At 70.1% G+C, this 223,550-nt stretch carries 208 protein-coding genes, 4 tRNA genes and 1 other RNA gene (1 of these 213 cut by a window edge); 94 read left to right on the plus strand and 119 right to left on the minus strand.

Annotated features, from left to right (window positions below; all coding sequences use genetic code 11):
* A protein-coding gene (locus tag J3S20_RS12110; protein WP_343215209.1) for a cyclopropane-fatty-acyl-phospholipid synthase family protein crosses the window boundary here: on the minus strand, positions 1-176 show its beginning. Its footprint begins 1,075 nt before the window's first position; 176 of the gene's 1,251 nt are visible here — the first part of the coding sequence; the start codon lies at positions 174-176; its stop codon lies off the left edge, out of view.
* 87 nt (positions 177-263) lie between these two features.
* Entirely contained in the window at positions 264-1,526 is a 1,263-nt protein-coding gene (locus tag J3S20_RS12115; protein WP_216836735.1) for a D-alanyl-D-alanine carboxypeptidase family protein, read from the minus strand.
* Positions 1,527-1,897: 371 nt separating this feature from the next.
* Here J3S20_RS12115 and J3S20_RS12120 point away from each other — a divergent pair, with 371 nt between their 5' ends.
* The 4 genes from J3S20_RS12120 (at position 1,898) to J3S20_RS12135 (ending at position 6,028) form a co-directional block, all read left to right on the plus strand.
* Positions 1,898-2,461 (plus strand): phasin family protein, encoded by a 564-nt coding sequence (locus tag J3S20_RS12120; protein WP_216836736.1) that lies wholly within the window; start codon positions 1,898-1,900, stop codon positions 2,459-2,461.
* 269 nt (positions 2,462-2,730) lie between these two features.
* Complete coding sequence (gene clpS, locus J3S20_RS12125; protein ID WP_216836737.1) at positions 2,731-3,075, plus strand: ATP-dependent Clp protease adapter ClpS; 345 nt, start codon at positions 2,731-2,733, stop codon at positions 3,073-3,075.
* 155 nt (positions 3,076-3,230) lie between these two features.
* A complete protein-coding gene (gene clpA / locus J3S20_RS12130) occupies positions 3,231-5,585 on the plus strand; it encodes an ATP-dependent Clp protease ATP-binding subunit ClpA (RefSeq protein WP_216836738.1) in 2,355 nt (784 codons plus the stop codon).
* Positions 5,586-5,686: 101 nt separating this feature from the next.
* A complete protein-coding gene (locus tag J3S20_RS12135; protein WP_343215220.1) occupies positions 5,687-6,028 on the plus strand; it encodes a carboxymuconolactone decarboxylase family protein in 342 nt (113 codons plus the stop codon).
* A gap of 106 nt (positions 6,029-6,134) precedes the next feature.
* On the opposite strand, the gene J3S20_RS12140 is transcribed toward J3S20_RS12135, so the two are convergent.
* The 10 genes from J3S20_RS12140 to J3S20_RS12185 form a co-directional block, all read right to left on the minus strand.
* Positions 6,135-6,899, minus strand: a complete 765-nt coding sequence (locus tag J3S20_RS12140) for an alpha/beta hydrolase (RefSeq protein WP_216836740.1) — start codon at positions 6,897-6,899, stop codon at positions 6,135-6,137.
* A gap of 89 nt (positions 6,900-6,988) precedes the next feature.
* Complete coding sequence (locus J3S20_RS12145) at positions 6,989-7,870, minus strand: polyphosphate kinase 2 family protein (RefSeq protein WP_216836741.1); 882 nt, start codon at positions 7,868-7,870, stop codon at positions 6,989-6,991.
* Positions 7,871-7,877: 7 nt separating this feature from the next.
* On the minus strand, positions 7,878-9,110 hold the full coding sequence (locus tag J3S20_RS12150; RefSeq protein WP_216836742.1) for an MFS transporter: 1,233 nt from the start codon (positions 9,108-9,110) through the stop codon (positions 7,878-7,880).
* Positions 9,111-9,137: 27 nt separating this feature from the next.
* Positions 9,138-10,007, minus strand: a complete 870-nt coding sequence (locus J3S20_RS12155; protein WP_216836743.1) for an endonuclease/exonuclease/phosphatase family protein — start codon at positions 10,005-10,007, stop codon at positions 9,138-9,140.
* An 8-nt stretch (positions 10,008-10,015) separates the two neighbouring features.
* Positions 10,016-12,073, minus strand: coding sequence for a DNA/RNA helicase domain-containing protein (locus tag J3S20_RS12160; RefSeq protein ID WP_216836744.1), 2,058 nt, complete (start codon positions 12,071-12,073; stop codon positions 10,016-10,018).
* 9 nt (positions 12,074-12,082) lie between these two features.
* Positions 12,083-12,961 carry a DMT family transporter gene (locus J3S20_RS12165; protein ID WP_343215210.1) on the minus strand — a complete coding sequence of 293 codons (879 nt, stop codon included), beginning with the start codon at positions 12,959-12,961 and terminating at the stop codon, positions 12,083-12,085.
* Between the two features lie 40 nt (positions 12,962-13,001).
* The gene (locus J3S20_RS12170; protein ID WP_216836745.1) at positions 13,002-13,397 is read right to left on the minus strand and encodes an MGMT family protein; all 396 of its coding nucleotides are present in this window, start codon (positions 13,395-13,397) and stop codon (positions 13,002-13,004) included.
* On the minus strand, positions 13,394-14,551 hold the full coding sequence (locus J3S20_RS12175) for a GNAT family N-acetyltransferase (RefSeq protein WP_216836746.1): 1,158 nt from the start codon (positions 14,549-14,551) through the stop codon (positions 13,394-13,396). Before J3S20_RS12175 ends, J3S20_RS12170 begins: the two co-directional genes overlap by 4 nt.
* 39 nt (positions 14,552-14,590) lie before the next feature.
* Entirely contained in the window at positions 14,591-15,055 is a 465-nt protein-coding gene (locus tag J3S20_RS12180) for a RidA family protein (RefSeq protein ID WP_216836747.1), read from the minus strand.
* A 141-nt stretch (positions 15,056-15,196) separates the two neighbouring features.
* The gene (locus tag J3S20_RS12185) at positions 15,197-16,729 is read right to left on the minus strand and encodes a TSCPD domain-containing protein (RefSeq protein WP_216836748.1); all 1,533 of its coding nucleotides are present in this window, start codon (positions 16,727-16,729) and stop codon (positions 15,197-15,199) included.
* Positions 16,730-16,918: 189 nt separating this feature from the next.
* Here J3S20_RS12185 and J3S20_RS12190 point away from each other — a divergent pair, with 189 nt between their 5' ends.
* Genes J3S20_RS12190 through J3S20_RS12205 form a run of 4 tightly spaced genes read left to right on the plus strand, consistent with a single transcriptional unit; the run spans position 16,919 to position 18,447 of the window.
* Entirely contained in the window at positions 16,919-17,275 is a 357-nt protein-coding gene (locus J3S20_RS12190; protein WP_216836749.1) for an NADH:ubiquinone oxidoreductase subunit NDUFA12, read from the plus strand.
* 46 nt (positions 17,276-17,321) lie between these two features.
* Positions 17,322-17,855, plus strand: a complete 534-nt coding sequence (mlaD, locus tag J3S20_RS12195; RefSeq protein ID WP_216836750.1) for an outer membrane lipid asymmetry maintenance protein MlaD — start codon at positions 17,322-17,324, stop codon at positions 17,853-17,855.
* On the plus strand, positions 17,852-18,067 hold the full coding sequence (locus J3S20_RS12200; RefSeq protein ID WP_216836751.1) for a hypothetical protein: 216 nt from the start codon (positions 17,852-17,854) through the stop codon (positions 18,065-18,067). The genes mlaD and J3S20_RS12200 overlap by 4 nt, the downstream gene beginning before the upstream one ends.
* The gene (locus J3S20_RS12205) at positions 18,064-18,447 is read left to right on the plus strand and encodes a DUF2155 domain-containing protein (protein WP_216836752.1); all 384 of its coding nucleotides are present in this window, start codon (positions 18,064-18,066) and stop codon (positions 18,445-18,447) included. The genes J3S20_RS12200 and J3S20_RS12205 overlap by 4 nt, the downstream gene beginning before the upstream one ends.
* A 6-nt stretch (positions 18,448-18,453) precedes the next feature.
* Here the strand turns inward: J3S20_RS12205 and aat are convergent, their stop codons facing one another.
* The 4 genes from aat to aroQ form a co-directional block, all read right to left on the minus strand.
* Positions 18,454-19,125 carry a leucyl/phenylalanyl-tRNA--protein transferase gene (aat, locus tag J3S20_RS12210; RefSeq protein ID WP_343215211.1) on the minus strand — a complete coding sequence of 224 codons (672 nt, stop codon included), beginning with the start codon at positions 19,123-19,125 and terminating at the stop codon, positions 18,454-18,456.
* Positions 19,126-19,235: 110 nt separating this feature from the next.
* Positions 19,236-20,579 carry an acetyl-CoA carboxylase biotin carboxylase subunit gene (gene accC / locus J3S20_RS12215; RefSeq protein WP_216836754.1) on the minus strand — a complete coding sequence of 448 codons (1,344 nt, stop codon included), beginning with the start codon at positions 20,577-20,579 and terminating at the stop codon, positions 19,236-19,238.
* Complete coding sequence (accB, locus tag J3S20_RS12220; protein ID WP_216836755.1) at positions 20,579-21,043, minus strand: acetyl-CoA carboxylase biotin carboxyl carrier protein; 465 nt, start codon at positions 21,041-21,043, stop codon at positions 20,579-20,581. The genes accC and accB overlap by 1 nt, the downstream gene beginning before the upstream one ends.
* Positions 21,043-21,498: a type II 3-dehydroquinate dehydratase gene (aroQ, locus tag J3S20_RS12225; RefSeq protein WP_216836756.1), complete on the minus strand. Its 456-nt coding sequence runs from the start codon at positions 21,496-21,498 to the stop codon at positions 21,043-21,045. Before aroQ ends, accB begins: the two co-directional genes overlap by 1 nt.
* A gap of 138 nt (positions 21,499-21,636) precedes the next feature.
* Between aroQ and thiS the strand changes: the two genes are divergently transcribed.
* From thiS to J3S20_RS12250, 5 genes are all read left to right on the plus strand, one after another.
* A complete protein-coding gene (gene thiS, locus J3S20_RS12230; protein WP_216836757.1) occupies positions 21,637-21,864 on the plus strand; it encodes a sulfur carrier protein ThiS in 228 nt (75 codons plus the stop codon).
* Between the two features lies 1 nt (position 21,865).
* A complete protein-coding gene (locus J3S20_RS12235; protein WP_216836758.1) occupies positions 21,866-22,657 on the plus strand; it encodes a thiazole synthase in 792 nt (263 codons plus the stop codon).
* A gap of 95 nt (positions 22,658-22,752) precedes the next feature.
* Positions 22,753-23,124 (plus strand): hypothetical protein, encoded by a 372-nt coding sequence (locus tag J3S20_RS12240; protein WP_216836759.1) that lies wholly within the window; start codon positions 22,753-22,755, stop codon positions 23,122-23,124.
* A 412-nt stretch (positions 23,125-23,536) separates the two neighbouring features.
* Positions 23,537-24,667 carry a type III PLP-dependent enzyme gene (locus J3S20_RS12245; RefSeq protein ID WP_216836760.1) on the plus strand — a complete coding sequence of 377 codons (1,131 nt, stop codon included), beginning with the start codon at positions 23,537-23,539 and terminating at the stop codon, positions 24,665-24,667.
* An 86-nt stretch (positions 24,668-24,753) separates the two neighbouring features.
* Positions 24,754-25,218, plus strand: a complete 465-nt coding sequence (locus J3S20_RS12250; RefSeq protein ID WP_216836761.1) for an Lrp/AsnC family transcriptional regulator — start codon at positions 24,754-24,756, stop codon at positions 25,216-25,218.
* 18 nt (positions 25,219-25,236) lie between these two features.
* On the opposite strand, the gene J3S20_RS12255 is transcribed toward J3S20_RS12250, so the two are convergent.
* Positions 25,237-26,253, minus strand: coding sequence for an SMP-30/gluconolactonase/LRE family protein (locus J3S20_RS12255; RefSeq protein ID WP_216836762.1), 1,017 nt, complete (start codon positions 26,251-26,253; stop codon positions 25,237-25,239).
* Positions 26,254-26,507: 254 nt separating this feature from the next.
* Positions 26,508-28,091, minus strand: a complete 1,584-nt coding sequence (locus tag J3S20_RS12260; protein WP_216836763.1) for an ABC transporter substrate-binding protein — start codon at positions 28,089-28,091, stop codon at positions 26,508-26,510.
* A gap of 104 nt (positions 28,092-28,195) precedes the next feature.
* Here J3S20_RS12260 and J3S20_RS12265 point away from each other — a divergent pair, with 104 nt between their 5' ends.
* The 6 genes from J3S20_RS12265 to J3S20_RS12290 all read left to right on the plus strand — a co-directional run bounded on the left by J3S20_RS12265 (position 28,196) and on the right by J3S20_RS12290 (position 34,407).
* Positions 28,196-29,797: an ABC transporter substrate-binding protein gene (locus J3S20_RS12265; RefSeq protein WP_216836764.1), complete on the plus strand. Its 1,602-nt coding sequence runs from the start codon at positions 28,196-28,198 to the stop codon at positions 29,795-29,797.
* A gap of 37 nt (positions 29,798-29,834) precedes the next feature.
* Positions 29,835-30,806, plus strand: a complete 972-nt coding sequence (locus tag J3S20_RS12270) for an ABC transporter permease (RefSeq protein ID WP_216836765.1) — start codon at positions 29,835-29,837, stop codon at positions 30,804-30,806.
* A gap of 13 nt (positions 30,807-30,819) precedes the next feature.
* A complete protein-coding gene (locus J3S20_RS12275; RefSeq protein WP_216836766.1) occupies positions 30,820-31,752 on the plus strand; it encodes an ABC transporter permease in 933 nt (310 codons plus the stop codon).
* Positions 31,753-31,760: 8 nt separating this feature from the next.
* Entirely contained in the window at positions 31,761-32,771 is a 1,011-nt protein-coding gene (locus tag J3S20_RS12280; protein WP_216836767.1) for an ABC transporter ATP-binding protein, read from the plus strand.
* 11 nt (positions 32,772-32,782) lie between these two features.
* Positions 32,783-33,826 carry an ABC transporter ATP-binding protein gene (locus J3S20_RS12285; RefSeq protein WP_246602783.1) on the plus strand — a complete coding sequence of 348 codons (1,044 nt, stop codon included), beginning with the start codon at positions 32,783-32,785 and terminating at the stop codon, positions 33,824-33,826.
* Between the two features lie 161 nt (positions 33,827-33,987).
* Positions 33,988-34,407 (plus strand): hypothetical protein, encoded by a 420-nt coding sequence (locus J3S20_RS12290; protein WP_246602720.1) that lies wholly within the window; start codon positions 33,988-33,990, stop codon positions 34,405-34,407.
* 4 nt (positions 34,408-34,411) lie between these two features.
* Here J3S20_RS12290 and J3S20_RS12295 read toward each other — a convergent pair whose 3' ends face one another.
* On the minus strand, positions 34,412-35,077 hold the full coding sequence (locus J3S20_RS12295) for a hypothetical protein (protein ID WP_216836769.1): 666 nt from the start codon (positions 35,075-35,077) through the stop codon (positions 34,412-34,414).
* Between the two features lie 113 nt (positions 35,078-35,190).
* Between J3S20_RS12295 and J3S20_RS12300 the strand changes: the two genes are divergently transcribed.
* Positions 35,191-35,397 (plus strand): hypothetical protein, encoded by a 207-nt coding sequence (locus J3S20_RS12300; protein ID WP_216836770.1) that lies wholly within the window; start codon positions 35,191-35,193, stop codon positions 35,395-35,397.
* Between the two features lie 171 nt (positions 35,398-35,568).
* Here the strand turns inward: J3S20_RS12300 and J3S20_RS12305 are convergent, their stop codons facing one another.
* Positions 35,569-36,930: an ATP-binding protein gene (locus J3S20_RS12305; protein WP_216836771.1), complete on the minus strand. Its 1,362-nt coding sequence runs from the start codon at positions 36,928-36,930 to the stop codon at positions 35,569-35,571.
* A 2-nt stretch (positions 36,931-36,932) separates the two neighbouring features.
* Positions 36,933-37,661 carry a response regulator gene (locus J3S20_RS12310; RefSeq protein WP_168050915.1) on the minus strand — a complete coding sequence of 243 codons (729 nt, stop codon included), beginning with the start codon at positions 37,659-37,661 and terminating at the stop codon, positions 36,933-36,935.
* Between the two features lie 223 nt (positions 37,662-37,884).
* On the opposite strand from J3S20_RS12310, the gene J3S20_RS12315 reads away from it, so the two are divergent.
* Together J3S20_RS12315 and J3S20_RS12320 are read left to right on the plus strand one after the other, a co-directional pair.
* Complete coding sequence (locus tag J3S20_RS12315; protein WP_216836772.1) at positions 37,885-38,595, plus strand: DNA-3-methyladenine glycosylase family protein; 711 nt, start codon at positions 37,885-37,887, stop codon at positions 38,593-38,595.
* Positions 38,592-39,773 (plus strand): aminotransferase, encoded by a 1,182-nt coding sequence (locus tag J3S20_RS12320; RefSeq protein WP_216836773.1) that lies wholly within the window; start codon positions 38,592-38,594, stop codon positions 39,771-39,773. The genes J3S20_RS12315 and J3S20_RS12320 overlap by 4 nt, the downstream gene beginning before the upstream one ends.
* On the opposite strand, the gene J3S20_RS12325 is transcribed toward J3S20_RS12320, so the two are convergent.
* Positions 39,774-43,517: a beta strand repeat-containing protein gene (locus J3S20_RS12325; RefSeq protein WP_216836774.1), complete on the minus strand. Its 3,744-nt coding sequence runs from the start codon at positions 43,515-43,517 to the stop codon at positions 39,774-39,776.
* Between the two features lie 171 nt (positions 43,518-43,688).
* On the opposite strand from J3S20_RS12325, the gene J3S20_RS12330 reads away from it, so the two are divergent.
* From J3S20_RS12330 to J3S20_RS12340, 3 genes are read left to right on the plus strand one after another with little or no spacing between them, the layout of a single operon-like run.
* Positions 43,689-44,357: a DsbA family oxidoreductase gene (locus J3S20_RS12330; protein WP_216836775.1), complete on the plus strand. Its 669-nt coding sequence runs from the start codon at positions 43,689-43,691 to the stop codon at positions 44,355-44,357.
* Positions 44,358-44,386: 29 nt separating this feature from the next.
* Positions 44,387-44,944 carry a LemA family protein gene (locus J3S20_RS12335; protein WP_216836776.1) on the plus strand — a complete coding sequence of 186 codons (558 nt, stop codon included), beginning with the start codon at positions 44,387-44,389 and terminating at the stop codon, positions 44,942-44,944.
* A 15-nt stretch (positions 44,945-44,959) separates the two neighbouring features.
* Complete coding sequence (locus J3S20_RS12340; RefSeq protein ID WP_216836777.1) at positions 44,960-46,030, plus strand: M48 family metalloprotease; 1,071 nt, start codon at positions 44,960-44,962, stop codon at positions 46,028-46,030.
* Here J3S20_RS12340 and J3S20_RS12345 read toward each other — a convergent pair.
* The 7 genes from J3S20_RS12345 to J3S20_RS12375 form a co-directional block, all read right to left on the minus strand.
* Complete coding sequence (locus J3S20_RS12345) at positions 45,924-46,556, minus strand: aspartate/glutamate racemase family protein (RefSeq protein ID WP_216836778.1); 633 nt, start codon at positions 46,554-46,556, stop codon at positions 45,924-45,926. The two genes, J3S20_RS12340 and J3S20_RS12345, sit on opposite strands and share 107 nt — an antisense overlap.
* 8 nt (positions 46,557-46,564) lie before the next feature.
* On the minus strand, positions 46,565-47,011 hold the full coding sequence (locus tag J3S20_RS12350) for a hypothetical protein (protein ID WP_246602722.1): 447 nt from the start codon (positions 47,009-47,011) through the stop codon (positions 46,565-46,567).
* 211 nt (positions 47,012-47,222) lie between these two features.
* Positions 47,223-48,434, minus strand: coding sequence for an MFS transporter (locus tag J3S20_RS12355; RefSeq protein WP_343215212.1), 1,212 nt, complete (start codon positions 48,432-48,434; stop codon positions 47,223-47,225).
* A gap of 50 nt (positions 48,435-48,484) precedes the next feature.
* Positions 48,485-49,372 (minus strand): FkbM family methyltransferase, encoded by an 888-nt coding sequence (locus J3S20_RS12360; protein ID WP_216836780.1) that lies wholly within the window; start codon positions 49,370-49,372, stop codon positions 48,485-48,487.
* 197 nt (positions 49,373-49,569) lie between these two features.
* Complete coding sequence (locus J3S20_RS12365; protein WP_216836781.1) at positions 49,570-50,655, minus strand: class I SAM-dependent methyltransferase; 1,086 nt, start codon at positions 50,653-50,655, stop codon at positions 49,570-49,572.
* Positions 50,652-51,134, minus strand: coding sequence for a thioredoxin-dependent thiol peroxidase (gene bcp, locus J3S20_RS12370; protein ID WP_216836782.1), 483 nt, complete (start codon positions 51,132-51,134; stop codon positions 50,652-50,654). The genes J3S20_RS12365 and bcp overlap by 4 nt, the downstream gene beginning before the upstream one ends.
* An 11-nt stretch (positions 51,135-51,145) precedes the next feature.
* A complete protein-coding gene (locus J3S20_RS12375) occupies positions 51,146-54,169 on the minus strand; it encodes a bifunctional [glutamine synthetase] adenylyltransferase/[glutamine synthetase]-adenylyl-L-tyrosine phosphorylase (protein ID WP_216836783.1) in 3,024 nt (1,007 codons plus the stop codon).
* Between the two features lie 17 nt (positions 54,170-54,186).
* Here J3S20_RS12375 and J3S20_RS12380 point away from each other — a divergent pair, with 17 nt between their 5' ends.
* Positions 54,187-57,375 (plus strand): DUF3971 domain-containing protein, encoded by a 3,189-nt coding sequence (locus J3S20_RS12380; RefSeq protein WP_216836784.1) that lies wholly within the window; start codon positions 54,187-54,189, stop codon positions 57,373-57,375.
* Here J3S20_RS12380 and J3S20_RS12385 read toward each other — a convergent pair.
* Together J3S20_RS12385 and tyrS are read right to left on the minus strand one after the other, a co-directional pair.
* Positions 57,302-59,056, minus strand: a complete 1,755-nt coding sequence (locus J3S20_RS12385) for a DUF6311 domain-containing protein (protein ID WP_216836785.1) — start codon at positions 59,054-59,056, stop codon at positions 57,302-57,304. The two genes, J3S20_RS12380 and J3S20_RS12385, sit on opposite strands and share 74 nt — an antisense overlap.
* A gap of 107 nt (positions 59,057-59,163) precedes the next feature.
* On the minus strand, positions 59,164-60,384 hold the full coding sequence (tyrS, locus tag J3S20_RS12390; RefSeq protein ID WP_216836786.1) for a tyrosine--tRNA ligase: 1,221 nt from the start codon (positions 60,382-60,384) through the stop codon (positions 59,164-59,166).
* A gap of 64 nt (positions 60,385-60,448) precedes the next feature.
* On the opposite strand from tyrS, the gene J3S20_RS12395 reads away from it, so the two are divergent.
* Positions 60,449-61,543 (plus strand): anhydro-N-acetylmuramic acid kinase, encoded by a 1,095-nt coding sequence (locus J3S20_RS12395; RefSeq protein WP_216837055.1) that lies wholly within the window; start codon positions 60,449-60,451, stop codon positions 61,541-61,543.
* Positions 61,544-61,583: 40 nt separating this feature from the next.
* Here J3S20_RS12395 and J3S20_RS12400 read toward each other — a convergent pair whose 3' ends face one another.
* Positions 61,584-62,252 carry an alpha/beta hydrolase gene (locus tag J3S20_RS12400; protein ID WP_216836787.1) on the minus strand — a complete coding sequence of 223 codons (669 nt, stop codon included), beginning with the start codon at positions 62,250-62,252 and terminating at the stop codon, positions 61,584-61,586.
* A 553-nt stretch (positions 62,253-62,805) separates the two neighbouring features.
* On the opposite strand from J3S20_RS12400, the gene J3S20_RS12405 reads away from it, so the two are divergent.
* The 11 genes from J3S20_RS12405 (at position 62,806) to J3S20_RS12455 (ending at position 72,024) form a co-directional block, all read left to right on the plus strand.
* Positions 62,806-63,339 (plus strand): Rrf2 family transcriptional regulator, encoded by a 534-nt coding sequence (locus J3S20_RS12405; protein WP_216836788.1) that lies wholly within the window; start codon positions 62,806-62,808, stop codon positions 63,337-63,339.
* A gap of 5 nt (positions 63,340-63,344) precedes the next feature.
* On the plus strand, positions 63,345-64,439 hold the full coding sequence (locus J3S20_RS12410; RefSeq protein ID WP_216836789.1) for a cysteine desulfurase family protein: 1,095 nt from the start codon (positions 63,345-63,347) through the stop codon (positions 64,437-64,439).
* Between the two features lie 8 nt (positions 64,440-64,447).
* Complete coding sequence (locus J3S20_RS12415; RefSeq protein WP_216836790.1) at positions 64,448-65,671, plus strand: cysteine desulfurase family protein; 1,224 nt, start codon at positions 64,448-64,450, stop codon at positions 65,669-65,671.
* Between the two features lie 8 nt (positions 65,672-65,679).
* Positions 65,680-66,009 (plus strand): ferredoxin family 2Fe-2S iron-sulfur cluster binding protein, encoded by a 330-nt coding sequence (locus J3S20_RS12420; RefSeq protein WP_216836791.1) that lies wholly within the window; start codon positions 65,680-65,682, stop codon positions 66,007-66,009.
* 2 nt (positions 66,010-66,011) lie between these two features.
* Entirely contained in the window at positions 66,012-66,707 is a 696-nt protein-coding gene (locus tag J3S20_RS12425) for a TenA family protein (RefSeq protein ID WP_216836792.1), read from the plus strand.
* Positions 66,704-67,798, plus strand: a complete 1,095-nt coding sequence (mnmA, locus tag J3S20_RS12430; RefSeq protein ID WP_216836793.1) for a tRNA 2-thiouridine(34) synthase MnmA — start codon at positions 66,704-66,706, stop codon at positions 67,796-67,798. Before J3S20_RS12425 ends, mnmA begins: the two co-directional genes overlap by 4 nt.
* 27 nt (positions 67,799-67,825) lie before the next feature.
* Positions 67,826-67,902: transfer RNA gene (locus J3S20_RS12435), tRNA-Met, on the plus strand.
* 66 nt (positions 67,903-67,968) lie between these two features.
* Positions 67,969-69,783, plus strand: coding sequence for a hypothetical protein (locus tag J3S20_RS12440; protein ID WP_216836794.1), 1,815 nt, complete (start codon positions 67,969-67,971; stop codon positions 69,781-69,783).
* Between the two features lie 17 nt (positions 69,784-69,800).
* On the plus strand, positions 69,801-70,514 hold the full coding sequence (locus J3S20_RS12445; RefSeq protein WP_216836795.1) for a hypothetical protein: 714 nt from the start codon (positions 69,801-69,803) through the stop codon (positions 70,512-70,514).
* A 153-nt stretch (positions 70,515-70,667) separates the two neighbouring features.
* Positions 70,668-71,513 (plus strand): DUF1206 domain-containing protein, encoded by an 846-nt coding sequence (locus tag J3S20_RS12450; RefSeq protein WP_216836796.1) that lies wholly within the window; start codon positions 70,668-70,670, stop codon positions 71,511-71,513.
* A 136-nt stretch (positions 71,514-71,649) separates the two neighbouring features.
* A complete protein-coding gene (locus J3S20_RS12455; RefSeq protein WP_216836797.1) occupies positions 71,650-72,024 on the plus strand; it encodes a hypothetical protein in 375 nt (124 codons plus the stop codon).
* Between the two features lie 30 nt (positions 72,025-72,054).
* Here the strand turns inward: J3S20_RS12455 and J3S20_RS12460 are convergent, their stop codons facing one another.
* From J3S20_RS12460 to J3S20_RS12475, 4 genes are all read right to left on the minus strand, one after another.
* Positions 72,055-72,288: a hypothetical protein gene (locus J3S20_RS12460; RefSeq protein ID WP_216836798.1), complete on the minus strand. Its 234-nt coding sequence runs from the start codon at positions 72,286-72,288 to the stop codon at positions 72,055-72,057.
* A gap of 121 nt (positions 72,289-72,409) precedes the next feature.
* Positions 72,410-73,168 (minus strand): SDR family NAD(P)-dependent oxidoreductase, encoded by a 759-nt coding sequence (locus J3S20_RS12465; protein ID WP_216836799.1) that lies wholly within the window; start codon positions 73,166-73,168, stop codon positions 72,410-72,412.
* 2 nt (positions 73,169-73,170) lie between these two features.
* Positions 73,171-73,944 (minus strand): crotonase/enoyl-CoA hydratase family protein, encoded by a 774-nt coding sequence (locus J3S20_RS12470; RefSeq protein ID WP_216836800.1) that lies wholly within the window; start codon positions 73,942-73,944, stop codon positions 73,171-73,173.
* Positions 73,945-74,005: 61 nt separating this feature from the next.
* Entirely contained in the window at positions 74,006-74,473 is a 468-nt protein-coding gene (locus J3S20_RS12475) for a MarR family winged helix-turn-helix transcriptional regulator (RefSeq protein ID WP_216836801.1), read from the minus strand.
* A gap of 115 nt (positions 74,474-74,588) precedes the next feature.
* Between J3S20_RS12475 and J3S20_RS12480 the strand changes: the two genes are divergently transcribed.
* The 5 genes from J3S20_RS12480 (at position 74,589) to J3S20_RS12500 (ending at position 80,794) form a co-directional block, all read left to right on the plus strand.
* Complete coding sequence (locus J3S20_RS12480; RefSeq protein ID WP_216836802.1) at positions 74,589-76,364, plus strand: feruloyl-CoA synthase; 1,776 nt, start codon at positions 74,589-74,591, stop codon at positions 76,362-76,364.
* Complete coding sequence (locus J3S20_RS12485; protein ID WP_216836803.1) at positions 76,361-77,587, plus strand: thiolase family protein; 1,227 nt, start codon at positions 76,361-76,363, stop codon at positions 77,585-77,587. Before J3S20_RS12480 ends, J3S20_RS12485 begins: the two co-directional genes overlap by 4 nt.
* On the plus strand, positions 77,587-78,024 hold the full coding sequence (locus J3S20_RS12490; protein WP_216836804.1) for an acyl-CoA thioesterase: 438 nt from the start codon (positions 77,587-77,589) through the stop codon (positions 78,022-78,024). Before J3S20_RS12485 ends, J3S20_RS12490 begins: the two co-directional genes overlap by 1 nt.
* 79 nt (positions 78,025-78,103) lie before the next feature.
* A complete protein-coding gene (locus tag J3S20_RS12495) occupies positions 78,104-79,090 on the plus strand; it encodes a Bug family tripartite tricarboxylate transporter substrate binding protein (RefSeq protein WP_216836805.1) in 987 nt (328 codons plus the stop codon).
* Between the two features lie 129 nt (positions 79,091-79,219).
* Entirely contained in the window at positions 79,220-80,794 is a 1,575-nt protein-coding gene (locus J3S20_RS12500; RefSeq protein ID WP_216836806.1) for an ArnT family glycosyltransferase, read from the plus strand.
* Between the two features lie 252 nt (positions 80,795-81,046).
* On the opposite strand, the gene J3S20_RS12505 is transcribed toward J3S20_RS12500, so the two are convergent.
* Entirely contained in the window at positions 81,047-81,949 is a 903-nt protein-coding gene (locus tag J3S20_RS12505; RefSeq protein WP_379793642.1) for an N-formylglutamate amidohydrolase, read from the minus strand.
* Positions 81,950-82,082: 133 nt separating this feature from the next.
* Here J3S20_RS12505 and J3S20_RS12510 point away from each other — a divergent pair.
* From J3S20_RS12510 to J3S20_RS12535, 6 genes are all read left to right on the plus strand, one after another.
* A tRNA-Val gene (locus J3S20_RS12510) sits at positions 82,083-82,157 on the plus strand.
* Between the two features lie 45 nt (positions 82,158-82,202).
* Entirely contained in the window at positions 82,203-83,210 is a 1,008-nt protein-coding gene (locus tag J3S20_RS12515; RefSeq protein ID WP_216836808.1) for a hydroxyacid dehydrogenase, read from the plus strand.
* Positions 83,207-84,001, plus strand: a complete 795-nt coding sequence (locus J3S20_RS12520; RefSeq protein WP_216836809.1) for a TIM barrel protein — start codon at positions 83,207-83,209, stop codon at positions 83,999-84,001. Before J3S20_RS12515 ends, J3S20_RS12520 begins: the two co-directional genes overlap by 4 nt.
* A 70-nt stretch (positions 84,002-84,071) precedes the next feature.
* Entirely contained in the window at positions 84,072-85,073 is a 1,002-nt protein-coding gene (gene dctP, locus J3S20_RS12525) for a TRAP transporter substrate-binding protein DctP (protein ID WP_216836810.1), read from the plus strand.
* Entirely contained in the window at positions 85,073-85,618 is a 546-nt protein-coding gene (locus J3S20_RS12530; protein ID WP_216836811.1) for a TRAP transporter small permease, read from the plus strand. The genes dctP and J3S20_RS12530 overlap by 1 nt, the downstream gene beginning before the upstream one ends.
* Positions 85,619-85,625: 7 nt before the next feature.
* Positions 85,626-86,906: a TRAP transporter large permease gene (locus J3S20_RS12535; RefSeq protein ID WP_216836812.1), complete on the plus strand. Its 1,281-nt coding sequence runs from the start codon at positions 85,626-85,628 to the stop codon at positions 86,904-86,906.
* 96 nt (positions 86,907-87,002) lie between these two features.
* On the opposite strand, the gene J3S20_RS12540 is transcribed toward J3S20_RS12535, so the two are convergent.
* The 3 genes from J3S20_RS12540 to J3S20_RS12550 all read right to left on the minus strand — a co-directional run bounded on the left by J3S20_RS12540 (position 87,003) and on the right by J3S20_RS12550 (position 88,903).
* Complete coding sequence (locus tag J3S20_RS12540) at positions 87,003-87,527, minus strand: hypothetical protein (protein WP_216836813.1); 525 nt, start codon at positions 87,525-87,527, stop codon at positions 87,003-87,005.
* 106 nt (positions 87,528-87,633) lie between these two features.
* Positions 87,634-88,182, minus strand: a complete 549-nt coding sequence (locus tag J3S20_RS12545) for a carboxymuconolactone decarboxylase family protein (RefSeq protein WP_216836814.1) — start codon at positions 88,180-88,182, stop codon at positions 87,634-87,636.
* A 145-nt stretch (positions 88,183-88,327) separates the two neighbouring features.
* Positions 88,328-88,903, minus strand: a complete 576-nt coding sequence (locus J3S20_RS12550; protein WP_216837056.1) for a peroxiredoxin — start codon at positions 88,901-88,903, stop codon at positions 88,328-88,330.
* Between the two features lie 128 nt (positions 88,904-89,031).
* On the opposite strand from J3S20_RS12550, the gene J3S20_RS12555 reads away from it, so the two are divergent.
* Entirely contained in the window at positions 89,032-89,961 is a 930-nt protein-coding gene (locus J3S20_RS12555) for a hydrogen peroxide-inducible genes activator (protein WP_246602723.1), read from the plus strand.
* A 242-nt stretch (positions 89,962-90,203) separates the two neighbouring features.
* Here the strand turns inward: J3S20_RS12555 and J3S20_RS12560 are convergent, their stop codons facing one another.
* Positions 90,204-90,776: a DUF924 family protein gene (locus J3S20_RS12560; protein ID WP_216836815.1), complete on the minus strand. Its 573-nt coding sequence runs from the start codon at positions 90,774-90,776 to the stop codon at positions 90,204-90,206.
* On the minus strand, positions 90,773-93,700 hold the full coding sequence (locus J3S20_RS12565) for an FAD-binding and (Fe-S)-binding domain-containing protein (protein WP_216836816.1): 2,928 nt from the start codon (positions 93,698-93,700) through the stop codon (positions 90,773-90,775). Before J3S20_RS12565 ends, J3S20_RS12560 begins: the two co-directional genes overlap by 4 nt.
* Positions 93,701-93,841: 141 nt before the next feature.
* On the opposite strand from J3S20_RS12565, the gene J3S20_RS12570 reads away from it, so the two are divergent.
* The 4 genes from J3S20_RS12570 (at position 93,842) to J3S20_RS12585 (ending at position 97,696) form a co-directional block, all read left to right on the plus strand.
* Entirely contained in the window at positions 93,842-95,026 is a 1,185-nt protein-coding gene (locus J3S20_RS12570) for a pyridoxal-phosphate-dependent aminotransferase family protein (protein WP_216836817.1), read from the plus strand.
* Between the two features lie 118 nt (positions 95,027-95,144).
* Positions 95,145-96,224 (plus strand): SMP-30/gluconolactonase/LRE family protein, encoded by a 1,080-nt coding sequence (locus J3S20_RS12575; protein WP_216836818.1) that lies wholly within the window; start codon positions 95,145-95,147, stop codon positions 96,222-96,224.
* 89 nt (positions 96,225-96,313) lie between these two features.
* Positions 96,314-97,012, plus strand: a complete 699-nt coding sequence (locus tag J3S20_RS12580) for a glutathione binding-like protein (protein WP_216836819.1) — start codon at positions 96,314-96,316, stop codon at positions 97,010-97,012.
* Between the two features lie 39 nt (positions 97,013-97,051).
* Positions 97,052-97,696: a VOC family protein gene (locus J3S20_RS12585; RefSeq protein ID WP_216836820.1), complete on the plus strand. Its 645-nt coding sequence runs from the start codon at positions 97,052-97,054 to the stop codon at positions 97,694-97,696.
* A 327-nt stretch (positions 97,697-98,023) separates the two neighbouring features.
* On the opposite strand, the gene J3S20_RS12590 is transcribed toward J3S20_RS12585, so the two are convergent.
* Entirely contained in the window at positions 98,024-98,638 is a 615-nt protein-coding gene (locus J3S20_RS12590) for a class I SAM-dependent methyltransferase (RefSeq protein WP_343215213.1), read from the minus strand.
* A 143-nt stretch (positions 98,639-98,781) separates the two neighbouring features.
* Here J3S20_RS12590 and J3S20_RS12595 point away from each other — a divergent pair, with 143 nt between their 5' ends.
* Positions 98,782-100,182 (plus strand): PleD family two-component system response regulator, encoded by a 1,401-nt coding sequence (locus tag J3S20_RS12595; RefSeq protein WP_216836821.1) that lies wholly within the window; start codon positions 98,782-98,784, stop codon positions 100,180-100,182.
* A 118-nt stretch (positions 100,183-100,300) separates the two neighbouring features.
* On the opposite strand, the gene rpmG is transcribed toward J3S20_RS12595, so the two are convergent.
* A complete protein-coding gene (gene rpmG, locus J3S20_RS12600) occupies positions 100,301-100,474 on the minus strand; it encodes a 50S ribosomal protein L33 (protein WP_216836822.1) in 174 nt (57 codons plus the stop codon).
* Positions 100,475-100,573: 99 nt separating this feature from the next.
* On the minus strand, positions 100,574-101,545 hold the full coding sequence (locus J3S20_RS12605; protein ID WP_246602724.1) for a Bug family tripartite tricarboxylate transporter substrate binding protein: 972 nt from the start codon (positions 101,543-101,545) through the stop codon (positions 100,574-100,576).
* Between the two features lie 180 nt (positions 101,546-101,725).
* On the opposite strand from J3S20_RS12605, the gene pyrC reads away from it, so the two are divergent.
* The 7 genes from pyrC to J3S20_RS12640 are packed head-to-tail and all read left to right on the plus strand — an operon-like array spanning position 101,726 to position 111,907.
* Positions 101,726-102,994: a dihydroorotase gene (gene pyrC / locus J3S20_RS12610; protein WP_216836824.1), complete on the plus strand. Its 1,269-nt coding sequence runs from the start codon at positions 101,726-101,728 to the stop codon at positions 102,992-102,994.
* On the plus strand, positions 102,991-103,581 hold the full coding sequence (gene plsY / locus J3S20_RS12615; RefSeq protein ID WP_343215214.1) for a glycerol-3-phosphate 1-O-acyltransferase PlsY: 591 nt from the start codon (positions 102,991-102,993) through the stop codon (positions 103,579-103,581). Before pyrC ends, plsY begins: the two co-directional genes overlap by 4 nt.
* Positions 103,578-104,174, plus strand: a complete 597-nt coding sequence (locus tag J3S20_RS30820; RefSeq protein ID WP_216836825.1) for a GNAT family N-acetyltransferase — start codon at positions 103,578-103,580, stop codon at positions 104,172-104,174. Before plsY ends, J3S20_RS30820 begins: the two co-directional genes overlap by 4 nt.
* Positions 104,171-105,274, plus strand: a complete 1,104-nt coding sequence (gene dprA, locus J3S20_RS12625) for a DNA-processing protein DprA (RefSeq protein WP_216836826.1) — start codon at positions 104,171-104,173, stop codon at positions 105,272-105,274. Before J3S20_RS30820 ends, dprA begins: the two co-directional genes overlap by 4 nt.
* Before the next feature lie 50 nt (positions 105,275-105,324).
* Complete coding sequence (topA, locus tag J3S20_RS12630; RefSeq protein ID WP_216836827.1) at positions 105,325-108,084, plus strand: type I DNA topoisomerase; 2,760 nt, start codon at positions 105,325-105,327, stop codon at positions 108,082-108,084.
* 5 nt (positions 108,085-108,089) lie between these two features.
* The gene (rnr, locus tag J3S20_RS12635) at positions 108,090-110,375 is read left to right on the plus strand and encodes a ribonuclease R (RefSeq protein WP_456305695.1); all 2,286 of its coding nucleotides are present in this window, start codon (positions 108,090-108,092) and stop codon (positions 110,373-110,375) included.
* 14 nt (positions 110,376-110,389) lie between these two features.
* Positions 110,390-111,907, plus strand: coding sequence for a S41 family peptidase (locus J3S20_RS12640; RefSeq protein ID WP_216836829.1), 1,518 nt, complete (start codon positions 110,390-110,392; stop codon positions 111,905-111,907).
* Between the two features lie 150 nt (positions 111,908-112,057).
* Here the strand turns inward: J3S20_RS12640 and J3S20_RS12645 are convergent, their stop codons facing one another.
* Positions 112,058-112,996 (minus strand): aspartate carbamoyltransferase catalytic subunit, encoded by a 939-nt coding sequence (locus J3S20_RS12645; protein ID WP_216836830.1) that lies wholly within the window; start codon positions 112,994-112,996, stop codon positions 112,058-112,060.
* Positions 112,997-113,005: 9 nt separating this feature from the next.
* On the minus strand, positions 113,006-113,473 hold the full coding sequence (ruvX, locus tag J3S20_RS12650) for a Holliday junction resolvase RuvX (RefSeq protein WP_216836831.1): 468 nt from the start codon (positions 113,471-113,473) through the stop codon (positions 113,006-113,008).
* Positions 113,474-113,554: 81 nt separating this feature from the next.
* Here ruvX and gatC point away from each other — a divergent pair, with 81 nt between their 5' ends.
* Genes gatC through gatB form a run of 3 tightly spaced genes read left to right on the plus strand, consistent with a single transcriptional unit; the run spans position 113,555 to position 116,786 of the window.
* Positions 113,555-113,851: an Asp-tRNA(Asn)/Glu-tRNA(Gln) amidotransferase subunit GatC gene (gene gatC / locus J3S20_RS12655; RefSeq protein ID WP_216836832.1), complete on the plus strand. Its 297-nt coding sequence runs from the start codon at positions 113,555-113,557 to the stop codon at positions 113,849-113,851.
* Positions 113,851-115,338, plus strand: a complete 1,488-nt coding sequence (gatA, locus tag J3S20_RS12660) for an Asp-tRNA(Asn)/Glu-tRNA(Gln) amidotransferase subunit GatA (RefSeq protein ID WP_216836833.1) — start codon at positions 113,851-113,853, stop codon at positions 115,336-115,338. The genes gatC and gatA overlap by 1 nt, the downstream gene beginning before the upstream one ends.
* Positions 115,335-116,786: an Asp-tRNA(Asn)/Glu-tRNA(Gln) amidotransferase subunit GatB gene (gene gatB, locus J3S20_RS12665; protein ID WP_216836834.1), complete on the plus strand. Its 1,452-nt coding sequence runs from the start codon at positions 115,335-115,337 to the stop codon at positions 116,784-116,786. The genes gatA and gatB overlap by 4 nt, the downstream gene beginning before the upstream one ends.
* A 116-nt stretch (positions 116,787-116,902) precedes the next feature.
* On the opposite strand, the gene J3S20_RS12670 is transcribed toward gatB, so the two are convergent.
* Positions 116,903-118,498, minus strand: a complete 1,596-nt coding sequence (locus J3S20_RS12670) for an ABC transporter substrate-binding protein (protein ID WP_216836835.1) — start codon at positions 118,496-118,498, stop codon at positions 116,903-116,905.
* A gap of 41 nt (positions 118,499-118,539) precedes the next feature.
* The gene (locus tag J3S20_RS12675; protein WP_216836836.1) at positions 118,540-119,484 is read right to left on the minus strand and encodes an NAD(P)H-dependent flavin oxidoreductase; all 945 of its coding nucleotides are present in this window, start codon (positions 119,482-119,484) and stop codon (positions 118,540-118,542) included.
* A gap of 101 nt (positions 119,485-119,585) precedes the next feature.
* On the opposite strand from J3S20_RS12675, the gene J3S20_RS12680 reads away from it, so the two are divergent.
* From J3S20_RS12680 to J3S20_RS12700, 5 genes are all read left to right on the plus strand, one after another.
* The gene (locus tag J3S20_RS12680; RefSeq protein WP_216836837.1) at positions 119,586-121,646 is read left to right on the plus strand and encodes a 3-hydroxyacyl-CoA dehydrogenase NAD-binding domain-containing protein; all 2,061 of its coding nucleotides are present in this window, start codon (positions 119,586-119,588) and stop codon (positions 121,644-121,646) included.
* Position 121,647: 1 nt separating this feature from the next.
* Positions 121,648-123,258 (plus strand): AMP-binding protein, encoded by a 1,611-nt coding sequence (locus tag J3S20_RS12685; RefSeq protein WP_216836838.1) that lies wholly within the window; start codon positions 121,648-121,650, stop codon positions 123,256-123,258.
* Between the two features lie 10 nt (positions 123,259-123,268).
* Positions 123,269-124,468 (plus strand): acyl-CoA dehydrogenase family protein, encoded by a 1,200-nt coding sequence (locus J3S20_RS12690; protein ID WP_216836839.1) that lies wholly within the window; start codon positions 123,269-123,271, stop codon positions 124,466-124,468.
* 6 nt (positions 124,469-124,474) lie between these two features.
* Positions 124,475-125,629: an acyl-CoA dehydrogenase family protein gene (locus tag J3S20_RS12695; protein ID WP_216836840.1), complete on the plus strand. Its 1,155-nt coding sequence runs from the start codon at positions 124,475-124,477 to the stop codon at positions 125,627-125,629.
* Between the two features lie 183 nt (positions 125,630-125,812).
* Positions 125,813-126,784: a Bug family tripartite tricarboxylate transporter substrate binding protein gene (locus J3S20_RS12700; RefSeq protein WP_216836841.1), complete on the plus strand. Its 972-nt coding sequence runs from the start codon at positions 125,813-125,815 to the stop codon at positions 126,782-126,784.
* Between the two features lie 145 nt (positions 126,785-126,929).
* Here the strand turns inward: J3S20_RS12700 and J3S20_RS12705 are convergent, their stop codons facing one another.
* The 7 genes from J3S20_RS12705 to J3S20_RS12735 form a co-directional block, all read right to left on the minus strand.
* Positions 126,930-127,730 (minus strand): YdcF family protein, encoded by an 801-nt coding sequence (locus J3S20_RS12705; RefSeq protein ID WP_216836842.1) that lies wholly within the window; start codon positions 127,728-127,730, stop codon positions 126,930-126,932.
* A complete protein-coding gene (locus J3S20_RS12710) occupies positions 127,731-128,603 on the minus strand; it encodes a glycosyltransferase family 2 protein (protein WP_216836843.1) in 873 nt (290 codons plus the stop codon).
* The gene (locus tag J3S20_RS12715; protein WP_216836844.1) at positions 128,603-129,493 is read right to left on the minus strand and encodes a glycosyltransferase family 2 protein; all 891 of its coding nucleotides are present in this window, start codon (positions 129,491-129,493) and stop codon (positions 128,603-128,605) included. The genes J3S20_RS12710 and J3S20_RS12715 overlap by 1 nt, the downstream gene beginning before the upstream one ends.
* Positions 129,490-130,611 carry a glycosyltransferase gene (locus J3S20_RS12720; RefSeq protein WP_216836845.1) on the minus strand — a complete coding sequence of 374 codons (1,122 nt, stop codon included), beginning with the start codon at positions 130,609-130,611 and terminating at the stop codon, positions 129,490-129,492. Before J3S20_RS12720 ends, J3S20_RS12715 begins: the two co-directional genes overlap by 4 nt.
* Positions 130,608-131,666: a glycosyltransferase family 4 protein gene (locus J3S20_RS12725; protein ID WP_216836846.1), complete on the minus strand. Its 1,059-nt coding sequence runs from the start codon at positions 131,664-131,666 to the stop codon at positions 130,608-130,610. The genes J3S20_RS12720 and J3S20_RS12725 overlap by 4 nt, the downstream gene beginning before the upstream one ends.
* Entirely contained in the window at positions 131,663-133,183 is a 1,521-nt protein-coding gene (locus tag J3S20_RS12730) for a flippase (protein ID WP_216836847.1), read from the minus strand. The genes J3S20_RS12725 and J3S20_RS12730 overlap by 4 nt, the downstream gene beginning before the upstream one ends.
* A 68-nt stretch (positions 133,184-133,251) precedes the next feature.
* On the minus strand, positions 133,252-133,980 hold the full coding sequence (locus J3S20_RS12735) for a sugar transferase (protein WP_216836848.1): 729 nt from the start codon (positions 133,978-133,980) through the stop codon (positions 133,252-133,254).
* A 350-nt stretch (positions 133,981-134,330) separates the two neighbouring features.
* Between J3S20_RS12735 and J3S20_RS12740 the strand changes: the two genes are divergently transcribed.
* The gene (locus J3S20_RS12740) at positions 134,331-134,471 is read left to right on the plus strand and encodes a hypothetical protein (RefSeq protein ID WP_216836849.1); all 141 of its coding nucleotides are present in this window, start codon (positions 134,331-134,333) and stop codon (positions 134,469-134,471) included.
* A gap of 15 nt (positions 134,472-134,486) precedes the next feature.
* Complete coding sequence (locus J3S20_RS12745; RefSeq protein ID WP_216836850.1) at positions 134,487-136,160, plus strand: DUF6311 domain-containing protein; 1,674 nt, start codon at positions 134,487-134,489, stop codon at positions 136,158-136,160.
* A 4-nt stretch (positions 136,161-136,164) separates the two neighbouring features.
* Here J3S20_RS12745 and J3S20_RS12750 read toward each other — a convergent pair whose 3' ends face one another.
* Entirely contained in the window at positions 136,165-137,181 is a 1,017-nt protein-coding gene (locus J3S20_RS12750; RefSeq protein ID WP_216836851.1) for a glycosyltransferase family 2 protein, read from the minus strand.
* Between the two features lie 79 nt (positions 137,182-137,260).
* Between J3S20_RS12750 and J3S20_RS12755 the strand changes: the two genes are divergently transcribed.
* From J3S20_RS12755 to J3S20_RS12765, 3 genes are all read left to right on the plus strand, one after another.
* Positions 137,261-137,719 carry a MarR family winged helix-turn-helix transcriptional regulator gene (locus J3S20_RS12755; RefSeq protein ID WP_216836852.1) on the plus strand — a complete coding sequence of 153 codons (459 nt, stop codon included), beginning with the start codon at positions 137,261-137,263 and terminating at the stop codon, positions 137,717-137,719.
* Between the two features lie 215 nt (positions 137,720-137,934).
* A tRNA-OTHER gene (locus J3S20_RS12760) sits at positions 137,935-138,024 on the plus strand.
* A gap of 12 nt (positions 138,025-138,036) precedes the next feature.
* Positions 138,037-138,975: a hypothetical protein gene (locus tag J3S20_RS12765; RefSeq protein ID WP_216836853.1), complete on the plus strand. Its 939-nt coding sequence runs from the start codon at positions 138,037-138,039 to the stop codon at positions 138,973-138,975.
* A gap of 89 nt (positions 138,976-139,064) precedes the next feature.
* Here the strand turns inward: J3S20_RS12765 and J3S20_RS12770 are convergent, their stop codons facing one another.
* Both J3S20_RS12770 and J3S20_RS12775 read right to left on the minus strand, forming a co-directional pair.
* Entirely contained in the window at positions 139,065-140,027 is a 963-nt protein-coding gene (locus J3S20_RS12770) for a radical SAM protein (protein ID WP_246602725.1), read from the minus strand.
* Positions 140,028-140,100: 73 nt separating this feature from the next.
* Positions 140,101-141,018: an alpha/beta fold hydrolase gene (locus J3S20_RS12775; RefSeq protein ID WP_216836854.1), complete on the minus strand. Its 918-nt coding sequence runs from the start codon at positions 141,016-141,018 to the stop codon at positions 140,101-140,103.
* Positions 141,019-141,197: 179 nt separating this feature from the next.
* Between J3S20_RS12775 and J3S20_RS12780 the strand changes: the two genes are divergently transcribed.
* A tRNA-Thr gene (locus tag J3S20_RS12780) sits at positions 141,198-141,272 on the plus strand.
* Positions 141,273-141,364: 92 nt separating this feature from the next.
* Here the strand turns inward: J3S20_RS12780 and J3S20_RS12785 are convergent.
* From J3S20_RS12785 to J3S20_RS12835, 11 genes are all read right to left on the minus strand, one after another.
* Positions 141,365-141,805: a terminase small subunit gene (locus J3S20_RS12785; RefSeq protein ID WP_216836855.1), complete on the minus strand. Its 441-nt coding sequence runs from the start codon at positions 141,803-141,805 to the stop codon at positions 141,365-141,367.
* Between the two features lie 173 nt (positions 141,806-141,978).
* Positions 141,979-142,767, minus strand: coding sequence for a hypothetical protein (locus tag J3S20_RS12790; protein ID WP_216836856.1), 789 nt, complete (start codon positions 142,765-142,767; stop codon positions 141,979-141,981).
* A gap of 428 nt (positions 142,768-143,195) precedes the next feature.
* On the minus strand, positions 143,196-145,025 hold the full coding sequence (locus J3S20_RS12795) for a DUF927 domain-containing protein (protein ID WP_216836857.1): 1,830 nt from the start codon (positions 145,023-145,025) through the stop codon (positions 143,196-143,198).
* 113 nt (positions 145,026-145,138) lie between these two features.
* Positions 145,139-146,185, minus strand: coding sequence for a DUF7146 domain-containing protein (locus J3S20_RS12800; RefSeq protein ID WP_246602726.1), 1,047 nt, complete (start codon positions 146,183-146,185; stop codon positions 145,139-145,141).
* Entirely contained in the window at positions 146,179-146,526 is a 348-nt protein-coding gene (locus J3S20_RS12805; RefSeq protein ID WP_216836858.1) for a hypothetical protein, read from the minus strand. Before J3S20_RS12805 ends, J3S20_RS12800 begins: the two co-directional genes overlap by 7 nt.
* Positions 146,527-146,603: 77 nt before the next feature.
* Positions 146,604-147,071 (minus strand): hypothetical protein, encoded by a 468-nt coding sequence (locus tag J3S20_RS12810; RefSeq protein ID WP_216836859.1) that lies wholly within the window; start codon positions 147,069-147,071, stop codon positions 146,604-146,606.
* The gene (locus tag J3S20_RS12815) at positions 147,068-147,316 is read right to left on the minus strand and encodes a helix-turn-helix transcriptional regulator (RefSeq protein WP_216836860.1); all 249 of its coding nucleotides are present in this window, start codon (positions 147,314-147,316) and stop codon (positions 147,068-147,070) included. Before J3S20_RS12815 ends, J3S20_RS12810 begins: the two co-directional genes overlap by 4 nt.
* Before the next feature lie 103 nt (positions 147,317-147,419).
* Entirely contained in the window at positions 147,420-148,742 is a 1,323-nt protein-coding gene (locus J3S20_RS12820; RefSeq protein WP_216836861.1) for a hypothetical protein, read from the minus strand.
* 149 nt (positions 148,743-148,891) lie between these two features.
* Positions 148,892-149,266, minus strand: a complete 375-nt coding sequence (locus J3S20_RS12825; protein ID WP_216836862.1) for a hypothetical protein — start codon at positions 149,264-149,266, stop codon at positions 148,892-148,894.
* 105 nt (positions 149,267-149,371) lie between these two features.
* Positions 149,372-149,821: a hypothetical protein gene (locus tag J3S20_RS12830; RefSeq protein ID WP_216836863.1), complete on the minus strand. Its 450-nt coding sequence runs from the start codon at positions 149,819-149,821 to the stop codon at positions 149,372-149,374.
* Complete coding sequence (locus J3S20_RS12835; RefSeq protein ID WP_216836864.1) at positions 149,818-150,267, minus strand: hypothetical protein; 450 nt, start codon at positions 150,265-150,267, stop codon at positions 149,818-149,820. The genes J3S20_RS12830 and J3S20_RS12835 overlap by 4 nt, the downstream gene beginning before the upstream one ends.
* A 175-nt stretch (positions 150,268-150,442) precedes the next feature.
* Between J3S20_RS12835 and J3S20_RS12840 the strand changes: the two genes are divergently transcribed.
* Positions 150,443-150,652, plus strand: coding sequence for a helix-turn-helix domain-containing protein (locus J3S20_RS12840; RefSeq protein WP_216837062.1), 210 nt, complete (start codon positions 150,443-150,445; stop codon positions 150,650-150,652).
* A complete protein-coding gene (locus J3S20_RS12845; RefSeq protein WP_216836865.1) occupies positions 150,649-152,799 on the plus strand; it encodes an ATP-binding protein in 2,151 nt (716 codons plus the stop codon). Before J3S20_RS12840 ends, J3S20_RS12845 begins: the two co-directional genes overlap by 4 nt.
* Positions 152,800-153,014: 215 nt before the next feature.
* Here J3S20_RS12845 and J3S20_RS12850 read toward each other — a convergent pair whose 3' ends face one another.
* The 12 genes from J3S20_RS12850 to J3S20_RS31120 all read right to left on the minus strand — a co-directional run bounded on the left by J3S20_RS12850 (position 153,015) and on the right by J3S20_RS31120 (position 165,688).
* Positions 153,015-153,341, minus strand: a complete 327-nt coding sequence (locus J3S20_RS12850; RefSeq protein WP_216836866.1) for a phage tail assembly protein — start codon at positions 153,339-153,341, stop codon at positions 153,015-153,017.
* A 197-nt stretch (positions 153,342-153,538) separates the two neighbouring features.
* Positions 153,539-154,684 carry a phage baseplate assembly protein gene (locus J3S20_RS12855; RefSeq protein ID WP_216836867.1) on the minus strand — a complete coding sequence of 382 codons (1,146 nt, stop codon included), beginning with the start codon at positions 154,682-154,684 and terminating at the stop codon, positions 153,539-153,541.
* Positions 154,681-155,205: a hypothetical protein gene (locus J3S20_RS12860; protein WP_216836868.1), complete on the minus strand. Its 525-nt coding sequence runs from the start codon at positions 155,203-155,205 to the stop codon at positions 154,681-154,683. Before J3S20_RS12860 ends, J3S20_RS12855 begins: the two co-directional genes overlap by 4 nt.
* An 11-nt stretch (positions 155,206-155,216) precedes the next feature.
* Positions 155,217-155,870 carry a hypothetical protein gene (locus J3S20_RS12865; RefSeq protein ID WP_216836869.1) on the minus strand — a complete coding sequence of 218 codons (654 nt, stop codon included), beginning with the start codon at positions 155,868-155,870 and terminating at the stop codon, positions 155,217-155,219.
* Positions 155,871-155,883: 13 nt separating this feature from the next.
* A complete protein-coding gene (locus J3S20_RS12870; protein ID WP_216836870.1) occupies positions 155,884-156,267 on the minus strand; it encodes a hypothetical protein in 384 nt (127 codons plus the stop codon).
* Between the two features lie 33 nt (positions 156,268-156,300).
* Positions 156,301-157,923, minus strand: coding sequence for a hypothetical protein (locus J3S20_RS12875; protein ID WP_216836871.1), 1,623 nt, complete (start codon positions 157,921-157,923; stop codon positions 156,301-156,303).
* Between the two features lie 41 nt (positions 157,924-157,964).
* Positions 157,965-158,195, minus strand: coding sequence for a hypothetical protein (locus J3S20_RS12880; RefSeq protein ID WP_216836872.1), 231 nt, complete (start codon positions 158,193-158,195; stop codon positions 157,965-157,967).
* A 130-nt stretch (positions 158,196-158,325) separates the two neighbouring features.
* Positions 158,326-159,636 (minus strand): tyrosine-type recombinase/integrase, encoded by a 1,311-nt coding sequence (locus tag J3S20_RS12885; RefSeq protein WP_216836873.1) that lies wholly within the window; start codon positions 159,634-159,636, stop codon positions 158,326-158,328.
* A gap of 460 nt (positions 159,637-160,096) precedes the next feature.
* A complete protein-coding gene (locus J3S20_RS12890; RefSeq protein ID WP_216836874.1) occupies positions 160,097-161,152 on the minus strand; it encodes a tyrosine-type recombinase/integrase in 1,056 nt (351 codons plus the stop codon).
* Between the two features lie 666 nt (positions 161,153-161,818).
* Complete coding sequence (locus J3S20_RS12895) at positions 161,819-162,370, minus strand: hypothetical protein (RefSeq protein ID WP_216836875.1); 552 nt, start codon at positions 162,368-162,370, stop codon at positions 161,819-161,821.
* A gap of 461 nt (positions 162,371-162,831) precedes the next feature.
* A complete protein-coding gene (locus tag J3S20_RS12900; RefSeq protein ID WP_216836876.1) occupies positions 162,832-163,419 on the minus strand; it encodes a recombinase family protein in 588 nt (195 codons plus the stop codon).
* A 721-nt stretch (positions 163,420-164,140) separates the two neighbouring features.
* A complete protein-coding gene (locus J3S20_RS31120) occupies positions 164,141-165,688 on the minus strand; it encodes a DUF5906 domain-containing protein (RefSeq protein ID WP_216836877.1) in 1,548 nt (515 codons plus the stop codon).
* 652 nt (positions 165,689-166,340) lie between these two features.
* Between J3S20_RS31120 and J3S20_RS12910 the strand changes: the two genes are divergently transcribed.
* A complete protein-coding gene (locus tag J3S20_RS12910) occupies positions 166,341-166,943 on the plus strand; it encodes a hypothetical protein (RefSeq protein ID WP_216836878.1) in 603 nt (200 codons plus the stop codon).
* Entirely contained in the window at positions 166,940-167,104 is a 165-nt protein-coding gene (locus J3S20_RS12915) for a hypothetical protein (protein WP_216836879.1), read from the plus strand. The genes J3S20_RS12910 and J3S20_RS12915 overlap by 4 nt, the downstream gene beginning before the upstream one ends.
* A 683-nt stretch (positions 167,105-167,787) precedes the next feature.
* On the opposite strand, the gene J3S20_RS12920 is transcribed toward J3S20_RS12915, so the two are convergent.
* The 6 genes from J3S20_RS12920 to J3S20_RS12945 all read right to left on the minus strand — a co-directional run bounded on the left by J3S20_RS12920 (position 167,788) and on the right by J3S20_RS12945 (position 175,968).
* The gene (locus J3S20_RS12920) at positions 167,788-170,559 is read right to left on the minus strand and encodes a hybrid sensor histidine kinase/response regulator (protein WP_216836880.1); all 2,772 of its coding nucleotides are present in this window, start codon (positions 170,557-170,559) and stop codon (positions 167,788-167,790) included.
* Complete coding sequence (locus J3S20_RS12925; protein ID WP_216836881.1) at positions 170,556-170,837, minus strand: circadian clock KaiB family protein; 282 nt, start codon at positions 170,835-170,837, stop codon at positions 170,556-170,558. Before J3S20_RS12925 ends, J3S20_RS12920 begins: the two co-directional genes overlap by 4 nt.
* Positions 170,830-172,530 (minus strand): circadian clock protein KaiC, encoded by a 1,701-nt coding sequence (gene kaiC / locus J3S20_RS12930; protein WP_216836882.1) that lies wholly within the window; start codon positions 172,528-172,530, stop codon positions 170,830-170,832. Before kaiC ends, J3S20_RS12925 begins: the two co-directional genes overlap by 8 nt.
* 162 nt (positions 172,531-172,692) lie before the next feature.
* Positions 172,693-173,571, minus strand: coding sequence for a response regulator transcription factor (locus tag J3S20_RS12935; protein ID WP_216836883.1), 879 nt, complete (start codon positions 173,569-173,571; stop codon positions 172,693-172,695).
* Between the two features lie 194 nt (positions 173,572-173,765).
* Positions 173,766-174,461, minus strand: a complete 696-nt coding sequence (locus tag J3S20_RS12940; protein WP_216836884.1) for an HD-GYP domain-containing protein — start codon at positions 174,459-174,461, stop codon at positions 173,766-173,768.
* Between the two features lie 103 nt (positions 174,462-174,564).
* Entirely contained in the window at positions 174,565-175,968 is a 1,404-nt protein-coding gene (locus J3S20_RS12945) for an ATP-binding protein (protein WP_216836885.1), read from the minus strand.
* A gap of 357 nt (positions 175,969-176,325) precedes the next feature.
* On the opposite strand from J3S20_RS12945, the gene J3S20_RS12950 reads away from it, so the two are divergent.
* A complete protein-coding gene (locus tag J3S20_RS12950; RefSeq protein ID WP_216836886.1) occupies positions 176,326-177,546 on the plus strand; it encodes a glycosyl hydrolase family 8 in 1,221 nt (406 codons plus the stop codon).
* 164 nt (positions 177,547-177,710) lie between these two features.
* Here the strand turns inward: J3S20_RS12950 and J3S20_RS12955 are convergent, their stop codons facing one another.
* The 5 genes from J3S20_RS12955 to J3S20_RS12975 form a co-directional block, all read right to left on the minus strand.
* Positions 177,711-178,085, minus strand: coding sequence for a phage tail fiber protein (locus J3S20_RS12955; protein WP_216836887.1), 375 nt, complete (start codon positions 178,083-178,085; stop codon positions 177,711-177,713).
* A 37-nt stretch (positions 178,086-178,122) separates the two neighbouring features.
* Entirely contained in the window at positions 178,123-178,392 is a 270-nt protein-coding gene (locus tag J3S20_RS12960; RefSeq protein WP_216836888.1) for a hypothetical protein, read from the minus strand.
* A gap of 22 nt (positions 178,393-178,414) precedes the next feature.
* Positions 178,415-179,674, minus strand: coding sequence for a phage head spike fiber domain-containing protein (locus J3S20_RS12965; RefSeq protein ID WP_216836889.1), 1,260 nt, complete (start codon positions 179,672-179,674; stop codon positions 178,415-178,417).
* Entirely contained in the window at positions 179,674-182,031 is a 2,358-nt protein-coding gene (locus J3S20_RS12970; protein ID WP_216836890.1) for a glycosyl hydrolase family 28-related protein, read from the minus strand. Before J3S20_RS12970 ends, J3S20_RS12965 begins: the two co-directional genes overlap by 1 nt.
* An 80-nt stretch (positions 182,032-182,111) precedes the next feature.
* Complete coding sequence (locus tag J3S20_RS12975) at positions 182,112-182,762, minus strand: hypothetical protein (RefSeq protein WP_216836891.1); 651 nt, start codon at positions 182,760-182,762, stop codon at positions 182,112-182,114.
* Positions 182,763-183,170: 408 nt separating this feature from the next.
* On the opposite strand from J3S20_RS12975, the gene J3S20_RS12980 reads away from it, so the two are divergent.
* The 10 genes from J3S20_RS12980 to J3S20_RS13025 all read left to right on the plus strand — a co-directional run bounded on the left by J3S20_RS12980 (position 183,171) and on the right by J3S20_RS13025 (position 192,017).
* On the plus strand, positions 183,171-184,277 hold the full coding sequence (locus J3S20_RS12980) for a polyamine ABC transporter substrate-binding protein (RefSeq protein WP_216836892.1): 1,107 nt from the start codon (positions 183,171-183,173) through the stop codon (positions 184,275-184,277).
* Positions 184,274-185,449 (plus strand): ABC transporter ATP-binding protein, encoded by a 1,176-nt coding sequence (locus J3S20_RS12985; RefSeq protein ID WP_216836893.1) that lies wholly within the window; start codon positions 184,274-184,276, stop codon positions 185,447-185,449. The genes J3S20_RS12980 and J3S20_RS12985 overlap by 4 nt, the downstream gene beginning before the upstream one ends.
* On the plus strand, positions 185,446-186,318 hold the full coding sequence (locus J3S20_RS12990) for an ABC transporter permease subunit (RefSeq protein WP_216836894.1): 873 nt from the start codon (positions 185,446-185,448) through the stop codon (positions 186,316-186,318). Before J3S20_RS12985 ends, J3S20_RS12990 begins: the two co-directional genes overlap by 4 nt.
* Positions 186,315-187,103, plus strand: a complete 789-nt coding sequence (locus tag J3S20_RS12995; protein ID WP_216836895.1) for an ABC transporter permease subunit — start codon at positions 186,315-186,317, stop codon at positions 187,101-187,103. Before J3S20_RS12990 ends, J3S20_RS12995 begins: the two co-directional genes overlap by 4 nt.
* A 46-nt stretch (positions 187,104-187,149) precedes the next feature.
* The gene (locus tag J3S20_RS13000) at positions 187,150-187,506 is read left to right on the plus strand and encodes a hypothetical protein (protein WP_216836896.1); all 357 of its coding nucleotides are present in this window, start codon (positions 187,150-187,152) and stop codon (positions 187,504-187,506) included.
* 115 nt (positions 187,507-187,621) lie between these two features.
* Positions 187,622-188,824, plus strand: coding sequence for a pyridoxal phosphate-dependent aminotransferase (locus J3S20_RS13005; protein ID WP_216836897.1), 1,203 nt, complete (start codon positions 187,622-187,624; stop codon positions 188,822-188,824).
* Positions 188,821-189,255 carry a GNAT family N-acetyltransferase gene (locus J3S20_RS13010; protein ID WP_216836898.1) on the plus strand — a complete coding sequence of 145 codons (435 nt, stop codon included), beginning with the start codon at positions 188,821-188,823 and terminating at the stop codon, positions 189,253-189,255. The genes J3S20_RS13005 and J3S20_RS13010 overlap by 4 nt, the downstream gene beginning before the upstream one ends.
* A gap of 55 nt (positions 189,256-189,310) precedes the next feature.
* Entirely contained in the window at positions 189,311-190,513 is a 1,203-nt protein-coding gene (locus tag J3S20_RS13015) for a pyridoxal phosphate-dependent aminotransferase (RefSeq protein WP_216836899.1), read from the plus strand.
* Complete coding sequence (locus tag J3S20_RS13020; RefSeq protein WP_216836900.1) at positions 190,513-191,502, plus strand: GNAT family N-acetyltransferase; 990 nt, start codon at positions 190,513-190,515, stop codon at positions 191,500-191,502. The genes J3S20_RS13015 and J3S20_RS13020 overlap by 1 nt, the downstream gene beginning before the upstream one ends.
* Positions 191,502-192,017, plus strand: coding sequence for a DinB family protein (locus J3S20_RS13025; RefSeq protein ID WP_216836901.1), 516 nt, complete (start codon positions 191,502-191,504; stop codon positions 192,015-192,017). The genes J3S20_RS13020 and J3S20_RS13025 overlap by 1 nt, the downstream gene beginning before the upstream one ends.
* A 113-nt stretch (positions 192,018-192,130) precedes the next feature.
* Here J3S20_RS13025 and J3S20_RS13030 read toward each other — a convergent pair whose 3' ends face one another.
* Positions 192,131-193,009, minus strand: a complete 879-nt coding sequence (locus tag J3S20_RS13030) for an alpha/beta fold hydrolase (protein WP_216836902.1) — start codon at positions 193,007-193,009, stop codon at positions 192,131-192,133.
* A 71-nt stretch (positions 193,010-193,080) separates the two neighbouring features.
* On the opposite strand from J3S20_RS13030, the gene J3S20_RS13035 reads away from it, so the two are divergent.
* Together J3S20_RS13035 and J3S20_RS13040 are read left to right on the plus strand one after the other, a co-directional pair.
* Positions 193,081-193,977, plus strand: coding sequence for an NAD(P)-dependent oxidoreductase (locus tag J3S20_RS13035; RefSeq protein ID WP_216836903.1), 897 nt, complete (start codon positions 193,081-193,083; stop codon positions 193,975-193,977).
* Between the two features lie 4 nt (positions 193,978-193,981).
* On the plus strand, positions 193,982-194,770 hold the full coding sequence (locus tag J3S20_RS13040) for an N-acyl homoserine lactonase family protein (protein WP_216836904.1): 789 nt from the start codon (positions 193,982-193,984) through the stop codon (positions 194,768-194,770).
* Here J3S20_RS13040 and J3S20_RS13045 read toward each other — a convergent pair.
* Positions 194,761-195,090 carry a hypothetical protein gene (locus tag J3S20_RS13045; protein ID WP_216836905.1) on the minus strand — a complete coding sequence of 110 codons (330 nt, stop codon included), beginning with the start codon at positions 195,088-195,090 and terminating at the stop codon, positions 194,761-194,763. The two genes, J3S20_RS13040 and J3S20_RS13045, sit on opposite strands and share 10 nt — an antisense overlap.
* A 58-nt stretch (positions 195,091-195,148) precedes the next feature.
* On the opposite strand from J3S20_RS13045, the gene J3S20_RS13050 reads away from it, so the two are divergent.
* Entirely contained in the window at positions 195,149-195,628 is a 480-nt protein-coding gene (locus J3S20_RS13050; protein WP_216836906.1) for a hypothetical protein, read from the plus strand.
* Here J3S20_RS13050 and J3S20_RS13055 read toward each other — a convergent pair.
* The 24 genes from J3S20_RS13055 to J3S20_RS13170 all read right to left on the minus strand — a co-directional run bounded on the left by J3S20_RS13055 (position 195,617) and on the right by J3S20_RS13170 (position 223,334).
* Complete coding sequence (locus J3S20_RS13055; protein ID WP_216836907.1) at positions 195,617-196,237, minus strand: LysE family translocator; 621 nt, start codon at positions 196,235-196,237, stop codon at positions 195,617-195,619. The genes J3S20_RS13050 and J3S20_RS13055 overlap by 12 nt on opposite strands.
* Positions 196,238-196,312: 75 nt before the next feature.
* On the minus strand, positions 196,313-198,475 hold the full coding sequence (gene ligA, locus J3S20_RS13060; RefSeq protein WP_216836908.1) for an NAD-dependent DNA ligase LigA: 2,163 nt from the start codon (positions 198,473-198,475) through the stop codon (positions 196,313-196,315).
* A complete protein-coding gene (locus J3S20_RS13065) occupies positions 198,472-198,948 on the minus strand; it encodes a GNAT family N-acetyltransferase (RefSeq protein WP_216836909.1) in 477 nt (158 codons plus the stop codon). The genes ligA and J3S20_RS13065 overlap by 4 nt, the downstream gene beginning before the upstream one ends.
* Positions 198,945-200,624, minus strand: coding sequence for a DNA repair protein RecN (recN, locus tag J3S20_RS13070; RefSeq protein WP_216836910.1), 1,680 nt, complete (start codon positions 200,622-200,624; stop codon positions 198,945-198,947). Before recN ends, J3S20_RS13065 begins: the two co-directional genes overlap by 4 nt.
* Before the next feature lie 49 nt (positions 200,625-200,673).
* Positions 200,674-201,516 carry an outer membrane protein assembly factor BamD gene (locus J3S20_RS13075; RefSeq protein WP_246602727.1) on the minus strand — a complete coding sequence of 281 codons (843 nt, stop codon included), beginning with the start codon at positions 201,514-201,516 and terminating at the stop codon, positions 200,674-200,676.
* Between the two features lie 147 nt (positions 201,517-201,663).
* Entirely contained in the window at positions 201,664-202,611 is a 948-nt protein-coding gene (gene lpxC / locus J3S20_RS13080) for a UDP-3-O-acyl-N-acetylglucosamine deacetylase (protein WP_216836912.1), read from the minus strand.
* 265 nt (positions 202,612-202,876) lie between these two features.
* Positions 202,877-204,418: a cell division protein FtsZ gene (gene ftsZ / locus J3S20_RS13085; RefSeq protein ID WP_216836913.1), complete on the minus strand. Its 1,542-nt coding sequence runs from the start codon at positions 204,416-204,418 to the stop codon at positions 202,877-202,879.
* Positions 204,419-204,494: 76 nt separating this feature from the next.
* On the minus strand, positions 204,495-205,787 hold the full coding sequence (gene ftsA, locus J3S20_RS13090) for a cell division protein FtsA (protein WP_216836914.1): 1,293 nt from the start codon (positions 205,785-205,787) through the stop codon (positions 204,495-204,497).
* Positions 205,784-206,686: a cell division protein FtsQ/DivIB gene (locus tag J3S20_RS13095; RefSeq protein WP_246602728.1), complete on the minus strand. Its 903-nt coding sequence runs from the start codon at positions 206,684-206,686 to the stop codon at positions 205,784-205,786. Before J3S20_RS13095 ends, ftsA begins: the two co-directional genes overlap by 4 nt.
* The gene (locus J3S20_RS13100) at positions 206,676-207,596 is read right to left on the minus strand and encodes a D-alanine--D-alanine ligase (RefSeq protein WP_216836915.1); all 921 of its coding nucleotides are present in this window, start codon (positions 207,594-207,596) and stop codon (positions 206,676-206,678) included. The genes J3S20_RS13095 and J3S20_RS13100 overlap by 11 nt, the downstream gene beginning before the upstream one ends.
* Positions 207,593-208,492, minus strand: a complete 900-nt coding sequence (gene murB / locus J3S20_RS13105; protein ID WP_216836916.1) for a UDP-N-acetylmuramate dehydrogenase — start codon at positions 208,490-208,492, stop codon at positions 207,593-207,595. Before murB ends, J3S20_RS13100 begins: the two co-directional genes overlap by 4 nt.
* A gap of 14 nt (positions 208,493-208,506) precedes the next feature.
* Positions 208,507-209,949 (minus strand): UDP-N-acetylmuramate--L-alanine ligase, encoded by a 1,443-nt coding sequence (murC, locus tag J3S20_RS13110; RefSeq protein WP_216836917.1) that lies wholly within the window; start codon positions 209,947-209,949, stop codon positions 208,507-208,509.
* Positions 209,949-211,091 (minus strand): undecaprenyldiphospho-muramoylpentapeptide beta-N-acetylglucosaminyltransferase, encoded by a 1,143-nt coding sequence (murG, locus tag J3S20_RS13115; protein WP_216836918.1) that lies wholly within the window; start codon positions 211,089-211,091, stop codon positions 209,949-209,951. The genes murC and murG overlap by 1 nt, the downstream gene beginning before the upstream one ends.
* Positions 211,088-212,218, minus strand: a complete 1,131-nt coding sequence (locus J3S20_RS13120) for an FtsW/RodA/SpoVE family cell cycle protein (RefSeq protein WP_216836919.1) — start codon at positions 212,216-212,218, stop codon at positions 211,088-211,090. The genes murG and J3S20_RS13120 overlap by 4 nt, the downstream gene beginning before the upstream one ends.
* Positions 212,215-213,615, minus strand: coding sequence for a UDP-N-acetylmuramoyl-L-alanine--D-glutamate ligase (gene murD / locus J3S20_RS13125; RefSeq protein ID WP_216836920.1), 1,401 nt, complete (start codon positions 213,613-213,615; stop codon positions 212,215-212,217). The genes J3S20_RS13120 and murD overlap by 4 nt, the downstream gene beginning before the upstream one ends.
* The gene (gene mraY / locus J3S20_RS13130) at positions 213,612-214,700 is read right to left on the minus strand and encodes a phospho-N-acetylmuramoyl-pentapeptide-transferase (protein ID WP_216836921.1); all 1,089 of its coding nucleotides are present in this window, start codon (positions 214,698-214,700) and stop codon (positions 213,612-213,614) included. Before mraY ends, murD begins: the two co-directional genes overlap by 4 nt.
* A complete protein-coding gene (locus tag J3S20_RS13135; protein ID WP_216836922.1) occupies positions 214,697-216,067 on the minus strand; it encodes a UDP-N-acetylmuramoyl-tripeptide--D-alanyl-D-alanine ligase in 1,371 nt (456 codons plus the stop codon). Before J3S20_RS13135 ends, mraY begins: the two co-directional genes overlap by 4 nt.
* On the minus strand, positions 216,064-217,527 hold the full coding sequence (locus J3S20_RS13140; protein WP_216836923.1) for a UDP-N-acetylmuramoyl-L-alanyl-D-glutamate--2,6-diaminopimelate ligase: 1,464 nt from the start codon (positions 217,525-217,527) through the stop codon (positions 216,064-216,066). The genes J3S20_RS13135 and J3S20_RS13140 overlap by 4 nt, the downstream gene beginning before the upstream one ends.
* 19 nt (positions 217,528-217,546) lie before the next feature.
* Positions 217,547-219,502, minus strand: coding sequence for a peptidoglycan D,D-transpeptidase FtsI family protein (locus tag J3S20_RS13145; protein WP_216836924.1), 1,956 nt, complete (start codon positions 219,500-219,502; stop codon positions 217,547-217,549).
* 7 nt (positions 219,503-219,509) lie between these two features.
* Positions 219,510-220,421: a cell division protein FtsL gene (gene ftsL / locus J3S20_RS13150; RefSeq protein ID WP_216836925.1), complete on the minus strand. Its 912-nt coding sequence runs from the start codon at positions 220,419-220,421 to the stop codon at positions 219,510-219,512.
* Complete coding sequence (gene rsmH, locus J3S20_RS13155) at positions 220,418-221,368, minus strand: 16S rRNA (cytosine(1402)-N(4))-methyltransferase RsmH (RefSeq protein ID WP_216836926.1); 951 nt, start codon at positions 221,366-221,368, stop codon at positions 220,418-220,420. Before rsmH ends, ftsL begins: the two co-directional genes overlap by 4 nt.
* A complete protein-coding gene (locus J3S20_RS13160) occupies positions 221,365-221,841 on the minus strand; it encodes a division/cell wall cluster transcriptional repressor MraZ (RefSeq protein ID WP_216836927.1) in 477 nt (158 codons plus the stop codon). Before J3S20_RS13160 ends, rsmH begins: the two co-directional genes overlap by 4 nt.
* 355 nt (positions 221,842-222,196) lie before the next feature.
* Positions 222,197-222,609: RNase P RNA component class A (rnpB, locus tag J3S20_RS13165), an RNA gene on the minus strand.
* A 35-nt stretch (positions 222,610-222,644) separates the two neighbouring features.
* A complete protein-coding gene (locus J3S20_RS13170) occupies positions 222,645-223,334 on the minus strand; it encodes an N-acetylmuramoyl-L-alanine amidase (protein ID WP_456305696.1) in 690 nt (229 codons plus the stop codon).
* Between the last annotated feature and the right edge of the window lie 216 nt (positions 223,335-223,550).

Consider the following 223,550-nt stretch of genomic DNA (forward strand, 5'->3'; position numbering starts at 1 on the left):
GCCTGGCGGTGCCAGGTGGTGCCGTTCGGCAGGGTGAGGGTGAGGCTGCCGCGCTGCAGGCTTTCGGCCAGGCGGCGCAGCAGGGCGCCGTGAAATCCGGCCCAGGGGGCGCGGCGGAGGCGCTGCGGGAGGGAAGCGGTCTGGTGCTGCTCCGAATCCGGCACGATGGCTCTCACGCGGCGCGACCGCGCCGAACTGGGTCCTTGGCAGTGTCAGCGGGCGCCGCGGCGGGCGGGGGTGCCCGGCCTGCCGCCCGCGGGGCCTCAGCGCCGGGGGCGGGGCGGCGCCAGGGGGGCGGTGGCGCGCGGCGCGATGGCGCTGCGCGTGGCAACGGGGGACCGCGCGGCGCTGCGGCTGGTCGCGGCCGTCCGGGTGGTGGCGGTGCGGACCGAGGCGGGCGCGGACTGGGCGGTGCGGGCCGGGCGAGCGGTGCTGCGGCTCGGGCTGGCGGTGCGGGCCGGCGGCGCCGCGGCGCGGCGCGACGCCGCCCGGCTGGGCGCGGCGGCGGTGCCGCGGGCGGCCGGGCGCGCGGCCGTGCGGGCGGGCGCGGCGGCGTTGCGGGCGGGCTGGCGCGCCGCGGCGCGCGAAACCGGCGTGGCACGCGCCGCGCCGCGGCGGGTGCGGGCCACGGTCGCGGCCTGCGCCTGGCGCATGAGCACGGGCGGCGCGGCCTGGGCCATGGTCTCCGCCCGCGGGGTCACGCCGAGGCGCGCGAAGCTCTGGTCCAGCAGCGCCGTCATGTGCTGGTCGCGCTCGACCCAGGAATTGCCGCCGAAGACGGCGCCCACCACGCGCTGGCCATCGCGGCTGGCGCTGGTGACGATGTTGAAGCCGCTGGCCCGGATATAGCCGGTCTTGATGCCGTCCACGCCCTCATAGCTGGTCAGCATGCGGTTGTGGTTGCGCAGGCGCAGGCCGCGGAAGGCGGCCTCGGTGCGGCCGAAATAGTGGTAGCGGTCGGGGAAATCGAGCATCAGGCGCCGGCCCAGCGTCGCCATGTCCCGCGCCGTGGTCACCTGGTCCCAGTCCGGCAGGCCGGAGGCATTTCGGAAGGTGGTGCGCGTCATGCCGAGCGCGCGGGCGCGCTGGGTCATCATCTGGCCGAAGCGTTCCTCATTGCCGCCCAGCAGCTCGCCGAAGGCGGCGGCGATGTCGTTGGCGGACTTGGTAACCAGGGCCAGGATGCCCTGTTCCACCGTCACGCTGCCGCCGGCCGGGATGCCGAGCTTGGAGGGGGGGCGCGAGGCCGCCTCCTCCGAGATCGGCACGGTGGAGCCGAGCGAGAGCCGGCCCTCGCGCAGCGCCTCGAACACCATGTAGAGCGTCATCATCTTGGTGAGCGAGGCCGGGTGCCGGGTTTCGTCGGGATTGGCGGCGACCAGGATATTGCCGCTGCGATGGTCGACGACGATGGCGGAGTAGCGTTCGCTGCCGATCTGCGCCTGCGCCGGAGCGCTGGCGCCCGATGCGATGGCGGCAAACAGGCTGGCGGCCAGAACGACCAGAGGCCTGAGCCGAAGGAACATCGAAGATAAACCCCCTGGGCGGCCCACCCCCCGTGCGCCGCCAGAACGGCCAAGCTACGGAGTTCGGGGGGGCGCTGTCCACAGGGGCGAAACCAGAACAGGCTGTTACTGCAAGCACTTGGACGACGAAATTGCAGCATTTCCCGATACCTCCCCGTCGTGTGAGGCGCAGCTCCATTTTCGCGAAACGGTCCGCTGCCGAGCCGGATGACAGGTATTTTATGCTGCGGTGCAAAAAGTCCTTGCAGCTCCCGCGCGAGACTGGCTAAAAAAGCGCCGTGCTGCACCGCAGCAAGACCGCCCAGGGGCCGGGTAGAAGGCTCCCGCATTGGCGCTTCGCGCCGGCGAGCAACCTGAAGGATCCGGATATCATGGCAGCAGAACCGAAGGCTGAAACCAAGCGCGGTATCGCGCTGGTCGCGAATTCCCAGGCCGCGGCCGCCGCCGCGGCAACCCAGGCGGCGACCGCCGCAACCGAGACGCCGGCGGCTGCCAAGGCTGCCATGGATGAGGGCGCCGCGAAGGCGCGCATGACGATGGAGCAGGGCATGCAGCAGATGACCAAGACGACCGAGGGCTTCTACAAGGCGGCGGAGGAGGCGGCTGAGTTCGGCCGCGGCAATCTCGAGGCGATGACCAAGGCGACGCAGATGCTGACCGCCGGCATGCAGGACCTCGGCAAGCAGTATGTCGCCATGTCCCAGGCGATCACCGAGCACGCCATGGAATCCGCCAAGGCGCTGTCCGGCGTGAAGAGCCTGAAGGAAGCCGCCGATATCCAGGCCGCCTTCGCCAAGGCCTCCCTGGAGCGGACCATGTCCGAGACGGCGAAGCTGCAGGAGGCCGCCTTCCGCCTGGCCGAGCAGGCCGGCGCCCCGCTGGCCGCCCGCATGACGCTGGCCGTCGAGAAGTTCTCCAAGCCGCTCGCGGCCTGATTTCGACCTGGTCCGGGCCAAGCCCGGGCCAGCCTGCAGGAAGGCCCGTCCGGGCTGCCATGACTGCCCGGAAGGGTGGCGTGGCGGCCCGGGCGGGCCTTTTTGCCGTTTTGAACCACTTCCGGGCTTGGCCTTCGCGGAGCGGTAACCCAAATCGGCTCTTCTGCGCGGAGAAATGCGTCAAGCCCTTCCCGTGCGCCCCTGCGCTCCGATATCCTCACTCATCAGGCGCCGGGGATCTGCATCCCGGACAGGCAACCAAGGCAGGCATGAGCGACAGCGACAAGCGCCCCGGCCAGGGCAACAATGGCGCGGACGGCCCCACCACCGGCGTGGTGGTCAAGGCGCGGCCGCGCACCCGCAAGCCCGCCATGTACAAGGTGTTGATGCTGAACGACGACTACACGCCGATGGAATTCGTCGTGCATGTGCTGGAACGCTTCTTCCAGAAGAGCCGCGAGGAAGCGACCCGGATCATGCTGCACGTCCATCGCCGCGGCGTCGGTGTCTGCGGCGTCTATACCTACGAGGTGGCGGAGACCAAGGTGACGCAGGTCATGGACCTGGCGCGCCAGAACCAGCATCCTCTGCAATGCACCATCGAGAAAGAATGAGCCTCGACCTTCGCTGCCCAGCGGTTACACTTTGAGAGGGCAGGGATCATGCCCCGGGGTACTGGCCGCGGGGTGGGGGAGCGACCACATCAAGGGCAACCCGAGCCAGGGTGCCGCTTCCGGCACCCCGGCCACCCGATAGGGAGCGTCAGACCATGCTGTCCCGCAACCTCGAGCAGACGCTCCACCGCGCCCTCGGCCTCGCCAATGACCGCCGGCACGAATACGCAACGCTCGAACACCTGCTGCTTGCCCTCGCCGATGACGTGGACGCCGCGACCGTGCTGCGCGCCTGCGGTGTCGACAGTGAGAAATTGAAGCGCGACCTCGCCGAATTCCTCGACAAGGACCTCGCCGGCCTGGTCTCCGACCGCGCCGGGGACGCGAAGCCCACCGCCGGCTTCCAGCGCGTGGTGCAGCGCGCCGCCATCCATGTGCAATCCTCCGGCCGCGACGAGGTCTCGGGCGCCAATGTGCTGGTGGCGCTGTTCTCCGAACGCGAAAGCCATGCGGTGTATTTCCTGCAGCTGCAGGACATGACCCGGCTGGATGCGGTGAACTTCATCAGCCACGGCATCGCCAAGGCGCCCGGCCGCAGCACCACCCGACCCGTCCAGGGCAGCTCCCAGACTCCGGAGGAGCCGACGGAGAAGGAGGAAAAGCCCGCCCGCGGCGGCGCGCCGCGCGGCCAGGACGCGCTGACCAACTATTGCGTGAACCTGAACAAGAAGGCCCAGGCCGGCAAGATCGACCCGTTGATCGGCCGCGACCAGGAGATCGAGCGCACCATCCAGATCCTCTGCCGCCGCACCAAGAACAACCCGCTCTATGTGGGTGATCCGGGCGTCGGCAAGACGGCCATCGCGGAGGGCCTGGCCAAGCGGATCATCGAAGGCGACGTGCCGGAGGTCCTGTCCAAGTCCACCATCTTCGCGCTGGACATGGGCAGCCTGCTCGCCGGCACCCGCTACCGTGGTGACTTCGAGGAGCGGCTGAAGGCCGTGGTGAACGAGCTGGAACAGCAGCCCGGCTCCATCCTCTTCATCGACGAGATCCACACGGTGATCGGCGCCGGCGCGACCTCGGGCGGCGCCATGGATGCCTCGAACCTGCTGAAGCCGGCGCTCGCCCAGGGCACGCTGCGCTGCATCGGGTCCACCACCTACAAGGAATACCGGCAGCACTTCGAGAAGGACCGGGCGCTTGTCCGTCGCTTCCAGAAGATCGACGTGAACGAGCCGAACCTGGAAGACGCGGTGAAGATCCTCCAGGGGCTGAAGACCAATTACGAGAAGCACCACAAGGTGCGCTACACGCCGGAGGCCATCCGCGCCGCCGTGGAGCTCTCGGCCAAGTACATCCATGACCGCAAGCTGCCGGACAAGGCGATCGACGTGATCGACGAGGTCGGCGCTTCGCGGATGCTGCTGCCCGAGCACAAGCGCCGGAAGACCGTGACGCTGAAGGATGTCGAGGAGATCGTGGCGAAGATCGCCCGCATTCCCCCGAAATCCGTCAGCTCCGACGACAAGGAGACGCTGCGGAACCTGGAGCGCGACCTTAAGGGCATGGTCTTCGGCCAGGACAAGGCGATCGACGCACTCTCCGCCGCCATCAAGCTGTCCCGCGCCGGCCTGCGCGACGCGGAGAAGCCGATCGGCAACTACCTGTTCAGCGGGCCCACCGGCGTCGGCAAGACCGAAGTCGCCAAGCAGCTGGCCAAGACTTTGGGAATCGAGCTGATCCGCTTCGACATGTCGGAATACATGGAGCGGCACAGCGTCTCCCGCCTCATCGGCGCGCCGCCGGGCTATGTCGGCTTCGACCAGGGCGGCCTGCTGACCGATGGCATCGACCAGCATCCGCATTGCGTGCTGCTGCTCGATGAGATCGAGAAGGCGCACCAGGATCTCTACAACATCCTGCTGCAGGTGATGGACCACGGGAAGCTGACGGACCACAACGGCAAGACCGTCGACTTCCGCAACGTCATCCTCATCATGACGACGAATGCCGGCGCCTCCGACATGGCGAAGAACAGCATCGGCTTCGGGCGCGACAAGCGCACCGGGGAGGATGAGGACGCCATCAAGCGGCTGTTCACGCCGGAATTCCGCAACCGGCTGGACGCGGTCATCGGCTTCGCCGGCCTGACGCCGGAAATCGTCGCTCGCGTGGTGGACAAGTTCGTCATGCAGCTGGAGGCGCAGCTCGCCGACCGCAACGTGACGATCGAACTCTCCTCCGCCGCACGCGAATGGCTCTCCGAACGCGGCTACGACCCGCTCTATGGCGCGCGCCCGCTGGGCCGCGTGATCCAGGAAGTGGTGAAGAAGCCGCTGGCGGAGGAGCTGCTTTTCGGCAAGCTGGCCAAGGGCGGATCGGTGAAGGTGAACCTCAAGGACGGCGCGCTGGTCTTCGACTATTTCGAGGCCGCCCCGCCCGCTTTGCCCAAGCCCGAGGACAGCGGCGACGGCGAATCCGAAAAAGAACCCGAAACCGCCGAGTAGTTTCGGGACGCTGCCGCAATCAAAGATGGGAAGGTGTCTCCTGAGAGGGGGGCACCTTTCTGTTTGTCAGGGGGGGAGAGGCGATGACGGTGGATACGCGGATCGAGGACTGGGATGGCTACAGCGCCGGGCTGCGGGAGCGCGGCAAGGAACTCGGCACGCTGCATCCGGAGCTGATGAAGGGTTTCGGGGCACTGAACCGCGGCGCCTCCACCACCCAGCATATCGATGCCAAGACGCGGGAATTCATCGCGCTCGCGGTGGCCGTCACCACCCGCTGCCAGGGCTGCATCGACGCCCATGCCCGCAAGGCCAAGGCCGCCGGCGCCACCAAGGCAGAGATCGCCGAGGCGCTGGGCGTCGCCATCGCGCTGAACGCCGGCGCGGCGCTGACCTATTCGCTGCATGTGCTGGATGCGATGGACGGGACGGGGCAGGGCTAAAGCACTATCGGTTCACACTGAATCAGTGTGAACCGATTTCGTGCTTTAGAAACAATAGCTTCTACAGCACGAGATCTGTCCATTCGGACAGATCGTGCTGTAGGCTTCAGCCCGCCACCACCCCGCGCACGAAGTCCCGCACCTCCGCCACCACCGGCGCCTCCGTCAGCCCGAGCATCCCGGCGCCCGGCACGAAGTCGGTCATGATCCCGACATGGCCGACGCCGGGATAGAGAAGCAGCCGCACCGGCCGCCCGGCGGCTTGCAGCCCGGCGGCCAGGTTTCGGGCATGCAGCGCGCCCACCACCACATCGGCCTCGCCGTGCAGCAGCAGCATCGGCGGCGCGCCGGCCAGTATCGCCGGTTCGGGCGCCGCCTCGATCCGCCCGCCCGGGGCATTCGCGAAGATGCTGATGACGGGTTCGTAGTTGGGCTGCCAGGAGATCGGCGCGGCCAGCAGCACGCCGCCGGCCAGGGCGCCGCGCCCGCCGGGCAGCCCGGCGGCCTCCAGCCAGCGTGGGTCCAGCGCCAGGGCGGCCGCGATGAAGCCGCCCGCGGAGTGGCCCATGACGAAGAGCGGCCCGCGCGGCACCTCCGGCGCCGTGCGCAGCCAGGTTACGGCGCGGGCCGCATCTTCCACGAAATCCGGCCAGCGCGCCTCCGGCCACAACCGGTAGTCGGGCACGGCCACGGCCATGCCGAGCGCCGCGAGCCGCCGCGCGACGAAGGCGTATTGCGCCCGCCCGCCCTCCTCCCACCCGCCGCCATGGACGAAGACCACCAGCGGCGTGTCAGACGTGGGCATCGGCGGCAGCGTCAGGTCCAGCACCTGGCGGGGCAGCGGGCCGTAGCGCATCCCTTCCACCAGCATGGTGCCGCGCCGCGGCGTGGCCAGGTTGGCGAGGTCGGTGGGCGAGCAGGCGCCGGCCAGCAGCGCGGCGCCCAGAAGTGCGCGCCGGTTCAGGCGCCCAGCTCCTCAGCCGCCTGCATCAGCGCGCGCCGCTGCGCCTCCGTCACCACCGGATAGTGCAGCTCAAGCGATTCCAGGGCCTTGGCGATGGCGGCCGCGACCACCAGCCGGGTGAACCACTTGCGGTCCGCCGGCACCACATACCAGGGGGCCTGGGGCGTGGCGGTGGCGCGGATCGCCTCCTCATAGGCGGATTGATAGGCATCCCAGTGCCGGCGCTCCGCCACGTCGCCGGCGCTGAATTTCCAGTTCTTCTCCGGCTCCCGGATGCGCTTCAGGAAGCGCTCGCGCTGCTCCTCCTGGCTCACATGCAGGAAGAACTTCAGCACCACCACGCCCTGCCGGCCGAGATAGCGTTCGAAGGCGGCGATATCCTCCAGCCGCTCCTGCCAGATGTGCTCCGTCCGCAGGCGCGGCGGCAGTTTCTGGGCCTCCAGCACCTGCGGGTGCACCCGGGCCACCAGCACTTCCTCGTACCAGGACCGGTTGTGGATGCCGATCTGGCCCCGCGTCGGCAGGGCCGTGGCGTGGCGCCAGAGGAAATCGTGATCCAGCTCCGTCGGGTTCGGCGCCTTGAAGGAGACGACGTGGCATCCCTGCGGATTGACGCCGGAGAAGACATGCTTGATGGCGCCGTCCTTCCCCGCCGCATCCATCGCCTGGAAGATGCAGAGCACGGCCCAGCGGTCCTGTGCGTAGAGCATGTCCTGCTGCGTGGCCAGGAAGTCCACGCCGCGCTGCAGCAGGCTCGCGGCCTCCGACTTCTTCATGGTCAGGCCGGCGGTATCGTCCGGCTTATGCTCCTTCAGCTTGAACTTCGCGCCATCCTCGACCCGAAAGCGGGACAGCACCGATTCGATCCGCTCTTCCATCCCGCCTTCATCCCTTCCCGGGCCGCAGCATCAGCAGCCCCGCCACCACCTGCATCGCCACCGTCAGTCCCATCGCCCAGCCATAGCCCGCCGCATCCCAGCCGCCCAAGGCGGTGCGCGGCCAGAGATCCAGGATCCAGCCGATTGCGTTCTGCAGCAGGAAGACCAGGACCAACATGGTCACATTGATCGCGGTCGCCACCCGCCCGGCCAGTTCTGCGCCGAAACGCTGGCCGATCGCGGCATAGCCGGCCGGCCCCGCGGCGCTGAACAGGGCGAACAGGAACCAGATCGCGCCGAGCACCGCCAGCTTGCCGACCGGCTGCAGCATCAGCAGGATCTGCACCATTGCGATACCGACCATGGAGATCCAGGGCACCAGCATCGGATGCGCGCCGCGGCGCTGCAGGAAGGACGCCGCCTGGCCGGTGCCGGCGCTGCCCGCCATCAGCCCGCCCGCATAGCACAGCAGCAGCACCGCCCGCGTCGCTTCCTCCAGCCCCGCCACGTCGCGCAGCCAGGGCCCGGCCCAGAGGCCCTGGTAGGTGAAGTTCAGCGAGGAGAGCAGAGCGACGGAGGGGGCGAAGCGCAGGAAGGCGGGGTGGCGGAAGATGCGGCCGAATTCCGCCACCTCCGCCCCCAGGCTGCGCCGCGGTGGCGGCGTCGCCCCTGGCTTGCCTTCCGGCCCCCCATTCGGCACCGAGGCCCAGATCCAGGCGGAGACGCCCAGTGACAACAGCGCCAGCAGCACGAAGACGCCGCGCCAGCCGATCGCCGGCACCAGCAGCGCCACCGGCACCGTGGCGGTGATGCTGCCGAGCGCGCCGACCAGCACGCCGAGCCCCGTCATCCCCGCCACCTGGTCGCGCGCATACCACTGCGTATTCACCTTGATCATCGCGATCAGCCCGGCGGAGATGCCGAGGCCGGTGACCACCCGCCCGAAGGCCAGGCCGAAGGGGCCGGTCGCCAGGGCGCAGATGACGAAGCCCGTGGCCGCCACCAGTGCCAGCACCGTCTGCACCCGGCGCGAGCCCCAGAGGTCGATGGCCAGCCCCACCGGCAATTGCGCCGCCGCATAGGCCGCGAAGAACATGGCGGCGAGCAGCCCGAGCTCGCTGGCGGACAGCGCGAATTCCAGCGCCAGCAGAGGCCCCAGCGTCGCGATCATGGTGCGCGACGCCTGGTTGACGAAGTTCAGCCCGGCGAGGGGAAGCGTGATCCGGGCAAATTTTCGCATGCCTTCATCCTGGCACGCCGCCGCGGATCAGGGGAGCCGCAGGCGGACGCTGACCGGGCAATGGTCCGACAGCGCCTGGCGATAGCGCCGCTCGCGCTCCGCATAGACCATCACGGCCAGGCTGCGCGGCACCAGCCAGTCCCGTGCGGGGCCGCCCAGCAGCAGATGGCTGATGAAGGGCCGTCCGCCGCGGCTATCCGCCCAGCAGGGGGAGGACAGGCCCTGGGTGGCGCGGGTCAGCGGCGCGGCCTGCTCCAGGATCGCCAGGAAATCGTCGCCCTCGCCCATGCGTCGGTTGAAGTCGCCGAGGATGGCGAAGGCCACCCCCTCCCGCTGCCGCGCCTCGGCCCAGTCCGCAAGGATGCGCGCCTGGCGTTCCAGCTGATGGCAATCGCGGCTGGCGTCGCGGCCGAAGGCATCCTCCCGGCAGCCGGCATCGAGATGCACCGAGAGCAGCCGCATCCGGGCGCCGCCGGGCGATTCCACCAAAATGTCGGCGCCGCGGCGCAGGCTGAAGCGGGCGCGCGGGATCAGGTCCAGCGCCCGCAGATCGGGCTGCGGCGTCACGCGCAGGCCGCGGCGGATGGCGAAGCCGGGGCGCTGGACATCCTCCTCATCCGTCAGGTGGATGGTCCACTGTGCCGGGTCGAAGACGCGCGTGGCGGCGGCTTCCCCATCGATCTCCTGCAGGGCCACCACATCGGCGGCCAGCCGGTTGGCGTAGCCGCGCAGCAGGCGGAAGTCGTCCGCCGTGCGGGCCTCGACATTGCGCGGCAGCGCCGGGTCGCCGGCGGGGCGGAGCGTCAGCCAGGCGATGTTCCAGGTGGCGAGTTTCAGCTCGGCCGCGGGGAGCGGCGTGGCGATCAGCAGGAAGATCAGGGTCAGGATGCGGCGCATGGCGCGGGCTATAGCAGCCGGGCGGGGGCGGTGTCCTGCGCGGCCGGGCTGGCCGCGGGCAGCGGGCGGGCGCCGCAGGCGGCAAGAAAATCCGCCACCGCATCCATCTCCGCCGCGTCGCGCGTGGCATCGTAGAAGGCATGGTCGCGCGGGCTGCCGCGCGGCACCCAGATCACGGTCTCGTAGCGGGCGCGGGTCAGCAGCACGCGATAGGTGTTGCGGACAAAATCCTGATCCTTCGCCGCGCGCTGCCAGGCGCTGCCGGCGAAGCTGCGGGCGACCCAGGCGCTGCCTTGGCGCACAAAATCGCCGCCCCAGGCGAGGCCCACCGTGTCCAGTTCCAGCCCCTGGCAGGCGTATTCGGTGGCCGCGACTTCCAGCGCGTCGGAGGCGCGGATGTCCGGCCAGCGTTCCAGGAACCAGGCGACGGGTTCCTCCGTGCCCATCAGCTGCGCGTCGAACCCCTCCGCCCGCAGGCGCCGCGCGCCGGAGGAGCGCACGAAGCCGGCGCGGCGCAGCCCGGGGGTGAGGTGGCGCAGGGCGCGACGGGCTTCGGCGAGGGAGCGGGTCAGCAGGAAGGGCAGCCCTTCCGGCACCGCCCGCGCCACGGCGGCCGCTTCCGCCGCCGCCCCGCGCAGCACCGCATCCACCCAGAGCGCCGCCGCCTCCGACCGCACGCTGCGCAGCGAGACGGTGAGATCGAGCGCCGGGTCCAGCGTGAGCCAGGGCGGGTGGCTGTCCGCCAGGCGCTGCGCCGGCTCGGTTGCATGCAGCGCACGGGGGGCGGCGACGGCGCGCCAGCCGGGCGTGGCCGCGATCACCGCGCCCCATTCGCGCAGGCCGGCCTCGCCGGTGTTGATCTCCTGCCCATTGCCGATCAGCGCGACGATCGCGGCAAAGCCGTTGTGGCGGCCCATGATCTCCAGCGCATGGGCGGGCTCGCTCATGCGGAGGGTGCTGACCCGGCGCTGTGTGTCGCGCATCGCCTGAGCAGCATCCCAGGCGCGCTGCGCCTCGTCGAAGACGATCATGCGTTCGGCGGGCGGCGTGGTCCGCGCGGCATTGTCGGCCAGGAAGCGGTGCACGTTCTGCAAGGCCTGCGTCGCCTCATGCCGCGCCTGGCGCGGGCGGGGGGCGAGGCGGCGGCGCTCGGGATCGGCGCTCGGGCCGCGCGCCAGGTCGATGCCGGCGCGATTGCAGGCCAGCGCCTCCCTCAATACGGCCACCAGCGGGCTGTTGCCGGTGAGGAAGGCGCTGCCGGCGCGGCGCTGTTCGCCGAAGACCACGTTCAGCCCGCACAGCGTCTTGCCGGCGCCGGGGATGCCGGTGACGAAGACCACGACACGCTCGCCCGCCGCCTGCGCCGCATCCAGCGCGGCTTCGATGGCGGCGGTGGTGCGCGTCAGGTTCGCGGCATCGGCGCGGGCGGCGGCGATCTCCGCCACGCTGTTGCGGGCAAACAGGGTGGCCGCGGCCTCGATGATGCTGGGCACCGGGCGATAGGGCGCCTCGCGCCAGGCCAATCCATCCAGCGGCACCGCCGGCGCCGGCAGCGCATCGCGCAGCGCGGTGAGCAGGCCGGGCAGCGTCGCCGCATTCGCCTCCGCCACCGGCAGCACGCCGGCCACCGGCAGGGGGATCTGGAAGGGTGCGGGGCTGACGCAATGCGTGGCGACCAGGATCGGCTGGATCGGATGCCGCCGGCTGGCCGCATGAAAATCGAACAGGTCCTGCGCGTAATCGAAAACCTGGGCGCGATCGGCATTGGCGATGGATGTGGCGCCGACCTTGAACTCCAGCACCAGGATGGCGCCGGCGGTCAGCAGCACGGCGTCGATGCGCTTCTCCAGCCGCAGCAGGTCGAATTCCAGCGCGAGGGTCCAGGCCTCGCCGCCACCCTCCCGCACGCAATGCTGCAGCATGCGCACCTGCTCGGCCCAGGCGCGCAGCTGCGCCGGCTCGCCGGACAGGCGGCGCGACATCTGGCTGGCGGCGAGCGCGGCGGCGACGCCATCCGGCGTCAGCGCCAGCAGTTCGGAACCGGTGCAGGCGAACCAGGCGCGCATTCGCGCAGCTTAGACGTTTCGGGATCGGGATGGCCAGGTGGCCAGCAGCATGCTGCCCGTCAGCAGCACGAAGCCCGCCGCGTGCACGGCGGAGAATTCCTCGCCGAGGAAGCCCACCGCCACCAGCGCCGCCGTCGCCGGCAGGAAGGCCGTGAAGATGCCCGCGATGCCGGCCGGCGCGCGCCGCATGCCGGCGTACCACAGCAGCAGGCAGATCACGCTGGTGGTCAGGCTGTGGAAGACCAGCAGCCCCGCCACCGCGGGGTCCGCCAGCGCCACGGCGCTGCCCAGCACCGGCAGGCAGAAGGGCAGCAGCAGCAGAACGGAGAATCCCTGCATCCAGAGGCTGGCCGTCACCACCGGCACGCGGCCGGCGATGCGCTTGGCCAGCAGCACATACATCGCCTCCCCGCAGACGCCGCCGAAGACCAGCAGATTGCCCAGAAGGCTGCCATGTCCCTCCGCGCCGGTGCGGGCCAGGGTGATGGCGCCCATGCCGAAGGCGGCCAGCGCCACCGCCGCCCATTGCCGCGGCGGCAGAACCTCCCGCAGCCACAGCGCGCTGCCGATGGCGACCACGGCGGGCAGGGTGGCCAGCACCAGCCCCGCCTCCAGCGCCGTGGTCAGGCGCAGCCCGGCGAGCAGCCCCGCATTGTAGATCACCGTGCCGAAGGCGGCCTGCCAGGCCAGGTTCCACAGGCTGCGGCGGTCCAGCCGCACGTTGCCCTCCATCGCGCGCGCCAGCGGAAACAGCACCAGCACCGCCAGCAGGCACCGCAGCCCCGCGATCATCGGAATCGGCAGCGAGGCCGCCAGCAGTTTTGCCACGCCCACATTGGCGCCGACCAGCGCCATGGAGGCGGCGAGCTGCGCATAGGCGGTCAGCACGCCAGCGTCTTCGCCATCATGCGGTCAGGCCGGCCCAGCTTCACCTGCGCCGCTTCGCCACGGGCGCATCGGCCGGGCGGGTCTGCGGCGGCACGCCATGTTGTAGGGACGCGACCGCGATGCTGCGCGCGACGAAGTCCGTCATGCGCCCATCCGGGTCGAAGGCCGCGCCCTCCGCGACCAGCATCACGCGCTGTGGCGCCCCATCCGCGCCGGCCTTCGACACGCCGAGCCTGCCATCCGCCCCGACCACGCGATGCCATGGCAGCGTCGCCTTTTCGATGTCCGACAGCATGCTGAGAATATAGGCGACGTGCCGCGGCATGACGTCCAGATGCGCGCCGACCTCCGCAAAGCTGACGACGCGCCCTGGCGGCACCGCCTGCACGATGCGCAGCACGTCGCCCTTGATGCGCGCGTAGAAGGGGGAGCTCATCCATCGGCCTCGGTGCAGGATTTGAAGGGCGACATCTCCGCCAGCCCCTCGATCTCCGCCAGCATCGCCGGGCGTTCCCGGTCGAGAAAATCGGCCACCGCGCGACGCAGGCCGGGGTGCTGGATCCAATGCGCGGAATAGGTCGGCACCGGCAGGTAGCCGCGCTGGATCTTGTGCTCGCCCTGGGCGCCGGCCTCGACGCGGGGCAGCCTGTGTTCGATCGCGAAGTCGATGGCGCGGTAGTAGCAGAGCTCGAAATGCAGGAAGGGCGCCTCCACCAGGCAGCCCCAGTTGCGGCCGTAGAGCGCATCCGCGCCCAGCAGGTTCAGCGCGCCGGCCACCGGCTCCCCGTCCTGCTCCGCCACCATCAGCACCACCTTGTCGCCGAGCCGCTCGCCCAGCAGCGGCCAGAAGGCCTTCTTCAGATAGGCGCTGCGGCCCCATTTCTTGTCGGAGGTGGAGAGGTAGAAGCGGTGAAACGCCTCCCAGTGCCGCGGCGTGATCTCGTGGCCGCGCAAAGTCTTCAGCACGAAGCCGGAATTCTCGGCATCGCGCCGCTCCCGCTTGATCTGCTTGCGCTTGCGGCTGGCCAGCGCGGCCAGAAAGTCGTCGAAGCTCGCATAGCCTGCATTGGACCAGTGGAATTGCGTGCCGATGCGCTGCAGCCAGCCGGCCTCGCCAAGGGCTTCCCACTCCGCCGACGTGCAGAAGGTGCAGTGGACCGAGGACAGTTCGAGCTGCCCGCAGGCCTGCACCAGCCCCTGCGCCAGCGCCTCCACCCCGATGCCCGCATCGGGCCGCACCAGCAGCCGCGGCCCGGGCACCGGGCTGAAGGGCGCGGCGACCTGCAGCTTGGGATAGTAGCGGCCGCCGGCACGCTCTAAGGCATCGGCCCAGCCATGGTCGAAGACATATTCGCCCTGGCTATGCGCCTTGGCGTAGCAGGGCGCGCAGGCCAGCAGGCGGCCGGCCTCGTCGCGCAGCGCCGCATGCTGCGGCAGCCAGCCGCTGCGCCCGCCGACGCTGCCCGATTCCTCCAGGGCGAGGAGGAAGGCATGGCTGACGAAGGGATTCGCGGACCCTGCGCAGGCATCCCAGTCCAGCGGCGGGATCTCCGCGATGGCGCGGTGCAGGGTCAGGCTGAGTTCGGGCATGCCGTTCAAAATTGGGCGCGCCCGGCCGGCCACAATGCCTCAGCTGATCTCGAACATCCCCTCGACCTCGACCGCGGCATCGCCGGGCAGGGAGGGGACGCCGATGGTGCTGCGCGCATGCCGCCCGGCCTCCCCGAACACCGCCACCGCCATGTCCGACGCCCCGTTCATCACCAGCGCATGCTGCGTGAAATCGGGTCCGCAGGCGATGAAGCCGCCGAGGCGCACCACGCGCTTTACCCGGTCCAGATCGCCGACGGCCGCCTTCACCTGCGCCACCAGGTTGATGAAGCAGATGCGCGCGGCCGCCTGGCCGTCCTCGACTGAGACGCCGGCGCCGAGCTTGCCGGTGGTGCTGATCTTGCCGTCGACCAGCGGGATCTGGCCGGAGACGACCAGCAGGTTCCCGACCTGGTTGAAGCCGATGTAGTTCGCCACCGGGGCGGGGGCCTGGGGCAGGGTGATGCCGAGCTTCTGGAGGTTGGCTTCGACGGTGCCGGGCATGGGCGGTGGTCCTTTGTCTGGAGAGGGGTCGCGGGGTCACTGCCCCCACCCTGACCCTCCCCCGCTCTGCGGGGGAGGGAAGCGCCATGTTCTCCCTCCCCCGCAGGGCGGGGGAGGGCCGGGGTGGGGGCAGTCGGCCCCTTAACCCACCAGCTTCAACTGCCGCCGCCGCACCCGCGGCGCGGGAGCGGAGGGCAGGTCCATCGGCAGCAGGGGCAGCTGCTCCCCCGCATGGCCGGTGGCATCCGGCGCGCAATCCTCCTCGGAGGGATCGGCCAGGTCGCGCCGCCCGATATAGTCCAGCGCCAGCCTGCGAAACGCCCAGTCCAGCACCGAGGTGGCGCGGCGAATGGCGGGGTCGCCCTCCACCGTGCCGGAGGGACCGAAGCGGGTATAGGCATAGGCCTCGACGAAGCTGTCCAGCTGCACGCCGGCCGCCAGGCCGATCGAGACCGCCTGCAGCATGGCATCCATCAGGCTGCGATAGGCGGCCGATTCCTTGGTCAGCGCGATGGTGACCTCACAAAGCCGGCCCTGCTGGTCCTCCGCCGTACGCAGCACCACCTTATGGCCGCCCACCGAGACCCGCCAGACGGCGCCGGCCGGCCGCAGCGGCAGGACGGCGGCGCGTTCGGGCAGCGGCGGCGCGGCGCGGGCGGGCGCGGCTTCGGCCACCGGCATGGGCGGCGGCAGGTGCAGGAAGGGAGCGAGCGCCTGGGCCATGCCGATCCACTCGGCATCCGGGACCGGCGCCAGCAGCGTCCCCGCCGCCGCGCGGCCGATGCGCAGCGCGGCGCGGGTCGGCACCTCCGTCACCCAGCCCTGGCTATCCAGCGAAAGGCGGGTGGCGCCGGCGGCCGGCGCCAGGCCACCGGTCTCGGCGCCCAGCAGCGCCTCCACCGCATCCGGGGCGGAAAGCGCCACCAGCGCCTGGTGGCGCAGGCCGAGGCTGCCGGCGGCGGCATGCAGCGCCGCGCGCGCGGCTTCCGCCAGGCCGGGCACTACGGTGGCGCCGGGCGGGGCGGGGGCGAACAGGGCGAGTGGCTCCCGCGCCCCCAGGATCTCGCCGATGCGGCCCGACTCGGCCTCCGCCGCGCCGCGGGTCAGGGCGGCGATGGCAGCGCCCACGGCGCGCGCCTCGGCGCTGCCATAGCGCAGGCCGAGGCCCGCCAGCAGGCCGGCGAGATCGGCGAAGCCGACCGAGAGGCGCGGCGCCTTGGCGCCCGTCGCGATATCCAGCGCGCGGACCGCCAGCGCCACGGCGGCGGCATAGCCCGGGGTGTCGAAGCTGCCATCGCTGTCGAGGAAGGCGGGCAGGTTCAGCACGAAGCGCGGCGCGGCGCGGCTCTCATTGCGCCAGATGGAAAGGCCGGGCGCCCCGCGGCGGGCCAGCAGCAACGCGCGCAGCGACTCGGCGAAGGCGTCCTGCGCCGCGGCATCGGCCAGCAGGCCAAGTTCCCGCCCGCGCAGCGCCAGGCGGCTGATCCAGCCCTCGGCCAGCTTCGGGAAAACCACCGGCCCGGTGCCGGGGGCCAGGGCCGCCAACGCCTCCGCCGCCTGTTCATCCCAGGAGACGGGCAGGGCCACGGGTCGGGGCGCGGCATCGGGCTCCGGCGCGGCGCGCAGCCGCCACAGCCCGACCTGGTCCCACAGCGTTCCGGCAAATGTCGTCATAGGCGGAGCCTAGAGGCCTCTCGGCCCGCGGGGAAGCGCATCTGGTGGGTGAATCTGGCCGAGACCGCAACATCCTGTGGACAACACAGGATTTTGCGCAGAGGGTCCGGTTGTGCGAAACTGGGACTTCCCACAGATCATGGTCGGCCTCCGCCCGGGCCTTGACCAGGGGCTCACCAAGGACCGCACATGTCGCTGATGATGCGCCTGACCACCGCCCTGTCCGGTCGCAAGATCGGCACGGACCGCTTCGGCAATACCTACCACGAATCCCGCAAGGACTTCCTGGGCTATGGCCGCAAGCGCCGCTGGGTGCTCTATGCCGGGGCGCCGGAGGCCACCAAGGTGCCGCCGGAATGGCATGCCTGGCTGCATCACACCGCGAATGCGCCGCTGCCGGAAGCGAAGGCCCATCCCTGGATGGTCGAGCACCGCCCGAACCCGACCGGCACTGCGCTGGCCTGGCACCCGGCGGGGCACGACTATTCCGGCGGCCGTCGCCAGGTGACGACCGGCGACTACGAGGCCTGGACCCCCGGTTCTTGACGCATCCGGCGGCCGGCCTTCCGCAGCAGGATCAGGAACAGTCTCGATGAAGGGTCGCTCGATTGCCGAGGTCCTGGCCGGTGCCGTGGTGCTGCTGGTGGCCTGCAGCTTCCTGGCCTATGCGGTCACCAATAGCGGCCGCAGCAGCTTTTCCGGCCCCGCACTGACGCTGACCGCCAAGTTCGACCGCATCGACGGCCTGGCGCCCGGCGCCGATGTGCGGGTGGCCGGCGTGAAGGTGGGCAGCGTGGTGGATCAGCGGATCGACCCGCAGACCTTCCTGGCGGTCCTGACCATGCGGATCGATGCCAGCCTGCGCATGCCCTCCGACAGCTCCGCCGAGATCGCCAGCGAGGGCCTGCTGGGCGGGCGCTTCGTCTCCCTGGTGCCGGGCGGGTCGGAGCGTATCCTGGCCGATGGCGGCGAGATCACCATCACCCAATCCGCCATCAGCCTGGAAAGCCTGCTCGGGCGCTTCATCTTCTCGATGACCGAGGGCCAGCCGAACCGCAACGCGCAGACGCCCGGCTCCGCTCCGGCCGGGGCGCCAGCCGGCGGCCAGGCGCCCGCCCGGCCATGAGCCTGGACCCGCCGGCCAGCTGGCCCGGCGCGGATGGCGCGCCCCTGTCCTGCCGGGAGAAGCTGAAGGTGCTGGCCGAGAACCACCGGGAAGCGGCCCAGGTGCTGCGCGATGCCTTCGAGGATGCGGTGCTGATGGGCGTGGACGAGGCGGCGATGCGCCGCATCCTGGTCGATATGGTCGCCGCCCTGCCGAGCCCGAAGCGGCCATGAGGCGCCTCGCCCTGGCCGCACTGCTGCCGTTGCTGGCCGCGCCCTTGGCGCGCCCGGCCGAGGCGCAGGAATGGGTGCCGCGCCGCGTCGCCGTGCTGCAGGCGCTGGACAAGGTGACCGCCCGCATCACGGTGCTGCGCGCCACGCTGAACCAGCCGGAGCGCTTCGGCAGCCTGACCATCACCGTCCGCGCCTGCCACGCCCGCCCGCCGGACGAGGTGCCGGACGCCGCGGCCTGGATGGAGATCAGCGACAGCCGCGCGCCGGAGGGCACCAACCCGGTCTTCCGCGGCTGGATGTTCGCTGAGGCGCCGGGCGTGAACATGCTGCAGCACCCGGTCTACGACATCCGCATCCTGGAATGCCGGGCGGCGCAATAGCGCGGGTTAGGTCTCGCCCAGACGCAGGATCTCAGCCTGTACCGCGGCCGGGTCCGGCGCATCGTTCCAGCGCGCCTGCTCCTCCACCGCCTCGGACAGCAGGCGCTTATAGGCCTGGCGCGGTACCTCGTGGCAGCCGAACTGCGCCAGGTGGGTGGTCTGGAACTGGGCATCCAGCAGGGTGAAGCCGAACAGCCGCAGCCGCGCCACCAGATGCACCAGCGCCACCTTCGAAGCATCGCGGACGCGGGAGAACATGCTCTCGCCGAAGAAGGCCCCGCCGAGGGCCACGCCGTACAGCCCGCCCACCAGCTGCGGCCCGCCATCGCCGGGCATCCAGGCCTCCACCGAATGGGCATGGCCCATGCGGTGCAGCGCGCCGAACAGGCGCTCGATCTCCGGATTGATCCAGGTGTCCTCCCGCCCCTCCCCGGGCGCGGCGCAGGCGGCGATGACGCCCTGGAAGTCCTGGTTGGTGGTGATGGTGAAGGGGCCGGAGAGGACGGTGCGCCGCAGCCGGCGGGGCAGGTGGAAACGGTCCAGCGGCAGCACGCCGCGCAATTCCGGATCGAGCCAGTAAAGCCGGTCCCCGCGGCGCGTCTCGGCCATGGGGAAAAGCCCCGCCCGATAGGCGCGGAGCATCAGGTCAGGGGTGATCTCGAACTGGCGCCGGCTCACCCGCCCACTATGCGGCATACAATGCGGTTTCGCGAGGGCAGGCTGTTTCGTCGCGTGTCGGGCGAGGAAGCCCTCTCGCTCCCCGTCGGGGGGCAGAGGGCTTTGCGCAGCTACCCCTGCCGCGCCACGAACTTCTCCAGCCAGTGGATGGTATAGTCCCCCGCCTGGAACTCCGGATCCGCCACGATGCGCTGGTGCAGCGGCAGGGTGGTGCGGATGCCGGAGATGACCATCTCGGCCAAAGCGCGCTTCAGCCGCGCGATCGCCTCGGCCCGGGTCTGGCCATGCACCACCAGCTTGGCCACCAGGCTGTCGTAGTTGGGTGGCACGGTATAGCCGGAATAGAGCGCGCTATCGACGCGGACGCCGAGCCCGCCGGGCGCGTGGTACATCTCGACCTTGCCCGGATTGGGCACGAAGGTCTCGGGGTCTTCGGCCGTGATGCGGCATTCGATGGCGTGGCCGGAGAAACGGATGTCCTCCTGGCGGTAGCCCAGCGGTTCGCCCGCCGCGACACGCAGCTGTTCCTTCACCAGGTCGACGTTGCAGACCATCTCCGTCACCGGATGCTCCACCTGCAGGCGGGTGTTCATCTCGATGAAGGCGAACTGGCCGTCCTGCCAGAGGAATTCCAGCGTGCCGGCATTGCGGTAGCCCAGCTGGCGCAGGCCCTTGGTGACCTGGGCGCCCAGCGCATCGCGCTCATCCGCCGTCAGCACCGGGCTGCCCGCTTCTTCCACCAGCTTCTGGTGGCGGCGCTGCAGGGAACAGTCGCGCTCGCCGAAATGCACCACATTGCCGTGCATATCGGCCATCACCTGCAGCTCGATATGCCGCGGGCGATCCAGGTACTTCTCCATATAGACGCTGTCATCGCCGAAGGCGGCCTTGGATTCCGTGCGCGCGACGCGCCAGGCTTCCTCGAGCTCCTCCGCGCTGCGCGCCACCTTCATGCCGCGCCCGCCACCGCCGGCGGCGGCCTTGATCAGCACCGGATACTTGATCTCCTCGGCGACCGCGCGGGCCTCCTCGAAGCTTTCCAGCGCGCCGAGCGAGCCCGGCACCAGCGGCACGCCGAGCGAGCGCATGGCGTCCTTGGCCGCGATCTTGTCGCCCATCATGCGGATATGCGCCGCCGTCGGGCCGATGAAGGCCAGGCCATGCGCTTCCACCATCTCCGCGAAATTGGCGTTCTCCGAGAGGAAGCCGTAGCCGGGATGGATCGCCTCCGCCCCGGTGATGGCCGCCGCCGAGAGGATCGCCGCCATGTTCAGGTAGCTGTCGCGGGCCGAGGGCGGGCCGATGCAGACGCTCTCATCGGCGAGCCGCACATGCATCGCGGTATTGTCCGCGGTGGAGTGCACGGCGACGGTGCGGATGCCCATTTCCTGGCAGGCGCGGTGCACCCGCAGCGCGATCTCGCCGCGATTGGCAATCAGGACCTTCTTGAACATCACTCGATGATCATCAGCGGCTCGCCGTATTCCACGGGCGATCCGCCCTCGACGAGGATGCGGGTGACGGTGCCGGCGCGGGGGGCGCGGATCTGATTGAAGGTCTTCATCGCCTCGATCAGCATCAGGGTCTGGCCCTGGCTGACCTTGGCGCCCACCGTGACGAAGGCCGCCGCGCCAGGTTCCGGCGAGAGATAGGCGACGCCCACCATGGGGGAGGTGATGAGGCCCGGATGCGCCGCATCCGAGACCGCCTCCGGCACCGCCGCGGCGACCGCGGCCGCCGGCGCGGCGGCGGGGGCGGCGCCGGCGGCCGGCAGATGCGCCACCTGGGTCACGGTGATCTGCCGCGCCACGCGGATGCGGCTGTCCTTCTCCACCAGCTCGATCTCGGTTAGATCGGTCTCCCGCAGGATCTTGGCGAGTTCGCGAATCGCCGCCGCGTCGAATTGCACGCCCGACATCAGGGCTCTCCTTCTTCGGCCACCAGATCCGCAATCGCCTGCAGCGCCAGCGCATAGCCCCCGATGCCCAGGCCCGCGATGACGCCCGTGGCCGCCTTGGAGACGTAGCTCAGGTGCCGGAATTCCTCGCGGCGATGGATATTGGAGATGTGGACCTCGATGATGGGCAGGTCGGTCGCCTTCAGCGCATCCATCAGGGCGATGGAGGTGTGGCTGTAGCCGGCCGGGTTGATGATGATGCCGGCGGCGCGGCCGCGGCATTCCTGCACCCAGGTGATCAGCTCGCCCTCGCCATTGGTCTGGCGGAAATCGATCGCCAGCCCCAGCTGCTCCGCCGTCTCGGCACAGAGCGCCTCGACATCGTCGAGCGTCGCCGAGCCATAGATCTCCGGCTGACGGGTGCCGAGCAGGTTCAGGTTGGGGCCGTTCAGGACGACGATCAGCGGGGGGTTCACGAAAGAGTCCCTGGGTTTCGCAGGCGGGCCGGGCTAGCACGCTCCGCTCCGCAGGGGCAAGCCGCAGCGCGGGCCGGGATGGCAGCCCTGCACCGGCCGCGTCTTGTTCGCCGGGCCGCCGGGCGCCATCTTCGACCCATGGCGGGGCAGACGATGACGGCGCAGATCGCGATCCAGGTGAATGGGGAAAGCCGGCAGGTGCCGCAGGGCGCCTCCGTGGCCGAATTGCTGGCGCTGATCGGCCTGGCCGCGCCCAAGGTGGCGGTGGAGCGCAACCTGGAGATCGTGCCGCGCTCCGCCTGGGCCAGCACGCCGCTCGCCGAGGGCGACCGGCTGGAGATCGTGCACTTCATCGGAGGGGGCTGAGATGGACGGCATGGCACAGGCTGACGAGGGCTGGACCGTCGCCGGGCGCCGCTTCCGCTCCCGCCTCGTCGTCGGCACCGGCCGCTACAAGGACCTGCCGGAGACCCAGGCGGCGATCGAGGCCTCGGGCGCCGAGATGGTCACCGTCGCGGTGCGGCGGGTGAACCTCTCGGACGCCTCGCAGCCCATGCTGCAGGACTTCGTGCCGCCCGACCGCTACACCTACCTGCCCAATACCGCCGGCTGCTTCACCGCCATGGACGCCGTGCGCACCCTGCGCCTGGCGCGGGAGGCCGGCGGCTGGAACCTGGTGAAGCTGGAAGTGCTGGGCCCGCCGCCCTTCCTCTATCCGGACATGGCCGCGACCTTCGAGGCCGCGGCCGCGCTGCTGGCCGATGGCTTCGAGGTGATGGTCTATTGCGCCGACGACCCGGTGGCGGCGAAGCGGCTGGAGGAGATGGGCTGCGTCGCCATCATGCCGCTCGGCGCGCCGATCGGCTCCGGCCTGGGTGTCGCGAACCCCTTCATGATCAAGGCGATCATTGCCCAGGCGAAGGTGCCGGTGCTGGTCGATGCCGGCATCGGAACGGCCTCGGACGCCGCGCTGGCCATGGAGCTGGGCTGCGATGCGGTACTGCTGAATTCCGCCATCGCCCATGCGCGGGACCCGGTGCGCATGGCGCGCGCCATGAAGGCGGCGGTGGAGGCGGGGCGGGATGCCTTCCTTGCCGGCCGGATGCCGCGCAGCGCGGCGGCCGATCCCTCCAGCCCGGTGTCCGGCCTGATCCGCTGAGTGGCGCTTCGACCCGGGCGCCCGGCTTGCCTGCCGCGCGGGCTGTATCCTAGCTTTGTCACATGGCCGAAATGGAAGGCCGTGGGAGAGAAAGCATGAAGCGCCGTAATTGGGTCGCACTGGCCGCGATGGGCCTGGGCCTCGCTGCCTGCGTGGAGCAACCCCAGCGCGCCGTGGTGATGGTGCCGGCCCAGAGCTGCGACACCAGCTTCCGCGTTGCCAATGCCTCCTCCCGCACGGTGGAGCGGCTGTATTTCAGCCATTCCAGCCGCTCCGGCTGGGGCAATGACCAGCTCGGAAGCTCCGTGCTGCCGCCGGGCCGTCAGCTCAGCTACCGGGCGGCCAATACCGGCCTCTATGACTTCCGTGTCGTCTGGGACAATGGCCGCGCCGCGGAACTCCGGCAGGTGAATGTCTGCGTCGCCAGCCAGATCACCGTCACCAATGGCGGCCTGCGCGCCAACTGAGGATCCGGTTCCGGCGGATTCGCGTGAGAAGCGCCCGATTCCCCGGAGCCATCCCGGCCGCCCCCCGGGGGGCACCATGGCGGTTTCCGGCGCTTTAACGCCGGCCGCGGAAAAAAAACGGCTGGGGAGGCGAATTACCGCTTTCCCCCCCGGGCTGCCGGCCCTATATGCGCCGCAGACGCAGTACGCACGTGCCGAAGGCCCCAGGCCCACGGAGCAGACCAGGGCAAGTATTCCCCCGGGTCCTGCCACCGCGGCGCAAGGTTAACGCAACAACGTCAAGCGTTCTGGCAACCCCGGCGGAGCAATCCGCCGGTTTCACTTTGGTCGCTGGTTCGTTCGACCGTTTCGTCAATCTAGGGGCAGTCCCCGCAGGGGCAGTCTCCACTGTTTGCAGGGGAGTACGGGCGCGATGAACCCGAAAATCGCTTCGTATCTGCGCGACCAAGCGCCCGCCACGCCATGCCTGGTGCTGGACGTGGATCGCGTCGCGGAAAACTACGGCCGGCTGAAGGCGGCCTTGCCGCTGGCGCGCGTCTATTATGCGGTGAAGGCCAATCCGGCCGCGCCGATCCTGGACCGGCTGACCGTGCTCGGCTCCTCCTTCGACGCGGCCTCCTGGGAAGAGATCCAGGCCTGCCTGGAGGCCGGTGCGCGCCCGGCCGACATCTCCTTCGGCAATACGGTGAAGAAGGAGAGCGCCATCAAGGCCGCCTTCGCCGCCGGCGTCACCATGTTCGCCTTCGACAGCGAGCCGGAGCTGCGCAAGCTCGCCCGCTCCGCCCCCGGCGCGCGCGTCTATTGCCGCATCCTGGTGGAGAACAAGGGCGCCGAATGGCCGCTCTCGCGCAAGTTCGGCTGCGAGCCGGCGATGGCGCGCGACCTGATGGTGAAGGCGGCCGAATGGGGCCTCGACCCCTATGGCATCTCCTTCCATGTCGGCAGCCAGCAGACCCAGACCGGCGCCTATGAGGCGGCGATCGCCCGCGTGGCGATGATCTTCACCGATCTGAAGGATGCCGGCATCAACCTGCGCATGGTGAACCTGGGCGGCGGCTACCCCGTGCGCTACCGCGCCGAGGTGCCGGAGATCGACGCCTTCGGGGACGCCATCATGGGCGCCATGACCGAGCATTTCGGCAATGCGCTGCCGGAGATGGTGATCGAGCCCGGCCGCTTCATGGTGGGCGATGCCGGCGTGGTCTCCTCCGAGGTCGTGCTGGTCTCCCGCAAGTCGGAGGACGATCCCGTCCGCTGGGTCTATCTCGACATCGGCCGCTTCGGCGGCCTGGCCGAGACCGAGGGCGAGTCCATCCGCTACGCCTTCCAGACGCCGCATGACGGCAGCGAGGAAGGCCCGGTGTCCATTGCGGGACCGACCTGCGACAGCACGGACACGCTGTATGAGAAGTCCAACTACCGCCTGCCGATGGCGCTCGATGCAGGCGACCAGGTGCAGCTGCTCTCGACCGGCGCCTATGTGACGACCTATGCGAGCCAGGCCTTCAACGGCTTCCGCCCGCTGGCCGAACACTACATCTGAGGCGATCGGCCCGATCAGCCGGAAAAAATGCGGCGGGCGCGAGCCCGCCGTTTCTTTTTTTGGCGTCGCCGGGTTAGATTGCCGGCATGGATGAAATCGATCGCAACCTCGTCGTCGCGCTGCAGGAGAACGGCGCGGCAGGGCTGGCTGAACTGTCCAAGGTCGCCGGCCTCTCCGTTTCCGCCACGGCGGAGCGGGTGAAGCGGCTGGAGGAGCGGGAGGTGATCCGCGGCTGGCGGATCGACCTCGACCCCGTCGCCGCCGGCTGCCCGCTGCTCGCCTTCGTCTTCGTCGCCATGCATCCCGGCGATGGCGATGCTGGCTTCGTCGCCGCAATGAAGCAGCATGAGGCGGTGCTGGAATGCCATACGGTGACCGGCGCTTGGTGCTACCTGCTGAAGCTGCGCCTGGCTGATATCGCGGGGCTCGAGACCTTCGTCTCCCAGGCCGTGCGCGGCCAGCCGGGCGTGGCGCGGACGGAGACCATCCTCGCACTCGCCTCGCCGAAGGAGACCGCGATCCTGCCGGTGGCGGAGGCGGAGGAGGAATAGCCCCCTCCGCCGGCGGGTTCAGCCGTAGGCGATGCCCTGGGTGTTCACATAGAGGCTGTAGAGCGACCGGCTGGCCGGCATGAACAGCCGGTTCCGGTGCCGCCCGCCGAAGGTGACATTGGCGCAGCGCTCCGGCAGGTGGATATGGCCGATCGGCACGCCGTCCTTGTTGATGACGCGCACGCCATCCAGCTCCGGCGTCCCCATGCCCCAGCCGCACCACAGGTTGCCGTCCACATCCAGGCGGAAGCCATCCGGCGTCTCGCCATCCTTGCACTGGAAGAAGATGCGGTTGTTGGACAGGCGCCCGCCCTCGCCGACGTCGAAGGCGCGGATCACGCGCGGGCTGGCCGCGGCCTCCACCACATAGAGGATCCGCTCATCCGGGGAGAAGGCGAGGCCATTGGGGCGGCCGACATCGCCGCTGGCCAGCGTGACCTGCCCGCTGGTGCCGTCGATCCGATAGATATTCGTCGGCAGCTCCGGCTGGGCCATCTCGCCCTCGTAGAAGCCGAGCACGCCGAAGGGCGGGTCGGTGAACCAGATCGAGCCGTCCGATTTCACCACCACGTCGTTCGGGCTGTTCAGCTTCTTGCCGTCGAAGCTGTCGGCCAGGACGGTGATGCGGCCGTCCAGCTCGGTGCGGGTCACGCGGCGCGTCAGATGCTCGCAGGTGATCAGGCGGCCCTGGCGGTCGCGGGTATTGCCATTGGGGTTGTTGGCGGGTTCGCGGAAGACATCGACGCGGCCATCCCCCTCATGCCAGCGCATCAGGCGGTTGTTCGGAATGTCGGACCAGATCAGGCAGCGCTGGTCGCCGAACCAGACCGGGCCCTCGCTCCAGCGGAAGCCCGTCGCCAGGCGCTCCACGGCGGCGAGCGCCAGGCGGTAGCGGTTGAAGGACGGGTCGAGCACCTCGACGGCGGGGTCGGGGTAGCGGCCCTGCGGGGCTTCGCGCTGCGCGAGGGCAGGGGTGGCGGCGAACAGGGCGGCGCTGCCGAGGCCGCGCAGCAGCTGACGGCGTTCGGATATCATCTCGGGTTCCCTCCGTTTGCTGGGCCCCTTTTGCGGGGCTGCCGGGGTCACCCGGCCCGGCAAGGCTGCGCCGCCGCGGCGCGCCTTGCCTAGGCCGTTCAGCGTCGGCGAGGTCGGCGGCCTTTTTCAGCGTACGAAGGCTTCGCCTTCGTACCCCTCAGACGCCGGGCGCCGCGCATCCGCGCGGCTTGGCTTCGCGGCACTTGCCGCGGCGCGCATTCGCGCGCTCGGCCCTGCGGGCCGCAGGTCCGACCTTACTGCGGCCGCGCACCCATCGCGACCGTCCGCTCATCCATCCGCGGCTCATAGGTGATGCCGCGGCGGGTGGCCCAGAAGTTCACCAGCTGGAACAGCGGGATCATCGCCGTCTCGCGGTCCACCATGGCCACCGCCTCCTGCAGCAGCTTCTCGCGCTCCGCATCGTCCAGCGTGCCGGCGGCGCGGGCCGTCAGCGCATCCAGCGCCGGGTTCGAATAACGCGAGTTGTTGGAGGCGCCGGTGCGGCGTTCGCGGTTGTAGGTCCCGAAAATGTTCACCAGCATGTAGCTGGCCTCTCCGGTCACGCTGCCCCAGCCGGCCAGGCGGGCGTTGAATTCCTGGCGGGAATTGCGGGCGGCGTAGCTGGTCCAGGGCAGCGCCTCGACCTGGGTGCGCACGCCGATGCGGCTCCACATCTGCGCCACCGCCTGGGCAGTGCGGGAATCGTTCGGGTAGCGGTCGTTCGGCGTGGCCAGCGTCAGCCGGAAGCCGTTCAGGAAGCCGGCCTCGGCCAGCAGGCGGCGGGCGCCTTCCGGGTCGTGGCGCGGCACCTGCACCGCCGGGTTGTAGGAATAGGATCCCGGCGGCAGCCACTGGCCGGTCGGCGTCGCGGTGCCCTCCATCACCCGGTCCGCCAGCGCCTGGCGGTCGATGGCGATGGACAGCGCGCGCCGCACCCGCGAATCCAGCATCGGGTTGCGCTCCAGCGGCCGACCCTCGCTGTCGCTGACCATCACCGGTGCGCTGTCGGGGCGGGAGAAGTCGGTCATCAGGTAGATCAGCCGCAGGCTCGGGATCTCCGAGACATTCAGCCGGTTGTCGCGCTTCAGCCGGGCGATGTCGGTCGACGGCACCTGGTCGATGACGTCGAGGTCGCCGGCCAGGATCCCCGCGGTGCGCGCCGCGTCATTGGCGACGAAGCGGTAGGAGACGCGGGCCCAGGGCTCCGCGCCGCGCCAATAGGCGTCATTGCGCGCGAATTCGGTGCGGTCGCCGGGGCGGTAGGAGACCAGGCGATAGGGGCCGGTGCCCACGGCGGCGCGGCCGGCATTGTAGTCCTCGGTCCCCGCACCCTCGCCGACATGGCGGGAGATGATCTGGATGGAGGCGAGCTCCGTCGGCAGTAGCGGATGCGCGGCCGCCGTGTGGAAGCGGATGGTCAGCGGATCCACCACCTCAACTCGGGAAATGGCGCGCACGAATCCGCCGAATCCGCCCGGGCTGTTCGGCACGTTCGGCGCGCGGCCGATGGTGAAGGCCACGTCATCGGCGGTGAAGTCCCGCCCGTCATGCCACTTCACGCCGGGGCGCAGCTTGAATTCCCAGGTGGTCTCGCTGACCGCGCGCCAGCTTTCCGCCAGCGCCGGCTGGATACGCGCCTGCGCGTCCTGTTCCGTCAGCCGGTCGAAGAGATGCATGGTCAGGCTGATATTGGGCGAGGCATTATAGAAATGTGGGTCGAGCGAGGTGGGCGAGCCACCGATCCCGATGGTGAGATTGCGGTCCTGTGCCAGGGCGGGGGTCGCCAGCAGCGTGGCGGCGACGAGGGCTTGCCCCAGGGGTAGGCGAATGAAAACCATGCGAAGCGTCTCCCGGAAGACATGAACGGGACGTCAGCCTAGCCGCATGGGATGGGGGCTGCTACACAACGCGCTTCGGGGAAGCCTTCGTTGAGGAGAGAGTGATGCGCAAAAGCATCCGCAGTGCCGCCGTCGCGGCTGTTTCGCTCATGGCCGCCGGGCTGCCGGCGGGGCAGGTCTGGGCCCAGGAGCAGACGCTGAACATGGGCGTCGGCTCGCCCGTGACCTCGCTCGATCCGCACTACCACCAGTTGTCGCCGAACAATGCCGTCAGCGACATGATCTTCGACAAGCTGGTCAATACGGATGCGGCCGCGCGCAATATCCCGGGCCTGGCCGAAAGCTGGCGCGCCGTCGGCCCCACCACCTGGGAATTCAAGCTGCGGCCGAATGTCCGCTTTCACAACGGCAACGCCTTCACGGCGGAGGATGTGGTCTTCACCATCCAGCGCCTGCCGAACGTGCCGAACAGCCCGTCCTCCTACGCGGCCTATGCGCGGCCGATCGTGCGGATGGAGGTGGTGGACCCGCTGACCATTCGCTTCCACACCGCCGCGCCCTATCCGCTGATGCCGCTCGACATGACCAATGTCCGCATCCTGGATTCGGAGACGCATGCCAATGCGGCGACGGAGGATTTCAACGCCGGCCGCGCCGCGATCGGCACCGGTCCCTGGCGCGTCGTCTCGCACCGCAATGGCGACCGCATCGAGTTCGAGCGCAACGACGCCTATTGGGGCGACAAGCCGGCCTTCGCGCGGGTGAACTACCGCATGGTCACCAATGACGCGACGCGCACCGCCTCGTTGCTCTCCGGCGACCTCGATTTCATCGACCAGGTGCCGACCAGCGACCTGGCGCGACTGCGCCGCGACCCGAACATGGCGCTGTCGGAGACGGTGGGGCTGCGGCTGATCTTCCTCGGCCTGGATCACCTGCGCGCGGCGAATGAGAATTCGCCCTTCATCACGGACAATGAGGGCCGGCCGCTGGGCCGCAACCCGCTGCAGGATGTGCGGGTGCGCCGTGCGCTGTCGATTGCCATCGACCGCAAGGCGATCGCGGAGCGGGTGATGGAAGGGGCGGCCACGCCCTCCGGCCAGTTCCTGCCGCCGGGCACCTTCAGCCATGTCCCCGATGTGGCGGCGCCGGAATACAATCCGGACCAGGCGCGCCGGCTGCTGGCCGAGGCCGGCTATCCGAACGGCTTCCGCATCACGCTGAACAGCCCGAACGACCGCTACATCAACGACAGCCGCATCGCCCAGGCGGTGGGCCAGATGTGGACGCGCATCGGCGTGCGCACGGCGGTGGAGGCGCAGACCTGGGCCACCTTCGTCGGCCGCGCCGGCCGGCAGGAATATTCCTCGCATCTGATCGGCTGGGGCTCCAACCCCGATGGCAGCCACCCGCTGCGCAACATCATCGCCACCGTCTCGCGCGAGCGCGGCTGGGGCGCCTCCAACCGCGGCCGGTATTCCAATGCCGAGATCGATGGCATCCTGACCCAGGCGCTGGTGGAACTGGATGAGGAGAAGCGGGAGCAGATGCTGATCCGCGCCCAGCGCATCGCGGCGGAGCAGGTGGCGGTGATCCCGCTGCATATCCAGACCAATATCTGGGCGATGCGTCGCGGCCTGACGCATACGCCGCGGGTCGATGAACTGACCCGGGCGCAGGATGTGCGCCCGGCGGCCGCGCGCTGACGCGGCCCTGAAGGACCGGGCCCGGAAGGACTGAGGTATGAGCGTCTATCTGTTGCGGCGGCTGATCCAGGCCGCCGGCGTCGTGCTGGCGATGTCCATCATCGTCTTCATCGGCGTCTTCGCCATCGGCGACCCGGTCGAGATCCTGATCAGCCCCGATGCCGATCAGATCGAGCGGGAACGCGCCGTGGCCGCCCTGGGCCTGGACCTGCCGCTTTGGCAGCAATACCTCGTCTTCCTGGGCAAGGCGGTGCAGGGCGACCTGGGCCGGTCCTTCGTCTTCAACGAACCGGCGCTGCAGCTGATCCTGCAGCGCATGCCGGCGACGCTGGAACTGGCGCTGGCCGCGACGGTGGGCGCCATCATCATCGGCCTGCCGCTCGGCCTCTATGCCGGTCTGAAGCCGAACAGCCTGGGCTCCAAGGCCATCATGGCCGGCTCCATCCTCGGCTTCTCCCTGCCCACCTTCTGGGTCGGGCTGATGCTGATCATGATCTTCGCCGTGCAGCTCGGCTGGCTGCCCTCCACCGGGCGCGGCGAGACGCGGGAGCTGCTGGGCCTGCGCTGGTCCTTCCTGACCGCGGATGGCCTGTCGCACCTGGTGATGCCGGCGCTGAACCTGGCGCTGTTCAAGATCAGCCTGGTCATCCGCCTGACCCGCGCCGGGGTGCGGGAGACGATGCTGATGGATTACGTGAAGTTCGCGCGCGCCAAGGGCCTCAGCCCCTTCCGCGTGACCTTCGTGCATGTCTTCAAGAACATCCTGATCCCGGTCATCACCGTCACCGGCCTGGAATTCGGCAGCACCATCGCCTTCTCGGTGGTCACCGAAAGCATCTTCGCCTGGCCGGGCATGGGCAAGCTGATCATCGACAGCATCAACGTGCTGGATCGCCCGGTGATCGTCGCCTACCTGATGATCATCGTTCTGATGTTCATCACCATCAACCTGGTGGTCGACCTGATGTATTCGGTGCTCGACCCGCGCGTGCGGTTGGACAGCAAGTGAAGGGGGCCACGCCATGAGCGCCGTCATCGGCCAGGGGGCGCCTGCCAAGGACCCCGTGAAGGACGCCAAGGTCGAGACGCCGTTCCGGCGCTTCGTCTCGGAGTTCGCGGAATCGAAACTCGCGGTCGGCGGGCTGATCGTGATCACCGCCATCATCCTGGTGGCGATCCTGGCGCCCTTCATCTCGCCGCAGGACCCCTACGACCTCGCGGTGCTGGACATCATGGACGGGCGGCTGGAGCCCGGTTCGCAGTCCGGCGACGGGTCCACCACCTACTGGCTCGGCACGGATGACCAGGGGCGGGACATGCTGTCCGGCATCATGTACGGGCTGCGCATCTCGCTGACCGTCGGCGCCGGCTCCGCCTTCATCGCCTGCATGGTCGGCGCCTCGCTCGGCCTCGCCGCGGCCTATGCCGGTGGCAAGACCGACAGCCTGATCATGCGCATCGTCGACCTGCAGCTGTCCTTCCCCTCCATCCTCGTCGCGTTGATGATCCTGGCGTTCCTCGGCAAGTCCGTGACGAACGTGGTCATCGCCATCGTCGTGGTGGAATGGGCTTATTACGCGCGCACGGTGCGCGGCACCGCGCTGGTCGAGCGCCGGCGCGAATACATCGAGGCGGCGGAGTGCCTGGCGCTGCCGAAATACCGCATCCTGTTCCGGCACCTGCTGCCGAACTGCCTGCCGCCGCTGATCGTCATCGGCACCATGCAGGTGGCGCGCGCCATCGCGCTGGAGGCGACGCTGTCCTTCCTCGGCCTCGGCGTGCCGATCACCGAGCCCTCGCTCGGCCTGCTGATCGCCAATGGCTACGAATACATGCTGTCGGGAAAATACTGGATTTCCTTCTACCCGGGCATCGCGCTGCTGGTGACCATCGTCGCCATCAACCTGGTCGGCGACCAGCTGCGCGACGTGCTGAACCCGCGGCTGCAGAAGTAAGGGTGCCCATGGCCGAGACCACCACCGCCGCGACCGCCGCGGCGCCCACGCTGGAGGTGCGGAACCTCCAGACCCACTTCTTCACCCGCGCCGGCGTGGTGCGTGCGGTGGACGACGTGTCCTTCACCATCGGCCGCGGCAAGGTGCTGGGGCTGGTCGGCGAAAGCGGCTCCGGCAAGACCGTCACCGGCTTCTCCATCATGAAGCTGGTGGATCCGCCCGGCCGCATCGTCGGTGGCTCCATCCTGTTCCAGGGCAAGGACCTGGCGACGCGGTCCGAGGAGGAGATGCGCAACCTGCGGGGCAACCGCATTGCGATGATCTTCCAGGACCCGATGATGACGCTGAACCCGGTGCTGCGCATCGACACGCAGATGATCGAGACGGTGCAGGCGCATGAGAAGGTGTCCGAGGCCGATGCCCGCGCCCGGGCGCGGGATGCGCTGGGCATGGTCGGCATCCCGTCCCCGGACGAACGGCTGAAATCCTATCCGCACCAATTCTCCGGCGGCATGCGCCAGCGCGTCGCCATCGCCATCGCTTTGCTGCACCGCCCGGACCTGATCGTGGCCGACGAGCCCACCACCGCGCTCGACGTCACCATCCAGGGCCAGATCCTGGCGGAGGTGCAGAAGCTGTGCGCCACCACCGGCACGGCGATGCTCTGGATCACGCACGACCTCTCCGTGGTCGCCGGCCTCGCGGACGATATCGCGGTCATGTATGCCGGACGCGTCGTCGAATTCGGCGATGTGGGGGAGGTGCTGGACAAGCCGCTGCATCCCTATACCCACGGCCTGATCGGCAGCGTGCCGTCCCGCAACAAGCGCGGGGAGCCGCTGCGGCAGATCCCGGGCATGACACCCTCGCTCCTCAACCTGCCGGAGGGCTGTTCCTTCCGCGCCCGCTGCCCGCGGGCGGCCGCCGATTGCATCGTGATGCCCGAGCTGCACCCCTGGCTGCCCCAGCGCCTCGCCCGCTGCCACCACCCGCATCTCGAGGAGGTGGCCGCGGCATGAGCCAAACGCAGATGCAGAGCCAGTCCCAGGCGGAGGCGCCGCGCGTCTTCACCGAGACGGAAACGCCGATGGTCGAGCTGCGCCAGGTCTCGCGCCGCTTCGCCAAGAAGCTCGATATCGCGGCCAAGCTGGCCCGCAGGCTCGGCGCCGATGTGCGCGAGGAAATTGTGCACGCCGTCGACCATGTCGACCTCCGCGTCCGCAAGGGCGAGGTGGTGGGGTTGGTCGGCGAATCCGGCTGCGGCAAGTCCACCCTCGGCCGCATCGTCGCGGGCATCCTGCCGCAGTCCGAGGGTCAGGTCCTGTGGAACGGCCAGGACGTCTCGACCATGCAGGGCGAGGCGGCCAAGATCGGAAAACTGCGGCGGCAGATGATCTTCCAGGATCCCTATGCCAGCCTGAACCCCCGCATGCGTGTCGCCGATATCGTGGGCGAGGCGCCGCTGGTGCATGGCCTCACCACCCGGGCGAATTTCGACACCTATGTCGATGAGCAGATGCGCCGCGCGGGCCTCGACCCCGCCTTCAAGCGCCGCTACCCGCACCAGTTCTCGGGCGGCCAGCGCCAGCGCATCGGCATCGCCCGCGCCCTGGCCGTGGCGCCCGAGTTCATCGTCTGCGACGAGGCGGTGGCGGCGCTCGATGTCTCGATCCAGGCGCAGATCCTGAACCTGTTCATGAAGCTGCGGCGGGATCTCGATCTCACCTACCTCTTCATCAGCCACGACCTGGGCGTGGTGGAGCATCTCAGCGACCGGGTCGTGATCATGTATCTCGGCCGCGTCGTGGAAGAAGCACCCACCGAACGCGTCTTCAGCGGGGCCAACCACCCCTATACCCAGTCGCTGCTGGCCAGCGTGCCGCGCATCGGCAATCGCAAGCGCGCTTTTGCGACCGTGAAGGGCGAAATCCCGTCGCCGCTGAACCCGCCGCCGGGCTGCCACTTCCATCCGCGCTGCCCGCATGCCTTCGATCGCTGCCGGGTGGAGGTGCCGAAGCTGCGGGAGATCGCGCCCGGCCAGCGCAGCGCCTGCCACCTGAACGACGCCGCCTGACCCCGCCCTATCGCGCCCAATGGGAAAGCCGCGACCTGGTCGCGGCCTTCCTGGCGGGCCAAGACCCCGCGACGGATCCCGCCTGGGCCGCCAGCGGCGCAGCGGATGCGGCCGAATATGCGCGCTGGGCCGGCCATCTCTGCGGCTGCGCCTGCCTGCAGATGGTGCTGGGCGCGCAGGGCCGGCCGGTGCCGCCGATCCATGCCATCCGCCGCGCCGTGCAGGCCGAGGGCGGCTACCAGGAGCTGGCGGATGGCACGATCCGCGGCCTGATCTATGCCGGGGCGGTGGCCTGGCTGGCCGGGCAGAGGATCGCGGCCCGGATCCAGCTTGATCTCGGCGCCGCCGATCTGGTGGGTGAGGGGCTGTTCATCGCCTCCGTCCACCCCGCCATCCGCTGGCCCGACCGGCCGTCACCCGGGCGCGGCGGGCATCTGGTGCTGGTATTCGGCACGGACGAGGCGGGGCGGCTCCGCTTCCACAACCCCTCCGGCGACAGCCGCGCCAGCCAGGAGGATACGCGCCTGCCGCCCGCCGATTTCGATCGCTTTTTTGCGGGGCGCGGCATCCGGATCGGCTGAGCCGTCAGGTCCGCTTGGTTTCGGGCGCGCTGCCTCGTCCCCGGCCTGGCGGGTCGCTGGGGTCGCTATCGGTCGGACCATCCGCGCCCTTGCGGGGCGCGCGATTGCCGCCGCGCCCGGCGCCAGGCGGGTCTGTGGGGTCGCTGTCGGTCGGGCCATCCGCGCCCTTGCGGGGCGGGCGATTGCCGCCGCGCCCAGCGCCGGGTGGGTCGTTGGGATCGCTGTCGGTCACGCCGTTGCGCGGCGCAGTGCCGCCGCCTCCCCGACCTGGCGGGTCCGAGGGATCGCTGTCGCTGGGTCCGGAGGGCGGGCGACTGCCGCCCCGGCCCTGGCCAGGCGGGTCGGTGGGGTCGCTGTCGGTCGGGCCGGCGGGCGCCCGGCTGCCGCCGCGCCCCTGGCCGGGCGGGTCGCTCGGGTCGCTGTCACTCACGCCGCCACCATTCGGCCGGCTGCCGCCACGACCCCGGCCGGGGGCATCGCTGGGGTCGCTATCGGTCAGCCCGCTGTTCGCCGGCGGAGGCGCGGCGCCCTTATTGTCCTGCACGCCGCCGCCGCCGGACTTGGCGCCCTGCGCCCGCGCCGCCGCCGGCACCGCCGCCCCGCCACTTGCCGCAGCCAGCCGCAGCACCAGCAGCCGGCGGCCGAGCGGGGACCCATCAGATGCGGACATGCGGCGCTCCCTTCCTGCCGCCATGTTTGCGGGGCGGCGGCGCCTCCACAAGGGGCGCGCCGCGCGGGATGATTCCGCTTGCGTTCATGTTCTGGTTATGTTCCTCTCACGCTATGAGCACCATCGCCCTCGACTTCCGCCGCCCGGCCGAGATCGCCCGCGAGATTCCGGACGGGCTCCGCATCCCCCCGCGGCCGCGGGTCATCACCCGGGCCCCGGCGCGGGAGCCTGCCTGGCGAGAGGCGATGCGCTGGTCGCTGATCGCACTCAGCGCCAGCCTGGTGGCCGGGGAGGTCGCGCTGGCCCTCTTCGGGCCCTGAGAGACCGTTTGAGAAGACCGGACGGGTCGGTCCCGCGGCGCTTTTCCGCCCCTGCCGCGTTGGGCGGCTTGCCGATGCAACCAGCATCGGCCGCACCGCCCGCCTTGCAGGAACGAAAAATCGCCTGCGGTCCCTCAGCCGCCGGCATTCTCAAACGGTCTCCGAGCCGCCTCACACCGGCAGCGTCGCGAGGGCGGAGAGTCCGCCGGTCGGACGGTTGCGCAGCACCACGTCGCCGCCATGCGCGCGGAAGATGTTGCGCGCGATCGGCAGGCCCAGCCCGGTGCCTCCGGTTTCCCGATTGCGGCTTGCCTCCAGCCGGCGGAAGGGCTGGAAGACGTTCTCCAGCTCGCTGTCCGGCACGCCCGGCCCGTCATCCTCCACCGCGATCCGCACCACCCCGCCCACCGGCGGCTGCAGCCGCAGCGTGGCGGAGCCGCCATAGGCCACGGCATTGCCCACCAGATTGGCCAGCGCCCGCTTCAGCGACCCCGGCCGCGCCGCCACCGTCAGGTGTTCCGGCCCGATATAGGTGATCAGCTCGGCATAATCCGGGCTGCCATCCGCCGCCTCATCCGTCACGGTGCGACACAGCGAGGCGAGGTCCACGGGCACGGAGGGTTCGCGCGTCGAATCGTCGCGCGCGAAGGCCAGCGTGGCGGCGATCATCGCCTCCATCTCATCCAGGTCGGCCAGCATCTTCCGGCGCTGCTCGTCATCTTCCAGGAATTCCGCGCGCAGCTTCAACCGGGTGATCGGCGTCTTCAGGTCATGCCCGATGGCGGCCAGCATCTGGGTGCGGTCGCCGACGAAGCGACGGATGCGCTCGGCCATGGTGTTGAAGGCGCGCGCGGCGGTGGCGACCTCGGCGGGGCCGGTCTCGGGCAAGGGGGGCGCATTCACGTCGCGGCCCAGCCGGTCTGCCGCCTCGGCCAGCGCGCCGACCGGCCGGGTCAGCCGCCGCACTGCCCAGAGGGTCAGCGCCACGGCGGCCAGGGTCATCAGCACGAAGGCGACGAGGAAGGTGAGCGAATGCCAGGGTCGCGGCGGCGGCATTTCCAGCCGCAGGTTCAGCCAGCCCTTGTCCGGAAAGCGGAGGCTGACCATCAGCCGGCCGGGATGCCCATGGGTCGCGATCACCACTTCCCGCGGCCGCAGCCGGGGCGGGGCGAAGCGCAGCTGGTCCAGGCGCAGCAGGCTGATCAGCGGCGGCGGCGGCGGCGGGAAGCCCGGCTGCGCCAGCGCCACCTCGTCCAGCGTGATCCGCATGCCCGGCGGCATGTCCAGATCGTCCAGCACCGCCTGGCGCCGATCGGGCGAAAGCGGCAGCAGGCTGCGCCAGGCGCCGAAGGAGCGCTGCGAGATCTCCCGCGCATGCTGGAAGCGCTGCAGGTCCACGCGGTCCAGCGCATGGATGGTCAGCCCCGCCACCTGCACCAGGATCAGGCCGATGATCAGCACCAGCGCCGTGCGGCCCGCCAGGCTGCAGGGCCAGAGCCAGCGAAAGGCGCGCCAGATCCGCCAGTCGCGCACCTTCAGCCGCGCTCGACGGTGGCGGAGAGAACGTAGCCGCCGCCGCGCACGGTCTTGATCACCTGCGGATTGCGCCCGTCATCCTCCAGCTTGCGGCGGAGGCGGGAGACGGCGACATCGATGGCGCGGTCGAAGGGCCCGGCCTGGCGGCCGCGCAGCAGGTCCATCAGCATGTCCCGCGTCAGCACCCGGTTGGGGCGTTCCACCAGCACCATCAGCAGCTCGTATTCGCCGCCCGTCAGCGGCACCTCGGCGCCCTGGGGGTTCAGCAGGCGCCGGCGCGTCGGCTCCAGCACCCAGCCGGCGAAGCGCAGCACCCTGGCCGGCGGCTCCTGGGATGGGCCGGTGCTGCTGTCCGCCGTGGCGCGGCGCAGCACGGCGCGGATGCGGGCCAGCAGCTCCCGCGGGTTGAATGGCTTGGCCACATAGTCGTCGGCGCCGAGTTCCAGGCCGACGATGCGGTCCGTCTCCTCCCCCATCGCGGTCAGCATAACGATCGGCACCTCGGACTGGGTGCGCAGCCAGCGGGCGAGGTCCAGGCCCGATTCGCCGGGCATCATCAGGTCCAGCACCACCAGATGGTAGCGGCCGAGCGGCCAGAGCTTCCGCGCCTCCCGCGCATCCCGCGCCGCGGTCACGCGGAAGGACTGCTTCTCAAGGAATTTTCCCAGAAGCTCGCGGATTTCGCGGTCGTCATCGACGACGAGGATATGCGGGGCTGTGGCGTCCATGGCCGTAACATAGCGCGCAGCAGGCGGGCCCCTAGGGGCCAAAGCCTCGGGCGTGTTGCGGCTTGTGACCCAGGGCGGTGCGGTTACGCAGCGTTGCACTTCCTGACGTTCCCGACCCTTACCGCGTAACCGCCAGGGCGCATTTGTCGGACCGCAAGGCGCCATGCCGGCCTGGGACTTCCCCCCTCCCAACCGGGGATGGCGTATTGTACTGGCGGCGGGGATGACCCTTTCTCCTGAATCCCCGCCGCCGAACTTTCCCGAACCCCCGGCCTGGGTGCGCCCGGCCATCGTGGCGCTGGTTGCGGCGGATCCGGATCTGGCGGCCATCGAGGACGCGGCCGGGCCCTTGCCCTGGCGATCGCGGCCTGCGGGCCTCGCCGGGCTGTTGCGGACCATCTGCGGCCAGCAGATCTCGAACCAGGCGGCCGGCGCCATCTGGCGGCGGCTTTCGGCGATTCCGGGCGCGCTGGAACCGGCGACGCTGGTGGCGATGGACGATGCGACGCTGTGCGGCATCGGCGGCCTGTCCCGGCCCAAGGCGGCGCATGCCCGCGCCCTGGCGGCGGCATGCCTTGATGGCGCGCTGCGGCTGGAGGCGCTGGAGGCGATGGGGGACGAGGCGGCGGTGGCACATCTCTCCGCCATCCGCGGCCTGGGCCGCTGGACGGCGGAGGTGCATCTGCTGTTCGCCCATGACCGGCCGGACATCTTCCCGAGCGGCGACATCGCACTCGCCGCCAGCGTGGCGCATCTGAAGCGGCTTCCGAGCCGGCCGACGCCGAAGCAACTCGCCGAGATCGCGCTGGCCTGGCAGCCCTGGCGCGGCATCGCCGCGCGGCTGTTCTGGCACCATTGGCGCCATGTCACCGGCCGGCCGCTGATCGAGGATCCATTGCCGGCCGCGCCCGCCGGCGGCAGTTTGGCCGGATGAATTTCTCCGCTGCCCTGTGCCGCACCGCGCATCCTCCCATCCCCGCCGCCCGCGCCTGGGCCGCGCGCTACCGGGGCGGCGCCGGGCCGGCGCTGGACCTGACCCAGGCGGTGCCCGGCTATCCGCCGCCCCCCGAATTGCTGGCCCGGCTGGCGGAGGCCGCGGGCAGCACCGCCTGCGCCGGCTATGGCCCGATCGATGGCGATGCGCCGCTGCGCGCCGCCCTGGCCGCGGACATGGCCGGCTTCTACGGCGCGGACATCGCGCCCGCCGATGTCGCCATCACCGCCGGCTGCAACCTGGCCTTCGCCATGACCATGGCGGTGCTGTCCGCGCCGGGCGAGGCGGTGATGCTGCCCACCCCCTGGTACTTCAACCACCAGATGGCGCTGACCATGCGCGGCGTCCGCCCCGTGCCGCTGCCCTGCCGGGCGGAGGCCGGATTCGTGCCCGACCCCGCCGAGGCCGCCGCGCTGATGGATGCCAGCCCGGTCCGCGCTTTGGTCCTGGTCACCCCCAACAACCCGACCGGCGCCGTCTATCCGCCCGAGGTCATCGCGGAATTTTCTCGGATCTGCCGCGCCCGTGGCGTGGCCCTGGTGCTGGACGAGACCTATCGGGACTTTCTCACCGAGGCCCAATCCCCGCCGCACGCCTTGTTCGCCGACCCGTCCTGGCGCGACGGCCTGGTGCATCTCTATTCATTCTCGAAGGCCTATTGCGTGCCGGGGCATCGCCTGGGGGCAGTGGCCGCGGGCCCGGCATTCCGGACAGAATTGGCCAAGGCGCTAGACACCTGGCAGATCTGCCCGGCGCGGCCGGCCCAGGCGGCGCTGGCCTGGGCGGTGCCGGCGCTTTCCGGCTGGCGCGCCGGCAACCGGGCGGTGATGGCCGAGCGCGCCACGCTGTTCCGCGCCGGCATCGCCCAGATGCCCGGCTGGCGGCTGGACGCCATCGGCACCTACTTTGCGTATCTGCGGCTGCCCGAGGGCGCGCCCGACGCAGAGGCTGCGGCCGCCTGGCTGGCCGCGGAGCAGGGGCTGATGACCCTGCCCGGCCCCTTCTTCGGCCCCGGCCAGCAGCGCCATCTGCGCCTGGCCTTCGCGAATGCGGGGGCAGAGGTGCTGGCCGAGGTGCCGGCCCGGCTGCGCCAGGCGGCCCTGGCCTGGGGGCGCTGATCAGCCGTAGAGCGCGGTGAGCTGGCTCGGCGTCATCTCATAGAGCTGGCTGCGGCTGAAGGCCTCGATCTGCCGCGCCCGCATGGCCGCCAGCTGCGCCGTGGTCACCGCCGCGATCTGGTCCGAGGACAGGGCCTGCACCGCGGTCCGCGCCAGCCCCAGGAATTCCTCGGGTTCGATGGCGGCGACATCGGCGGGGGCGAAGGCCTCGATCTGCTCGGCATCCAGCGCGGCAATGGCGGCGGGGCCCAGCGCCTGCACCTGGGCGCTGTCCAGCGCGCCGAGCTGGGCGGGCGACATGGCCGCCACCTGCGTGCCGGTCAGCGCCGCCAGCTGGGTGGAGGCCAGCGCCGCCACCTGGCTGGTGCCCAGCGCCAGGAATTGCTGGCCGCGCAGCGCCGCGACCTGCGCCGTGCCCAGCGCCGCGATCTGCGTCGTGGCCAGCCCGCTGGTGCCGCCAAAGGACAGGTTGCCGATTTGCGCCGCGCTCAGCGCCGCGATGGTGGTGGTGGACAGCGCCGCCACCTGCGCCGCGCCCAGCCCCGAAACCTGCGCCGTGCCGAGCAGCCCGATGCGGGTGCCGAGCGCATCCATCTGCGCCGTGGTCAGCCCACCGAGCGCCGCGGCCGAAAGCCCGGCGATCTGCGTATCCGCCAGTCCCGCCAGGCTGGTGGCGGACAGGCCGGCAACCTGGGTCGCGGTCAGCCCGCCAGCCTGCGCCGCGCTCAGCGCCGGCAGCCGGTCCGCGGCCTGGGCCAGGTCCAGCCCGGCCAGCGCCGCCGGCGCCAAGGCGGCGAATTGCGTCGAGGCCAGCGCCGCCAGCTGCGTGCTGGCCAGCGCCGCGACCTGGGACGAGCCCAGCGCCGCCAGCTGCGAGGTGCCAAACAGCCCGATCTGCCCGGTGGAAAGCCCCTGCGGCGCAAGGGCGGCCATGCCGGCGGCGGACAACGCCTGCAGCTGCGTGCTGGCCAGCGCCGCCACCTGCGCCGAGGAGACGGTGGCGAGCTGGGCCGAGCCCAGCGCCGCCACCTGCCCGCTGCTCAGCGCGCCCCATTGCGTCCCGTCCAGCGCGCCGACGCCAAGGCCCGCGATGCCGGCGGTGCTCAGCGCCGCCAGCTGGGTGGTGGCCAGCGCCGCCACCTGGCTGCTGCCCAGCGCCGCGATCTGCGCCGAACCCAGCGCCGCCGCCTGGCTGTTGCCGAGTGCCGCCAATTGGGTGGTGGCCAGCGCCCCCAGCGCGGTGGAGGACAGGCCCGCGATCTGCGCTGTGCCGAGCGCCGCCAGCTGCGTCGTCGCCAGGCTCGCGGCGGCCGTGGTGCCCAGGGTGGACAGCGCGGCCGGCGCCAGGGCGTAAAGCTGGGTGGTCGCCAGCCCGGCCAGTTGCGTGCCGTCCAGCGGCCCGATCTGGCTGGCCGCCAGCGCGCCGAGCTGGGTGGTGGTCAGCGCCGAAAGCTGGCTGCTGGTCGCCGCCATCAGCTGCGCGGTGCCGAGCGCCGCGACCTGCCCCGTGCCCAGCGCCGCCAGCCCGGCGCTGCCAATGCCCTGGATGGCGGTGGCGGCCAGCCCGCCGATCGCCGCGCTGGACAGCACCGCCCAGCTTGTGGTGCCCAGGGCCGAAAGTGCCGTGCTGCCCAGTGCGGAGGCTTGCGCCGAGCCGAGGCCCGCGATGCCGGTCGTGGTCAGCGCGGCCAATTGCGTCCCGGCCAGCAGCCCCGCCTGGGTGCTGGACAGCGCCGCCACCTGATTGCGCTTCAGCACCGCCGCCTGGCTGGTGGAGAGCGCGGTGAGGTCCGTGGCCTCCAGCCCCAGCATGCCGCCGGCGCTCAGCGCGGCCACCTGCGAGGTGCCCAGCGCGGCCATCATGCCATCCGGCAGCGCCTGCACCTGGTAGCGATCGAGCCCCGCCACTTGGGTGCTGCTCAGCGCCGCCACCTGGCTGGTGCTCAGCGCGCTGAGCTGCGCGCTGCCCAGGCCCATCACCTGCAGGACGCTCAGCCCCGCGACCGCCAGCCCCTGCATGGGCGCGCCGGTCAACCCGGCCAGCGCGGTCGGCGCCAGCCCCGCCACCTGGCTGCTGGACAGCGCCGCCAGCTGCGTCGCGGCCAGCCCGGCCAGCTGCGTGCTGCCCAGCCCGCCGAGCTGCGCCGAGCCCATGGCCGCCAGCTGCGCCGTGCCGAGGGCGGCGAGCTGCGTGGTCGCCAGCCCGGCCACTGCGGTGCGCGACAGCGCCGCGACCTGAGTGGTGGCCAGGCTGGCGAGGTTCTGGGTCGACAGGGCTGCCAGCTGCCCGCTGCCCAGCGCCGCCACCTGCCCGGTGCCCAGCGCCGCCAGGCTGGTGCTGCCCAGCGCCGCCAGCGCCGTGGTGGCCAGCGCCGCCACCGCGGTGCGCGCCAATGCGCCCAGCTGGGTGCTGGCCAGGGCGCCGAGGTCGGTCGCCGTCAGCGCCGCAGCCTGCGCCGCGCCGAGGCCGGAGACCTGGCTCGTGCTGAGCGCCGCGAGTCCCGCGGTACCGAGGGCCGAGAGCTGCGCCGTGGTGAGCCCGGAGACCGCGCTGCGCGACAGGGCGGCGAATTGCGCGGTGTCCAGCGCCGCCAGTGTCGCCGTGCCCATGGCCGCGACCTGCGCCGGCTTCAGCGCGGCGATCTGGGTGGTGGAAAGGGCGGCGATCTGGCTCGTCGCCAGGGCATCGAAATCGGCGCCATCGATGCCGGCCAGCGCCGCGGGGGTCAGCGCCGCCAGCTGGGTGGTGGACAGGGCCGAGACCTGGGTGGAGGTCAGCGCCCGGGCCTGGCTGCTGCCCAGCGCCCGGATCTGCGAGGTGGTCAGCGCGCCGGCCTGGGTGGTGGCCAGGGCCTGGACCTGGCCGAGGGTCAGCACCGCCACCGCGGCGGCGGAGATGGCTGCGACCTGGCCCGTGCTCAGCGCCGCCAGCCGGTCCGGCTGGATCGCCTTCACCTGCGCGGCGCCGAGGCCGCCGATCTGGTCGGTGGAGAGCGCGGCGAGCGCGGTGGAGGACAGCGCCGCCACCTCCGCCCCCGAAAAGCTGGCGATCTGCTGCGTGCCCAGCGCGGCCAGCTGGGTTGGCGCCAGCGCGCCGATCTGCGCCGCGCCGAAGGCCGCGACCTGGGCGCGGCTGAGCGAGCCGATCTGGCTGCCGGACAGCGCCGCCACCTGCGCCGTGCCCAGCGCCGCGATGCCGGCCGTGGACAGGCCGGCGAGCTGCGTGCCGGACAACGCCGCGATGCTGGCGGTGGACAGCGCCGCCACCTGCGTGCCCTTCAGCGCCAGCATCTGGTTACGGGTCAGCGCCGCGGATTGCGTGGTCGCCAGCGCCGCCAGCCGGTCCGTGCCGAGGCCCGCGATGGCGGCGGCGGAGAAGGCTGCGATCTGGGTTGCCGCCAGGCTGCTGGCGAAGGCGGCGGAAAGGCTGCCGGCCTGCGTCATGGTCAGTCCGGACAAAGCCGCGGTGGACAGCGCCGCCACCTGGGTGCCCGCCAGGCTGGAGAGCTGCGTTCCGGCCAGCCCCGCCAGCTGCGCCGGCTTCAGCGCGGCCAGCTGCGTCGTGGCCAGCGACTCGATCTGCGAGGTTGCCAGGCCCGACAGCGCGAGGCCCGGCAGCCGCCCAAAAACCTCCGGCTGCAGCATGGCGATCTGGCCGGTGCTCATGCTGGCCAGCAGCGTCGCCAGGTGGCGCGCGCCCGCGGCGGTGGAACCGGCGGTGCTGGAGGTGGCGGCGATCGACACGGCGGGTCCTCGGCGCGGCGCGCGGGGTCCGGGTTTTCGCGGTCCGGGAGCATCCCTGGGGTCGCGAGTCTGCGCCGGCCAGGCTTAACGGAGGCTGAATTCCGACCCGCCCTGTTGCGCGCAAGGCCCCGGATGGGCAACTGATCGGCCAGACGCCGGAGGAGCCTGGCCATGACCACCCTGCGAAACCTGGACGTGATCTCGGACTCGGTCTGTCCCTGGTGCTGGATCGGCAAGCGGAACCTGGACGAGGCGCTGGCGATGCTGGCGGAGGAGGGGCTGCGCTTCAATCTCCGCTGGCGGCCCTTCCAGCTGAACCCGGACATGCCGGCGGAAGGCGTGCCGCGCGCTGCCTATCGCGCCCAGAAGTTCGGCTCCGAGGCGCGGGGGCGGGAGCTGGATGCCAATGTCGCGGAGGCCGGCCGCAATGTGGGCCTGACCTTCCGGCACGACCTGATGGAGCGCACGCCGAATTCCGTCGCCTCTCACCGCGTGGTGCGTATGGCCCATGGGCAGGGGCTGCAGGATGCGGTGCTGGAGGCCTTCTTCCGTGGCTATTTCCAGGAAGGCCGCGACGTGGGCGACCCTGCGACGCTGGTGGAACTGGCCGCCGCAGCGGGGATGGACGGCGCGGCGGTCGCCACCATGCTGGCCGGCGACGAGTACCGGGAGGCGGTGCTGGCGGAGGATGCGGCGGCGCGCAGCGGCGGCATCTCGGGCGTACCGTCCTTCCTGCTGGATCGCCACCTGCTGTTCAGCGGCGCCCTGCCGGCCAGCCGCATGGCGGATGCCTTCCGCCGCGCCGATGCCATCCTATCGGAGCGTGCCTCGGCCGCGTAGCATCCGCGCCGATTGCGGAGGATTGGCGCATGGAATGGGTGCTGCTCGGCCTCGTCGTCCTGCTGCTGCTGTGGCTGGTCGTCATCTACAACCGGCTGGTCTCGCTGCGGCAGGCCGTCGCCCAGGCCTGGGCGGATATCGAGGTGCAGCTGAAGCAGCGCCACGACCTCATCCCCAACCTGGTGGAGACGGTGAAGGGCTATGCGGCGCATGAGAGCGGCACGCTGGAGGCGGTGATCGCGGCGCGCAATGCCGCGGTGCGCGCCCAGGGGCCGGAACAGGCCAGCGCGGCGGAGGGCCAGCTCGGCGCCGCGCTCAGCCGGTTGTTCGCGCTGTCCGAGGCCTATCCGGACCTCAAGGCCAATACCAATTTCCTGGCGCTGCAGAGCGAGCTTTCGAACGTCGAGAACACGCTGGCCGCCGCCCGGCGCTTCTTCAACAACAGCGTCGCGGAATACAACGCCTCGATCCAATCCATTCCGGCGGTGTTCTTCGCGGGCTCCCTCGGCTTCGGCCCGCGCGGCTTCTTCGAGCTGGACGAGGCGGAGCGCGCGGCCACGCGGAACGCGCCATCGGTAAAATTCTGAGCCGGGGGCGGCGCCATGCTGCCCACCCTCGGCCTGCGCACGCATATCTGGAACACCGGCCTGCGGTCCCTGCTGCTGCTGGCGGGCTTTCCGGTGCTGCTTGCCCTCGTCACCTGGGCCGTCGCGCTGCTGCTGGCGGCCACCGGCACGGATGATTTCGGCCAGGGGCTGCGCGATTCGCTGGCGCTGCTGCCGGTGGCCATCCCCATCGCCCTGGCGGTCTCCGCCCTCTGGTTCGCCATCGCCTGGATGTCCAACCAATGGATCCTGGACATGCTCTCCGGCGCCCGGCCGGTGACGCGGGACCAGGAGCCGGCGCTCTGGGCCATGACGGAGGAACTCGCCATCAGCCGCGGCATGCGGATGCCGCGGCTGGCCGTCATCGAGACGCCGGCGCGCAATGCCTTCGCCTCCGGCCTGCGCCGCGACCAGGGCGCCGTGACGGTGACGCGCGGGCTGCTGCAGGCGCTGGGGCCGCGGGAGCTGCGCGCCGTGCTGGCGCATGAACTCACGCATATCCGCAATGGCGATGCCCGGCTCGGCGTGGTGGCGGCCGTCTTTGCCGGCGTGATCTCCATGGTCGGCGAGATGATGTGGCGCGGCCTGCGGCTGGGCCGGATGCGGCGGCTGCCGACCGGCGGCGGCAGCAACAACAAGGGCAAGGGCGGCGCCGCGCTGCTGGTGATGCTGGCGCTGGCCATCGCGGCGCTGGCCTGGCTGCTCTCCATCGCGCTGCGCATGGCGCTGTCGCGCAACCGCGAATACCTGGCGGATGCCGGCGCGGTGGAGATGACGGCGGACCCCGACGCCATGGCCAGCGCGCTGCGCAAACTGGCGGGGCAGGAGGCGATGGAGGGCCTGCCCAGCCAGGTCCGCGCCCTGCTGCTGCATGACGGCGCGAACAGCCTCGGCCCCGCCTGGTTCGCGACGCATCCCCCGATCGAGAAGCGGATCGAGGCGCTGGAACGCTACGCCGGCGCTAGGCCCGCAGCAGAGAACGCAGCCGCCGCACCGCACTCCCCGGCGTCGTCACCACCGGACGTCCCGTGGCGTCAGCCACCGCCCGGGCCGCCCGCGCCAGGCTGAACTGGCCGAGCAGGATCACGTCGCAACCCGCCAACCGCCGCGACGCCTCCGCCGCCAGACGGTCATGCGCCGCCAGATCGCCGGCATCCAGCGCGGCCAGCGCGCCCTCCGCCAGGCAGGGCACCACCTGCACGCCCTCCGGAAATTCCAGCGGCATGGAGGCGAGCGTGCCGGGGAAGCTGGCCAGCAGGCCGATGCGGCGGCCCTGCGCCAGCGCCTCCTCGATCGCGGCCTCGTTCGGCTTGAGAACGGGGATGGGGGCGAGGTCCGCGGCCACCGCCTCGATGCAGGGGCCGAAGGCGGAGCAGGTGAACAGCACGCCATCCGCCCCGGTGCCGCGCGCATAGCGGCCGAGGGTGAGGAAGCGCTCCGTCATCGCCGGCGTCAGCGCGCCATCGCGCGCCAGGTCGGCCGAGAGGCTGTCATCCAGCAGGTTCATCAGCCGCGCCTCCGGCCAGGCCGCGGCAAAGGCGGCCTCGATCGGCGGCGGGGAGTGCCGCAGGGCGTGGATCAGCGCGATGCGCATGGGCCGGGCTAGTTGCCGACGCAGCGCTGCAGCGGGGAGGGGAATTCCGCGCAATTCGGAAAGACGATCTCATTCGGCCCCCGCCGTTCCACCCGCAGGGTATTCGGGCCGGTGACGCAACCGAAGCCGATATCGGGCGGGGTGCGGGAGGCGAGCGGGCCGGAGGGGCCGGTGACCGGGACGAAGCGGAATTCCAGCACGTCCGGGCTGGTGGCCACCGTCTCGATCAGCCGCTGGCGATAGGCGACGTCGAAGACCGAGGCGCGCAGCACGACATCCTTGGTGAAGATGACGGCCGGCTGGCCGGTGCAGCTGGGGCCGCTGGTCTGCCCGGGCGGATAGATGCCGCCGGTCCAGGACCCGAACACCCAGGCATGCGGCGGATCGCCCTGCTGCGCGCCCGCGCTACCGCCAAGTGCCATCGCTGCCGCCGCCACCAGGATCCACCGTCGCATGCCGCGCTCCCTCATCAGTGGCGGGCAGCATAGCGCGGGCAGGGGGGCGGGGGCTATCGGGTCGGGGGTGGGGGTGGCGGGGTGTTGTTCGGACGGCGCCTCGCGCCCCCCACCGCGCCCTACGCTGCCGCCCCCGCCGCTCTCACGCCGCCGCGCCTGCCGCTCTCACGCCGCCGCGCCTGCGGCTCTCACGCTGCCGCGCCTGCGGCTCTCACGCTGCCGCGCCTGCGGCGCGAGGCATCGGCGGATCCTTCACCGGCAGATGCACCAGCGCCGCAAAGGCCGAGGCGCCCACCCCGATCCACCACATCAGGTCGTAGGACCCCGTCAGGTCCAGCACCACGCCGCCCATGAAGGCGCCCGTGAACCCGCCAAGCTGGTGCCCCAGGAAAACCAGCCCGAAGATCGTCGCCAGCCAGCGCGTGCCAAAGTTGCGGGCCACCAGCGCCACCGTCGGCGGCACGGTCGACAGGTACAGAAGCCCCATGATGGCGGAGAAGATCATCACGGTGGTCGTCGTCTTCGGCACCAGCATGAAGCCCGTGATCAGCACGCCGCGCGCGGCATAGATGATGACCAGCAGCTCCCGCCGCTTCCAGCGCTGCGTCAGTTCGCCTGCCGCCAGCGACCCCGCCACGTTGAACAGCCCGATTAGCCCGATCGCCCCGGCGCCGACCGCCACCGGCAGGCCGCAGTAATGCACGAAGCCGGGCAGGTGGGTGGTGAGGAAGGAGATATGCAGGCCGCAGACGAAGAAGCCGAAGAACAGGTACCAGAAGCTCGGCGTGCGCAGCGCGCGGGACAGCGCCTGGCGGGCCGTCTCCTCATCCTTCGGCGCCACTTTTGGGCGCGGCGGCTCGGCCAGCGGCAAGGCGAGGGGGATCATCAGCAGGGCGGTGGCCGCCATCAGCGCCAGGGTCATCTGCCAGCCCAGCGCGCCGATGCCGAAGCCCGCCAGCGGCACCACCAGGAACTGTCCGAAGGAGGATCCGGCCGTGCCCAGCCCCACCGCCAGGCCGCGCTTCGATTCCGGCAGCAGCCGGGTCAGCGTGGCGATGATGATCGGCATGCCGGCGGCCGAGACGGCCACCCCCATCACCAGCCCCGCGAAGAAGGTGAACATGCCCAGCGCCGAGGCCAGCAGCATGCCCAGAATGCCGATGGCGTACAAAACGGCGCCGCCGATCACCACCGCCCGCCCGCCATAACGGTCCGCCAACTGGCCGCAGATCGGCTGGCTCGCCCCGTTCAGCAGCACCTGCAGCGCGATGGCGAAGGAAAAGCCGGAGGCGGTCCAGACATTCGCCTCCGTCATCGGCGCCAGGAACAGGCCGAAGGAATTGCGCAGCCCCATGGCAAGCGCCGCGCAGAGCACGCCGCAGGACATCAGGATGGTGGCGGTCCGAGCGGTCGAGGTCGTCACGGCATCCGTTTCCTTTTCGCCCAGAAGCGCCCAGAACCGCCCGGAACCGCTCAGGCGAGGTCGGGAAGCTCCCGCGCCGCCAGGATATTGCGAACGCCGTCGGTCATCGCGCCCAGCGTGGCGGGCGACACCGCCTCCAGCTTCGAGCGCGGCTCGATATTCCAGAATTGGAAGCCCAATTCGGCGAACTGCTCCACCAGTTCCGCGGCACTGCTGCCCTGCGCGGCCAGCATGCCCGGGGCGAATTCGAACATCACCTTCGCCTTGGGCGAACGCGCCAGCAACGCGCGCATGCCGCGCACGGCGCGGGCCTCGGTGCCTTCCACATCCATCTTCACCACATCCACGGTGAAGGACGGGTCGGGGAACAGGTCGTCCAGCGCCACCACGCGGCAGGCCCGGGTCTGGCCACCCTCCGGCACATGGCCGGGCGTGACCGTCAGATGCCCGCCGCCGCCCCAGGCCCAGGAAAACAGCAGCTCCGCCGTGCCTTCCTCGGCACCCACCGCCATGTTGTTCACCCGGGCATGGTCCGACAGCCCATTCACCGCGAGGGAACGGGCCAGCAGCGCGGCGAAGCGCGGATTGGGCTCGAAGGCCTCCACCCGCCCGGTGGGGCCGGTGGCCAGCGCGCCCAGCAGCGCATAGACCCCGAGATGCGCGCCGAGGTCGAGCACCGTGTCGCCCGGGCGGATCAGCCTCTCATAGAGGCGGGTATAGTTGGTCTCCCAGGTGCCATCGATCAGCAGATGCGGGGCGATGTCATTGCCGCGGGTATCGACGAACATCTTCAGCCGGCCCTGCAGCAGGGTCAGCGCGGTGTGGTCGCCCAGATAGACGCTGGGCGTGTAGTGCACCGGGTGAACCCGCGCGGCGAAATAGGCGATCGTTTCTTCCAACCGTCGCTGCAGGCGCATCAGGTTGCGGGGGAGCGACATCAGGTCACGCATCATCCGGCAGGCAGCCTCCGATCGGGCGCGACTTTGGGGAAGCCGGTCGCTTCGGACCAGCTTCTGCCCCCGAGGCGGGGAAATCCAAGGCCGCGATGGCGCCGCGGCGCAGGGGCGCTGGGCCCTGCTGCTTTACCGGAAGGGTTCGCGAAAAAGAAGTGTCGGGGCCCTGGCCTGCCGGCGCCTCAGCCCTGCGCGCCGGCCTTGCGCAGCACCAGGCCGAAGCTGGTCAGCACTGAACTGCCATGCCGCTGCTTCGGCCGGGGCGGGCCATCGGGCCGGGCGGAGACCTCGGCATCCTCCGCATCCAGCCCGGGATGCAGGTTCACCGGCAGCATCTCATGCCCCTGGGACCGGATGCGCGCGGCCAGCGTTTCCAGGTCCTGGCGGCGCAGCGCGCAGAGGCTGGGGTGGCGCAGCAGGGCGGTGTCGGAGCTGATATTGAGGTTGAAGGTATGCGCCGAAATCCCGCCCGGCTTCAGCACCCGAAGGCTCTCCTCGAGGAAGGCGGCCGCCGCCTCCACCGGGCCCAGGCGGTCCAGGGCGGAGGCCGACCAGCAGAAGTCGAACTGCCCGTCGAGATCGGCCGGAAGCTGCCGCATGTCGAGGGTGCGGTAGTCCACCAGCTGCTCGAAATCCTCCAGGTGCAGGATCTCGGGGTAGAACAGCCCCATCCGCTCCGCCCCCTCGGGCAGGGCAAGCGCCTCGGCCGCCAGGTCGCTGGCCAGCACCTGCACACCGCGGGAGGCGAGGAGGGAGGGGATGCGTTCCCGCCCGACGCCGAGGCCGAGGCCGCGCCGCCCCTGCGCCACCATGCCATGGGTGGCGAGGACGGAGACGATCCAGGCCTGCTCCCAGCTCCGCCGACTGCGCATGGGCGACATGCCCATCGCCTGCATGATCTCGGTGAAGGCCGGGTCGTCGAATTGCGCCGCGGTGCACATCTGGCCCACCGGGTCTTCCAGGCTGGGCGGGGCGAAGCGGAAGGGAAAGGCCGGGTCGGCGGGTGGGCGCATCAGGAAGATCGGCATGCCGTAGGTCGGCACGCCATCCGGGATGCTGTCGAAGAAGTCGTGGAATTCCCAGGTCTCGGCGAAGACGCGGCGCAGCGTCGCCAGGTCCGGCAGAGTCCGCTGGTTTTCGATCTCCTCCTGGGTGAAGGGGTCGCGGCTGATCAGCAGGCGGAAAGCCCAGGTCACGGCCTCGGCGCTCAGCTTAGGCTCCGGCTTCGCCGCCGCCGGCGCGTCCTGTCCCGCCTGCTGCTCCATCATAGCTCCTTCGCGGCTTCCAGCACCTGCGCGGCATGCGCCTCGGGCTTCACCTTGCGCCAGACCTTGGCGATCCGCCCATCCGCGGCCACCAGGAAGCTGGAGCGCTCCATGCCCATATAGGTTTTCCCATACATCGACTTCTCGACCCAGACACCATAGGCCTCGGCCACCTTGTGGTCCTCGTCGGAGGCGAGCGGGAAGGTCAGGTTGAATTTCTGGGCGAATTTCTCGATCGGCTTCATCGGGTCGGGCGAGACGCCGATGACGGTCAGGCCGGTCTTGCCGAGCGCTGGCAGCGCCTCCTGGATGCCGCAGGCCTGCTTGGTGCAGCCGGGCGTATCCGCCTTCGGGTAGAAATACAGCAGGAAGGGCTTTCCCTTCAGCTCCGCCAGGCTGACGGAGCGGCCGCCGGAGGCGGGCATGGTGAAGTCGGGCGCGGGTTTGCCTTCAAGGGGGGCACCTTCGGTGGCGGTCGTCATGGCGGGCTCCTTCAGGCGGATTGGGGGTCGCCGAGATGGCGGGTGAAGCTGGCGCGCACCTGGGCGGCCATGGCGCGCATCTGTGCGCGGTAGCCGGGTTGGTCAACCGCGGGGCCGGGCAGCAGCCGCGCGGTGGCCGCCAGCAGCGCCAGCGCCACCGGCTCGGGCAAGACCTCCTCCGGCCAGCGGCCCACGGTCAGGCGCAGATGCGCGGTGATGGCGCGCCAGAGCCGGTCGGCCGCCACCAGCGTCTCCACCTCCTCCGCCGGCAGGATCCGTGCCTTGGCCAGCGCCGCCAGCGCCAGCCGGGTGGTGGGGGAGATGACGGCCGGCAGCCGGTGGGCATGGGCCACCTGCAACGCCTGGGAGATGAACTCCACCTCCACCAGGCCCCCCGGCATGTGCTTCACATCCCAGGGCCCATCCGCCGGCAGGTCGCGCAGCATGCGCGCGCGCATGGACCGCGCATCGGCCAGCACCTGGGCGGCATCCGCGGCGCGGGTCTGCGCCTGGCGGATTGCCGCCTCCACCTTGCGCTTCAAGGCCGGCGCCCCGGCGACGAAGCGGGCCCGGGTCAGCGCCATGCGTTCCCAGGTCCAGGCCGATTCCGTGTGGTAACGGGCGAAGGCGGAAAGCGAGACGGCGACCGGCCCCTTCGAGCCGGAGGGCCGCAGCCGCATATCCACCTCGTACAGCCGCCCCTCCGCCCCCGGCGCGGTCAGCGCGCCCACCACCTGGTTGGCCAGTCGCGCGAAATACTGCGAGGGGGCCAGGGACTTGGCGCCGCCCGCGCTTTCCGGCGCATCCGCGGCGTGGTCATAGACCAGGATCAGGTCGAGATCGGAGCCCGGCAGCATGTCCCGCCCGCCGAGCTTGCCCAGCGCCACCACGCCCAGCGCCCCGCCGGCCACCTTGCCGTGGCGGCGGGCGAAATCCTGGGCGATGCGCGGCATCAGCGCGCCGATCGCGGCATCGGCCAGGGCGCTGCGGGCCAGTCCCGCTTCGTCCGTCTCCAGCCGGCCTTCCAGCGCCGCCGCATCGATCTCGAATTTGCCCTCGGTCACCAGGCGCCGCGCCGCCTCCAGCGCCTCCTCCAGGAAGCGGGCGTCCTTGACCAGGGCGGGCAGGGAGGAAGCGGGGTCGGTGCCGGGCGCGGCATGGCCGGCGAGCAGCCCGTCCAGCGCCGCGGCGTTGCGGGCGAAGTGGTCGGCCAGTTGCGGCGCGGCGCCGAGCACGAAGGCCAGCCGGTCCAGCAGCGCCGGGTTGCGCGTCAGCAGCGAGAGCACCTGCACGCCGGTGCTCATCCGCGCCAGCGCCGCATCGAAGCGCATCAGCGCCGCATCCGGCTGCGGCTGTTTTGCCAGTGCGGCCAGCAGGCTCGGCATCAGCGCCGTCAGCAGCTCCCGCGCCCTTTCGCTGCGGGTGGCGCGCGCCCGGCCGTGATGCCAACCGCGCACGGTGGCGGCCACGGCGCCGGGGTTCTGGAAGCCCAGGCCGCGCAGGGTTTCCAGCGTCGCAGGATCATCCTCCACGCCCGTGAAGACCAGGTCGCCCTGCACCCCGTCGGCGGCCGAAAGATCGGGCGCCGTCTCGAACAGCCCGGCATAGCGCCGCTCCACCCTGGTCAGGTGGCCGGTCAGCGCATGGGCAAAGGCCTCGGGCGTGGCGAAGCCGAGGAAGGAGGCGATATTGGCCAGCCCTTCCGCATCCTCCGGCAGCCTGTGCGTCTGCCGGTCCGCCACCATCTGCAGCCGGTGTTCCACCTGGCGCAGGAAGCCATAGGCATCGGCGAGGTCCGCCGCCGCCCGGCGGTCGATTTTGCCGGCGGCGGCCAGCGCCGCCAGGGCGCCCAGCGTGGTCGGGTCGCGCAGGCCGGGGTCGCGGCCGCCCCAGATCAGCTGCAGCACCTGCACCGTGAACTCGATCTCGCGGATGCCGCCGCGGCCGAGCTTCACGTCGTGGCCCGCGACCTGCACCTCGGCATGCGCGCCCTTGTGTCCCTTATGGGCGTGGATCTGGCGCTTGATCGAATGGATATCCGCGACGGCCGCGAAATCCAGGTGCCGGCGCCAGACGAAGGGCCGGATCTCCCGCAGGAAATGCTCGCCGAGGGTGCGGTCGCCGGCCACCGGCCGCGCCTTGATCATGGCGGCGCGTTCCCAGTTCTGGCCCATGCTCTCGTAGTAGATGATGGCCGCCGGCAGGCTCACCGCCAGCGGGGTGGCCGCAGGATCGGGCCGCAGCCGCAGGTCGGTGCGGAAGCAGTAGCCATCCTCCGTCCGCTCATCCAGCAGCCGCACAAGGTCGCGGGCGAGCCGGACATAGATGGCGCCCGCCCGGTCGGCATCGTAGGTTGCGGCCTCCGGGTCATACAGCACCATGAGGTCGATATCCGAGGAGTAGTTCAACTCCCGCCCGCCGAGCTTGCCCATGCCGAGCACCACAAGGCCAGAGCCCTTGCAGGTGGCGCGCGGGTCGTGCCGCGCCGCGCCGCCGGCCAGCTTCAGGTCGCCGCGCGCCTGTGCCTCCCGCAGCAGATGCGCGCAGGCATAGTCGGTGCAGGCATCGGCGAGGTCCGACAGCGCCCCCGTCACCCGGTCCAGCGCCCAGAATCCCAGGATATCGGCCACCGCCGCGATCAGGGCGGCCTGGCGCTTGGCCTGGCGCAGCAGGCTGGCGACGCCGGCGCGGGTGGCGGCCGGATCGGCGCGGCCCAGCGGGTCCAGCGCCAGGGCGAAGGTGGCATCCGGCCCGCGTTCCAGCAGCCGCAGCAGCGTGGCCGATTCGCGCAGCGCCAGGTCCGAAAGATAGGGGCTGTGCCCGCCCAGCGCCGCGAGCAGCGCGGCACCCTCGGCCGAGGACGCGAAGCCGCGCTCGGCCGTGCCGCGTTCGGCGAAGCGGGCGACCAGCATGGCGGCCGCCTCCGCATCATGCGGCGGGGGCAGCGCGGCGGCCCGCAGGCTCGGGACGGGGTCCGGGCTGCGCGGGGGAAGCGTAGCCTGTGCCAGCCTGGCCGGCGCGCGGGTCTTGGGCATCGGCGGGCAGGGTGGCGATGAGGCAAGCCGCCGGTCAAGTGGCGCGGGAGGCGCATCGCCTCCTGCACCTGCTGCTCGGCCTGGTGCTGGTGCTGCTGCTGGCCATGGGACTCGGCGCCTGGCGCCTGTCCCAGGGGCCGATCGAACTGCCCTTCCTGGCCGAGGCGATCGCCGACCGGGTGAACCAGCCCGGGCCGGATGGCAGCCTGCCGGCGACCCGGCTGGCCGTGGGCAGCGCCAGCATCCGCTGGCAGGGCTGGCGGGAGGGCCATTCCACCCCGGTGGAGCTGCACCTAGCCGGGGTGCAGCTGCGCGACCCGGATGGCGCCATGCGCATGGACCTGCCGGATGCCGCGGTCAGCCTCTCCCTCCCCTGGCTGCTGCGTGGGGAGCTGGCGCCGCGCCGGCTGGAGCTGCAGCGCCCCGCCCTGCTGCTGCGCCGCGCGGCGGATGGCCAGGTGACGCTGCGGCTGGGCGATGCGGCCGCGCTTGAGGCTTCCTCGCCCGAGGCCTCCGCGCCGGAGGAGGTGGCGCCGGAGAAGCTGCTGGCCGATCTGATGCGCCCGCCCTCCGACGACACGCCGCTGGCGGCGCTCGAATCGCTGCGCATCCTGGATGGCCGGATCGTGGTGGAGGATGCGGCCCTCGGCGCCACCTGGGTGCTGGACGGCGCCGAGGTCACGCTGCGCCGCCGGCTGGGCGGCGGGCTGCTGGGCGATGCCGAGGCGACGCTGCTGCTGGGGACGGAACGCGTGCCGATCCGCATCGCGGCCGAGGCCTCCGAGGCCGAGGGCGGTGGGCCGGCCGCGGTCGCGCTGCGCCTGCTGCTGCCGGAGCTGCGGCCGATGCTGCTGGCTGCCGCGGCACCGGGCCTGGCCCCGCTGTCCCGGCTGGATGCCACGGCGCGGATCGAGGCGCGGGCGCGCTTCGATGCCAGCGGCACCTTCCACGGAATGCAGGCGGAGCTTTCGACCGGCGCAGGCGCGCTGGACCTCGGCGAGGGACGGCGCATCGCCATGGCCCGGCTCGACCTGGCGCTGGAAGCCGCGCCGGGGCGGCTGGCCGTGCCGCGCGCCGGCCTGCTGCTGGCCGGCCCCGCCCCGCCCACCGTCACGCTATCCGCCGAGGCCCGGCGCGGGGAGGGCGGCTGGCGCGGCGACGCGACGCTCGGGCTGGATGCCGTGCCGGTGGCCGATCTCGGCCGGCATTGGCCGGAGGGCCTGGCCCCGCATGTGCGCAGCTGGATCGTGCAGAACCTGACCGCCGGCACGGCGCGCGACGGGCAGTGGCGGATCCAGGCCGAGGCCGGGCCGGACCTCTCCGGCTTCCGCCTCACCAACCTCGACGGCCGGCTGGATGTGGCGGATGCGACGGTGCATTGGCTGCGGCCGATCCCGCCCGCCGAACGCGCCACCGGCCGCGTCACCTTCGGGCTGGAGGAGATCGCCATGCGGGTCACCGGCGGCCGGCAATCCGGCGGCGCGGTGACGGTGCGCGATGGCACCGTCCGCTTCCTGCTGCCGCCGGGCGGGCAGGATGTGGCGGAGATGGTCTTCAACCTGGCCGGCCCCATCCCCGATGCCCTGGCCGTGGTGCAGCACCCGCGGCTGAAGCTGTTCGAGCGCCGCCCGCTGCCCATCAAGGACCCGCGCGGCAGCATGGAGGGGCGGCTTTCCATCAGCTTCCCGCTGCTGGCCGACCTGCCGGTGGAGCGGCTGCAGATCGGCGTCCAGGCGCGGCTGCGGGAGGTGCGGATGGCCGATGTGCTGCTCGGCCGGCCGCTGGAACGCGGCACGGTGGAGCTGACCGTGGACAATAACGGCCTGCGCGCGACCGGCACCGCGACGCTGGCCGAGATCGCCGCCCGGCTGACCGTGGAGATGGATTTCCGCAACGGCCCCGGCACGCAGATCGTGATGCGGGAGACGGTGCGGGCGGAGACCGATGCGCGGAAGCTGGTGGCGCTGGGCCTGGCCTTCTCCGAGGTGATCGAGGGGCCGGTCGGCCTCGATATCCGCACCGAGCGCCGCCGCAACGGCCAGGGCCGCGCCAATATCCGGGCCGAGCTGCGCGAGGCCCGGCTGATGATCGACCCGCTCGCCTTCGTGAAGCCGCCCGGCCAGAACGCGGGCGGCGAGATGGTGCTGCGCCTGGCCGGGGAGAATCTGGAGGCGATCGAGAGCTTCCGGGTGGAGGGACCCTCGCTGCGCCTGCGCGGCAGCGCCAGCTTCACCCGCGGCACGCGGCTGGAACGCGTGGTGGTGACGGAAGGCCTGGTGGAGGACAGCCGCTTCACCGGCGAGGCGCGGCCGCCGCTGGAGCCGGGCAGCCCCTGGGCGCTGACGCTGCGCGGCCCGGTGCTCGACCTGCGCCGCGCGCTGGCGGATGAGACGCCGGCCACCGATGCGGGCGATGCCGAGCGCGGCCCCTCCTTCGCCGCGGATGCGCGCTTCGAGCGGGTGCTGCTCGGCCCCGGGCGGCAGCTCTCCGCCGTCATGGCGCAGGTGCGCGTCGATGCGCTGGGCGTGGTGCGGGCTGGCAGCCTGACCGGCCAGGCCGGGCCGCGCGGGCGGTTCGAGGCGCAGATCGCGCCCGCCGGCAACGGCCGGTCGCTGCGGCTGGAGGCGGAGGATGCGGGCGCGCTGCTCGGCAGTTTCGATGTGCTGCGCAAGCTGGAGGGCGGGCGGCTGTCCGTCACCGCCGCCTATGCCAGCAACCGCCCGGGCGCGGCGCTGTCCGGCACGGCGGAGATGACGGATTTCGCGGTGCGCGGCGCGCCCAGCGTGGCCAAGCTGCTGCAGGCCATGACGCTGTATGGGCTGGTGGAGGCGGCCTCCGGCCCCGGCCTCGGCTTCTCCCGCCTCATCGCCCCCTTCAGCCTGACGCCGGAGACGCTGACGTTGGGGGAGGCGCGGGCCTTCTCCGCCTCGCTCGGCCTGACGGCCACCGGCACGCTGGATCGGCGGCGGCAGCGCCTGGCCATGTCGGGCACCATCGTGCCGGCCTACTTCTTCAATTCGCTGCTGGGGAACATCCCCATCTTCGGCCGGCTCTTCTCGCCCGAGGCCGGCGGCGGGCTGTTTGCCGCCACCTTCCGCATCAATGGCCCGGCCGATGACCCGCAGGTCAGCGTCAACCCCCTGGCGGCGCTGACGCCGGGTTTTCTCCGCGGGCTGTTCGGGATCGGCCAAGGGGGGAATCCGTAGGCTCAGGCAGGCGCCAGCCGGGGGCCAGCACCCAGAGTCCGTCGAACCGCGCCAGCAGGTCCCGCGCCGGGTCCATGCCGGCGCGCGCCGCGGCCAGCATGGCCTCGTCGCCCAGCACATAGAGGCTGCCGGGCTCCGGTTCGCCCAGGGCCAGGCGGGCGGCGGTCCTGGCATTCAGGGCGGCGACGCGGGCGGGGTCCACCCGGGCGAGGTAGATGGCATCGGTGGGCAGGCCCCGCGTCGCCGCCAGCACCGCCACCTCCTCCCAATGCCGTGCCTGCAGGCCGGTGGGTGCGAGGCGGATGCGTTCGTAGCGGGCGGTGGCGCGCTGCCAGAAGGGATCGGCCAGCCGCAGCGGCGCGGTGACCGGCGCGGGACGGAAAAAGCCCGCCAGCCGGTCGAAGCCGGGCCGCAGATCGGCCAGCTGCACCACCAGCAACCCCGCCAGCAGCAGCCCGGCGCGCTGCCCACCCAGCGCATGGACCAGCGCCGCCATGGCGCCCAGCACCAGGGCATAGGCCAGCGGCCAGAAGAAGCGGACCGAGGCGCGCAGCGCATCCGCCACCTCCACCAGCCGCTCCGGCACCGGCAGCGCGGCCACAACCTGCCCACCGATGGAGATGCGGTGGGTGACGGCCAGGGCCAGCATCAGCGCCAGGCCCGCCAGCAGCGGCCAGCGCCGGCCGAGCCCCTGCGCCGGGCGCCAGGCGAAGGCCAGGCCGCCGGCCAGGATCAGCAGGATGGTGCCGAGGCCGAGGTAGCTGTCCTGCCCTTCCAGATGGTCCGCCCGCGGCAGCTGCGGCAGGAAGCGGCCCCACTGGCCCGGGTCGAAGGGCGCCAGCAGGTCCAGCTGCATCTGCCCGAAGCCGCCCCAGGTGCCGCCCATGCCGCCGCCGAGCAGGAAGAAGCCCGCCGCCCAGAGCCCGGCGATCCCGGCCGCCGGAACCGCCACCGCCTCAAGCGCCAGGATCGGCTTGCGGCGATCGGGCGACAGGGCGCGTGCGAGCCAGTCGGTCGCCCAGAAGCCCGCCACCATCGGCAGCAGGTAGGCATGGATGAGGGAGGCGGCGAGCAGCAGCCCCGTCCATTCCGCCAACCGCCGCCAGGCCGGCGCCGCGCTCAGGCAAAGATAGAGCGCCGCCAACAGCAGGAACTGCCCACCAAGCGCAAAATGGCCGCCCAGCCGGTTCAGCAGGATCGGCTGCAGCACGAAAAGCGCGGCGCCGGCCAGCCGGGCCAGCGGGTCCGGCGTGACCAGGCCGATCAGCCGCCAGGCGAGCAGCGCCTGCAGCGCGCCGCAGGCGAAGATCCACAGGCCCCAATATTGCGGCACCTGCCCCAGCGGCCGCAGCGCCTTGAAGGCGAAGGCCAGCAGCGGGATGGAATCGGAATAGAAGATGGAGGACCCGACCTCGAGCCCCCAGTCGGGATTGGCCCCCGGCGGCCAGGCCCAGGGCGCGCGCGCAAAATAGGTCCAGCCGAGCCAGTATTGCACCGGGTCCGGCCCGATGGTGCCCTCCAGCATCCATCCGGTGTTCTGGGGTGGCAGGATCTGCCAGCCATAGACGCCGGCGATCACGGCGAGGCCGATGGCGATGGCGGCCAAGGCGCCGCAGACGGCCTCCGGCACCGCCGGGATGGCGGGGAGGCGGATGGGAAGCGGAAGCCTCGCCTGGCGCACTGGACCCTCCCGCACGCGCGGCCGGCGCGGGCGGGGCGAGCCTCGGCGCGCGGCACGGCGTGTTCATGGCCGTGCGGCGGCGATTTGAGGCCGGATCAGATGCCCGGTCAGCCCGGCGGACGCACCAGCAGGTGACGCTTGCGGCCGAGCGAAAGTTTCGCGGCGCCGTCGCGCAGATCCGCCGCGGTCACCATCTGTTGCGGATCGGCCACGGCCTGGTCGTTCAACCGGATGCCGCCCTGCGCCATCAGGCGCCTCGCCTCACCCTTGCTGGCGACGAACCTGGCCTCCACCAGCAGGTCCACCACGGCGGCGGGCAGCGTGGCGGTGTGGGTGGGAAGGGTCTCGGCCGCCTCGCCCTGTTCGAAGGCGCGGCGGGCGGTCTCGGCCGCGGTCTCGGCGGCCGCGCGGCCATGCAGCAGGGCGGTGGCCTCCGTCGCCAGGATCTTCTTGGCGTCGTTGATCTCGGCGCCGGCGAGGGCGGAGAGGCGCTTGACCTCCGCCATCGGCAGGTCCGTGAACAGCGCCAGGAAGCGGCCGACATCGGCATCCTCCGCATTGCGCCAGAACTGCCAGTAGTCATAGGGCGCCAGCCGATCCGGGTTCAGCCAGACGGCGCCGGAGGCGGTCTTGCCCATCTTGGCGCCCGACGCGGTGGTCAGCAGCGGCGTGGTCAGGCCGAAGGCTTCCTTCCCGGCCAGGCGGCGCACCAGGTCCGCGCCCATGATGATATTGCCCCACTGGTCCGACCCGCCCATCTGCAGGGTCACGCCGAGCCGCCGGTGCAGTTCGAGAAAGTCGTAGGACTGCAGCAGCATGTAGTTGAATTCGAGGAAGCTGAGCGGCTGGTCACGGTCCAGCCGCAGCCGGACGCTGTCCATGGTCAGCATGCGGTTGACGCTGAAATGGCGGCCGATCTCGCGCAGGAACGGGATGTAGTGCAGCCCGTCCAGCCATTCCGCATTGTCGAGCATGACGGCGGCATCGGGGCCGAAGTCGAGGAAACTGTCGAAGCTGCGGCGGATGCCGGCCTTGTTCGCCTCGATGATCTCGTCGGTCAGAAGCTGGCGCGCCTCGTCCTTGCCGGAGGGATCGCCGATCTTGGTGGTGCCGCCACCCATCAGCGCCACCGGGCGGTTGCCGGTCTTCTGCAGCAGGCGCAGCAGCATGATGGACAGCAGGTGGCCGACATGCAGGCTGTCCGCCGTGCAGTCGAAGCCGACATAGGCCGTGACCCGCCCCTGGGCGGCCAGGCCCTCCGCATCCGTCACCTGGTGGATGTAGCCGCGCTCGCGGGCGGCGTGCAGGAAGTCCTGGGTGGCGGTCATGGCGGTGCGGCGTGGTCCTGTGGGGCTTCCGGAAGTGCCGGCGGCGTAGCACGTTGGCGGGATGCTGCGAACTATCGGTCTGATGAGCGGGACCTCCCTCGACGGGGTGGATGCCGCATGGGTGGAAACGGATGGGGAGGCGATCGGCCGGCTCGGCCCGGTGCTGACGCTGCCCTATGCGCCGGCGCTGCGCCGCGACCTGCGCGAATTGCTGGACCGCGCCGGCGACCTGCCCGCGGACGACCCCTTCCTGGCGAGCTGCGTCGACCGGCTGACGGAGCGGCATATCGAGGCGGTGCGCGCCGTGGGGTGGGAGGCGGACCTCATCGGCTTCCACGGCCAGACCATCCTGCACCGGCCGCACCGGCCCGGCTCCAACACGCCCGGCTTCACCTGGCAGGTGGGTGACGCCGCCCGGCTGGCGCGGGAGACGGGGATGACCGTCGCCCATGACTTCCGCTCGGCCGATGTCGCGGCGGGCGGGCAGGGGGCGCCGCTGGTGCCGGTGGTGCATGCGGCCATGGCGCGCAGCCTGCCGAAGCCGCTGGCCATCCTGAACCTGGGCGGGGTGGGCAATGTCACCTGGATCGGCGCCGATGGCACTTTGCTGGCCTTCGATACCGGCCCGGCCAACGGCCCGCTGGACGATTGGGCCCGGCATGCGACCGGGGAGGCCTATGACCGCGACGGGCGCCTGGCGCTCGCCGGACGGGCGGATGGCGGGGTGCTGGCGCCGCTGATGGCGCATCCCTGGCTCGCGGCGCCGCCGCCCAAGTCGCTGGACCGGCTGGATTTCGACCGGGCGCTGAAGGATGCGGGCGCGCCCGCGCTCTCGCCCGCCGATGGCGCGGCGACGCTGGTGGCCTTCGCCGCCATCTGCGTCGCCGCCGCCGCGCGGCACTTCCCGGAACCGCCGGTGCAATGGCTGGTGGCCGGCGGCGGGCGGCGCAACCCGGCGATGATGCGGGCGCTGGGCGCGGCGCTGGCCGAGCCGGTGCGGGCGGTGGAGGTAGCGGGCTGGAACGGCGATGCGCTGGAGGCCCAGGCCTTTGGCGTGCTGGCCGCCCGCGTCTGGCGCGGCCTGCCCCTGACCTTTCCGGGAACGACAGGGGCGCCGGGGCCGCTTCCGGGTGGCAAGCTGGTCGGGCCGCTGCTGTAGCGCGGGGGCGGGCAGCGCGGCCCGCCCCGATAGGCTTGGATCAGTCCGCCGCGAGCGCCATGCGGTTGCGGTTCAGCATGCCCATCACATGGTCCTCGCAGGCATCGGCCACCTGCTCCGCCTGAGGCGGGGTGTAGATGTGACCGGCGCCGGGCATCACCCGATAGTCGATGCGGATGCCCTTCTGCGTGTTCAGCTTGTCCACAAGCTTCCGCACGGACCCTTCCGGCACCAGCTCGTCATCCGAGCCATGCAGGATCAGCCCGTTGCAGGGGCAGGGGGCCAGGAAGCCGAAGTCGTAATGGCTGGCGGGGGCGGAGACGGAGACGAAGCCGCCCATCTCCGGCCGGCGCATCAGCAGCTGCATGCCGACGTAGGCGCCGAAGGAATAGCCCGCGACCCAGAGGGAGGAGGCGTTGGGATTCACCGCCTGCAGGAAGTCCAGCGCCGCCGCGGCGTCCGAAATCTCCCCGATGCCGCCATCGTAGCGGCCCTGGCTGCGGCCGACGCCGCGGAAATTGAAGCGCAGCGTGGAGAAGCCCATCGCCTGGAAGCGCTGGTACAGCGCGTGAACGACCCGGTTGTTCATGGTGCCGCCATGCAGCGGATGCGGGTGCAGGATCAGCGCGACCGGCGCATGCGCCTGCTTCGCGTGGTGGTAGCGACCCTCGAGCCGGCCATCCGGCCCGGCGAACATGACTTCAGGCATCGTTCTATCGATCCAGTCCATGTTGGGCCCAGGGTGCCGCGGGCCCGGAGGGGCGCCGAAGACCATGGGCCATGGCCGGAGAGGGGCGAGCGCAGGGCGCCACTCTCCCAGCCGTTTGGGGAACCAGCACGCCGCGGCGGCGGCGCGTCACGGGCACGTCCAGATCCACGATCCCCGCCACGCGGCGCCCCAAAGCGGGGCTCCGCCAGCGGCGGCAACGTCTTGTCGATCCCCGGGGTGCCGATTGTTGACGGCGCCGGTCGGGAACAATAGCCTTGGGCAGGCGACGGGGGTCGCTGGCATCCGGCCTTGGTCGTGGTTCTGATGGGTGCGGCAGCCCGCGCCCGTGGACACCCCGGGGCAGGTTCCCGAGCCCTGGGGCCTACCCAATATAGGGGAGGCAGGCTCGGATTTCATATTGGAATCACGGCATGGCCCGCATGTTCCTGCGTCTGGACGGCCAGATATGGCCCAATTGTCCGGACCTTCGTGCCTTCGCAGCGCGATCCCGGTCCGGCCCCGGCCCGGGAGACACGCAGGACGGGAGACTGCGATGAGGCTTTCCACCCGCGGGCGATACGCGGTGATGGCGATGGTGGAGCTGGCGGCGCGGGAAGGCGACTCGCCGGAGGCGGGTGCGCCCGGGCGCCAGCAGGTCAGCCTGGCGGAGATCGCCCAGGCGCAGCGCCTGTCGCTTGCGTATCTAGAACAGCTTTTCGGCCCGCTGCGCCGCGCCGGCCTGGTCGCCTCCACCCGCGGCCCCGGCGGCGGCTATCGCCTGGCGCGCGCGGCGCGGGAGATCTCCATCGCGGCCATCGTCGATGCGGTGGACGAGCCCATCCAGGCGACCCGCTGCGAGGAGGGCGGCCCCGGCTGCCTGGCCGGGGAGCGCTGCCTGACCCATGACCTCTGGGCCGAGCTCGGCAACCAGATCCACCTGTTCCTGGTGGGCGTGTCGCTGGAGGATGTGGTCTGCGGCCGCATCGCCGGACGGGCCGTGGCACCGCTCTGCGGTGGGGCGGTGGCGCCGCTCCGCGGCGGGGCGCCAGGGCTGACGCTGCCCGGGCCGGAGCTGGGCGAGGCCTAGCGCCCATGGCGCCGCTCTACCTGGATGCCAATGCCAGCGAGCCGCTGCGGCCGGAGGCGCGGGCGGCGGCGCTGGCGGCGCTGGAGCTGGCGGGCAATCCCTCCTCGGTCCATGCGGCCGGGCGGGCGGCGCGGCAGCTGCTGGAACGGGCGCGGGACCAGCTGGCGGCGCGCTTCGGCACCGGTCCCGGGGAGGTGGTCTTCACCAGCGGCGGGACGGAGGCGAATGCGCTCGCCCTCCATGCGCGGGGGGCCGGGCGGCGGGTTCTGGTGGGGGCCACCGAACATCCGGCCGTGCTGGCCGCGGCGCCCGGCGCCGCCACCCTGCCGGTGCTGGCGGATGGCAGGCTCGACCTTGCCACGCTGGCCGAGGCCCTGCGCGGGCCGCCGGCGCTGGTCTGCCTGATGGCGGCCAATAACGAGACCGGCGTGCTGCACCCGCTGGCCGAGGCCGCGGCGCTGTGCCGGGCGCAGGGCGCGCTGCTGCATGTGGATGCGGTGCAGGCGGCCGGGCGGGTGCCGGTCTCGCTGGCCGAACTCGGTGCGGACAGTATGGCGATCTCCGGCCACAAGCTGGGCGGGCCGAAGGGGGCGGGGGCGCTGCTGCTGCGGCCGGGGCTGGCGCTGGCGCCGCTGATCGCGGGCGGCGGCCAGGAACGTGGCCGGCGCGGCGGGACGGAGGCGCTGCCCGCCATCGCCGGCATGGGCGCGGCGGCCGCGGCCGCGGAACCCGTCCAGGCGTTGCGGCTGGCCGGGCTGCGGGATGCGATCGAGGCCGGCTGCGTCGCGCAGGGCGCGCGGGTGGCGGGGCTCGGCGCGCCGCGGCTGGGCAATACCACCCTCCTCATCCTGCCCGGCGCGCCGGCGGAGACCCAGGTGATCGCGCTGGACCTGGCCGGGGTGCAGGTCTCGGCCGGCGCCGCCTGCTCCTCTGGCAAGGTCGGGCGCAGCCATGTGCTGGCGGCGATGGGGGAGGAGGCGGGCGGCATCCGCGTCTCCCTGCCCTGGAACGCGCCCGAGGATGCGGCGGAGCGTTTCCTCACCGCCTGGTCCGCCATGCGCAATCGCCTCTCCCGCCGCGCCCCGGTCGGCGCCATGTGAAGCCAGCCATGACCCGACCCAACCGCCCCATCTACCTCGACAACCACGCCACCACCCCGGCCGATCCGCGGGTGCTGGCGGCCATGCGCCCCTGGTGGGAGGACAACTTCGCCAATCCGGGCTCCGTCGAGCACGGCATGGGGCGGGAGGCCGAGGCGGCGGTGGCCGAGGCGCGCGCCCATGTGGCGGCGCTGATCGGCGCCGAGCCGAACGAGATCCTGTTCACCTCCGGCGCTACCGAATCCAATAACCTGGCCATCAAGGGCGCGGCCCGCTTCGCCGCCAGACAGGGCAGCGAGCGCCGGCGCGTCATCACCCTCGCCACCGAACACAAATGCGTCCTGGAAAGCGTGAAGGACCTGGCCGCGGAGGGTTTTGCACCCGTGATCCTGCCGGTGCGGCCGGATGGGCTGCTGGATCTGTCAGACCTGGAAGCAGCCTTGGCCGCGGAGCCGACCCTGCTGGTCTCCGTCATGGCGGTGAACAACGAGATCGGCGTGGTGCAGGACCTTTCCGAGATCGGCGCCCTGGTGAAGGCGCATGGGGCGCTGTTCCATACGGATGCGGCGCAGGCGGCGGGGCGGATTCCGCTGGATGTGGCGGAGATCCAGGCCGATCTGGTCTCGCTGTCCGCGCACAAGATCTACGGGCCCAAGGGCATCGGCGCGCTCTATGTCCGGCGCCGCCCGCGGGTGCGGCTGGCGCCCCTGTTCTCGGGCGGCGGGCAGGAACGCGGCCTGCGCTCCGGCACCCTGCCGGCGCCGCTGATCGTGGGCTTCGGCGAGGCCTGCCGCATCGCGGCGCTGGAAGGGATGCTGGATGCCGGGCGCATCGCCGGGCAGCGCGACCGTTTTAGGGCCGCGCTGGAAGCGGCGGTGCCGGGCCTCCGCATCAATGGCAGCGAGCAGGCGCGGGTTGCGGGCAATCTCTCGCTGAGCTTCCCCGGCGGGGTCACCGCCCAGGACATCATGGCAGCGGCGCCCGAGATCTGCGTCTCCACCGGCTCGGCCTGTTCCTCGGCCGAGGTCGAGCCCTCCTATGTGCTGCAGGCGCTGGGCCTGCCGCCGGAACAGGCACGCGCGACCTTGCGCATCGGCATGGGCCGCTTTACCTCGCCCCTGGATGTGGATCGAGCAGCCGCGGCCCTGGCCGCCGCCTGGCGCCGGGCCATGGAGTCCTCGGACAACAGGGATGCCCCGGGCCAGAACCCCAGGGCCAGCGCGGCGGAGTAGAGGCTGACATGCCGAAGATGACCTTCATCGAGCGGGACGGCAACCGGAAGGAGGTCGATGCGCCGCTCGGCCTCTCGGTGCTCGAGATCGCGCATAAGCACGGCGTCGATATCGAGGGCGCCTGCGAGGGCTCGCTCGCCTGCTCCACCTGCCATGTGGTGGTCGATGCCGGCTGGTACGGCAAGCTGGCCGATGCGACGGAGGATGAGGAGGACATGCTCGACCTCGCCTTCGACCTGCAGGAGACCTCGCGCCTCGGCTGCCAGATCATCATGACGGATGCGCTGGACGGGCTGGTGGTGAAGCTGCCTTCCGGCACGCGCAACGCCGGCGGCTGAGCATGCAGGCCTGGGAGGATTTCGGCGCCGAGGGCGGGCTGTTTCGCCGCCTGCGCGCCGACTGCGCGGCGGATTGGCAGGCCTATACCTGGCATGACTTCTGCCGGCAGCTCTCGGCCGGCACCCTGCCGCTGGCCGCCTTCCAGGATTTTCTGATCCAGGACTACCTCTTCCTGATCCAGTTCGCCCGTGCCAAGGCCCTGGCCGTCTTCAAGGCGGAGAGCCTGGAAGCGATGCGGGAGAAGACCGCCTCCATCCAGGCGATCCTGGCCGAGACGACCATGCACCTGACCTATTGCGCCGAATGGGGCATCCCGGAGGCCAAGGTGCGGGCCACACCGGAATCGGCGGAGACGGTGAGCTACACGCGCTACGTCATCGATCGGGGCCTGGCCGGCGATATCCTGGACCTGGAGGTGGCGCTGGCCCCCTGCACTGTGGGCTATGCCGAGGTGGCGCTGCGCATCCTGGCCGACCCCGCCCGCAAGGTTGAAGGCAATCCCTACCAGAGCTGGATCGAGGCCTATGGCTCCGACGGCTACCAGGCCCTGGCGCGTGCCGCCGCTTCGCGGATCGATGCGCTGGGCGTGAGCCATGGCGGCGAGGCCCGCTTCCCTATGCTGGCCGCCACCTTCGGCGAGGCGGCGCGGCTGGAGCAGCGCTTCTGGCAGCAGGGGCTGGACGCCGCCGCGTCATGAGGGTCCTGGTCGCCATGTCCGGCGGCGTGGACAGCAGCGTGGTGGCCGCGCTGCTGGTGGAGCAGGGGCATGAGGTGGTGGGCGCCACCCTGCAGCTCTACGACCATGGCGCCGCCATCCAGAAGAAGGGCGCCTGCTGCGCCGGCCAGGACATCCACGATGCGCGCCGCGTGGCCGAGACGCTGGGCATCCCGCACTACGTGCTGGATCGCGAAAGCCGCTTCCGCGCCGCCGTCATCGACGATTTCGCCGCCACCTATGCCCGTGGCGAGACGCCCATTCCCTGCATCCGCTGCAACCAGACGGTGAAGTTCCAGGACCTGGTCGAGCTGGCCCACGACCTCGGCTGCGAGGCCCTGGCCACCGGCCACTACGCCCGCCGCGTCGAGGGCCCGGAGGGCGCCGAGCTGCACCGCGCCGCCGACCCGCTGCGGGACCAGTCCTATTTCCTGTTCGCCACCACGCGCGAGCAGCTGGAGTTCTGCCGCTTCCCGCTGGGCGGGATGCCGGACAAGGCGGCGGTGCGCGCGGTGGCGGAGCGCCTCGGCCTGGCGGTCGCCGCAAAGCCCGACAGCCAGGACATCTGCTTCGTGCCGGAGGGCAGCTACGACCGCCTGGTGGCCAAGCTGCGCCCGGAAACCGCGGAGCCGGGCGAGATCGTGGATCTCTCCGGCCAGGTGCTGGGCCAGCACCAGGGCATCGGCCGCTTTACGGTGGGGCAGGGGCGCGGCCTCGGCCTGGGGGGCGGCGGCGAGCGGCTTTTCGTCCATGCCATCGAGCCGGGGCGGCGCCGCATCGTCGTTGCGCCCCGCGCAGCGCTGGTGCGGACCGAAGCTGTCGCGGGCGAGGTGAACTGGCTGGTGACCCCGCCGCAGGCGCCGCGCCGCGCCCAGGTGAAGCTGCGCGGGCGTGAAGCGCCGCGCCAGGCCGTGGTGGAATGGGACGCGGCGGCGCAGGTGATGCGCGTGACGCTGGACGAGCCCAATATCGTGGCCGCCGGCCAGGCCTGCGTTGTCTATGACGGAGACCGCGTGCTGGGCGGCGGCTTCCTGCGGGCCGCCGAGATTGACATGGCAGGTGCGGCAGCGTAATCGCGGCCCCGCCCTTGGGGAGCCTGGGGCGGCGTAGCTCAGCTGGTTAGAGCACGGCACTCATAATGCCGGGGTCAGCGGTTCAAGTCCGCTCGCCGCTACCATTTTTGGTTGCACGCATCCACCATCACGCCCCTATGATGAACGTTCCTTTGCTGGAAGGTTCATCCATGAGCCGTGGCCGGCCGCCTCTGCCCTGCCTCAAGGCGCGGGCGCTCCCCTTCATCATGGGCCTGCTGGCCATCCAGCTGGTGTTGGCGCCGCCGGCTGTTGCCTGGTGGTTCACCAAGATCGTCAGGCTGGCCGAGGACGTGCCAGGCCCTGCGCCGGGAACATCAGCCGGTGCGGCCAGCAGCGGCCGCTGGGGATCCGCCCTGCACCGCTCGGAAGCCGTCGCGCTGGCTGGCGTGGTCTCCGGCTCGGCGATCTACGCGGACATGGTCGGCGGCCAGCTGATTCTGGAGGCGGTCCGCGGTGGCGCGCGCGCCGTCATCGATCTGGGCGATGATGTTGCCGGAAAGCTCGCGGCAGCTATGCGTGCCATGCCCACGGCGGGCGGCCAGGTGATTGCCATTTCGGACGACACGGCGCGCGCGCTCGGCCAGCGGCTTGATGGTCTCATCTCGCAGGCGGATGTGCGCATCCTCCGCCGCGGTTTCCCGCCGCTTCCGGTCACGCGCCTGGACATCCCGGGCAGCACGCCGCGGTACTTCGTGCAGTTCAGCCCCGGCCTTGTTGCTCCCCTCGAGGTGCAGCTTTCCGAGGAAATGGCCAGGATCCTCACGGCGACCGTGCGGCGCGATGCCATCCGCGTCATGCCTCTGTTCAGCACCACCGACGTGGACACCCTCCTTGCCCTGGCGAACGCGGCCGGCGACCGGATGGTGGATCTGCGTTCGTTCATCCAGGGCAGCGCGCGCCTTCAGATGAAGGAGATGCAGGACAAGCTGGTCATCGCGGTCGGCCATGTCGAAGGCGACGCCTTCGCGGTGCGAAACGCGTCGGGAGCGCTTGAGCGGCGTATCCCTTTTTCGGAGCTGGAGCGCGAAGCTCGGGAGAGCAATGCGACAATCATGCTCTCCGCCGGGTGCAGGTGCTTCGCCGAGGGTGCGGCTTCGGGCTTTGTAAGGCCCATCACGGATCTGGAAGTGGCCGCGTCGCTTCGTGCGGCCTTGGAAGCGCGCACGAATGCAGAGTTCTTCGCCAGTTTCGGTCAGCCTGGCAATCCCTTCGTCATCACTGGCGAAACCCTGCAACGCCTTGCGGACGACCAGGCCTTCCGCCTTGAAAGACTGGCGCGGCACGACGCGGCCGTTCAAGGCGCGTCGATCAGTATTCGCATCTTCAGCGCGGTGAGGCAGGGTTCCGTGCTGGGGCCGGTGTTGGAAGGTATTCTCGGTTGGTATGTGATCGGATGGTTCGGCGTCCTGTTCTTGTTCCGACATAGCCGGGATCAATTCCGGAGCCTGTTTCCCGTGCTGCCGAACCCGGTCATCAGGCCATTCCTTGCCCGCATCTGCCTGGTTCTTCGCGAGGCGATCTTCTGGTGTCTCGCGCCGTTCGTCGGCGGAATGGTGTTGCTGTTCGTGCTGTTTGGCGGGTGGAAATCCAGGGGCGAGCTGCACGCGCTGGGCTGGTCGGCCGTTCTCAAGCCAACCGCGTTTCTTTTCTCCGTTGCCTACATGCTGATCAGCCTGGTCATCACCCTGTTCATTCTGGTGTCCTGCTTCGGCCTGATGGCTGCGATGGCAGTTCCCTTGGTTTCCTGGATATTCGATCAGTCCCAGACAGCAGGGGTGGTCCTGGGCATCGCGGGGATCCTGGTGTCGCTGTGGCTGCTCATCGTCGCCTTCGGGAAAATTTTTGCCGTGGTTGCCGCCGTCCTCGATAAGGCGATTCAGCGCTATCCGCTCATGAGCTATGCTGTCGGGATCGTCGCTCTTCCATTGGTCGTCGCGGTGGCGGCTTTCAGTGAGGGCTGGTAGCCGGGACATGGGACACGATGAGAAGCGAGGCGTTGGGAACGGGCGACCTGCCTATTGGCGCCTTCTCGTCCCTCGGCAGGTTGTTGCGAGAGGAAGAGCCACAGCAGGCATCCGCCCTGGTCGGCGAATACCCGGAGATTTCGCCCTGGCTGGCGGAGGTCAAAGTTCTGGGAAGGCCAGAACGGGAAGCGGGCGGAAGCAGCCAGGACAGCGAGCTGCGTGAGAGGCGGCTGAACGAAGGGCTCATGCGCACCGCGCGCCTCGGCCTTTCCGCCGCCAGCAACAGGGTGGAGCGCCTGCTGACCTCGCTTCCGCGGCGTGCGCGGCTCGCCAAAAGATTGAAGCTTTTCGGGAGCATGATCTCAACGGTCACAAGCGCCGGCGTGATCGCTGCGCTTGCACTTGCGCAGCAGGAGGCCGCTTTGGCCACCAGCTTTCTGAGCTTCTCTAGTTCCGTCATTGCCCTGGTGGGCGAACACATCGAATCGCCGCTGTTCGGGACAAGAAAGAACCTAAGTGAGCTGATTGTCGATCTTTCCGGCATTGAGCTTGAGATCAGGAATGCGCAGATTTCGGTCTTGGAAATCGCAGGCTCGCGCGATAACGCTGCCGCTGCCGGCCTGGCCCGCAAGGTGAACGAGATTGCGGCCCGCCTGCGCGCTCTGGAGGTGCTGGAAGGCGTCGATCCTGGCGACAGGCCGCCTGCAAAGGCGAAAGCGCCGAACGGGTGACACAGGACCTGCGCGATGTCGGAATGACGGGCAGCAGGCGCTGCTGAAGGCCACATCGCGGGTCTGACTGCCTTCGCCGGGGCCGCCACGCTCCACAGGCCAGGGAACCACCCGCACCATCCCTCCGTTGCGTCCGCATCGGCGGGGGTGCGCATGGCGGAAACACGTCTTTGGCTGGAATGGCTCGCCCGCTTTGGCTACGCGGCGCGCGGCGCGGTGACGCTCGTGGTCGGGCTGCTGGCGCTGCTGGCGGCGGTTTCGCCGGGCGGCGATGTCACCGGCTCGCGCGGGGCCATCCAGACCATCTTCACCCAGCCCTTCGGCGTGGCGCTGATCGCCATCGCCGCGGCCGGCCTGTTCGGATTCGCGCTGTGGCGCCTGTGCCAGTCGGTCTTGGATGCGGATGGCCGCGGTCGAGATGCCAAGGGCCTCGCGGTTCGGCTGGGGCAGGGTGTTTCCGCCGTCACCTATCTCGGCCTCGGCATCTTCGCGGTTGGGCTGGTGCTCGGCCGTGGCGGCGGGGGGGCTGACGAGAATGAGTCGGTGCGGGATTGGACCGCCTGGCTTCTCACCCAACCTTTCGGCCGCTGGCTGGTGGCAGCTGTCGGCCTGGCGGTCATCGGCGCGGCGCTGGGCATGGCGGCGCAGGCCTGGACGGCGCGCTTTCGCGAGGAACTGTCCTGCGATGCGCGCGCGGCGCGCTGGGTGGTGCCGCTGGGGCGCGCCGGTTATGCGGCGCGCAGCCTGGTCTTCCTGCTGATCGGCGGCTTCCTCGTCCTGGCCGCCTGGCAATCCGACCCGAGCGAGGCGCGCGGGCTGGGCGGCGCGTTGCTGGCCCTGCAGGCGCAGCCCTATGGCCGCGGGTTGTTCGGCCTGGTGGCACTGGGTCTCGCCGCCTTCGGCGCCTTCGAATTCGCCGAGGCGCGCTACCGGCGGATCCGGCCGCCGCGGCCGGAGGCGGCCGCCGCGGCGGTGATGCGGGCGGCCCGCGGCGGATAGGGACCGGCCAGAGCGGCGCCTTGGACAGGCCAGGCGGCGGGGATGGCTGATCCTATCGCGCCGATCGGCATCAACCTGTTCTGCCGCCCCCGCCGCCCGTGTTAGCGGTAGCGACGAAAGGGTGGAGGCGCGCAGCATGACGATGGATCGAAGCCATTCGGAGGGGCCGCAGCCGCTGGACCTGGCGGCGCTGGACCAGGTGGTCGGCGGCCAGGGCGGCGGCACGCAGATGCAGCCGGACGAAGGTGGCATGGGCGGTTCCCCCGGCTTCATCGGCGACGGCGGACAGGGCGGGCAGGGTGGCGACTCCGGCATGCTGTTCGGCTCCGGCGGCGCGGGCGGTATTGCGGGGCCTGGCGGCGAGGGTGGCGATGGCGGCATGTTCGGCGGCAGCGGTGGCGCCGGCGGCCAGGGCACTGGCGTCGGGGGAGAGGGCGGCAATGGCGGCGCGGTAGGCCTCTTGGGGCCGGGTGGCGCGGGCGGCGCCGGCGGTAGCGGCGGCCAGCCCTGAGCTGCGGCGGCCGCAGCCCGGCCGCCAACGTCAGTCGCCGATCGAGCCGACCAGCTTGCAGGCGGCGCCGACGCAATGGCCCACGGCGGTCACGCCATCCACCACCAGCCCGCCCAGCTGCCCGACCAGCTCCAACCCCGTTGTCGCATTGTCCAGCTGGGAGAGCGTGTCCCCGGCGGCCTGCTGCTCGGCGGCCTTGCGGGCGCGTTCCACCTGTTCGGCATTGTGGGTGGCGATGGACACGGCCTTGTCAGGCTCCATCATGCGGACATCCTTTCCTCCGGCGCTCCTGCGCAGGGGTTACGCTGGAGTCCAATGAAGGCGAAAGGGTGACCCGAGGGCGCGCGCCGCGAAGCGTGATGGTCACCGCCCCGGTGCCAGCCGGTCAGGCCGGCGGCAGCCGCAGCGCGCCATCAAGCCGGATGGTCTCCCCGTTCAGCAGGGGATTGGCGGCGATGGCCAGCACCATGGCGGCATATTCCGCGGGTTGTCCCAACCGCGCCGGGAACAGCGGCATCCTGCCCAGGCTCTCCCGCGCCTCCGGCGTCAGCGTGTCCATCAGCGGCGTGTGGAACAGGCCGGGCGCGAGCGTCACCACCCGCACGCCGAAGCGGGCCAGTTCGCGCGCCGCGGGCAGGGTCAGCGCCACCACGCCGCCCTTGGAGGCCGCATAGGCGCATTGGCCGATCTGGCCCTCATAGGCGGCGATGGAGGCGGTGGCGACGACCAGGCCGCGCTGGCCATCGGCGAGCGGTTCGTTGGTGGTCATGCGCGCGGCCGCCAGGCGCAGCAGGTTGAAGGTGCCGACCAGGTTCACGCGGATCACCCGCTCGAACAGCGCCAGGTCATGCGGGCCCTGGCGGCCGGCGACGCGGCCGGCCGGGGCGATGCCGGCGCAGGCGACGGCCAGGCGCAGCGGGGCGAGGCCGGCGGCGGCCTCCACCGCCTGGGCCAGCGGCGCTTCCTCCGCCACATCGCCCGCCACGGCCAAGCCGCCGATGCGCGCGGCCACGGCCTCCGCGGCCTCCCGGTTGATATCGACCACCACCACCTTGGCGCCGGCCGCGGCCAGCGCCTCCGCCGTCGCGGCGCCGAGGCCGGAGCCACCACCAGTGACGACCGCCGATGCGTCCCGAAGATCCATGATCAGCTTTCCCCCAGCCTGGCCGCCCGCTTCTCCAGGAAGGCGGCGAGGCCAGCCTGCGCCTCCGGCCCGGTCTGCGCCAAGGCGGCCATCATGCTTTCGACGAAGAGGCCGTCCTCCTCCGCCATGTCCTGGATGCGCGGCAGGGCCTGCAGCACGCCCATCACGGTCAGCGGCGCCATCTGCGCGACCTTGGCGGCCAGCGCCTCGGCCTGGGCCAGCGCGCCGCCGGCCTCCGTCACATAGGTCACCAGCCCGGCGCGCTCGGCGGCGACGGCGTCCAGCGCGCGGCCGGTCAGCATCATATCCGCCATCCGCGCCGTGCCGATCAGCCGCGCCACATGCACGCTGGCGCCGCCGCCCACGAAGATGCCGCGCGAGCCCTCCGGCAGGGCGAACAGGGCAGTGGGATCGGCCACGCGGATATGGCAGGCGCCGGCGAGCTCCAGCCCGCCGCCGACGCAGGCGCCGTGGATCGCGGCGATGGCCGGGATGCGGCCCGTGCGGATGCGGCGGAAGGTGGCGTGCCAGGAGCGCGAGTGATGAAACACCGCCTCCGCCGTGCGGGCGCCGTGTTCGGACAGGTCGAGGCCGGCGCAGAAGCAGGGGCCGTTGCCGTGGATCACCATGGCCCGCGCCGATGCCTGCGCCTGCATCACCGCCGCATCCAGCGCGGCCAGCATCGCGTCGTTGATGGCGTTGCGCTTGGCGGGGCGGTTCAGGCCGATCCAGGCGACGCGGTCCCGCAGCTCCAGGCGGACCAGCTCCTCGGCCATCGGCGTCTCCTGTTTGTTATGATGCATAACATTAGGCGCCGGTGCGGTGCCGGGCAAGCGGTCAGCCGCCGGCGATCCGGCGCAGCGCGGTCAGCAGGGCGGCGCGATCCGCGGGCCTCAGCCGGGCCGCCAGTTGGCGTTCGGCGGCGGCTTCCGCTTCCTCCCCCTGGCGCAGCAGCGCGCGGCCCGCTTCGGTCAGGCGCAGGCGGTTGGCGCGGCGGTTGCCCTCCTCCTCGTCGCGGCGGATCAGCCCTTCCTGTTCCAGCGCCGCGAGAAGGACCGTCAGGTTCGAGGGCTTGATGCGCAGCGCCTCGGCCAGCAGCGCCTGGCGGATATCCGGATTCGCCTCGACCAGCAGCAGCACGCCAAGCCGCCCCGGCGTCAGCCCCAGCGGGCCCAGGCCGCGCTGCAGCGTGTCGAAGCCCGACTGCTGGGCCAGGCGCAGCCAGAAGCCGAGCTTGTCGTCGAGCGGCGCGAGGTCGGTTTGCTCCACCCGCGGTTCGGCGGGCAGGCGGCGGGGCAGGGCCATGGCTTTCGCTTACAGGATTGCAGGTGATGCTTGGAAGAGCCCGCGCGCCATACTATTATGGTGCATAACAATGGATCGCCGGATGGGGTGCCGCTTCACGGCGTGGGAGGAAGAGATGTCCGCAGCCCGCCCGCCCATGGGCGCCGCCCCGGTGCAGATCGAAAAGCGCGCGGATGGCGCGGTGCTGGTCACGCCCCTGCCGCGGCTCGGCGCCTATCCGCGCAGCATGACGGAGCGGCTGGCGCATTACGCCGCCACGGCGCCGGATCGTACGCTGATCGCGCAGCGGCAGGGCGGCGGCGACTGGCTTCGGATCACCTATGCCGAGGCATGGAGGCGGGTGCAGGCGCTGGGCCAGGCGCTGCTGGATCGCGGCCTGTCGGCGGAGCGGCCGCTGGTGTTTCTCTCCGGCAATTGCCTGGACCAGGCGATGCTGACGCTCGCGGCGCTGCATGTCGGCGTGCCGGTGGCGCCGGTCTCCCCGGCCTATTCGCTGCTGGCCCGCGATTTTGCGAAGCTGCGGCACTGCCTGGCGCTGCTGACGCCGGGCCTCATCTTCGCCAATGACGGCGCGCGATTTGCGGAGGCCATCGCCGGCGCGGTGCCGGCAGGCATCGAGGTGCTGACGGCGGCCGAAATGCCCGCGCTGCTGGCCACCACGCCGACCGACTCGGTCGCACAGGCCGCCGCCGCCGTGCAGCCGGATGATGTCGCCAAGATCCTGTTCACCTCGGGGTCCACGGGGCAGCCCAAGGGCGTGGTGAATACGCATCGCATGCTGTGCTCCAACCAGCAGATGCTGCGCGAGGCCTTTCCCTTCGTCGCCGAAGAACCGCCCGTGCTGCTGGACTGGCTGCCCTGGCACCACACCTTCGGCGGCAACCACAATTTCGGCCTGGCGCTCTACAATGGCGGCAGCTTCTACATGGATGACGGGCGCCCGGTGCCCGGCGGCTATGCCGAGACTCTGCGCAACCTGGCCGAGATCTCCACCAGCATCCATTTCAACGTGCCCCGCGGATTCGAGGAGCTGGTGCACCACCTGCAGCAGGATGCCGCGCTGCGCCGGCGCTTCTTCGCGAAACTCCACATGATGTTCTACTCCGCCGCCGGCCTGCCGCAGCACATCTGGAACGCGCTGGACGCGCTGGCGCTGGCCGAGCGCGGCCGGCGCATCCCGATGTTCACCGGCCTCGGCGCGACGGAAACCGCGCCCTTCTGCCTGATCGTGCGCGAGGAATTTTCCGAATCGGGCGCCGTCGGCCTGCCCGCGCCGGGCATCGCGCTGAAGCTGGCGCCGGTCGCCGGCAAGATGGAGGCGCGGGTGAAGGGCCCCTCCATCACGCCGGGCTATTGGCGCAACCCGGAGGCCACCGCCGCCGCCTTCGACGACGAAGGTTTTTATAAGTTCGGCGATGCGCTGGTGCCGCTCGATCCCGAAGACCTGCACAAGGGGTTTCGCTTCGATGGGCGGATCACCGAGGACTTCAAGATGGCGACCGGCACCTGGGTCAGCGTCGGGCCGTTGCGCGCGAAGCTGGTGGCGGCGCTGGCGCCTTACGTGAAGGACGCAGTCATCGCCGGGCAGGACCGCGACGCGCTCGCCGCCATCCTGCTGCCGGAACGCGAGGCCTGCGCCGGCGTCACGGATCTTCCGGCGCGGCTGGAGGCGGGGCTGGCGCAGCTGGCGGAGAGCGCCACCGGCAGCTCCAACCGAATCACCCGCGCCGTGCTGCTGGATGCGCCGCTGTCGCTCGATGCCGGCGAGATCACCGACAAGGGCTCGATCAATCAGCGCGCCGTGCTGACGCAGCGTGCGGCATTGGTGGAACGCCTCTACGCCGACCCGCCCGGGCCGGACATTATCTGCCTGGCGGAGATCACGGCATGACCGCGCTGCATACCGAATGGAAGGACGCCTGGCTGCTCGCCGGCGCCCGCACACCCTTCGCCGATCTTGGCGGCGTGCTGGCCAAGGTCTCGCCAATCGACCTGGGGATCGCGGCGGCGCGCGGCGCCATTGCCAAGGCGGGGATCGACCCTTCCGCCATCGGCCATGTCGTCGCCGGCTCCGTCGCCCAGGCGAGCTTCGACGCCTACATGCTGCCGCGGCACATCGGCCTGTATTCAGGCGTGCGGATGGAGGTGCCGGCGCTGCTGGTGCAGCGCGTCTGCGGCACGGGGATCGAGGCACTGGTGCAGGGCGCGACCGCCGTGGAACGCCAGGGCGCCGGCCTCTCGCTCTGCGTCGGCTCCGAGAGCATGAGCCGCAACCCGATTGCCGCCTTCACCCATCGCACCGGCTTCGACCTCGGCGCGCCCGTGGAGTTCAAGGACTTTCTGTGGGAGGCGCTGGACGATCCAGCCTGCGGGTTGTCGATGGGCGGCACGGCGGAGGAGCTGGCGAAGCGCCATGCCATCTCGCGCGCCGAGGTCGACGCCTATGCCGCGCGGTCCTTCGAACGGGCGCTGGCGGCGCGGGAAGCGGGCTTCTTCGACGACGAGGTGCTGACCATCGCCAGCACGACCTTCGCGCGGGACGGCCTGCGCGACCGCGCCCTGACCCTGCCGCGCAAGGTGGCCGAACTCGCCGCCGACACGCATCCGCGTCCCTCTCCGGTGGAAGCCCTCGCCAAGATCAGGCCGGCCTTCGGCGGCGTGCAGACCGGCGGCAATTCCTCCGCCGTGGTCGATGGCGCCGCCGCCGCGCTGGTCTGTGACGGCGCCCATGCGCGGGCCCAAAGACCTCTCGCAAGACTGGTGGCGGCGACGGCGGTGGGCTGCCCGCCCGAGATCATGGGCATCGGCCCGGTGCCGGCGATTCGCGCGCTGCTGCAGCGCACGGGCCTCACGCTGGACCAGATCGACCTGGTCGAGATCAACGAGGCCTTTGGCGCGCAGGTCATGGCCTGTGCGCGGGAGCTGGGACTCGATGAGGACAGGCTCAACGTGCATGGCGGCGCCATCGCGCTCGGCCATCCGCTGGCTGCCACCGGCATCCGCCTGGCCGTCACCTGCGCGCGCGGGCTGCGCCTGCGCGGCGGCCGCTATGGCATCGCCTCCGCCTGCATCGGCGGCGGGCAGGGCATCGCGCTGCTGATCGAGGCCGCTTGATGATCCGCAAGCCCCCGGGCCTGATCGCCCGCCGTCCGCTGACCATCGAATGGGGCGATTGCGATGCCGCCGGCATCGTCTTCTACCCGCGCTACTTCGCCTATTTCGACGCCTGCACCGCCGCCCTGTTCCAGCAGGCGCTGGGCATGAAGCAGAGCGCCTGGGCGGCCGCGCATGGCGTCATCGGCATCCCCATGGTCGACACCCGCGCCAAATTCTCCACCCCCTGCACCTTCGGCGACGAGGTGGTGGTGGAGACCCAGGTCACCGCCTTCCGCCGTTCCTCCTTCGACGTCACGCACCGCCTGCTGCGGCAGGACGGCGCCCTGGCCGTCGAGGGTTTCGAGACCCGCGTCTGGGCCGGCCGCCACCCGGACGACCCGGCGCGCATCCGCGGCGTGACCATCCCGCCGGAGGTGATCGCGGCCTTCGGCTGAAATTCCGTTGGTGCCCGACAGGCAGCCGGGCATTCTTCATGGCAACAGGCGCAACGACGCCGCAGGAGGAGAGACCAAGATGAGCCTGACCCTTCCCCGCCGAGGCCTGTTGGGCCTGGGCGCCGCCGCGGCGACGGGCCTTGCCGCGCCCGCCTTCGGCCAGACCGTCAACCGCCCCGTCCGCGCCATCGTCGGCTTTCCCGCCGGCGGGTCGTCGGACGTCGTGGCGCGGCTCTATGCCGACAAGCTGCGCGGCATCTATGCGCCGACCGTAATCGTGGAAGGCCGCGTCGGCGCCGCCGGCCGCATCGCGGTGGAGGCGGTGAAGTCCGGCGAGCCGGATGGCAGCATCTACCTGCAGACGCCCGCCTCCATGCTCACCCTGCAGCCGCATGTCTTCCCGCGGGAGGTGCGCTACGACGCGCTGACGGACCTGGCGCCGGTCTCCACCGTCTGTTCCTTCCCCTTCGCCGCCGCCGTGCCGGCCTCCCACCCCGCGAAGACTTTCCCGGAGCTGGTAACCTGGCTGAAGGCGCAGCCGGGGGAGGTGCCCTTCGCCTCGCCGGCCGCGGGGTCTGCGCCGCATTTCCTGGGCGTCATGCTGGGCAAGGCGCTGGGCGTGCGGATGACCCATGTGCCCTATCGCGGCGCGGCGCCGGCGGTGCAGGACCTGGTCGGCGGGCGGCTGCCGCTGTTCATCGGCGTGCTGAACGACATCTCGCCCCAGCACGGCACCGGGGCGCGGATGCTGGCCATTTCCTCGCCGCAGCGGAATGCGCGCTACCCGGACCTGCCGACCTTTGCCGAGCTCGGCCATCCGTCGCTGACCAAGGATGAGTGGTTCGGCGTGGCGCTGCCGCCCCGGACGCCCTCGGCCATCGTGAATGGGCTGCATGCCGCCATCACCCAGGTGGCGCGGATGCCGGATATGGTCGCGGCGCTGGACCGGCTGGAATACCTGCCCACCGTCTCCGCAAGCCCCGAGGCCTTCGCCGATTTGATCCGGCGGGAGCGGGATGAATACGCCACCATCGTGCGGGAAAGCGGCTTCCAGCCGGAGAATTAGGCGGGCTGCCCCACCCCCGCCGCGCGAAAGCCATGGCGGGGGGATAGTGTGGCGCGGAAAGCGGGTTGCATCCGCGCGCCACCTTTGGGATGGGTGGCGCGCGGGCCCCTCACGCCCGCGTGAGAAGCCATGCCGGACGGCCAGAGCCTTTTCGTCACCACCCGCCCCGCGATGCGCCCCTGGATGGACGTCGCCTGCATCCTGCTGATCATGGCCGCCGCGGTGCTGCTGCGGCTGACCAGCTTCGTCCCCGCCGTGGTCGATACGGATGAGGGGCTGTACATGGTGCAGGCCCGGGAATGGCTGCAGGGCGGCTGGCCGCTGGTGGCCGCCTGGGACATGCACCCGATCGGTGCGCCGGCCATGTTCGCGCTCGCCTTCCTGGCCTTCGGCGTCTCGGTGGAGGCGGTGCGGCTGCTCGGCCTGCTCTGCGTCATCGCCACCGGCTGTGCGCTGTTCGGTGCAGCGCGGGTGGCCGGCGCCCCGCGCAGCGTGGGCACCGCGGCGGCCATCATCTATGCGGGGCATACGCTGCTGCTCAGCGGGCTCTGCACCAATACCGAATTGCTGATCGCGCCCTTCGTCACCACCGCCATGGCCATCGCCATCCATGGCGCGGCGCGGGCGCTGGGGCCGGCGCCCCGCGCGCCGGGCTGGGGCGCGCTGGTGGCCATGGGGCTGCTGGTGGGCTGGGCGCTGGTGGTGAAGCAGGTGGCCGTGCCGGCCGGCTGCCTGGCCTTCGCCGTGCTGCTGGGCCCGGCGCTGTGGCGCCGCCTGCTGCCCTGGCGGCGGGCGCTGGCCATGGCGGCGGCCTATGCCGCGCTCTGCGCCACGCCCTTCCTGGCCTTCCTGCTGGTCTATTGGGCGCAGGGCTGGCTTGCGGATTACCTGGATGGCTCCATCCTCGCCCCCTTCCGCTATTCCATGGAGCGGATCGAGCCGGCGGAGGCCGCGCGGCGCATCGGCGCGGCGGCGGTGCAACTCACTTTGGTCTTCCTGGCGGCGCTGGTGGCCCTGGCGCTGTGGCGGCCGCGCCGGACCATGGCGCTGCTGGTGGCGGTGGCGCTGGCCTGGTTCGGCATCGCCAGCCTGGCCATCGCCGGGCCTGGCTTCTTCTTCGAGCACTACTTTCTTCTATGGCTGCCGTCCCTGTCGCTGCTGGGTGCGGTCGGCGCCTGGCACCTGGCGCGGCTGGTGGCGCGGCCCGGCCTGGCGCGGCCGGTGCTGGCCGGAATGGTGCTGGTGCTGGCGCTGCAGGGCTGGGTGCCGGAGATGCAGGAAAGGCTGGAGCGCGGCCCTGGCCTGATGCATCGCGACCCGGTGCGGGAAGTGGCGGCGGCGGTGGCCGCGGCGGCCGGTCCGGGCGGGGATGCCTTCATCGCCAACTACCACACCAGCGTCTATGTCATTGCCGGCGTGCGGATCGCCACCCGCTTTCCCTTCCCGCCGCATCTGACCGGCTTCTTCGAGGATCTGTCCGATACCAGCACCCATGCGGAGCTGGAGCGCGTGCTGGCCGCCCGCCCGCGCGTGATCGTGGTGGATCGCGCCTGGATGCAGACCATGCGGCCGGCCGCTTCCGCGCAGGTGCTGGCGGCGGTGGAGGCCAGCTATGAGCTGGCCGCGACAGTGGCGGAGCGGCGTGGGCCGGTGGAGATCTATCGGCTCCGGGCGCCGGGGGAGACAGGCTCAGCGGGTTCTTAACCAACCGTTGGTTAACACCCCGCGCTTGGCGCATAGCTGCATTGCAACATTCCAGTTATGCTGCGCTGCAAAATCCCCCTTGCGGGCCCGACCCCTCCGCTCTAGATTGTGCATCGCAGCAACACGGCGTTGCCGGGTTGTCTGTCTTTCTTGGACGTTTCCTCCCTAAACTCGGCGGTCCCTCACGGGACCGCCTTTTTTTTCGCGCGACGTCCAGGCGGCGAAACGTGGGCGCGGTTCAGGGGCGGCGATTCAAGGGCGCAGGGCGGACCAGTCGGCACGGGCCAGGGCGGCGATCAGCCGGGCCAGGTCGCGGGTGAGGGCCTGCATGCCCGGCGCCCGCTCCACCCGCGCCTCGTTCATATAGAGGCTGCGCGCCACCTCGATCTGCAGCGCATGCACACCTTCCCGCGGGCGGCCGTAATGGCGGGTGATATAGCCGCCGGCATAGGGGTCGTTGCGCCGCACCCGATAGCCCATGCCGCCCAGCGTCTCCTCCACCAGGCGGGTGGCGCGCGGCGCGCAGGCCGTGCCATGCGCATCGCCCAGCACGAAATCCGCTGGATGCGCGCCATGCGCCGGATGCGCCGGCATCGAATGGCAATCGATCAGCAGGCAGCAGCCGAAGGCTTCCCTTGTTTCCGCGATCAGGCTCGACAGGGCCGCGTGATAGGGCTGCCAATAGCCCTGGATGCGCGCCTCCGCCTCGGCGAAGGCCAGCTTGTGGCGATAGACCGCCTCGCCGGAGGCAACCACGCGCGCGATGGTGCCGAGGCCGGCGCCGACGCGCGGGCTCGCGCTGTTCACCCAGGCGGGCAGGGGGCCGTCGAACATGCCGGGATCCAGCTCCCAGGGCTCCCGATTCGCATCGCAGAAGACCCGCGGGAAGGTCGCCGTCAGCAGCGGCGCGCCATGCGCGGGGGCGGCGGCGAAAAGCTCGTCGACGAAGCTGTCCTCGCTGCGGCGCAAGGCGGTGGGGTCCAGCCGGGCCTCTGCCAGGAAGGCGGCGCTGTAATGCGCGCCGCTATGCGGCGAGGCGAAGACCAGCGGCACGCTCTGCCGCTCCGGCCGCGCCACCTGGAAGGGCGGCAGCGCATCGGGCTGCCCAGTCAATGTGCCAGGCGGCTGTTCGGTGGCGGGAAGTGGCATGTCCATCTGCGGCAGGATCAAGCCACAGAGCGACCGGCATTGTCATCCCCGCTTGCCGTCCCCGCAGCCGGCCCGCTTGCTGATCGCGGGCAGGGGTTGCGCCCCGCTTCCCGCTTGGCTATTCCCGCCTTCCCTGGATGGGCGCGTAGCTCAGCGGTAGAGCATCGCCTTGACACGGCGGGGGTCACAGGTTCAATCCCTGTCGCGCCCACCATCCAGCCTCCTTCTGGCCGTCTCCGGTTGAGGCCTGGGAACCGGCATGGCATCTGAGATAATCGCGCGACCAAAGGGCCTGCTGCTGGTGCCGCCCGATCGGTGGGCGCAGCTCTGCCCGCCGGTTCTTGCGCAGCGACTTGCCGGGCTGATCGATGCGCCCCCCGCGGCGGCCGTCTGGCCGGATGCCGAAGCGCTGCGGCCGGTGCAGGTGCTGGTCACGGGATGGGGCACCCGCCCGTTGGATCCGGCGCGACTCGACAACATGCCCGCGCTGCGCCTGATCGCTCATGCTGCCGGCACCGTGAAGGCGCTGCTGCCGGCGGAAGTCTGGCAGCGCGGCATTCAGGTGACCAATGCCGTGGCCGCCAATGCCGAGCCGGTGGCGCGCTTCACCCTGGCGATGATCCTGCTGGCCGCCAAGGATGTGCTGGCGATCCGCGAGGCTTATCGCCGCGACCAGGTGCGGCGGTCCCGCGCCATCGACTGGAACGGCATCGGCCAGGACGGCCGCGTCATCGGCCTGGTCGGCGCCAGCACCATCGGCCGCAGGGTGGTGGAGCTGCTGCGCCCCTTCGGCCTGCGCCCGCTGCTGCACGACCCGACGCGCCCGGCGGCCGAGATCGCCGCCCTGGGCGCCGAACCGCGCGCGCTGGATGACCTGCTGGCCGAGGCCGATATCGTCAGCCTGCACGCCCCGCTGCTGCCCGCCACCCAGGGGTTGCTGGACGCGGCCCGGCTGGCCCGCATGAAGCCCGGCGCCACCCTGATCAACACCGCCCGCGGCGGGCTGGTCGACCAGGCGGCGCTGGTGGAGGCGGTAGCGGCCGGCCGCATCAAGGCCATCCTGGACACCGTGGACCCGGAGCCGCTGCCGCGCGGCCATCCGCTCTATACCCTGCCGGGCGCCTTCGTGACGCCGCATGTGGCCGGCGCCATGGGCACCGAGGTGCCGAGCCTCGCTTCCCTGGCGATCGAGGAGATCGCGCGCTGGCGTGCCGGCGCGCCGCTGCGCCATGCCGTGCCGCCGGCGGAGCTGGACAGTCTGGCATGAGCCTGGCCCTTACCCCCGGCCTTTGCAGCGTCACTTTTCGCGGCCTGGCGCCGGAGGAGGTGGCGGCGCTGGCGGCCGAGGCCGGGCTCGGCGCCATCGAATGGGCCGGCGATGCGCATGCCCCGCCCGGCGACCTGGCGGCGGCGCGGCGCTGCGCGGCGGCCTGCGCGGCGGCGGGGCTGCGCGCCGTCTCCTACGGATCCTATGTCGAGGCCGGGGCGCCGGGGGCCGCGATCGGCCCGGCCTTGGCCTCCGCCCGCGCCATGGGGGTGCGCCACTGCCGGGTCTGGGCCGGCCGCCGGGGGGTGGGCGCGGCGGCGGCGACGGCCGCGGCAATCGAAGATTGCGCGGCCTTCCTGCGGGCGGCGGCGGGACAGGCCGCGGCCGAGGGCATGTCTCTCTCCGTCGAGTTCCACCCCAACACCCTGACGGATACGGTGCCCGCTGCCCTGGCCATTCAGGCGCAGGCGGCGGCGCCGAACCTCTACACCCTCTGGCAGCCCGATTTCGCGCGCGACGATGCCGCCGCTGCCGCCGCCGCGGTGCGGGCGCTGGCCGATCCTCTCTCCCACCTGCATGTCTTCGCCTGGCGCCCGGACAAGCGCCGCCTGCCGCTGGCCGAAGGGGCAGCGCTGTGGCAGGCGGCGCTGGCGGCGCTGCGGCCCGGGCGCTGGCAGGGCGAGCGCTTCGCCTTCCTGGAATTCGTCGAACGCGATGCGCCGGCGGCGCTGCTGCGGGATGCGGCGGTGCTGCGCGCCTGGCTGGGGCAGGATCGCGCCCCGAACGGTTGACCCGCGCGACGCTCTGCCGTCATGGTCCGGCCCAATCAACACCGGTCCAACCACGGAGGAGTCTCGCGCCATGCGCCGCCGCCACCTGCTCGCCGCCGCCCTCGCCACGCCGGCCCTGCCGCGCCTCGCCGCGGCGCAGGCCGCCGTCACCATGCGCCTGTCGCACCAGTTCCCACCCTCGCACCACAATGCGCGCGTGATCGCGGCCTTCGCCGAGGATGTGAAGGCGCGCAGCAATGGCCAGGTGGAGGTGCAGGTCTTCCCGGCCGAACAGCTGGCCAAGGCCGGCGAAAACTTCCCCGGCGTGGCGCGCGGCGCCTTCGAGGCCGCGGCGGCGGTGAACTTCCAATGGGGCACCACCATCCCGGAGATGAACGCGCCGACGCTGCCCTACCTGTTCACCGATATCGCGCGCATCCGCCGCTTCCCCGGCAGCGACGCCGCGAAGTTCATGGAAGGGCTGCTGGAGCGCCGCGCGGTGCGCAACCTGATGTGGCTCTACACCACGCGGCAGAGCATCTTCACCTCCAACCGCAAGCCGATCATCAACCTGGCGGACTTCCAGGGCCTGAAGATCCGCGGCCTGAACGCGCTGACCGACCATGCGCTGACCGCCGTCGGTGCCGCGCCCTCCGCCATGCCGGGGCCGGAGGTGTCTCAGGCGCTGCAATCGGGGGTGCTGGATGCGGGGCTGACCGATATCTCCGCCGCCGTGTCGCGCCGCTACTATGAGATCCAGAAGTTCGGCACGGTCGCGCCCTATTTCTCCGTCATCAGCCATGTCTATGTGAATCCGCGCTGGTGGAACGGGCTGAATGCCGCGCATCGCACGGCGATCGAGGCTGCGGCCCGCAAGGCCGAGCAGGACCAGATGCAGATCACCGAGGATACCGCGACCGCCGCCCTGACCACGCTGCGCGAGCGCGGCATGACGGTGCATGAGCAGACGGCGGCGGAGGCCGCAACCTGGCAGGCGGCGATGCAGCCGCCGGTCATCGCCGCCTTCAACCGCATGGCGCCGGAAGGCGGCCCCCGCGCGGTGGAACTGCTGCGCGCCATCCCCGCCGCCTGATGCAGACGCTGGAGCGCGCCGTCGCCCTGGTGGCGCGCTTCGCCGGCGCGCTGGGCGGCGTGCTGACCCTGTGCTGCGTGGCGCTGGTCGGCTACGCCGTCGGCATGCGCTACCTGCTGGGCCAGCCGGAGCCCTGGACGGACAAGGTGGCCGGCTGGCTGGTGGTGGGCGTGGTGATGCTCGCCTCGCCCGAGGCGCAGCGCCGCTTCGAGCATATCGGCGTGGATATCGCGCGGAACCGCCTGGGCCCGCGGCTGGTGCGCGTGGTGCACCTGATCGGCACGCTGTCCGTCGCCACGGTGGCGGCGCTGCTGCTGCAGGCGGGGATCGAGACGGTGGAGTTCAGCCGCATGGTCGGCATGATGACCGACCTCGAGGGCATTCCCGCCTGGTGGATCCAGGCGCTGCTGCCGGTGGGTGCCACGCTGCTGCTGCTGGTGGCCGCCTGCCAGACCCTGCTGCTGCTGCTGGGCAGGGACCCCGCCTTCCTGCCGGAAGAGACCGGCGACGAGATCCCGCGCGACCCCCTGGCGCGGGCGGAGTAGCGCGCGCGTGACCTTCTTCCTGCTGCTGGGCGCGCTGATCGCCCTTCTCTGGCTCGGCATGCCGATGTTCGCGGCGCTGTTCCTGCTGCCGCTGGCGGTGCTGTTCTACGTGGAAGGCGCGGTGCCGGCGCTGGGGGAAATGGTGATCGGCAAGCTGGACGGCTACCTGCTGGTGGCCATCCCGCTGTTCATGCTGATGGCGCATATCATGGTGCGCGGGAAGGTCGTGGACGACCTCTACAACGCGGCCTTCGCCCTGCTGCGGCGGGTGCGCGGCGGCGTCGGCATTGCCACCGTCGCCGCCTGCACCATCTTCGCCGCGATCAGCGGCAGTTCGGTCGCCACCGCGCTGACCATCGGCAAGATCGCGATCCCGCAGATGCTGCGCTACGGCATGTCCCGCCGCGGCGCCTTCGGCGTGGTGGCGGGCGGCGGCACGCTGGGCATCCTGATCCCGCCCTCGGCGCCCATGGTGCTCTATGCCTATGTGACGGAGACCTCCGTCGCCGCGCTGTTCCTGGCGGGGCTGGTGCCTGGCCTGCTGATGGCCCTGATGTTCGCCGCCTACTGCTTCATCACGGAAGGCCGCGCCGTGGTGCCGGCGGATGAGCCGGTGCCGGAAGCGGTGCATCTGGCACTCGCCCGCGCCGGCTGGTCGCTGTCGCTGCCGATCTTCGTGCTCGGCGGCATCTACCTCGGCATCTTCACGGCGACGGAGGCGGCGGGCACCGGCACGCTCTATGCGCTGCTGATCGCGGCGCTGATCTACCGCACCCTGTCCTGGCGCGACCTGGTGCATGGGGTGCAGGAGGCGACGCGGACCTCCGCCATGCTGCTGCTGATCATCGCCGGCGCCGCCATCTACGGCTACATGCTGACCAAGCTGCGCGTGCCGCAGGAGCTGACGCAGCTTGTGGCCGATCTCGGCCTGTCGCGCACCGGCTTCCTGATCGCGATGATGGTGCTGCTGTTCCTGCTGGGGCTGGTGCTGGAGAGCTTCTCCATCATCCTGCTGACCATGCCGGCCATCCTGCCGCTGCTGGGCACGCTCGACATCGACAAGGTCTGGTACGGCATCCTGCTGACGCTGAGCCTGGAGATGGCGCTGATCTCGCCGCCCGTGGCGCTGAACCTGGTGGTGATCAAGGCCATCACCGGCGCGCCGCTGGCGGAGGTGAACCGCTCCATCCTGCCCTATATGCTGATGCTGGCTTTTGGGACCGCGATGCTGATCGCCTTTCCCGAGATCGCCCTGTGGCTGCCGCGGGTGGCGGGGTATGGCGGGTAGAGCATTTTCAAGCCTTGCGGCTTCGCAAGGCGACTCGGGAAATGCGTTGAAACGATAAGCTGGAGCCGTTTCACCGTCGGTGAAACGGCTCCAGCCTTAGCCCTTCGGGGCGCGCGGGGCCGCTGCGGGCGCCTCGCCGGGGCGGGCGGCGGTCACCTGGCTGCCATTGCCGGTGAAGGTCACGATCATCGTCAGGTTGCTGCGATCGGTGGCGCTACAGGTGGCGCGATGCCAGGTGCGGCCATCGCGCGACATCTCGATCTCGCAGCTTCCCGTCACCTGCTTCGCCGCGCTGCGGCCGGAGACGGAGGTATGCATGCGCGCAAGGTCCAGGATGTAGCGTTCCCGCTGCGGCTGGCTGTCGCTGCGCCCCTCGAAGCCGATGGTGACATTGGCGCCGGACTGCACCGAGATCAGCACCGCGCCATCCTGGTGCTGCACATAGACCAGGCCACTGGAACAGGGGCGCGGGTCGCCATTGACGCGCATCTCGCAGCTGCCGGGCGCGCCGATGACCAGGCGCGGCGCGGGCTGGCCCTGCGGCGCTGCCGTGGTCTGCGCCAGGGCGCCGCCCGATACCAGCAGAAGGCCGGACAGGGCGAAAGGCAGGATGGGTCGCATGGCTCGTTCCTTTCCGCGGCGCCGGCTTGCGGCGCATCCGCGGAAAGAACGGTCGGTGGTGGCCAGGGCTGCGAAGCGCCCTGGCACGCTTGCGTGAAGCTGCGCCTCAGGCGGCGGCGCGCAGCTCGCCGGCCACCGCATCCTCGGCATCGAGCGTCGCGGCCGTCGCATGCACCACGGCGGCGATGCGGACCGCGGCCTGCACCTGCTCCTTGCTCAGCCCGCCATGCAGCACGATCTTCTCATGGCTTTCCATGCACATGCCGCAGCCATTGATGGCGGAGACGGCGAGCGACCAGAGCTCGAAATCCACCTTCTCGACGCCCGGCTTGGCCATGACGTTCATGCGCAGCTTCGCCGGCATGCTGGCATAGTCGCCGCCCACCAGGTGCGTGAAGCGGTAGTAGACGTTGTTCATGCCCATGATGGCGGCCGCGGCCTTGGCGGCGATCAGCGCCTCCGGCGACAGCTGCGCGCCGAATTCGGCGACCAGCGCCGCGGTCAGCTCCGCGTTGCGGCTGGCAATGGCGGAGGCGACGAAGGTGCCGGCGCGCTGCTGCTGGTTCAGCACCGGCTCGGAGGCCAGAGAGCCGAGGTTCAGCTTCAGGTCCTTGGCGTATTCGGGAAGACGGGCGCGGATGGCTTCGAGGGACATGGGGGAGGGACCTCATCAAAGGGAGCCACGCAACTTTCCCGCGCCAAAGGACGCGGGAAAGCGGGGGGTCTACGGGGGGCTGACTGCCCCCCGTTCGGCCGCGGCGGTAGGGTTGGCGTGGCGGCTACCGCTGTGGCCGAAAGAATCAGGCGGCCTTTTCGAACAGCTCCTGCGGCTTCAGGACATCCTTGCCCTTCTCCCAGTTGCAGGGGCACAGCTCGTCGGTCTGCAACGCGTCCAGCACGCGCAGCACTTCCTGCGGGTTGCGGCCGACATTCAGGCCATTCACCGCCGCCCACTGGATCGTGCCATCCGGGTCCACAATGAAGGTCGCGCGCAGCGGCACGCCCTCGTTCTTGTCGAGGATGCCGAGCGCCTCGGACAGCTCGCGCTTGGTGTCGGCGAGCATCGGGATCTCGAGGTTGCGGATGTCCTCGTTGTAGACGCGCCAGTTCAGGTGCACGAACTCGCTATCCGTCGAGACGCCGTACAGCGCGGCATCGCGATCGGCGAACTCACCGTTCAGCTTGCCGAAGGCGGCGATCTCGGTCGGGCAGATGAAGGTGAAGTCCTTCGGCCAGAAGAACACGACCTTCCACTTGCCGGCGTCCGTCGTCTCCGTGATCTCGGTGAAGGACTTGCCCGGGCCCAGCAGGCCCTCCTTGCCGCCCTTGACGGCGGTGAGCTTGAAGGCCGGGAACTTGTCGCCAACGGTCAGCATGCGGTGGTCTCCTGGGGAGGATTTTCGCGAGACGCGGTGCGGCTTTCGCCGTCGCGGCGCCTCTATGGCGCAGTGCAGCAAAGCGTGCCAATGAATAGTTTTCCAGCTTTCAATCGGTTTCATCGATAATGCTGCTCCCCAGCCCGCAACAGCTTCGCTACCTGGTGGCTCTCGCCGACCACGGCCATTTCGGCCGGGCGGCGGCAGCCTGCGCGGTCACGCAATCCACCCTCTCGGCCGGACTCATCGCCCTGGAACGGCAGCTGGCCGCCGGCCTTCTGGAACGCGGCACCGCCGTGAAACGCCCGGTCTTCACGCCGCTCGGCCTCGAACTCGTCGCCCGCGCCCGCACCGCGCTCGCCGCCCTGGAAGCCGTGGCCGAGACCGCCGCCGCGGCGCGCGACCCACTCTCCGGCCCGCTCCGCCTCGGCGTCATCCCGACCATCGGGCCCTTCCTGCTGCCCCGGCTGATGCCGGCCCTCCGCCAGGCCTACCCCCGCCTCCGCCTCTGGCTGCGGGAAGACCTGACGGACCGCCTGGTGGCCGGGCTGGAAAACGGACGCCTCGACCTGCTGCTGCTGGCCCTGCCCGCCGCCGGCACCATGGAAACGCTGCCCCTCGCCCAGGACCCCTTCCACGTCGCCCTGCCGCGGGACCACCACCTGGCCAGCCGCGACTCGGTGCCCATCTCGGCCCTCGCCGGCGAACGCCTGATGCTGCTGGAAGACGGCCACTGCCTGCGCGCCCACGCCGAAGCCGCCTGCGGCCTGCCCCGCGGCATCGCCAGCAACAGCGACGAAGGCTTCGCCGCCACCAGCCTGCACACCCTGGTGCAAATGGTCGCCGGCAACCTGGGCATCACCCTGCTGCCCCAACTCGCCCTGACCGGCGGCATCCTGGGCGACAGCCCCGTCATCACCCGACCCCTGGAAGGCTCGAACAGCCCCGGCCGCATCCTCGCCCTCGCCTGGCGCCCGCGCAGCCCACGCGCAGCGGAATTCGCCGGGCTCGCGCCAGCCGTGGCAGCGGCGCTGAACGAGGGGGTGGGGCACGGGTGATTTGCAAGGAGGGGCGCTGCCCCTCCCTGCACCCTCCCCGCCAGGAGGCAGTGGCCTCCTGGACCTCAGGACCTTTGAGCAGAAATGGAGAGGGGGCCCGAGCGACCGCATGATCCGCGGTCCCGCTGGCCCCCTCTCCATTCCTGCTCATGATTCAAGGGTTCCAAGGGGCCACTGGCCCTTGGCAGGGGGTGCAGGGGGACAGCGTCCCCCTGCAATCACCCGCGCCGCGCCCTCTCGTTTCAGAACCCGCCCCCGGCGGCGAGCCAGGCGGTTTCCGCGGGGGTGCTGGCGCGGCCGAGGGTGGTGTTGCGGTGGGGGAAGCGGCCGAAGCGTTGGATGACGGCGCGGTGGCGCCAGGCGTAGTCGATGACGCCGTCGGGTTTGGCCATGGCGGGGTGGTCGCGCAGGCCTTCGAAGAGGGCGACGGAGAGGTTCTGGTCGGCCAGGGATTCGCTGTGTTCGAAGGGCAGGTAGAAGAAGCTGCGTTGGGTGGGGGTGGCGGCGAGGTCCTGGCGGCGGGCGAGGGTGGCCTGGCGGGCGATGCTGCGCGCGTGGGGGTCGCTGGCGAAGGCGTCCGGGTGGCCGCGGTGCAGGTTGCGGGGGAATTGGTCGAGGATCAGGAGGAGGGCGAGGCTGCCGTCCGGGGTTTCGGCCCAGGAATCGAGGGCGCCTTCGCGGGCGGGCACCAGCAGGTCGCCGAAGTGGGCGCGGATGCTGGCGTCGAAGGTCTCGTCCTTGGTGAACCAGGCTTTGCGGAAGGTGTCGGGGCCTTCGGAGAACCAGAAGGCGAGGATGTCGTTCGGCTGGGTCATGCCAGGGACATGTCGAGAAGCCGGATGGAGTGCAAGGCCGGGCGTTTTGCCAGGTCCGCGATCTGGTGGCGGCAGGAGGTGCCGTCGGCGACGATGAGGGCCTCTGCGCTGGTCTTGCGGATATGCGGCAGGAGGGAGAGTTCGGCCATGGCGATGGAGGTCGGGAGTTTCTCGGCATCGTAGCCGAAGGCGCCGGCCATGCCGCAGCAGGAGGAGGTGATGGGGGTCACCTTCAGGCCGGGGATGCGGGTGAGGGTGGCGACGGCAGCGGGGAAGTCGCCGACGGCCTTCTGGTGGCAGTGGCCGTGGATGTGCGCCTCCGCCCCGATGGATTTCAGCTTCAGCGGCGCCTTGGTCTTGGCCAGCCATTCGGAGACGAGCATCGCGCGCGCGGCGAGTTTCTGCGCGGCCTCGCCGGGGAGCAGTGACAGGAACTCGTCGCGCAGCGTGAGCAGGCAGGAGGGTTCCAGGCCGAGCACGGGGCTGTCCCAGGCAGAGAGCGCGGTAAGCGTCCGCTGCGCCTCGGCGCGGGCCTGGGGGACCATGCCGGCGGCCAGGTAGGTGCGTCCATCGTCCAGCGGGCGCGACCCGCGCGCGGGGCGCGCCACGGCGGGATCGGCGCCGGCGGCGCGCAGGACGCGGATGGCAGCCCGCAGATTCTCCGGCTCGAAGTAGCGGTTGAAGAGGTCGGGCAGCAGGATGACCTCGTTGGCGCGGCCGTCCGGCGCGCGCAGCTCGGCGTCATGGAAGGCGTCGCGGCGGAAGCGGGGCAGGGTGCGGCCGGCGGCGAGGCCGGTGAGGCGCTCGGACAGCTTCGCCAGGCCGGGGATCAGGTCGCGCGCGTTGAACAGGATCGGCGCGATGGCGGCGAAGGGTGCCCAGCGGGGCATGCTGGCGATCAGGCGGTCGCGCAGGGCGATGCCGTGCCGGCGGCCGCGGGCATGGGCGGCCTCGATCTTCATCTTGGCCATGTCGACGCCAGTCGGGCATTCCCGCTTGCAGGCCTTGCAGCCGACGCAGAGGGACATGGCTTCCTCCACGTCGTCCGAGGCCAGGCCCTCGGGGCCGAGCTGCCCGGTCAGGGCGAGGCGCAGCGTATTCGCACGGCCCCGCGTCAGGTGCTGTTCCTGCCGCGTGGCGCGGTAGGAGGGGCACATGGCGCCAGCGTCGAATTTCCGGCAGGTGCCATTGTTGTTGCACATCTCGACCGCGCCCAGCAGGCCGCCGGTCGTATCCCCTTGGGGGCCTGCCCAGGCGGACCAGTCGAGCGCCGGCTGCACGGCGGGATCGGCCGCGTAGTCCGGGCCGTAGCGGAACAGCGTCCGGTCATCCATGCGCGGCGGATGCACCACGCGGTTCGGGTTCAGCAGGCCGTGCGGCAGGTCTGCGGTGCCCGGATCAAAGGCGTCCTTCACCGCTTCGAAGGCTTTGACGATGCGGGCGCCGAACATCGGCTCGTGGAACTCGGAACGGACGATGCCGTCGCCATGCTCGCCGGAATGGCTGCCCTTGTATTCGCGCACCAGCGCAAAGCATTCCTCGGCAATCGCGCGCATCTTCGTCACGTCCTCGCCCGACTTCATATTCAGCACGGGGCGGACATGCAGGCAGCCGACGGAGGCATGGGCATACCAGGTGCCCTTGGTGCCGTGCCTGGCAAAAACGTCGTTCAGGCGTTCCGTGTAATCGGCGAGGTCGGCGAGGGGGACGGCGCAATCCTCGATGAAGGAGACCGGCTTTCCGTCGCCCTTCATGCTCATCATGATGTTGAGGCCGGCCTCACGCACTTCCGCGACGCGCGCCTGGAATCCCGCATCGGTGATGCGCACGACCTGGCCGGGCAGGCCGAGGTCGCCCATCATTTCCTCCAGCCGATCCAGGCCCTGCAGCAGGGTCGCATCGTCATGGCCGTGGAATTCGACGATCAGCAGGCTGTCCGGCTCGCCGATCAGGATCTGGTCGATGGTGTCGCGGTAGATCGGGATGGAGCGGCCGAGGTCGATCATGGTGCGATCGACCAGCTCCACCGCCTCGGGGTCCAGCGTCACCAGGTGCTGCGACGCCGCCATGGCCTGGCGGAAGCTGGGGAACTGGCAGATGCCCAGAACCTTGCGCGGCTTGATCGGCCAGAGCTTGAGGTCGAGCGAGGCGGAGAAGGCCAGCGTGCCCTCGCTGCCCACCAGCAGCCGCGCCAGGCTGCCGCGGCCGGCGGCACGTCCGGCCGGGGTCAGCGCATCGAGGTTGTAGCCGCCGACGCGGCGCAGCTGGTCGGGGAAGCGGGCCGCCACCTCCTCCGCCTCCCGCGCCCCGATGGCGCGCAGTTTTGCGACGAGGTCGGCGACACTGCCGGGCACGTCCGGGCCGAGATTTTCGGGAATGTCGCCGAAGCGGAAGCGGCTGCCATCGGCGAGGATCGCGTCGATGGCGCGGACATTGTCGGCCATCAGCCCGTAGCGGATGGATTTCGACCCGCAGGAATTGTTCCCGGCCATGCCGCCGATGGTGCAGCGCTGCCAGGTGGAGGGATCAACGGGATAGAATTTGCCCGAGCTCCTCAGCGCCTCGTTCAGCGCGCCCAAGGTGATGCCAGGCTCCACCGTCGCCGTGTCGCCATCCACGGACAAAACGCGGCGAAGATGCGGCGTGCAGTCCAGCACCAAGGCGCGGTTCACAGTCTGGCCGCACTGGCTGGTGCCGCCGCCGCGCGGCAGCACGGGCACGCCTTCTTCCCGGCAGATCGCCATGGCGGCGGCGACATCCGCCGCGCTGCGCGGCACCAGCACCCCCACCGGCATCATCTGGTAGATCGAGGCATCGGTGGCGTAGCGGCCGCGATCGGCGGCGGAGAACAGCACCTCCCCCTCCGTCTCCCGCTTCAGGCGCTGCGCGAGGCGGCTGTCTGCGATCCCGGTGCTGGCATTCATGAGGCGTCTCCCATGCCCCCGATGTAGCGCGGGTCGGCACGGCTGTCCGATCTATAACGCTTATCAATTCCACAAGGGTTACTCATTGGCGGAGGGCATTGCTGGAGGTTAGATGGACCCAATCGAGGGAGCACCGCCGCCATGGCCTATTTCCAGTCCAAGCCGAATTCCGGCCGCCATTTCCTGCAGATCCCCGGCCCCTCCAACGTGCCGGACCGCATCCTGCGCGCCATGGACCACCCGACGATGGATCATCGCGGCCCGGATTTCGGCAAGCTTGGCGCCCAGGTGCTGGAGAAGGCCAAGGCGATCTTCAAGACGAAGTCCCATGTCATCATCTACCCCGCCTCCGGTACCGGCGCCTGGGAGGCCGCGCTGGTGAACACCCTCTCGCCCGGCGACCGCGTGGTGATGTGCGAGACCGGCTGGTTCGCGCATCTGTGGAACGAGATGGCGGAGCGCCTCGGCATCGTCGCGGACTTCGTGAAGACCGACTGGCGCCGCGGCGCGGATGTCGAGGCGATCGAGCGCAAGCTGCGCGAGGACAAGTCCCACGCCATCAAGGCCGTCTGCGTCGTGCACAACGAGACCAGCACCGGCGCCACCTCCCGCATCGCGGAAGTCCGCGCCGCCATCGACGCCGCGAAGCACCCGGCGCTGCTGCTGGTGGACACCATCTCCGGCCTCGGCTCAATGGATTACCGCCATGATGAATGGGGCGTCGACGTCACCGTCTCCGGCAGCCAGAAGGGGCTGATGCTGCCGCCCGGCCTGTCCTTCAACGCGATCAGCGCCAAGGCCATCGAGGCGAGCAAGTCGGCCAGGCTGACGCGCAGCTTCTGGGACTGGAAGCCGATGCTGGCCGCCAACGCCACCGGCTATTTCCCCTACACCCCCGCCACCAACATGCTCTACGCGCTGGACACCGCCTGCGACATGCTGCTGGAGGAAGGCCTCGACAACGTTTTTGCCCGGCATGACCGGATGGCCGAAGCGACGCGGCGCGCCGTGCGGCATTGGGGGCTGGAGGTGCAGTGCCAGGACCCGCGGCACTATTCCAGCGTCCTGACGGCGGTGCGGCTGCCGGAGGGCCACAGCGCCAATGCGCTGCGCGCGACTATTCTGGAAAAGTTCAACATGTCGCTCGGCAATGGCCTCGGCCAGCTGAACGATCGCGTCTTCCGCATCGGCCATCTGGGCGACATCAGCCCGCTGCAGCTGGTGGGCGCGCTGGGCGGCGTGGAGATGGGGCTGCGCGCGGCCGGCGTGCCGCACCAGGCGGGCGGCGTGCAGGTCGCGATGGATTACCTCGGCGGGAACGCCTGACCCCAAGGGGCATCAGGGGGCTCATCACGCCTTCGGCATGATGCACGCGGGGGTTGCGCCCCCGCCTTGGCCGCATGCCATCCTCCCCGGGCCCGCCAGGGCCAATGGAGGAAACAACATGAAGCCTCTCCCCGACCCGTCGCGCCGCGCCCTGCTCGGCGCGGCCGCCGCGCTGGCCGCGACACCGGCGCTCGCCCAGCGCAGCTACGGCCCCAACGCGCCGCCGCAGCGCTACCCCGACCCCGACATCATCGCCATCGACCCGCGCCGCTTCACGGCGAAGCTGGGCAATTCCGCCATCACCCGGCTGCACACCGGCATGGGCTGGGCCGAGGGACCCGCCTGGCACGCCACCGGCAAATTCCTGATCTGGTCGGATATCCCGAACGACGAATGCCTGCGCCTGGTGGAGGAGGACTTGACCACCCACCGCCGCTTCCGCAGCCCCTCCGGCTATTCCAACGGCAATACCTTCGATCGCGAGGGCCGCCAGATCGCCTTCCGCCACTTCCATCGCGACGTGGTGCGCTACGAGCGCGACGGCCGCGTCACGGTGCTGGCCGATCGCGGCCCGGACGGCGCCTTCAACGCGCCGAATGACGGCGTGGTGCACCCGGAGGACGGCGCGCTGTGGTTCACCGATCCTGGCTATGGCGGGCTGATGGATTACGAGGGCAATCGCGTGCCCGAATCCGCCCGCTCGCCCCGCCCCTTCATCAAGGAGGCGATCTACCGGATTGACGCGCAATCCGGCCAGGTCACGAAGGTGGCGGACGACGTGTTCAAGCCGAACGGCCTGTGTTTTTCGCCCGACTACCGCACGCTGTATGTCGCGGATACCGGCCGCAGCCACTACCCCGATGCCGCCAGCCAGATCTGGGCCTATGAGGTGGACGGCCCCCGCCTGCGCAATCCGCGCCGCTTCGCCGAGATGACGCTGGACGGCCGCACCGGCATGGTGGACGGCATCCGCTGCGATGAATCCGGCAATGTCTGGGCCGCCATGGGCTGGGTCGGCGAAGGCTATGACGGGGTGCATGTCTTCGCCCCCGACGGCGCCCGCATCGGCCAGATCCGCCTGCCCGAGATCTGCGCCAATCTCTGCTTCGGCGGCACGCGGCGGAACCGGCTGTTCATGTGCGCCAGCCAGTCGCTCTACATGGTGCCGGTGGAGACGCGCGGCGCGCATTTCTGCTGACTTCCCGGCGGGTCAGACCCGGCCGCGGCGCCTTGCAAGGTGGCCGCGGCCGGCCCAACCTGCGGCGCGAGGAATGCCGGGAGCGCCGCATGACGATCGAGGTCTTCACCTGGCCCACGCCGAATGGCCACAAGGTGCATATCGCGCTGGAGGAGCTGGGCCTGGCCTATACCGTGGTGCCCGTGAACATCGGCGCCGGGGAGCAGTTCAAGCCGGATTTCCTCGCCATCACGCCGAACCACCGCATCCCCGCCATCGTGGATCCGGATGGGCCGGGCGGGCAGCGGCTCGCGCTGTTCGAGTCGGGCGCCATCCTGGTCTACTTGGCGGAGAAGGCCGGCGCGCTGATCCCCGCCGACCCCGCCGGCCGCTACACCTGCCTGCAATGGCTGATGTTCCAGATGGGCGGCGTCGGGCCGATGTTCGGCCAGTACGGCCACTTCCATAGCTACGCGCCGGAGGTCATCCCCTATGCGCGCGACCGCTATGCGAAGGAGGTGGGGCGGCTGCATCGCGTGCTGGACAAGCGGCTGAGCGAGGCCGCCTTCCTGGCCGGCGATGACTATTCCATCGCCGACATCGCCACCTTCCCCTGGATCCGCAATCCGGAGCGTCGGGCGATCGACCTGGCCGACTTCCCGCATGTGAAGCGCTGGCACGATGCCATCGCGGCGCGGCCGGCGGTGCAGCGGGGCGTGGCCGTGCTGGCGCAGAACCAGCGCGTCGGCGGCATGACGGACCAGGAACGCGAAGTGCTGTTCGGCAAGACCCAGTTCCAGGCCCGCTGAGCGCCCCTTGCGGGGCCATTTGACAGAACAGGACAGACCATGGCCGAGATCGACCACATCGTGGTGGGCGCCCGCACCCTGGAGGAGGGGGCGGACTACATCGAGGCGCAGCTGGGTGTGCGGCCCGGCAAGGGCGGCAGCCATCCGGGCGTCGGCACGCACAACATGCTGCTCAGCCTGGGCCCGCAGCAGTATCTGGAGGTGATCGCCCCCGACCCGGCGCAGGACACGCCGCCGCATCCGCGGCCCTTCGACCTGGACGATCCGGCGGTGAAGCTGATGCTGGAGGCAGGCCCCCATCTGCTGGCCTGGGTGGCGCGCACGCCCGCGCTGGACGCGGTGGCCGCCAGGCTCGGTCCCAGCCAGGTGGGGGAGGTGCGTTCCATGTCGCGCGGCGACCTGACCTGGCGCATGGCCTTCCCGCCGCAGCGCCAGGACATGGGCAATCTGATCCCGCCGCTGATCCAGTGGGATGACGGGAAGGGCGCCGCGCCGCGGCTGAAGAAATCCGGCTGCAAATTGCTGGCGCTGGAAGCCGAGCATCCGGATGCCGAGCAGCTGCGCGAGGTGCTGCGCCAGCGCGGGTTGGAGGAGGCGCTGAAGGTGCGCCGCAGCCCGCATCCGCGCCTGGTCGCGCGCATCGCCCGCCCCGATGGCGCCGAGGTGGCGCTGCGCAGCGGCTGAGGCAGACCGTTCCGCGGCGCGCCAGGGCCTGTGGACAGTTGGGGCCGGGATGTGGCCGGCGAGGGATTTTTCGGGCTGGGAAGGAAGACAGCGGAGCCGATGGCTACCCATCGGCGAGCATGGCTGACGCACCCAGCGCGGAAAAGCACCGCCGGACGCTCCCGCAGGCCAACTGTCCACAGGCCCTAAAGCACTATCCGGTAACACTGAATCGGTGTTATCGGATTTCGTGCTTTAGAAACAATAACTTCTAGAGCGCGAGATCCGTCCGGGAGGACGGATCGTGCTCCAGTCTCCGCGCCGCGTCCTGGGGCGTTGCGGCGCGGGCTATGACCGGGCAGGCTGGTAGTGCCAGACGCTGGCCGGCGGGAAGTTCAGTGGAGTCCAGACCTCCCGCTTCGCCGTCAGGCCGAGCTGGCGATAGGGAAGCGGCGAGGTGATGCAGTAGGTGTACAGGAGAAAGCCCTTTCCGGGGGCCACCGCTTCCACCGCATCGACGAATCGCTGCTGGTCCGCCCGCGGCAGCAACACCAGGGGAATCCCGCAGATTGCCGTGCCCACCTTGCCATGCATCGCCTCCGGCAGCGCCTTCGGCAGCTCGAAGGCATCGCCGCAGATGACATTCACCCCCGGCAGGGCGGCCCGCAGGTGGTCTGCCATGTCGCGCACGATCTCGACCACCACCAGCTTCTCCGCCGGCACGCCGGCGGCGAGCAGGGCGCGCGAGATCACGCCGGTGCCGGCGCCGAGCTCGACCACCACCTCATCCTCCGCGCGCTTCACCAGCGCCGCGATCCGCCGGCACAGCGTGTCGGAGGAGGGGATGATGGATCCCATCTGCAGGGGGTTCGCCAGCCAGCGCTTGAAGAACAGGCTGGCATTGGCGACATCGCGATGGCCCGCCTTCGGCAGTGCCTGCTCGCCGCGTGTGATGTCCGACACTGATTTCTCCTTGACAGATTTGTGACCATGTGCATCAGGGCAGCCAGGCTGCGTGTAGCCGGATCTTCGCCGCGTCACCAGATCGCCGCGGCGCTGCCGCGCGTTGCGGGCTGCGAACGGGCTGGAAGTGAGCGGCAGGCCCCATGACCGCGCGCATCCTTGTCGTCGATGACATCGCCGCAAACCTCCGGCTGCTCGAGATCAAGCTGCTGAACGAGTACTACGAGGTGGCCATCGCTGCCTCGGGGCCCGAGGCGCTGGCGACGGTGCAACGCTGGATGCCCGATGTCGTTCTGCTGGACGTCATGATGCCGGGCATGGACGGCTATGAGGTCTGCCGCCGGCTGAAGGCGCAGCCCGGCACCGCGCATATCCCCGTGGTCATGATCACCGCGCTGACCGATCCGGCGGAGCGGGTGCGGGGGCTGGAGGCGGGGGCGGATGACTTCCTCTCCAAGCCCGTGGACGACGCCACCCTGTTTGCCCGGCTGCGCGCCCTGCTGCGCATGAAGCAGGTGCTGGATGCCTGGCGCCTGCGGGCGGAGACGGCGCGCGACCTGGGCTTCGAACCCCCGCCGGGCCCATCGCCCAGCGTCGCCGGCGCCCGGGCACTGATTGTGAACGAGGATGCGGCGGAGGCCGATGCCCTGGCCGTCGTGCTCGGCGGCGATGGGATCGAGGTGACGCATTGCACCGACCCCACCGAATCCTGGGACATCCTGCAGGACGGGCTGCATGACGTGGTGCTGCTGAGCCTGTCGCTGGATGGCGGCGATGCGCTGCGCCTGGCCTCCCGCCTCCGCGCCCATGCCAGCACGCGGGACGTGCCGGTGCTGCTGGTGGCGGATCCCGGCCAGAAAGGGCTGGTGCTGCGCGGCTTCGACCTCGGCGCCAACGACCACGTGATCCGCCCGGTCGATCCGAACGAGCTGCGCGCCCGGGTGCGCAACCAGATCCGCCGCAAGCGCTACCAGGAAAGGCTGCGCGCCGACCTGGACCGCAGCCTGGAAATGGCGGTGACGGACCCGCTGACCGGGCTGCGCAACCGCCGCTATGTCCGCCGCCACCTGGAAGGTGTGCTGCGCAATTCCGGCGCCTGCGTGCTGCTGATGGATGTGGACCGCTTCAAGCTGGTGAACGACACCCATGGCCATGCCGCCGGCGACCTGGTGCTGCGCGAGGTGGCGGAGCGTGTCCGCGGCCATCTGCGCGCCGCCGATGTGGTCGCCCGCTATGGCGGGGAGGAGTTCCTGGTGGTGATGTCCGGCGCCGCGACCGAGGATGGCATGCTGGTGGCCGAGCGGCTGCGCGCGGCCATCGGCACGGTGCCGATCCTGGCGGATGGCACCTCGCTCAGCATCACGGTCAGCATCGGCGTCGCCGCCGGCGGCATTGGCGCGCAGGCCGATGACGTGATCAGCGCGGCCGATTCGGCCCTGTACCGGGGCAAGAACAGCGGCCGCAACCTGGTGCTGGCCGCCGAGAAGGCGGATTGGCCGCATTCCGCCGACCAGGGCAAGCCCGCCGCGCGCAGCACGCGCTGAAGCTTGCCCGCCGCGCGCAGCGCGCGCTGAAGCTTGAACGCGCAAAAACCGCGCCAGACCAGGGGTCCGGCGCGGCCTTCGGCCGATCAGCAGGGCGGGGGCAAGGCCCCCGGCTGGGTTACTTGATCTTGGACTCGCGGAACAGCACGTGCTTCCGGGCGACCGGATCGTACTTCTTCATCTCGAGCTTGCCGGTGGCGTTCCGGGTGTTCTTCTTGGTCACGTAGAAATAGCCCGTCGACGGCTCGGCCGTGCTGATGAGCTTGATCAGGATGGTATTGGCCTTGGCCATCGGGCAGGTTCCAGCACAGGAAACGGTTTGGGGGCGGACCTTGCGGACCACCCGGCACAGGGGGGCGTTCTAGCCCGGCGGGGGCTCAGGTCAAGTGTTTCAGTTGGCGGTCGCCCCGCTGGCCCGCACCACCGGCACCCATTCGGCCAGTTCGCGCTTCAGGAAGGCGGCGAATTCGGCCGGGCTGCCCTCGGCAATCGGCGGCAGGTCCTGCTCCACCAGCCGGGTCCGGGTCGCGGGTTCCAGCAGCGCCTCGCGCACCGCGGCGTTCATCCGGGTGACGATGGCTTCCGGCGTGCCGGCCGGGGCGAACAGGCCGAACCAGGAATAGGCCTTGTAGCCGGGCAGCCCGGCCTCCGCCGCCGTCGGCACATCCGGCATCAGCGGGGATCGGGCATCGGTCGCCACCGCGAGGCAGCGCAGCTTGCCGGCCGCGTGATGGGGCGCGATCAGCGCCGGCGTGTCGAAGCAGAGGCTCACCTGGCCCGCCAGCATATCCGCCAGCATCGGCGCGCTGCCGCGATAGGGCACATGCGTCGCCTCCGCCCCGATGGCGTTCAGGAAGGCCACCGCGCCGATATGCGCGGACCCGCCGGCGCCGCCGGTGCCATAGGCATACTTGCCCGGATTGGCCTTCAGCAGGGCGATGAGGCCCGCGAGATCCGTCACGCCGAGGGAGGGGTGCACGGTGATGCAGATCGGCACCATCACGGTGGGCGCCACCGCGACGAAGTCGCGTTCCGGGTCATAGGGCAGGCGGTCGCCATAGAGGCCCACCGCCAGCACATGGGTGGAGATGGTGCCCATCAGGAAGACGCTGCCGTCGCGCGCGGCCTTGGCCACCGAATCGGAGCCGATGGTGCCACCCGCGCCGCCACGATTCTCGATCACCACCGGCTGGCCGAGGATCTGCTGGATGCGTGGCGCCAGCAGCCGGGTGGAGACATCGGTGCTGCCGCCGGCGGCGAAGGGCACCACGATGCGCACCGGGCGGGTCGGCCAGTCGGCCTGGGCGAGGGCAGGGGTGGCCAGGAGGCCGGCGGGCAAAGCGAGCAGGGAGCGGCGGTGCATGGGGCGGGGCCTCGGGAGCGAAGGCCGCAGCATAGGCCGCGCCGGCGCCGCGCATAGCGGGGTCCCGTCGCCGCCCAGGGCCGGCCGCTGCAAGCTTCGACTGCAGGCGGTGCCCGCTTCGCCGCCGGATGCGGCAGCGGCACGCTGGCGGGACTCGCGGCGGCGATTATAAGGGTGGCGATGTCCGATCTCCTCCTCCTCAATGCCCGCCTGCTCGACCCCGCCGCGGGGCTCGATGCGCCCGGATCGCTGCTGGTGCGGGATGGCCTCATCCTGGACCATGGCGGCAACCTCGGCGTGCCGGAGGGTGCGACGGTGGTGGATGCCGAGGGCGCCTGCCTGGCCCCCGGACTGATCGACCTGCGCGCGGCGCTCGGCGAGCCCGGCGCGGAGCACCGCGAGACCATCGCCTCCGCCGCCCAGGCCGCGGCGGCGGGGGGCATCACCACCCTCTGCGCCCTGCCGGACACCACGCCGGCCATCGACGACCCGGCGCTGGTCGCCTTCCTGGCCCGCCAGGCCGGCGCCAGCCTGACCATCCTGCCCTATGGCGCGGCGACGCGGGGCTGTGCCGGCAAGGACATTTCCGAATTCGGCCTGCTGCGGGAGGCGGGGGCGGTGGCCTTCACCGATGGAAGGCGCGCCATCGGGCCGGCGCGGCTGATGCGCCTGGCGCTGTCCTATGCCCGCGCCTTCGGCAGCTTTGTGGTGCAGCATCCGGAGGAGCCCAGCCTCGCCGGTGGCGGCGCCGCGACGGAGGGCGAGCGCGCCACCCGCATGGGCCTGCCGGGCATTCCGGCGGCGGCCGAGGCGATGATGGTGGAGCGCGACATCGCCCTCGCCCGGCTCTCCGGCGGCCATGTCCATTTCGCCCATGTCAGCACCGGCGCGGCGCTGGCGGCGATCCGCCGCGCCAAGGCCGAGGGGCTGCGCGTCACCTGCGACACCGCGCCGCCCTATTTCGACCTGAACGAGACGGCGATCGGCGAGTACCGCACATACGCGAAACTCTCCCCGCCGCTGCGCGAGGAGGCGGACCGGCTGGCGGTGGTGGCGGCGCTGGCGGATGGCACGATCGATGCCATCGCCTCCGACCACCAGCCGCATGATGCCGATGACAAGCGCCTGCCCTTTGCCCAGGCGGAGCCGGGGGGCGCGGGCCTCGCCACGCTGCTGGCGGTGACCCTGGCCCAGGTGCATGGCGGCAAGCTGCCGCTGCTGGAGGCGCTGGGCCTGATGACATCGCGGCCGGCGAAGCTTTTGGGGCTGGAGACGGGCGTGCTGAAGAAGGGCGCGCCGGCGGATCTGGTGCTGTTCAGCCTGGAGCGCGGCTGGCAGGTGGTCTCGGGCAAACTGCCGGGCAAGGCGCAGAACACGCCCTTCGACGGGCGGGCGCTGGAGGGGCGGGTGCTCGGCACCTGGAAGGCGGGGCGGAGGGTTTTCGGGTGAGCACCGGCCTGATCCTCGCCGCGGCGCTGGGCTATCTGCTGGGCTCCGTGCCCTATGGGCTGCTGCTGACCAAGGCCGCGGGGCTGGGCGATGTGCGGGCCATCGGCTCGGGCAGCATCGGCGCCACCAATGTGCTGCGCACCGGCAACAAGAAGCTGGCCGCCGCCACGCTGGTGCTGGATGCGGCCAAGGGCGCCGTGGCGCTGCTGCTGGCCCGCTGGATCTGGGGCGAGGACGCGGCCCTGCTGGCAGGCTTCGCGGCGCTGCTGGGGCACACCTTTCCGGTCTGGCTCGGTTTTCGGGGCGGCAAGGGCGTGGCCACCGGGGCGGGGGTGATCCTCGCCGCGCAGCCGGGGCTCGGGCTTCTGCTGCTCGGCGTCTGGCTGGCCATGGCGGTGCTGACGCGCATCTCCTCGCTCAGCGCCCTCACCGTCTGTGCGCTGGCGCCGGTGGTGGCGGCGCTGTCCGGGGACTGGCGGCTGGCCGGCTTTTGCCTGGGCGTGGCCCTGCTGATCACCATCCGCCACCACGCGAATATCCGCCGCCTGATCGCAGGCACGGAACCGCGGATCGGCAGGCGCGGGTGAGGCCGTTCATCCGCCCCTATGTGCCGGATGATCTGGATAGCCTCTATGCCATTTCGCTCGCCACGGGTGCGGCGGGTGGAGATGCGAGGGCGCTCTACGCGGATGGCCGTTTGCTGGGCCACATCTACTCCGCCCCCTATGCCGTGCTCAGCCCCGAGACGGTGTTCATTGCAGAGGATAGCGCCGGCCCCGCCGGCTTCGTGCTCGGCGCGCCGGACACCCTTGCCTTCGAGGACCGGCTGGAACGGGACTGGTGGCCGGCTCTGCGGCAGCGCTACCCGCAACCGGCCGGCCCGCCCGAGGCCTGGGACCATGACGCGCGGCGGTGCCACCGCATCCATGCCCCTCGCCGCACGCCGCCCCGGATCTTCAACGCGTTTCCGGCGCATCTACACCTGAACCTTCTGCCACGCATGCAGGGCAGGGGCTGGGGCCGTGCCCTGCTCGAACGCTGGATCGACGCCATCCGGCCCGGCGGCCTGCATGTTGGCGTCAATCCGGACAATCAGCGGGCCATCGGTTTCTGGCAGGCCTCCGGCTTTCATAACCTGGCGCCGTCCGAGGGCGTCGTCTGGCTCGGGCGCGCGGCATGAAGGACGCCCTGGCGGCGCTGCGCCTGTCCCGCACCGAGGGCATCGGCCCCGCCACCTTCCTTCGCCTGATCGCCCGCCATGGCAGCGCCGCCGCCGCCCTGGCCGCGCTGCCGGCGCACGCCGCCCGCACGGGCCGTGCCTTCGCCCCGCCGCCGGTAGCCGAGATCGAGCGCGAGATGATCGCGGTGGAGCGCATGGGCGGGTCCTTCCTGTACCTGGACGATCCCGCCTACCCGCCGCTGCTGGCGCTGCTGGAGGATCCGCCGCCGGTGCTGGCGGTGCTGGGCGATGCCTCCGTGCTCAAGCGCCGCCAGGTCGGCGTGGTCGGCGCGCGCTCCGCCTCCGCCGCCGGGCGGCGGCTGGCGGAGGAGCTGGCGGCGGGGCTCTGCATGGGCGGCGTGGCGGTCACCTCCGGCCTCGCGCGCGGGATCGACGCGGCGGCGCATCTTGGTGCGCTGCAGGCACACGGTCGCACCATCGCGGTGGTCGCCGGCGGGCTGGACCAGCCCTATCCGCCCGAGAATGCCGGGCTGCAGGCGCGCATCGCGGCGGAGGGCGGGGTGGTGGTCAGCGAGGCGCCGCTCGGCACCGCGCCCATGGCGCGCCACTTCCCCCGCCGCAACCGCATCGTCGCCGGGCTGGTGCTGGGGCTGGTGGTGGTGGAGGCGGCGCCGCGTTCCGGCAGCCTGATCACCGCCCGCCTGGCGCTGGAGGCGGGGCGGGAGCTGTTTGCCGTGCCCGGCAGCCCGATGGACCCCCGCGCCAGGGGCGGCAACGACCTGATCCGCCAGGGCGCCCATCTGACCGAAACGGCGGAGGATGTGCTGGCCAATCTGCCCGCCCAGCCGCTCGAACTGCCGCTGTTTTCCCTACCGCCGGCGCCCGTTAACCCGTCGCCCGGCCCGGTTTCGGCCCCCGCGCCCCCGGAATCGCAGGCGCAAATCCTTGAATTGATTGGATCGGTACCCGTTGCCGTTGACGATCTGGTCCGCCGCTGCCAGCTATCTGCGCCATCCGTCCAGGCGATCCTGCTCGACCTGGAGCTGTCCGGGCTGGTGGAATGCCTGCCCGGCAACCGGGTCGTGCGGTCAGTCAGCTGACCGTTCGGGCGATCGGGGCGGGACAAGCGCGCGAAGGCGAAACGAGAGAAATGACCGACGTCGTCGTGGTCGAGAGCCCCGCGAAGGCCAAGACCATCAACAAGTATCTCGGCGGCGACTTCACGGTCCTCGCCTCCTTCGGCCATGTCCGCGACCTGCCGGCCAAGGATGGCAGCGTCCGGCCGGACGAGGATTTCGCGATGGACTGGGAGGCGGATGAGCGCGGCGACCGGCAGATCGCCGCCATCGCCAAGTCGCTGAAGGGCGCCCGCCGCCTGTTCCTGGCCACCGACCCGGATCGGGAGGGGGAGGCGATTTCCTGGCATGTGAAGGACATGCTGGCCCGCCGCGGCGTGTTGAAGGGCGTCGAGGTGCATCGCATCACCTTCAACGAGATCACCAAGCGCGCCATCCAATACGCCGTGGCGCATCCGCGCGACCTGGATGTGCCGCTGATCGACGCCTATCTGGCGCGCCGCGCGCTGGACTACCTGGTGGGCTTTAACCTGTCCCCGGTGCTGTGGCGGAAACTGCCGGGCAGCCGCTCCGCCGGCCGGGTGCAGTCGGTCGCGCTGCGGCTGATCTGCGAGCGCGAGGCCGAGATCGAGGCGTTTCGGGCGCGGGAATACTGGACCGTCGAGGCGCGCTTCGCGACGCCGTCGGGTGCGCCATTCAGCGCCCGGCTGACGCATCACGAGGGCCGTAAGCTCGAGCAGTTCGACCTGCCGAACGAGGCGACCGCCATGGCCGCCAAGGCCGCGGTCGAGGCGGGCAAGTTCAGTGTCGCGAGTGTCGAGAAGCGGCGCACGCGGCGAAACCCGCCGCCGCCCTTCACCACCTCTACGCTCCAGATGGAGGCTTCGAGAAAACTCGGCATGGGCGCGCAGGCGGCGATGCGGGTGGCGCAGCAACTCTATGAAGGCACCGATATCGGCGGCGAGAGTGTCGGCCTCATCACCTATATGCGGACGGACGGCGTGCAGATGTCGCGCGAGGCGATCTTCGCCATCCGCGACCATGTGAAGGAGGCCTTCGGCGGCGACTATGTGCCGGGGGCGCCGCGCGAATATTCCTCGAAGGCGAAGAATGCGCAGGAGGCGCATGAGGCGATCCGGCCCACCGATGTCTCCCGCACGCCGGAGCAGGTGGCCCGCTTCCTCGATGAGCGGCAGCGCAAGCTCTATGAGCTGATCTGGAAGCGCGCGGTCGCCAGCCAGATGCAGTCGGCCGAGATCGACCAGACGGCGGTGGAACTGGTGGAGCCCAGCGGCCGCACGAAGCTGCGCGCCACCGGCTCCGTCATCGCCTTCGACGGCTTCCTGCGGCTGTACCGGGAGGACGAGGACGACCGCGCGGCCGATGCCCGCGCCGGCATCGCCACCGCCGGGCCCGAGCCGGATGACGAGAGCCGCACCCTGCCGCCGATGCGGGAGAAGGATGCGGTGAAGTCCGGCCCCGTCACCGCCAGCCAGCATTTCACCCAGCCGCCGCCGCGCTTCTCGGAGGCCACGCTGGTGAAGCGGCTGGAGGAGCTGGGGATCGGCCGCCCCTCCACCTATGCCTCCATCCTGCAGGTCCTGCAGGACCGTGACTATGTGAAACTGGACAAGCGGCGCTTCGTGCCGGAGGACCGCGGGCGGCTGGTGACGGCCTTCCTGGTCTCCTTCTTCGAACGCTATGTGGATACTGGCTTCACCGCGGGGCTGGAGGAGAAGCTCGACGATATCTCGGGCGGCCGGGCCGATTGGCGCGCGGTGATGCGCGCCTTCTGGGACGATTTCTCGAAGGCCATCGCGGCGACCAGCGAGCTGACCATCAGCGATGTCATCGACGCGCTGGACGAGGATCTCGGGCCGCATTTCTTCCCCGCCCGCGCCGATGGCACGGACCCCCGCGGCTGCCCGGCCTGTTCGGGTGGGCGGCTGGGGCTGCGGCTGGGGCGGACCGGCGCCTTCATCGGCTGCTCCAATTATCCGGAGTGCCGCTACACGCGGCCGCTGGTGGCGCCGGGCTCGGAGGCCGAGGGGGCCGCGGGCTTCAATGAGGGGCAGCGCGAGCTGGGCGTGGACCCGGCGACGGGGAAGGCCATCAGCCTGCGCCGCGGGCCCTACGGGCTTTACGTCCAGCTCGGTGAGGAAACCCTCGACGAGAAGGGCAAGAAGGTGAAACCGCGCCGCGCCAGCCTGGCCCGCGGCATGGACCCGGACAGCCTGACCCTGGAACGCGCGCTCGCCCTGCTCTCGCTGCCGCGCATCGTCGGCGTGCATCCGGAGACGGCGGAGGAGATCACGGCCGCCATCGGGCGCTTCGGCCCCTATGTGAAGATGGGCCAGCTCTTCAAGTCGCTGGACCCGGATGACGATGTGCTGGTCATCGGGCTGAACCGCGCCATGGCGCTGCTGGCGGATGTGAAGCCGCGCGGGCGGGCGCTGGGCGATCATCCCTCCGGCGGCAATGTGGATGTGCGGCGCGGGCGCTTCGGGCCCTTCGTCATGCATGGCAGCCGCGTCGCCTCCATGCCCAAGTCGATGGATTTCGACACGGTGACGCTGGAGGAGGCGGTGAAGCTGCTGGCCGAGAAGGGCAAGGAGCTGCCGCCGCTGAAGGGCAAGAAGGGCGCCAAGAAGGCGGCGCCCAAGAAGGCGGCCAAGCCGGAGGGCGAGGCGCCGGCCCCGAAGAAGGCGCCGGCCAAGAAGGCGGCACCGAAGAAGGCCGCGGCCAAGCCGGCCGCGAAGAAGGCCCCGGCCAAGGCTGCCGTGAAGCCCAAGGCCGCTGCGGCCAAGAAGCCGGCCGCGCGGAAGGCCGGCTGAGCGTGGTGCGGCGCGGTCCCCCCGCCAAGGGCCACGCCGCCCGCAAGCCGAAGAGCGCCGGCGGCGGCAAGGCGCCTCGCCGCCGCACCGGCATCCCGGAAGCCGCGCCCGCCGCCCTGCCCAGCCTGGCACAGCTGCGCGACTTTCTGCGCGCGGCGCCGGGCCGTGTCGGCAAGACGGAGATCGCGCGGCATTTCGGCCTCTCCTGCGACCAGCGGCCGGCGCTGCGCGAATTGCTGCGTGGCCTGAAGGAGTCCGGCCAGGCCACCCCGGTGGGCCGCAAGGGCCTGGCGGCCCCGGAACGCCTGCCCGAGATGGCGCCGGTGGAGGTGGTGGGCACCGATCCCGATGGCGACCCGATCGCACGCCCCCTTCAATGGGACCGCGACCGCGGCCCGCCGCCCGTCATCTTCATGCAGCGCGAGGCGCGCGGCCAGGCGGCCCTCGCGCCGGGCGAAAGGGTGCTGGCGCGGCTGAAATTCATCGGCGGCAACAAATACGAAGGCCGCACCTTCAAGCGCATCGCCCGCGAAACGCCGGCCCGCATCCTCGGCGTCTTCGAGGAGGGCCGCATCATCCCGACCGATCGCCGCCAGCGCGCCGATTGGCGTGTGGCGGAGGTGAACGGCGCACGCCCCGGCGATATCGTCCTGGCCGAGCCGATGCCGACGCATCACAGCCTGGGCCCCCGCCCGGCCCGCATCGTCGAGGTGCTGGGCCGGATGGGGGAGGCGCGCTCCGTCTCCCTCATCTGCATCCATGCCCATGGCATCCCCGATGTCTTCCCGGCCGAGGCGGTGGAACAGGCCGAGGCGGCGCGCGGCGTGACCAAGCGCGGGCGGGAGGATCTGCGCGACATCCCGCTGGTCACCATTGATGGCGAGGATGCGCGCGACTTCGACGATGCCGTCTGGGCGGAGCCCGTGCCGGAAGGCTGGCGCTGCCTGGTGGCCATCGCCGATGTCGCCCATTACGTCACGCCCGACAGCGCGCTGGACCGTGAGGCCTGGGCGCGCGGCAATTCGGTCTATTTCCCCGACCGCGTCGTGCCGATGCTGCCCGAGGCGCTGTCCAATGGCTGGTGCAGCCTGCGCCCCAACGAGCCGCGCGGCTGCCTTTTCGTCGAGATGCGCTTCGACCGCGCGGGCCGGAAGCTGGCGCACCGCTTCGGGCGCGGCATCATGCGCTCCGCCGCCCGCCTCACCTACGAGCAGGTGCAGGCGGCGCGGGAGGAGGGGACGGTGCCGGAGGGGGTGCCGGCCGATCTGCTCGGCCACCTCTACGGCGCCTTCGAATCCCTGCTGGCCGACCGCGCCCGCCGCGGCACGCTGGAGCTGGATGTGCCTGAACGCCGCGTGCTGCTGGACGAGGCCGGCAAGGTGCAGGCGGTGGTGCCCCGCTCGCGGCTCGATTCGCACCGGCTGATCGAGGAATTCATGGTCGCCGCCAATGTCTGCGCGGCGGAGGAGCTGGAGCGTCTGAGCCAGCCCTGCATGTACCGGATCCATGACCGGCCCTCGGACGCCAAGCTGGAGGGGCTGCGCCAGTTCCTCGAATCGCTGGGCCTGAAGCTGCCGGCGCGGGACCGCATCCATCCGCGCGACTTCGGGGGCATCCTCGCCGCGGTGAAGGACAAGCCGGAGGACCGGCTGGTGAACGAGGCGGTGCTGCGCGGCCAGTCCCAGGCCGAATACTCGCCCGACAATATCGGCCATTTCGGCCTGGCTCTGGCCCGCTACGCCCATTTCACCAGCCCGATTCGCCGCTATGCGGACCTTCTGGTGCATCGCGCGCTGATCGCGGGCCTGGCACTCGGCAGGAACGGGCTGGTCCCGGCGGAGGCGGCGCGCTTTCCGGACACCGCAGAACACATCACCCAGACCGAAAGACGGGCCGCGATGGCGGAACGTGACGCCATCGACCGCTATCTTGCTGCTTTCATGGCAACACGTGTCGGAGAAGTTTTCGAAGCGCGGATTTCCGGGGTGACACGCTTCGGCCTGTTCGTCACCGTGCAGGAGAACGGCGCCAGCGGGATTGTTCCGCTTGCGTCCTTGCCGGACGACCGATGGCAGTTGGACGAGGCCGGGCATGCGATGTCCGGTCGCAATACAAGGCTGACCTTCTCGCTGGGCCAGACGGTCGAGGTGAGGCTGTCGGAGGCCACCCCGCGCACGGGGGGGATGGTCTTCGGCCTGATGCAGGGCGCGCCACGGCCCGGCGGGCGTTCGGGAAAATCCGCGCAAAATTCCAAGCACAATTCTTCTGGCAAGGGCGCGCGGCGGCGCTAGTTCCGCTGGTGCTGATGGCGGCGCTGCTGGCCGGCGCGCCGGCCGCCAGCACCCTGGCCCAGGACCAGATGGCGATCTCCTCCAGCGTCCCGGCCGGGGCGCTGGAGGCGGTGCTGGCGCCGAGCCATGCGCTGATCTTGGAACGGCACCTGGAGGCCACAAGCCCGGCCAATCTCGTGCTGTGGTCGCTGCGCGGCCTCAGCGTGCTGGACACCCGCTTCAATGCGGAAATCCGCCAGGACCGGATCCTGCTGCTGGGCGAAGATCGGGTGCTGGCCAATGCGGCGCTTGCCCCGCTGGTGGCGCCGGGGCGGCCCGATGCGCTGGGCCAGGCGGTCGCCACCGCGCTCGGCCAGTTCTACACCGCCGCTTGGCGCGCCTCCCCCCAGGTGCGGGAGGCGGGGGCGGAGCGCCTGCTGGCCTCGGGTTTCGAGGAGCTGTTCAACCACCTCGACCCCTATAGCCGCTACGTCCCCGCCGCCGATGCGCGGGAGGCACGCCAGCGCCGCGTCGGCCAGTCCGGCCTCGGCCTGCGCGTGGCGGCGCAGCGCAATGCGCTGGTGATCGATGCGGTGACGCGGGACGGCCCGGCGGCCCAGGCCGGTATCCGGGTGGGGGAACAGCTGGTGGCGGTGGATGGCAGGCGCCTCGGCCCGCGCGATCCCGGCCTGGCGGCCACCCTGCTGGAAGGGCCGGAGGGCAGCGAGGTGACGCTGACCCTGCTGCGCGGCGGCCGCCGCCGGGTGGTGACGCTGGTGCGCGAGCTGGTGGTGGCGGAGACGGTGACGGCGGAGCGCCGCAACGACATCCTGTATGTGCGCCTCTCCGGCTTCTCCGCGGTGACAGATCGCCGCCTGACCCAGGTGCTGCGCGACGCCTTCGCCGAGGGCATGCCGAACGGCGTGGTGCTGGACCTGCGCGGCAATCGCGGCGGGCTGCTGAGCCAGGCGGTGGCGGTGGCGGATGCCTTCCTGACGGATGGGGAGGTGATGCGCACCGAGGGCCGCCACCCGGAGGCGAACCGCCGCTACCTGGCCGCTGGGCAGGACCTGGCGGAAGGGCGGCCGGTGGTGGTGCTGGTGGATGGCCGCACCGCCTCCTCGGCCGAGATCGTGGCGACGGCGCTTTCGGAACGCGGCCGCGCCGTGGTGGTGGGCAGCGCCACCATGGGCAAGGGGCTGATCCAGCTGGTGGCGCCGCTGCCGAACGGGGCGGAGCTGCTGGTGACCTGGTCGCGGATCGTGGCGCTGTCCGGCTGGCCGATCCAGGGCTTGGGCGTGCTGCCCGCGCTCTGTACCAGCCTGGGGCCGGAGGTGCTGGCCCAGGGCCTGGCGCAGCTTCGCCAGGGCCAGGCGCCAATGGGCCGCATGCTGGCCCGCCAGCGCGCGGCGCGCGCCCCGGTGCTGGCCAGCGAGATGACGGCGCTGCGCAATGCCTGCCCGCCGGCGGAGGGGCGGGAGGATGACCGCCTGGCGGCCCGCGCCCTGATCGAGACGCCGGAGGCCTATGCCACCGCGCTGCGGGTGCCTTAGGGCAGTGCGACGACAACGAAGGAGCGGACTTACCTGCGGCCGGCACCGGCGGCCGAGGCCGCGAACGCGGCCCGCCGCCTATGCGGCGCAGCCAAGCGCAGCGCCGGCGATTGAGGGGCCCTTGAGCGGTACGCGAAAAGGGCCGCTGGATCAGGTATTCCGGCGCTGGTTCCGCGCCAGCACGTCCAACACTGCCATGCGCACCGCGACGCCCATTTCCACCTGTTCACCGATGACGCTGCGCAGGGGATCGTCGGCGATGGCGCTGTCGATTTCCACGCCGCGATTCATCGGGCCGGGATGCATGACGATGGCATCGGGCTTGGCATAGGCCAGCTTCTCCGCATCCAGCCCGTAGAAGCGGAAGAATTCGCGGGCGCTGGGCACCTGGCCGCCGGACATCCGTTCCTTCTGCAGCCGCAGCATCATGACGACGTCGGCCTCGGCCAGGCCGGTCTTCATGCTGTGGTGCACCTCCACCCCCAGCGCCGCGGCCTCGGCCGGGATCAGGGTGGGCGGGCCCACGATGCGGACGCGGCAATTCATCGCCAGCAGCAGGTGGATATTCGACCGCGCGACGCGGGAGTGCAGCACGTCGCCGCAGATGGCCACCGTCAGCCCCTCCAGGCTGCCCTTGCGGCGGCGGATGGTCAGCGCATCCAGCAGCGCCTGGGTCGGGTGCTCATGCGTGCCGTCCCCGGCATTGATCACCGCCGCATCCACCTTCTGGGCCAGCAGCGCCGGCGCGCCGGATTGCCCATGGCGCACCACCAGCAGGTCCGTGTGCATGGCGTTCAGGGTGGAGGCGGTATCGAGCAGCGTCTCGCCCTTGTTCACCGAGCTGGTGGAGACCGTCATATTGACGATGTCCGCCCCCAGCCGCTTGCCGGCCAGCTCGAAGCTGGTGCGGGTGCGGGTGCTGTCCTCGAAGAACAGGTTTATCAGCGTGCGGCCCTTGAGCAGGTCGCGCTGGGTTTTGCCCTGGCGGTTCAGTAGCGCATAGTTCTCCGCCAGATCCAGCAGATCGGCGATATAGGGCGGCTCGAGGCCCTCGATGGCGAGCAGGTGGCGGTGGGGGTAGGGGAGCATGGCGCGAACCTACGCCGGGCCCGCGCTGGCATCCAGAGCGGCCTGGAGCATATAGGCGGCCGCCGCGGCATCCACGGCCTTGGCCCGCTTGGCGCGCGACAGGTCGGCCGTGATCATCATCCGGTTCACGGCGGCCGAGGACAGGCGCTCGTCCCAGAGCGCCAGTGGCAGGCCGGTGGCGGCGGCCACCGCCAGCGCCCAATCCTTCGCCGCCTGCGCCGCCGGGCCGAAGCTGCCATCCATGGACAAGGGCAGCCCCGCGACCAGCCCGCCGGCCCCTTCCTTCTTCGCAATCCGCGCAATCTCCGCCGCATTGGCCGCCAGCTTGCCGCGGGCGATGGCGCCATAGGGCGAGGCCAGCATCAGCGAGACATCGGAGAGCGCGACGCCGATGATCCGCGCGCCGGGGTCGAGGCCGATGAGGCGCGCATCGCGGGGCAGGGCGGCGCGCAGGTCGCGCATGTTGATGGCGGGCATGGGCGCCGTTATGTTCCCCCGCTCGCCGTCTGACAAAGCCTCTTGGGCAAACCCAGGCAGATCAAGGATTTCCTGAAGAAAATGTCCCTCGATACCGCCACAATCCGGCGCATCGCCTCGCTCGCCCGCATCAGGCTGGACGAGTCCGAGGTGCAGCAGGCGCAGGCCGAGATCAACGGGATCCTGGGCTGGATCGAGCAATTGCAGGAAGTGGAGACGGAGGGCGTGGAGCCGATGGCCGGCGGCAGCCCCGTGGCCCAGGCCCGCGCGCGGCTGCGCCCCGACGTGGTGACGGATGGCGGCCAGGCCGATGCCATCCTGGCCAATGCCCCGGATCGCCAGGGCGAATATTTTGGCGTGCCGAAGGTGGTCGAGTGATGCATCCCACGGATTTCACCCTGCGCGGCGCGATCGACGCGCTGAACGAAGGCACGATCAGCAGCGTCGAGCTGACGAACGCGCATCTGGACGGCATCGCCAAGCTGAACCCACGGCTGAACGCCTATATCACCGTGACGGCGGAGAAGGCGCTGGCGGCCGCCAAGGCCAGCGACGAACGGCGCCGCCAGGGCACGGTGGGCGCGCTGGAAGGCATTCCCCTCGCCATCAAGGACCTGTTCTGCACGGCGGGCACGCGCACCACGGCGGGCAGCCGCATCCTCGACAGCTTCGTGCCGCCCTATGAGAGCACGGTCAGCCAGAACCTGCTGGACGACGGTGCTGTGTTTTTGGGCAAGGCGAATCTCGACGAATTCGCCATGGGGTCGTCGAACACCACCAGCGCCAGCGGGCCGGTGGAGAATCCCTGGAGCCGGGCGAACGATCCCGACACGCGGCTGGTGCCGGGCGGGTCCTCCGGTGGCTCCGCCGCCGCGGTTGCGGCGCGGCTGGCGCTGGGCGCGACGGCGACGGATACCGGCGGCTCCATCCGTCAGCCCGCCGCCTTCTGCGGCATCGCGGGCATCAAGCCGACCTATGGGCGCTGCTCCCGCTTCGGCATCGTGGCCTTCGCCAGCTCGCTCGACCAGGCGGGGCCGGTGGCGCGCACGGTGGAGGATTGCGCCATCCTGCTGAAGTCGATGGCCGGCTTCGATCCGAGGGACTCCACCAGCGCGGACATGCCTGTGCCGGACTTTGCGAAGGCGTGCGAGCGCGGCGTGAAGGGCCTGCGGATCGGCGTGCCGAAGGAATACCGGCTGGACGGCATGGCGCCGGAGATCGTGGCGCTCTGGGAGCAGGGCCTGGCCTGGCTGCGCGACGCCGGGGCGGAGACCGTCGAGGTCAGCCTGCCGCATGCGAAATACGCGCTGCCCACCTACTACATCGTGGCGCCGGCGGAGGCGTCCTCCAATCTCGCCCGCTATGACGGCGTGCGCTTCGGCATGCGGGTGACGGAGCCTGGCTCCGACCTGCGCGACCTGTATGAGCGCACCCGCGCCGCCGGCTTCGGCGCCGAGGTGCGGCGGCGGATCATGATCGGCACCTATGTGCTGAGCGCCGGCTACTACGACGCCTACTATCTCAAGGCCCAGAAGGTCCGCGCCCTGATCCGACGCGACTTCGAGCAGGCCTATGAGAAAGTCGACGCCATCCTGACGCCGGCGACGCCGTCCGCCGCCTTCGGCATGGATGAGAAGCAGGACGACCCGGTGGCAATGTACCTGAACGACATCTTTACGGTCACCGCGAACCTGGCGGGGCTGCCGGGGCTCGCGGTGCCGGCGGGGCTGGACGGGCAGGGCCTGCCGCTCGGGTTGCAGGTGATCGGGCGCGCCTTCGATGAGGAGACGGTCTTTGCGGTCGGGCGCACGCTGGAACGGGCAGCCAATTTCACGGCGCTGCCGGGGCTGAGGGCGGGGGCATGAGCTACACGATCGAGGGCCGCACCGGCCCCTGGGAACTCGTCATCGGCCTGGAGATCCACGCCCAGGTCATCAGCCAGGCAAAACTCTTCTCCGGCGCCGCGACGGCCTTCGGGGCGGAGCCGAACAGCCAGGTGTCCTTCATCGATGCCGGCTTCCCCGGCATGCTGCCCGTCATCAACCAGGAATGCGTGGCCCAGGCCGTGCGCACGGGCCTCGGGCTGAATGCGCAGGTGAACCTCTGGTCGCGCTTCGACCGGAAGAACTACTTCTACGCCGACCTGCCGCAGGGCTATCAGATCAGCCAGTTCGCCCACCCGATCATCGGGGAGGGTGCGGTGGAGATCACGCTCGGCGACGGCACGACGAAGACCATCGGCATCACCCGGCTGCATCTGGAACAGGATGCCGGCAAGTCGCTGCATGACCAGCATGCCACCAAATCCTTCATCGACCTGAACCGCTCCGGCGTCGCGCTGATGGAGATCGTCTCCGAGCCCGACATGCGGAGCCCCGAGGAAGCCGGCGCCTATCTGACGAAGATCCGGCAGATCCTGCGCTACCTCGGCACCTGCGACGGCAATATGGACGAGGGCTCGATGCGGGCCGATGTGAATGTCTCCGTCCGCAAGGCGGGCGAGGGGTTCCGCACGCGCTGCGAGGTGAAGAACGTCAACTCCATCCGCTTCGTCATGCAGGCGGTGGAGGCCGAGGCGCGGCGGCAGATCGAGGTCTGGGAATCGGGCGAGGAGGTCTTCCAGGAAACCCGCCTGTTTGACACCGCGCGCGGCGTCACGCGGTCCATGCGCTCCAAGGAGGATGCGCATGACTACCGCTACTTCCCGGAGCCGGACCTGCCCCCGCTGGTGCTGGATTCGGATTGGGTGGCGGCGCTGAAGGCGGCGCTGCCGGAACTGCCGGATGCGCGGCGCGCGCGCTACACCGCCATGGGCCTGACCGCCTATGACGCCCATGTGCTGACGCTGGAGAAGGAGACGGCTGTCTTCTTCGAGACGGTGGCCAAGGGCCGCGACGCGAAGCTGGCCGCGAATTGGGTGACGGGCGATTTCTTCGCGGCCCTGAACCGCCTGAAGCGCGACGTCAGCGATCCGCCGGTGACGGCTGAGAACCTCGGCGCGCTGCTGGACCTGATCAGCGACAAGACCCTGTCCGGCAGCCTGGCCAAGCAGGTCTTCGAGGCGATGCTCGAGACCGGCAAGGCGCCGGGCGAGATCGTCGAGGAGCGCGGGCTGAAGCAGGTGACGGACACCGGCGCGATCGAGGCGGTGGTGGCGCAGGTGATGGCGGCCAATGCCGACAAGGTCGCGGAGTATCGCAGCGGCAAGGAAAAGCTGTTCGGCTTCTTCGTGGGCCAGACGATGAAGGCGATGCAGGGCAAGGGAAATCCGGCCCTGGTGAATGAGGTGGTGAAGACCGCGCTGGCGGGGTGAAGCGCCTCCCTCCCCTGCGAAGCGGGGGAGGGTCGGGGTGGGGGGTTTCATGGCGGGCGGTCTTCGTGGAAGCCCCCACCCAACCCTCCCCCGCAAGCGCGGGGGAGGGCTATCGGTCACACCGGCCTGACGCCCCACGGATAGGGCATGCTGCCCTTCAGATGCCCCGTGATCCGCTTCCGCCAGGCGCTGCGGATGGTGAACTGGCCGAGCGGAATGGTGGCCACATCGTCCTGCGCCAGCTTGTTCAGCTCATTCGCCAGGGCCTGCTGCCGCTCCGCATCCGGCGCGTCCAGCCATTGCTGCACCAGCGCCTGCGCCCGCGGGCTGTCATACCAGCCGAACCAGCCATTCTCCCCCGGCCCCTTCACCAGGGAGGACACCGCCGGGTTCAGGTAGCCGAGTGACGAGCCGTAGGTGTGGAAGATGCTCCACCCGCCGCGCTCCACCGGCTCCTTCCTCACGCGGCGCTGCACCACCGTGCCCCAGTCGGTCTCGGCCAGTTCCACATTCATCCCGATCCGCCGCAGCCGGTCTGCCGTGATCAGCCCGTGCGGGCCGATCAGCGGGAAGTCGGTCGGGTTGATGATGACGACCTTCTCGCCATTGTAGCCGCTGGCCTGCAGAGCGGCCTTGGCCCGGTCCAGGCTGCGCGGCGGCGCGTTGAATTCGGACAGGTTCTCGACGCCGAGCGGCGTGCCGCAGGGGAAGAGGCTGTGGCAGGTGCGCCAGATGCTGCGGTCATTGCCGAGCGTGGCGCGCATGTAGTCCTCCTGCTCCACCGCCAGCGCCACCGCCTGGCGCACCTTCACATTGTTGAAGGGCGGCTGCAGGTGGTTGAGGCGCATGATGGACATGATGCCGGCCTCCGCCAGCACGCCCACCTCGATGTCCCGGTTCCGCACGAGGGTCGGGATCAGGTCCGATAGCGGCTGGTCCAGCCAGTCCACCTCGCCCGCCTGCAACGCCGCGGCCGCCGTCGCCGGGTCCGGCAGGATGTGCCATTCGACGCGGGCGAAATGCGCCACCTTGCCGCCGGCCGCACCGCTGGCCGGCTCCTGGCGCGGCACATAGGCCTCGTTCTTCGCGTAGACCACGCGGCTGCCGGAGACGAATTCGTCGCGCAGGAAGCGGAAGGGGCCGCTGCCCATGACCTCGCCGATCTGGGTATTGGCGTCGGTGGTGGCCAGGCGCTCCGGCATGATGAAGGGCACATTGGCGTCCGGCTTGGCCAGCGCTTCCAGCAGCAGCGGGAAGGGGCGCTTCAGGCGGATTTCCAGCGTGCGGTCATCCGCCGCGCGCCATTCATCGACGGAGGTCACCAGGATCTGGCCGAACGGGTCGCGCTTGGCCCAGCGGGCCAGCGATGCGGCGCAATCCACCGCCCGCACCGGCGTGCCGTCGTGGAATTTCAGGCCTTCCCGCAGCCGGATGCGCCAGACGCGGCCATCGGCTGAGACCTCATGCCCCTCCGCCATCTGCGGCTGCGGGCGCAGCCGGGCGTCCAGCGCATAGAGCGTGTCGTAGACGTGGTAGCCATGCATCTGGGTGACGATGGCGCTGGTCCAGATCGGGTCCAGCGCGGTGAGGTTGGCCTGCGGCACGAAGCGCAGCGTGGCGGCGCGGGCCGGCTGCGCGATGGCCGGGGCCATCCCCGAAAACGCGGTCGCGGCGAGACCCGCGCCCGCCTGGAACAGCGAACGGCGTTGCATGGATTGTTTCCTCCTGCCGCTCTGACGGCGGCGGGCGGAGGCTAGGCGCCGCTTGCCGGAAGGGTCAATGCCGCCCGGGCGGCCTCATATTCCGCCCGCAGCCGCGCCACGATCTCGGCCGCCGGCGGGGCGTCGGTGATGCTGCCGATGCCCTGGCCGGCGCCCCAGACATCCTTCCACGGCTTCACGCGGCTGGTGCCGAAATTGGCGCTGGTCTTGTCCACCGCGGGCAGCGCCTCCGGGTCCAGGCCGGATGCCATGATGCTGGGCTTCAGGTAGTTGCCGGGGATGCCGGTGAAAAAGGGCGTGTAGAGGATGTCGGCCGCCTGGCCCTCCACGATCATCCGCTTGTAGCCCTCCGCCGCTTGGGCCTCGGCCGAGGCGATGAAGCGGGTGCCCAGATAGGCCAGGTCCGCCCCCATCGCCTGCGCCGCCAGGATCTGTGCGCCAGTGGTGATGGAGCCGGACAGGATCAGCGTGCCGCCATAGATGCGGCGCACCTCCGCCACCAGCGCGAAGGGGGACAGCGTGCCGGCATGGCCGCCGGCGCCGGCGGCCACCAGGATCAGCCCATCGACGCCGGCCTCGATCGCCTTCTGCGCATGGCGCAGATTCGTCACGTCATGGAAGACCAGCCCGCCCCAGCCATGCACCCGGTCCACCACCGCCTGGGGCGGGCGCAGCGAGGTGATGATGATCGGCACGCGATGCCGCTCGCAGACCGAAAGGTCATGCTCCACCCGGTCATTGGAGGCATGCACGATCAGGTTCACCGCGAATGGCGCGTCCTGCGCCGTCAGCCCGGCGGTGATGCGCGCCAGCATGGGGTCCAGCGCCTCCGCCGGGCGGGCATTGAGGGAGGGGATGCTGCCCACGATCCCGGCGCGGCATTGCGCCAGCACCAGCTCCGGCGTCGAGACGATGAACAGCGGCGCGCCGATGGCGGGCAGGCGCAGGCGGCCCTGCAGCAGCGGGGGAAGTGGCATCCGGGGTCTCCCTTTCGCCCGCCATCCTGCCGGCGCCGGCCTGCCTTGACCATGGCGCGGGGATGACGGACAGGATGGGCCAAGGATCGGGGAGAGGGCGCATGGCGGAACCGGTGCGGTATGAGGTTTCGGACGGCATCGCGGTGGCGACGCTGTCCAACCCCCCGGTTAATGCGCTCTCCGCCGCCCTGCGCGCCGGGCTCTTCGAGGCCGTGCGGCGGGCGGAGGCCGACCCCGCCGTCGCCGGCCTGGTGATCGCCGCCGAGGGCCGCACCTTCATCGCCGGTGCCGATATTTCCGAGTTTGGCAAGCCGCCCGTCTCGCCGACGCTGGCGGAGCTTGTGGCGGCGCTGGATGGCGCGGCGAAGCCCGTGGTGGCGGCGATCCAGGCCGCGGCGCTGGGCGGCGGGCTGGAAGTGGCCATGGCCTGCAGCTGGCGGGTGCTGGGGCCCAGGGCGAAGCTCGGCCTGCCGGAGGTGAAGCTCGGGCTGCTGCCGGGCTCCGGCGGCACGCAGCGGGCGCCGCGGCTGATGGGGGCGGCGGCGGCGCTGAAGCTGATGGTCTCCGGCGATCCGATGGACGCCGATGCGGCGGTGGCGGCGGGGCTGGCCGATACCGTGGTGCTGGGCGACCTGCTGCAGGCGGCACGCGATTTCGTGAAGCGGCCGAAGCCGCAGCCGGTCTCGGCGCGGGATGCGGGGCTGGGCGATCGCGAGGCCTTCGAGAAGGAAGCCGCCACGCTCGCCAAGCGCGCCGCGACCGAGCCGCAGATCGCCGACTGCATCGCCTGCGTCCGCGCCGCCTTCGACATGCCGTTTGCGGAGGCCGTGGCCTTCGAGCGCGCCGCCTTCCTGCGCCTGCTGGACGACCCGCGCAGCAAGGCGCTGCGCCATGTCTTCTTCGCGGAGCGCGAGGCCGCCCGGATCGCCGGCCTGCCGAAGGGCACGCAGCCGCGGCCGGTGGCGCGCGCCGCGGTGCTCGGCAGCGGCACCATGGGCGCGGGCATCGCCATGTGCTTTGCGAATGCCGGCATTCCCGTGCGCGTCATCGAGACGGATGAGGCGGCGCTGGCCCGCGGCATGGAGCGCATCCGCGGCACCTACGACAGCAGCGTGAAGCGCGGCAGCCTGGGCGCGGAGGCGCGCGATGCGCGCCTCGCCCTGATCGAGGGCGCGGTCGGCCTGGACGCCACGGCGGATGCCGACCTGGTGGTGGAAGCGGTCTTCGAGGAGATGGGCCTGAAGAAGCAGGTCTTCGCGCATCTCGACCGGGTGACCAAGCCGGGGACGATCCTGGCCAGCAACACTTCCTATCTCGATATCGACGAGATGGCCTCCGCCACGTCCCGGCCGCAGGACGTGCTGGGCATGCACTTCTTCTCGCCGGCCAATGTGATGAAGCTGCTGGAGGTTGTGCGCGCCAAACATACGTCGCCGGAGGCGCTGGCGACGGCCACCGAGATCGGCCGCAAGCTCGCAAAAGTGCCGGTCGTCGTCGGCGTCTGCTACGGCTTCGTCGGCAACCGCATGCTGGCCCGCCGCACGCAGCAGGCGGAGCGGCTGTTGCTGGAAGGCGCGGCGCCGGAACAGGTGGACAAGGCGCTGACCGATTTCGGTTTCCGCATGGGCCCGTTTGCGATGGCGGACCTCGCCGGCCTCGACATCGGCTGGCGCATTCGCCGCGCCACGGGCAAGCGCGCGCCGGTGGCCGATGCGCTGGTGGAGGCGGAGCGGCTCGGCCAGAAGACGCGCAAGGGCTACTACCTGTATCCCGAGGGCAGCCGCACGGGTGTTGTCGATCCCGAGGTCACGGCGCTGATCCGCCGCGTGGCCGCGGCCGAAGGCGTGGCGCAGCGCGAGATCGGGCAAGAGGAAATCCTCGATCGCCTCGTGCTACCCATGGTGAACGAGGGCGCGCGCATCCTGGAGGAAGGCATCGCCGCCCGGCCGGGTGATATCGATGTGGTCTGGCTGCATGGCTACAACTGGCCGGCCTGGCGTGGCGGGCCGATGCATTACGCGGATTCCGTCGGCCTGCCGCAGGTAGCGGCGCGGCTCAGCGCCTTCGCGGAAACGACGGGCGACGAGACGCTGCGCCCCGCCGATCTGCTGTCGCGTTTGGCGACCGAAGGCAAGGGCTTCGCGAGCCTCAAGGCCGACTGAGATGCACCCGTGGGAGGCGTCCTACCCGCCGGAATGCCGCTGGGACACGCCGATCCCGCGCGGCACGCTGCCCGCCTTCCTCGATGATGTGGCAAGGCGCTTCGGCGATAAGCCGGCGCTGGAATATCGCGGCCATGTGCTGAGCTATGCCGGGCTGCGCGCGCTGTCGGACCGTATCGCGGCGGGGCTCTGGGCGCGCGGGATCCGGCCCGGGGATTGCGTGGCGCTGTATCTGCCGAATACGCCCTGGCATCCGCTGTGTTTCTTTGCCGCGCTGCGCCTCGGCGCGCGCGTGGTGCATTTCTCGGCGCTCGATGCGAAGCGGGAGCTGGCGCACAAGGCGCATGATTCCGGTGCGAAGCTGCTGATCACCACCGGCTTTCCCGCGCTGGTGGCCAATGCCGAATGGCTGCGCGCGGAAGGCGCGGTGGGGGACGTGCTGCTGGCGCCGGAGGCGCGCTGGGGCGGGGAGGATGCCGCCTGCGACTTTCCGCTGATCCCCGAGGCCGAGCCGCCAGCGGAATGGCCCACGGTCTCGCCCGACGACCTGGCGCTGCTGCAATACACCGGCGGCACCACCGGCACGCCGAAGGGCGCCATGCTGAGCCACGGCAACCTGACCGCCGCCGTCGCCATCTACCGCACCTGGCGCGACCGCACGGACCTGCCGGAGGGCACGGCGCGCGTGCTGGTGCTGCTGCCGCTGTTCCACATCTTTGCCCTTACCGCCGTGCTGCTGCGGCAATTGGCGCAGGGCGCGCTGTGCCATCTGCGGGTGCGCTTCGATGCGGCGCAGTGGGTGGAGGATGTAGAGCGGCTGCGCATCACCACCTTCTCCGGCGTGCCGACCATGTGGATCGGCATTGCCGGCGTGCCGGGACTCGAGCAGCGGGACCTGTCGAGCCTGCGCCAGTGCAGCTCGGGCGGCGCGCCGATGCCGCAGGAAGTGCAGCAGCGCGTGGAGCGCCTGCTGAAGCTGCGCATCGGCGGCGGCTGGGGCATGACGGAGACCTGCCCCGCCGGCACGCGCATCCCGCCCGATGGCCCACGCCGCGCCGGCATCATCGGCCTGCCGCTGCCGGGAATCGAGATGCGGATCGTGGCGCTGGACGCGCCGACGCGCGCAATGCCGGTGGGCGAGATCGGCGAGATCGCCATCCGCGGCCCCAACGTCTTCTCCGGCTACTGGAACCGGCCGGAGGAGAATGCCACCGCCTTCGCGGATGGCTGGTTCCTGACCGGCGACACTGGCTGGATGGACGCGGCCGGCCATTTCACCCTGGTCGATCGTCGCAAGAACATGATCCTGTCCGGCGGCTTCAACGTCTATCCGGCGGCGATCGAGCAGGCCATTTACGAGCATCCCGCCGTCGCCGAATGCGTGGTGATCGGCGTGCCGGATGCCTATCGCGGCCAGGCGGCCAAGGCCTTTTGTGCCTTGAAGCCGGGTGCGCAGCCCTTCACGCTGGAGGATCTGCGCGCATTTCTGGCAGACCGCGTCGGCAAGCACGAGATGCCGGCGGCGTTGGAGATTCGCCAAACCCTGCCGCGCAGCGCGGCGGGCAAGTTGCTGGCGAGCGCACTGCGCGACGAAGAAGCGGCCAAGGCCTAGGAGACGACACATGGACCTCCGCTACACCCCCGACGAAATCGCCTTCCGCGATGACCTCCGCAAATTCTTCCGCAGCGAGATCCCGCTGCCGATCCGCCGCAAGGTCAGCGAGGGTCGTGCCCTGGCGCGGGATGACTATGTCACCAGCCAGCGCATCCTGCATGCCAAGGGCCTGGCCACGCCGAACTGGCCGGTGCAGTGGGGTGGCCAGGATTGGACGCCGGTGCAGCGCTACATCTATGTCGAGGAGCTGCAGGCCGCCGCCGTGCCGCAGCCGCTCGGCTTCAACGTCAACATGGTCGGCCCCGTCATCGCCACCTTCGGGTCAGAAGCGCAGAAGCAGCGTTTTCTTCCCTCCACCGCCAATCTCGATATCTGGTGGGCGCAGGGCTTTTCGGAGCCTGGCGCGGGGTCCGACCTTGCCTCGCTGAAGACCACGGCGCGGCGGGAGGGTGAGGAATTCATCGTCAACGGCCAGAAGACCTGGACGACGCTCGGCCAATATGCCGACTGGATCTTCTGCCTGGTGCGCACGGACAGCACGGTGAAGAAGCAGGCCGGCATTTCCTTCATCCTGATCGACATGAAGACGCCCGGCATCACGCTGCGCCCCATCATCACCATCGATGGCGGGCATGAGGTGAACGAGGTCTTCTTCGACGAGGTGCGCGTGCCCGCCGAGAACCTGGTGGGCGAGCTGAACAAGGGCTGGGACTACGCGAAATTCCTGCTGTCGAATGAGCGCATCGGCATCGCCCGCATCGGCATGACCAAGGAACGCCTGGCGCGCGTGAAGCGGCTGGCGCAGGAAACGCCGGCGGGGGAGGGCATGGTCTGGGACGACCCGGATTTCCGTCGCCGCCTCGCCTGGTCCGAGATCGAGCTGAAGGCGCTGGAGATCACGCAGATGCGCGTGGTGGCCGCGCAGCGTGGCAAGGCCAGCGATAAGCCGGATCCGTCGTCGTCGATCCTCAAGATCAAGGGCAGTGAGATCCAGCAGGCCTCCACGCAGCTGCTGGTCGATGTCGCCGGCCCCTATGCCATGCCGCGGCCGGACCGCGACGAGGAAGGGTTGAACCTGCCCAGCGTGGGCCCGGATTGGGCGGATGCCGCGGCGCCGCTGTTCTTCAACTACCGCAAGGTCTCGATCTATGGCGGCTCCAACGAGATCCAGCGGAACATCATCGCCAAAGCATTCCTGGGGCTCTGACGGCACATGGATTTCGACCTGACCGACGAGCAGCGCATGCTCTCCGACAGCATCCGCCGTCTCGTCGCGGATGCCTATGACGACTTCGAAAAGCGCAAGACCTATCGCGCGCAGCCGCGCGGCTATGCCGATGCGAATTGGCAGAAGTTTGCCGAGATGGGGCTGCTGGGGCTGCCCTTCTCGGAAGATGACGGCGGCTTCGGCGGCGGGCCCGTGGAGACCATGCTGGTCTGCGAGCAGTTTGGCCGTGGCCTGGTGGTGGAACCCTATCTTGCCACCGTCGTGCTCGGCGGCGGGCTGCTCAAGCGCGCGGGCAGTGCGGAACAGCGCGCCGAGCTGATTCCGGCGATCGCGGAGGGCAGCCTGACCCTCGCCTTCGCGCATCAGGAACGCCAGGCGCGGCACGACCTGTTCGACATTGCCACCACCGCCACGCGCAACGCCGATGGCTATGTGCTGAACGGCGCCAAGGGCGTGGTGCTGCATGGCGACAGCGCGGATCGCCTCATCGTCTCCGCCCGCACCGCCGGCGCGCGGCGCGACCGCGACGGCATCAGCCTTTTCCTGCTCGACCCCGCCACCGCCGGCGTCATCCGCCGTGGCTATGCGACGCAGGACGGGCTGCGCGCGGCGGAGGTGGTGCTGGAGAATGTCTCGGTGCCCGCCAGCGCGCTGCTGGGCGCCGAGGGCGCCGCGCTGCCGCTGATCGAGCAGGTGGTGGACGAGGCCCAGGCCGCGATCTGCGCCGAGGCGCTCGGGGCCATGGAGGTCCTCCGCGACCTCACCGTGGACTACCTGAAGCAGCGCACCCAGTTCGGCCAGCCCATCGGCAATTTCCAGGCGCTGCAGCACCGCGCGGCCGACATGCTGGTGGCCAGCGAACAGGCGCGCAGCATGGCCATGTATGCCGCCATGATGGTGCAGGAGGCCGACCCCGCCGCCCGCCGCGTGGCGCTTTCCGCCGCCAAGGCGCTGGTCGCCAAGAACGCCGACCAGCTCGGCAAGGACGCTATCCAGCTGCATGGCGGAATCGCCGTGACGGAGGAGTACAAGGCAGGGCACTATTTCAAGCGGCTGACGATGCTGGCCGGCCTGTTCGGCGACGTGGACCACCATCTGCGGGTGGTCGTCGCCGCGGGAGGGCTGCCGGAGGCCGCCTGAGAGCCTGACCCAGAAGGTCGGCGGCTGAGGGCCGGTCGCGGATTTTTTGTCCTGGCCAGGACGGCAACGCCGCCGATGCTGGTTGCATCGGCAAGTTGTCGGACGCCGCCAGGACGGAAAAGCCGCACTGGACCGACCCGCCGATCTTCTGGGTCAGGCTCAGACACGCGGGGAGGAAACACCATGCCGAACACGGCGATCGGCCGGCGCAGCGCGCTGGGCATTGCGGCTGCCTGCCTGTCCGGGGCGGCGCTGGCGCAGGCAAGGTTTCCGGATCGGCCCATCCGCGTCATCGTGCCCTTCCCGCCGGGCGGCACCACGGATGTGCAGATGCGCGTGCTGGCGGAAGGCGCCGCGCGGCGGCTCGGCCAGCCGGTGGTGATCGAGAATCGGCCCGGCGCCGGCGGCAGCATGGGCGCGGCCGCCTTGGCCCAGAACACGCGTGCGGATGGCTACACCCTCTCCGTCATGCCCAATTCCATCTTCCGCATCCCGGTGATGATGGCGCGTCCCAGCTACGATCCCATGGTGGACTTCACCTGGGTGATCCGCCTCGTGGGCTACACTTTTGGGATCGTCGTGCGCGCCGACAGCCCCTTCCAGACGCTCGGCCAGATGCTCGACCATGCCCGCGCCAATCCGGGCGCCCTGACCTATGGCTCGCCCGGCGTCGCCACGCTGGATGTGACGATGGAGCGCATCGCCCAGATGGCCGGCGGGCTGCGCCTGGTGCATGTGCCCTTCCGCGGCAGCGCGGAAAGCCTTCAGGCCCTGCTGGCCGGGCAGGTCGACATGGCCGCCGAGAGCAGCGCCTGGGGCGAGCTGGTGCTGGACGGAAGGCTGCGCCTGCTCGCCACCTGGGGCGAGGCACGCCCGCCACGCTTCGCCATGGCGCCCACCTTGCGGGAGGCCGGGATCGACATCGTCAACAGCTCCCCCTACGGCCTGGCCGCGCCGCGCGGGTTGGACCCCGCGGTGGTCGCCGTGCTGCACGATGCCTTCCGCGACGCACTGCAGGACCCGGCGCATCTGGCGGTGCTGGAGCGCTACAACATGCCAATGATGTATGCCGATGGCGAAGCCTATGCCCGCTACGCTCAGGAATTCTACGCCGAGGACAGCGCCATGGTCCGCGCCATGGGGCTGAAGTTCTGACACCAGCGGCCGCAGGGACTAACCCGCGCCCGCGGAACGCGGGCGAGCGGCCGAATGGCCGCCGCGGCCAATGCCGCGAAAGCCAAGCGGCCGGAGGCCGCGCCGTCACGCCTCTGGCGTACCAGCGGCGCGACTGAGGTCAGGATCACGGCGCCGGGAACAGCGCCGGCGTCCGCCCCATCAGCCGATAGGCCACCAGGCCCACCCATTCGCGCAGCGCCCATTCCGCGTGGTTCAGCTTGGTGGGGAAGGGGTTGTCCCACCAATAGGCGGGGTCGTTGCCGGTGGTGTAGTTCACCGGCCAGGCGATGATGCGGCTCCAGCCCGCCGCGCGGAACACGCCCATGCTGCGCGGCATGTGGCTGGCGGAGGTCACCAGCAGCCAGGTCTCGCCCGGCTGGGGGTTCAGCAGGCGGTGGGTATAGACCGCGTTCTCGTGCGTATTGCGGCTCTCGTTTTCCAGCACCAGGCGGCCTGCCGGCAGGCCGAGGCTGGTGAAAAGGAGGCGCGCCGTCTCGGCCTCGGTGGGGCCGGACTGGTCGATGGCGGCGGTGCCGCCGGTGAAGACCAGCCGCGCCTCGGGGTAGCGCAGTGCCAGGGCCACACCCTCCGTCATCCGCTCTGCCGCGCCGTTCAGCGCGGGGATGCCGCGGGCTTCCGTCATCCGCTGCTCCACCGCGCCGCCCAGCACGATGATGCCGGTGACCTGCGCCGGCGGCGTGGCGGGGCGGGGGAAGCGGTTCTCCAGCGGCAGGGTCAGCAGCGCCGCGACCGGCAGGGCGAAGACCGCCGCATACCAGCCGATCCCCAGCGCCAGCGGCCAGCGCCCGAAGCGCCGCCCACGCCAGACCAGCAGCAGCCCGAGCACCGCCAGAGCCAGGGCCAGCGTATTCGGCCGCAGCAGCGCCCACAGCACTTTTGAGAGCAGGAACAGCAGGTCCTGCATCTACAACTCCAGGATGCGCGCGGGATGCGCTCGGCCGCGCAGCAGGTCCGTCAGTGCGATCAGGTTCCCCCGAAAACGCCCAAAGCGGTCCACATGCGGTTCCGGCGCCAGGGATCGCAGCGCGTTCATCGCGGTGTGGCGCGCGGCGGAGGGGATGGCGTGGCTCCAGGGAAAGGTCCCCTTGCGCGCCAGATAGACCGGGTTCGCCACCTGGCTATAGCCGAGCCGCAGCCCGGAGACGCGCCCCGACTTGGCGCCCAGATGAACGCCCCGCGCGCCTGCCAGCCGCAGGATGGAGCCGTGCCGGCCCAGCGCGCGGGTCACGTCGATATCCTCGTACCAGCCATAGAGCGGCAGCGATTCATCCACCCGGATCCCATGCGTGCGCAGGGGGGCCAGGCGAAAGGCCATGTTGCAGCCATAGCCGTTGAAGTGTGGCGTCACGGCCAGCGCATCCTCGGGCGGCACATCGGCCGCCAGCAGCGCGCGCCCTTCCGCCACCGAAAGCCCCGGGCCCTTGGCGCCGTCCGCGATCACGGTGCCGGTGGTCACCACGCAATCCGGATGCGCCATCAGCACCCGCTCCGTCACGGCGAGGTAGTCCGGCATTGGCAAAAAATCGTCGTCGAGGAACAGCACGGCGTCGCAATCGCCCACGGCATCCAGGATCGCGTTGCGCTGCCGCGGCAGGCCGGCCGGGCTCGCCATGAACTGCACCTGCGGGAAGCGCGCCGGCAGGCCGGCGATATCCTCCTCGGTCACATGGCAGACCAGCACGCGGTCCGGCGCGCGGGTCTGCCGCCGGAGTTCGTCGAGAACCTCCCCCAGTATGACGGCGCGGCCGCGGGTGGCGATGCCGATCGCCAGCCGCATCAGCGATCCTCCTCCGGCTGGCCCTCGATGGCCGGCCGGATCCGCCCCGCGGTCGCGTCCCGCCGCGCAAAACCGCGCAGCCGGCCGAGGAAGGTCATGCCGTAATAGGCCGCGTCGCGTGGCCGCAGCCGCAGCAGGCTCAGCGCCAGCCCGCCGATCGGGCGGATGGCGAAGGGCAGCCAGACGCTGGCCGGCACCGAATGCCGCCGCAACGCGAAGCCGAGGCCGCCGCCATAGAGCCAGGCGCGGGCCACCGCGACCTCCGACAGGCGCTTGTCCGGGTGGATGATGCGCAGGCTGGGATCGTAGATCGCCTTGTGGCCCACGGTCACGGCGCGCAGCACCAGGTCATTTCCCTCGGCCGAGCCCAGGCCGGTGCCCGGCCCCATGGTCTCGTCATAGCCGCCGAGGCGCAGCGCCAGGCCGCGGCGCAGCCAGAGGTTGAACTCGATGACGCTGGTCCAGGCATTGGCCGCCGTGATCGGCCCGCCCTCCACCCGCCAGCGGCCGGAGCCGAGCCCGCCTTCCGGGCTCTCGGCCGGGCCGGTCAGGATCATCAGCGCCGGGTCGGCGGCGAAGGCATTGGCCACGCGGTCCAGCAGCCCGGGCGGATAGAGGCAGTCATCGTCGGGGAAGGAGACCAGCGCCCCGCGCGCCTGGCGCAGGCCGAGGTTACGTGCGTGGTTGGCGCGCGCGATGGAGGAGCGCAGATGCGTGATCCGCAGCGCCTCCGTGTACGGCGCCAGAAGGGGGGCAAGGCGGCCATCCTCGTTCTGGTCGACCACGATCACCTCGATGTCGGCGCGGCCCTGGGCCGTGACGCTGTCGAGGAATTCCACCAGCTCCGTAGTGCGGCCGCGGGTTGCGACGATCAGGCTGAAATGGATCATGGCGCCTCCATCCCCCGTGCCGCGCAGGCCTCGCGGATCAGCCCCAGCATCCGGTCACGGAACACCTCGCGCGAGAATCGCTCGGCATTGGTCCGGCAGGCTTCGGGGGCGATGGACAGGGATTCGAACTGGGTCACGGTGGCGATCAGGCTTTCCGTGGTCTGGCGGGGGAACAGCAATCCGGTGACGCCGGGCCGTACGATGTCGGTGGCGCCGCCGCGGCCATAGGCGATCAGCGGCGTGCCGCAGGCCTGGGCCTCCACCATGCCGATGCCGAAATCCTCCTCCGCCGCGAAGACGAAGGCGCGCGCCGAGGCCAGCAGGGCGACGAGGTCGGCCTGGCTGACGCGGCCGCAAATCTCGATATTGGGGGCGGTGCCGGCGGCTTCCCGGACGCGCCCCATCTCTGGCCCGTCGCCGGCGATGATCAGGCGCTTGTCGGGCATCTGGCGAAAAGCCTCCGCGATCAGGTCGATTCGCTTGTAGGGCACCATACGGGAGGCGACGACATAGGCATCACCCTTCGCGGCCTGGAAGGGGAACCCCTCAAGGTCCACCGGCGGATGCACCACCACGCTCTCCCGCCGCCAGGACTTGCGGATGCGCTCCGCGATCCAGCTGCTATTGGCTGCGATCACATCGGGCCGGGCGCCGGAGGCGAAATCCCAGGCGCGCATGCGCGACAGCAGCCAGCGGGTGAGCGCGCCCTTCACGCCGCGCTCCATGCGGGCCTGGCGCAGATACTGGTGCTGCAGGTCCCAGGCGTAGCGCATCGGGCTATGGACGTAGCTGACATGCAGCGTCCCGGGCCCGGTCAGCACCCCCTTGGCGACGGCGTGAGAGGAAGACACGACCAGATCGTAGCCGGAAAGATCGAATTGCTCCACTGCCAGCGGCATCAGGCCGAGATAGTAGCGAAACCAGCGCCGGGCGCGCGGCAGGCGCTGGATGAAGGAGGTGCGCGGCACGCGGCGGCCGAGGAAGGCGCGCTCGCTTTCCGGCAGGAAATCGCAGACGGCGTAGAGATCGGCCTGCGGGAAGATCTCGAAAAGCTGCTCCAGCACGCGTTCGGAGCCCGCATAGCTGTCCAGCCATTCATGGACGATGGCGATCTTCATCGACGGTCCACCAATGGGGCCTCCATCAGGGCCAGCAGCCGGTCCGCCGCGGCGGGCCAGGAGAAGGCGGCGGCGCGGCCCCGGCCCGCCATGCGCAGCCGCTCGGCCAGCAGCGGTTCCTCCAGCAGGCGGGTCAGGGCGGCGGCGGGGGTGCGGGGGCCCTCGGCGTCGAAATACAGCGCGGCCTCCCCGCACACCTCCGGCACCGCGCCGGCGGCGGCGGCCAGCACCGGGCAGCCGCACCACATGGCCTCCAGCGGCGGCAGGCCGAAGCCTTCGTAGCGGGAGGGGAAGACCAGGCAGAGCGCGGCCTCGTACAGCGCCCGAAGCTCGCCATCGCTGACCCGGCCGAGCGCCACGGCCGAATCGACATCCCCGGCATTGCGGAAGACGCCGGCATCGGCGGCGCCGGCCACGGCCAGCTTCATGCCGCGCGCCGCCAGCAGGGCCACGGCGTCGCGCAGCGCATCGAGGTTCTTGTGCGCGGCGCGGGTGCCCACCGCCAGCACGAAGCGGCCGGGGGTAAGGCCATGGCGCGCCAGCACCTCCGGCTCCGCCGCATCGCGCAGGGCATGTTCGCCACCTTCCATCACCACGCCCATACGCGCGGTGGGCAGGCCCAGATGCAGCGAAAGCCGGCCGCGCGAAAATTCCGAGACGGTGACGATGCGGGCGCCGCGGCGCGGCAGGGTCCAGTGCAGGGCGCGGTACCAGGCGCGGAAGGCAAAGGAATAGCTTTCCGGCGTGTCGAAGACCCCGGCGTCATGGATCACCAGGGTCTGCGCGGCGCCGACCCGCAACGGCGCGGTATTGCCCAGGTTCAGCAGATGCTGGCCGGACAGCGCGCCGGGCAGGTCGAACTGTTCCCAGGACTGGCCGGCGCGGCGGCCGATGCGCTCCACCGGCAGGCCGGCAAAACTGGCCGGGGCATCGCGCGGGGCGAGCAGGCGGATCGGGCGGCCGGACTGGGCCAGCGCCGTCACGGTCTCCCGCGAGAAGCGCTGCACGCCGGACATCTTCTGGGTCAGGAAGCGGGCGTTGATGGCAAGCGTCATGCGGCTTCTCCGCGCAGCACGGCGCGGATGCGCCAGGGGCGACGCAACAGGCCGCGGGCGTCACGGCGCTCGGCCGCGGTCAGGGCGAATAGCCCGGCGGCGGTGAAGCCGGCCAGCGCCAGCAGGGCGAGGGGGATCGGCAGCAGGCCGGGCAGCAGGATGGCGAGGCCGAGGCCGCCGGCGAAGAGCGGACCGGCCAGCTGGCGGGCGGTGGCACCGGCCGCCGGGTAGAGGCGCGCCACGAGGAACAGCCGCCCGAAGACATCGGTGGCGCAGCGCAGCGCCCAGGCCGCGGCCGCACCCTCGATGCCGATCCAGAGCAGCAGCAGCGCGGACAGCGGCAGGAAGACCAGCGCCTGCAGCAGCTGCCACTTGGCGTTGGCATCCGGCCGGCCGATCGCATCCAGCAGCGCGCCGGGCGCGAAGGCGGCGCAGGAGAAGAAGATGCCGACCGAGAGGATCTGCAGCACCCGCCCGCCGCCGGCGGCGAAATCCGCGCCGAGCCATAGCCGCAGGATCTCCGGCCCCCAGACCACCAGCACCAGGCAGGCCGGCAGCACGGCGGCCATCACCAGCAGCGCGCCGCGGCGCAGCAGGCCGGCAGTGGCCTCGGCATGGGAGAGATAGGCGCTGGCCATGGCCGGCAGCAGCGCCTGCGCCACCGCGACGGGCAGGATCCACATGCGCATGACGAGATCCAGCGGCGTGGCGTAGTAGGCGACCGCCGCCAGGGTCAGCAGCGCGCCCACCAGGAATCGGTCGGCATAGAGCAGGGCCTGCGTCAGCACGCCGGAGGCGCTCATCCACCCGCCCATCCGCAGCAGCGGCGCGATCAGCGGCCAGGACGGCCAGACCGGCCGCAGCCCCGGCAGGTCTCGTCGCGCCAGCCAGAGGTAGGAGAGCGTATTGGCCAGCCGGCAGGCGAGCAGCGCCAGGATCACGCCCACAAGGCTCTGCCAGACCATCAGCACCAGCACCGGGCCGAGATAATAGAAGATGGCGACGGGGATGGCGGCCAGGTTCGCCTCCCGGAACCGCTGATGCGCCGCCAGCGTGCCCCAGAGCGCCGCATTCACCACGACGAGCGGCGCGGCGGCACACAGCCAGCGGAAGGCGGTGATGGCTTCCGCCTGCAGCTCGGGCGGCGTGTTCAGCAGCCCGGTGACGAGGGCTGGTACGAAGGCGAAGGCCAGGCCGGCGATGACGGCGCTCAGCAGGCCCAGCGCGCTGATCGCGGCGCCGGCCAGTTCCGCCGCGCCCTCGATCTCCCCGGCGCCGATCCGGGCCGAGAGCGCCCGCGTCAGCGCCGCCCCCACGCCCAGGTCGAACACTCCGAAGACGCCCACCAGCGCCAAGGCGAGGGTGAAAAGCCCCCAGCGGTCGATGCCCATCTGCCCCACCAGCACCGGCGTCAGCGCCAGGGCCAGCAGCAGGGGCAATCCCCGGCCCGCCGCATTCCACAAGGTGCCGGAGAGAAGCCGCCCCCCGGAGGCGCGATGTTCGGCCGAATTGGCCATGACCTGCGCCGTTCCTGCTGAAAGTCAGAGCGGCGCGGTATGCCGCGCGCCGCCGCGCATGGGAAGGCTCAGTAGGCGCCGCGCCGGGCCAGCACCGCCATCGGGGTGCGCAGCAGGATCCGCAGGTCGCCGAGAAGCGAGTTCTGGCGGGCATAGGCCACGTCGAGCGCCACGCGCTGGGTATAGGAGGTGTCGTTGCGGCCGGAGACCTGCCAGGGGCCGGTGATGCCCGGGCGCACCGCCATGTAGTGCTGCGCCGCCGCGCCGTAATAGACCGCCAGCTCCGCCGCCTGTACCGGGCGGGGGCCGACCAGGCTCATCTCGCCGCGCAGCACGTTCAGGATCTGCGGCAGCTCGTCCAGCGAGGTGGCGCGCAGGAAGCGGCCGATAGCCGTCACGCGCGGATCCGCCTTCAGCTTGCGGGTGGCTTCCCATTCGGCGCGGGCGGCCGGGTCACGCTCCAGCAGCGCGGCCAGGCGGCGATCCGCATCGGCGACCATGGAGCGGAACTTCAGGCAGCCGAACAGCCGGCCGCCGCGGCCCACACGCTCATGCGCATAGAAGGCCGGGCCGCCATCCATGCGGACCAGCAGGCCAATCACCAGGAAGACCGGCAGGCAGAACAGCAGCAGCAGGCCGGCGCCCAGCAGATCAAGCCCGCGCTTGGCGATGGCCTGCGCGCTGGCCGGGGGCTCGGCGGCGGCCAGGGGCTGCGCCTCGGCCGGGCTGAAGGCGAAGATCGATCGCCGGGTTTCGGGTTCCCGCAGCAGTGTCTGGATATTGTCCAGGCCAGGCATGGAGGTCCTCGTGATCGCGGCGGGGGCCGCTTCTTGTGTGGGCGGGTCGGGCTTCCGGCACGATGCGGCGTGGCAGTGGGCGGCCGCAGATCGGGTCAGGAGCTATTCCCTTGATGGGGGTGATACGCGTAGGGATGGGCGGGTTTGGGACGCGCTTGCGGCGGGATTGTGGCGGCTGCGAAAGGTCCGCCGAATCCTTTGCCCCTCCACGAAAAAATCATGATCCCGCCGCTTTTCACGGGACAACACCCGCCGCGGTTGTGCCATAATTGGGCATGCGCAACTCAGCCTTCCGCCATGCCCGATCCGAGCGTCCGGATGCCGATGTTTGGACTGCCCTTCCGCCCCGCATGATGGTGAACCAGGCCCCCAACAAGTCCCGCAACAAGTCCCCCAACAAGTCCCCCTCCGGCAGCCCGGCGCGGGGCATCGGCCTTGCGGTGATCCTGTCCGGCGCCTTCTGGATCGCGGTCGTCAGCTGCATCGCCTGATCCGGCCAGGCTGGCTTGCGTGAGGCGCCGCGGCGCGCCTACACGGCGCGGCTGTGCGCCCCTGAAGCGGCGCCCCGGCCGACAGGAACCGCGACGCTGACCGAACGCCAGACCACGCTGCTGTCCTATGCGGCGGCCTTCGCCCTGGGCCTCGGCCTGGCGCTCTGGGTCTTTCCGATCGATTTCCTGTTCCCCCGGGCCGGGCAGGCCTGGCGGCCGGCGGGGGATGCGGCGCAGCACATGGTGGCGCAGCGCTACCTGATCGCCGATGCCTGGGGGTGGCCGCCGACCTTCGCCGGCAACCTCAATACCCAGGAGGGCGGCATGAACACCGCCTTCGCCGATTCCATCCCTTTGCTGGCGCTGCTGCTGAAGATGCTGCGCGGCTGGCTGCCGGAGGGGTTTCACGGGATCGGGCTGTTCTACGGCCTGGCCTGGCTGGCGCAGCCCATCGCCGCCGTCTTTGCCCTGCGCAGCGCGGGGGAACGGCGGCTGCTGCCGGCGATCGGCATCGCGCTGGCCGCTTCCTCCATGCCCGCCTGGATCGGGCGCTTCGGCCATGCGGCGCTGTGCGGCCATTTTCTGCTGCTGTTGGGCCTCGGCCTGTATCTGCGGCTGGTGACGCGGCCGAGCGTGGCGCTGTGGATCGCGGCCGCGCTGCTGCAGGTGGCGACGCTGCTGGTCCACCCCTACCTGGCCGCCATGACGCTCGCCCTGCTGGGCGCCGTGCCCGCCACGCGGCTGCTGCGGGGCGAGGCCTTCCTCGGCCCCGCCTTGGCCGTGGCGGCCAGCTTCGGGCTGGTGTTGGGTGTGATGGCGGGCTTCGGCTACCTCGGCGCCCAAGGCGATGGCGGCTACGGGCAGTTCGCGCTGAACCTGCTCTCGCCCGTCTGGCCGGCGGGCTCGCTGCTGTCCGGCTGGCCCTGGTCGCCGCAGCTGGATGCGACCGGGCATGGCGGGTGGGAGGGCTACAACTGGCTCGGCGCCGGGCTGCTGGGCGCGCTGGTGCTAGGGCTGCTGCTGCGGCCGCGCTTTGCCTGGCGGAGGCTGGGGCGCCATGCCGGGCTGGCCGTGGTGCTGCTGGGGCTGACGGCGCTGGCCGTGTCCTTCCAGGTGGGGTTCGGGACGCGCATCGTGCTGGACCTCGGCCCGCCACCGGCGGCGCTGGAGCAGTTCCGCGCCTCCGGCCGCTTCTTCTGGCCCGTGGCCTATGCGCTGTTGCTGGCGGGGATGGTGCTGCTGGCGCGGGTGCGGCCCGTGCTGTGCCTGGCGGCCGGGCTGCTGCAATTCGCCGATGCCACGCCGCTGCGCGCCGCCATCGCGGACTGGGCCCAGGCCCGCCCGGCCTGGACGGTGGAGGCGCCTGCCCTGCGCGCCGAACTGGCCTCGGCCGGCTCGCTCACTTTGCTGCCGAGCTGGACCTGCCTGACCCATGCGGATGCCGCGACCTATCCGCAGCTGCTGGAGGTGCTGGTGCTGGCCTCCGAACGCGCGGTGCCGGCCAGCACCATGTATGTCGCCCGCTGGCGCACCCCGCCCGCCTGCCGCGACCAGGCGCTGGCCGCGGCCCCCCTCGCACCCGGCGAGCTGCGCCTGATCCTGCCCGCCGCCCAGGACAGCCTGGCGCCGCTGGTGCCGGACAGCGAGGCGCGCTGCCGCCCGATCGGGGCGCTGCTGGCCTGCCGCTGAGGGCTCAGCCGGGCCCGGCCTTGGGCGCCATCTCGCTCGGCACATGGCGTTCGACGATGTACAGCGGGCGGCGCTTGGTCTCGTTGAAGATGCGGCCGAGATACTCGCCGATGATGCCCAGCGTCATCAGCTGCACCCCGCCGAGGAACAGCACCACCGCCATCAGGCTGGGATAGCCCGCCACCGGATTGCCGAACAGGATCGTGCGGATGATGAGCTGCACGCCATAGATCACCGCGCCGAAGGCGGTGAACAGGCCCAGATAGGTGGCGATCTTCAGCGGGCCGACGGTGAAGGCGGTGATGCCTTCCAGCGACAGGTTCCAGAGCTTCCAGTAGTTCCACTTCGTCTCCCCCGCCGCGCGCGGCGCGCGGTCGTACAGGACAGGCACGGAGGGGAAGCCGACCCAGGCGAAGAGGCCCTTCATGAAGCGGTGCTGTTCGCGGAGCGCCAGCAGCGCATCCAGCGCGCGGCGGCTCATCAGCCGGAAATCGCCGGTATCGGCCGGCAGCTCCACCTTGCCGCCGATGCGCTTCATGACGCGGTAGAAGCCCGCGGCGGTGGCCTTCTTCAGCCAGGTCTCGCCTTCCCGCGCGCGGCGGCGGGCATAGGCGACGTCATACCCCTGGCGCCAGGCGGCGACGAGGTCCGGGATCACCTCCGGCGGGTCCTGCAGATCCGCATCGATGACCACCACCGCCTGCTCCGCCGCCGCATGATCGAGCCCGGCGGTGAGGGCGATTTCCTTGCCGAAGTTGCGGCTGAGATTGACCACGGAAACCCGCGCATCCTGCGCCCGCAGGCCGAGCATCAGCGCCAGCGTGCCGTCGCGGGACCCGTCATTCACATAGACCACCTCCCACGGCAGGCCGATGCCCTGCATCACCGGCACCAGGCGGGCATGGAAGGCGGGCAGCACCTCCTGCTCGTTATAGGCGGGCACGACGACGGAGAGCGCCGGGCGCGCATAGGCGGCGGCATGCGTCTGGGGGGCGGGCAGGCTGGGAGCTTCGATGCGCATGGCGCGCAGTGTGGCCCGAGCCTTGCGGCAATTCCACGGCGGTTGACGGCAGGTATTGGGCCGCGGGACCCTGGGGGGCATGCCGAACACCCCGCCGGAGACCATCCGGGACCTTCTCTCCTACCGGATCCACCGGCTGGCCAATGCGCTGAGCCGAGGGGCGGCGCGCCGCTACCGCCGCGATTTCGGCGTCAGCCTGATGGAATGGCGCATCCTGGCGCTGCTGGGGGGTTTCGCGCCGATGACGCTGCGCGACCTGGCCCGGGAATCCGGCCTGGACAAGGCGCAGGCGTCCCGCGCGGTGAAGGCGCTGGTCGCGCGCGGGCTGGTGGAACGCGCGACCGGGGCGCAGGACGCGCGGGAGGTGGCGCTGCGGCTTTCGGGGGAGGGGGCGCGGCTGCAGGCGGGGCTGATGCAGGCGGCGCGGGAGCGGGATGCGGCGTTTCGGGGGGCGCTGCCGGCGGAGACGCTGGCGGTGCTGGAGGAGGCGATTCGGGTGCTGCAGGCGGAGGCGCGGCGGCAGACGGTGGAGGGGTAGGCAAGCGCTGTTAGAAAGTCTGAACATTAGAGCCACATCCATGGCTAGCTTGACGCTGTCGACGGTCCAAAAGGCTCCAGCGGTATCTTTGAGCGGCTCGGTTTTGGCGGCTTGCCCAGGACTAATTCGCCTGTGCGCCCCGGTGGACCCTAGCGTATAGCCAAGAATGCGACTTAGGGCTTTTCTCAAACATACGATGAGGATATAGGGTCTGCGCGTTGGTAGCTTAGTGGTAGAGCTCCTGACTTCAAAAAGCCTCGGCTTTCTCAGATCGGGCGGCGCGGGTTCGAATCCCGTTCGACGCAACAAGGAGCTCCATGACGCTCTACCTCAATGAAAGCCATGCACGGAGGCGGTTTAAGGAGCTTCTTGGCCAAGCAAACCACATGATCGTAACGATCTTGGTCGGACTTGACGCCGTTGAGCAGGGTCTCGTGACGGCACCGCCTCCCGATCTTCATGCAGCTTGGTCACCGGCGAACCCAGTTAATTCAGCGAGGCGGGCAAGACGGCTTGTACTGGATATGGTGCTCGTACGTTCAGTGGATGCCGTCGATGTGTATTTGAGGATGTGCCGGCGCTCGCCTGGCTTGATTCAAGAAGTAGAGCTGAAGAACGGTGTTGATGGCGCTGGACGAAGTGTATTCAACAAAATTTTGGCATTGGAGAAGCGCTATTGGTCTGAATCGCCGGTTTTGTTTTCTTTGGTTTCTGTGATGGTTGCTTGGCGCAACAAAGGCGCGCATGAGGAAGCGGATACGGAAGTAAGTGATCTTCACAGAAAAACGCTCCGCGACAATGCGGCAGACATCGCTTCCGTCTATCGAGGCCTCGACGTTGAGAGGTTGCTTGTTGGGTTTGACTCAGCAGCACCCACCTTCAAAGAGGTCGCATCCCTCATAAGTGCAGCCCAAAATTTTATCCATATTTTGGAGATTGCTCTTTTCCGAGACTTAGATGCGGATCAGTATTTGAGGGAGCTGGTCTGGAAGGCGCCGCCCGATGTCTATGGTAATTATGCTTATCTATTTAGAAAGAAGCGCTTGCAATCGATCTGGGGTCGAGACTATTCGGAAAGGCCCACGGCCGTTCGTAGATACTTGCGGCAGTTTGGCCTTGTGACTGACCGTAGGCACGATCATGCGGCCACCTTTTCTGCGTCCGCGATCGATAGACTCTGCGCACGAACGCCGCTGGAAGTATTTGAATGGGCCAACCCAGAAAAGTCAGTTGAGGTGCTTGACAAAAAAGACTAATCAGCTCGCGCGGATTTATTTTAGTGTTAGTGCCATTTTTGCTGGCCTCATAGTTGGGGTAAAATTGGGCCGCAGTCGATTTTTACTCATCACCCCGAACAGCTCGCCCCCCCCAACACGCAAAACTTCGCGCAATGCGGGTGGTTCAGCGCCACCGGTCGCGCCGCCTCCGCCAACGTCCCCCCCAGCTCGAACTGCGCGTCGTAGGGCAGCAGCGTGCAGGCCACCACCGCGGGCCTTTCCGCCCCGCGCCGCTTCACCACCATGCGCGAGGTCGCGCACATCATCTGCTCCGGGTGTTTCCCCAGAATGCCCCAGCAGGCCTCGGTGATCTCCGGCACGTCCACGGCCGCGTCCATCTCGGGAAACAGCATCAGCGCCACCGGGTCCGCGGCCTCGATCGGAATGGCGTGTTCGGCGAACAGCCGGGCGAAGCCGGCGCGCATCGCGGCCTCATCCTCCCCGCCAAAGCTGGCGCGGCCGGCGACGTGCACGCGAAACCCCTCGCGCGCCAGCCAGCCGAGGCCTTCCAGCGTGGCGGCGAAACTGCCGGCGCCGCGTTCGAAATCGTGGTGCGCGGCGCTGTGGTGGTCCAGGCTCACACGCAGCGTCAGACGCTCCGTCCCGAACCGCTCCCGCACGTCCAGCAGTCTGCGCGCATACCGCTTCATCGGCTTCATCGCATTGGTCAGCACCAGCGCCTGCAGGCCACGGCCCAGCACATCTTCCAGCATCGGCACCAGGCCGGGATTCATGAAGGGCTCGCCGCCCGTGAACCCCACCTCGCGCAGCGCCGTGCCCGTCGCCGCGGCCTCGTCCAGATAGGCCGAAACCTCCGCCGCCGAGAGATAGACCAGCGCATCGTTGCGCGGGCTGCTTTCGATGTAGCAGGCGCGGCAGGTGATGTTGCAGAGCGTGCCGGTGTTGAACCACAGCGTCTCCAGCGCCACGGGCGCCACCGTCGCGCGGCGCACCCCCTTGGCGGTCACGGCCGGGTCGCGGAATTTTTCGGGGGCGAGGGGCCGCGGCATGGCCAGGCTCAGTGTCGACAAGGCGCGATCCTTTCGCGGGCGGCGGCCCCCCGTAACTTCGCGGCGGGGTGGGGCGGGGTTACGCAGGCGGGCGTCATGGCGCGGTGAGGAATTCGCGCAGCGGCGCCACCATGGAAGCCGGCGCTTCCTCCATCGGCACATGGCCGAGGCCAGGCAGCACCACAAGCCGCGCCTCCGGCAGGGCGCGCAGATAGTCCTGGGCGTTCGCCACCGGCACCATCCGGTCCTCGGCACCCCAGAGCAGCAGGGTGGGGGCCGAGATCCTGGCCAGGATCGGCTCGGGCGGCGGCAGCACATGCTGGCCGGCGCGGGCGACGATCGCCTGGCGCACGCCGGGGGCCAGCAGCATGTCGCGATAGGTGGCGAAGCGCGCCGGGGTCAGCGTGGCGGGGTCGGCATAAGCGGGCTCCAGGCTCGCCCGCAGCAGGCGGTCCGGCAGGGTATAGGGCAAAGCGCGCAGCAGCAGCGGCACGCGCGGCGGCGCGTCGTAGCCGATGCCGGGGCTGGCAAAGCCGTCGGGCGCCATCAGCACCAGGCGGTCCACGCGCTCCGGATGCGCCGCGGCGAAGCGCCAGGCGATCCGCCCGCCCATGGAACTGCCAAGGATATGCGCCCGCGCCAGCCCCAGCCGGTCCATCAGCGCGACCAGCACCGCCAGGGCGCGCGCATCGGTGTAGTCGCCGCTGGGGTCGGGGCCGGTCAGGCCGAAGCCGGGCAGGTCGAGGCGGATGACGCGGAAATCCGCCTCCAGCATCGGCGCCACCTCCTCCCAGGCCTGCAGGCTGCTGGCGAAGCCGTGCAGCAGGATCAGGGCAGGGGCCTCCGGCCGGCCGGTGTCGCGCAGATGCAGGCGCAGGCCCGCCACCTCCAGGAAGCGGGACGGGGGCGCGGCATAGCTGGCCTCCAGCGCCGCGCGCGGCCGGTCGGGGGTGTAGAGCCACCAGGCGGCCGCCAGCAGCACCAGCGCGCCCAGGATAAGAATCAGACGCATGCGGAAGGGGGGTGGGGGCGCATGAGCCATAGATGCGGATGGCGGCCGCCCTGTCGATGGTCCCGCGGCGGAAAACCCGGCTTCCCGCGGCAGGGCTGCGGCGGGGCGAGCGGCCTTTCACCCGGGGGTTGCGCCGGGCTGGCCGGGCCGCTAGGAAGCTCTCCGCCCTCCGACGGCACGCTGCTGTAGCTCAGTGGTAGAGCACTCCCTTGGTAAGGGAGAGGTCAAGAGTTCAATCCTCTTCAGCAGCACCACGCCCTTTCAATTACATAGCGGCGCCGCGGACCTTCGCGGACTCATCGGGTAGACATGTCGCGGACTCACTGCGGACTCATCTGCGCGCGAGCTAGCGCTGGCCCTGTATGGCGGTCCGCAGCCGCTCCTTGAGCTCAGTCGCGACCGCGGCCGCCAAGCCATGCTTCGCGGCGAAATCCTCGGCAGCTTGAAGCACGGCGTTGACGACGGCAGCTGACGCGGCTGCGGCGATGAGGGGTGGCATTGGCGACTTCGCCAGAGCGGTGAGCGCAGATGAGCCGCGACGCTGGCCCTCGCTCGGCCCCAGCCCATCCATCTGGATTGAATCGAGGTAGGCCTTCCGGGCAGCTTCTTCCTCCGCCCTGAGCTGCGCCTTTCGATCAAGGTGCGCCTTCACGGCTTGAGCATCGAAGACCCACGGATGCCCGTTGGTGCCACGCTGCACAACTGGCAGATCAGGGTCGGTCGCAAGGCGATTATTTAGGGTCGGCAGCGACATGCCGAGGAACCGTGCAAGATCACCCTTGTTCACTGTCACCCCTCCGAATAGAAGAAGACCCAAAAACGGAAAAGACAACGCAAAGCATTCTTTTATAATTTAGATCCCGCCTCTTACCGGGGTCCAAATTACCCGTGTACCGGCCGAGATCTGGGAAGGACCCGCGCAATATTGTTGCGTCGAGGTCCCCCCCTCGGCCCTGCCGGTCACTTAGACTGCTTCAAGGCGAGGTCGATGGCCTTGGCCATCAGGCGCGGGAAGTCCCGCTCGATGCTCGCACGGGTGATGCCTTCGAAGTCGAGGCGCGGGGTGTAGCTGGGCGGGCTGCCGACAATGGCAGCCACCGGCAGCACCAAACCCAGCGCCCGATTGCGCACCATGTAGATGCCTGGCGGCAACCCACCGCCGCCTAGATCGTCCTTCCGCCGCCCCTGCGGCCGCCCTGGCACGATGGCGAAGTAGCTCTCCCCCTTCCGCAGGCCACGCCCCTTGCGGCCCCATGCATTCTGGGTGGAGCCGACTTCCTTGAAGGCGTTCAGGCTGGAGAGGATCTTCACGATCTGCCCGGCCTTCATGTTCCCATAGGCGTCGAGGTCCGCATACCGGGTCGGCACCAGGTAGTAGCCTGGCGGCAGAACCCCCGCATCCGACAGCGCCTTTTCGTGGGACTTCTGTCCTCGCGCGCCACCATCGATCTGTGTCCGCAGATAGACCGAGGCCGGCAGCCCCTTCTTCTTCATGTCGATCCGATCGCGCAGCGCCACGGCCATGTTGAGGTATCTCGGCTGCGCCTTGTCCACCAGAACACCGCCACGGGTGTACTGCATCGGCCGGTCCAAGACGCGATCCATCGCCTCCCACACCGCCTCGCGCGCGTTAAAGCCTGTCCAGTTGAGAGCGTCTGCCGAGGCCTTCGGCAGGCGGTTCTTGGCATAGTCCGCAAGCATAACCGTCATGCGGTTCAGGTCACTGCGGAAGTTGAGCTTCAGGGTCATGGCTAATACTTCCCGTTTATACCGGGAATAGTACCACAAATCGGCCATGGCTGCGATTGGATTTTCATGATCGCAGACAAAGGCAAGTCGATCGCCTGAATTTTCCTCCCACCGGACCCTTAACAGCGCCACCCCCTGAACCAATCGTGCGGCTTGCCCTCTTACTACCCCTTCAAAATCGGTGTTCCACGTGTTCTTGTGTTCCAAGTGGGTATAAGCCTCTGTAGTATAACGGGAAATCCGGAACACCGTTACGAATTCGGGCCGGAACACCTTGGCCAAAGGTGTTCCAGATTGAGATGCCCCGGGGCCGCGCCAGACAGCAGCCGGAGGCACAAAAAAGGCCGCTCCCTCGGAACGGGGAGCGGCCTCAAAGCCGCACGGCGGCAGGCCAGCCGCGTCGGCGCGTGAAGGAAAATTCGCCTATGTCAGGGGGCCTCGCCCGCGTCACCCGTCGCCAGCAGCGCCGGTGCGATCTCATAGAGGCGGGTCTTTCCCACCCCTGCCACGCTGAGAGCCTTCGAAGATTTCCCGTCCGCGCCGGGGATCACATGCCCGCGTTCCACCAGCACGCGCATGGCGGCCCGCGGATTCAGCCCCGCCAGCGCCTCGGCCATGCCTTCGCTGGTCACGTAATATACCCACCGCCAATCCTGCGCATCGGCCGGATTGACCTGCCAGCGGCGCCAGCCGGCCCGCTTGATGGCGCGGAAGCGCTCCGGCGGCGGCGTGCCCGCATGGTCTTCCTGCCCATCGCCCCCGCGGTCTTCGGCGTCCTGGCGCCGGCTGTTCCGATCCGCCCAGACTTCGAAGCGGGAAGGGCCATGGGAAAGCAGGAAATCGCGGAGCTTCCGCATCGCTGCCGCGTCCTCCCGCGCCCCCACTGTCCCGCGCTCCGAAAGCGCCGCCTCAAGGCAGAGGCGCGCGGCGCACTCTGCATCGGTCGGTGGCCAAGGCACGATGCCAGCCTCGGCCGCCAACTCGCCGGCCGCGGCGATCAATGCGAAGCGGCGCGTCATCCGCTGCACCTGGCCGTCCGCCCCGGCGGGGGCCAAGCGCTTGAAGACCGCGTCCACAAGCTCCGCCAGGCGTCGCCGAAAGGCCGCCTCATCCACCGCCATTTGCGAGGTGAGCCACACGATGAAGGCCCGTGCGGCGACGCCATAGTGGTGCCGCGTGACGGCCTCGATACGCTTGGCCAGGGCCCCGCCATCGGCGCAGCCGTGCAGATCCTCGAAAAGGCCATGCCCCGCGCCAGCATCGGCCGGGACATGGACCAGCCGCACTTCCTGGCCCGCCATCACGCGCTGGCCGGCCTCGGCCATCTTCGCTTCAAGGGTGCCTTCGCCGGTGGAGAAAACCAGCAGCCGGAAGCGCGCCTGCTGGCGCATGAAGCCGCTGCGCTGCGCTCGCAATTTCCCGGCGCCGTTCGCGATCATGAAGACGACGTCGCCAACTTCCTGCGCGCGCGCCTGGTTCATCTCATCCAGGATCATCAGGGCGTCGTTGTGCAGGGAGGCCGCGCCTTCCTGCCCGTTGGCGGTGCCGTTCCAGGACCGCCAGAAGTCTTTCGCGCCCTCCCGCGGCCCGCCACCCCACACGCTGGCGGCGACGCGGCCGGCGGCGCTCTTGCCCACCGATGAATTGCCGACGTAGTGGACGCCGCCGCCTTCCTCGCCCAGCAGCTCCAGCAGCGGCCCAGCGAGGGCGGTGCTGGCGGCCAGCATCAGGCGTGAATTGCCAATGCAAAGCGCCCCCACCTTCGCCTTCCAGTCTTCCAGCGACCCGGCCTTGCGGAAGTCGTGCGACTGCGGCTCCGCCGACTGCAGGATGACCCGCTCCCGCGCCTCGCCGATGACCCCATCCGGCAGGACGAACACCAAGCGGTCGCCGACACGATGCCACCCGATGCGCGGCACGCTGACCGCGCGCTCCGGCGTCTGGATGCTGCAAAGGTAATCCATGAAAGCCTGGCGCGCCGCCTGACTGCTGGCCAGGTCGAGGCCGCAATCCGCGAGGATCTGCCGCACCTCTCCACCCTCACCGGCGATCAGCCGCTTGGGGATGGCGAGCTCATGCACCACGCCATCCCGGTTGCGGAAGTGCAGCAGCAGCCCCCAGGCGCGACTTTCCGGGTCACGGGTCTCCGCCAGCACGCGGAAGGGCGCGGACAGCCATAGCGGCGTCTTTTCCTCCCGCTTGCAGAACAGGCCGCGCACCGGGTTCATGTCGAACCGCCCATCGGTGCGATCGGGCACCTTCGGCACCGGAGGCGCCGCTGGAGGCGCGGGCGCCGCGCCTTCCACAGCTCGGCGCACGGCATCGCGCGGGCGGCGACGGCGCGGAGGATCTTCGTCGGGGCTAGGCGCCGTCATGCTTGCGGTTCCGCCAGCAGCAAATCGTTGAAGTCGGAGCCGATCGGGCTGCGCGCGATCCGCACGATGCGCCCCTCGGCTTGGTGCTGCGCGACCGCGCGGGAAACGGCATCGCGGGCCTGCGCCCCTTCGTCATTGTCGGCGCAGAGGATCAAGGTGCGGACCTGAGGGGGCAGCGCGAGGCGCGCGAAATTGGAGACTGAAACGGCGGCGACCACGCGCAGGTCCGGGCAAGCGAGCGCGACGCTCAACGCGGTTTCGATTCCCTCCGCGGCGGCGACCGTCTCGCCCTCCGGCGCCTCGCGCATCGGCTTGCCGGATGCGCCACGCTGCAGCGGGATGAAGCCGCCAGCAAAGCCGCCCAGCACGCGCTTGGCCTTGGCAAGAGGCGCCTTGCGCCACTGGCCCGCCGCGTCTCGCGCCAACCAGGTGCGATGGGTGGAGAGATGCGTGCCCTCGCCATCGATGATCGCCGCGACCATTGCGGGCAGGTCCCGGCCGGCCTCCGCGCACCAGACGGCAGGGTGAAAGCGCAGCGCCCGCGGCTGCCGCCCGAGCTCCGCCAGCGCGATGCCGCGTCCGCGCAGATAGAAGTCCACGGGCGTGCCGGCGATCGACGGCTGCGCCGCCAGGAATAGCGCCAGGGCCGCCCTGCGGCGCGCCTCGGCCTCGGCATCCAGCCCGCGGTCCTTCGGCGCCGGCGCCGCCGGCGGGATCGCGGGCGCCGTGCTGCCGGGGCCAATGCCCAACCAGCCCCGCGCCCAGCGCAGCGCCTCCCGTTTGTCACCGCCGAAGCGGATGGCGGCGACCAGATCGAGCGCATCGCCGCGCTGGCCGCTTGCGAAGTCGCACCACACGCCACATCGCTCGCCGCGGATTCGCACCGCCAGGGACTGGCCACGCTCGCCGGCCAGCGAACCGCAGCGCCATTCGGCACCGTCCCGCCGGCCGTTCGGCAGCAGCTCCCGTGCCAGGTCTTCGACCCGCTGCGCCAGCATGGCCGCGATCGCGCCAGCGTCGAAGCCGTCGCGCACCGTCACCATGTCTCGGGCCAGGCCGTGGGGACCCGCACCGCCATGCGGAGGATGAAGTCACGGTCCTGCGCGGGCAGCCGGCCGCGCGAAAGCACCACATCCACCAGGGCAGAGGTTTCCGCCGCATTGAACAGCGCGGGCCAGACCAGGCACTGCCGAGCAGCCTCCCGCGGCGGCATCAGTTCCCACCAGAAGCGCCCGCGAGGCGGCACTTGGCAACGCAGCACAGGCGCCGGCGCGTCGCGCAGGATGTCATCCCAAGTGAGGCCATGCGCGGCCAGCAGGCGCGGCAGGGCGCGAGCGAACACGTCCCTTTCGGCCCAATCCAAGCTGCCCAGCTTGGTTGCCATGCGCACTATCCGCCCGCGCAGCTCTGCATGCGGGCTCGGCTGCTGCGGCTGGCATGCCGAGGCCTGTGGCGCCGCCATCACAGGAACACCAACCCACGGCCAGCCGCCGTGGCATTCTGCGCGGCCGCACGCGCGATGCTCGGCGGCCCCACATCCAGGCGCAGCGCGTCGGGCGCATGGACCGTGGCGAAGTCGGCCCAAGGCCGATAGGTGGCCTCAGCGCATTCCACGATGATGCCGCCGGGCTGCGAAGCCGCCGTGGCCGCACAGACGGCGGCATAGGCTTCGGGATGGGGCGCCCCAGCGAAGATGCCCAGCGGCGCGCCGCTGCGCATTGCACTGAACCAGGCGCGGAGCTCGGGCCGATCGAAGGCGACGGGCCCGCGCGAGCCACCCGATACTTCATCCAGATCATCGCCCAGCCACAGAAGCGCGCGTCGGCCGATACGATGTGGCGGCAGCGCATCGCCCCACTTCACCATGTGCACGCCGCAGCCGGAGGCGCGCAGCGCCAGCAGGTGCCGGATATGCAGCGGGACCATCATGCGGGCGCGCCCTGCGGCTCGGCCTTCGCCGCCTTCACCGTCTCTTCCGAGGTGGAGCGGAAGCGGCGGGCCGCTTCCCATGCCTCCACATCGGATTCGCGATAGACGACAAGGCGGCCGCCGGGCATGCGCAGATAGGGCGGCCCGCTGCCGTCCTGGCGCCAGCGCTGCACGGTTCGAATATCGACGCCTTCGCGCTCGGCGAGCTGCGCGGAGGTAAGGTGGTTGGTTCCGCGATCGGACATGGGGCCTTCCGGTCATGAGACGACAGGCGGCGAAACTGCGCCCATCGGGCGCGGGGCGCCTGAGTCCGCAGGCCGAAAGCTGCCCAAGCCCGGGAAATGTCCATTAATCGGCCTTTCCGCCGGACGCCTGCGGTTCCGCCTGCCCAACGGCGGGAGAGAATTTCGGAAGATAGATCAGTCCAATCCCGTAATCGGGGAAGGTCGGCCAGGAGGAGGGCGCCCGCTCCCCAATGATCGCACAGACCTCGCTGCGGATCGCCTCGTCTCCGGGCACTTCAACCCTAGGGCCTCCAAATCTGTAGTGCTTGCTCCAGATGTCTTTTACTTTAGGAACGACAATATCGACGCAAAATATTTCAACGCCGAGTACATGTCCATGGTCAATAGAATATTTCGGAAAAATATGCGCGCAGTTTATGGCGGCGCATCGAATAACATCACTCTCCCGCGGGATTTGATTTTTAAACGCAGCCTCAGGAAGCTGCAAAAGATTTATGTTATCCTTAATTGTGTCGTTTGACAGGTCGGGCTCGCCAATCATCTTCGCGAGACGATCGCCAAACGCAGGATTCACTGACACGCGACCACCATCGATGGTGGATTTGTTGTCGGGATACGAGCGAATCCAGAAGAGGATGCGGGCGAGCTTTCGCATTCTGGCCTCGCGCAAGGGGCGACCTAGCGGCTTCGGGCCGTCGGATCGTACTCGGGGCGGTCGGCTGGGCTTCGGCTTCGGCGCGTCCGCCGCAGGCGCCGTCACGGCAGCCGAGGCCGTCGCCACCGTGATCTGGTGAAGCGTGGTATTCCGCCACCTGGCCAGCCCACCCAACCAGTCGATCTCTTCGACGGACAGCCAGGCATGCGAAGGAACGGGCGCCGGCGCTTGGCCGTCCTGCGCACCGGAGGCGACAATCAAACCCGCGTCGAGAGCGCGCAGCAGATCCAGGCGCCGCCTGAGCATCCAGAGCTGCAGCGCAAATTCCACGAGGCCGACCGATAGGCCGCCCTCATCAGAGGCGTCGGGATCGTAAGCGAGGCTCGCCAGCCCGCCGCGCTGCCGGCGTAGATCCGGGACGCTGCCCGGCAGGTGCGGAGGCTCAATCAACCGCTTGCCGGTCAAGGCATCGAGCTTCGCCGCCAGCCCGCGCCACACGGGATGAACAAAGAGCTCGCGCGCCACGAAAATCGGAAGCGATTCACTCCCCCAAGGCTGCCGCAAGTCGAGAACCCCTTCGGGCACTTCGCGCGCCAGGACGACGACTGCCCCTGCCGCCTCGGCATCCATTGCCCGAGGCATGGGCATCGCGATCACATGGCCCGCACCCAACCCGCTGCCGGTCCCTGCCGGATCGCGCCGCAGAACCAAGGCCAGCGCCAGCGCGTGAACCGCGCCTGGCGCCGTGCCAGCATCCTCCATCGTCGTCATCACCACCCCACGCCGACCATCCCCACGCGACGAAGGAAGCGGCGCGGCCGGCCGGGCGTGGGGTCCCGGCGCGCGGCGGCCAACCGTGGCCGCGCCTTGCTGCAGCATCGGCGGCGGCATCATCCCGGGCAAGTTGGAAGCTGCTCGCATCACGCGGGCCGCACATTGCCGGCCCGCGGCGCCGGATGGTGCGCGCGGCGCCAAGCGATGGAATCGTCCATCATCCGCCCGACATCGGGCGCCGGGAAATCGGAGGCACGCCAGGCGGCATAGTCCATCCGGGCCGCGGCCAGGTGCGCCGCGGCCTCTGCCATTCGCAGCAGCGGCAGCGGGCGCCAGGCGCCGGAGAGGGCGAGGCGCAGCAGCTCCGCCGCGACCTCGCCGGCGGCGACCGCATCATCCGGCGGAAGATGGGCCTCCACCAGGCTGGCCACATCGCAGGCAACCACGGCGGCCGGCATGGCCTCCGCCGCGCGGATGAGCTGCGCCATGCGGGAGGGGCCGCCGGCCTTGCGGGCGGGCATCAGTGCCTCACCGGCGGCGCCGCTGCGGCGGCCATGGCCACGGCATTGCCATGCGCGGCCGCAGCGGCACATGGCGATGCCCTTCCGGGCGGGAGGCGGGCCGGCTCATGCCTCGCCCCCGGGCTGCGCTAGGTAGCCCAACAGCCGGGCGGCATCTTCCGCCGCGCTGGCCAGCATCTGGAATTCCTCATCGTTCTGCCCGCCCTCCGCATCCGCGAAGGCCGCCGTGGCGCTCATCTTGGCGGCAAGGCCCACCAGGCCGGCGGCGGGGATCTCCGTCATTTCCAGTAGCGTATCCACATAGGCTTCCCAGTGCTCTTGCTGGTCCGCATCTGCCGCGGCCATGGCCGCGCGATCCCGCGCGCCTTCCGCCTTCGTCCATTGCCGGAAAGCCGCCTCCTGCCGCTCCAGCGCGGCGCGGGCGGCGGTACGCAGGGCGAGAAGCCGGGCATCCGCCTCCGGCAGCGCCGCCGGCGCTTCGGCCAGCGCCGCGGGCGTGAACAGCAGGGCGGGCGCCGCAGCCAGCAGGCCGCGCCGGGTGGGGGCGGTGGTCATGCTTCCACCTCCGGGGCGCAGGGCACCAGGCGACGCGCATCGGCTGCCAGGCTGCGCGCCAGATCGTCATGTCGCGGCCGCGGCTCGGTCGGGCCGAGAAAGATTCGGGACAGCAGCGCCGCCTTTACAGCCAAGCCAGCGGCGCCAATGGCGGGCGCTGCGGCCATGGCCTGCTCTACCGCTGCAATGGCGGTCAGCTCGCCATGCATCCGCGCGCTCGCGGCATCGGTCGCAGGCCGATCATCATGCCGTTCGGCGACGGCGTAGGCATCACACGCGGATTCAAAGCAGGCCCATGCCGAGCGCCACCGCTGCGCCAGGGCCAGCAGCTCGGCATCCGGTTCGCTTGCGGCGCAGGCGATGCCAGGCGATGCGGCGATGAGCGCGGCACCGCCGCGCAGCACTGCACGGCGCCCGCGCGCCGTTGTAGGGTGGTCAGCAGTCATCGTTCGGGCCTCCGTGGGGCTCGGGTGGTGGTCAGGCCGGGTGTGGGAGCTTCCACCTTCCCCATCCGGCCGTTCTGACGTTGTTCAGCTTTCAGAACGCGGTTAGGATATGCTCCGGTTCAGCACAGTGCAAGGCTTTCTGAACGTGGTGCAGTTAGCGGCGGTTCAGTCGAAGATGGCGCGAGCAGCAGTCGGCCTCGGCGTTCGCGACCTGGCAGCAGCGGCAGGTGTGTCCACGGACACAATTGTCCGTCTCGAAAAGGGCGAGGCGCTCCAAGCTCGGACCCTCGCCGCGATCCGCGCTGCCCTAGAAGCTGCCGGCGTCGAATTCATCGCAGAGAATGGCGGCGGGCCTGGAGTGCGGCTGCGGAAGGCGGGATCGTGACGCCATTCGTTGTTGGAGAACGAAAGGTCTCGCTTAAGGAGCTGGTCCAACTCCTTAATTCGGTTGATGAGCACCATAACCTGGAAGCCAAGCGAGGCAGCCAGATCGGCAAGTCGATCCTGGAGACCGTCTGCGCCTTCGCCAACGAACCACGTATGGGAGGAGGTATCCTTCTGCTCGGCGTCGAGCCAGAGGAGGGGTCGCTCTTCCCAGGATACACGGTGACCGGCGTCGCTGATCCGGACAAGATCACGCAAGACCTCGTCAACCAGTGCAACACCGTTTTCAATCTGCCGGTGCGTATTCTCACCCAGACCGAGCAGGTTAACGGTGAGACGGTGATCGGCGTCCATGTCGTCGAAGCACCAGCTGCAGCGAAGCCGATATTCGTAGCCAAGACCGGGCTGCCCGGAGGCGCGTTTCGGCGCATTGGCTCATCAGACGTTCGATGCACGGAAGAGGATCTTGCCGTCCTCTTCAATGACCGCGGCGTCGAGCAGTACGACTCAACCGATATTCCCGGGTCGTCGCTTGCCGATGTCGATATGGATGCACTGTCAGCATACCGCCGAGCGAGGGCTGCGGTGAATCCATCGGCCGAAGAGCTGCAGCTAGAGGACGACGATCTGCTTCTAGCGTTGCGCTGCGCTAACCCGAAGCCTGGCGGCCTGGTGCTTACCGTAGCAGGGCTTGTACTTTTTGGCCGGTCACTCGCCCTGCGCAGGCATATGCCGATGCTGCGAATTGACTACGCCCGGGTGCCTGGAAAAGACTGGGTCGAGGACGCTGCATCCCGATTTGAAGCTACCCTCGATATGCGCGGCCCGTTGATGACGCTGCTGGTGCGAGCGCAGGCCGCTATCATGGACGATCTGCCACGAGCCTTTCACCTGCCATCCAATTCATTGCAGCGCGAAGATGAGCCTAAGCTGCCGCATCGGGTGATCAGAGAGGCGCTGGTTAACGCGGCGATGCATCGCAGTTACCGAGAACAGCATCCGGTGCTCATCGTCCGCTACGCCAATCGCCTCGTCATCCAAAACCCTGGTTATTCCTTGAAATCTGAGGAGCGCCTTGGTGAGCCGGGGTCAGTCACCCGCAATGTAGCGATCGCTGCAGTTCTGCACGACACCAATTTCGCTGAGACAAAAGGAACCGGTATCCGCGCTATGCAGGCGGAAATGGTCAAGGCAGGTTTGGAGCCTCCACAGCTCAAGTCAGACAGGGTCGGCAATCGCTTCACAGCTACATTCTTGTTTCATCATTTTCTTACAGAGCGCGATGTCAATTGGCTTGGGCAGTTTCGTGAGCACAACCTGACAAATGAAGATCACAAGGCCCTAATTCTCGTTCGAGAGACGGGCACGATCGATAATCGTGCATATCGGGATCTAAACCACACCGATCCCTGGGTGGCCGGCCATGCATTGCGCAGGTTGAGGGATGCAGGCTTGTTGAAGGCACTCGGCCGCACGTCAGGCACCTTTTACGTACCAGATGGGATGCTCGCGACCGCAATGGCCAGCCCTAGCGACACGACGACACAAACCGACGAAGATGAGGATGCAGGCGAAGGCCGCTTGGTCGATAACACGACGGGCTTGGCAGATAGTTCTTCAGGCTTGGCAGATAGGCGCGGTGCCTTGGCAGGTAGTGCGGCGGCCTTGGCAGGTAAGGGTGCGGCCTTGGCAGACAGCGTCCATGCTGCACCTACCTCTCTCCCGGCGGTGACGAGCCCTTCAGGCGAGAAGGGGAGCGATCTTGCTCCGAAAACGGAACCCTTGCGCGTCACTCAAGTACCGAAGACACGCGTGCCGCGGACGCGCCGGAGCACGGCTGAGGACCTTTTGAGCGGCCAACCGGAGCTCGAGCGTGGCGCGCTTCCTGAGGAGCTTCAGGCGCAACTGCACGGCCTCGGGAAGCGATCCGATCCGGACTCCATGGAAGCCGCGGTGCTCGCGCTGACGGCTTGGCGTCCTCTGCGCATCAAGGACTTGGCGAGGCTGATGGGGAGGTCTGTTGGATATACCGGCGACATCGTCGGCCGAATGGTCGCGGCAAAGGTTCTTGAACCGACGATCCCTTCCGCGCCGAAGCATCCCGAACAGACATACCGCCCACGGCGCGAAACCCCAACCTCGAAATAGGGCCCTCTGCATCGGGTGCGAGGCGCTACCCGATTGGACTATCCTCCCCCGGCAGCGTGCCGCGACACGGTGATATTCTCCTGGCCGTAGCACCGCCCTTGGGCGGGAGCGCCATGCGGGGTTTGTAGGAGGCCCCGCCGGCGCGCTGCACCTGCCATGCGCGTCCTCCGGGCCTTCAAGCGAGGGAGGCCGGGGACGGCCGAGGCGCCGGCGGCTTAGCCGCCCGGCTTCGCCTCGACCTCGGCCAACGCGTTCTCCACGGTCGCGAGCTGCTGGCCCGCCACCATCGTTAGCACCACCTGCGCCGCGGCGTTCCAGTCGGCGCCGGTGAGCTGATCGATGGAGGAGGGCGGCACGGCGGCGAGCTGCGCGATCATCCGATGCGAGGCCGGCCCATCGATGACGACGCCGCCTTCCGCCAGCAGGCGATAGGGCAGTCCGCATTCGCGGAGGTCGCGGCCGCTAGGATCGCGCAGCGTGAGCTCATGCAGCTGCGCGCCATGCGCCGGGATGGGGGCGGACAGTTTCAGCTTGGTGGACATGATGGACTTCCTTGGCTGGCGCGGCCTTCGCGGCGCCGGTTGAAGAAAATGCGCGGTGAGCGAAGCCGAGACCCGGCGTCCCGCTGGCAGCTTCGCTCTTGCGTTCTGGCGCCCGCGCGCACCAGCCCAAACCAGCGGGGTTCCGTGCGGTGGCCGGAGGGCGCCCAGCGAAGGGCAGGCCGCGCCGGCCACCGAAGTCATGGCGTCGGCTGGCGCTCCCGCGCAAACGTGCCGCGCGGGCCCCAGATCAGGCCGCCTCCGCTGCCGGTTCGGGGTGCCGGGATCGGCTCCGGCGTCAGCGCCTCGGGCGGCGTCAGGGTCATGCTGGTGCGGCGGCCAGCCTTCGCGTTCAGCGTGAATTCCACCTCCTTCACCAGCAGGTCATGCTCAAGCTGCAGCCATGGGATGTTGACGGAGGTGACCTCATTCACCTGCCACAGGCGGCCATCCGGCTGGCGCCAGCCCGGCACCTCCACCCGTAGGGCAAGGCCTTGCGCGCGAGAGGTGGCGGCGGCCCATAGCGCCCGCGCACGGGCATCCGCAGCGGTGCCATCGCCCTCCGCCCGCATGATCCGCAGGCGGTTGCGTGGCACCTCCGGATCCTCGGCCGTGGCGACGATCGCGCTTTGCGCCCCGCCATTGGGCAGCTGCTCGGGCTCGTCAATCTCCACCTGGCGCGCCGCCGCGGAGGGCGATTGCGACAGCACGAGGTACTTGCGGAAGCGCTTGCCGCCGTCGATTTCGGCCGAGGCGCTGATGATGTTCTCGCCCAGCACCAGCGCGCCAGAGGCGCGGCGCGTCAGGGCGCGGGTCAGCACCAGCCGGCCCTCCGCATCATCGGTGGCCAGCACGCCGCGCATGCGCGCCAGGCGCTCGATAATCTGCCAGGCGGTATCGGTGCGCTCGAATCGCTCCAGGGCGAAGGGCTCGCCGCAATCGACTTCCTCCACCACCTGGATGCCGATCGGCGCCGCCAGGGCACGCGCAATGGCGACTAGGCCGGTGCGGCGGAATTCGGTGCCGTTGATGTGCGGCATGCAGTCGACCAGGTCGCCGGTCAGGGATCGGCCGGCGATGGTGACGGAAGAGGAGTCGGCCGCGATATTCGCGTCCATTCGATCAATGTGACCTGTCAGCACCAGGTCATCCCCGAAGCGCAGCTCCACCTTCGCAAACGGCAGCACCGGCCAGACCTCGCCGGCGCCTTCCCAGCCGCGGGCGATGCCGAAGGCGAAGGCGGCGCTGGCCTGTTCCAGGCCGCGCGTCACGCGGATATCGGTCCAGCTGCTGTACAGGCGACCATCCACCAGCAGCGCCGGCTGGTCCGGGCTCGGCCGGATCATTCGGGCCGCCGCCCCACCGGGGTCCACCGCGGCGGGGGCGTTTCATCCACCTCGCCGCGCCAGGGCATATCGACCGTCGTCAGGCCGGAGGCGGCCCAGGCTTCATCGAAGCCGGGCGTACCGGAAACCTCGGCCATCAGGCGCATGAAACGGTAGCGGTCGTGTTCCACCATCATGCTTTGCGGCATGGGCAGCGGCAGCCCGCCGCGGCCATCCGGGGCCACCACGCGGCGGGTGCGAAACAGCAGCCCATCGTAGGAAGATTCTACTTCCACGCTCAGGGTGACGCACACTCCACTCATGGCGGATATCGCCCAAGGCGCGGAATAGTCCGCGCGCATGCCGTCAAGGCTTTCCATGCGAACCGTCAGCCCCCGCATACCCATGGGGCAGAACAAGTACGGCGCGTGGTGGATCACCGCTTGACGGGAACCGCCGATGACCTGCGCGAAGGTGCGCGACCACTCCCATTCGCTGGCCGGCCTAGCGAGGATGTGGCGGAGGGCTTCGGAGGGTTTCATGCCGCCGTGCCCTAGCAATAGCCGCGGGTGCGGGCGGGCTGCCAGAGCGGGACGCCGGGCCCCATCGGGCCCTCGCCGCGCAGCCCCGGAAGCACCAGCTCGTTGCTCACGGGCCAGCCCCCTCCGCGCGGATTGCCGAGGATCTCGCCGGCGGTGCGCAGATTGGGCAGGTCCATCCCCGCGATCTCCGCCGCACGGGACCGCCGGAGGCTCACCGCGCGCTTGAAGGCTTCCATGGCCCTTTCCTCGACCTTCATCCCTTCGATGATGGCGTTGGCCAGTCGCGGGTATTCTTCCCGCATCCACGTCGCAAAGGCCTCGGCCAGGCCATTGGCGTCGTTGATGGCGTCCAGCACCTCCGTCTTGCGGCGCTGCGCCGCGGCTGCGCCGGCGTCGATCTCCGCCTGCGCCAGGCGCTCGCACAGCACGCGGAGGAAGACGGCGACGCGGTCCGCCTGGCGCTGCAGCGCGCTCGCCTCGGCCTCCGCGGCGGTCACCTGCGCATCGCTACCGCGCAACAGCAGATCCGGTAGCGCAGCCTGCGCCTCCGCGACCCTGCGCAGGGACTCGGCATGTTCCGCCTCGGCCTTGGCGATGGCGGCGCGGATGGCCTCGGGCGAATTGTCCGCGGGCGCCAGCGCCCGCAATGTCTCGTGCTCGCTCATGGTGTCCCCGATGTCAGGTGGCAGTTGCGGAGTAGCGCCGCGCGACGCGCGGACGGCGGTCTTCATTCGAAGGCGAGGCCGTCGCCCCCGCGGCTCCCGCGGGCGCGCCGGCACGCTGCAGCAAAGCCACTGCCTGGCCGCGCGGCATGGTGGTGGTGGTGGCGAGGGCGATGGCCAGTGACATCGCCGATGCCGCCGCCGGCGCCTGGACGATGGCCGCGATGCGCTGGCGCTCCCGCTGGCGGGCAGCGGCAAGCGGCCCGCTGCCCGCCATCTCGGCATCCTCGGCGTCGGCCGGCGGGGCGGGATTCAGCTTCATCCCACCGGCGGGCAGGGTCGCGCCGGCCAGGTGCGCGAAGGCCAGGTGCGCAAAAGCGGAGGGCGTTGGTTGCGTCATGAGTGCTTGATTCCTTGATCGATGCGTGCCGCGTCAGACCGCGAAGGGCCGCGCGTAGCCGACATTCATCACCAGGTCGGGCAGGCCGGGATCGGCCCGCTCCTGCCGCACGCGCGCGTCGCGCGGCAGGTTGGCGAATTCCACCACCAGCCGGCCCTCCGGCGTGCGCGCGGGGCCAGCGCCGCGGCTGCTCGCGAGGGACGGCCCCAGGGGAAGGGCGCTACCCAGCGGGCGGGGCAGGCCAGGGAGGCCACCGGGCACCCCCGGGATTGACGGGAAGCGGGGCAAGCCGGGGATGAGACCGCGTGGCGTAGCGCCGGGCAGGGAGGGCGTCCCGGGCACGGCGGGAAAGCCGGGCAGCGAACCTTGCGGCACCGCCGGCGCCAGGGGCGGGCTGCGGAAGGCATCGCGCATCTGCTGGCCGGCCCGCTCCATCGCATCGCCGATGCGGCGGAACATGTCTTCGATGCCTTCCCAGTTCCGCCAGATGATGTAGGCGGCGCCGCCGATCGCCGCGGCGGCCGCCGTGATGGCGGCGGCCGGCAGCCCGAGAATTGCGGCGCCTATGCCGCCGATGACGGTGGCGAGCTTCAGGATGATGGATCCGACGAGGATCCCTTCGATGCCGCCGAGGGCGCGATAGATGGCCCCTGCGGCGCCTGCGAATTTCTCCATGTTCCGGGCGATGGCCGGAAGGTCCCATTCGGCCATGGCATCGGCCACGCCCTTGACCCATTCGGAGACGCGCTCTCCCACCAGGTCCTGGTTCACCCTCACGAATTCGGTCATGCGCTCGATCAGCGGCGCCAGCGCCGGCATGAGGCGCACGCTGATCGCGTCGCGCACGCCCGTGATGGCCACGCCCAGCTTAGCGTAGGCATCTTCCGCGCGATCCAGCGCGCCGATATTGTCGTCGTTGACCTGCGGGTTGAGGCGGAAACCCTCCGCCCACTGCTCTCGAAGCGCGGCGCCGCCTTGCTGCAGGGCGGCGATGAGCGCCGAGCCGGGACGGCTGAACAGCGCGTTCGCCATGCTGTTCCGCAGCGCCTGGTTGGTATTGTCCGCGAAGAGGTCTGCGAGCTGCGGCAGCACCTCGGCCGCCGTGCGCACCTGGCCGGTGACGCCGTCGCGCAGGGCGATGTTGTTGCGCTGGAAGAGCTCGGCCAGCTCACGGTTGCGACCCGTGGCGGCCTCATACATGCCGCGCGACAGACGCTCCACCGCCGTGACCGCTGCGGGCATCTCCACATCGGCCATGCGTGCGGCGTGTTCCAGGCCGCGCAGATCCCGCACCGTCATGCCCGTGCGCGCAGACAGGTCCGCCAGATTGCCCACCGCCGTCATGGTGGCGCGGCCCATGCCCAGCAGCCCCGCGACGACGCCGGCACCCGTCACGCCGCCGAGGGCCGCCAGGTTCGTCATGCCATTGTTGACGCCCTGGATGCCGCGGCCAAGCAGGTTCATGGACCGGGCCAGGCCATAGACCGCGGTGCTGTTGCCGATGCGCGCGAGGCGATCCGACACCCCCTGAAGGCTGCGGCCGATACCGGCCCCCACCGGGCCGATGGCCGCCAGTCGCGCCGCCAGGGCGCGCAGCGGACCGGCGGTCTTGTCCTCCAGGGTGACGACTGCCTGGAATTTCCGGCTCACGGTCATGGCGCGCTACCCCCCCGAGGTCCTGCCACTGGAAAGGCGGGTCAGTTGGCGCCGGAGGGATTCGCGGGCGCGGCGCGGCCAGTGGCAAGGGTGAACATGGCATCACCCAGGCACTTCACTGCGGGCACCACGGACGGCATCTCCATGGAGACCATGCGGGCGGCGCGGTCAGGGCCGCGCAGATCCCGTACCGTCATCCCTGGACGCGCCGAGAGATCGGCCCGGTTGCTGCCCGCGGAGATGCTGAGGCAATCGCGTGAAAGACGCACCATTGCAGAGGTCCCTCTGGTGCCGGCGAATGATGCCGCCGGCCGAACCGAAGAAACCACGCCCCAGGGCGCAACGCCCGCGACCGGGGAGCTAATCCCCGCCAAAGGGGGAAAAAGGAAAAGGCGACGCCAATTAACCCACGTTCGCCGCGCCTCCGCGCGGCAGCAGCACGACGTTTCCAGCTCCGGCCGCCATAGGATCGCGCCCCGCCGCGCTGGCCAGGATGAAGCGCGACCACGCCAGCAAGGCGCGCTCCCGCTCCGGCAGGAATTCGTGGCGCTGGTAGATGGCCGCGACGCCGTTGATGGTGCCTTCGACGTGGTTCAGGATGCGGTCCGCCACATGCGGCGCGAAGCCCATGGCAGCGATCGCCGTGACGCCGGTGCGGCGGAAGTCATGCCATACCCAGTCCAGCGCCGGCAGGCGCCCGCGATGGGCGGCCAGAGCCTCCGCACCCCGCGCCTCCCGATCGGCCTGCACCGCCGCGCGCAGCCGCTCCGCAGCCCGCGCGAAGCCGTTCACGCTACCCGTCCCGCGGCTGGTGAAGACGTACTCGCATGCGCCGAAGCGTGGCGCCTCGCGCAGTACCTCCCGCGCCTCCGTCGCCAGATGGACCACATGCGCCCTGCCGTTCTTCGCGCGAGCTGCGGGCAGCGTCCACCGGCCGCCATCCTCGGCGAGCTCCGCCCAGCGCATCCCGGCGACCTCTTCGCGCCGCTGCAGGGTCAGCATCAGGAAGCGCAGATAGGGGCCGTATGGCCAGCCCAACGTGCCCGCGGCGCGCCAGGCCTCGCCGAGCTCGGCATCGGTCAGCACCCGGTCCCGTACCCCGGCCTTCACGGGCGAGCTCACCCCCGTGAACGGATTGGCGGCCAGGCGCCGCCGGCTCACCGCCCAGGCGAAGGCGGCATGGCCACGGGCGCGCAGATAGACCGCGGCTCCCGCCTGGCCGCCGCCGGCCAGATCATCCAGCAGGCCCATGACATCATCCGGGGTGAGGGCGCTGGCCGGACGATCCAGCCACGGCTTCAGGTGCTTTGCCAGCGACCCCTTCGCCGTGGCGAAGCTGCGCCCCTTCTGCTGGACTTGCTTGGCCGCCTGCCATTCGTCCAGCAGGGCCCGCGTCGTGTAGGCCTCCGCCTTGGCCGCGGCTTCCGCTGCGGCACGCGCAGCCGCCGCGGCCGCGACGGGGTCACCGCCATCGAGCACCTGGCCGCGCAACTTCTCGGCGCGCGTCCGCGCGGCGGCAGGCGTGAGGGTGCCGTACTCCCCGATCCGCTTTCGCTTGATGGCGCCGCCGGCGCGGTACTGGAACAGGAAGACCTTGGCTCCACCGGCGGTCACGCGCAGGGCGAAGCCCGGAAGATCCTCGTCGAAGATCAGGACATCGCGCTTGCCTGGCGGGCAGGTGGCGGCATCGATCGTGCGCTTCGTCAGCTTCATGCCGCGCCACCGGCTTGGAACACCTGGAACACCTTCGGATTTCGCAGGTGTTCCAAAACGATCTCCCGCAAGTCACTGATATAGATATAGATATAGAGGAAGGAACACCTAGAACACCTAGAACACCAGAACATGTAGCCTCCCCCTCGCAAAGCCGCCTGCGGACTCAGGCACGGAAGGGCCCGCGGACTCGCCACGGACTCATCTGATGCGGGATATCTGGCGTCTAGTGTCGTCTCATGTCGAGCTAGACCGCGCCTAACTGGCTGAAAATGTGCGCTTCTGTCAGGTCGTGGCGGGACGTGTCGCGGCCCGTGCGGCGCTTGGTAAGGGAGAGGTCAAGAGTTCAATCCTCTTCAGCAGCACCAGGATTTTCAAGCGCTTAGCCCCCAGCCACATCCGCCAAATCTGCGAACATCGCAGTTTTGCAGAACAAGTATAGAACTCCCTTGTTCTGGCTTTAGAAACTAACTGCCTGAGACGCCTCCGCCACGAACGATGGCGAGTGATGGCCGTAGACGCGTTCGATCACGTCCTTCGACGTGTTGGTGAACTTAGCGATCCGCTCGTAGGTCATGTCAGCCTGAACCATCCAAGTGATGGCCGTGTGCTTGAGCGTGTGCGCGCCGATGGATCGGATACCAGCCCGCCTACAGGCTGCCGCTATGGCGGTCTTGACGTCCGCGATGCGCTCTCCCCTGTAGGAAATGACGTAGGGGCCTGTAGCCTCATCCTTGGCCGTTCTGAGGGCATCTATGAGACGCTTGTTACCCGCGATGGGTGTGGACCCACGACGCTTGTTTCCAACGTCATCACCGAAGTCGATTGCTTCGTGTCCTGGCAGGTGCAGCTTCACGTCATCCCACTTGAGCGACAGGATTGCTTCCCTCCGCTTCGCGGTGGACAGGGCAATTAGGATGAACAGCGCAAGGTGCGGAGCCGACGCCTTCATAAGAAGGTTGGCTTCGTCCTTCGTCAGCCAGTCCGACCGGACAGCGCCGGAAGTTAGCTCGATACGGAAGGTCGGAGCCTTGGGGATTAGATTTTCCGCAGCGGCCCAATTCAGGGCGGCGCGAAGCATGCGCAACTCTTTACTCATGGTAGCTGCACCTACGGGGCTGTCGCCATAGCGCCCACCTGCTCTGACGGGCCGCTCTTCACGTCGCTTCTTGATGTATTCACTCACAGTTGTCTGAGTAACCCCGTCTCCGAACAGCGGGCCGATGTGTCGCCGAATTGGGTCAAGGGCATATTTCAGGCCGGATGGATTGGCGACTTCTTTCGCACGCTGCGATTCGAAAGCACTGCAAATCTCTTCTACTGTAGGGCGCTTGGATATGGAGGGTTTGTTGAAGTCATGGGCAAACCTCGCACGGAACGCCTCAGCTTCTACGGGGCAGCGAGTCCCTGTAGACTTGCTCTTTAATTTACCATCAGCAGTATAACGAATTTCGTAAATATCGTCTCTGCGCTTGGAGAGTTTAAAATTAGGGGTTTGGAGCTTGATCCTTGCCAATTTGGGCTTTCGACTCGATATCTTGTAGGTGGATTCTGCATAGATTCGTTAGCATGTGGAGTCCTTTCTTTAGGGCAACTACTGACGAAGAAGATGTTGGTGGGATGCAGGTGGCACCAACAAAAAGGGGGACCCGAAGGTCCACTGTGATTGTTTGGACTGCTCGCAATGAAACTTGACCCCGATGGTGAACGAACGGCAACAGGGCGTGAGGTCGCAGGATTCGGGGAAATGCAACCGGCGATGCGTCCCTCAGCGGTGGTAGTGTTCGGGGTGTGGCAACACTACATCTTGTTGCGGCGGGTGCGGCACGGCATTCTGGCTTACCGGGGGGAATCACTCCCCGGTTCCGGAGACTGTTCGGGGCGTCGGTCGTGTTTGATGCGGTTCAGCTTGAAAGTATCGCGCAGGACACGCCGCCCCGCGCCGCTCTTCTTGCAGCAAAGGACCTGTGACGTGCTTCTAGTGTTTTGGTTGGAACCCGCGACGGCGATGCGCATCGTGGTCGCCTTGCAGACGACGGCTCTTCTCATCCTGATGTGACGGACGGGCTGGGCATCCACCCAGACCCGCCGCAAACCTATCTGACAAACCGCTGACGCCCCAAGGGGCGCCAGAACCGGCAAGGCGGCGTTCCAGCGCCGGCTTGCCACCCTCCGCAGAGACCTACGTGCCTGCCTCGGACCCGCGCATCTCACCGGATCGGCGCAGATTCGGCAACCTCCCATCGGGTTTGGTGACTAACTTTATCTTTAGCCGCGCCCGTGGTGCAGCCAGTTCGTCAGGACCGTCCCAAGGAGAGTCATCCTTCGAAGGTTTGGGGGCGGGTGTTTCTGGCGCGGGCGGAGCCTCGGCTTCGTCGGCTTCACGTTCGCCTGCGAGGTAGGCGTTGTGGGCTCGGCGGATTTCGGTCGGGTGGTTTAGGGCTGGCGTGTTGTGTGTGGCCCACACAACGGCATCCGGATTCGCTACCATCCACAGAGCGTCCGCGCGTTCGTGGCGGGACATACCTCCAAACCCGTTGTCTCGGCACCACTGGCCGAAAGCTTGGTTGGAAGGGTGGAGGTCGCGCCCGATTTTCAGGGCGATGCCGACGAGGCGCCAATCTTCGCGCATCGTCTTTGCGCCGGTTTTGATCCGATCCCAGGCTTCCTTTCCAAGTTGGAGCGGGTCGAAGGAAATCGGCTTGGGGCGCATCATGGGGACGATGTTGGTCATTGAGGGAGGTCCTTTCTGCCGAATCATTTCGATAAAAAGGGCAGCGCGTGTGCTTCCTATAAGGGAGCCTAACTCGCAAGCGTGCGTCCTTCCTACTAGAACGACTAATTCGCCAGCGCGCGGCGCCTCCTACTAGGGCGACTAATTCGGCAGCGCGCGGCTTCCTACTAGGGAGCCGATCAACCAGTGCATACCCTGTCTATAAGGACGACTAATTCACCGAACCAACTAGCTCAATGCTTTAGACGCCCTCAGAACAGTGAACTAAAGTACTTTAATTCCTATTTCGCGCGTTCCAGCGAGCATGCATCAACGCTTTAAGCAATATTGTTACGCAAATAACGTTCATTTCGTCTTTTTGTTGCGTCTACGTGTGGGCGCAGAAAAGGCGCCGCGACCATTAGATCGCGACGCCCCATAGCATCCTTAATTTGGGAAGCTGTTCAGCTTCATTCCGAAACTTAGTTGGCGCTCGCTTTTGCGTCAAGCGATTTGTCGCTCAGGATTCGATACACCGATGCAATGCCGATTCCGGTGCGCCGAGCAATCTCGGCGGGCTTTACGCCCTCGACTTTCAGGCGAAGCACGTCGGGCGCTTTGCGCTGGGCTGTCGGAGCCCGGCCCTGATACTTCCCCTCAGACTTCGCCTTGGCGATGCCTTCCCTTTGACGATCCAGCATAAGGGTTCGTTCGAATTCAGCTACGGCGCCCAGCATGGTCAGCATAAGGCGACCCGTAGGGGTCCGCGTGTCCAGATCGCCGGCGCCCATGGAAAGGATGCGTAGGGCAACGCCCTTGGCCTCAAGCCGCGCGACGATTGCCAGCAGATCAGTGGTGGAGCGCGCAAGCCTGTCCAGCTTGGTGCAGATCAGCACGTCGCCTTCCCGCACAAAATCCAAGGCCGATTCCAGCTGCGCACGTTTGGCGACAGACGACACCCGTTCCGAGAAGATGCGCTCGCATCCGGCGGCCTTTAGGTCCCGCTCTTGGGCCGCTAGGCCCGCTTCCTGGCCCTCCGCAGTCGATACACGCCCATACCCTACGATCATTGGTCCTGGCCCTCGGTTCGCTATCACAAGCATCAAAGACACTATGATAGTACGATTATCAAAATGCAAGAATGATTCTAGTGATAGACCTCTTCTTCTTCCCACTAGGCCAGGGTCTAACGGTAGATGCGCGGCGCGGCTGGCGGGCTCGGAAGGGCGGTTTTTGCGTGCTGCTAGTGGCAACGCTGCGGCCGTATTTAGGGCAACGCGTTGGCGGGCGTTGAGCGGGTTGGAGCGTTGATTGTGGGGTGCTGGGCGCAATGCCGAGGCAAAGGGTCTGTCAGGGACCCTCAGGCCAGGGATGGGCATCGAGGCGGACGCCTACAGGTGATGGAGGGGGCGTAGCGTAGTGTTTGGCGCTGGCTTCGCCTGGCTGGCGGAGGTGTGTGCGCAAGGTTCTGTTCTGTTAGCTCTGTTAGCTGGAAAGCCGATTTTGTTAGCCAAAAAGCGAGGAAACTCTAGGGCCCTAACAAACTAACAAAACTAACAACTAAAAATTTTAGTTCAGAATCCTTGCTCAGAGACTCGCGCCCGCACGCCTCTGCAAGCCGCCGAAATTTTCCATAGCGACTTCGGCAAAAAAGCTGTTAGTTTTGTTAGTTTGTTAGAACCCTAGAGTTTCCTCACTTTTTCGGCCCCCGGGGCTGTTAGCTGCCTTGGTAGGCCCCCTCAGATTGTTAGCCTGCCACCACAAAGAAAAAGGACCCTTTCGGGTCCTTCCTCACTTCAAGGCATCCGGGTCCAGCCCTAGCTTCTCAATCACCTTCGCTTTGATCTTCGAGACGTTCATAACCCTATAGCGTCTCGCGTTCTTGCCCTTAATCTCTTTCTGGCGGGGCTCGCCTAGGCACAGCATTTCCCGCATCGAATTCTTGAACTCTGTCGTGTTAGCTTTGAACTTGGCCCCCCGCTTGAGACAGTGATCCATATACCGTTCAGACAGAAGACGTTCGAACTCTGTCGCCACCGGCCAATCATCCTCGTCGCCTTGCGGGAAAATCTCGGCGCTGTTCTCGTCTAGAACACCTAGCCAAAATTGTTGAGGAATAGTGAGAGACTCTAACCGCTGTGATTCAAGTTCCCAAGTGTTCGGCGGCTTCCGCAATAGGCCCTCATTGATCTTCCAAGTCAGCAATTCTGCCATCCAGGCTTCTCGACCCCCGCTCCGCATTTCAGACCGAATCTCGTCAAAGTAGGTAAACCGTTCGTCGTCTGTCATATCCGGAAGGATCACTTCCGAGATAAACCAACGCCTTGCGTCCGCTCCCGCCGGTACGACCCATTTTTCGTTCGTCGTCATCATAAACCGTGTGTAGTTTGGCACGGTTACGATATCGATCCCCTTCATTTCCATCGATAGTGACTCACGCGTCACAAGGTCTTTGAAGGTTCGGAAGGCGTTTGACCCAGCGAATAGGGCCTCCTCCATCTGACAGAATAGGGCCAAGGCTAGGTGTGCGTTAAACCGCCCCGTTACCTGTTCCTCACTCGCTAGCGTGAAGGCGTGGCGAGGGCCAACGATCTTGATGAACTCGTCTCCAATGAGGGACTTACCGCTTCCTTCCAGTCCTTTGAGGATGATTGCCGATCCTGTCTTACGCCCCGGGTTCTGCAATATGTCTGCGAAGAAGCTCATAAAGAAGTCGAATCGTTCTTCATCGTCCTGACAAACCACGTGGGACAGATGACGCCGGAACTTTGGATAGCCGTAGCCGGCACTCGGCTTGGCTTTGAAGCCAATGAAAGCGTTGTAGTTGCCCAACCCGACGTATGGTTGGTCCCCGCCTACCGGCGGCTTAAACACGATTTTCTTGTATGTCAGCCTTTTCGGGAAGGTTTCCCAAAGGTCCGAAAGGGACAGTTCCCTTGGCGTCGGGACGCCCTCGGAATTATAGACTCGGAATAGCTGGTTCATATTCTCGGCGGTGAAGGTTGACCGGGGCACCAGATCAATCTCGTCAGTTACAGTAAGATCGATCACTCGATCTTTGCCGCCGACAACAATCAAGGCAAACCTGTCTGCCACGTACTTAAGGCTGTGTGCCGCCCGCTCTGTCTCCCAGACACCCTTAACCTCGATGCTTTCTTTGAGATACTTGAGGCAATGGTCCCTGCACCACTTAAGCTTGGTCGCGTTGTCCGCTCTGGTCCATTCAAGCGCAGCGCCTTCTTGCATAGCTGCAAAGTCGCCAGCTAGGCGTACAAGAACCAAATCAGCGTGTGTGATTTCGGCAGCGGTTAGTGATTCTGGCGTTCTGTTATTGGGCACGCCTGAGCCCTTTGATTTAGACACTTAAATTAGTCCTGATAAACGTAAGGTAGCTTTAATCGGGCGCCGCCTGAAAGGTCAGCCCGGGAAATGACCGCAAAAAACATCGGCGGATCGACATTATTATAACAACAAATCGGCGAAAATGAAAACTCTAAATAAACATTGTTTCACTCTTAAAATTTCGGTATAATATGCGACATGTCCACATTCACTCTTGACCCTGAACTCGCCACCGCGTTTGCTTGTGGCCAGTTCCTAAATATGAAAGACTCGGCGAGGTTTGCCGGCGTTCAATATCTTGCCTTTCGTCGTCGCCTCATTCGCGAAAATATCCCGGTTCTGAAACTGCGAGGCCGGGTCTACGTGCGGAAGACCGATGCTCTAAACCCCCTACTCCAAATTCCCTAAGCCACTATCCTTCCCGACCAATCCGCTAGAAACAAAAAAACCCGCCACACGATTTATCGCATGGCGGGTTCAAGTTCAGGGCGGGTCGGATTCTCAGGAAGGACTAAATCACAGGAACCGTTACCGTTACTTTCGAGAGCGGTCAATCTCTTTAAGCTACTTTACCGTTTCAGGTCCCATTATTATAGGGCTCTGGCGGCAAAAAAGCAACTCATAACGCTATCACTTGAAAGCCTAATTTATGACTTCCGTGCCTACAAACAACCTAACTACCGATGATCTTCATCACCTTGTTGCTTCCCTTGAAGCCGATACCAACAAGACCGGAGACGCCTTGATCGCGGCGGAACACAAGCACAAACTAACTGTGCGCCGAGCACTCCTATCCGGCGACCACGATAGCGCCGAGCTAACCCGCCAGGGCGTGGAAGCCGCCAGGATCGCTCACCAGACCGCCTCTAATCGTGTCCTTGAAGCTAGAGACTTGCTGCGTGAAGCAATCGAGCGAGATAAGGCACTGGCCCTTGAAATCGCGCAACGTGAAGCTGGCGCAATCGCTCACGAAATCACGGAACTAGCCGACGCCGCAGACCAAGCCTTGGCGACGTTCGTCCGCAAGGTGTCTCAGATGCGACGCTTGGAACTGTTGGGCAGACAGGTCATTGAACAGCGGATGAATACCCGCCTCGATACTGGCGCTGTGATTGGCGCCACCTATTCCGACGCCGAGAATTTTCTGTCCGCGTTTCGTGGCAACGAAACGATCACTCTAAAGCCGTTCGCCAAGGACCGAGCCGCTATCGCGACGAAGCGCATTTTGGCTGGCGCCGGAATCGCAGGATGAGCGAGATTCGTTTTGAGATGCCAAACGCTCGACCCATGATCGGCGCTTCGAATCCTAATGCGAAGGCCCCGACTGATCCTGCGGTGATTGAGGTCACGATGCCCGATGGCACGGTTGCGAGGGTCACGACGCGTCAGCCTGCCCAGGCGGTGAAGCCATGAGCGTCCGAAACCCTGACTTCGATCTGCCATCGCCCTACCAGCCGCCTCGCAAGGTCCGAAAGACCGAGGCCGAGACAGGTCCAGCCCTGGAGGTCCCCGTCCCTGACCCGGCGCCGGCCGCCGAGATGGAGGACCCTTGGGCGGCAATCAACACGCTCAAGCGACAGGCACACCGCCAGTGGCGCAAGTGAAGGAGGATCAGGCCCAGGCCATCGCGCGGGCTCTAGCTGCCCTTGCCACGCTTCTGCGGGCTCTACAGGTGGCCAAGGCGGTCCCTCAGGCGCCTGCGTATCGGACACGGCGCCGCAAGCCCTCTAGCAAGCCCACAGCGGCTTCCTGACTGTTGCCCACCCCGCCCAAACAACAATCCCCGGCGCCGCAAGGTGTCCGGGGATTCTGATTCATGGCCAGTGCGCGGGGTCTAGAGAAAAAAAGTTCGTGAAAACAGCACCTTAGATTAATGCGCCAGTTCGCAAATTTGAGGCTAGGCACAACAGACGCCAAAGTAATTGGCTAAAAACTCTAATCCTAGATACTGTTCACGTTCGCGTGTCTAGATGTAGTAGCGCAATCGAGGGATAAATTATCACAAGTAAAAAACAAATAACGGTATCCTTGGTAAGGGAGAGGTCAAGAGTTCAATCCTCTTCAGCAGCACCAGCCGCGGCGCCCTTCCCCAGCCATCACTGCGCCGTATCCAGCGCCTCTCGCACCTTTTCCGCCAGCTGGTGGCGGCGATAGGGTTTTGAGAGCAGCGGCAGCGGCGCCGCCTTGGTGGGGTCGGGTAGCCGTTCATTGTAGCCGCTGGTCAGCAGCACCCGCAGGCCGGGCCGCAGCTGCCGCGCCAGCGTCGCCAGCTGCGGGCCGCTGTGGCCGCCCGGCATGACGATATCGGTGAAAAGCAGGTCGAAGTCCGGATCGACGCGCAGGATGCGCAGCGCCTCCGCCGCATCCGCCGCCTCGGTCACCTGGTAGCCGAGGTCGCGCAGCAGCCCGCCGGCATGGTCGCGCACCTGGCCGTCATCCTCCACCACCAGCACGCGTTCGCGCCCGCCGCGCGGGCCGCCGGGCTTGCGCTGCGGCTCCGGCGGCGTGGCGGGGCCATGGGCGCGGGGCAGGTACATGCGCACCCGCGTGCCGCCCGCCGGCTGCGAATGGATGGTGACATGGCCGCCGGACTGCTTGAGGAAGCCATAGACCATGCTGAGGCCGAGCCCGCTGCCCTGGCCCACCTCCTTGGTGGTGAAGAAGGGTTCGAAGGCGCGGGCCAGGATCTCGGGCCGCATGCCGGTGCCGCTGTCGCTGACCTGCACCATCACATAGTCGCCCGGCATCAACTCGCCCTCATCCCGCGCGTAATCGGCATCGAGGCGCGCATTCGCCGTCTCGATGGTCAGCTGCCCGCCATCCGGCATGGCATCGCGCGCATTGATGCAGAGGTTCAGCACGGCGGTTTCCAGCTGCGGTGCGTCGATCATCGCCACATGCAGGTCCGCCGCCGTTCGGATGACGATCCGCACCTGCTCGCCCAGCGTGCGTTCCAGCATCTGCGCCAGGCCCGACAGCAGCGCGTTCACGTCCACCGGCCGCGGGTCCAGCGCCTGGCGGCGGGAGAAGGCGAGCAGGCGGCTGGTCAGCGATGCGGCACGGCCGGCGGCGGCCATGCTCATCTCGGCCATCTGGTGCAGCTCGCTGCCGGGCTCCAGCCCGTCCACCATCATCTCCGTATTGCCGAGGATGACGGTTAGCAGGTTGTTGAAGTCGTGCGCCACGCCGCCGGTCAGCTGGCCCACCGCCTCCAGCCGCTGCGACTGGCGCAGCTTCTGCTCCAGCTCCAGCCGCTGGGTCACGTCGGTATGCACGCTGAGGATGGCGCCCGGCGCCCCATCCTCCTGCCGCACCAGGGTCCAGGACGCGTCGACCACCAGCGCATGGCCCGCGCGGTGGCGATGCTGCTGGTGGCCGGTCCAGCTGCCGGCCTCGAGCACCGCCTCCACCGCCTTGTCCAGCGTTTCGGGCGCGCCGCCGAGCGCGAGGGACAGGGACTTGCCCACCACCTCCTCCGCCCGCCAGCCATACAGGCGCTGCGCGCCGCGGTTCCAGTAGCGGATGCGCCGGTCGGCGCCGTGGACGATGATGGCGTCCTGGACCTGTTCCAGCAGCGCGGCCTGTTGTTCCAGCTGCGTCTGGTAGCGCCGGCGTTCCGTGATCTCGCGCTCCACCGCGACGAAATGCGTCACCAGCCCGCAGGCGTCGCGCATCGGCACGATTTCGATCTCGATCCAGAATTCCTCGCCCGACTTCGTGTAGTTCAGCAGCTCCGCCTTCACCGGATCGCCGGCTTCCAGCGCGGCGCGGATGCGGTCGAGCTCGCTGCGGCGGGTCTTCGGCCCCTGCAGCAGGCGCGGGCTGCGGCCCAGCACCTCGGCGCGGCTATAGCCGGTGCGGTGTTCGAAGGCGTCGTTGACGAATACGATGCGCGGCCCCGGCTCCGCCAGCGGCCCGGCTTCCGTGATCAGCACGATGTGGTTGAGCTGGGCGATGCAGACTTCCAGCAGCCGCTGCCATTCCGCGCGCCTGCGGCGTTCGGTGATGTCGTGCAGTACCACGGTCAGGCCCTCGGCCGCCGGATAGGCGCGCATCTCGAGCCAGAGGCCGCCGCCCGGCAGCGCCGCCTCGCAGCCCTGCAGCGACCTCTGCGCGGCCGCCGCGCCAAGCGTGCGCCCGAAGGGATCGGCGGGGCCGAAGCCCGGAAGTGCTGCGATCGGCGTGCCGGCCAGCGTGGCGGCGGGCAGGCCGAAGACCAGCCCGGCGCGGTCGTTCACATGCGTGAAGTGGCCGGCCGCATCCAGCGTGAAGAAGGCATCGGTGATGCTGGCGATGGTCGCGGCCAGGCGCGCGGTCAGCTGCTGGTTCGCCGCCTCCGCCGCCTTGCGGCCGGAAACATCCTCGACGATCGCGACGAGCCCCTGCAGGGCGCCGGCGGGATCCTGCAGGGCGGAGACGCTGACGCGGGTCCAGACATGCGCGCCGGCGGCGGTCAGGAAGCGCTTTTCGGTGACGAAGCCCTGCCGCAGGCCCAGCTTCACCTCCCGCACCAGCGCGTCGCAGTCGGTGGAATGCGCAGGGTCCTCCAGCTCCGCGAGGTCGCGGCCCAGCAGCGCCTCCGCCGGTTGGCCCAGCATGGCGCAGAAGGCGGGATTGGCCTCGCGGATCCGGTTTTCCTCGTCGGTGCTGACGATGCCGACGGCGGCATTGCGGAAGATGCCCTGCAACGTGCCGGCGACGCGCAGCATATTCTCCTGCGCCACCGGCAGCAGGTGCCGCTGGCCGGAGGAATCGATCAGCGCATCCACCTGACCGCCGGTCAGCTCCACCAGCCGCTGCTGCGTGGATTGCAGCGTGCCGATCAGCTCCAGCAGCTCCGGCTGCCGCGCTTCGTCCTGCAGCGTCATGTCAGGTCCGGCGCCAGGGCGGCCAGCAGCGCCGTCCGGTCGCCGAGGTCGCCCACCACGGCCCGCGCGCCGCGCTCCGACAGGATCAGCAGCTGCGGTGTCATCAGGATGCCGTCGGCCAGGGCGCGCTGCGGCTGTTCGAAGACATCCACTGTCTCAATCACCCAGGCGGAGGCAGGGCCCTCCGCGCGCAGCCGTGCCAGATTGGCCAGCGCCTTGCGCGAATTGGGGCTCGATCCGGCGATGTAGAGCCGCAACCGCGGCGCCGCATCAGGCATCGGCGATCTCCTTCGGGTCATCGGCCATGCGCCGATGGCCAAGCTCCGAGCGGGTGCGGAGCGTGTCGGCGCTGCGCAGCTGGCCGGACTGGCGCAGCGCGGCGGCCTCAGCCTGCTTCAGCTCCAGCTGCCGGCGCAGCAAGGCGAGCCGCCCTTCGATTTCCGCTGCCTCCGCTTCCAGCTTCAGCCGCTGCAGCTCGGCCTCCGCCGCCTCGGCCTTGGCCCGCTGGCGGTCCTCATTCTCCCGCGCCCAGCGCAGGGTGCCCATCAGCACCTCGCCATCCGAGGTATAGACGTCCTGCAGCGTGACGCCCTGCCGCGTCAGCAGCAATTCGCGCACCTGGCTGGAATGGCCGGTCCCGCGCGACTTGATGATGGTGAGGGCGCGGTTGCGCTCCCCGGCGCGCACCACGTAGCTGAGATGCAGCCAGGTATCGGCGATGGTCGAGACCTGCAGCGGCGTGCCTTCCTGCTCCGGATTCGCATGGCTGATCAGGCTGGTGCAGAGCAGCGTCATGTTGCTGGCCTTGGCCCAGTCGATCAGCCGTTCCGCCACGCCGTGGGAGAAGTCGACATTGCCGTCCTGCGACAGCGCGGAGAGCGGGTCGATGATCAGGCAGCGCGTGCCATGCGCCAGCGCCTCCGCCTTCAGCCACATCAGATGCGCTTCGGCGCTGCCGTGGATGGAGCGGGCCGCGAGGATGCGCAAGTGGCCGCTGGCGATGTGCGGGGCGAGGTGGATGGCGACGGAGGCGAGGTTGCGGATGATCTCGTCGCCGTGCGAATCGAAGCTGACCAGCAGCGTCTGCTCTCCGCGCCGGCAGGCGGCATCGGCGAAGCTGCCGCAGAGCGTTGTCTTGGCGGTGCCCGGCGCGCCGCTGATCAGCACGCTGGCGCCGCGGTGGTAGCCGCCCTCCAGCATCGCATCCAGCCGCGCGACACCCGTGCTGATGCGTTCCTGCGTCACCTCGCTGCCCAGATCGCGCTGGCGGCCGGTGAAGGCGACCTCGATGCCGCCGGCTCCGATCAGCAGCGGCGCCTGGTTCTCGGCAAAGGCGGAGCCGCGGTACTTCAGCACGCGCAGGCTGCGCTGCGAGACGCCCGCCACCACCTGGTGCCGCAGCAGGATGGCGCAGTCGACCATGAACTGCAGGAAGCTGCGCAAGGGCGCGTGCTGCGGCCCGGCCTCGCCCTCCTCCGTCTTGGCGGTGAGGATGGCGGTGAGCTGGCGCGCCAGCAGCCAGCGATGCAGCCGGTACAATTCGCGCCGGCGCATCGTATCGTCCGGCAGCAGGGCCAGGACGACGTCGATCGAATCGAAGACGATGCGCCGCGCGCCGGTTTCCTGCACCAGGGCGCCGACCGCCGCCAGCAGCCCGCCGAGGTCGAAGCTGCCGATCTGCACCAGGTCGGGGCTGGGCTGCGCATCGAGGAAGAAGGTGGCGCGCTGCCAGTCCCCGCCATTGGCCCAGGCGAAGCCGCTGCAATTCTCGCGGATGCGGGCCGGCTCCTCCTCGAAGGCCACGAAGATGGCGGGCGCGCCGTCTTCGGCCACGCCATGCGCCAGGGTCTGCAGCGCGAGCAAGGTCTTGCCGGCGCCCGGACCGCCTTCGATCAGCGTCACGCGGCCGGAAGGCAGGCCCCCGCGGGTGATCTCGTCGAGACCCGCAATGCCAGTCGGCGCCTTGCCCATACCGCTCCGCTCCTCCCCTTCCCGCTGATCCGCGGCGCGCCGACGGGCGCTGGCCGCAGGATCATACTCGCCTCGCGCCACGACGATCCTGGGGCGCGAGCAGCACTCGAAAATTCTCGCTGCGCGGGAATAATGCCGCGAAGGGGCGCGGCAAGAAAGAACCTACCAGACCAGCCGGTAGCCCTTGCCGCGTAGTGCCGTGATGGTGATCCGGCCGGCGGAAGCAGCGAGGAGCTTATGCCGCAGGTTGGAAGCCAGCTGGTCCACCCCACGCTGTTCCGGCAGCAGGCGGCGGCCGAGCACGCGGCGCGAGATCAGCTCGCGATCCGCCATGTTCTCCGGCTCCGTCAGCAGCAGGGTGAGAAGGCCGGCCTCGCCGCCGGTCAGGCGGATCTCCTTCCCGTCCACGCCGATCATGAGGAAGCGGGAGGGCTGCAGCCGGGTCCCCTCGATGCACCAGGAACTCGGCTCCGCCACGGCAAGGGCCATCGCGGCCTCGGCGGCGCCCGAGGGCAGCGCGCGGGCGGCGGGCGGGGCTTCAAGGGCATAGCCGGGCCGCTGCGGCAGGCCGCCGGCGGGCTCCAGCAGGCTGGCCTGCGGCGCGGCCAGCGGCAGGGGGCGTGGCGAGGTCGCATCCAGCCGGCGGTTCAGCGCGCGCAGCCGGGCCACCATCTCGCGCAGCGAGAAGGGCTTGGTCAGGTAGTCATCGGCACCCACCTCCAGGCCGATGATGCGGTCCACCTCCTCGCCGCGCCCGCTGACCACGATGATCCCGAGGTCGCCGCTGGCCGCGGCCTCGCGCACGAAGGCGATGCCATTGCCGTCGGGCAGGCCGAGATCGGCGACGATCAGGCGGGGGTGATCCTCATGCAGCCGCTTGCGGGCCTCGGCCAGGCTGCCCGCGGTGACGGTGGCCCAGCCTTCGCGCGCCAAGGCGCTGCAGATGGTGGCGGCGACCGCGGCATCATCCTCCAGCACCAGAACCAGGCTTTGCGCCAGTGGCGGGCCCAGCGGGGCGGCGACCAGCGGGATGGCGACCATATGCAGATCCCATGCTAATCACGATTAATTCAACACGCTTAACCTACAGTGAAAAGAAGCGACGTGTCCACACGCAAAGGGCGAGCTCACGCATATCCCTAGCAGTGGGGCCTTGTGGCACCGGCTGCGACGACTTGTTCGGATTGAGGAGGTTGCCGGTTTACGTGACAGCGCGAAGATCGAAATCGCGCGTTTCAGCCGGCGCAGATATCCTCCGCGGGGCGCGGCTTGCTGCCCAGGCTGGCGATCAGGATATCCGCCGCCTCCGGGTCGAATTGCGTGCCGCGGCAGGCGGCCACTTCCGCCAGCGCCCCCTGGCCGTCGCGCGGGTTGCGATAGGCGCGGCCTGGCTCGATCATGGCGACGAAGGCGTCCGCCACCGCCACCGCGCGCGTCAAGGGATGCAGGCTGCTGGAGCGAACGCCGCTCGGGTAGCCGCCACCCTCCCAGCGCTCATGGTGGTCGCGCGCCGCGGCCACCACCACGGGCGGAAAGCCCAGGCGGCGCAGCACCTGCGCGCCGGTCTCCGGATGCCGCCGCACCAGCTCCAGCTCCGTCGGATCAAGCTTCCGGTCTGAACCGAGGATGCTCGCGGGGATGAAGAGCTTGCCGATGTCGTGCAGGGCGCCGCCGACCAGAAGCGGCTCGGGGTCGCCCAGCCGTTCCGGCGCATGCCGCCACATGGTGATCAGCACGCGGGCGACGCGGATCGAATGGTCGGCGCTGGCGCCATGGTGGCGCCGCAGCTGGCCGAGCAGCGCCAGGGTCGGGTCGATCTGCGTCGTCGAGGTCAGCAGGCTGCGGGCGTCCAGCGCGAAGGGATCGCGCAGCTCATCGGGGAAGCTGCGCGGCGATCCGCCATCCATCCGTCCGGTCCAGTCCAGGGTCATCGCATGATTCGCCGTCGGTGGGGTGGATGCAGGGAGGGATCCCGTGCGGGGATGCCGGGATCCGGCGAGGGTTCGGCACCGCCCGGCGGCGGAAGGGCGCGGCTCATGGCTGCAGCGCCTGGCGCAGCGCCTCGGCCAGCTCGCCGCGGCGGAAGGGCTTGGAGAGTAGGCGGATGCCGCGCTCCTGCGTCGCCTCGCCGGCATCCGGCCGCGCCGTATAGCCCGAGATCAGCAGCGCCGGCAGGCCTGGCAGCATGGCGCGCGCGGCCTCCACCAGCCTCCCGCCATCCAGGCCGCCGGGCAGCACCACGTCGCTCAGCAGCAGGTCCGGCCGCAATCCGTCGCGCAGCGCTTCCAGCGCTTCGGCGGCGGAGGCGGTGGTCGTCACGCCAAGGCCAAGATGCCGCAGCATGGCGGCGATGCCGGCGCGGCTGGCTGCGTCATCCTCCACCAGCAGCACCTCCCGGCGCCGCGTCCCGGCCGCCTCCGCGATGCGGGGGGCGGCGGGCAGGTCCAGCAGCGCGCATGTCCCCTGGCCGGCCCCGGAGTCCAGGCTCAGGCTGCCGCCATTGGCGCGGGCAAAGCCATAGACGGTGGACAGGCCGAGGCCGACGCCCCAGCCCTCCGCCTGGTCGGTAACGAAGGGCTCCAGGCAGCGCTCGGCCAGGTCCGGCGGCAGGCCGCGCCCGGTATCGGCCACCGTCAGGCGCAGCATGTCTGCCTCCGGCGCCGCTTCCGCCGCCAGGCGCAGCGTGCCGCCCTGGGTCATGGCGCGAAGCGCGTTCAGGCAAAGTTCCTGCAGCGCCGCCTCCAGCGCCGCGGGATCTGCCAGCACTGGCGGCGCCCCGGGGGGCACTGCCACCTCCACCCGACAGTTCGGGGCCAGCAGGCGCTGCCGTGCCGCCAGGCGCTCCAGCAGCGGGGACAGCTCGACGCGGCTGGCCTGTGGCGGGGTGCGGCGGGCGAATTGCAGCACGCGGGCGGTCAGGCCCGCGCCGCGCTCAACGCTCTCGATCATCAGCCGTGCGGCCTCGGCCAGCTCCGGGCGATCGACCAGCGCCTCGGCGAGGAATTCGGCATTGCCCAGCGAGACGGTCAGCACGTTGTTGAAGTCATGCGCCAGCCGCAGGCCGAGCCGTGCAGCGGCCTCCAACCGTTCCTCCCGCAGGCGGGGGGCGAGATCGGCCGTCAGATCGCGGATCCGCAGCTCCAGCGCCTCGGGCGCCTCGGCGGGGCCGAGAAGGTCCGCGGCCAGGGCATAGTCGCGGCCGAGCCCCGTGTGGCGGAACAGGAACAGGCGCTCGCCGGCACCGGCGAAAAGGCCGGTGATCTGCGCCTGCAGCGGGCCGTCCTGCAGCTCCGGCAGCATCTCCCACAGCGGCACCCCATGGGGGGAGCCAAGGGGGGTGCCATGGGGGGCATCATGGGGGACAGAAAGGGCCGCGGTGAGGACCGGGGCGTCGGCCGGCAGGTCCAGCATGCGTGCGGCCGCGCCATCCATAGCCATGATCCGGCCCTGCCGGTCCAGCCGGAACATCCCTGCCGATGGCCTGCCTGAAACGCCTGCTTCCATCGTCGCATCCTGCCACCGGGCGCTGTCGCGCGGGCGCCGGTAAGGGTAAGGAAAGGTCATCCGGCCGCAGCGTCCCCGCCTGGTGTCGTGCGCGCGGGCCGAGCGCACGCGAGGCCATGCCGCCTCTGCCCGCCGGCACATGACGGACCATCCGGTTGCATGGGTCGGCGCGGCACAACCTACAGTTCGCGAGGCGCGCCGCCTACAACTTCCTACAAAAGCTGGATGGTCTCGCTTGGAAGCGGAACGTTAACCATGGACCCAGTCGAAACATCGGAAGGGACCTTGGGGATGATGCACAGCATTTCGCCGAAGCCGGCCCTTCAGGCCGCGGATCGGGGGCGCCTGGGGCGGCGCCAGCTGTTGGCGGTTGGACTCGGCGCCGGGCTTGGGACCTGCCTGGCGGGCCTGCCGCGCCCCGCGGCCGCCGCGGCGGTGATCGGGGACTGGCTGGATTTCCGCCGGCGCTACCTGGATGCCGATGGCCGCGTGCGCGACACGGGCAATGGCGGGATCTCGCATTCGGAGGGGCAGGGCGCGGGCCTGCTTTTCGCCGTGCGCTTTGACGATCGGCCGAGCTTCGAGCGCATCCTGGCCTGGACCCGCGCCGTGCTGCGGCGGCCGGACGACCAGCTTCTGGCCTGGGCCTATCGCCCCGGCGCGCCGATCCCGGTGCCCGACATGAACAATGCCAGCGATGGCGACCTGCTGGTGGCCTGGGCGCTGGCCGAGGCGGCGGATCGCTGGGGGCGGCCTGATTATCGTGCCCTGGCCACCGAGATGGCGCGCGACCTGCTGCGCCGGGTGGTGCTGCAGCAGGGCGATACCACGCTGCTGCTGCCGGGGGCGGAGGGCTTCCTGAAGCCCGATCATGTGGTGGTGAACCCGAGCTACTATATCACCCCCGCCCTCCGTGCCCTGGCGCGGCTGCAGCCGGCGCCGCAGTGGCGGGAGCTGGAGGAGGATGGCCTGGCGCTGCTGGACCAGGCGCGCTTCGGCCGCTGGCGGCTGCCGGCCGATTGGGTGGCGGTGTCCCGCGGCTCGGCGCGGCCGACCCCGGCCCAGGGCTGGCCGGCGCGCTTCTCCTATGACGCCATGCGGGTGCCGCTGAACCTCGCCTGGGGCGGCCATGCGCAGGCCCCGGCGCTGCGCGCCGCGGTGGATTTCTGGCTGGACCCGGCGCATGCGGCGCCGCCCGCCTGGGTCGATCTGCGCAGCCACGCCATGGCGCCCTATCCGGGTGATTCCGGCCAGCGCGCCATCCTCCAGCTTGCCAGCGCCACCATCGCCGGGCGTGGGCGGCCGGAGGCGCTGCCGAGCGTGGCAGAGGCCACCGCCTATTACCCGGCGCTGCTGACACTGCAGGCGCGCATCGCCTGGGCCGAGCGCGGCCTGACGGAAGGCGCCTGCGGGTCCGGCGCCATGCTGATGACCCAGGCGCCGAGCGCCGAGGCGGGGCGTGGCGGCTGGCTGCGCAGCATCTGGCCGGCGGCCTTGCGCATCGGCGGCTGAAGCACGATCCGGCAGGACAGGACCGCTGCTGTCGGATGTCCTGTGTTGGAAACGATCGTTGCCAGCGCAGGGGATCCGTCGAACGGGACGGATCGGGCCCTGGCGGCAAGGTGGGCGCAGCCCCGGCCCGGGCGGGATGCCATCCGGGCCGGGGCACTGCGCAACTATTGCGGCGTCACGGTCAGGGCATTGCCCGTCAGCGTCACGGTGCCGGGGCCGGCCACCGTCACCGGCGTGTTCAGCAGGGACCAGGTCAGCGGATTGCCGCCCGTCACCGCATCGAACAGGCCGATATGGGTCATGGTCCCCGCGGCACTGGTGAAGGTGAAGCGGATCGCCTCGACATTGCGCTGCGGGCCGGTGCCGGTGAAGGTCGCGCGCTGGCGGGCATAGCCGGTGCCAGCGGGTTCGCCGGTCAGGCCGGTGGAATCGCTGCCGCCAGTGCCGAGCGCCGCGAAGACGGCGGTCGGCAGCGTGGGCAGCCGGGCGCAGAGGGCGCGGGCCAGCAGGTTCTTGGCGTGGTCGGTGAGGTCGGTCATCCGGGAATCCTCGGGCGGGTTGGGAAAGGGGGCTCGGTCAGAAGCCGCCGAGCAGGGCGCGGAACAGCTCCGGCCCGGCGGGTGCCAGGCCGGGCGGGGTGGCGATCTCGGCATTGGCCGCGACCGCGACATAGGCGATGCCGTCGAAGGTCTGCGGGGCCGTGCCGGCGGCGGGGATGAAGCCGCCGATGCGCGGATCGGCGGCCTCGGCCGGCGCTTCCTCCGGCCCGTGCCAGCCGAGGCTGCGCAGCGCGGCCATGCTCGCCTCCGGCGGGCCCTGCCAACAGAACATGGTCCATTCGGTCATCGTCGGATCCTTGAAGGTTGCGTCACAGCGGCAGGGTGGTGCAGAGCCCGGGCAGGGCGGCGTCCGGCGCGGCGAAAGGAAGGAAGGCGAGGCTGCCGACCCGGCCGAACAGCGCCGCGGTATTGGCGGCGTTGTTGCCGATGCGCAGCGTCGTCAGCCCCGTGGTCGGGCCGCCGGTCGCCACCTGCACGGCGCCGCCTTCCAAGCTTGCGGCGATGCGCCCTCCCTCGATCGCCAGCACCGCCCGGAAAGGGGTTCCAGCGGTGATAGTGCCGAGGCTCGGGCTGTCCGCCGCCGCACCCGCCAGCACCCGCCCGGCCACCAGCCCACTGCCGGCTGCCGGGTTGCGCAGGGTGAAGCGGCTGCTGTCCGTGCCGTCGTCCAGCTGCAGCAGCATCTGGTCCGCATCCTGCGCCAGCTGCGGCAGCAGGCCCGACCAGAGCAGGGTGCAGGCACCGCCGAGCCCGAGCGAGGCCAGCGGGATGCTGGCCAGGTCCGCGCCACGGGTGCTGGCCGCGGGCGCGCCAGGGGCGGGCAGAATGGGCGTGGAGGCAAAGGCGCCTAGCTCCATCTGCGCACCTAGCACATCGAAACCGATGTCGTAGGTCTCGCCAGAGGCAATGCCGAACTGAATGGACGGCTGCACGAAAGCAATTGTCGCAGTGGTGGGTAAGGTGAAGGTGCGTTCGAAGCGGACAAGGTCGCCGGTCAGCGACAACGTCTGCGTGCTTGGCGAGGATACCACCGCGCCCCCAGCGTCTCGACAGAACAGCCGCATAGCAGCACTGAGCGGTGTGCCCGAGACCAGCCGGATAAAGGCCGAGAAGGTCCAGACCTGTTGCGACGCCGCGGCGATCTCCAGGGAGCCCCCAAGGGCTGTGGTGCTGCTAGATCCGGTCGCCGTGCCTTGGAGGCGGAGCCGTGCGCCCTGCAATCCGATTTCGCTGCGCGCCTCGACAAACGTGCGCGTCAGACCCCCGAAAATGACACTGCCCCAATGGGTCGGTAGCGTGCTGGTGCCCGGCGTGCCGCCCTCGCCACGCGGATTGCGCAGCGCATTGCTGCGCTGGCCTTCCAGCAGCAGCCGCCGCGCGGCGCCGCTGAAGCGCGGCAGGTCGGCCAGCACCTCCGCATAGGTCTGGCCATCCGTCCCCAGCACCGTGCTGCGGGAGGCGACCTGGGCGCGGGCCAGGCTGACGCCAGGGGGCAGCCCCCCCCGCATCGGCAGGTGGCGCCAGGGCGGCGCCAGCGAGCCGAGGGCGCTGAACAGGGGCGCCGACATCAAGGGGCCCCCGCACCGGCCAGCATCAGCACCTTCGTCGTGCCGCCATCCGGGCTGAAGGCGAGCAGCGTGGCCAGCCCACCGGCGCGGATCTTGGTCAGCCCGTCCGGATTGGTCGGCGTCGCGGCGGTGAAGCCCGACATGCTGAGGGCGAGATCGCTGGCACCCCGGTTCGCCACCAGGCAGGAGAAGCCGTCGCCCGTGCTCGCCCATGCGATGCTGAGCGTGGTGCCGGCATTGGCGCTGACCAGCCGCCCGTTATGGGCAGCCAGCGTCAGCGCCGTGGCGCCGGAGGTGGCGACAACCGGCAGGCGGCGGTCGGTGAACTGCGCATCGACATAGCCCTTGTTGGCCGCCTGGTTCGTCGCCGTGGGATCGGCCGGCAGCACCAGCGGGCCGGTCAGCGTCACCGTGCCGGTGGCGCTGATCCGAAAGCGCTCCGCGAGGCTGCCGCCGTTGCGGGTTTCCACCACGAAGGCGCCGGCCTCCGCGCCGGTGGTCACCGCCTCGCTGATGCCGCCGGCCCGGGCGAATTCGGTTTCCGTCCCGGCCAGGTTGCGCCCGCTGAAGGCGAGCTGCCCCAGCGCATGGCCCGCCGCCGGCGTGGTGGAACTGCGCCGCAGCGTCATCTTCATCGGCGCGGTCATGGCGGAGTCCGCGCCGAGGACGATGCCGCCATTCGGATTGGCAGCCGCATCGCCGCCGATGGTCAGCGGCGCCAGCGCCCCGGCGCCAAGGCTGAGGCGGTAACTGATGGCGCCGTCCTGGTTCTCCAGGTCGAGCTCCGCGCCCAGCGCCTCCGACCGCCGGCGCAGCAGGGCGCTGGCCTGGTCGGGGGAGGAGCCGAGCGCCTGCAGGCGGTTGCCGACCAGGGCGATGCGGGCCAGGTCCGCGCCGGTCTGCGCCTCGAAGGTGGTGGAGCGGGTGTCGGAGGCGACGACCGAGAGGCTGTCGCCGCTGCTGCCCAGATAGACGCGCGCCGCCGGCAGGTCGCAGGCGACGAGGGTGAGCCCGCCGTCGAAGACTTCCACCGCGCGGCCGCCGCCATCGCCGCCCACCATGACGCCGACGAACTGGTTGTCGCCCTGGGTGCTGGAGGTGGAGTTGACGCGGATGGCTGTGGCCTGGCTGCTGATGAAGCCGCCCACCCACTTGGTGCGGAAGGCGGAGCCCTGGATCAGCGCGCCGACGGTATTGGGATCCTTCAGCGAGAAGCTGTCGTCGACGCTGCAATTGTGCAGCTGGATCGACTGCGCGCCATCGCCCAGGTCGAAGCCGCGCTCATAGCCGTAGCAGAAGCAGTTGATGAATTCGGCGACGTCGCTGACCTCCACCCGGAAGGCGGTGCCGAGGCGGCGGTTGTTCCAGACGGAGAGGGAGCCGCTGCCGGCCCAGCTGCCGGAGAAGCTGGAGCCCTGCAGGTCGATGCGCGTGCTGTCGATGACGGTCACGGTGAAGCGCCCATTGGCAGGCGGCACGCCGCCGATGCCGAAGGTGTTCACCAGGTCGCCGGTGACCAGCCCATGCGCAGTGGTGGTGGTGATGCGGACCGCGCCCGACCCGTTGTTCGCAACGGCCGCGAGGGCGCGCTGGTAGAGCGAGATGCCGCCGATATTGCCGGTCAGGAAGGGCCAGAAGTGCACATCGTGGATGCGGCTGATGTCGCGGGTATTGCTGAGGTAGATGCCGTTGCGATTGTCGCCGCGCAGCCGCCGCACGTTCAGGCGTTGGTTGTTGTCGGAACGGATCGCGAGGTCGAAGCCGAGGATCAGCAGGTCCTCGATCAGCGCATCGTGGTGGCCGCCGGATGCGCCGCCCACGGTGATGGCGGTGCCCGCCATGTCGTTGCGCAGGTTTACGGCAGCGCGCAGCGAAGCGGGCGGCGCGCCCAGCCCGTCGCGGATCAGCGTCAGCGCACGCAGCGTGCTGGCGCGCAGCACCTGGATGGTGCGGGCGGAGGAAAGCAGCAGCGTGCCCGGGATATTGCGGTAGTCGGCCGAGACGCGCTGCCCGCCGGGAAAGGCGCCCGGGCCCTCGAGGCAGACATTCTCCTTCAGCACGATGTCGGAGCCGGTAACGCGATAGCGGCGCGGGCCAAGGCGGACCAGGCCGCCGCCCGCCGCGGCGGCGGCATCGATCGCCGCCTGGATGGCGGCGGCATCATCCGTCGTGCCATTGCCGACGGCGCCGAAGTCGCGGACATGGAACATGCGCTCGGCATGCACGCCCGCGGTGATCTGGGCGAAGGTGGCGCGGCGCGTCACGGCCGCCGCGCCGCTGCCCTGCACGATGGGCGCGATATCGGCGGCGGCGAGCGCCGTGGCAGCCGGCAGGTCTGAGATCTTGGCGTCGGCCATGGTGTTTTCGGTTCCGGATCGGGTGCGGGGAAGGGCGGGGGCGCGTCACGCCTCGGGCGTGCCGACGAGGGCGCCGGCGGTCAGACCAGCAGGCGGCTGCCATCCTCGATCAGCAGCGTGCCGCCGGCCTGCAGCAGCAGGCCGAATGGCAGGGTGACGCTGAAGGCGGGGGAGACGGCGGCCACCGCGGAATCGCCGGTGGAGACAACGCGCAGGCGGTAGCCGGTGCCCGGCGCCGGCGCCGGCAGGCTGGCGCTGGCACTGCCGGCCGTGACCGTGGCCAGCGTCGGGCCGCGCACCGTGGTGCCCATGGCGTCGCTGATGCTGAAGGCCACCTGGGTGACCGGGCCGGCGAGCGTGGCCGAGGCTTCCACCGTGCCGTTGGAGAGGATGCCCGCGGCCAGCGGGCCCAGGATCACGGTCATCGCCACCGCCGTCGCGGTCTGCGCCACCGAGAAGACCTGCACCGCGCGGACCTGCACGCGGAAGGGCGCCGCGGCGCTGTCCAGCACCAGGCCGGCGGCCACCACATCCCCCACCCGGACCGGCAGGAAGGAGACCGAATCGGAGGCGATCAGCACGATGATGTCGCCGGTCTCGAGCCGCGCCGCGGCAGGCTCGAAATAGCCCGGCGTCAGCGCGTCGGCGCGGCTGTCGGTGGTGCGGTACAGCCACATGGTGAAGCCGCTGTTGTTCACCAGCGGCACCAGGGCCGTGTTGTTGAAGGGCATGGAAGGGCCTCCGTTCGGACGCGCGTCGGGGCAGGGCGCGCGCGTCGGCGCGCCCCGGGGCGAGGGGATGGCGGGAAGACAAAAAGCCTGGGTCCAAAGGCGCGGCGCGGCGGGTCCGGCTGGCCGGTCGGGCCGGCCGGTCCGGGCCGCTGCAGGGCAGCGCGGGGGATGAAGCTGGGCGCAACTCGCCCCTTGGTGGCCTGCTGACTACAGGCAGGCCCAGAACAAGTCAAGAACAAATTCCTGCGGCCTGGGTATTTCGGCCTTTCGCTCCGCGGCGCCGCCCGGCCCGGCCAGGCCGCCCCTTCACGCCAGGCGCAGAAAAGCGGTTAGGACTCTATCGGAGCGTGTTCCCCGCCGCGCAAAACGCCCTAGCATCGCGCCGCTTCACGAAGCGGGAGATTCCTGATGCTGCGTCGCCTCGCCCTGCTGGCAGCCCCCCTCGCTGCCCTGCTCGTCACCCTGCCGGCGCCCGAGGCGCGGGCGCAGGAGCGGGTGGTGAATGTCTTCAACTGGAACGACTATATCGACCCTTACATGGTCCAGCGCTTCACGCGGGAAACGGGCATCCGCGTCCGCTACGACATCTATGACAGCCTGGAGACGCTGGAGGGCCGGCTTTCCGCCGGCCGGTCGGGCTACGACATCATCGTGCCGACCAGCGAGCCCACCTTCTCCCGCCTCGCCCGCGCCGGCGGGCTGCTGCCGCTCGATCGGTCCAAGATCCCGAACCTGGCCAATCTCGACCCCGCCCTGCAGGCGCAGGTCGCATCCTCCGACCCCGAAAACCGCTTCGGCGCGCTGTATCTCTGGGGCAGCATCGGGCTCGGCGTGAATACGGCGCGCATCCAGGCGCTGGCGCCCGATGCGCCGATGGACAGCCTGCGCCTGATCTTCGACCCGGCGCATGCGCGGCGCATCGCGCGCTGCGGCATCAGCATGATGGACAGCGCATCCGACGTGATCCCGACCGTGCTGCGCTACCTGGGCCGCGATCCGAACAGCACCGATGCCGGCGACCTGCGGGAGGTGGAGCGCACGCTGCTGGCAGTGCGGCCCTTCATCCGCAACTTCTCCACCGGCGGCACGATCGAGGCCCTGGCCAGCGGCCAGGCCTGCCTCGCCTTCGCCTATTCGGGCGATGCCATCCAGGCCAGCGTGCGGGCGCGGGAAGCCAACCAGGGTGTCGCCGTGAGCTATGTGGCGCCGGTCGAGGGCGCGCAGCTGTGGTTCGACCTGCTGGCGATCCCGGCGGATGCGCCGAACCCGGACAATGCGCATGCCTTCATCAATTTCCTGCTGCAGCCGGATGTGATGGCGTCCATCACCAACCATGTGCGCTACCCGAATGGCGTGCCGGCCAGCCGCGCCTCCGTGGCGCCCGATGTCGCGGCCGATCCGGCCGTCTTCCCGCCGGAATCCATGCGGCCGCGTTTCTTCACCATCGGCCCCGTGGCCCAGGCTGCGGAGCGCGCCCGCAACCGTGTCTGGGCCCGCTTCAAGGCGGGACGATGAGTCCTTCCGAGCGGCCCTTTGGGCCGACGAGCCTGGCAGAGAAACCCGGCGCCGCCGAGCCCTGGCGGGACCCTTCGGCAGAGCCCTTCCTGCGCATCGAGAAGGTCACGAAGCGCTTCGGCGACTTCGTGGCGCTCGATGAGGTGAGCCTGCCGATCTATCGCGGCGAGCTTTTCGCGCTGCTCGGCGGCTCGGGCTCCGGCAAGTCCACGCTGCTGCGCTGCCTGGCGGGGTTCCTGGAGCCCGATGCCGGGCGCATCGTGCTGGATGGGCAGGACATGGCCGGCGTCGCGCCCTATGCGCGGCCGGTGAACATGATGTTCCAGTCCTATGCGCTGTTTCCGCATATGACGGTGGCCCAGAACATCGGTTTTGGATTGAAGCAGGAGGGTGCTGCGAAACCCGTCATCACCGCGCGCGTGGCGGAGATGCTGGCCATGGTGAAGATGGAGGGATTTGGTGATCGCAAGCCCGCCGCGCTTTCGGGTGGCCAGCGCGCCCGCGTAGCCTTGGCGCGCGCGCTTGCAAAACGTCCAAAACTGCTGCTGCTGGACGAGCCGCTTTCGGCGCTGGACAAGAACCTGCGCGAGGCCACGCAGTTCGAATTGATCAACATCCAGGAGCGCACCGGCACCACCTTCGTCATCGTGACGCATGACCAGGAGGAGGCGATGACCATGGCGACCCGCCTGGCCGTGATGGATCGCGGCACGCTGGCGCAGGTGGGCACGCCGTCGGAGGTCTATGAATTCCCCAACAGCCGCTTCACCGCCGAATTCCTGGGCACCGCCAATATCCTGGAGGGCGTGGTGGAAGGCGTGGAGGCGGAGGGCGTACGGATAGGAAGTTCGGAACTCGACTTCGACATCCTGGCTGAGCCCGCCGCCAGCAAGCCGCTCGGCAGCCGTGTCTTCGTCGCCTTGCGGCCGGAGCGCATGCGGATCGAGCGCACGGCGCCGGGAAGCGCGCCGGGCGACAACCGCCTGGTCGGGCGGGTGCGCGACATCGGCTATTACGGCGACTTCTTCGTCTATCACGTGGTGCTGGAGAACGGGAAGGAAGTGCGCGTCAGCCAGCCGAACCTGCGTCGCCGCACGGAACGCCCGGTGGATTGGGAGGACACCGTCGCCGTCACCTGGGACCGCCAGGCCAGCATGGTGCTGCCCGAATGAGGCCGGCGACGCGCCGGCGCCTGGTCCTCGCGCTGCCCTGGGCCTGGATGGCGCTGTTCTTCGTGGTGCCCTTCGCCTTCGTGCTGACCATCGCCTTCGCCGAGCCGAGCGAGGGCCTGCCGCCCTATGCGCCGCTGCTGCGCTGGTCCGGCGAGGCAACCGCCGTGCTGCAGCTGAACCTCGCCAATTTCCAGCTGCTGCTCGACGACCCCTATTACCTCGAGGCCTATCTGCGCAGCCTGCGCGTGGCCGCGGTCTCCGCCACGATCTGTCTCCTCATCGGCTATCCCATGGCGCTGGCCATCGCGCGCGCGCCGGAGCATCGGCGGAACCTGCTGCTGATGCTGGTGATCCTGCCCTTCTGGACCAGCTTCCTGCTGCGCGTCACCGCCTGGATCGGCATCCTGCAGGACCAGGGCTGGCTGAACGGCCTGCTGCTGTCGCTCGGCCTGATCGCGGAGCCGATTCCGCTGCTCTACACCGATGCGGCCATGTATCTCGGCATCACCTATTGCTACCTGCCCTTCATGGTGCTGCCGCTCTATGCCACGCTGTCGAAGCTCGATCCCGCCCTGCTGGAAGCGGCGCAGGATCTGGGCGCGCGGCCCTTGCGCGCCTTCCTGCAGGTGACGCTGCCGCTGTCGCTGCCCGGAATCGTTGCAGGATTTCTTCTGGTCTTCATCCCGGCGGTGGGCGAGTTCGTGATCCCCGAATTGCTGGGCGGGCCGGGCGCGCAGTTGATCGGGCGCGTCTTGTGGACGGAATTCTTCCAGAACCGCGACTGGCCGCTGGCCTCGGCGCTGGCCATCGTGCTGCTTGCGGCGCTGGTCGCGCCGATCGCGCTGTTTCAGTGGCGGGCGGGACGATGAGGGGGATCGGCCGCCTCGCCATCCCGCTCGGGCTTGGCTTCGCCTTCCTCTATCTACCGATCCTGCTGATGGTGGTCTTTTCCTTCAACGACAGCCGCATGGTCACCACCTTCACCGGCTTCTCTTTGCGCTGGTACGACAGCCTGTGGCGGAACGAGGTGCTGATGACGGCGCTCGGCCTGTCGCTGCGCATCGCCGCCATCTCCGCCACCATGGCGACCATCCTGGGCGTGCTGGCGGGCTTCGCCCTGGCGCGCTTCGGGCGGTTCCGCGGCCGCGCCGGCTTCGGCGCCGTGATGGCGGCGCCGCTGGTGATGCCGGAGGTGATCACCGGCCTGTCGCTTCTGCTGCTGTTCGTGGCGATGGAATCCGTCTTCGGCTTCCCCGCGGGCCGCGGCGCCAGCACCATCGCCATCGCGCATGCCACCTTCGGCGCGGCCTTCGTTGCCGTGGTGGTGCAGTCCCGGCTCGCGGATTTCGACCTGAGCCTGGAGGAGGCGGCGATGGACCTCGGCGCCCGGCCCTGGAAGGTTTTTGGCGTCATCACCCTGCCGTTGATCGCGCCGGGCATCGCGGCGGGCTGGCTGCTGGCCTTCACCCTGTCGCTGGACGACCTGGTGATCGCCAGCTTCGTCTCCGGCCCCGGCGCCTCCACCCTGCCGATGGTGATCTTCTCCACCGTCCGGCTGGGGCTGACGCCGGAATTGTATGCGTTGGCGACGGTGCTGGTGGCGGTGGTCGGCCTGGTCCTGGCGGTGGCTCTGCGGCTGGTCCGCCGCCGGTAGTCGCCGCCGCCATGGATTCACCATCAGGCGGCGCCAGATTGCGGCCATGCGTCCCCTGATCCTGCTGCTGCTATTCCTGCTCTCCGCCTGTGCCGAACGCTGGGCCCGGCCCGGCACCTCCGAGGCCGAGGCGGATGCCATGAACGCGGCCTGCGGCGATGCGGCGCAGCTGGCCGTGCCGCCGGTGATGGTCTGGCAGCAGGTGGCGCCGGCCCGGGTGGAGCGGGAGCGCAATTGCTGGCGGGATGGCGACCGGGAGCGCTGCCGGGTGACCGAGCGCTTCCGCCCGCCCCGCTACGACATGGTCGATGTGGCGGCCCGCGCCCGGGACCAGCACCGCACCGCCTGCATGCGGGAGAAAGGCTTCGTCTTCCAGGGCTACCGGCCACTCCGCCTGGAATAGGCCCCGGCTCTGTTGCAAATGCGGGTCCGCGGCGGTGGACGTGCCCCGCCCCGGGGTTTAGGAAAAGCCGCGCCGCCCCGGCCCGGGGGCCGGGCAGGGACGCCGGAAAACGCACATGAACCTCATCGCCGACCGCCTCAACCGCATCTCGCCCTCGCAGACCATTGCCATGACCGGCAAGGCGCGCGCGCTGAAGGCCGCGGGCAAGGACATCATCTCCCTCTCGGTCGGCGAGCCGGATTTCGAGACGCCGCGCAACGTCAAGGACGCCGCCATCGCCGCCATCGAGCGGGGCGAGACGCGGTATACCGATGTGGCGGGCACCATCGAACTCCGCCGCGCCATTTGCGAGAAGTTCAAGCGCGATAGCGGCATCGACTACAAGCCGGAGGAGATCCTGGTCGCCACCGGCGGCAAGCAGGTGATCTTCGACGCCCTGGTCGCCACCATCAATGCGGGCGACGAGGCCATCATCCCCGCCCCCTGCTGGGTCTCCTACCCGGACATCGTGGCCCTGGCCGAGGGCACGCCCGTCATCGTCCCCTGCGGCCCGAACCAGGGTTTCCGCATGACCGGGGAGCAGCTGGAAGCGGCGATCACGCCCAAGACCAAGTGGCTGATCCTGAACAACCCCTGCAATCCGACCGGGGCGGGCTATAGCGCCGCCCAGCTCAAGGAGCTGACGGACGTCCTGCTGCGCCACCCGGATGTCTGGATCTTCTCCGACGATATCTACGAGAAGCTGGCCTATGACGGCATGAAGCCGGCGACCATCGTGGAGGTGGAGCCGCGGCTGAAGGACCGCACCGTCACCATGAACGGTTGCTCCAAGGCCTATGCCATGACCGGCTGGCGCATCGGCTTCGCCGGCGCGCCGATCCAGCTGATCAAGGCCATGGACAAGCTGCAGAGCCAGTCCACCTCCAACACCAGCTCCATCAGCCAGGCCGCGGCCATCGAGGCGCTGACCGGCCCGCAGGACAGCGTCGAGGAGATGCGCAAGGCCTTCGAGCGCCGCCGCAACCTGGTGGTCGGCATGCTGAACAAGGCCGAAGGTATGCGCTGCCCGACGCCGGAAGGCGCCTTCTACGTCTTCCCGGACGTGCGCGGCTGCCTCGGCAAGACCAGCGCCGGCGGCACGAAGATCGACAGCGACGAGGCCTTCGTGCTGGCGCTGCTGGAGGAGAAGGGCGTCGCCGCCGTGCACGGTGCAGCCTTCATGTTCCCCGGCCATATCCGCATCAGCTATGCGACGGACGATGCGACGCTGACCGAAGCCTGCACCCGCATCCAGGACTTCTGCGCCGGCCTGAAGTGATCTTCGTCTTCCGCCCCGCCACCAGGGCGGATTTCGAGGCGCTGCTGGATCTCTCGGTCCGCGTCATGCGGCCGCATCTGGAGCGCGTCGGCCGCTGGGACCCGGCGCGCCGCCGCGCCCGCATGGAAGCCGCCTTCGCCGGCGGTGGCCTGCAGGTGATCGAGCACGAGGGGCATCCGATCGGTTGCATCGGGCTGGAGCCGAGGGCGGAGGCCGTCGAGCTGCACAGCCTGTATCTGGAGCCCGACCTGCAGGGCCGGGGCCTCGGCGCCACCATCGTCGCCCAGGCCCTGGCGCTTTACCCCGGCCGACGCTTCGACATCGAGGTGCTGAAGGACAGCCCCGCCCGGCGCTTCTGGGAGCGCCAGGGCTTCGGGCTGGTCGGGGAGCAGCCATTCGACTGGATCATGGCGCGCCCGCCCAGCGATTGAGCAGCAAGCGATCCGGGACTAACTTGTGCTCCTTCGCCAGGAGTCACCCGAAAAAATGCCCGCGCTTGCCAATCGCCTGAAGGATATCGAGCTCTCCGCCTCCGCCGTCATGACGGCCAAGGGCCGCGAGCTGGCCGCCAAGGGCATCAAGGTCATCAGCCTGGCGATCGGCGAGCCGGATTTCGACACCCCCCGCCACGCCATCGACGCCGCCTACCAGGCCGCGCTTTCGGGCGACACGAAATATCCGCCGCAGGACGGCACCAAGGCGCTGAAGCAGGCGGTGCAGCGCAAGTTCAAGCGCGACAACAACCTGGACTACGCCATGGACGAGATCATGGTCTCGAACGGCGGCAAGCAGGTGATCATGAACGCCCTGCTGGGCACTTGCGATCCGGGCGATGAGGTGCTGATCCCGGCGCCTTTCTGGATCTCCTATGCCGATATGGCGAAGCTTGCTACCGCCAAGCCGGTGCCGGTGACCTGCCCACAGAACAACGGCTTCAAGCTGCGGCCGGAGGATCTGGAAGCGGCGATCACGCCGAAGACCAAGTGGCTGCTCCTCAACTTCCCGAACAACCCGACCGGCGCCGCCTGCTCCCGCGCCGAGATGAAGGCGCTGGCCGAAGTCCTGCTGCGCCACCCGCATGTCTGGGTGATGACGGACGACATGTATGAGCACATGGTCTATGACGGCTTCGAATTCTGCACGATCGCGGAAGTCGAGCCCCGCCTGAAGGACCGCGTGCTGACGGTCAATGGCGTGTCCAAGACCTATGCCATGACCGGCTGGCGCGTCGGCTTCTGCGGCGGGCCGAAGAACCTGATCGCGGCGATGGTCAACATGCAGAGCCAGCTCACCAGCGGCATCAGCACGGTCGGCCAGGCGGCGGCGGTGGCGGCGCTGGACGGGCCGCAGGACCTCGTGAAGGAGCGCGCGCTGATCTACAAGCAGCGCCGCGACCTGGTGGTGGAGATGCTGAACCAGGCGCCGGGCATCCAGTGCCACAAGCCGGAAGGCGCCTTCTACGTCTTCCCGAACATCGCGGGCTGCCTCGGCAAGACCAGCAAGGGCGGGCGGAAGATCGAGACGGATACCGACTTCGCCCTCGCCTTGATCGAGGAGGCGCATGTCGCGCTGGTGCAGGGCTCGGCCTATGGCATGAGCCCCTATATCCGCATCTCCTACGCCACCGATACGGACAGCCTGCGCGAGGCCTGCACGCGCATTCAGGAGTTCTGCAAAGGCCTCTCCTGATGACGCTTCGGCCCGGCCGCGACGAGGACGCTGACGGTTTCATCGCCCTCGTCGGCGATTGCTGGGCCGAATACCCCAACTGCGTGCTCGACGTGGATGGGGAAGTGCCGGAGCTGCGCGCGCTTGCGACCTATTTTGCGGAAGCGGGCGGCGCGCTCTGGGCGGCGGAACAGGATGGCCGGATCATCGGCATGGCGGCGACGCGGCCGCTGGGCGATGACCAGGCCTGGGAGATCTGCCGCGTCTATGTCGACAAGTCCGCACGCGGCACCGGCCTCGCGCAGCGCCTGCTGACGGCAGCGGAATCGCATGCCCGCGATGCCGGCGCCGAGCGCCTGGTGCTCTGGACCGATACGCGGTTCGAGGCCGCGCATCGCTTCTACGAGAAAACCGGTTATGTGCGGCAGGGCTCCATCCGCATCCTGGACGACATCTCGAACAGCCTGGAATTCCGCTACACCAAGCCGCTGCGCGGACTGGTGGTGGAGGCGCTGGATGCCGCGGCGGCTGCGAGCGCGGAGGCGCAGCTCGCCCGCATCCTGGTGAACTGCGTCGAAGCCGGCGCCAGCGTGTCCTTCTTCCCGCCGCTCGCCCCCGCCGTGGCGCGGGACTTCTTCAAGCGCGTGTCGTCCGACGTCGCACTCAGCAAGCGCGTGCTGCTGGCGGCCTGGGTGGATGGGGTGCTGGTGGGCACGGTGCAGATCGTGCTCGACACGCCGCAGAACCAGCCGCACCGCGCCGATATCGCCAAGCTGCTGGTGGACCCCTCCGCGCGCCGTCGCGGCGTCGCGCGCGCGCTGATGCGTCGCGCCGAACAGGCTGCGCGAGGCCTCGGCCGCCGGCTGCTGGTGCTGGACACGGCGAAGGGGGAGGGGGCGGAGGGGCTGTACCGCGAGCTGGGCTGGGTCGAGATGGGCGTGATCCCCGGCTACGCCCTCTGGCCCGATGGCAGCCCCTGCGACACGGTCTTCTTCTGGAAGAATGTGTGATGGTGACGGTGGAATGGGTGCGGCTGATGGCCGCCTACAATGCCGAGATGAACCGGCGGCTCTACGGCGCGGCATCCGGCCTGACCGATGCGCAGCGGCGGGAAGACCGCGGTGCCTTCTTCGGCTCGGTGCACGGCACGCTCAGCCATCTGATGTGGGGCGATACCACCTGGATGTCCCGCTTCGCTGGCTGGGCCAAGCCCGAAGGCGGCATCAAGGACAGCCCGACCCTGTTCCCGGATTGGGACGCGATGCGCGCCGCGCGGCAGGAGTTGGATGCGCGGATCGAGGCCTGGGCGGCGGCGCTGGAGCCTGCCTGGCTGGAGGGCTCGCTCGGCTGGTTCAGCGGCGCCATGGGCCGCGACATCAGGCGGCCTCGCTGGGTGCTGGTGACGCATTTCTTCAATCACCAGGCGCATCACCGCGGCCAGGCGCATGCGCTGATCACCGGCTTCGGCGCCCACACCGGTGACACGGACCTGCCCTTCATTCTGCCGGAGTCCAGCTTCGACTGAATCGCGATCGAGCCCCCACCCCAACCCTCCCCCGCTTCGCAGGGGAGGGAGAAGCGGACCATCTCCCTCCCCCGCAAGGCGGGGGAGGGTCGGGGTGGGGGCCTGCGCCGCCCCTACCTCTCCAAGAACCCCTCAAGCGCCGAAAGCACCTCCCCCGGCGCTTCCTCCGCCAAGTAGTGCCCTGAACTCACGCTGCGCCCGCTGACCGGCCCCTTCGCATAATCCCGCCACACGGAAAGCGGCTCGTACCAGACACCGATCTTCCCCTTCTCCCCCCACAGAGCCAGCAGCGGACACTGCACCTTCTCCCCAGCCGTCCGGCTGGCCCGATCATGCTCCAGGTCGATGCTGGCGGCCGCGCGATAATCCTCGCAGATCGCCGCCACCGTGCCCGGCTGGTGCAGCGCCGCGATGTAGTCCGCGCGCGCCTCCGGCGCGAAGACATCGCCCTGCGGCCCGCGCGTGGTGTGGCCGGTGAACCAGTCCTCCACATCCCGCAGGATCATGCGCTCCGGCTTCGGATGCGGCTGGGCCAGGAAGAACCAGTGGTGGTAGCCCATGGCGAAGTCCATATTCGCCGTTTCGAAGTGATGCAGCGTCGGCACGATGTCGAGCACCGCCAGCCGCCGTACCGCCCGCGGCGCGTCCAGCGCCAGCCGATGCGCCACGCGCGCTCCGCGGTCATGCGCCACCACCTGGAATTCCGCAAAGCCGAGCCCCTGCATCAGCGCCAGCATATCCGCCGCCATCGCCCGCTTGGCATAGGCCACATGGTCCGCGCTGGGCGCCGGCTTGTCGGAGAAGCCGTAGCCGCGCAGGTCCGGGCAGATCACGGTGAAGCGCTTGGCCAATTCTGGCGCCACGCGATGCCACATCGCATGGGTCTGCGGATTGCCGTGCAGCAGCAGCAAAGGCGGACCCTCTCCGCCGCGACGCAGCCGCAGCGTCGCACCGGCGCCCTCGCGCCGCTCCTCCACGAAGCCCTCGAACATGCCTAAGACCCTCCCGCTTGACCGGCCAAGCTGACGCCCGCAGCCTTGCCGCAACAAGAGGGGGAAAGCGCATGGAAGCCAGGATCAGCCGGATCGGCTTCATCGGCATCGGGCGCATGGGCTGGCCCATGGCGCGCCGCCTGATCGAGGCGGGGTACTCGGTCGCCGTGCAGGATGCCGTGCCCGGCCGCGCCGCGGACTTCGTGCAGCGCCATGGCGGCAGCGCGCCCGAGCATGCGGCGGAGGGGGCCGAGGCCATCATCACCATGCTGCCCACGAGCCGCGAGGTCGCCGTCGTCCTCGCCGCCAGCCGCGCCGGGCTGCGCCAGGGCGCCGTAGTGATCGAGATGTCCTCCGGCGAGCCTTCCGCCACCCGCACCCTGGCGGAGGATCTGGCTGGTATCGGCGTGACGATGGTGGATGCCCCCGTCTCCGGCGGCGTCGCCCGGGCCGAGACCGGCGAGCTTGCCATCATGACCGGCGGCCCGGAAGCGGCGCTGGAACGGGTGGACCCGCTGCTGCGCGCCATGGGCACCACCATCACCCGCTGCGGCGAGATCGGCGCCGGCCAGGCGATGAAGGCGCTGAACAACCTGGTCAGCGCCGCGGGTTTTCTCGTGAGCGTCGAGGCGCTGCTGATCGGCAGCCGCTTCGGCCTGGACCCCGCCGTGATGGTGGATGTGCTGAATGCCTCGACCGGCATGAACAACAGCACCCAGCGCAAGCTCAAGCAGTTCGTGCTCTCCCGAAAGTTCGATTCCGGCTTCGGGTTGGACCTGATGGTGAAGGACCTGACCATCGCCATGCAGGTGGGGCGGGAAACCGCCACCCCCGCGCCGCTGGCCGCGCAGACCCGGGAATTGTGGGCCGCCGCCGCCGCGCTGCTCGGCCCGGGCCAGGACCATACGGCCGCGGCCCGCTTCAGCGAGGCGCTGGCCGCCGGCCAGATCTCCGAGCAGAAGGGCTGAGACGATGTGGCAGGTTTTTGCGCTCCGCTACGCGCATCATGAGCGCACCGCCGCGGCCAATTTCATGGGCCCGGTGCCGGATGCGCATGAGGCGATGCCGATGGACTACTTCGTCTGGCTGCTGCGCGGGCCGGATGGGCGGGAGATCCTGGTCGATACCGGCTACTCCGCCGCCACCGCCGCGCGCCGCGACCGCCGCCTGCTGCGCCCGGTGGAAGATGCGCTGCGCGCCGTCGGCAGCGACCCCACGAAAATCCGCGACGTCATCATCACCCATTTGCACTACGACCACGCCGGCAACCTGGACCTCTTCCCCAACGCCACCTTCCACATCCAGGACCGCGAGGTGGCCTTCGCCACCGGCCGTCACATGTGCAGCATCTGCATCCGCCAGACCTTCGAAGTGGAGGACGTGGTCCTGCTGATCCGCGCCCTCTATGCCGAGCGGGTGCAGTTCCATGACGGGGAAGGGGAGGTCGCCCCCGGCGTCACCCTGCACGGCATCGGCGGTCATTCGGATGGGCTGCAGATGGTGAAGGTGGCGACCGCGCGCGGCCCGCTGGTGATCGCCGGCGACGCCAGCCACTACTACGCCAATATGGACCGCCAGATCCCCTTCCCGATCGTCTTCGACCTCGGCGCGATGATCCAGGGCTGGCGCAAGGCGCGGGCCCTGGCGGGGGGTGACGCCACGCTGGTGATCCCGGGCCACGACCCGCTGGTGCGCCAGCGCTTCCCGGTCTCGGAAGTCGATTCCGAGGCCTGGCGCCTCGACCTGCCGCCTCACTCGTAAAGGAAGGAGTATCCGGCGAGGCCGAGCCCGACCACGGCGAAAAGCATGGAGATGATCGACCAGCCCGGCTTCGGCCCGCGATGGCCGAACCACCAGTTCAGCGCGAAGGACCCGAAGAGCGCCGCGGCCGGGTCCGACCAGTGGCGCGTCGTGAAGCCGCGCAGGATCAGCACCACCCAGGCGGCCAACGCCGCGAAGGACAGCACCCGCCACAGCAGTTCCAGGGCCGGATTGGGCAGGTGCAGGCCGAGCCGTCCGGAGACGGTGTGGATATAGGCCGCAACCGAGAGCAGCAGCGCGGCGATCATGAAGGCGGACATGCCGCCGATTGACCGCACCAGGGCGGGAAAGACAAGGGCCGCGAGGGGAGATCCGCCGATGACGACGCTGTTCGAGGGATCGCTGCTGGCCGACTACCACCAGTTCCTGCTCTGTGACGCGGTGGCCTGGCCGGATGCGCCGGTCTTCTGGCCAGAGGCCGTGCTGCGCGCGCGGCTGAACCTGGCGCCCGGCATGCTGGTCGTTTCCACCGTCCGCAATATGAGGGTGCCGGTGCGGGTGCTGCTGCATCCGGCGCGGCCGGCGCTGGACCTCGCGGCCTTCGACCATGTGGCGGAGGCGCCGCTGCACGCGCCGTCCGGTCGCATCGCCATCCTTGGCCTGACCGATGCGCAGGACAGCGCCGCCACGGCCGCCGTCCCGCAGTTGCCGCTGCGCGCCCTGGTCACCTTCGCGGGCCTCGGCACGCTCAGCGCGGATGGGCTGGAGGGCGCGGACCGCTACACCGTGCATCTCTTTCCCGGGACGGAAACCGGCGTCACCGTGCTCCGCCAGTGGGAGGAAGCCTCACCCCCGTGACGGCACCAGCAGCCGCAAGCCGAGACCGAGGAACAGCAGCCCCGCCACCCCTTCCAGCCAGCGCGCATGGCGGTTCAGCCGCGCCGCGGCGCGCCCCGCGCCATGGATCAGCAGCCCATAGGCGGGCAGGGACATCAGCGGCACCAGCGGGCCGAGCAGCGCCATCTGCAGCCAGGCCGGGCCACGCGCCGGATCCACGAATTGCGGCAGGAAGGCCAGGAAGAACAGGATGACCTTGGGGTTGGTCAGGTTGGTCACGAATCCCTGCCGGAAGGCCGCCCCCACCGGCGCCGCCGGCCGCAGCACCCCGCCGCCCCGCCAGGCCGCCCGCAGCGCGCCGGCCCCGAGCCAGATCAGATAGGCCGCGCCCACCAGCCGCAGCGCCTCGAACAGGGCAGGGGAGGCCGCGATCAGCGCCGCCACGCCGGAAGCCGCCAGCGCCACATGCACCAGCGCGCCGCTGACGATGCCGAACATCGCCGCCCAGCCGCGCGGCGCCCCGCCCGCCAGGCTCTGGCCGATGACGAAGAGCATGTCCGGCCCGGGCGTCAGGATCAGCACCCAGGCGGCGAAGAGGAAGCCAGCGAAAAGCTGCGGGTCGATCGGCATGGCAGCAGCCTGCGCCGCGCGCACCGAGCAGGGAAACGAATAGCGGTGATCCGGCGCATCAACCGGTCTGATTCCTCAGCCGAGCCCCGCCATCTCTCGCCACTCGGCTTCCGTCAGCACGCGCAGACCCAGCTCCGCCGCCTTCTTCGCCTTGCTGCCGGCCTCGGCCCCGACCACGACGAAATCGGTCTTCTTCGACACGCTCTTCGTCACCTTGGCGCCGAGCCTTTCGGCCTGCGCCTCCGCCTCGTCGCGGGACATCGCCTCCAGCGTGCCAGTGAAGACGATCACCTTGCCGGCGAAGGGGCTGTCGGCCGCGGCGGCCACCACCGCATCCTCCGGCGTCACCTCCCGCGCCAGGTCGTCCAGCGCGGCGCGGTTGCGCGCCTCGGCGAAGAATTCGGCGAGTTCGGTCGCGATCGCGGGGCCGATGCCCTGGATCGAGCCCAGCTCCTCCCGCGCCTCGGAGCCGATGGTGGTCGCCGCGATCATCTTCTCCCGCCACTCGGCGAAGGAGTGGTAGTGGCGCGCCAGCAGCTTGGCATTGGCCTCGCCGATGCGGCGGATGCCCAGCGCAAAGATGAAGCGCTCCAGGGGCACGCGCCGCCGCGCCTCGATCGCCGCCAGCAGGTTGGTCAGGCGCTTCGCATCCTTGCCGGATTTCGCGCCCCAGCCCTCCCAGCCTCGAATCGTCTCGGCATGGTTCTTCAGGCGGAAGATGTCGGCCGGGGTCTTCAGCAGACCCGCCTCGTACAGCGCCCGAAAATTCTCCTCGCCCAGCCCCTCGATATCCATGGCGTTGCGCCGGGCGAAGTGGATGAGGCGCTCCACCGTCTGCGCCGGGCAGATCAGCCCGCCGGTGCAGCGCTTCACCACCTCTCCATTCGGCCGGATGGCATGGCTGCCGCAGGCCGGGCAGCGGTCCGGAAAGACGAAAGGCTTTGCTTCCGCCGGCCGCTTCTCCAGCACCACGGAGACGATCTGCGGGATCACATCGCCGGCGCGCTGCAGCACCACCGTATCGCCGATCCGCACGTCCTTGCGGACGATCTCGTCCTCGTTGTGCAGCGTCGCATGCGTCACCATCACGCCGCCGACGCCAACCGGCTGCATCACCGCGCGCGGCGTCAGCGCACCGGTGCGGCCGACCTGGATCTCGATATCCAGCAGCACCGTCTCCGCCTGCTCCGCCTGAAATTTCCAGGCGATGGCCCAACGCGGCGCGCGGCCGACGAAGCCCAGGCGCCTCTGCCAGTCCAGCCGGTCCAGCTTGTAGACGACGCCGTCGATATCGTAGCTCAGCGCCGCGCGGCCTTCCGCCATGCGCTTCTGGAAGCCGAGCGCCGCTTCCTCACCCTCCAGCACCGCGGAGGCAGGGTTCACGCGGAAACCCCATTTCCGCAGCTGTTCCAGCCAGCCCCAATGCGTCTCCGCCGGCGCCGCGCTGGCCTCGCCCATCGCATAGGCAAACAGCTTCAGCGGCCGCTGCGCGGTGATGGCCGGGTCCAGCTGGCGCAGCGCGCCGGCCGCCGCATTGCGCGGATTGACCGGCACGACGATGGCCGGGCCGAGCTTCTCGCCACGCTCGCGCCGTTCCTCACGCTCCGCCGCCGCCTGCGCCTGCTGCGCGCGGAAGGCGAGGAAATCGGCCTTCTCCATGAAGACCTCGCCGCGGATCTCGATGCGCGCCGGTGCCTCCCCCTTCAGGCGGCGCGGCAGCTCGCTCTCGGGCAGGGTTTCGAGGTTGCGGGTGACATCCTCCCCCTCCATCCCGTCGCCACGCGTGGCACCCCGAACGAAGACGCCATTCTCGAAAAGCAGGTTGATCGAGAGCCCGTCGATCTTCGGCTCCCCCACGAAGACTAGCTTTTCGCCCGCATCCAGCCGCAGGAAGCGCCGCACCGAGGCGGTGAATTCGAGAAAGTCCGAATCCGCGAAAGCGTTGTCGAGCGAGAGCATCGGCACGCCATGCCGCAGCTTGGCGAATCCTTCCGCCGCCTCCGCGCCCACCTTGCGGCTGGGGCTGTCGTCGCGGATCAGGTCCGGGAAGCGGGCCTCGATGGCGCGGTTGCGGCGCACCAGCGCGTCATAGGCGGCATCCGTGATCTCCGGCGCATCCTGCCGGTGATAGGCCTCGTCGTGATGCGCGATCTCGGCGGCCAGGGCGGCGAGTTCCCAGGCCGCTTCCTCCTCCGTCAGCGCCTCCACGGCGCGGCTGCGCAGGCTGCTCTCGCTCATGGTTCCTCATCCGCCAGGCGCGCCAGTGCCGCGCCTTCCAGCAATTCGCCGCTGAACAGGCCTTCGCTGCGCGCACCGATGGCGCGGTAGAACAGGGTGGCCTCGTCATCGCCCTGGTCCACGCCCCACCAGAGGCAGAGCGCGCCCTGTCGCCGCGCCTCCGCCGCCAGCGCCGCCATCAGCCCGCGCGCCAGCCCGCGCCGGCGGGACCCGGGCTCGACATAGAGATCCAGCAGCATCAGCGCCCAGCCGCAGCGTTCCGCATCATAGACCAGCCCGGCGGTGGCGAAGCCCACCACCCGCCCATCCCGTTCCGCGACGCGCAGCAGGGCCTTGGGGGAGGGGCAGATCAGGTCGCGCAGCACGACCTCCGCCGTCATCGGCAGGTCAGGGCCGGGTCCGTCCAGGCTGTTGATGGCGTTGATCAGCCCCGCCACGGCGCCGGCCTCGCCGGGCACCGCCGTGCGGATCACAGCAGCCCGCCGGCCAGCAGGCTGTCCGCCGCCATCCGCGCCGCCTCCGTTACCTGTTCGCCGGCCAGCATCCGGGCAATCTCCTCCCGCCGCTGCGGCGCATCCAGCGGCGTGACGCGCGTCTCCGCGCGACCGGCCTTCACCTGCTTGGCGACCGAGAGGTGGCGGCTGCCGCGCGCCGCCACCTGCGGCGAATGCGTCACCACCAGCACCTGCAGCCGTTCCGCCACCCGCAGCAGGCGCTCGCCCACCGCCGCCGCCGTGGCGCCGCCGACGCCGCTATCGACCTCGTCGAAGACCAGCGTCGGCACGGGCGATCCGCGCGCCAGCACCACCTTCAGCGCCAGCATGAGGCGCGACAGCTCGCCGCCCGAGGCCACCTTGTCCAGCGCGCCAGGCGCCTGGCCGGGATTGGTGGAGACCAGGAAGGTCACACGGTCCACGCCATCCGGCGCCCAGGCCGCCTCCGGCCGCGGCGCCACATCCACCACCAGCCGGGCGCGATCCAGCTTCAGCGGCGGCAATTCCCGCCCCAGCGCCTTTTCCAGCTTCGCCGCCGCGTCGCGCCGCGCCTCGGTCAGCCTGCCGCTGGCGGCCAGATAGGCGGCGCGTTTCTCCGCCAGCGCCGCCTCCGCGGCCGCCACCTGGCCGGTGCCGGCATCCAGCGCCGCCAGCCGGTCCTTCAGCGAGGCCAGCAGCGCCGGCAATTCCACCACCGGAACCAGGTGCTTGCGGGCGGCGGCGCGCAGCGCGAACAGCCGCTCCTCCACCTGTTCCAGCCGGCGCGGATCCGGCGCCACCTCCTGCACCAGCCGCTCCAGCGCCGTCTCCGCCTCGCCCAGCGCATCCAATGCGCGGCCGATCGCCTCCAGCGCCGGCTCGGCCTCCGTATTCGGGGCGGGCAGGCGTTCCAGGGCGCGCGAGGCGTTGCGCAGGGCGGCAGCGGGATTGGCGCTGCGGCGGTCGCGCGGCTGCAGGCTGGCCAGCGCCTCGGCGATTGCCTCGCCGCGCCGCTCGCCCTGCTGCAGGCGCTGGCGCTCGGCCGCCAGCTCATCCTCCTCGCCTTCGACGGGGGCGAGGGATTCGAGTTCGGCCACGGCGTGGCGCAGAAATTCCTCGTCGCGTTGGGCGGCGGCGATGCGCTCCCGCGCCTCGGACAAGGCGCGCTCGGCTTCCCGCCAGGCCTTGTGGGCGGTAGCGCTGGCGGCGCGCAGCTTTTCCAACCCACCCGAGGCATCGAGCAGCCCGGCATGGTTGGTCGAATCGGTCAGCCCCACCTGGTCATGCTGGCCCTGCACCTCGACCAGCAGCGCGCCGAGGCGCCGCAGCAGGGCCAGGCCCACCGGCTGGTCGTTGACGAAGGCGCGGGAGCGGCCATCGGCGGTGACGATGCGCCGCAGCACGATCTCGTCCTCGGCCTCGATCCCCTGGTCCACCAGCAGCGCGCGCGCCGGGTGCTGCTCGGGGGGCGCGAAGGCGGCGGCGACGCTGGCCTGGGACTGGCCGGCACGCACCAGCCCGCTTTCCGCCCGCGCGCCCAGCGCCAGGCCGAGGCTGTCCAGCAGGATGGACTTGCCCGCGCCGGTCTCGCCCGTCAGCACCGTCAGCCCCGGGCCGAAGCCCAGGTCCAGGCGCTCGATCAGCACCACGTCCCGGATGGCGAGCGAGGTCAGCATCGCGCTTCGAGCGCGTCTTGCGTAAAGCGTGCGAGGGGCGCGGCTGGCGTCAGAAGATGGATCCGACCACGCGGCTGAAGAAGCCCGGGCGGTTCGGCTCGGAGCCCTCGGCGCCATCGACCAGCAGCGCGTAGCTGTCCTGGTACCAGGGGCTGCCGGGATAGTTGTGGCCGAGCACGGCGGCGGTGCGCCGCGCTTCGTCCACCAGGCCCATGGTGAGGTACAGCTCCGTCAGCCGGTGCAGCGCCTCGGGCACGTGGTTGGTGGTCTGGTATTCGTCCACCACGCGGCGGAAGCGGCCGATGGCGGCGGTGTTCAGGCGGCGCGTCTGGTAGAAGCGGCCGATCGTCATCTCGCGCCCCGCCAGGTGGTCGCGCGCCAGGTCCATCTTCAGCCGCGCATCGCGCGCATAGGGCGTGTTGGGGAAGCGATTCGCCACATCCTGCAGCGCCGCCATGGCTTGTTCGGTGGTGCGCTGGTCGCGCTGGATGTCGTTGATCTGCTCGTAATAGCTCAGCGCGCGCAGGTAATAGGCATAGGCGATGTCGCGATGCGCCGGATGCAGCTGGATGAAGCGGTCCAGCGCGCCCAGCGCCTCGGTGTAGCGGTTGCGCATGTACTCGCCATAGGCCGCCATCAGCTTGGCGTTGGTGGCGAAGGCGGAATAGGGGTGCTCGCGCTCCACCCGGTCGAACAGCTCGACCGCGCGCTGGTAGCGCTCGGCGGTCAGCGCCTCCATCCCCTGGGCGTAGAGACCCTCGGCCGAGCTGTCCTGGCCGCTGGCGCCGGGCGAGCCGGGCGGCGGGGCGCCGAGCGAGTTCATGCGCCCGTCCCAGGCCGTGCAGGCGGCCATGGGCAGGATGAGGAGAAGGGGCAGAAGGCGTCGAAGCATCGCGCACCGGTCAGGCATGGGGCTTCCCTATACCATGCTGCGGCATGGTCACGGCAAGGCGCGGGTCGCCGCCGTGTGTCTCACGCTGTCCTAAGCGATACCGGCCGTGGTGTCACTTCACCGCCGCGCGCGAGGCCCGGCCTTGGGTCAGGCCATGGCCGGCGCGGCGGCGGCCGGCAGCCGGGTCGCGACTCCGTCCATCGGCAGCTCGCCATCCACCATCCGCCAGGCGCCGCGATCGGCGAACAGCGCCCGCAGCAGCTTGTTGTTCAGCGCATGGCCGGAGCGATGGCCGATGAAGCGGGCGGACAGCGCGGCACCTGCCAGCGCCAGGTCGCCCACCACGTCGAGCAGCTTGTGGCGCACGAATTCATCCGGGCGGCGCAGGCCACCCGGGTTCAGCACCAGCGGGCCATCCACCACGATGGCATTGTCCAGGCTGCCGCCCTGGGCCAGGCCGGCGGCGCGCAGCCGCGCGATCTCCTCGGCCAGGGTGAAGGTGCGGGCATCGGCCAGGCCGGCCCGGAAGGCGGCCGGGGTCAGGCGCATCTGCACCTTCTGGCTGCCAATGGCGGTGGAGGGAAATTCGATGCTCATCGCCGCCTCGAAGCCCGGGACATGGGCCGGATGCAGCTCGACGAAGGCGTCCTTTTCCTCGACGCGGATGCGGCGCAGCACCTCGATCACCGGCGCGGCGGCCTCGAGGCCGACGGTGCCGGCGCAGTCGATCAGGAACAGGAAGGGCGCCGCGGAGCCGTCCAGGATCGGCACTTCCGGGCCATCCAGCTCGAGGATCGCATCGGTCACGCCGGCACCCGCCAGCGCCGCCATCACATGCTCCACCGTGCCGATTCGCGCCTGGGGCGCGCCTTCGGCCACCAGCGCGGTGCAGAGGCGGGTATCGACCACGCGGTCGAAAAGGGCGGGGATATCGATGCCGAGGTCGCTGCGGCGGAACAGGATGCCCGTGCCGGCGGTGGCCGGGCGCAGGGTGAGGGAGACGCGGCGCCCGCTATGCAGGCCGACGCCGACGCAGCCGATCGCCGTCTTCAGCGTCTTGCGCCGTCTCAGATCGACCGGAAGGAAACCGTCCATGCGCGTCCTGCACCCCTGACCTCGCCCGGAACCCCGACCACACAAAATGGCCATTCACCCGGACGTGTCCTGCGAAATCGGCCCTGCCTTGCGGGGCAGGGGCCGAGGGGCGGCCAGACCCGGCGTCCCAGGCTGTTAATGCCATTGGAGGCCGGGAGACGCCACTCAAGCCTTGTTTCTCCATATTACGTCGCAAGCCATTGTATTGATTGACTTGTTGCGTTGCGGCGAAGCCTCAATTCCGCCGCATTTTGCCGTCTTTGCCTCAGTTGCTCTGGCGGCGAAGGAAGGTGGGAATGTCAAGCCCCATTTCGTCCTGCTGCGCCGGGGGCGCCACCGGGCGCGGCGCGGCCGCAGGCTCCATCCGCGCCTGAGGCGCGGCCTGCACCGGCGTCTCCGGCAGGTCGCGGCGCATCAGGCCGGTGGCGCGGCGGAACAGGTTGTTCAGTCCGCCGGGCTGCGCGACCGGCATCGGCGCCGGCTGGCGGGTGCCGGCCGGGGCGCGCAGCGCGGGCTCCGCCTGCGCCATCGTCACCGGTGCCTCCGCCATCGGGGCTTCGGCCATCGGGGCCGCCATGGGCGCCGGGGCGGCCATGGGCGCAGGCTGGGCCGGCTGCGGCGCGGCATAGGTCTGCGCCGGGCGCATCGCCGCCGGCTGCTGCGGGGTCGCGACGCGCGGCGTGAAGCCGGCCGGCGCGCGCATGCCGGGCGCGGGCTGCGGCGCCGGCGCATGGCCCGTGCCATGCCCCTGGGGCACCGGGGCGCTGGCCACCGCCTGCAGCACGCCGCCGCCGCCCACCGCCACCAGCTTCGGCCGCTCGGCCTCGCGCGCCTCGCGCGCATCGATGCCGGTCGCCACGACGGAAACCCGCAGGCGGCCATTCATCGACTCGTCGACCGAGGAGCCGAAGATCACATTGGCATCCTCGTCCACTTCCTTGCGGATGCGATTCGCCGCCTCATCCACCTCGAACAGCGTCATGTCGAGGCCGCCGGTGATGTTGATCAGCACGCCGCGCGCGCCGTGCATGGAGGTATCCTCCAGCAGCGGATTGCTGATGGCTTCCTCCGCCGCCTTCACGGCGCGGCCCTCGCCCTCGGCCTCGCCGGTGCCCATCATCGCCTTGCCCATCTCCGCCATCACGGTGCGGATATCGGCGAAGTCGAGGTTCACCAGGCCCGGGTTCACCATCAGGTCCGTCACGCCGCGCACGCCCATGTAGAGGACGTTGTCGGCCATGCGGAAGGCTTCCGCGAAGGTGGTCCGCTCATTCGCCAGGCGGAAAAGGTTCTGGTTCGGAATCACAATCAGCGTGTCGACGAACTGCTGCAGTTCCTCGATGCCCGCATCGGCCGCCTTGCGGCGCTTCGGCCCCTCGAAGTCGAAGGGCTTGGTCACCACGCCGACGGTCAGGATGCCACGCTCCCGCGCCATGCGGGCGATGACGGGCGCCGCGCCCGTGCCGGTGCCGCCGCCCATGCCGGCGGTGACGAAGACCATGTGGCTGCCTTCCAGGTGGCGTGCCAACTCGGTCTCCGCTTCCTCCGCCGCACCACGGCCGATCTCCGGCTTGGCGCCGGCGCCGAGGCCCTGCGTCAGGTAGGAGCCGAGCTGCACGCGGCGATCCGCCTTGGAATGCTGCAGCGACTGCGCATCCGTATTCGCCACCAGGAACTCGACGCCCTCGAGCCCCATGGTGACCATGTTGTTCACCGCATTGGTGCCGCCGCCGCCGACGCCGACCACGGTGATGCGCGGGCTGAAATCCGTGTGCTGCTGGTTCGGGATCGTCAGGTTGAGGGTCATACTGGGGGCCTTTCCTGGAAGCTCAGCCTTGCGTCGGGCCAAAGGAGGGGGTGGGGAAAGCAGGCGGGGCGCATCGTCAGACTCGCACCCGCAGCCATTCGATGAAGCGGCGCAGCCGGCCACCATGCCGGTCCGCACCTGGGGCAATGTCGATCAGCGGCCGACCCTCGCCGGCGCCCCAGGCGAGCAGCCCGATGGCGGTGGCGAAAGGCGGGCCACCCGCGGTTTCCGGCAGGCCGCGCACCGTGCGCGGACGGCCGACCCGCACCTGGCGGTCCAGCACGCGGGCCGCCAGTTCGCGCGCGCCGATCAGCTGGCTGGCGCCGCCGGTCAGCACCACGCGGGTGCCGGCCTCCTTGGCGACGCCCGCATTCTCCAGCCGCTCGCGCACGAATTCGAAGGTCTCCTCGAGTCGAGGTCGAATGATATTGACGATCATCGCGCGCGGCACGCGGGCGATGTGGTCCTCATCCTCGCCGACCAGCGGCACGGGCAGCATCTCGCGGTCATCGTCCGCCGCCGCCATCGCCCCGCCATGCAGCGTCTTCAGCCGCTCGGCGTGGTTGATCGGCGTCGAAAGCACGCGGGCCAGGTCGTTGGTCACCTGCCAGCCGCCGACCGGGATCTGCGCGGTATGGATCAGCTGGCCCTCGCTGAAGACGGCGATGGAGGTGGTGCCGCCGCCCATGTCGATGACCGTGGCGCCGATGCGCTTCTCATCCTCGACCAGCGTGGCGAGGCCGGCGGCGAGCGGGGAGGAGACCAGCTCCTCCACCTCCAGGTCGCAGCGCGCCAGGCAGGCGCCCAGGTTGCGCAGCGCGGCCTGCGAGGCATCGACCAGATGCACCCGCGCGCCGAGCGTATCACACACCATCCCGCGCGGATCCTCGACGCCGGGCGTCGCATCCACGGTGAAGGAGACGGGGGAGCCATGCACCGTCTCACGCCCATCCTCGGTGCCGCGGCGGCGGCCTTCGGTCAGGATGGCGCGCAGGTCGGGCTCCGTCACCGCGCGGCCGCCGATCGGCCATTGCACATGCAGCAGCCGGCTGTCCGGCTGGCCGCAGGACAGGTTGACGATGGCGCCGGAAAGCTGCGTATCCGCCATCTCCTCCGCCTGGCCGACGGCGGCGCGGATGGCGCGCTCCGCCTCCTCCAGGTCGATGATGGAGCCGCCCTTCACGCCGCGGCCGCGCTGCCAGCCGAAGCCCAGCACGCGGGGCTCGCCATCGCCCTCGATGCGCGCGATCAGGCAGACCACCTTTGTGGTGCCGATATCGAGCACGCCGAAGACACCGCTGCGCGCGCCGCGGCGGCGGCGCTCGGCGGGTGGCTCCACGCCGGCGGGAAGGCGCGAGAGCGCATTCATCCGCGCGTGCTCCGGTTCGCGTTGCGTCGCGCCGGCGCGGGCTGTTCCTCGGCCGGCTGCTGCCGCACCACCAGGCGATCCGGCAGGCGCATGTCGACGGCGACCAGCGGCCGGTCCAGCAGCGCATTGCGTGCCTGCAGCTCGGACAGCCGGTTCAGCGCCGGCGCCTCCTGCCCCTCCGGCAGCAGCACGTCGGTGCCGCTGTGCAGGCGCAGGTTCCAGCGCCGCTCGCCGACGCGCACCAGCGCCTGGGTGCGGGCCAGGATGTTGCGATGCGCCAGCAGCAGGTCATACAGCGCGGCCGCGTGCTTTTCCGCCCCCGCGCCCACCACCAGCGGCAACGGGCCGAAGGCGTCCAGCGTCTCCGTCTCCACCACCAGCCCCTCGCGGTCGATCACCGCGAAGCGGCCCTGGTGCTGCCAGATGGCGAAGGGCGCACGCTCGGTCAGCCGCACCAGGATGGTGCCCGGCAGGCGGCGTTCGACATGCGCGGCCTCGACCCAGGCGATGGTCTCCAGCCGCTCCCGTGCCTCTTTCGGCGAGAAGCCGAGCATGGGGTCGCCGAGCTCGGCGCCGATCGCCGCGCGGATCAGGTCGGGCGGCGTGTTCTGCCGGCCTTCCACCACCACTTCCGCCACTTCCAGCCCGGCGGCGAGGCCGAGCTCCGCCGCATTCTCCACCACCGCGCGCACGCGCCCGGCGGGGTCCGCGGCATAGATGGCATAGCCGGTGGCGCCCAGCAGGCCGCAGCCGATCATCCACAGCGCCGCCGGCCGCAGCAGCCCGCGCCGGCGCTTCAGCCAGAGCCGCAGGCGGCTCGGCCGATCGGGGTCCTTCCGCGTCGGGCGCGGCGCGCTGCGCACCGGCGCGCGCCGTGCGGCGAGGGGTTCACGGGCCATGACGCGCCTCCCTGACCATCCAGGCACAGAGCTCCGGGAAACCGATGCCGACATGCGCCGCCTGTTCCGGCACCAGCGAGGTGCGCGTCATGCCCGGCTGGGTATTCACCTCCAGCAGCACGAGGCGCCCCGGCTCGCCGGCGCTGTCGTCGTAGCGCAGATCGGCTCGGGACACGCCGCGGCAGCCGAGCGCCTGGTGCGCCCGCAGCGCGATCTCCATCGCCCGCGCGCGGGTTTCGGGATGCACCGGCGCGGGCAGGGTGTGGCGGCTGCCGCCATCCGCATACTTGGCTTCGTAGTCGTAGAAGACATGGCCGGTGTCGATCTCCGTCACCTCCAGCGCCCGGTCGCCCATCACGGCGACCGTCAGCTCGCGCCCGGGGATGAAGGCCTCCGCCATGATGCGCTTGTCGTACTTCCAGCCGCGCGCCACCTCGGCCCGCCGGTTATTGCCCTCACGAAAAATCTCGACGCCGACGGAGGAGCCTTCGTTCACCGGCTTCACGACATAGGGCAGCGGCAGCGGATCCGCCGCCTCCAGCTCCTCCGGCGTCACCAGCCGGCTTTCCGCGACGGGCAGCCCGGCTGCCAGGAACACTGCCTTCGCCGCCGACTTGTCCATGGCGACGGAGGAGGCGCGCACGCCCGAATGCGTATAGGGCAGGCCCATCCAGTCCAGCACGCCCTGGATGCAGCCATCCTCGCCGTAGCGGCCATGCAGCGCGTTGAACACCACATCGGGCTTCGCCGCCTGCAGCGCACCGATCACCGCGCCGAGGTCGCCGCCGACCTCGATCGGGGTCACGTCGAACCCGGCCGCGCGCAGTGCCGCGAGCACCTGCTGGCCGGTGGCTAGGCTGACCTCGCGTTCCGCCGAAACGCCGCCGAACAGCACCGATACGCGCGTCATGCCGCCACCTCGCCGATGCGCTTGATTTCCCAATCCAGCGCGATGCCGGAGGTCGCCAGCACCCTTGCCCGCACCTCCTCGCCCAGTCCTTCCAGATCCGCCGCCGTGGCGCCGCCGGTGTTGAGCAGGAAATTCGCGTGCAGCTCCGAGACCTGCGCGCGACCGCGCACCAGGCCGCGGCACCCCGCCGCATCGACCAGCGCCCAGGCCTTCTGGCCCGGCGGATTCTTGAAGGTGGAGCCGCCGGTGCGGGCGCGCACGGGCTGCGACGCTTCCCGCGCCGTGCGGATACGCGCCATCTCCGCCGCGATCGCCGCGGCATCGCCGGGCTGCGCGCGGAAGCGGGCGCGCACCACCACGCCGCGCACCGGCAGCGTGGCGCGCCGATAGGCGAAGTGCAGATCCGCCGCGCTCAGCCGCAGCAGGCCCTGCGGTGTCGCCACCTCCGCCCAATCCAGCGCATCCACCACTTCGCGCCCATAGGCGCCGGCATTCATCGCGACGGCGCCGCCGATGCTGCCGGGAATGCCGCAGAGGAATTCCAGCCCCGCGAGACCGGCCGCCGCCGCATGTTCCGCCACCACCGCATCCAGCGCCGCCGCGCCGGCGACGATGCCATCCGCCTCGACGACAACCTCGCCGAAGCCGCGCCCCGCAAGCCGCAGCACCACGCCGCGCACGCCGCCATCGCGGATGATGAGGTTCGACGCCGCGCCCACCACCGTCAGCGGCACCGCCTCCGGCAGGTCGCGCAGCAGCAGCAGCAGGTCCTCCGCATCCGCCGGCCGCACCAGCCACTCTGCCGGCCCGCCGACGCGGAACCAGGTGAAGGGCGCCAGCGGCGCATCCGGCGTCACGCGCCCGCGCAGCGGCGGCAGGGTGGCGTGCGTGGCCATGTCGCGCAGCGCCGTCACTTAAGCCCCCCGGCCAGCCGCGGCCGGGTGCGGGACTGCAGCGCCAGCAGCTGTTCCGGCAGCGCATGCGCCCAGCTGGTGATGGTGCCGGCGCCGAGGCACACGACATAGTCGCCGGACTTGGCGATGGCATTCACCATCTCCGCCAGGCTGTCCGGCCCGGGCAGCGGCACCACGCTGCGATGCCCGCGCGCACGCAGGCCCTCGACCAGCGCATCCCTGTCATAGCCCGGCATCGGCTGTTCGCCCGCCGCATAGACGTCCGCGACGATGACCGTCCCGGCGTCGTTCATGCACGTACAAAAATCCTCGAAGAGCGAGGCGAGGCGGGAATAGCGGTGCGGCTGCACCACCGCCACCACGTCGCGCGCCCCCGCCTGCCGCGCCGCCTTCAGCACCGCGGCGATCTCCACCGGATGGTGGCCGTAATCGTCGATGACGACGATGCCCCCGGCCTCACCCGTGCGGGTGAAGCGGCGCTTCACGCCCTTGAAGCCCATCAGCGCGGTGCGGATGGTGGCCTCGTCGATATCCATCTCCAGCCCGATGGCGATGGCGGCCAGCGCATTCTGCACATTGTGGCTGCCGAGCATCGGCAGGCGCATCGGCTTCAGCGTGCGGCTGCGCCCCGTGGCGCGGTCCCGCACCGCCACCTCGAAGGTCGCGCCCATACGGTCCGTGATCAGCTTCTCTGCCCGCACATCGGCCTGCGGCGAGAAGCCATAGGTGATGATGCGGCGATCCGACAGGCGCGGGATCATCGCCTGCACCTCGTGATGGTCGGCGCAAAGCACCGCAAAACCATAGAAGGGGATATTGCCGACGAACTGGGCGTAGCCCTCCTTCATCGCCTCCGCCGTGCCCCAATGGTCCAGGTGTTCGGGATCCATGTTGGTGACCACGGCGCAGACGGCAGGCAGCTTCAGGAAGCTGCCGTCGCTCTCATCCGCCTCCACCACCATCCAGTCGCCGGAACCGAGGCGCGCATTTGTGCCATAGGCGTTGATGATGCCGCCATTGATGACGGTGGGGTCGAGCTTCGCGGCTTCCAGCACGCAGGCGACCAGGCTGGTGGTGGTGGTCTTGCCATGGGTGCCGCCGATGGCGACGGCCCATTTCAGCCGCATCAGCTCCGCCAGCATCTCGGCGCGCCGCACGACCGGGATCAGCCGCGCGCGCGCGGCCTGCACTTCCGGATTGTCCTTCTTTACGGCGGTGGAGGTGACCACCACCTGCGCGGCGCCGAGATTGGCGGCATCATGCCCTACCATCACGGGAATGCCGGACTCGCGCAGCCGGGTGACGTTGTAGCCCTCCGCGATATCGCTGCCCTGCACGGAATAGCCGAGGTTGTGCAGCACCTCCGCGATGCCGGACATGCCGATGCCGCCGATGCCCACGAAATGAATCGGGCCGATGGAGAGAGGCAGCGCGCGCATCAGCGGGACTCCGCCATCGCGGGGCTGCGATGGGTCAAATTCTGCACAAGATCGGCCAGCCGGCGCGCCGCGTCGGGCCGCGCCAGGGTGGACGCGGCCGCGGCGGCACGCGCCAGCACGGCCGGGGTGGTGAACATCGCCTGCATCTGCCGCGCCAGGGCTTCCGGCGTGAAGCCGGACTGCCGCATGATCCAGGCCGCGCCGGCGCCTTCCAGCAGGCGGCCATTCGCCGTCTGGTGGTCATCGATCGCATGCGGCAACGGCACCAGCACGGAAGGCCGCCCGGCGCAGGCCAGCTCCGCCACGGTGGAGGCGCCGGCGCGGGCCACCACCAGATGCGCCATGGCCAGCCGCACCGCGATGTCGCCGAAAAAGGGGGAAAGATCTGCCGGCACGCCCGCTTCCCGATAGGCGGCCTCGACCCGCGGCAGATCCTCCGCCCGCGTCTGCTGCGTCACCACCAGCCGCTGGCGCAGGCCTTCGGGCAACAGCGCCACCGCGCCCGGCACGACATCCGCAAAAATCCGCGCGCCCAGGCTGCCGCCCAGCACGAGAAGCCGGATCGCGCCATCCTCGCCCGGCGCCGCGAAACCCTGGCCGGTCAGCGCCGCCAGCGCCGGCCGCACCGGATTGCCCACCACCTCGACATGCGCCGACGACGGCACCCGTGCCGTATCCGCCGCCGACAGCGCCAGCAGGTCGGCGCCCGGCGCCAGCAGCCGGTTGGCACGGCCGAGCACGCCGTTCTGCTCGTGCAGCGCGGTCGCCGGCCGCGTCGCGCGCGGCAGCGTGCGCGCCGCGATCAGCGGCGGCACCGAAGGGTAGCCGCCGAAGCCCACCACCGCCGCCGCATCGAGGCGCGTCAGGATGCGCCGCGCCTCCAGCGTGCCGGCGGCCAGCGCCAGCGCACCCCGCGCCGCACCGCGCACCCCGCGGCCGGCCAGGCCCGAGCCCTTCAGCACGAAGCGCTCCGCATTGCCGAAGGCCGGGCTCTCATAGGCCGCGCTGCGCGCATCGGTCATCAGGGCGATGCGCTCCCCGCGCGCCACCAGCTCCGCCGCCAGCGCTTCCGCCGGAAACAGATGCCCACCGGTGCCGCCGGCGGCGATGACGATGGGGCGGACGGCCGGGCCGCGCATCATCGATCGTCCTCGACGCGCGACAGGCGGCGGCGCGTCAGCGCCAGCAGCATGCCCATTCCGAGCGCAATGGCGACGACGGAGGACCCGCCATAGGAGACGAAGGGCAGCGTCATGCCCTTGGTGGGGATCAGGTGCAGGGTGGAGGCCATGTTGATGAAGCTCTGCAGCCCGAACTGCGTCAGCAGCCCGGCGCAGGCCAGCACCACGAACAGGTCGGTCTCCCCCAGCAGCCGCACCAGCCCGCGCACAACGACGAAAGCGAACAGCGCCAGGATCACCAGGCAGACCACCAGGCCGAATTCCTCTCCGGCGACCGCGAAGACGAAGTCGGCATGCGCGTCCGGCAGCACGTTCTTGATGCGGCCCTCACCGGGGCCACGGCCCAGCAGCCCGCCATTGCCGAAGGCCTCCAGCGCCACCTCCGCCTGGTAGTTGTCGGCATTGGGGTCGAGGAAGCGCTGCACGCGGGATTGCACATGCGGGAACAGGAAATAGGCGCCGACCGCGCCGCCCAGCCCGCAGGCGCCGGCCACCACCACGATCACCATGTTCAGCCCGGCCACGAAGAACTGCGCGAAGAACACGGCCGTGACCACCAGCAGCATGCCGATATCCGGCTGACGCTGCAGCAGCAGCGCGATGATGACGAAGAGCAGCACGGCCAGCGCCGTGGCGCCGTAGCGCTTGTTCAGCTTGCCTTCCGCGATCAGCCAGGCGGCGACCACGGCGAAGCAGGGCTTGAGGAATTCCGAAGGCTGCAGGGACCCGATGCCGGGCAGCGAGATCCAGCGCCGCGCGCCCTTGATCTCCGCCCCCACCACCAGCGTCGCCGCCACCAGCACCATGGCGCAGCCGAGGCCCAGCCAGGCCAGTAGCCGCACCTGCTTCACCGTCAGCATGGAGACCAGCACCATCACGCTGGCCGCCATCGCCAGATAGGCGATCTGCCGCATGAAGAACATGTTGCGCGACGCCGCGCCGATGCGTTCCGCGACGGCCGGGCTCGCCGCCAGCATCATCACATAGCCGAAGCCGATCAGCGTCAGCAGCGCCGCCAGCGTCCAGCGATCGACCGTCCACCACCAGCGGCCGACCGTCGAGGTATCGGCGCGGGAAACCTGCATCATGCCGCCCTCCCCATATCCCCGGTTGCCATGGCCTGCACCAGCGCGCGGAAGCGGTCGCCGCGCGCATCGAAGCCGGTGAACTGGTCCCAGGAGGCCGCGGCCGGCGACAGCAGCACCACCTCCGCCCCCGTCGCATGGGCGGCGGCGGCGGCGGCCGGCACGGCGTCTTCCAGCCGGCCCACGACCTCATGCGGCACGCCATGCGCGGCCAGCGTCGCGGCGAAGGCCGGCCCGTCGCGGCCGATCAGCAGGGCGCGGGCGATGCGCGGGAAGAAGGGGGCGAGGCTCTCGATCCCGCCCTCCTTGCCGGTGCCGCCGGCGATCCAGACGACGCGGTCGTAACTGGCGAGCGCCCGCGCCGCGCTTTCGGCATTCGTCGCCTTGCTGTCGTTGACGAAGCGCAGCCCGCCGATCTGTCCGACCAGCTCCTGCCGATGCGGCAGGCCGCCGAAGCTGTGCAGGCCACGCGCGACATCAGCGCGCGTCAGTCCGAGCGACAGCGCCGCCGCCGCTGCGGCCGCCGCATTCTGCGCATTGTGTGCACCGGGCAGGGCAGGCGCCTCGCGCAGATCGGCGATCTCGCCGCTGTCGTCACGCAGGCTGCGCCCCTCCGCCCAGATGCCGCCCGGCACGGGCCGCATTCCTGAAATCGGGATCATCTTCGCGGCCAGTCCTGCCGCCATCCCTGTGGACAATTCATCGTCCTGGCCGAGCACCGCGAAGTCCTCCCGGCTCTGCCGTGCAAAGATATTCATCTTCGCAGCAGCATAGCCGGCCATGCTTCCATGGCGGTCGAGGTGATCGGGGCTCAGGTTCAACATGACCCCCACCTTGAAGCCGACAGTCGCGATTCGCTCCAAGCTATAGCTTGACATTTCGAGGGTGTAGAACCCTTCCGACCCCAACATGTTGAGTCCCAGCGCAGCCGGGCCAAGGTTGCCGCCCACTTCCGAAACCCGCCCCGCGCCGGTCAGGATATGGTGCAGCAGCGCGGTGGTGGTGGACTTGCCATTGGTGCCGGTGATGCCGAGGAAGGCCGCCCGGCTGCCCGCCGCGCGCACCGCGCGAAACAGGAATTCCACGTCGCAGAGGATCGGCACGCCGGCCGCCCGCGCGGCCTCGGCCGCCGGATGCGGCTTCGGAAGCGTGTGCGGGATGCCCGGCGAAAGCAGCAGCGCATCGGCCTTCATCGAGCCCTGCGCCGGGTCGCGCAGCACGAAGCCAGCTGCCTCCGCCGCGGCGCGCGCCGGCGCGCCATCGTCCCAGCAGGTCACCTCCGCGCCCCAGTCCCGCAGCCGCGCCGCCGCCGGCAGCCCGGCGCGGCCGAGGCCGACCACGGCGATCCGCTCGCCCGCGAAGGGCCGGAAGCCCGTGCCGGGGCGGCTTGCGCTGCTCATCGCAGCTTCAGCGTCGAAAGGCCGACCAGGCCGAGGATCATGGCGATGATCCAGAAGCGGATCACGATGGTCGGTTCCGCCCAGCCCTTCTTCTCGAAATGGTGGTGCAGCGGCGCCATCAGGAAGACGCGCTGGCCGGTGCGCTTGAACCAGAAGACCTGGATGATGACGGACAGCGTCTCCACCACGAACAGGCCGCCGACGATCGCCAGCACGATCTCATGCTTCGTGGCGACCGCCACCGCGCCCAGCGCGCCGCCGAGCGCGAGCGAGCCGGTATCGCCCATGAAGACCGCCGCCGGCGGCGCGTTGAACCACAGGAAGCCGAGGCTCGCGCCGATCAGCGCGGAGCAGAAGACGGCCAGCTCGCCGGACCCCGCCACCGCATGCAGTTGCAGATGATCGGCAAAAATGCGGTTGCCGACGAGATAGGCGATCAGCGCGAAGACGCCGGCCGCGATCATCACCGGCACGATGGCCAGGCCATCCAGCCCATCCGTCAGATTCACGGCATTGGAGGCGCCCATCATCACCAGCATCGCCAGGATCGGGAAGGCGAAGCCGAGGGGGATCAGCAGTTCCTTGAACACCGGCACCGCCAGCTTGTCGGACAGCGCCTCCGGCATCAGCCAGGTCAGCCACACCGCCGCCAGCAGGCCGATCACCGCCTGGGCGATCAGCTTGGCGCGGCCGGAGACGCCCTTGGTGTTCCGCTTGGTCACCTTCAGCCAGTCATCGGCGAAGCCCAGCGCGCCATAGCCCAGCGTCACCATCAGCACGCACCAGACGAAGCCGTTGCGCAGATCGGCCCAGAGCAGGGTGGACCCCGTCAGGGCCAGCAGGATCAGCATGCCGCCCATGGTGGGCGTGCCCTTCTTGGTCAGCAGATGGCTCGCCGGCCCATCCTCCCGGATCGGCTGGCCGCCATTCTGCTTCGCGCGCAGCCAGCGGATCAGCATCGGCCCGAAGAACAGCGCGATGATCAGCGCGGTGATGCAGGCCGCGCCAGCGCGGAAGGTGACGTAGCGCACCACGTTGAACAGGGCGAAGCTTTCCGCCATGGGCGCGAGGAGATGGAAGATCATGGAGACGCACTTTCGGTCAGCGCCTGCACCACGGTCTTCATGCCCGTTGCGAGACTGCCTTTGACGAGAACGGTGTCGCCATCGCGCAGCGCGGCGGCGACGAGGGGCGCGAGCTCGGCCGATGTCGCGGCCCAGGCGCCGATGCGGGCGGCGGGAAGGGCGTCCAGCGCATGGCGCATCAACGGGCCGCAGGCGAAGACGAGATCGGCGGCAACCTCGATATGCGGCGCCAGGGCGGCATGCTCGGCCGCGGCGAAATCGCCGAGCTCGCCCATCTGCCCCAGCACCGCCACCCGGCGCCGGGCCGGCAGCAGCTTCAGCAGGGCGAGGGCGGCGCGCATGGAGGGAGGCTGGCCGTTATAGGCCTCGTCCAGCAGCGTGGCGCTGCCGCCATCGCCGGTGGCGATGCGGCGGCGGTCGCCGCGGCCCTGCAGGGCGCGGAAATCGCGCAGCGCGCCGGCCGCCTGCGCCACATCCAGCCCCAGCGCCGCCACCACCGCCAGCGCGGCGATCGCATTGCCCGCCATATGCAGACCTGGCGTGCCGAGCCGGAAGTCCAGCCGCGTCCCCAGAATTTCGGCAGTGACATCGCTGCCTTCCGCATCCGCGCGCACGGCGATGGCGCGCGCATCGCCACCTGCGCCGAACGTCACCACGCGCGCCGCGCCGGCCGCGGCGCGCAGCAGTGGCAGGAACTCGCTCTCCGCCGGCAGCACCGCGCTGCCGCCCGGCAGCAGCCCCGAAAGGATCGCCGACTTCTCCCGCGCGATCGCCTCCAGGCTGCCCATATGGCCGAGATGCGCGGCGCCGATGCTGGTGATGACCGCGACATGCGGCTGCGCCAGGGCGGAAAGCGGCGCGATCTCGCCCGGGTGGTTCATGCCGATCTCGATGATCGCGAAGGCACTGTCGCGCGGCATGCGGGCCAGCGTCAGCGGCACGCCCCAGTGGTTGTTGTAGCTGGCCACCGCCGCATGCGTGGCGCCGGCGGTGGAGAGCAGGGCGCGCAGCATCTCCTTCGTCGTGGTCTTGCCGACGCTGCCGGTGACGCCCACGACCTTCGCCGCGCAGCGGGCCCGCGCCGCCGTACCCAGCGCGCGCAGCCCGGCCAGCGTCTCCGCCACACGCAGCAGCGGCGCATCGGCCGGCAGGCCGGCCGGCACATGGTCCACCAGCGCCGTCACGGCGCCGCGCGCCAGTGCGCCGGCGACGAAGTCATGCCCGTCCCGCGCATCGCGCAGCGCGACGAACAGATCGCCCGCTGCGACGCTGCGGCTGTCGATCGACACGCCGCTGACGGAAAGCTCCGCCGCCAGGCTGCCGCCGGTCGCCGTGCGCAGCTCCGCGCTGGTCCAGAGCGCGCTCATGCCAGCCCCGCCGCAGCGCGGACCACGGCGGCATCGTCGAAGGGCAGCGTCTCCCGCCCGATGGTCTGGCCGCTCTCATGCCCCTTGCCGGCCACCGCCAGCACATCGCCGGGCTGCAGCGCCGCGACGGCGCGGACGATGGCGCCGGCGCGGTCGCCGGCATCGATGCCGCCCGGGCAGGCCGCCAGCATGGCGGCGCGGATCGCGGCCGGATCCTCGCTGCGCGGATTGTCGTCTGTCACCCAGCACACATCCGCCCGTGCCGCGCAGGCCGCGCCCATCAGCGGGCGCTTGCCCGGGTCGCGGTCGCCGCCGGCGCCGAACAGCACATGCAGCCGCCCGCCGGGTGCGACATGCGCGCGCAGCGCGCCCAGCAGCCGGTCCAGCGCATCCGGCGTATGGGCATAATCCACGTAGATCGCGGCACCGTTGGGCAGGCGCGCCGCCAGCTCCATCCGCCCGCGCACGCCCTGCAGGCGCGGCAGCAGTTCGAAGGCGCGTTCCGGCGCCATGCCGGCGCCGATGGCCAGCGCCGCCGCCATCAGCACATTGTCCGCCTGGAAGCGGCCCGGCAGCGCCAGGCGCAGGCGCTCGCGCAGGCCGAAGCCTTCGATGGTGATGTCCTGGCCCTCGGGCAGGGCGGCCTGCGCCACCAGGCGTAGCGTTTCGCCCGCCTCGCCCACCGTCATCAGCCGCAGCCCGCGCGCGGCGGCGATGCCGCGCAGCGCCTCCCGCGTCGCGCCGTCCATCTCCGCATTCGCCACCGCCGCGGCGCCGGGCGGCAGCAGCGTGTCGAACAGCCGCAGCTTCGCGGCGCGATAGGCGTCCATGTCGCCGTGATAGTCCAGGTGGTCGCGCGTCAGGTTGGTGAAGCCGGCCGCCGCCAGCCGCACGCCATCCAACCGCCGCTGCTCCAGCCCGTGGGAGGAAGCCTCCAGCGCCGCGGCCTCGAAGCCGGCGCGGGCCAGCGCGGCCAGCATCGCCTGCAGCGCGACGGGATCGGGCGTTGTCAGCGAGGGGCCTTCGGGGAAGCCCACCGCCCGCAGCCCCAGCGTGCCGAGCGAGGCCGCGCGCTGCCCGTCCAGCGTCCAGAGCTGGCGCAGGAAATCCACGCTGCTGGTCTTGCCATTGGTGCCGGTGACGGCGATGCAGATGCGCGGTTGCGCGCCATGGAAGGCGGAAGCGATCAGCGCCAGCGCGCGGCGCGGATCGGCCGCCTGCAGCAGCGGCCGCGCCGGCACGTCCTGCGGCCAGTCCGTGCCCGCCGGTGCCAGCACGGCGGCTGCGCCGGCCGCCACGGCCTGGGCGATGAAGCGGCGGCCATCGGCCTGGGCACCGGGAAGGGCTGCGAAAAGATCGCCAGGCGCGACCTGGCGGCTGTCGGCCGTCAGCCCGCTTATCGGCGGCAGCGCGCCGGCGGGGACGGAAAGGCCGGGAATCGCGCGCAGCAGATCGTCCATGCGGCGCGCGACAGGGGCCTCATCGGGGCGCAATGCTCGCCTCCCGCAACAAGGCGGGGCTCTGCGTCATGCGTCCGGGAGTTTCGGTGCTGCGGCTGGGCGGGGCGGCGGCGGGGGCCGTGCGCGCGGGCGTGGCCGCGGCGCGGCTGGGCGCCACGGGGGAGGTGCCGCGCGGGCGGCCGGGCTGCATCGGAATGGACAGCGCCGACTGGATTTCCGTCATCCGCTCCGTCTCCGGCGCCATGCCGAGGATGGGGGCGACGCGGCGCACGATCTCGCCGGCCGCGGGGGCGGCGACCCAGCCGGCGGTCGCGAAGCCATGGCTGCGCGCATTCGGCGTCGGCTCGTCCACCATCACATAGACCGCGTAGCGCGGCGCCTGCATCGGGAAGGCGCCGACGAAGGCGGCGATGCGCTTGTTCTGCAGATAGCCGCCATTCGGCCCGGTCTTCTGCGCCGTGCCGGTCTTGCCGCCGACGAAATAGCCCGGGACATCGGCGCTGCGCGCGGAGCCATCCGTCACCACCAGCCGCATCAGCCGGCGCATGGTGGCCGAGGTGCCCTCGCTGATCACGCGCGTGCCTTCGGCGACGGTGCCGGGCGGCTGCGCCATCAGCGTGGGCGGACGCAGGATTCCGCCATTGGCGATGGCGCTGGCGCCGGTGATGACATGCAGCGGCGTGACGGAAATGCCGTGGCCGAAGGCGATGGTGAGCGTATTGATGTCGCGCCAGGCATTGGAGCGCGGGATCAGCGGCACCGCGGTTTCCGGCAGCTCGATCCCGATGCGCGAGCCCATGCCCATGCGCACCATGAAGTCCCGGTGCCGCTGCGGCCCCACCGCCGCGGCCATATGGGCGGAGGCGAGGTTGGACGAATAGGCCAGGATCTCCGGCAAGGCGAGCCAGCGATTCTTGCCGCGATAGTCGTTGATGGTGAAGCGCCCGTAGCGGATGGGGCGGGAGGCATCGTAGCCGCCCCAGATATTCACCGTGCCCAGCTCCAGCGCCATGGAGGCGGTCAGCAGCTTGAAGGTGGAGCCCGGCTCATACACGCCGACGGTCGCGCGATTGAAGCGCGGGTTGTGGCCGCGCTCATCCGCACCCGGCGTCACGGCTTCGACGCGCGCGGGTTCGGAGAGGTCGAAATCGGGCAGGGAGACCATGCCGATGATCTCGCCGCTCTGCACATCCATCAGGATGCCGGCGCCGCCGATGCCATTGTAGTCGTTGATGGCGTGCTGCACCGCGTCGCGCAGCGCCAGCTGCACGCGCACATCGATCGACAGGCGCAGGTCGTCGCCGCGCCGCAGCCGCAGGCGCTCGTCGAAATAGCGCTCGACGCCGGCGGTGCCGTTGCCGTCCACATCGACGCCGCCCAGGATATGCGCCGCCGCCCGGCCCTGCGGATAGACGCGGCGCTCCGCCTCCTCGAAATAGAGGCCCGGTATGCCGAGCGAATTCACCGCCTGCTGTTCCCGCGGCGTCAGCGCGCGCGCGAGATAGGCGAATTGCCGCTCCCCGCTCAGCCGCGCGGCGACGCGTTCCTCATCCAGCTGCGGCAGCACGCGCACCAGGCGGCGGGCGACGCCGGCCGGGTCCGTGATCTCGGAGGGATTGGCGTAGAGCGCCGTGATCGGCAGCGTGACGGCCAGCAGTTCCCCGTTGCGGTCGGTGACGGCGCCGCGACCGGGCAGGTGTTCGGCCGGCGGCGCGTTCTGCCGCACCATGGCGGCCAGCCGCTTCGGCTCCGCCGGCGAGATCAGCGTGGCATCCGCCAGCCGCGCGGCCACAGCGCCGAACAGCAGGGCGAAGCCGCCGGCTGCGATCAGCAGGCGGGAGCGCGTGCGTTCCATCACCGCGCGGCGAACCAGCTCCGGCTGGGCCACCCGCACCACGTCGGTGCGCGCGGCTGCATGATGGCCGAAGGTGCGGCCGGCGGGCAGGGCGTCGGGGGCGGGCGGGATGGGGGACATGCCTGCCTCAGCGTGCGCGCGGCGGGGCGAGATCGCCCTGGCGATCGAGCGTCGCGGCGGCGGCGGAGGAGAAGGGCACCGGCGGCGCCATCGGCCGGCCAAGGCCCAGCGAGGAGGCGCCGCCCAGGGCGGAGACATAGGTCGGCGCCGGCGGTGCCGCCTGGGTGGTGCGGACCGGCGGCGCGCTGCGCGCCGGGGCGATGTGAACGGCCGGCTGCACCGCGCGGCTGGGCGCGGCGGCAGTGGCGGGGGCGGCCGGGGTGGCGTTGGCGGGGGCCGCGGGGCTGGGTGCCTGGCGCGGCGCCGCATCGCGCAGCGGCGCGGCGCGCACCGGCACCGGCGGGGACATGCGCGGCGTGGCGCGCTGCGCCGCCAGGGTGGCGGCCAGGGCCTGCGGCGCGGGCGCTTCCTCGGTTTGGCGCAGCGATTCCGGCGCGGCGCGGCGCGGGGTTTCGGCCACACGAGCGGGGGCCGCCGGCGCGGGTGCGGGTGCAGGCGCCGGGGCGGCGGCGCGGGCCGGTGGCGGCGCCGGCTCGGCGGCCGCCGGGGCGGGGGTCTGGGCCGCGGCCAGCATCACCGGGGCGTTGCGCGGGGTCTCCGGCACGAAGAGGTTCGGCGGGCCGGCGAAGGCCACCGCCGTGGGCAGGCGGCGCACCATCTCCGGCAGGCGGGTGAATTGCTGCGGCTGCATCGGCTCCAGCGGCAGGTGGCGCAGCGCCACCTCGCGCAGCCGGCCGGGCTCGTTCAGCAGCGCCCATTCGGCGCGCAGGATGGCGGTGCGGTCGCGCGCCGCCTCGATCTGGCGCCACACCTCGCGCAGTTCCCGGTCCTGCGTCGCGACCTGGTGCTTCACCTGGTAGAGCCAGGCACCCGCCCCGGCGAAGGCGCAGAAGCAGAGGATGGTGAAGGGCCGGATCATGCGGTGATTCCCTGGCTCGTCGGGTCGCGGCGTTCGAGGGCCCGCAGGCGGGCGGACCGGGAGCGCGGATTGGCGTGGATCTCCGCATCCCCCGGCCGCAGCGCGCGGAAGGTCAGCAGGTCGAAGTCGGGCGCTGTCGGCGGCAGCAGCGCCGCGGGATCGTGGCGGGAGGCCGCACCGGCGCGGCCGGCGGCGCCCACCATGGCGCGCTTCACCAGCCGGTCCTCCAGCGAATGGAAGGAGACCACCACCAGCCTTCCACCAGGCGCCAGCAGCGACTGCGCGGCGGCCAAGCCGCGCTCGATCTCGCCGAGTTCGTCATTCACCGCGATGCGCAGCCCCTGGAAGGACCGCGTCGCGCCATCGATGCCGGAAGGGTCGCGCGGCACCGCGCCGCGGACGATCTCGGCCAGGCGCGCGGTGGTGGTGATGGGGGCGGTCGCGCGCTCGCGCAGGATGGCGCGGGCGACGCGGCGCGCATGCCGTTCCTCGCCGAAGTCGGAGAGGATGGTGGCCAGCTCGCGCTCCGGCAACGTGTTCACGAGGTCCGCCGCCGTCGGGCCGTCCCGGCCCATGCGCATGTCGAGCGGCCCGTCATGGCGGAAGGAGAAGCCGCGCTCCGCCTGGTCGATCTGGAAGGAGGAGACGCCGAGGTCCATCACCACGCCATCCAGCGCCTGCACGCCGCGCGCCGCGAGACTTTCCAGCATGTCGCCGAAGCAGGCCTGGACCAGATGCAACCTCTGCGGATACTTCGCGGCGAGGGCGGCACCGCGCGCGATCGCATCCGGATCCCGATCGAGCGCCCAGAGCGTGCAATCGGCCGCGGCCAGGATCGCGGCCGCATAGCCGCCGCCGCCGAAGGTGGCGTCCAGATAGATGGCGCCATCGCGCGGCTGAAGTAACGCCAGAACTTCCTCCAGCATGACGGGGATGTGGCCGGTCATGGCACGCTCTTCGGAGTCGTGTTGAGCCCCGTGGCGGCCAATGTCAGGCGCATTTCGCGCGCCTTCTGCTTCGACTCCAGGACATGGGCGCGGCCGGCGGCCTCGTTCCAGATCTCGAAACGATTTCCCTTGCCAAGGAAGACCACCTGGTCGCCCAGCTCGGCCTCCGCGATCAGATCCTCGGGCAGCACCAGCCGGCCCTCGCCATCCAGCTTCAGCATCTCGCTGCCGGCGATCAGGGTGGATTCCAGCAATTCGCGCTCCTCGGAAAAATGCGGCAGCTCCTCGATCCTGTCGACGATCTGCTGGAAAACCGGGCGCGAACGTGCCTCGATGCAGGGATGGGTGTGGGAGACACGAAAGACCAGCTGGTTGGTGGCGGCAGCCTCCAGCTCTGCGCGGAAGGGCGCGGGCACGGAAATGCGGCCCTTGCGGTCCAGCTTTCCAGTATGCGTGCCCACGAATTGGGTCATCGCGCGCTGCTGTTGCCCCCAAAGGGCGGCCACCTCGCCGCCTTTCCCCGCTCAGCGGCCGGCGAGGCCCCCCGACCTCGCCGGCTCGCCCGACCATCCCCTTCGAAGCCCCTGATGCCCCCCCGAGCAGGGCCCCGCATGGGATAACCAGGGAATACCCGGGATTTTCTGGGCGAGCAAGCTAAATCCGGCGTCCAGACGCAAGGTCGCGATGGAAAAATCGCGCCTTAACAGATGATTAGCGGCAAGTTCTCCGGAAAAGGCGGAGAAAACTGCACGTGATGACGCGCAGGACCAGTAATTCCCGGTTTGTTCTTGTTCCGGCGCGTCCGCGAGGTCCTCGGCGGGCTCCGGTGGCGCCGGGCAGCCTGTAAGCCGGGTTCTGTCCGCGCCTTGCGGCGGTGGACGACCATTCCTCTGGAGCCTGCGTCGCCGCAGGCTTCACGCGGCCAACCCGGGCTGCGGGGCGAGAATGCCCCTGCGTCCATCCCCTCCGAGGAGGGGATCACGCCGGCCGCCCCTATTCGGCCTTGCTCCCGGTGGGGTTTGCCCTGCCTCCCACGTTGCCGAGGGAGCGGTGCGCTCTTACCGCACCCTTTCACCCTTACCGCGGGACGAACCCTTTCGGGCGCATGCCGAGGCGGTTTGCTTTCTGTGGCACTTTCCCTGGGGTTTGACCCCCGCCGGTCGTTGACCGGCACCGTATTCCCGTGGAGCCCGGACTTTCCTCCAGCCTCTTGCGAGGCCAGCGGTCGCCCAGCCACCCGGCGCCGCGGGTGACATCGCGCCTGCGGGCCGCGCGGTCAATCGGGGATCGCCAATTCCTGCGGCGCGTTCATGGCTGCGGCCACCCTCGCGAGCCGCCCGAGCGTCTCCGCATCCGCCTGGCCATCGACCCGCCCCTGCCGCCAGCGCCGCTGGAAGGCGCGCAGCAGCACGGGCAGCGGCAGGTCGGTGCGATAGCCGATGCGGCCGAGCAGCGTCAGCGCATCGGCCTGCGGCGTCGCCACCCCCTCTGGCCACAGTCCCACGCCATTGGCGGCCAAGCCGGGCCAGTCGAAGAGCTCGCCCGGATCCTCCTTGCGATCCGGCGCAATGTCCGAATGCGCCACCACGTCGCGCGGCGCGATGGCATGGCGCGAGAGGATCGCCAGGCACAGGTCGCAGACCGCGGCCATCTGCAAAGCGGGGAAGGGGCGGTAGCCGAATTCGTGGCCGGGATTGACGATCTCGATGCCGATCGAGCGCCCGTTCAGCAGGGTCTGGCCGCGCCAGTGCGAGACGCCGGCATGCCAGGCGCGCCGGTCCTCCGGCACCAGGCGGAAGACCGCGCCATCCTCCTCCACCACGTAATGGCTGGAGACGCGCGCGGCCGGGTCGCGCAGCCGCGCGATGGCCTCCGCGCCGCTGCGCATGCCGGTGTAGTGCAGCACCAGCATATCGACCGGCCCGGGGCGCTCGTCGTGGTTGGGGCTGGGCAGGTCGCGGATCAGCAAGAGGTCACAGGCCGCGCTGCCGCTTGATGCGGTCCCGATCCTGCGCGCGGAGCGCGGAGGTTCCCAATGGAGAAGCCTGGGACCGCTGGCGCGGCATCACAGGCCTCGCTGCCGCTTGATGCGGTCCCGATCCTCCGCGCGGAGCGCGGAGGTTCCCAATGGAGAAGCCTGGGACCGCTGGCGCGGCATCACAGGCCTCGCTGCCGCTTGATG

Source organism: Falsiroseomonas tokyonensis (assembly GCF_019024325.1).
Classification (GTDB): Bacteria; Pseudomonadota; Alphaproteobacteria; order Acetobacterales; family Acetobacteraceae; genus Falsiroseomonas; species Falsiroseomonas tokyonensis.

Coding starts and splice junctions, on each gene's coding strand:
- J3S20_RS12775 (WP_216836854.1), bottom strand. CDS start 141,018: ATGCGTCTGATTCTTATCCTGGGCGCGCTGGTGCTGCTGGCGGCCGCC.
- J3S20_RS12365 (WP_216836781.1), bottom strand. CDS start 50,655: ATGATGGAGCAGCAGGCGGGACAGGACGCGCCGGCGGCGGCGAAGCCG.
- J3S20_RS13145 (WP_216836924.1), bottom strand. CDS start 219,502: ATGTCCCCCATCCCGCCCGCCCCCGACGCCCTGCCCGCCGGCCGCACC.
- J3S20_RS12250 (WP_216836761.1), top strand. CDS start 24,754: ATGGATGAAATCGATCGCAACCTCGTCGTCGCGCTGCAGGAGAACGGC.
- J3S20_RS12895 (WP_216836875.1), bottom strand. CDS start 162,370: ATGACCAACATCGTCCCCATGATGCGCCCCAAGCCGATTTCCTTCGAC.
- J3S20_RS12375 (WP_216836783.1), bottom strand. CDS start 54,169: ATGCCCAAGACCCGCGCGCCGGCCAGGCTGGCACAGGCTACGCTTCCC.
- J3S20_RS12915 (WP_216836879.1), top strand. CDS start 166,940: ATGAGCGAGATTCGTTTTGAGATGCCAAACGCTCGACCCATGATCGGC.
- J3S20_RS12975 (WP_216836891.1), bottom strand. CDS start 182,762: ATGCCCTTCAACAACACGGCCCTGGTGCCGCTGGTGAACAACAGCGGC.
- J3S20_RS12175 (WP_216836746.1), bottom strand. CDS start 14,551: ATGCCCGAACTCAGCCTGACCCTGCACCGCGCCATCGCGGAGATCCCG.
- J3S20_RS12440 (WP_216836794.1), top strand. CDS start 67,969: ATGAGCCGTGGCCGGCCGCCTCTGCCCTGCCTCAAGGCGCGGGCGCTC.
- gatB (WP_216836834.1), top strand. CDS start 115,335: ATGAGCTACACGATCGAGGGCCGCACCGGCCCCTGGGAACTCGTCATC.
- J3S20_RS12750 (WP_216836851.1), bottom strand. CDS start 137,181: ATGCGCATCGAAGCTCCCAGCCTGCCCGCCCCCCAGACGCATGCCGCC.
- J3S20_RS12185 (WP_216836748.1), bottom strand. CDS start 16,729: ATGACGACATTTGCCGGAACGCTGTGGGACCAGGTCGGGCTGTGGCGG.
- J3S20_RS12260 (WP_216836763.1), bottom strand. CDS start 28,091: ATGGTTTTCATTCGCCTACCCCTGGGGCAAGCCCTCGTCGCCGCCACG.
- J3S20_RS12910 (WP_216836878.1), top strand. CDS start 166,341: ATGACTTCCGTGCCTACAAACAACCTAACTACCGATGATCTTCATCAC.
- J3S20_RS12410 (WP_216836789.1), top strand. CDS start 63,345: ATGGCGCCGCTCTACCTGGATGCCAATGCCAGCGAGCCGCTGCGGCCG.
- J3S20_RS12705 (WP_216836842.1), bottom strand. CDS start 127,730: ATGCAGGACCTGCTGTTCCTGCTCTCAAAAGTGCTGTGGGCGCTGCTG.
- J3S20_RS12565 (WP_216836816.1), bottom strand. CDS start 93,700: ATGAATGCCAGCACCGGGATCGCAGACAGCCGCCTCGCGCAGCGCCTG.
- J3S20_RS13020 (WP_216836900.1), top strand. CDS start 190,513: ATGACGCTTCGGCCCGGCCGCGACGAGGACGCTGACGGTTTCATCGCC.
- J3S20_RS12555 (WP_246602723.1), top strand. CDS start 89,032: ATGCTGCTCCCCAGCCCGCAACAGCTTCGCTACCTGGTGGCTCTCGCC.
- bcp (WP_216836782.1), bottom strand. CDS start 51,134: ATGACGACCGCCACCGAAGGTGCCCCCCTTGAAGGCAAACCCGCGCCC.
- J3S20_RS12335 (WP_216836776.1), top strand. CDS start 44,387: ATGGAATGGGTGCTGCTCGGCCTCGTCGTCCTGCTGCTGCTGTGGCTG.
- J3S20_RS12965 (WP_216836889.1), bottom strand. CDS start 179,674: ATGTCGGCGCCCCTGTTCAGCGCCCTCGGCTCGCTGGCGCCGCCCTGG.
- J3S20_RS13025 (WP_216836901.1), top strand. CDS start 191,502: ATGGTGACGGTGGAATGGGTGCGGCTGATGGCCGCCTACAATGCCGAG.
- J3S20_RS12755 (WP_216836852.1), top strand. CDS start 137,261: ATGCCGAACACCCCGCCGGAGACCATCCGGGACCTTCTCTCCTACCGG.
- J3S20_RS12115 (WP_216836735.1), bottom strand. CDS start 1,526: ATGTTCCTTCGGCTCAGGCCTCTGGTCGTTCTGGCCGCCAGCCTGTTT.
- J3S20_RS12880 (WP_216836872.1), bottom strand. CDS start 158,195: ATGGTGCGTCTTTCACGCGATTGCCTCAGCATCTCCGCGGGCAGCAAC.
- J3S20_RS12145 (WP_216836741.1), bottom strand. CDS start 7,870: ATGGAAGAGCGGATCGAATCGGTGCTGTCCCGCTTTCGGGTCGAGGAT.
- J3S20_RS12515 (WP_216836808.1), top strand. CDS start 82,203: ATGGCATCTGAGATAATCGCGCGACCAAAGGGCCTGCTGCTGGTGCCG.
- J3S20_RS12970 (WP_216836890.1), bottom strand. CDS start 182,031: ATGGCCGACGCCAAGATCTCAGACCTGCCGGCTGCCACGGCGCTCGCC.
- J3S20_RS12940 (WP_216836884.1), bottom strand. CDS start 174,461: ATGACCCTGGACTGGACCGGACGGATGGATGGCGGATCGCCGCGCAGC.
- J3S20_RS12725 (WP_216836846.1), bottom strand. CDS start 131,666: ATGACGCTTGCCATCAACGCCCGCTTCCTGACCCAGAAGATGTCCGGC.
- J3S20_RS12120 (WP_216836736.1), top strand. CDS start 1,898: ATGGCAGCAGAACCGAAGGCTGAAACCAAGCGCGGTATCGCGCTGGTC.
- murB (WP_216836916.1), bottom strand. CDS start 208,492: ATGGCCACGCACGCCACCCTGCCGCCGCTGCGCGGGCGCGTGACGCCG.
- J3S20_RS12470 (WP_216836800.1), bottom strand. CDS start 73,944: ATGGCCGAGGAGCTGGTCCGCCTGGAGCTGCGGGACCGCGTCGCCTGG.
- J3S20_RS12200 (WP_216836751.1), top strand. CDS start 17,852: ATGAGCCTGGACCCGCCGGCCAGCTGGCCCGGCGCGGATGGCGCGCCC.
- J3S20_RS12935 (WP_216836883.1), bottom strand. CDS start 173,571: ATGGTCGCCATCCCGCTGGTCGCCGCCCCGCTGGGCCCGCCACTGGCG.
- J3S20_RS12685 (WP_216836838.1), top strand. CDS start 121,648: ATGCACCCGTGGGAGGCGTCCTACCCGCCGGAATGCCGCTGGGACACG.
- pyrC (WP_216836824.1), top strand. CDS start 101,726: ATGTCCGATCTCCTCCTCCTCAATGCCCGCCTGCTCGACCCCGCCGCG.
- J3S20_RS12170 (WP_216836745.1), bottom strand. CDS start 13,397: ATGAGCTCCCCCTTCTACGCGCGCATCAAGGGCGACGTGCTGCGCATC.
- mlaD (WP_216836750.1), top strand. CDS start 17,322: ATGAAGGGTCGCTCGATTGCCGAGGTCCTGGCCGGTGCCGTGGTGCTG.
- J3S20_RS13040 (WP_216836904.1), top strand. CDS start 193,982: ATGTGGCAGGTTTTTGCGCTCCGCTACGCGCATCATGAGCGCACCGCC.
- ligA (WP_216836908.1), bottom strand. CDS start 198,475: ATGAGCGAGAGCAGCCTGCGCAGCCGCGCCGTGGAGGCGCTGACGGAG.
- J3S20_RS13075 (WP_246602727.1), bottom strand. CDS start 201,516: ATGCTTCGACGCCTTCTGCCCCTTCTCCTCATCCTGCCCATGGCCGCC.
- J3S20_RS12710 (WP_216836843.1), bottom strand. CDS start 128,603: ATGCGGCTGGCGATCGGCATCGCCACCCGCGGCCGCGCCGTCATACTG.
- J3S20_RS12840 (WP_216837062.1), top strand. CDS start 150,443: ATGGCGCGAGCAGCAGTCGGCCTCGGCGTTCGCGACCTGGCAGCAGCG.
- J3S20_RS12150 (WP_216836742.1), bottom strand. CDS start 9,110: ATGCGAAAATTTGCCCGGATCACGCTTCCCCTCGCCGGGCTGAACTTC.
- J3S20_RS12740 (WP_216836849.1), top strand. CDS start 134,331: ATGATGGTGAACCAGGCCCCCAACAAGTCCCGCAACAAGTCCCCCAAC.
- J3S20_RS12690 (WP_216836839.1), top strand. CDS start 123,269: ATGGACCTCCGCTACACCCCCGACGAAATCGCCTTCCGCGATGACCTC.
- J3S20_RS12570 (WP_216836817.1), top strand. CDS start 93,842: ATGGCCTATTTCCAGTCCAAGCCGAATTCCGGCCGCCATTTCCTGCAG.
- murD (WP_216836920.1), bottom strand. CDS start 213,615: ATGAGCAGCGCAAGCCGCCCCGGCACGGGCTTCCGGCCCTTCGCGGGC.
- J3S20_RS12490 (WP_216836804.1), top strand. CDS start 77,587: ATGATCCGCAAGCCCCCGGGCCTGATCGCCCGCCGTCCGCTGACCATC.
- J3S20_RS12320 (WP_216836773.1), top strand. CDS start 38,592: ATGAATTTCTCCGCTGCCCTGTGCCGCACCGCGCATCCTCCCATCCCC.
- J3S20_RS12605 (WP_246602724.1), bottom strand. CDS start 101,545: ATGCACCGCCGCTCCCTGCTCGCTTTGCCCGCCGGCCTCCTGGCCACC.
- J3S20_RS12290 (WP_246602720.1), top strand. CDS start 33,988: ATGGTGCTGGGCGCGCAGGGCCGGCCGGTGCCGCCGATCCATGCCATC.
- J3S20_RS12985 (WP_216836893.1), top strand. CDS start 184,274: ATGAGTCCTTCCGAGCGGCCCTTTGGGCCGACGAGCCTGGCAGAGAAA.
- J3S20_RS12475 (WP_216836801.1), bottom strand. CDS start 74,473: ATGGCCCTGCCCCGCCGCCTGCCCGCCGAACCGCGGGTGGAGCAAACC.
- J3S20_RS12875 (WP_216836871.1), bottom strand. CDS start 157,923: ATGACCGTGAGCCGGAAATTCCAGGCAGTCGTCACCCTGGAGGACAAG.
- lpxC (WP_216836912.1), bottom strand. CDS start 202,611: ATGGACGGTTTCCTTCCGGTCGATCTGAGACGGCGCAAGACGCTGAAG.
- J3S20_RS12485 (WP_216836803.1), top strand. CDS start 76,361: ATGACCGCGCTGCATACCGAATGGAAGGACGCCTGGCTGCTCGCCGGC.
- clpS (WP_216836737.1), top strand. CDS start 2,731: ATGAGCGACAGCGACAAGCGCCCCGGCCAGGGCAACAATGGCGCGGAC.
- J3S20_RS12805 (WP_216836858.1), bottom strand. CDS start 146,526: ATGGCAACCAAGCTGGGCAGCTTGGATTGGGCCGAAAGGGACGTGTTC.
- topA (WP_216836827.1), top strand. CDS start 105,325: ATGACCGACGTCGTCGTGGTCGAGAGCCCCGCGAAGGCCAAGACCATC.
- J3S20_RS12245 (WP_216836760.1), top strand. CDS start 23,537: ATGAACCCGAAAATCGCTTCGTATCTGCGCGACCAAGCGCCCGCCACG.
- J3S20_RS13135 (WP_216836922.1), bottom strand. CDS start 216,067: ATGAGCGCGCTCTGGACCAGCGCGGAGCTGCGCACGGCGACCGGCGGC.
- J3S20_RS12885 (WP_216836873.1), bottom strand. CDS start 159,636: ATGAAGCTGACGAAGCGCACGATCGATGCCGCCACCTGCCCGCCAGGC.
- J3S20_RS13100 (WP_216836915.1), bottom strand. CDS start 207,596: ATGACGCGCGTATCGGTGCTGTTCGGCGGCGTTTCGGCGGAACGCGAG.
- J3S20_RS13095 (WP_246602728.1), bottom strand. CDS start 206,686: ATGGCCCGTGAACCCCTCGCCGCACGGCGCGCGCCGGTGCGCAGCGCG.
- J3S20_RS12160 (WP_216836744.1), bottom strand. CDS start 12,073: ATGCGCGCCTGGTTCGCCTGCACCGGTTCCGAACTGCTGGCGCTGACG.
- J3S20_RS12205 (WP_216836752.1), top strand. CDS start 18,064: ATGAGGCGCCTCGCCCTGGCCGCACTGCTGCCGTTGCTGGCCGCGCCC.
- J3S20_RS13005 (WP_216836897.1), top strand. CDS start 187,622: ATGAACCTCATCGCCGACCGCCTCAACCGCATCTCGCCCTCGCAGACC.
- accB (WP_216836755.1), bottom strand. CDS start 21,043: ATGTCGGGCGTGCAATTCGACGCGGCGGCGATTCGCGAACTCGCCAAG.
- kaiC (WP_216836882.1), bottom strand. CDS start 172,530: ATGGGCAAGGCGCCGACTGGCATTGCGGGTCTCGACGAGATCACCCGC.
- gatA (WP_216836833.1), top strand. CDS start 113,851: ATGCATCCCACGGATTTCACCCTGCGCGGCGCGATCGACGCGCTGAAC.
- J3S20_RS12550 (WP_216837056.1), bottom strand. CDS start 88,903: ATGCTGACCGTTGGCGACAAGTTCCCGGCCTTCAAGCTCACCGCCGTC.
- J3S20_RS13050 (WP_216836906.1), top strand. CDS start 195,149: ATGACGACGCTGTTCGAGGGATCGCTGCTGGCCGACTACCACCAGTTC.
- J3S20_RS12950 (WP_216836886.1), top strand. CDS start 176,326: ATGATGCACAGCATTTCGCCGAAGCCGGCCCTTCAGGCCGCGGATCGG.
- J3S20_RS12980 (WP_216836892.1), top strand. CDS start 183,171: ATGCTGCGTCGCCTCGCCCTGCTGGCAGCCCCCCTCGCTGCCCTGCTC.
- murG (WP_216836918.1), bottom strand. CDS start 211,091: ATGATGCGCGGCCCGGCCGTCCGCCCCATCGTCATCGCCGCCGGCGGC.
- J3S20_RS12255 (WP_216836762.1), bottom strand. CDS start 26,253: ATGATATCCGAACGCCGTCAGCTGCTGCGCGGCCTCGGCAGCGCCGCC.
- J3S20_RS12850 (WP_216836866.1), bottom strand. CDS start 153,341: ATGTCCACCAAGCTGAAACTGTCCGCCCCCATCCCGGCGCATGGCGCG.
- J3S20_RS12920 (WP_216836880.1), bottom strand. CDS start 170,559: ATGACGCTGCAGGACGAAGCGCGGCAGCCGGAGCTGCTGGAGCTGATC.
- J3S20_RS12415 (WP_216836790.1), top strand. CDS start 64,448: ATGACCCGACCCAACCGCCCCATCTACCTCGACAACCACGCCACCACC.
- J3S20_RS13160 (WP_216836927.1), bottom strand. CDS start 221,841: ATGACCCAATTCGTGGGCACGCATACTGGAAAGCTGGACCGCAAGGGC.
- J3S20_RS12825 (WP_216836862.1), bottom strand. CDS start 149,266: ATGCCCGCCCGCAAGGCCGGCGGCCCCTCCCGCATGGCGCAGCTCATC.
- J3S20_RS12545 (WP_216836814.1), bottom strand. CDS start 88,182: ATGTCCCTCGAAGCCATCCGCGCCCGTCTTCCCGAATACGCCAAGGAC.
- J3S20_RS12855 (WP_216836867.1), bottom strand. CDS start 154,684: ATGATCCGGCCGAGCCCGGACCAGCCGGCGCTGCTGGTGGATGGTCGC.
- J3S20_RS12645 (WP_216836830.1), bottom strand. CDS start 112,996: ATGCTCCCCTACCCCCACCGCCACCTGCTCGCCATCGAGGGCCTCGAG.
- J3S20_RS12340 (WP_216836777.1), top strand. CDS start 44,960: ATGCTGCCCACCCTCGGCCTGCGCACGCATATCTGGAACACCGGCCTG.
- J3S20_RS12235 (WP_216836758.1), top strand. CDS start 21,866: ATGGACGGCATGGCACAGGCTGACGAGGGCTGGACCGTCGCCGGGCGC.
- tyrS (WP_216836786.1), bottom strand. CDS start 60,384: ATGACCGCCACCCAGGACTTCCTGCACGCCGCCCGCGAGCGCGGCTAC.
- J3S20_RS12640 (WP_216836829.1), top strand. CDS start 110,390: ATGGCGGCGCTGCTGGCCGGCGCGCCGGCCGCCAGCACCCTGGCCCAG.
- dctP (WP_216836810.1), top strand. CDS start 84,072: ATGCGCCGCCGCCACCTGCTCGCCGCCGCCCTCGCCACGCCGGCCCTG.
- J3S20_RS12560 (WP_216836815.1), bottom strand. CDS start 90,776: ATGACCCAGCCGAACGACATCCTCGCCTTCTGGTTCTCCGAAGGCCCC.
- ruvX (WP_216836831.1), bottom strand. CDS start 113,473: ATGCCCGCCATCAACATGCGCGACCTGCGCGCCGCCCTGCCCCGCGAT.
- rpmG (WP_216836822.1), bottom strand. CDS start 100,474: ATGGCCAAGGCCAATACCATCCTGATCAAGCTCATCAGCACGGCCGAG.
- recN (WP_216836910.1), bottom strand. CDS start 200,624: ATGCTGACCTCGCTCGCCATCCGGGACGTGGTGCTGATCGAGCGCCTG.
- J3S20_RS12295 (WP_216836769.1), bottom strand. CDS start 35,077: ATGTCCGCATCTGATGGGTCCCCGCTCGGCCGCCGGCTGCTGGTGCTG.
- J3S20_RS12995 (WP_216836895.1), top strand. CDS start 186,315: ATGAGGGGGATCGGCCGCCTCGCCATCCCGCTCGGGCTTGGCTTCGCC.
- J3S20_RS12405 (WP_216836788.1), top strand. CDS start 62,806: ATGAGGCTTTCCACCCGCGGGCGATACGCGGTGATGGCGATGGTGGAG.
- J3S20_RS12945 (WP_216836885.1), bottom strand. CDS start 175,968: ATGGCTATGGATGGCGCGGCCGCACGCATGCTGGACCTGCCGGCCGAC.
- J3S20_RS12275 (WP_216836766.1), top strand. CDS start 30,820: ATGAGCGCCGTCATCGGCCAGGGGGCGCCTGCCAAGGACCCCGTGAAG.
- J3S20_RS12595 (WP_216836821.1), top strand. CDS start 98,782: ATGACCGCGCGCATCCTTGTCGTCGATGACATCGCCGCAAACCTCCGG.
- J3S20_RS12140 (WP_216836740.1), bottom strand. CDS start 6,899: ATGCTGGTGGAAGGGATGCGCTACGGCCCGCTGCCCCGCCAGGTGCTG.
- J3S20_RS12350 (WP_246602722.1), bottom strand. CDS start 47,011: ATGCGACGGTGGATCCTGGTGGCGGCGGCAGCGATGGCACTTGGCGGT.
- J3S20_RS12670 (WP_216836835.1), bottom strand. CDS start 118,498: ATGCAACGCCGTTCGCTGTTCCAGGCGGGCGCGGGTCTCGCCGCGACC.
- J3S20_RS12715 (WP_216836844.1), bottom strand. CDS start 129,493: ATGATCCATTTCAGCCTGATCGTCGCAACCCGCGGCCGCACTACGGAG.
- J3S20_RS12460 (WP_216836798.1), bottom strand. CDS start 72,288: ATGATGGAGCCTGACAAGGCCGTGTCCATCGCCACCCACAATGCCGAA.
- J3S20_RS12900 (WP_216836876.1), bottom strand. CDS start 163,419: ATGATCGTAGGGTATGGGCGTGTATCGACTGCGGAGGGCCAGGAAGCG.
- J3S20_RS12445 (WP_216836795.1), top strand. CDS start 69,801: ATGAGAAGCGAGGCGTTGGGAACGGGCGACCTGCCTATTGGCGCCTTC.
- J3S20_RS13035 (WP_216836903.1), top strand. CDS start 193,081: ATGGAAGCCAGGATCAGCCGGATCGGCTTCATCGGCATCGGGCGCATG.
- J3S20_RS12820 (WP_216836861.1), bottom strand. CDS start 148,742: ATGACGACGATGGAGGATGCTGGCACGGCGCCAGGCGCGGTTCACGCG.
- J3S20_RS12455 (WP_216836797.1), top strand. CDS start 71,650: ATGACGATGGATCGAAGCCATTCGGAGGGGCCGCAGCCGCTGGACCTG.
- J3S20_RS12765 (WP_216836853.1), top strand. CDS start 138,037: ATGACGCTCTACCTCAATGAAAGCCATGCACGGAGGCGGTTTAAGGAG.
- J3S20_RS12960 (WP_216836888.1), bottom strand. CDS start 178,392: ATGACCGAATGGACCATGTTCTGTTGGCAGGGCCCGCCGGAGGCGAGC.
- J3S20_RS12990 (WP_216836894.1), top strand. CDS start 185,446: ATGAGGCCGGCGACGCGCCGGCGCCTGGTCCTCGCGCTGCCCTGGGCC.
- J3S20_RS12300 (WP_216836770.1), top strand. CDS start 35,191: ATGAGCACCATCGCCCTCGACTTCCGCCGCCCGGCCGAGATCGCCCGC.
- mraY (WP_216836921.1), bottom strand. CDS start 214,700: ATGATCTTCCATCTCCTCGCGCCCATGGCGGAAAGCTTCGCCCTGTTC.
- rsmH (WP_216836926.1), bottom strand. CDS start 221,368: ATGACCGGCCACATCCCCGTCATGCTGGAGGAAGTTCTGGCGTTACTT.
- J3S20_RS12450 (WP_216836796.1), top strand. CDS start 70,668: ATGGCGGAAACACGTCTTTGGCTGGAATGGCTCGCCCGCTTTGGCTAC.
- J3S20_RS12520 (WP_216836809.1), top strand. CDS start 83,207: ATGAGCCTGGCCCTTACCCCCGGCCTTTGCAGCGTCACTTTTCGCGGC.
- thiS (WP_216836757.1), top strand. CDS start 21,637: ATGGCGGGGCAGACGATGACGGCGCAGATCGCGATCCAGGTGAATGGG.
- J3S20_RS12540 (WP_216836813.1), bottom strand. CDS start 87,527: ATGCGACCCATCCTGCCTTTCGCCCTGTCCGGCCTTCTGCTGGTATCG.
- J3S20_RS12480 (WP_216836802.1), top strand. CDS start 74,589: ATGTCCGCAGCCCGCCCGCCCATGGGCGCCGCCCCGGTGCAGATCGAA.
- dprA (WP_216836826.1), top strand. CDS start 104,171: ATGAAGGACGCCCTGGCGGCGCTGCGCCTGTCCCGCACCGAGGGCATC.
- J3S20_RS12925 (WP_216836881.1), bottom strand. CDS start 170,837: ATGCCTGATGCGGCGCCGCGGTTGCGGCTCTACATCGCCGGATCGAGC.
- J3S20_RS12465 (WP_216836799.1), bottom strand. CDS start 73,168: ATGGATCTTCGGGACGCATCGGCGGTCGTCACTGGTGGTGGCTCCGGC.
- J3S20_RS12425 (WP_216836792.1), top strand. CDS start 66,012: ATGCAGGCCTGGGAGGATTTCGGCGCCGAGGGCGGGCTGTTTCGCCGC.
- J3S20_RS12800 (WP_246602726.1), bottom strand. CDS start 146,185: ATGGTGACGGTGCGCGACGGCTTCGACGCTGGCGCGATCGCGGCCATG.
- accC (WP_216836754.1), bottom strand. CDS start 20,579: ATGTTCAAGAAGGTCCTGATTGCCAATCGCGGCGAGATCGCGCTGCGG.
- J3S20_RS12280 (WP_216836767.1), top strand. CDS start 31,761: ATGGCCGAGACCACCACCGCCGCGACCGCCGCGGCGCCCACGCTGGAG.
- J3S20_RS12180 (WP_216836747.1), bottom strand. CDS start 15,055: ATGCCCGGCACCGTCGAAGCCAACCTCCAGAAGCTCGGCATCACCCTG.
- J3S20_RS12360 (WP_216836780.1), bottom strand. CDS start 49,372: ATGTCGCTCCCCCGCAACCTGATGCGCCTGCAGCGACGGTTGGAAGAA.
- J3S20_RS12675 (WP_216836836.1), bottom strand. CDS start 119,484: ATGCCACTTCCCCCGCTGCTGCAGGGCCGCCTGCGCCTGCCCGCCATC.
- J3S20_RS12680 (WP_216836837.1), top strand. CDS start 119,586: ATGGCGGAACCGGTGCGGTATGAGGTTTCGGACGGCATCGCGGTGGCG.
- J3S20_RS12400 (WP_216836787.1), bottom strand. CDS start 62,252: ATGCCTGAAGTCATGTTCGCCGGGCCGGATGGCCGGCTCGAGGGTCGC.
- J3S20_RS12330 (WP_216836775.1), top strand. CDS start 43,689: ATGACCACCCTGCGAAACCTGGACGTGATCTCGGACTCGGTCTGTCCC.
- J3S20_RS12815 (WP_216836860.1), bottom strand. CDS start 147,316: ATGTCCGATCGCGGAACCAACCACCTTACCTCCGCGCAGCTCGCCGAG.
- J3S20_RS12380 (WP_216836784.1), top strand. CDS start 54,187: ATGAGGCAAGCCGCCGGTCAAGTGGCGCGGGAGGCGCATCGCCTCCTG.
- murC (WP_216836917.1), bottom strand. CDS start 209,949: ATGCGCGCGCTGCCTCTCTCCATCGGCCCGATTCATTTCGTGGGCATC.
- J3S20_RS12345 (WP_216836778.1), bottom strand. CDS start 46,556: ATGCGCATCGCGCTGATCCACGCCCTGCGGCACTCCCCGCCGCCGATC.
- J3S20_RS12270 (WP_216836765.1), top strand. CDS start 29,835: ATGAGCGTCTATCTGTTGCGGCGGCTGATCCAGGCCGCCGGCGTCGTG.
- J3S20_RS12495 (WP_216836805.1), top strand. CDS start 78,104: ATGAGCCTGACCCTTCCCCGCCGAGGCCTGTTGGGCCTGGGCGCCGCC.
- ftsL (WP_216836925.1), bottom strand. CDS start 220,421: ATGATCCGGCCCTTCACCATCCTCTGCTTCTGCGCCTTCGCCGGGGCG.
- J3S20_RS12835 (WP_216836864.1), bottom strand. CDS start 150,267: ATGACTGCTGACCACCCTACAACGGCGCGCGGGCGCCGTGCAGTGCTG.
- gatC (WP_216836832.1), top strand. CDS start 113,555: ATGTCCCTCGATACCGCCACAATCCGGCGCATCGCCTCGCTCGCCCGC.
- J3S20_RS13015 (WP_216836899.1), top strand. CDS start 189,311: ATGCCCGCGCTTGCCAATCGCCTGAAGGATATCGAGCTCTCCGCCTCC.
- J3S20_RS12315 (WP_216836772.1), top strand. CDS start 37,885: ATGACCCTTTCTCCTGAATCCCCGCCGCCGAACTTTCCCGAACCCCCG.
- J3S20_RS13055 (WP_216836907.1), bottom strand. CDS start 196,237: ATGCCGATCGACCCGCAGCTTTTCGCTGGCTTCCTCTTCGCCGCCTGG.
- J3S20_RS12505 (WP_379793642.1), bottom strand. CDS start 81,949: ATGGACATGCCACTTCCCGCCACCGAACAGCCGCCTGGCACATTGACT.
- J3S20_RS12530 (WP_216836811.1), top strand. CDS start 85,073: ATGCAGACGCTGGAGCGCGCCGTCGCCCTGGTGGCGCGCTTCGCCGGC.
- mnmA (WP_216836793.1), top strand. CDS start 66,704: ATGAGGGTCCTGGTCGCCATGTCCGGCGGCGTGGACAGCAGCGTGGTG.
- J3S20_RS12700 (WP_216836841.1), top strand. CDS start 125,813: ATGCCGAACACGGCGATCGGCCGGCGCAGCGCGCTGGGCATTGCGGCT.
- clpA (WP_216836738.1), top strand. CDS start 3,231: ATGCTGTCCCGCAACCTCGAGCAGACGCTCCACCGCGCCCTCGGCCTC.
- J3S20_RS13000 (WP_216836896.1), top strand. CDS start 187,150: ATGCGTCCCCTGATCCTGCTGCTGCTATTCCTGCTCTCCGCCTGTGCC.
- J3S20_RS12155 (WP_216836743.1), bottom strand. CDS start 10,007: ATGCGCCGCATCCTGACCCTGATCTTCCTGCTGATCGCCACGCCGCTC.
- J3S20_RS12865 (WP_216836869.1), bottom strand. CDS start 155,870: ATGAGCGAGCACGAGACATTGCGGGCGCTGGCGCCCGCGGACAATTCG.
- J3S20_RS12580 (WP_216836819.1), top strand. CDS start 96,314: ATGACGATCGAGGTCTTCACCTGGCCCACGCCGAATGGCCACAAGGTG.
- J3S20_RS13120 (WP_216836919.1), bottom strand. CDS start 212,218: ATGATGCAGGTTTCCCGCGCCGATACCTCGACGGTCGGCCGCTGGTGG.
- J3S20_RS12585 (WP_216836820.1), top strand. CDS start 97,052: ATGGCCGAGATCGACCACATCGTGGTGGGCGCCCGCACCCTGGAGGAG.
- J3S20_RS12730 (WP_216836847.1), bottom strand. CDS start 133,183: ATGGCCAATTCGGCCGAACATCGCGCCTCCGGGGGGCGGCTTCTCTCC.
- J3S20_RS12420 (WP_216836791.1), top strand. CDS start 65,680: ATGCCGAAGATGACCTTCATCGAGCGGGACGGCAACCGGAAGGAGGTC.
- J3S20_RS12310 (WP_168050915.1), bottom strand. CDS start 37,661: ATGGACGCCACAGCCCCGCATATCCTCGTCGTCGATGACGACCGCGAA.
- J3S20_RS12810 (WP_216836859.1), bottom strand. CDS start 147,071: ATGATGGTCCCGCTGCATATCCGGCACCTGCTGGCGCTGCGCGCCTCC.
- J3S20_RS12285 (WP_246602783.1), top strand. CDS start 32,783: ATGCAGAGCCAGTCCCAGGCGGAGGCGCCGCGCGTCTTCACCGAGACG.
- J3S20_RS12720 (WP_216836845.1), bottom strand. CDS start 130,611: ATGAAGATCGCCATCGTCCATGAATGGCTGGACAGCTATGCGGGCTCC.
- J3S20_RS12265 (WP_216836764.1), top strand. CDS start 28,196: ATGCGCAAAAGCATCCGCAGTGCCGCCGTCGCGGCTGTTTCGCTCATG.
- J3S20_RS12870 (WP_216836870.1), bottom strand. CDS start 156,267: ATGACGCAACCAACGCCCTCCGCTTTTGCGCACCTGGCCTTCGCGCAC.
- J3S20_RS12830 (WP_216836863.1), bottom strand. CDS start 149,821: ATGACCACCGCCCCCACCCGGCGCGGCCTGCTGGCTGCGGCGCCCGCC.
- J3S20_RS12735 (WP_216836848.1), bottom strand. CDS start 133,980: ATGCCTGGCCTGGACAATATCCAGACACTGCTGCGGGAACCCGAAACC.
- J3S20_RS13140 (WP_216836923.1), bottom strand. CDS start 217,527: ATGGACGATCTGCTGCGCGCGATTCCCGGCCTTTCCGTCCCCGCCGGC.
- J3S20_RS12695 (WP_216836840.1), top strand. CDS start 124,475: ATGGATTTCGACCTGACCGACGAGCAGCGCATGCTCTCCGACAGCATC.
- J3S20_RS12790 (WP_216836856.1), bottom strand. CDS start 142,767: ATGACCCTGAAGCTCAACTTCCGCAGTGACCTGAACCGCATGACGGTT.
- J3S20_RS13030 (WP_216836902.1), bottom strand. CDS start 193,009: ATGTTCGAGGGCTTCGTGGAGGAGCGGCGCGAGGGCGCCGGTGCGACG.
- J3S20_RS12955 (WP_216836887.1), bottom strand. CDS start 178,085: ATGACCGACCTCACCGACCACGCCAAGAACCTGCTGGCCCGCGCCCTC.
- ftsA (WP_216836914.1), bottom strand. CDS start 205,787: ATGAATGCGCTCTCGCGCCTTCCCGCCGGCGTGGAGCCACCCGCCGAG.
- J3S20_RS12190 (WP_216836749.1), top strand. CDS start 16,919: ATGTCGCTGATGATGCGCCTGACCACCGCCCTGTCCGGTCGCAAGATC.
- J3S20_RS12860 (WP_216836868.1), bottom strand. CDS start 155,205: ATGAAACCCTCCGAAGCCCTCCGCCACATCCTCGCTAGGCCGGCCAGC.
- J3S20_RS13045 (WP_216836905.1), bottom strand. CDS start 195,090: ATGTCCGCCTTCATGATCGCCGCGCTGCTGCTCTCGGTTGCGGCCTAT.
- ftsZ (WP_216836913.1), bottom strand. CDS start 204,418: ATGACCCTCAACCTGACGATCCCGAACCAGCAGCACACGGATTTCAGC.
- J3S20_RS12575 (WP_216836818.1), top strand. CDS start 95,145: ATGAAGCCTCTCCCCGACCCGTCGCGCCGCGCCCTGCTCGGCGCGGCC.
- J3S20_RS12240 (WP_216836759.1), top strand. CDS start 22,753: ATGAAGCGCCGTAATTGGGTCGCACTGGCCGCGATGGGCCTGGGCCTC.
- J3S20_RS12500 (WP_216836806.1), top strand. CDS start 79,220: ATGCCGGACGGCCAGAGCCTTTTCGTCACCACCCGCCCCGCGATGCGC.